The sequence below is a fragment of the Streptomyces sp. DT2A-34 genome, assembly GCF_030499515.1.
In the GTDB taxonomy this organism is placed as follows: Bacteria; Actinomycetota; Actinomycetes; order Streptomycetales; family Streptomycetaceae; genus Streptomyces.
Genome location: NZ_JASTWJ010000001.1, coordinates 1,824,580 through 2,055,265, shown reverse-complemented (window position 1 = coordinate 2,055,265; position 230,686 = coordinate 1,824,580). Strand labels below are relative to the sequence as shown.

The 230,686-nt window shown below is 71.2% G+C and carries 186 protein-coding genes and 4 pseudogenes (2 of these 190 running past the window's edge); 92 read left to right on the top strand and 98 right to left on the bottom strand.

Annotated features, from left to right (window positions below):
• Both QQM39_RS08855 and argG read right to left on the bottom strand, forming a co-directional pair.
• On the bottom strand, positions 1–119 hold the 5' portion of the coding sequence (locus QQM39_RS08855) for a hypothetical protein (RefSeq protein ID WP_301996148.1). It extends 700 nt beyond the left edge of the window; the window shows 119 of its 819 coding nt (coding positions 1–119); its start codon is at positions 117–119; its stop codon lies beyond the left edge, outside the window.
• A gap of 156 nt (positions 120–275) precedes the next feature.
• Positions 276–1,730, bottom strand: coding sequence for an argininosuccinate synthase (argG, locus tag QQM39_RS08850; protein ID WP_302003523.1), 1,455 nt, complete (start codon positions 1,728–1,730; stop codon positions 276–278).
• 426 nt (positions 1,731–2,156) lie between these two features.
• Between argG and acnA the strand changes: the two genes are divergently transcribed.
• Complete coding sequence (gene acnA / locus QQM39_RS08845) at positions 2,157–4,874, top strand: aconitate hydratase AcnA (protein WP_301996147.1); 2,718 nt, start codon at positions 2,157–2,159, stop codon at positions 4,872–4,874.
• Between the two features lie 237 nt (positions 4,875–5,111).
• On the opposite strand, the gene QQM39_RS08840 is transcribed toward acnA, so the two are convergent.
• Complete coding sequence (locus QQM39_RS08840; protein ID WP_301996146.1) at positions 5,112–6,452, bottom strand: IS630 family transposase; 1,341 nt, start codon at positions 6,450–6,452, stop codon at positions 5,112–5,114.
• 1,141 nt (positions 6,453–7,593) lie between these two features.
• On the opposite strand from QQM39_RS08840, the gene QQM39_RS08835 reads away from it, so the two are divergent.
• A complete protein-coding gene (locus QQM39_RS08835; protein WP_301996145.1) occupies positions 7,594–8,676 on the top strand; it encodes a helix-turn-helix transcriptional regulator in 1,083 nt (360 codons plus the stop codon).
• A 33-nt stretch (positions 8,677–8,709) separates the two neighbouring features.
• Positions 8,710–9,468, top strand: coding sequence for a thioesterase II family protein (locus QQM39_RS08830; RefSeq protein ID WP_301996144.1), 759 nt, complete (start codon positions 8,710–8,712; stop codon positions 9,466–9,468).
• A 7-nt stretch (positions 9,469–9,475) separates the two neighbouring features.
• Here QQM39_RS08830 and QQM39_RS08825 read toward each other — a convergent pair whose 3' ends face one another.
• From QQM39_RS08825 to QQM39_RS08805, 5 genes are all read right to left on the bottom strand, one after another.
• A complete protein-coding gene (locus QQM39_RS08825; protein WP_301996143.1) occupies positions 9,476–10,258 on the bottom strand; it encodes a phosphotransferase enzyme family protein in 783 nt (260 codons plus the stop codon).
• 70 nt (positions 10,259–10,328) lie between these two features.
• Entirely contained in the window at positions 10,329–10,637 is a 309-nt protein-coding gene (locus tag QQM39_RS08820; RefSeq protein WP_301996142.1) for an inner-membrane translocator, read from the bottom strand.
• Between the two features lie 10 nt (positions 10,638–10,647).
• The gene (locus QQM39_RS08815; protein WP_301996141.1) at positions 10,648–12,030 is read right to left on the bottom strand and encodes an MFS transporter; all 1,383 of its coding nucleotides are present in this window, start codon (positions 12,028–12,030) and stop codon (positions 10,648–10,650) included.
• Between the two features lie 75 nt (positions 12,031–12,105).
• A complete protein-coding gene (locus QQM39_RS08810; protein WP_301996140.1) occupies positions 12,106–12,519 on the bottom strand; it encodes a cytochrome P450 in 414 nt (137 codons plus the stop codon).
• Positions 12,520–12,566: 47 nt separating this feature from the next.
• On the bottom strand, positions 12,567–12,983 hold the full coding sequence (locus QQM39_RS08805; RefSeq protein WP_301996139.1) for a hypothetical protein: 417 nt from the start codon (positions 12,981–12,983) through the stop codon (positions 12,567–12,569).
• Positions 12,984–12,990: 7 nt separating this feature from the next.
• Between QQM39_RS08805 and QQM39_RS08800 the strand changes: the two genes are divergently transcribed.
• On the top strand, positions 12,991–13,275 hold the full coding sequence (locus QQM39_RS08800) for a hypothetical protein (RefSeq protein ID WP_301996138.1): 285 nt from the start codon (positions 12,991–12,993) through the stop codon (positions 13,273–13,275).
• A gap of 48 nt (positions 13,276–13,323) precedes the next feature.
• Here QQM39_RS08800 and QQM39_RS46115 read toward each other — a convergent pair whose 3' ends face one another.
• Genes QQM39_RS46115 through QQM39_RS08765 form a run of 6 tightly spaced genes read right to left on the bottom strand, consistent with a single transcriptional unit; the run spans position 13,324 to position 21,961 of the window.
• Positions 13,324–15,816 carry an aminotransferase class I/II-fold pyridoxal phosphate-dependent enzyme gene (locus QQM39_RS46115; protein WP_367668914.1) on the bottom strand — a complete coding sequence of 831 codons (2,493 nt, stop codon included), beginning with the start codon at positions 15,814–15,816 and terminating at the stop codon, positions 13,324–13,326.
• Positions 15,817–15,848: 32 nt separating this feature from the next.
• Positions 15,849–16,871: a 4-hydroxyphenylpyruvate dioxygenase gene (gene hppD / locus QQM39_RS08785; RefSeq protein ID WP_301996137.1), complete on the bottom strand. Its 1,023-nt coding sequence runs from the start codon at positions 16,869–16,871 to the stop codon at positions 15,849–15,851.
• Positions 16,872–16,920: 49 nt separating this feature from the next.
• Positions 16,921–17,151: an MbtH family protein gene (locus QQM39_RS08780; RefSeq protein WP_301996136.1), complete on the bottom strand. Its 231-nt coding sequence runs from the start codon at positions 17,149–17,151 to the stop codon at positions 16,921–16,923.
• A gap of 32 nt (positions 17,152–17,183) precedes the next feature.
• Positions 17,184–17,975 carry a CoA-transferase subunit beta gene (locus QQM39_RS08775; protein ID WP_301996135.1) on the bottom strand — a complete coding sequence of 264 codons (792 nt, stop codon included), beginning with the start codon at positions 17,973–17,975 and terminating at the stop codon, positions 17,184–17,186.
• Positions 17,972–18,796 (bottom strand): CoA transferase subunit A, encoded by an 825-nt coding sequence (locus tag QQM39_RS08770; RefSeq protein ID WP_301996134.1) that lies wholly within the window; start codon positions 18,794–18,796, stop codon positions 17,972–17,974. Before QQM39_RS08770 ends, QQM39_RS08775 begins: the two co-directional genes overlap by 4 nt.
• A 45-nt stretch (positions 18,797–18,841) precedes the next feature.
• On the bottom strand, positions 18,842–21,961 hold the full coding sequence (locus QQM39_RS08765; protein ID WP_301996133.1) for an amino acid adenylation domain-containing protein: 3,120 nt from the start codon (positions 21,959–21,961) through the stop codon (positions 18,842–18,844).
• Positions 21,962–22,160: 199 nt separating this feature from the next.
• Between QQM39_RS08765 and ccrA the strand changes: the two genes are divergently transcribed.
• The 3 genes from ccrA to QQM39_RS08750 all read left to right on the top strand — a co-directional run bounded on the left by ccrA (position 22,161) and on the right by QQM39_RS08750 (position 39,112).
• The gene (gene ccrA, locus QQM39_RS08760; protein WP_302003521.1) at positions 22,161–23,492 is read left to right on the top strand and encodes a crotonyl-CoA carboxylase/reductase; all 1,332 of its coding nucleotides are present in this window, start codon (positions 22,161–22,163) and stop codon (positions 23,490–23,492) included.
• A 104-nt stretch (positions 23,493–23,596) separates the two neighbouring features.
• Positions 23,597–31,534, top strand: a complete 7,938-nt coding sequence (locus QQM39_RS08755; protein WP_301996132.1) for a non-ribosomal peptide synthetase — start codon at positions 23,597–23,599, stop codon at positions 31,532–31,534.
• A gap of 42 nt (positions 31,535–31,576) precedes the next feature.
• Positions 31,577–39,112 (top strand): non-ribosomal peptide synthetase, encoded by a 7,536-nt coding sequence (locus QQM39_RS08750; protein WP_301996131.1) that lies wholly within the window; start codon positions 31,577–31,579, stop codon positions 39,110–39,112.
• Between the two features lie 56 nt (positions 39,113–39,168).
• Here the strand turns inward: QQM39_RS08750 and QQM39_RS08745 are convergent, their stop codons facing one another.
• Positions 39,169–39,552 carry a hypothetical protein gene (locus tag QQM39_RS08745; protein WP_301996130.1) on the bottom strand — a complete coding sequence of 128 codons (384 nt, stop codon included), beginning with the start codon at positions 39,550–39,552 and terminating at the stop codon, positions 39,169–39,171.
• Positions 39,553–39,691: 139 nt separating this feature from the next.
• Between QQM39_RS08745 and QQM39_RS08740 the strand changes: the two genes are divergently transcribed.
• The 5 genes from QQM39_RS08740 to QQM39_RS08720 all read left to right on the top strand — a co-directional run bounded on the left by QQM39_RS08740 (position 39,692) and on the right by QQM39_RS08720 (position 45,665).
• Positions 39,692–40,417, top strand: coding sequence for a response regulator transcription factor (locus QQM39_RS08740; protein WP_301996129.1), 726 nt, complete (start codon positions 39,692–39,694; stop codon positions 40,415–40,417).
• Positions 40,414–41,967: an ATP-binding protein gene (locus QQM39_RS08735; protein ID WP_301996128.1), complete on the top strand. Its 1,554-nt coding sequence runs from the start codon at positions 40,414–40,416 to the stop codon at positions 41,965–41,967. The genes QQM39_RS08740 and QQM39_RS08735 overlap by 4 nt, the downstream gene beginning before the upstream one ends.
• A 325-nt stretch (positions 41,968–42,292) precedes the next feature.
• Positions 42,293–43,387, top strand: a complete 1,095-nt coding sequence (locus QQM39_RS08730) for a lytic polysaccharide monooxygenase (protein ID WP_301996127.1) — start codon at positions 42,293–42,295, stop codon at positions 43,385–43,387.
• A 143-nt stretch (positions 43,388–43,530) separates the two neighbouring features.
• Positions 43,531–44,796, top strand: coding sequence for a glycosyltransferase family 4 protein (locus tag QQM39_RS08725; protein WP_301996126.1), 1,266 nt, complete (start codon positions 43,531–43,533; stop codon positions 44,794–44,796).
• Entirely contained in the window at positions 44,793–45,665 is an 873-nt protein-coding gene (locus tag QQM39_RS08720) for a transferase (RefSeq protein ID WP_301996125.1), read from the top strand. Before QQM39_RS08725 ends, QQM39_RS08720 begins: the two co-directional genes overlap by 4 nt.
• Before the next feature lie 122 nt (positions 45,666–45,787).
• Here the strand turns inward: QQM39_RS08720 and QQM39_RS08715 are convergent, their stop codons facing one another.
• Positions 45,788–46,792, bottom strand: a complete 1,005-nt coding sequence (locus QQM39_RS08715; RefSeq protein WP_301996124.1) for an acetylxylan esterase — start codon at positions 46,790–46,792, stop codon at positions 45,788–45,790.
• A gap of 185 nt (positions 46,793–46,977) precedes the next feature.
• On the opposite strand from QQM39_RS08715, the gene QQM39_RS08710 reads away from it, so the two are divergent.
• From QQM39_RS08710 to QQM39_RS08690, 5 genes are read left to right on the top strand one after another with little or no spacing between them, the layout of a single operon-like run.
• The gene (locus tag QQM39_RS08710; protein WP_301996123.1) at positions 46,978–47,970 is read left to right on the top strand and encodes a sugar ABC transporter permease; all 993 of its coding nucleotides are present in this window, start codon (positions 46,978–46,980) and stop codon (positions 47,968–47,970) included.
• Positions 47,964–48,836: a carbohydrate ABC transporter permease gene (locus QQM39_RS08705; protein WP_301996122.1), complete on the top strand. Its 873-nt coding sequence runs from the start codon at positions 47,964–47,966 to the stop codon at positions 48,834–48,836. The genes QQM39_RS08710 and QQM39_RS08705 overlap by 7 nt, the downstream gene beginning before the upstream one ends.
• A 22-nt stretch (positions 48,837–48,858) precedes the next feature.
• Positions 48,859–50,514, top strand: a complete 1,656-nt coding sequence (locus QQM39_RS08700; protein ID WP_301996121.1) for an extracellular solute-binding protein — start codon at positions 48,859–48,861, stop codon at positions 50,512–50,514.
• On the top strand, positions 50,511–51,197 hold the full coding sequence (locus QQM39_RS08695; protein ID WP_301996120.1) for a hypothetical protein: 687 nt from the start codon (positions 50,511–50,513) through the stop codon (positions 51,195–51,197). Before QQM39_RS08700 ends, QQM39_RS08695 begins: the two co-directional genes overlap by 4 nt.
• Positions 51,194–53,218 carry a beta-galactosidase gene (locus QQM39_RS08690; RefSeq protein ID WP_301996119.1) on the top strand — a complete coding sequence of 675 codons (2,025 nt, stop codon included), beginning with the start codon at positions 51,194–51,196 and terminating at the stop codon, positions 53,216–53,218. The genes QQM39_RS08695 and QQM39_RS08690 overlap by 4 nt, the downstream gene beginning before the upstream one ends.
• A 16-nt stretch (positions 53,219–53,234) precedes the next feature.
• Here QQM39_RS08690 and QQM39_RS08685 read toward each other — a convergent pair whose 3' ends face one another.
• From QQM39_RS08685 to QQM39_RS08665, 5 genes are all read right to left on the bottom strand, one after another.
• On the bottom strand, positions 53,235–54,314 hold the full coding sequence (locus QQM39_RS08685; protein WP_301996118.1) for a HAMP domain-containing sensor histidine kinase: 1,080 nt from the start codon (positions 54,312–54,314) through the stop codon (positions 53,235–53,237).
• Complete coding sequence (locus tag QQM39_RS08680; RefSeq protein WP_301996117.1) at positions 54,307–55,002, bottom strand: response regulator transcription factor; 696 nt, start codon at positions 55,000–55,002, stop codon at positions 54,307–54,309. Before QQM39_RS08680 ends, QQM39_RS08685 begins: the two co-directional genes overlap by 8 nt.
• A gap of 112 nt (positions 55,003–55,114) precedes the next feature.
• Positions 55,115–55,825, bottom strand: a complete 711-nt coding sequence (locus tag QQM39_RS08675) for a VanZ family protein (RefSeq protein WP_301996116.1) — start codon at positions 55,823–55,825, stop codon at positions 55,115–55,117.
• 87 nt (positions 55,826–55,912) lie between these two features.
• Positions 55,913–57,850, bottom strand: coding sequence for an alpha-glucuronidase (locus QQM39_RS08670; protein ID WP_301996115.1), 1,938 nt, complete (start codon positions 57,848–57,850; stop codon positions 55,913–55,915).
• A gap of 20 nt (positions 57,851–57,870) precedes the next feature.
• Entirely contained in the window at positions 57,871–61,674 is a 3,804-nt protein-coding gene (locus QQM39_RS08665; RefSeq protein WP_301996114.1) for a GH92 family glycosyl hydrolase, read from the bottom strand.
• 354 nt (positions 61,675–62,028) lie between these two features.
• Between QQM39_RS08665 and ngcE the strand changes: the two genes are divergently transcribed.
• From ngcE to QQM39_RS08615, 10 genes are all read left to right on the top strand, one after another.
• Positions 62,029–63,495, top strand: coding sequence for an N-acetylglucosamine/diacetylchitobiose ABC transporter substrate-binding protein (ngcE, locus tag QQM39_RS08660; RefSeq protein WP_301996113.1), 1,467 nt, complete (start codon positions 62,029–62,031; stop codon positions 63,493–63,495).
• A gap of 66 nt (positions 63,496–63,561) precedes the next feature.
• A complete protein-coding gene (locus tag QQM39_RS08655; RefSeq protein WP_301996112.1) occupies positions 63,562–64,485 on the top strand; it encodes a carbohydrate ABC transporter permease in 924 nt (307 codons plus the stop codon).
• A gap of 13 nt (positions 64,486–64,498) precedes the next feature.
• Positions 64,499–65,431, top strand: a complete 933-nt coding sequence (locus QQM39_RS08650; RefSeq protein ID WP_301996110.1) for a carbohydrate ABC transporter permease — start codon at positions 64,499–64,501, stop codon at positions 65,429–65,431.
• Between the two features lie 210 nt (positions 65,432–65,641).
• Positions 65,642–66,841 carry an ROK family transcriptional regulator gene (locus QQM39_RS08645; RefSeq protein ID WP_301996108.1) on the top strand — a complete coding sequence of 400 codons (1,200 nt, stop codon included), beginning with the start codon at positions 65,642–65,644 and terminating at the stop codon, positions 66,839–66,841.
• Positions 66,842–66,974: 133 nt separating this feature from the next.
• Positions 66,975–68,078 (top strand): sugar ABC transporter substrate-binding protein, encoded by a 1,104-nt coding sequence (locus QQM39_RS08640; RefSeq protein WP_302003520.1) that lies wholly within the window; start codon positions 66,975–66,977, stop codon positions 68,076–68,078.
• Between the two features lie 177 nt (positions 68,079–68,255).
• Positions 68,256–69,047, top strand: coding sequence for an ATP-binding cassette domain-containing protein (locus QQM39_RS08635; RefSeq protein WP_301996107.1), 792 nt, complete (start codon positions 68,256–68,258; stop codon positions 69,045–69,047).
• A complete protein-coding gene (locus tag QQM39_RS08630) occupies positions 69,044–70,336 on the top strand; it encodes a sugar ABC transporter permease (RefSeq protein WP_301996106.1) in 1,293 nt (430 codons plus the stop codon). Before QQM39_RS08635 ends, QQM39_RS08630 begins: the two co-directional genes overlap by 4 nt.
• Before the next feature lie 194 nt (positions 70,337–70,530).
• Complete coding sequence (dxs, locus tag QQM39_RS08625) at positions 70,531–72,459, top strand: 1-deoxy-D-xylulose-5-phosphate synthase (RefSeq protein ID WP_301996105.1); 1,929 nt, start codon at positions 70,531–70,533, stop codon at positions 72,457–72,459.
• Positions 72,460–72,605: 146 nt separating this feature from the next.
• Positions 72,606–74,129 carry an amino acid permease gene (locus tag QQM39_RS08620; RefSeq protein ID WP_301996103.1) on the top strand — a complete coding sequence of 508 codons (1,524 nt, stop codon included), beginning with the start codon at positions 72,606–72,608 and terminating at the stop codon, positions 74,127–74,129.
• Between the two features lie 95 nt (positions 74,130–74,224).
• A complete protein-coding gene (locus QQM39_RS08615; RefSeq protein ID WP_301996102.1) occupies positions 74,225–75,682 on the top strand; it encodes a glycosyltransferase family 39 protein in 1,458 nt (485 codons plus the stop codon).
• A gap of 41 nt (positions 75,683–75,723) precedes the next feature.
• Here QQM39_RS08615 and QQM39_RS08610 read toward each other — a convergent pair whose 3' ends face one another.
• Positions 75,724–76,095 (bottom strand): NTP pyrophosphohydrolase, encoded by a 372-nt coding sequence (locus tag QQM39_RS08610; protein ID WP_301996100.1) that lies wholly within the window; start codon positions 76,093–76,095, stop codon positions 75,724–75,726.
• Positions 76,096–76,119: 24 nt separating this feature from the next.
• A complete protein-coding gene (locus tag QQM39_RS08605; protein WP_301996099.1) occupies positions 76,120–77,016 on the bottom strand; it encodes an NAD(P)-dependent oxidoreductase in 897 nt (298 codons plus the stop codon).
• Between the two features lie 222 nt (positions 77,017–77,238).
• Here QQM39_RS08605 and QQM39_RS08600 point away from each other — a divergent pair, with 222 nt between their 5' ends.
• Entirely contained in the window at positions 77,239–78,255 is a 1,017-nt protein-coding gene (locus QQM39_RS08600) for a hypothetical protein (protein ID WP_301996098.1), read from the top strand.
• A 22-nt stretch (positions 78,256–78,277) separates the two neighbouring features.
• Here QQM39_RS08600 and QQM39_RS08595 read toward each other — a convergent pair.
• The 6 genes and pseudogenes from QQM39_RS08595 to QQM39_RS08570 all read right to left on the bottom strand — a co-directional run.
• Positions 78,278–78,447, bottom strand: a pseudogene (locus tag QQM39_RS08595) (IS5/IS1182 family transposase); the annotation flags it as partial.
• Between the two features lie 70 nt (positions 78,448–78,517).
• The gene (locus QQM39_RS08590) at positions 78,518–79,138 is read right to left on the bottom strand and encodes a hypothetical protein (RefSeq protein ID WP_301996097.1); all 621 of its coding nucleotides are present in this window, start codon (positions 79,136–79,138) and stop codon (positions 78,518–78,520) included.
• A gap of 271 nt (positions 79,139–79,409) precedes the next feature.
• Positions 79,410–81,536 carry a 3-hydroxyacyl-CoA dehydrogenase NAD-binding domain-containing protein gene (locus QQM39_RS08585; protein WP_301996096.1) on the bottom strand — a complete coding sequence of 709 codons (2,127 nt, stop codon included), beginning with the start codon at positions 81,534–81,536 and terminating at the stop codon, positions 79,410–79,412.
• Positions 81,533–82,759, bottom strand: a complete 1,227-nt coding sequence (locus QQM39_RS08580) for an acetyl-CoA C-acyltransferase (RefSeq protein ID WP_301996093.1) — start codon at positions 82,757–82,759, stop codon at positions 81,533–81,535. Before QQM39_RS08580 ends, QQM39_RS08585 begins: the two co-directional genes overlap by 4 nt.
• Positions 82,760–82,998: 239 nt before the next feature.
• The gene (locus QQM39_RS08575) at positions 82,999–84,033 is read right to left on the bottom strand and encodes a LacI family DNA-binding transcriptional regulator (protein ID WP_301996092.1); all 1,035 of its coding nucleotides are present in this window, start codon (positions 84,031–84,033) and stop codon (positions 82,999–83,001) included.
• Complete coding sequence (locus QQM39_RS08570) at positions 84,030–86,441, bottom strand: glycoside hydrolase family 2 protein (protein WP_301996091.1); 2,412 nt, start codon at positions 86,439–86,441, stop codon at positions 84,030–84,032. The genes QQM39_RS08575 and QQM39_RS08570 overlap by 4 nt, the downstream gene beginning before the upstream one ends.
• Positions 86,442–86,604: 163 nt before the next feature.
• Here QQM39_RS08570 and QQM39_RS08565 point away from each other — a divergent pair, with 163 nt between their 5' ends.
• The 3 genes from QQM39_RS08565 to QQM39_RS08555 are packed head-to-tail and all read left to right on the top strand — an operon-like array spanning position 86,605 to position 89,689.
• A complete protein-coding gene (locus QQM39_RS08565; protein ID WP_301996090.1) occupies positions 86,605–87,915 on the top strand; it encodes an ABC transporter substrate-binding protein in 1,311 nt (436 codons plus the stop codon).
• A complete protein-coding gene (locus tag QQM39_RS08560) occupies positions 87,915–88,862 on the top strand; it encodes a carbohydrate ABC transporter permease (protein ID WP_301996088.1) in 948 nt (315 codons plus the stop codon). The genes QQM39_RS08565 and QQM39_RS08560 overlap by 1 nt, the downstream gene beginning before the upstream one ends.
• Entirely contained in the window at positions 88,859–89,689 is an 831-nt protein-coding gene (locus tag QQM39_RS08555) for a carbohydrate ABC transporter permease (RefSeq protein ID WP_301996086.1), read from the top strand. Before QQM39_RS08560 ends, QQM39_RS08555 begins: the two co-directional genes overlap by 4 nt.
• Positions 89,690–89,788: 99 nt before the next feature.
• Here QQM39_RS08555 and QQM39_RS08550 read toward each other — a convergent pair whose 3' ends face one another.
• The 5 genes from QQM39_RS08550 to QQM39_RS08530 form a co-directional block, all read right to left on the bottom strand.
• Positions 89,789–91,078, bottom strand: coding sequence for a ribonuclease D (locus QQM39_RS08550; RefSeq protein ID WP_301996084.1), 1,290 nt, complete (start codon positions 91,076–91,078; stop codon positions 89,789–89,791).
• Positions 91,079–91,345: 267 nt separating this feature from the next.
• Positions 91,346–91,867, bottom strand: coding sequence for a hypothetical protein (locus QQM39_RS08545; protein WP_301996083.1), 522 nt, complete (start codon positions 91,865–91,867; stop codon positions 91,346–91,348).
• A gap of 97 nt (positions 91,868–91,964) precedes the next feature.
• Positions 91,965–93,164 carry a putative T7SS-secreted protein gene (locus QQM39_RS08540; RefSeq protein WP_301996082.1) on the bottom strand — a complete coding sequence of 400 codons (1,200 nt, stop codon included), beginning with the start codon at positions 93,162–93,164 and terminating at the stop codon, positions 91,965–91,967.
• Between the two features lie 10 nt (positions 93,165–93,174).
• Positions 93,175–93,486 carry a hypothetical protein gene (locus QQM39_RS08535; RefSeq protein WP_301996081.1) on the bottom strand — a complete coding sequence of 104 codons (312 nt, stop codon included), beginning with the start codon at positions 93,484–93,486 and terminating at the stop codon, positions 93,175–93,177.
• A 201-nt stretch (positions 93,487–93,687) separates the two neighbouring features.
• Positions 93,688–94,395, bottom strand: coding sequence for a hypothetical protein (locus QQM39_RS08530; RefSeq protein WP_301996080.1), 708 nt, complete (start codon positions 94,393–94,395; stop codon positions 93,688–93,690).
• A gap of 259 nt (positions 94,396–94,654) precedes the next feature.
• Here QQM39_RS08530 and QQM39_RS08525 point away from each other — a divergent pair, with 259 nt between their 5' ends.
• Positions 94,655–94,840, top strand: coding sequence for a hypothetical protein (locus QQM39_RS08525; RefSeq protein ID WP_301996079.1), 186 nt, complete (start codon positions 94,655–94,657; stop codon positions 94,838–94,840).
• Positions 94,841–95,263: 423 nt separating this feature from the next.
• Here QQM39_RS08525 and QQM39_RS08520 read toward each other — a convergent pair whose 3' ends face one another.
• Positions 95,264–95,926 (bottom strand): response regulator transcription factor, encoded by a 663-nt coding sequence (locus QQM39_RS08520; RefSeq protein ID WP_003997051.1) that lies wholly within the window; start codon positions 95,924–95,926, stop codon positions 95,264–95,266.
• Between the two features lie 274 nt (positions 95,927–96,200).
• A complete protein-coding gene (locus QQM39_RS08515; RefSeq protein ID WP_301996078.1) occupies positions 96,201–96,878 on the bottom strand; it encodes a DUF3000 domain-containing protein in 678 nt (225 codons plus the stop codon).
• Positions 96,879–96,982: 104 nt separating this feature from the next.
• Between QQM39_RS08515 and hemE the strand changes: the two genes are divergently transcribed.
• Positions 96,983–98,050: a uroporphyrinogen decarboxylase gene (gene hemE, locus QQM39_RS08510; RefSeq protein WP_301996077.1), complete on the top strand. Its 1,068-nt coding sequence runs from the start codon at positions 96,983–96,985 to the stop codon at positions 98,048–98,050.
• 6 nt (positions 98,051–98,056) lie between these two features.
• Here the strand turns inward: hemE and QQM39_RS08505 are convergent, their stop codons facing one another.
• Positions 98,057–98,878: a rhomboid family intramembrane serine protease gene (locus QQM39_RS08505; protein WP_301996076.1), complete on the bottom strand. Its 822-nt coding sequence runs from the start codon at positions 98,876–98,878 to the stop codon at positions 98,057–98,059.
• A 125-nt stretch (positions 98,879–99,003) separates the two neighbouring features.
• Between QQM39_RS08505 and QQM39_RS08500 the strand changes: the two genes are divergently transcribed.
• Positions 99,004–99,333 carry a hypothetical protein gene (locus QQM39_RS08500; RefSeq protein ID WP_301996075.1) on the top strand — a complete coding sequence of 110 codons (330 nt, stop codon included), beginning with the start codon at positions 99,004–99,006 and terminating at the stop codon, positions 99,331–99,333.
• Positions 99,334–99,431: 98 nt separating this feature from the next.
• Here QQM39_RS08500 and QQM39_RS08495 read toward each other — a convergent pair whose 3' ends face one another.
• Positions 99,432–100,841, bottom strand: coding sequence for an FAD-dependent oxidoreductase (locus QQM39_RS08495; RefSeq protein ID WP_301996074.1), 1,410 nt, complete (start codon positions 100,839–100,841; stop codon positions 99,432–99,434).
• A 27-nt stretch (positions 100,842–100,868) separates the two neighbouring features.
• Positions 100,869–101,888 (bottom strand): DUF4349 domain-containing protein, encoded by a 1,020-nt coding sequence (locus QQM39_RS08490; protein ID WP_301996073.1) that lies wholly within the window; start codon positions 101,886–101,888, stop codon positions 100,869–100,871.
• Positions 101,889–102,049: 161 nt separating this feature from the next.
• Between QQM39_RS08490 and hemG the strand changes: the two genes are divergently transcribed.
• A complete protein-coding gene (gene hemG, locus QQM39_RS08485) occupies positions 102,050–103,510 on the top strand; it encodes a protoporphyrinogen oxidase (protein ID WP_301996071.1) in 1,461 nt (486 codons plus the stop codon).
• A 5-nt stretch (positions 103,511–103,515) separates the two neighbouring features.
• On the top strand, positions 103,516–104,247 hold the full coding sequence (gene hemQ, locus QQM39_RS08480) for a hydrogen peroxide-dependent heme synthase (protein WP_301996070.1): 732 nt from the start codon (positions 103,516–103,518) through the stop codon (positions 104,245–104,247).
• On the opposite strand, the gene QQM39_RS08475 is transcribed toward hemQ, so the two are convergent.
• The 5 genes from QQM39_RS08475 to QQM39_RS08455 form a co-directional block, all read right to left on the bottom strand.
• Complete coding sequence (locus QQM39_RS08475) at positions 104,248–105,921, bottom strand: alpha/beta hydrolase (RefSeq protein WP_301996069.1); 1,674 nt, start codon at positions 105,919–105,921, stop codon at positions 104,248–104,250. It lies immediately after the preceding gene.
• 145 nt (positions 105,922–106,066) lie between these two features.
• Positions 106,067–106,864, bottom strand: a complete 798-nt coding sequence (locus QQM39_RS08470) for a TIGR04222 domain-containing membrane protein (protein WP_301996068.1) — start codon at positions 106,862–106,864, stop codon at positions 106,067–106,069.
• A gap of 88 nt (positions 106,865–106,952) precedes the next feature.
• Positions 106,953–107,732 (bottom strand): DUF4142 domain-containing protein, encoded by a 780-nt coding sequence (locus QQM39_RS08465; RefSeq protein WP_301996067.1) that lies wholly within the window; start codon positions 107,730–107,732, stop codon positions 106,953–106,955.
• A gap of 912 nt (positions 107,733–108,644) precedes the next feature.
• Positions 108,645–110,564 carry a DUF692 family multinuclear iron-containing protein gene (locus tag QQM39_RS08460; protein ID WP_301996066.1) on the bottom strand — a complete coding sequence of 640 codons (1,920 nt, stop codon included), beginning with the start codon at positions 110,562–110,564 and terminating at the stop codon, positions 108,645–108,647.
• Positions 110,565–110,793: 229 nt separating this feature from the next.
• Positions 110,794–111,525: an aminoacyl-tRNA hydrolase gene (locus tag QQM39_RS08455; RefSeq protein ID WP_301996065.1), complete on the bottom strand. Its 732-nt coding sequence runs from the start codon at positions 111,523–111,525 to the stop codon at positions 110,794–110,796.
• A 55-nt stretch (positions 111,526–111,580) separates the two neighbouring features.
• Here QQM39_RS08455 and QQM39_RS08450 point away from each other — a divergent pair, with 55 nt between their 5' ends.
• The gene (locus tag QQM39_RS08450) at positions 111,581–112,459 is read left to right on the top strand and encodes an ATP-binding cassette domain-containing protein (RefSeq protein WP_301996064.1); all 879 of its coding nucleotides are present in this window, start codon (positions 111,581–111,583) and stop codon (positions 112,457–112,459) included.
• 5 nt (positions 112,460–112,464) lie between these two features.
• On the top strand, positions 112,465–113,136 hold the full coding sequence (locus tag QQM39_RS08445; protein ID WP_302003519.1) for an ABC transporter: 672 nt from the start codon (positions 112,465–112,467) through the stop codon (positions 113,134–113,136).
• On the opposite strand, the gene QQM39_RS08440 is transcribed toward QQM39_RS08445, so the two are convergent.
• The 9 genes from QQM39_RS08440 to zapE form a co-directional block, all read right to left on the bottom strand.
• Positions 113,128–113,319 carry a hypothetical protein gene (locus QQM39_RS08440; RefSeq protein ID WP_301996062.1) on the bottom strand — a complete coding sequence of 64 codons (192 nt, stop codon included), beginning with the start codon at positions 113,317–113,319 and terminating at the stop codon, positions 113,128–113,130. The genes QQM39_RS08445 and QQM39_RS08440 overlap by 9 nt on opposite strands.
• An 18-nt stretch (positions 113,320–113,337) precedes the next feature.
• Positions 113,338–114,192, bottom strand: a complete 855-nt coding sequence (locus tag QQM39_RS08435) for a polysaccharide deacetylase family protein (protein WP_301996061.1) — start codon at positions 114,190–114,192, stop codon at positions 113,338–113,340.
• A gap of 88 nt (positions 114,193–114,280) precedes the next feature.
• The gene (locus QQM39_RS08430) at positions 114,281–115,786 is read right to left on the bottom strand and encodes a serine/threonine-protein kinase (protein WP_301996060.1); all 1,506 of its coding nucleotides are present in this window, start codon (positions 115,784–115,786) and stop codon (positions 114,281–114,283) included.
• A 64-nt stretch (positions 115,787–115,850) separates the two neighbouring features.
• Positions 115,851–117,239: a PhoX family protein gene (locus QQM39_RS08425; RefSeq protein ID WP_301996059.1), complete on the bottom strand. Its 1,389-nt coding sequence runs from the start codon at positions 117,237–117,239 to the stop codon at positions 115,851–115,853.
• A gap of 90 nt (positions 117,240–117,329) precedes the next feature.
• On the bottom strand, positions 117,330–118,301 hold the full coding sequence (locus QQM39_RS08420) for a slipin family protein (protein ID WP_301996058.1): 972 nt from the start codon (positions 118,299–118,301) through the stop codon (positions 117,330–117,332).
• 121 nt (positions 118,302–118,422) lie between these two features.
• Positions 118,423–119,835 (bottom strand): SulP family inorganic anion transporter, encoded by a 1,413-nt coding sequence (locus QQM39_RS08415; RefSeq protein WP_301996057.1) that lies wholly within the window; start codon positions 119,833–119,835, stop codon positions 118,423–118,425.
• Positions 119,836–119,884: 49 nt separating this feature from the next.
• Positions 119,885–120,466: a carbonic anhydrase gene (locus QQM39_RS08410; protein WP_301996055.1), complete on the bottom strand. Its 582-nt coding sequence runs from the start codon at positions 120,464–120,466 to the stop codon at positions 119,885–119,887.
• An 80-nt stretch (positions 120,467–120,546) separates the two neighbouring features.
• Positions 120,547–120,951: a hypothetical protein gene (locus QQM39_RS08405; protein ID WP_301996054.1), complete on the bottom strand. Its 405-nt coding sequence runs from the start codon at positions 120,949–120,951 to the stop codon at positions 120,547–120,549.
• A gap of 193 nt (positions 120,952–121,144) precedes the next feature.
• A complete protein-coding gene (gene zapE, locus QQM39_RS08400) occupies positions 121,145–122,254 on the bottom strand; it encodes a cell division protein ZapE (RefSeq protein ID WP_301996053.1) in 1,110 nt (369 codons plus the stop codon).
• A 274-nt stretch (positions 122,255–122,528) separates the two neighbouring features.
• Here zapE and QQM39_RS08395 point away from each other — a divergent pair, with 274 nt between their 5' ends.
• The 5 genes from QQM39_RS08395 (at position 122,529) to QQM39_RS08375 (ending at position 126,783) form a co-directional block, all read left to right on the top strand.
• A complete protein-coding gene (locus QQM39_RS08395) occupies positions 122,529–123,266 on the top strand; it encodes a pyrimidine reductase family protein (RefSeq protein ID WP_302003518.1) in 738 nt (245 codons plus the stop codon).
• Positions 123,267–123,420: 154 nt separating this feature from the next.
• Positions 123,421–123,894, top strand: a complete 474-nt coding sequence (locus tag QQM39_RS08390) for an indole-3-glycerol phosphate synthase (RefSeq protein WP_301996052.1) — start codon at positions 123,421–123,423, stop codon at positions 123,892–123,894.
• A gap of 196 nt (positions 123,895–124,090) precedes the next feature.
• A complete protein-coding gene (gene murC, locus QQM39_RS08385; RefSeq protein WP_301996051.1) occupies positions 124,091–125,482 on the top strand; it encodes a UDP-N-acetylmuramate--L-alanine ligase in 1,392 nt (463 codons plus the stop codon).
• A gap of 13 nt (positions 125,483–125,495) precedes the next feature.
• A complete protein-coding gene (gene msrB / locus QQM39_RS08380) occupies positions 125,496–125,903 on the top strand; it encodes a peptide-methionine (R)-S-oxide reductase MsrB (protein ID WP_301996050.1) in 408 nt (135 codons plus the stop codon).
• Positions 125,904–126,036: 133 nt separating this feature from the next.
• Positions 126,037–126,783 carry a PP2C family serine/threonine-protein phosphatase gene (locus QQM39_RS08375; protein ID WP_301996048.1) on the top strand — a complete coding sequence of 249 codons (747 nt, stop codon included), beginning with the start codon at positions 126,037–126,039 and terminating at the stop codon, positions 126,781–126,783.
• Between the two features lie 54 nt (positions 126,784–126,837).
• Here QQM39_RS08375 and QQM39_RS08370 read toward each other — a convergent pair whose 3' ends face one another.
• From QQM39_RS08370 to QQM39_RS08360, 3 genes are all read right to left on the bottom strand, one after another.
• A complete protein-coding gene (locus tag QQM39_RS08370; RefSeq protein WP_301996046.1) occupies positions 126,838–127,569 on the bottom strand; it encodes a siderophore-interacting protein in 732 nt (243 codons plus the stop codon).
• Between the two features lie 124 nt (positions 127,570–127,693).
• A complete protein-coding gene (locus QQM39_RS08365) occupies positions 127,694–127,846 on the bottom strand; it encodes a hypothetical protein (protein WP_301996044.1) in 153 nt (50 codons plus the stop codon).
• Positions 127,847–127,987: 141 nt separating this feature from the next.
• Positions 127,988–128,467 carry a MaoC family dehydratase gene (locus QQM39_RS08360; RefSeq protein ID WP_301996042.1) on the bottom strand — a complete coding sequence of 160 codons (480 nt, stop codon included), beginning with the start codon at positions 128,465–128,467 and terminating at the stop codon, positions 127,988–127,990.
• A gap of 60 nt (positions 128,468–128,527) precedes the next feature.
• Between QQM39_RS08360 and QQM39_RS08355 the strand changes: the two genes are divergently transcribed.
• The 4 genes from QQM39_RS08355 to QQM39_RS08340 all read left to right on the top strand — a co-directional run bounded on the left by QQM39_RS08355 (position 128,528) and on the right by QQM39_RS08340 (position 132,452).
• Positions 128,528–130,042, top strand: coding sequence for a 4-hydroxyphenylacetate 3-hydroxylase N-terminal domain-containing protein (locus QQM39_RS08355; protein ID WP_301996040.1), 1,515 nt, complete (start codon positions 128,528–128,530; stop codon positions 130,040–130,042).
• Positions 130,039–130,554: a flavin reductase family protein gene (locus tag QQM39_RS08350; protein ID WP_301996038.1), complete on the top strand. Its 516-nt coding sequence runs from the start codon at positions 130,039–130,041 to the stop codon at positions 130,552–130,554. Before QQM39_RS08355 ends, QQM39_RS08350 begins: the two co-directional genes overlap by 4 nt.
• Positions 130,555–130,589: 35 nt before the next feature.
• Positions 130,590–131,831: an FAD-dependent monooxygenase gene (locus tag QQM39_RS08345; protein WP_301996036.1), complete on the top strand. Its 1,242-nt coding sequence runs from the start codon at positions 130,590–130,592 to the stop codon at positions 131,829–131,831.
• A gap of 387 nt (positions 131,832–132,218) precedes the next feature.
• Positions 132,219–132,452 (top strand): hypothetical protein, encoded by a 234-nt coding sequence (locus tag QQM39_RS08340; protein WP_301996034.1) that lies wholly within the window; start codon positions 132,219–132,221, stop codon positions 132,450–132,452.
• Between the two features lie 92 nt (positions 132,453–132,544).
• On the opposite strand, the gene QQM39_RS08335 is transcribed toward QQM39_RS08340, so the two are convergent.
• The 4 genes and pseudogenes from QQM39_RS08335 to QQM39_RS08320 all read right to left on the bottom strand — a co-directional run.
• Positions 132,545–133,099: a TetR/AcrR family transcriptional regulator gene (locus tag QQM39_RS08335; protein ID WP_302003517.1), complete on the bottom strand. Its 555-nt coding sequence runs from the start codon at positions 133,097–133,099 to the stop codon at positions 132,545–132,547.
• Positions 133,100–133,279: 180 nt separating this feature from the next.
• Positions 133,280–134,482 carry an MFS transporter gene (locus tag QQM39_RS08330; RefSeq protein WP_301996032.1) on the bottom strand — a complete coding sequence of 401 codons (1,203 nt, stop codon included), beginning with the start codon at positions 134,480–134,482 and terminating at the stop codon, positions 133,280–133,282.
• A 149-nt stretch (positions 134,483–134,631) separates the two neighbouring features.
• Positions 134,632–135,666, bottom strand: a complete 1,035-nt coding sequence (locus QQM39_RS08325; RefSeq protein WP_301996030.1) for a lysylphosphatidylglycerol synthase transmembrane domain-containing protein — start codon at positions 135,664–135,666, stop codon at positions 134,632–134,634.
• A 187-nt stretch (positions 135,667–135,853) separates the two neighbouring features.
• A pseudogene (locus tag QQM39_RS08320) lies at positions 135,854–136,405 on the bottom strand (hypothetical protein); the annotation flags it as partial.
• 152 nt (positions 136,406–136,557) lie between these two features.
• Between QQM39_RS08320 and QQM39_RS08315 the strand changes: the two are divergent.
• The gene (locus QQM39_RS08315) at positions 136,558–138,051 is read left to right on the top strand and encodes a glycoside hydrolase family 3 N-terminal domain-containing protein (protein WP_301996029.1); all 1,494 of its coding nucleotides are present in this window, start codon (positions 136,558–136,560) and stop codon (positions 138,049–138,051) included.
• A 25-nt stretch (positions 138,052–138,076) separates the two neighbouring features.
• Here QQM39_RS08315 and QQM39_RS08310 read toward each other — a convergent pair whose 3' ends face one another.
• A complete protein-coding gene (locus tag QQM39_RS08310) occupies positions 138,077–139,384 on the bottom strand; it encodes a cellulase family glycosylhydrolase (RefSeq protein WP_301996028.1) in 1,308 nt (435 codons plus the stop codon).
• A 20-nt stretch (positions 139,385–139,404) separates the two neighbouring features.
• Here QQM39_RS08310 and QQM39_RS08305 point away from each other — a divergent pair, with 20 nt between their 5' ends.
• On the top strand, positions 139,405–140,430 hold the full coding sequence (locus tag QQM39_RS08305) for a BadF/BadG/BcrA/BcrD ATPase family protein (protein ID WP_301996027.1): 1,026 nt from the start codon (positions 139,405–139,407) through the stop codon (positions 140,428–140,430).
• Positions 140,427–142,703: a glycoside hydrolase family 3 N-terminal domain-containing protein gene (locus tag QQM39_RS08300; protein ID WP_301996026.1), complete on the top strand. Its 2,277-nt coding sequence runs from the start codon at positions 140,427–140,429 to the stop codon at positions 142,701–142,703. Before QQM39_RS08305 ends, QQM39_RS08300 begins: the two co-directional genes overlap by 4 nt.
• Here the strand turns inward: QQM39_RS08300 and QQM39_RS08295 are convergent.
• The 6 genes from QQM39_RS08295 to QQM39_RS08270 all read right to left on the bottom strand — a co-directional run bounded on the left by QQM39_RS08295 (position 142,667) and on the right by QQM39_RS08270 (position 152,053).
• Positions 142,667–143,551: a carbohydrate ABC transporter permease gene (locus QQM39_RS08295; RefSeq protein WP_301996024.1), complete on the bottom strand. Its 885-nt coding sequence runs from the start codon at positions 143,549–143,551 to the stop codon at positions 142,667–142,669. The two genes, QQM39_RS08300 and QQM39_RS08295, sit on opposite strands and share 37 nt — an antisense overlap.
• Complete coding sequence (locus QQM39_RS08290) at positions 143,548–144,588, bottom strand: carbohydrate ABC transporter permease (protein ID WP_301996023.1); 1,041 nt, start codon at positions 144,586–144,588, stop codon at positions 143,548–143,550. The genes QQM39_RS08295 and QQM39_RS08290 overlap by 4 nt, the downstream gene beginning before the upstream one ends.
• Before the next feature lie 2 nt (positions 144,589–144,590).
• On the bottom strand, positions 144,591–145,961 hold the full coding sequence (locus QQM39_RS08285; protein WP_301996022.1) for a sugar ABC transporter substrate-binding protein: 1,371 nt from the start codon (positions 145,959–145,961) through the stop codon (positions 144,591–144,593).
• A 138-nt stretch (positions 145,962–146,099) separates the two neighbouring features.
• Complete coding sequence (locus QQM39_RS08280) at positions 146,100–146,819, bottom strand: peptidyl-prolyl cis-trans isomerase (RefSeq protein ID WP_301996021.1); 720 nt, start codon at positions 146,817–146,819, stop codon at positions 146,100–146,102.
• Positions 146,816–151,057 carry an NEW3 domain-containing protein gene (locus QQM39_RS08275; protein ID WP_301996020.1) on the bottom strand — a complete coding sequence of 1,414 codons (4,242 nt, stop codon included), beginning with the start codon at positions 151,055–151,057 and terminating at the stop codon, positions 146,816–146,818. The genes QQM39_RS08280 and QQM39_RS08275 overlap by 4 nt, the downstream gene beginning before the upstream one ends.
• Before the next feature lie 111 nt (positions 151,058–151,168).
• Complete coding sequence (locus QQM39_RS08270) at positions 151,169–152,053, bottom strand: MurR/RpiR family transcriptional regulator (protein ID WP_301996019.1); 885 nt, start codon at positions 152,051–152,053, stop codon at positions 151,169–151,171.
• A 177-nt stretch (positions 152,054–152,230) separates the two neighbouring features.
• Between QQM39_RS08270 and QQM39_RS08265 the strand changes: the two genes are divergently transcribed.
• Both QQM39_RS08265 and QQM39_RS08260 read left to right on the top strand, forming a co-directional pair.
• Positions 152,231–152,995, top strand: coding sequence for an SIS domain-containing protein (locus QQM39_RS08265; RefSeq protein ID WP_301996017.1), 765 nt, complete (start codon positions 152,231–152,233; stop codon positions 152,993–152,995).
• Positions 152,996–153,125: 130 nt separating this feature from the next.
• Entirely contained in the window at positions 153,126–153,707 is a 582-nt protein-coding gene (locus QQM39_RS08260; RefSeq protein ID WP_301996015.1) for a hypothetical protein, read from the top strand.
• Between the two features lie 57 nt (positions 153,708–153,764).
• Here QQM39_RS08260 and QQM39_RS08255 read toward each other — a convergent pair whose 3' ends face one another.
• A complete protein-coding gene (locus QQM39_RS08255) occupies positions 153,765–154,514 on the bottom strand; it encodes a DUF4142 domain-containing protein (RefSeq protein WP_301996013.1) in 750 nt (249 codons plus the stop codon).
• A 324-nt stretch (positions 154,515–154,838) separates the two neighbouring features.
• Between QQM39_RS08255 and QQM39_RS08250 the strand changes: the two genes are divergently transcribed.
• Positions 154,839–157,835, top strand: a complete 2,997-nt coding sequence (locus QQM39_RS08250) for a SpoIIE family protein phosphatase (RefSeq protein WP_301996012.1) — start codon at positions 154,839–154,841, stop codon at positions 157,833–157,835.
• Here the strand turns inward: QQM39_RS08250 and QQM39_RS08245 are convergent.
• Positions 157,807–159,318 (bottom strand): alpha/beta hydrolase, encoded by a 1,512-nt coding sequence (locus QQM39_RS08245; protein WP_301996011.1) that lies wholly within the window; start codon positions 159,316–159,318, stop codon positions 157,807–157,809. The two genes, QQM39_RS08250 and QQM39_RS08245, sit on opposite strands and share 29 nt — an antisense overlap.
• A 152-nt stretch (positions 159,319–159,470) precedes the next feature.
• Here QQM39_RS08245 and QQM39_RS08240 point away from each other — a divergent pair, with 152 nt between their 5' ends.
• From QQM39_RS08240 to QQM39_RS08190, 11 genes are all read left to right on the top strand, one after another.
• Entirely contained in the window at positions 159,471–160,727 is a 1,257-nt protein-coding gene (locus tag QQM39_RS08240; RefSeq protein ID WP_301996010.1) for an ATP-grasp domain-containing protein, read from the top strand.
• On the top strand, positions 160,724–161,569 hold the full coding sequence (locus QQM39_RS08235; protein WP_301996009.1) for a DUF364 domain-containing protein: 846 nt from the start codon (positions 160,724–160,726) through the stop codon (positions 161,567–161,569). Before QQM39_RS08240 ends, QQM39_RS08235 begins: the two co-directional genes overlap by 4 nt.
• A complete protein-coding gene (locus QQM39_RS08230; RefSeq protein ID WP_301996007.1) occupies positions 161,566–162,642 on the top strand; it encodes a PLP-dependent cysteine synthase family protein in 1,077 nt (358 codons plus the stop codon). The genes QQM39_RS08235 and QQM39_RS08230 overlap by 4 nt, the downstream gene beginning before the upstream one ends.
• The gene (locus QQM39_RS08225; RefSeq protein WP_301996006.1) at positions 162,639–163,676 is read left to right on the top strand and encodes a dipeptide epimerase; all 1,038 of its coding nucleotides are present in this window, start codon (positions 162,639–162,641) and stop codon (positions 163,674–163,676) included. The genes QQM39_RS08230 and QQM39_RS08225 overlap by 4 nt, the downstream gene beginning before the upstream one ends.
• The gene (locus QQM39_RS08220) at positions 163,660–164,925 is read left to right on the top strand and encodes an MFS transporter (protein WP_301996005.1); all 1,266 of its coding nucleotides are present in this window, start codon (positions 163,660–163,662) and stop codon (positions 164,923–164,925) included. The genes QQM39_RS08225 and QQM39_RS08220 overlap by 17 nt, the downstream gene beginning before the upstream one ends.
• Positions 164,922–165,794 carry a class I SAM-dependent methyltransferase gene (locus tag QQM39_RS08215; protein ID WP_301996004.1) on the top strand — a complete coding sequence of 291 codons (873 nt, stop codon included), beginning with the start codon at positions 164,922–164,924 and terminating at the stop codon, positions 165,792–165,794. The genes QQM39_RS08220 and QQM39_RS08215 overlap by 4 nt, the downstream gene beginning before the upstream one ends.
• 24 nt (positions 165,795–165,818) lie before the next feature.
• Positions 165,819–167,381: an ABC transporter substrate-binding protein gene (locus QQM39_RS08210; protein ID WP_301996002.1), complete on the top strand. Its 1,563-nt coding sequence runs from the start codon at positions 165,819–165,821 to the stop codon at positions 167,379–167,381.
• A 2-nt stretch (positions 167,382–167,383) separates the two neighbouring features.
• Complete coding sequence (locus tag QQM39_RS08205) at positions 167,384–168,337, top strand: ABC transporter permease (RefSeq protein WP_302003516.1); 954 nt, start codon at positions 167,384–167,386, stop codon at positions 168,335–168,337.
• Entirely contained in the window at positions 168,334–169,128 is a 795-nt protein-coding gene (locus QQM39_RS08200) for an ABC transporter permease (protein ID WP_301996001.1), read from the top strand. Before QQM39_RS08205 ends, QQM39_RS08200 begins: the two co-directional genes overlap by 4 nt.
• A complete protein-coding gene (locus QQM39_RS08195) occupies positions 169,125–170,687 on the top strand; it encodes an ABC transporter ATP-binding protein (protein WP_301996000.1) in 1,563 nt (520 codons plus the stop codon). Before QQM39_RS08200 ends, QQM39_RS08195 begins: the two co-directional genes overlap by 4 nt.
• A 69-nt stretch (positions 170,688–170,756) precedes the next feature.
• On the top strand, positions 170,757–171,518 hold the full coding sequence (locus QQM39_RS08190; protein ID WP_301995999.1) for a hypothetical protein: 762 nt from the start codon (positions 170,757–170,759) through the stop codon (positions 171,516–171,518).
• A 33-nt stretch (positions 171,519–171,551) separates the two neighbouring features.
• On the opposite strand, the gene QQM39_RS08185 is transcribed toward QQM39_RS08190, so the two are convergent.
• Complete coding sequence (locus QQM39_RS08185; protein WP_301995998.1) at positions 171,552–172,868, bottom strand: hypothetical protein; 1,317 nt, start codon at positions 172,866–172,868, stop codon at positions 171,552–171,554.
• A 113-nt stretch (positions 172,869–172,981) separates the two neighbouring features.
• Here QQM39_RS08185 and QQM39_RS08180 point away from each other — a divergent pair, with 113 nt between their 5' ends.
• Positions 172,982–174,226: a molybdopterin-dependent oxidoreductase gene (locus tag QQM39_RS08180; protein ID WP_301995997.1), complete on the top strand. Its 1,245-nt coding sequence runs from the start codon at positions 172,982–172,984 to the stop codon at positions 174,224–174,226.
• A 316-nt stretch (positions 174,227–174,542) separates the two neighbouring features.
• Here QQM39_RS08180 and QQM39_RS08175 read toward each other — a convergent pair whose 3' ends face one another.
• From QQM39_RS08175 to QQM39_RS08165, 3 genes are read right to left on the bottom strand one after another with little or no spacing between them, the layout of a single operon-like run.
• On the bottom strand, positions 174,543–175,346 hold the full coding sequence (locus QQM39_RS08175; RefSeq protein ID WP_301995996.1) for a methyltransferase domain-containing protein: 804 nt from the start codon (positions 175,344–175,346) through the stop codon (positions 174,543–174,545).
• A gap of 14 nt (positions 175,347–175,360) precedes the next feature.
• Positions 175,361–175,972, bottom strand: coding sequence for a DUF2064 domain-containing protein (locus tag QQM39_RS08170; protein WP_301995995.1), 612 nt, complete (start codon positions 175,970–175,972; stop codon positions 175,361–175,363).
• Positions 175,969–176,709, bottom strand: coding sequence for a glycosyltransferase family 2 protein (locus tag QQM39_RS08165; protein WP_301995994.1), 741 nt, complete (start codon positions 176,707–176,709; stop codon positions 175,969–175,971). The genes QQM39_RS08170 and QQM39_RS08165 overlap by 4 nt, the downstream gene beginning before the upstream one ends.
• Positions 176,710–176,867: 158 nt before the next feature.
• Between QQM39_RS08165 and QQM39_RS08160 the strand changes: the two genes are divergently transcribed.
• Complete coding sequence (locus QQM39_RS08160; protein WP_301995993.1) at positions 176,868–177,623, top strand: response regulator transcription factor; 756 nt, start codon at positions 176,868–176,870, stop codon at positions 177,621–177,623.
• Positions 177,624–177,625: 2 nt separating this feature from the next.
• Positions 177,626–178,738: a sensor histidine kinase KdpD gene (locus tag QQM39_RS08155; RefSeq protein WP_302003515.1), complete on the top strand. Its 1,113-nt coding sequence runs from the start codon at positions 177,626–177,628 to the stop codon at positions 178,736–178,738.
• A 30-nt stretch (positions 178,739–178,768) separates the two neighbouring features.
• On the opposite strand, the gene QQM39_RS08150 is transcribed toward QQM39_RS08155, so the two are convergent.
• Genes QQM39_RS08150 through QQM39_RS08140 form a run of 3 tightly spaced genes read right to left on the bottom strand, consistent with a single transcriptional unit; the run spans position 178,769 to position 181,981 of the window.
• Positions 178,769–179,779, bottom strand: coding sequence for an NAD(P)-dependent oxidoreductase (locus QQM39_RS08150; RefSeq protein ID WP_301995992.1), 1,011 nt, complete (start codon positions 179,777–179,779; stop codon positions 178,769–178,771).
• A gap of 52 nt (positions 179,780–179,831) precedes the next feature.
• Complete coding sequence (locus QQM39_RS08145) at positions 179,832–181,286, bottom strand: cell wall metabolism sensor histidine kinase WalK (RefSeq protein ID WP_301995991.1); 1,455 nt, start codon at positions 181,284–181,286, stop codon at positions 179,832–179,834.
• A complete protein-coding gene (locus tag QQM39_RS08140; protein WP_301995990.1) occupies positions 181,283–181,981 on the bottom strand; it encodes a response regulator transcription factor in 699 nt (232 codons plus the stop codon). The genes QQM39_RS08145 and QQM39_RS08140 overlap by 4 nt, the downstream gene beginning before the upstream one ends.
• A 152-nt stretch (positions 181,982–182,133) precedes the next feature.
• Between QQM39_RS08140 and QQM39_RS08135 the strand changes: the two genes are divergently transcribed.
• Genes QQM39_RS08135 through QQM39_RS08125 form a run of 3 tightly spaced genes read left to right on the top strand, consistent with a single transcriptional unit; the run spans position 182,134 to position 184,940 of the window.
• Positions 182,134–183,471 (top strand): ferredoxin reductase family protein, encoded by a 1,338-nt coding sequence (locus QQM39_RS08135; RefSeq protein ID WP_301995988.1) that lies wholly within the window; start codon positions 182,134–182,136, stop codon positions 183,469–183,471.
• 18 nt (positions 183,472–183,489) lie between these two features.
• Entirely contained in the window at positions 183,490–184,197 is a 708-nt protein-coding gene (locus QQM39_RS08130; RefSeq protein WP_301995987.1) for an FMN-binding protein, read from the top strand.
• 2 nt (positions 184,198–184,199) lie between these two features.
• Positions 184,200–184,940, top strand: coding sequence for an FAD:protein FMN transferase (locus tag QQM39_RS08125; RefSeq protein ID WP_301995986.1), 741 nt, complete (start codon positions 184,200–184,202; stop codon positions 184,938–184,940).
• Positions 184,941–185,298: 358 nt separating this feature from the next.
• On the opposite strand, the pseudogene QQM39_RS08120 reads toward QQM39_RS08125, so the two are convergent.
• Together QQM39_RS08120 and QQM39_RS08115 are read right to left on the bottom strand one after the other, a co-directional pair.
• Positions 185,299–185,805 (bottom strand): annotated as a pseudogene (locus QQM39_RS08120) (ArnT family glycosyltransferase); the annotation flags it as partial.
• Positions 185,802–186,656 carry a glycosyltransferase gene (locus QQM39_RS08115; RefSeq protein WP_367668913.1) on the bottom strand — a complete coding sequence of 285 codons (855 nt, stop codon included), beginning with the start codon at positions 186,654–186,656 and terminating at the stop codon, positions 185,802–185,804. The gene QQM39_RS08115 and the pseudogene QQM39_RS08120, both read right to left, overlap by 4 nt.
• 190 nt (positions 186,657–186,846) lie before the next feature.
• Here QQM39_RS08115 and QQM39_RS08110 point away from each other — a divergent pair, with 190 nt between their 5' ends.
• The 3 genes from QQM39_RS08110 to QQM39_RS08100 are packed head-to-tail and all read left to right on the top strand — an operon-like array spanning position 186,847 to position 189,370.
• Positions 186,847–188,022 (top strand): ABC transporter ATP-binding protein, encoded by a 1,176-nt coding sequence (locus QQM39_RS08110; protein ID WP_301995984.1) that lies wholly within the window; start codon positions 186,847–186,849, stop codon positions 188,020–188,022.
• Positions 188,019–188,705, top strand: a complete 687-nt coding sequence (locus QQM39_RS08105) for an ABC transporter permease (RefSeq protein WP_301995982.1) — start codon at positions 188,019–188,021, stop codon at positions 188,703–188,705. The genes QQM39_RS08110 and QQM39_RS08105 overlap by 4 nt, the downstream gene beginning before the upstream one ends.
• The gene (locus QQM39_RS08100) at positions 188,702–189,370 is read left to right on the top strand and encodes an ABC transporter permease (protein WP_301995980.1); all 669 of its coding nucleotides are present in this window, start codon (positions 188,702–188,704) and stop codon (positions 189,368–189,370) included. The genes QQM39_RS08105 and QQM39_RS08100 overlap by 4 nt, the downstream gene beginning before the upstream one ends.
• Here the strand turns inward: QQM39_RS08100 and QQM39_RS08095 are convergent.
• From QQM39_RS08095 to QQM39_RS08075, 5 genes are read right to left on the bottom strand one after another with little or no spacing between them, the layout of a single operon-like run.
• Entirely contained in the window at positions 189,364–189,783 is a 420-nt protein-coding gene (locus QQM39_RS08095; protein WP_301995978.1) for a RidA family protein, read from the bottom strand. The genes QQM39_RS08100 and QQM39_RS08095 overlap by 7 nt on opposite strands.
• Positions 189,784–189,829: 46 nt before the next feature.
• The gene (locus tag QQM39_RS08090) at positions 189,830–190,357 is read right to left on the bottom strand and encodes an ATP/GTP-binding protein (protein WP_302003514.1); all 528 of its coding nucleotides are present in this window, start codon (positions 190,355–190,357) and stop codon (positions 189,830–189,832) included.
• A gap of 44 nt (positions 190,358–190,401) precedes the next feature.
• The gene (locus QQM39_RS08085; RefSeq protein WP_301995976.1) at positions 190,402–190,818 is read right to left on the bottom strand and encodes a DUF742 domain-containing protein; all 417 of its coding nucleotides are present in this window, start codon (positions 190,816–190,818) and stop codon (positions 190,402–190,404) included.
• Between the two features lie 14 nt (positions 190,819–190,832).
• Complete coding sequence (locus tag QQM39_RS08080) at positions 190,833–191,309, bottom strand: roadblock/LC7 domain-containing protein (RefSeq protein ID WP_301995974.1); 477 nt, start codon at positions 191,307–191,309, stop codon at positions 190,833–190,835.
• Positions 191,306–193,768 carry an ATP-binding protein gene (locus tag QQM39_RS08075; RefSeq protein ID WP_301995972.1) on the bottom strand — a complete coding sequence of 821 codons (2,463 nt, stop codon included), beginning with the start codon at positions 193,766–193,768 and terminating at the stop codon, positions 191,306–191,308. Before QQM39_RS08075 ends, QQM39_RS08080 begins: the two co-directional genes overlap by 4 nt.
• A gap of 293 nt (positions 193,769–194,061) precedes the next feature.
• On the opposite strand from QQM39_RS08075, the gene QQM39_RS08070 reads away from it, so the two are divergent.
• On the top strand, positions 194,062–195,015 hold the full coding sequence (locus QQM39_RS08070; protein WP_301995970.1) for an ABC transporter substrate-binding protein: 954 nt from the start codon (positions 194,062–194,064) through the stop codon (positions 195,013–195,015).
• A 58-nt stretch (positions 195,016–195,073) separates the two neighbouring features.
• On the opposite strand, the gene QQM39_RS08065 is transcribed toward QQM39_RS08070, so the two are convergent.
• The 9 genes from QQM39_RS08065 to QQM39_RS08025 form a co-directional block, all read right to left on the bottom strand.
• Positions 195,074–196,462, bottom strand: a complete 1,389-nt coding sequence (locus QQM39_RS08065) for a glycoside hydrolase family 43 protein (protein WP_301995968.1) — start codon at positions 196,460–196,462, stop codon at positions 195,074–195,076.
• Positions 196,463–196,606: 144 nt separating this feature from the next.
• Positions 196,607–197,191, bottom strand: a complete 585-nt coding sequence (locus QQM39_RS08060; protein WP_301995966.1) for an ATP/GTP-binding protein — start codon at positions 197,189–197,191, stop codon at positions 196,607–196,609.
• On the bottom strand, positions 197,178–197,537 hold the full coding sequence (locus tag QQM39_RS08055) for a DUF742 domain-containing protein (RefSeq protein WP_301995965.1): 360 nt from the start codon (positions 197,535–197,537) through the stop codon (positions 197,178–197,180). Before QQM39_RS08055 ends, QQM39_RS08060 begins: the two co-directional genes overlap by 14 nt.
• A gap of 1 nt (position 197,538) precedes the next feature.
• A complete protein-coding gene (locus tag QQM39_RS08050; protein ID WP_062705779.1) occupies positions 197,539–197,958 on the bottom strand; it encodes a roadblock/LC7 domain-containing protein in 420 nt (139 codons plus the stop codon).
• Between the two features lie 11 nt (positions 197,959–197,969).
• Positions 197,970–200,363, bottom strand: coding sequence for a nitrate- and nitrite sensing domain-containing protein (locus tag QQM39_RS08045; protein ID WP_301995964.1), 2,394 nt, complete (start codon positions 200,361–200,363; stop codon positions 197,970–197,972).
• A 198-nt stretch (positions 200,364–200,561) separates the two neighbouring features.
• Positions 200,562–201,557, bottom strand: a complete 996-nt coding sequence (locus QQM39_RS08040; RefSeq protein WP_301995963.1) for a substrate-binding domain-containing protein — start codon at positions 201,555–201,557, stop codon at positions 200,562–200,564.
• Between the two features lie 241 nt (positions 201,558–201,798).
• Positions 201,799–202,602, bottom strand: a complete 804-nt coding sequence (locus QQM39_RS08035; RefSeq protein WP_301995962.1) for an SAM-dependent methyltransferase — start codon at positions 202,600–202,602, stop codon at positions 201,799–201,801.
• 301 nt (positions 202,603–202,903) lie between these two features.
• Positions 202,904–203,338, bottom strand: coding sequence for a DUF6114 domain-containing protein (locus QQM39_RS08030; protein WP_301995961.1), 435 nt, complete (start codon positions 203,336–203,338; stop codon positions 202,904–202,906).
• A complete protein-coding gene (locus tag QQM39_RS08025; protein WP_301995959.1) occupies positions 203,338–204,030 on the bottom strand; it encodes a DUF6230 family protein in 693 nt (230 codons plus the stop codon). Before QQM39_RS08025 ends, QQM39_RS08030 begins: the two co-directional genes overlap by 1 nt.
• 672 nt (positions 204,031–204,702) lie before the next feature.
• Between QQM39_RS08025 and QQM39_RS08020 the strand changes: the two genes are divergently transcribed.
• Positions 204,703–205,356 (top strand): Tat pathway signal sequence domain protein, encoded by a 654-nt coding sequence (locus tag QQM39_RS08020; protein WP_301995958.1) that lies wholly within the window; start codon positions 204,703–204,705, stop codon positions 205,354–205,356.
• Between the two features lie 18 nt (positions 205,357–205,374).
• On the opposite strand, the gene QQM39_RS08015 is transcribed toward QQM39_RS08020, so the two are convergent.
• Complete coding sequence (locus QQM39_RS08015) at positions 205,375–206,334, bottom strand: lytic polysaccharide monooxygenase (RefSeq protein ID WP_302003513.1); 960 nt, start codon at positions 206,332–206,334, stop codon at positions 205,375–205,377.
• Between the two features lie 426 nt (positions 206,335–206,760).
• On the opposite strand from QQM39_RS08015, the gene QQM39_RS08010 reads away from it, so the two are divergent.
• Positions 206,761–208,554: a S8 family serine peptidase gene (locus QQM39_RS08010; RefSeq protein ID WP_301995956.1), complete on the top strand. Its 1,794-nt coding sequence runs from the start codon at positions 206,761–206,763 to the stop codon at positions 208,552–208,554.
• Positions 208,555–208,722: 168 nt separating this feature from the next.
• Here the strand turns inward: QQM39_RS08010 and QQM39_RS08005 are convergent, their stop codons facing one another.
• Positions 208,723–209,400, bottom strand: a complete 678-nt coding sequence (locus QQM39_RS08005) for a ScbR family autoregulator-binding transcription factor (RefSeq protein ID WP_301995955.1) — start codon at positions 209,398–209,400, stop codon at positions 208,723–208,725.
• Between the two features lie 180 nt (positions 209,401–209,580).
• Between QQM39_RS08005 and QQM39_RS08000 the strand changes: the two genes are divergently transcribed.
• The 3 genes from QQM39_RS08000 (at position 209,581) to QQM39_RS07990 (ending at position 212,450) form a co-directional block, all read left to right on the top strand.
• Entirely contained in the window at positions 209,581–210,522 is a 942-nt protein-coding gene (locus QQM39_RS08000) for a ScbA/BarX family gamma-butyrolactone biosynthesis protein (protein ID WP_301995953.1), read from the top strand.
• 70 nt (positions 210,523–210,592) lie between these two features.
• On the top strand, positions 210,593–211,240 hold the full coding sequence (locus tag QQM39_RS07995; protein ID WP_301995952.1) for a ScbR family autoregulator-binding transcription factor: 648 nt from the start codon (positions 210,593–210,595) through the stop codon (positions 211,238–211,240).
• A 22-nt stretch (positions 211,241–211,262) separates the two neighbouring features.
• Entirely contained in the window at positions 211,263–212,450 is a 1,188-nt protein-coding gene (locus QQM39_RS07990) for a damage-control phosphatase ARMT1 family protein (protein WP_301995951.1), read from the top strand.
• Between the two features lie 27 nt (positions 212,451–212,477).
• Here QQM39_RS07990 and QQM39_RS07985 read toward each other — a convergent pair whose 3' ends face one another.
• Complete coding sequence (locus tag QQM39_RS07985) at positions 212,478–213,299, bottom strand: alpha/beta fold hydrolase (RefSeq protein WP_301995949.1); 822 nt, start codon at positions 213,297–213,299, stop codon at positions 212,478–212,480.
• A gap of 102 nt (positions 213,300–213,401) precedes the next feature.
• Between QQM39_RS07985 and QQM39_RS07980 the strand changes: the two genes are divergently transcribed.
• The 4 genes from QQM39_RS07980 to QQM39_RS07965 all read left to right on the top strand — a co-directional run bounded on the left by QQM39_RS07980 (position 213,402) and on the right by QQM39_RS07965 (position 217,330).
• Positions 213,402–214,376 carry an ABC transporter substrate-binding protein gene (locus QQM39_RS07980; RefSeq protein WP_301995948.1) on the top strand — a complete coding sequence of 325 codons (975 nt, stop codon included), beginning with the start codon at positions 213,402–213,404 and terminating at the stop codon, positions 214,374–214,376.
• A 75-nt stretch (positions 214,377–214,451) separates the two neighbouring features.
• Positions 214,452–215,189 (top strand): ABC transporter permease, encoded by a 738-nt coding sequence (locus QQM39_RS07975; protein ID WP_301995947.1) that lies wholly within the window; start codon positions 214,452–214,454, stop codon positions 215,187–215,189.
• A 532-nt stretch (positions 215,190–215,721) separates the two neighbouring features.
• Positions 215,722–216,543, top strand: coding sequence for an ABC transporter permease (locus QQM39_RS07970; RefSeq protein WP_301995946.1), 822 nt, complete (start codon positions 215,722–215,724; stop codon positions 216,541–216,543).
• Between the two features lie 37 nt (positions 216,544–216,580).
• On the top strand, positions 216,581–217,330 hold the full coding sequence (locus QQM39_RS07965) for an ABC transporter ATP-binding protein (protein WP_301995944.1): 750 nt from the start codon (positions 216,581–216,583) through the stop codon (positions 217,328–217,330).
• A 131-nt stretch (positions 217,331–217,461) separates the two neighbouring features.
• On the opposite strand, the gene QQM39_RS07960 is transcribed toward QQM39_RS07965, so the two are convergent.
• Positions 217,462–218,703: an endonuclease/exonuclease/phosphatase family protein gene (locus QQM39_RS07960; protein WP_301995943.1), complete on the bottom strand. Its 1,242-nt coding sequence runs from the start codon at positions 218,701–218,703 to the stop codon at positions 217,462–217,464.
• 210 nt (positions 218,704–218,913) lie between these two features.
• Between QQM39_RS07960 and cyc2 the strand changes: the two genes are divergently transcribed.
• Entirely contained in the window at positions 218,914–221,073 is a 2,160-nt protein-coding gene (gene cyc2, locus QQM39_RS07955) for a germacradienol/geosmin synthase Cyc2 (RefSeq protein ID WP_301995942.1), read from the top strand.
• Positions 221,074–221,501: 428 nt separating this feature from the next.
• Positions 221,502–221,735, top strand: a pseudogene (locus tag QQM39_RS07950) (multicopper oxidase domain-containing protein); the annotation flags it as partial.
• A gap of 36 nt (positions 221,736–221,771) precedes the next feature.
• Here QQM39_RS07950 and QQM39_RS07945 read toward each other — a convergent pair.
• A complete protein-coding gene (locus tag QQM39_RS07945; protein ID WP_301995941.1) occupies positions 221,772–222,515 on the bottom strand; it encodes a hypothetical protein in 744 nt (247 codons plus the stop codon).
• Positions 222,516–222,610: 95 nt separating this feature from the next.
• Here QQM39_RS07945 and QQM39_RS07940 point away from each other — a divergent pair, with 95 nt between their 5' ends.
• From QQM39_RS07940 to QQM39_RS07920, 5 genes are all read left to right on the top strand, one after another.
• Entirely contained in the window at positions 222,611–223,477 is an 867-nt protein-coding gene (locus QQM39_RS07940; protein WP_302003512.1) for a LysR family transcriptional regulator, read from the top strand.
• Positions 223,478–223,617: 140 nt separating this feature from the next.
• On the top strand, positions 223,618–224,217 hold the full coding sequence (locus QQM39_RS07935) for a PDZ domain-containing protein (protein ID WP_301995940.1): 600 nt from the start codon (positions 223,618–223,620) through the stop codon (positions 224,215–224,217).
• Positions 224,218–224,289: 72 nt separating this feature from the next.
• Complete coding sequence (locus QQM39_RS07930) at positions 224,290–224,910, top strand: LysE family translocator (RefSeq protein WP_301995939.1); 621 nt, start codon at positions 224,290–224,292, stop codon at positions 224,908–224,910.
• Between the two features lie 108 nt (positions 224,911–225,018).
• Complete coding sequence (locus tag QQM39_RS07925) at positions 225,019–226,146, top strand: aminopeptidase P family protein (protein ID WP_301995937.1); 1,128 nt, start codon at positions 225,019–225,021, stop codon at positions 226,144–226,146.
• Between the two features lie 61 nt (positions 226,147–226,207).
• Entirely contained in the window at positions 226,208–227,161 is a 954-nt protein-coding gene (locus QQM39_RS07920) for an aminoglycoside phosphotransferase family protein (RefSeq protein WP_301995935.1), read from the top strand.
• Positions 227,162–227,246: 85 nt separating this feature from the next.
• Here QQM39_RS07920 and treZ read toward each other — a convergent pair whose 3' ends face one another.
• Complete coding sequence (gene treZ, locus QQM39_RS07915; protein ID WP_301995933.1) at positions 227,247–228,992, bottom strand: malto-oligosyltrehalose trehalohydrolase; 1,746 nt, start codon at positions 228,990–228,992, stop codon at positions 227,247–227,249.
• Between the two features lie 185 nt (positions 228,993–229,177).
• On the opposite strand from treZ, the gene QQM39_RS07910 reads away from it, so the two are divergent.
• Both QQM39_RS07910 and QQM39_RS07905 read left to right on the top strand, forming a co-directional pair.
• The gene (locus QQM39_RS07910; RefSeq protein ID WP_301995931.1) at positions 229,178–229,729 is read left to right on the top strand and encodes a DUF1707 and FHA domain-containing protein; all 552 of its coding nucleotides are present in this window, start codon (positions 229,178–229,180) and stop codon (positions 229,727–229,729) included.
• A 138-nt stretch (positions 229,730–229,867) separates the two neighbouring features.
• Positions 229,868–230,686: the 5' portion of a M14 family zinc carboxypeptidase gene (locus QQM39_RS07905; RefSeq protein WP_301995929.1), read on the top strand. 552 nt of this gene lie beyond the right edge of the window; only the first 819 of its 1,371 coding nucleotides appear in the window; it begins with the start codon at positions 229,868–229,870; its stop codon lies off the right edge, out of view.

Below are 230,686 nucleotides of genomic sequence, written 5' to 3'. Positions count from 1 at the left end.
CCCTCGGGGGCGTAGTGCACGGGGACGGGCGCACCGTCGGCGGCCCACGTGCCCGGCGGCAGCGGCACCCGCGTCGTCCACGCGAAGTCGTCCCAGAAGAATTCCGCCCGCTTGGTCACCCGGTGAGCCTAGCTCCGCGGGCTGTCGGCAGATGAGCAGGTGGAGAAAGTGGAGAAAACCGGCGAGGCCGGCTCGACGCTCGCGGCGTCGAGCCGGCCCCACCGGTCCGTGGTCCGTCCCCTCAGGGCACCGAGCCTCCGCTCGGCGTGGGCCGGTCAGTCCGTGCCCGACTCCATAGCGGCACGGTCCAGCAGGGCGTCCTGTTCGGAGACCTCGCCGCGGGAGGCGATGGCCTCGGCGCCGCCCTCGGGCATCTCCGTCATGGTGCCGATCAGCCCGGTCGCGGCCGCCTGGGAGGCGCCGACGGCGGGGCTGCCGGTGCCGATCAGGCCGAGGCCGACGTACTGCTCCAGCTTGGCGCGCGAGTCGGCGATGTCCAGGTTGCGCATGGTGAGCTGGCCGATCCGGTCCACCGGGCCGAACGCCGAGTCCTCGGTGCGCTCCATCGAGAGCTTGTCCGGGTGGTAGCTGAACGCCGGGCCCGTGGTGTCGAGGATCGAGTAGTCCTCGCCGCGCCGCAGGCGCAGGGTGACCTCGCCGGTGACGGCCGCGCCGACCCACCGCTGCAGCGACTCACGGATCATCAGCGCCTGCGGGTCCAGCCAGCGGCCCTCGTACATGAGGCGACCCAGGCGCCGGCCCTCGTTGTGGTACTGGGCGAGGGTGTCCTCGTTGTGGATCGCGTTGACCAGGCGCTCGTACGCGGCGTGCAGCAGGGCCATGCCCGGCGCCTCGTAGATACCGCGGCTCTTGGCCTCGATGATCCGGTTCTCGATCTGGTCCGACATGCCCAGGCCGTGGCGGCCGCCGATGGCGTTGGCCTCCATGACCAGGTCGACGGGGGAGGCGAACTCCTTGCCGTTGATGGTGACCGGGCGGCCCTGCTCGAAGCCGATCGTCACGTCCTCGGCGGCGATCTCGACCGAGGGGTCCCAGAACCGCACGCCCATGATCGGCTCGACGGTCTCGACGCCGGTGTCCAGGTGCTCCAGCGTCTTGGCCTCGTGGGTGGCGCCCCAGATGTTGGCGTCGGTGGAGTACGCCTTCTCCGTCGAGTCCCGGTAGGGCAGGTCGTGGGCGACCAGCCACTCCGACATCTCCTTGCGGCCGCCGAGCTCGGTCACGAAGTCCGCGTCCAGCCAGGGCTTGTAGATCCGCAGGTTCGGGTTGGCCAGCAGGCCGTAGCGGTAGAACCGCTCGATGTCGTTGCCCTTGAAGGTCGAGCCGTCGCCCCAGATCTGGACGTCGTCCTCCAGCATCGCCCGCACCAGCAGCGTGCCGGTGACGGCACGGCCGAGCGGCGTGGTGTTGAAGTACGCCCGCCCGCCCGAGCGGATGTGGAACGCCCCGCAGGTGAGCGCGGCCAGGCCCTCCTCGACCAGCGCCGCCCGGCAGTCGACCAGGCGCGCGACCTCGGCGCCGTAGGTCTTCGCGCGGCCGGGCACCGAGGCGATGTCGGGCTCGTCGTACTGGCCGATGTCAGCGGTGTAGGTGCACGGGACGGCGCCCTTGTCGCGCATCCAGGCGACCGCGACCGAGGTGTCGAGACCGCCCGAGAAGGCGATGCCGACGCGCTCGCCGGTGGGGAGGGAGGTGAGGACCTTGGACATAGGAAGAGTATGCATGATTGCGCATGATCATGCAAAGGGCTGTGTGGAAGGCCTCTCTTCGGCGGGGTTGAGGGCTCTCGCGAGGTGAGTCCGAGTCGCGCGGGGCGGGCCGGCGGGAGTCGATCTGGAGGATTCGCCCTCGCCGGGCGTACTCATCGATGCCGGCCTGGAGGGCGTGTGGCAGTCATGGAAGGCATCGCGCGGGGTCGGGCGACACGCCCCTGACGCGCGCGACAGGGAGGTCGGGCATGACCATCCCGGCCCCATGTACTAGAGTTATCTCGACATCGAGATATCTGCCCGAGGTGCACCGCAGCCGCCACCCCGGTAAGGGTTACCTAACTTAGCCTTACCTTAGCGGATCGGCCGAGACGCCGTGGCGGCAGGATCGTGGTGAGTACGCGCACATCAATGAAGGAGACTGTCGTGTCGGCGAACAGCTTCGACGCCCGCAGCACGCTGCAGGTGGGCGACGAGTCGTACGAGATCTTCCGGCTGGACAAGGTCGAGGGCGCCGCGCGCCTCCCTTACAGCCTGAAGGTGCTGCTGGAGAACCTCCTCCGCACCGAGGACGGCGCGAACATCACCGCCGACCACATCCGCGCCCTCGGCGGCTGGGACTCCCAGGCCCAGCCGTCGCAGGAGATCCAGTTCACGCCGGCCCGCGTGATCATGCAGGACTTCACGGGCGTGCCCTGTGTCGTGGACCTCGCGACCATGCGTGAGGCCGTGAAGGCCCTCGGCGGCGACCCGGCCAAGGTCAACCCGCTCTCGCCGGCCGAGATGGTCATCGACCACTCCGTCATCGCCGACAAGTTCGGCACGTCCGACGCCTTCAAGCAGAACGTCGACCTGGAGTACGGCCGCAACAAGGAGCGCTACCAGTTCCTGCGCTGGGGCCAGACCGCGTTCGACGACTTCAAGGTCGTCCCGCCCGGCACCGGCATCGTCCACCAGGTGAACATCGAGCACCTGGCCCGCACGGTGATGGTCCGAGGCGGCCAGGCCTACCCCGACACCCTCGTCGGCACCGACTCGCACACCACCATGGTCAACGGCCTCGGCGTCCTCGGCTGGGGCGTCGGCGGCATCGAGGCCGAGGCCGCGATGCTCGGCCAGCCGGTGTCGATGCTCATCCCGCGCGTCGTCGGCTTCAAGCTCACCGGCGAGCTGCCCGCCGGCACCACCGCCACCGACCTCGTGCTGACCATCACCGAGATGCTCCGCAAGCACGGTGTCGTCGGCAAGTTCGTCGAGTTCTACGGCGAGGGCGTGGCCGCCACCTCCCTCGCGAACCGCGCCACCATCGGCAACATGTCGCCGGAGTTCGGCTCGACCGCCGCGATCTTCCCGATCGACGACGAGACCATCAAGTACCTGAAGCTCACCGGCCGCTCCGAGCAGCAGCTCGCGCTCGTCGAGGCGTACGCCAAGGAGCAGGGCCTCTGGCTGGACCCGAAGGCCGAGCCGGACTTCTCCGAGAAGCTGGAGCTCGACCTGTCCACGGTCGTTCCCTCCATCGCCGGCCCGAAGCGTCCGCAGGACCGCATCGTCCTCGCCAACGCCGCCGAGCAGTTCAAGCTGGACGTCCGCAACTACGTCGACGTCGTGGACGAGGCCGGCCAGGAGTCCTTCCCGGCCTCCGACTCTCCGGCCGTCGCCCCGAACGGCGCCCCGTCCAACCCGGTCCCCGTGACCGCCCCCGACGGCTCGACGTACGAGATCGACCACGGTGCGGTGACGGTCGCGGCCATCACCTCCTGCACCAACACCTCCAACCCGTACGTCATGGTCGCCGCCGCGCTCGTCGCGAAGAAGGCCGTGGAGAAGGGTCTGACCCGCAAGCCGTGGGTCAAGACCACCCTCGCCCCGGGTTCGAAGGTCGTCACCGACTACTTCGACAAGGCGGGTCTGACGCCGTACCTGGACAAGGTCGGCTTCAACCTCGTCGGCTACGGCTGCACCACCTGCATCGGCAACTCCGGCCCGCTGCCGGAGGAGGTCTCCAAGGCCGTCAACGACCACGACCTCGCGGTCACCTCGGTCCTCTCCGGCAACCGGAACTTCGAGGGCCGCATCAACCCCGACGTCAAGATGAACTACCTGGCGTCCCCGCCGCTGGTCGTCGCGTACGCCATCGCGGGCTCCATGAAGGTGGACATCACCAAGGACGCCCTCGGCACCGACCAGGACGGCAACCCGGTCTTCCTGAAGGACATCTGGCCCTCCGAGGCCGAGGTCAACGACGTCGTCGCCAACGCCATCGGCGAGGACATGTTCTCGAAGTCGTACGAGGACGTGTTCGCCGGTGACGCCCAGTGGCAGGCGCTGTCGATCCCGACCGGCGACACCTTCGAGTGGGACGCCGAGTCGACCTACGTCCGCAAGCCCCCGTACTTCGAGGGCATGACGATGGAGACCACCCCGGTCTCCGACATCACGGGCGCGCGCGTCCTGGCCAAGCTGGGCGACTCGGTCACCACCGACCACATCTCCCCGGCCGGCGCGATCAAGGCCGACACCCCCGCCGGCAAGTACCTCACCGAGCACGGTGTGGAGCGTCGTGACTTCAACTCCTACGGCTCCCGCCGAGGCAACCACGAGGTCATGATCCGCGGTACGTTCGCCAACATCCGCCTGCGCAACCAGATCGCGCCGGGCACCGAGGGCGGCTACACCCGTGACTTCACGCAGGAGGGCGGCCCGGTCTCCTTCATCTACGACGCGTCGCAGAACTACCAGGCCGCCGGCACCCCGCTGGTCATCCTGGGCGGCAAGGAGTACGGCTCCGGCTCGTCCCGCGACTGGGCCGCGAAGGGCACCGCGCTGCTCGGCGTCAAGGCCGTCATCACCGAGTCGTACGAGCGCATCCACCGCTCGAACCTCATCGGCATGGGCGTCCTGCCGCTGCAGTTCCCGGCGGGCCAGTCGGCCGACTCGCTCGGCCTGACCGGCGAGGAGACCTTCTCCATCACGGGCGTGACCGAGCTGAACAGCGGCACCACCCCGAGCACGGTCAAGGTCACCACCGACACGGGCGTCGAGTTCGACGCGGTCGTCCGCATCGACACCCCCGGTGAGGCCGACTACTACCGCAACGGCGGCATCATGCACTACGTGCTGCGCCAACTTGCCGGTTCTTGACCTGACGTGAACGAGCGCCCTGCCCCTGCATCTCGCGCGCTGGGGCAGGGCGCTCGCGCGCGACGGGGCGGAAGACGCGCCTGCGAGCATGGTCGCAGGCGATCTGTTCCCGGAGCGGAGCTGCGCATCCTACGACGAAGAAGAACCCCGCACCTGGTAGCAGGTGCGGGGTTCTTCTGTCCTTGCGAGCTTGTGGCGAACGACCGCCGCTAGTGTGCTGCGCCAGAAATTTCGCGCTTAAGTGTCTTGCTGGTTTTCGGTGGTCGGTGGGTTGATCTTGGTGAGGTAGTCGGCCAGGGATTTGAGGATCTCGTCAGCGGTCTTTGTCCAGGTGAACGGCCGTGGGTTGTCGTTCCAGGTGTCGATCCATGCCTTGATGTCGCTCTCGAGGGCTCTCACGGAGGTGTGGACGCCTCGGCGGATGAGCTTGTCGGTCAGCAGGCCGAACCACCGCTCGACCTGGTTGATCCAGGAGGAGCCGGTCGGGGTGAAGTGGACGTGGAAGCGGGGGTGCTTGCCCAACCACGCCTTGATCTCAGGGGTGTTGTGGGTGGCGTAGTTGTCGCACACCAGGTGCACGTCGAGCTCGCGTGGCACGGCCTTGTCCATCGAGGTCAGGAACTTCTTGAACTCCACGGCCCGGTGGCGGCGGTGGAGTTCGCCGATGACGGTGCCGTCGGCGATGTTGAACGCGGCGAACAGACTCGTGATGCCGTGCCTCAGGTAGTCGTGGGTGCGCCGCTCGGGCATCCCCGGCGTCATCGGCTGGGAGCGGTCCAGTGCCTGGATCTGACTCTTTTCGTCCACGCAGAGCACCACCGCCTTCTCGGGCGGGTTGTGGTACAGCCCGACGACGTCGACGACCTTCTCCACGAACAGCGGGTCGGTGGAGAGCTTGAAAGAATCCTGCAGGTGCGGCTTGAGGTCGAACTTCTTCCAGATCCGGCCGATGGTGGACTTCGACAGCCCGGTGCGGTTGGCCATTGCCGCGCGCGACCAGTGGGTGTCCTTGCCCGGGGCGGACTCCAGGGTCGCGATGACCACGTCCTCGACCTGGTCGAGCAGGATCGAGGGCGGCCGGCCCGGCCGCGGCTCATCCTGCAGACCGTACAGACGCTTGGCGATGAACCTCGCCCGCCAGCGGTTGACCGTTCCCGGCGCGATGCCGAGTTCGGCGGCGACCTGCTTGTTCGTCCCGCCCTCGGCGCAGCGCAGCACGATCTTGGCGCGCAGCGCGAGAAACTGCGCGGTCTTCGCCCGCCTGGCCCAGCGCGTCAACTGCGCGCGCTCGGCCTCGGTCAAGACCAACTCTCCCTTGCGCCGGCCCGGCCGCGGATCGTCCGCCAGGCCCGCCAGCCGGTCAGCCGCGAACCGGGAGCGCCACTTGCGCACCGTCGCCACATTCACGCCCAAGTCAGCGGCCACCTGGCTACTTGACGCACCGTCCGCACAGGCCAGAACGATCTGCGCACGCTCGGCCAGACGGGCTCCTGTCCCGCCTGCCGCCCGGTGTGACAACTCGATGCGCTCGTCCTCGGAGAGCACGATCTCGACAGCCCGCGGACCTCGATGCGACATGGAAACAGCATACGGACTTACAGTCGAAATTTCCGGCGCATCACACTAGGCGATGTGCTGCAGCTGCGTGTCGTCGCCGTCGCTCAGCCGGAGGGTCGCGACGATGCGATCGACCTGCTCCGAAGTCAGCGGAGGAGCATCTCCCGCCGACGGCCGAACGCTGACCCTCTGACGGGGTATCAAATCTGACCTTCTTGGTGATCTTCGTCTGATCCTGACCTTGTTGATCAAGGTCAGGAGGAAGAGGTGATCCTTGTGGAGGACTGGGCAGAGATCCGCCGGTTGCACCGGGCTGACCGGCCACCGGCCGCACCACCCCGGCCGGTGCCACCGCCGCGGCCCCGGCCGCGGCGAGCTCGTCCAGGAGTTCCTCCCGCCCGATCCACGCGAACTCCCACCGCTGCCGGGCCTGAACCGCCACCGCTTCGGCCTCCCGCAGCCGTGACTCCGCCTCCTCCTACACCTCCCGGGCCCGCGCCTCCCGCTGCTCCATCAACGCGATCACCGACGCCATCGACCACCTCTGCCCGAATCCTCCGGCAATAACACCTCGATCATGAAGAAACCGCAGCTCTTCGAGCTGCGGTCCGGTTGGCCATCACGTTCTCACACCGACGCAGCCCGCAGCCCCGTACCGGAACCGAATCCACCAGCGGGTCCCCTTTGTCAGGACAACGGCTTCTTGGATGTCAAGCTAAATGCCCATATATGTGCCGTGATGCGGATCATAGGAATCTGAGAAGAGGTGTGTTAGAAACTTCAAGATCCAAGATTTGCCGACAAGGCTCCGTTATCCCCCCACCTGCACGAACGGAGACGCCGTGTCCCTGCTTGTCTCCTTTTGGAGATGCCACCCTGCTGTGCCGACCGGCAATCGACATCACGCCTTCGGTGGCCTCTGGCTGCTTCCTCCCCTCTTCAAAAGTCAGGACGAGTCGGCATGCTTTTTACTTCTTTGAGTGATCTCGCCTCGGTTCCTTTCCGATGCCTCTCTGGTGGTTCGGCCGGTAGCGGTTGTGATCTTTATCAACGCATTAAGCAAGCTACTTTCGAATGGACGGAAGGGCGACCTGGACGCGGCTTCGATATGCTGACCAACTCCCTCGGGGGAGCGTCAAGAAGCCCCGCATGCAACTGTGAAGTGAACCTCAAGATATTGCTTGCCTTTGGTTTCGCGGACATTCGGGAGTTGGACCGGGCGTGGAAAATTCTGTACGGCCAGGTTTTGCGCAGCCCGCATGACCAGGAGAGCGGCCTGGTGCAAATTATGGCAGCACGGTCCCTGCTCGCCTACGCGAGCGGGGAAACTGACGTCGCGGCCGTGCTGAGCAGAAGGATGCTGGAGCGCATCAAGCAGCCCTGCCCGTCGTCGACTTTTGCGCATTTCCTGCTCACCTTGATCAGTCTGCGCAACGGTGATCTGAAGGCCACGTCGTCGTACGTCAAGGAACTCACCGATGACGCGCTCATGGGGCGAACCTGTGGCTGGGTAGGTTATATCGCCTGGGCGACCGCGCAAGTACGGGAAGCGAAATACGGTGCCGCGGCCGCGGCGCCGCTCGTCGAGGAACTCGTCGACTTCGGTCCGGTCAGCCGAAGAGTGCTCGTCTCTCAGCCCGATGCCGCGGCATGGCTTGTGCGGTTGGCTCTGAAAACCGACCAGAAGGCGCTGGCTCGGCAGGGAGCGGAGGCGGCGCAGCGGCTGGGCAGGGACAACCCGCAGTTCCGGTCGCTGGTCGCGGCGGCCTCGCATGCGAAGGGACTGGATGCCCAGAACCCGGATTACTTGTGGCGCGCTGTCGAAACGCACAAGGACCCGTGGGCGCGGGCGTCCGCTCTGGAGGACATCGCTGTACTTCTGCACCGCCGGCGACAGGGCGTGGAGGACATCGCCCCGGTTCTGGAACGGAGCGGCGACGCCTATCTCGCGGTGGGCGCATTCCGTGACGTCCTGCGCGTCAAGAACCGCCTCTGGAATCTCGGCGTAAGGAGCCGCACTTCTCGTTGGCCGACTCTCCCCAGCAGCGAGGTCAAGAACCTGACCAGGTCCGAGACCGCGGTCGCCGAACTGGTGGCTCAGGGACTCACCAACAGCCAGGTCGCCTCACAGCTTTCCCTCTCTCGCCACACCGTGGCCTTCCACCTGCGGAAGGTCTTTCTCAAGATGAGCGTCACCTCGCGCATAGAGCTCGTCCGGGTCTGGGACGACACCGTCGCTCGCTGAGGGAAATCGTCGACGAAAAGGAGATGAGCGGGCATGTCGACTGCCAAGCCGGAGCATGATGCGTGGATACGGCGTTTCCATCCGGCGCCGGAAGCGCGTACCCGTGTGCTCTGTCTTCCCCATGCGGGCGGATCGGCCAGTTACTTTTTTCCGCTGTCTGCGGCCCTGTCTTCCTCCGTAGAGGTCTGTGCTGTGCAGTATCCAGGGCGCGGGGAACGCCTCAATGAGAGCGCAGTGAACAGTCTGGAGGCGTTGGCCGATCAAATCGTTGACGCGATTTCTTCGCTGCGGGGTCGTCGTCTGGTGTTGTTCGGGCACAGTATGGGCGCGGCGCTCGCATTCGAGATCGCCAGGCGTCTCGAAGCCCAAGGTGATGCACCATCCGCCCTCTTTGTCTCCGCGCGCCGTGCCCCTTCGCGACCGCGTGCAGAGCGGTTTCACCTCCTGAGCGACATCGATTTGCTCAAGGAGATCAGGAGATTGAACGGGACGGACTCCGAGGTTCTTGCCGACGACAGCGTACTGAGCCTTTTCCTTCCGGCCATCCGAAGCGACTTCACAGCCAGTGAGACGTATTCCTGTGCGCCTGGTTCCGCGCTCACCTGTCCCATTTTCACCTTCTTCGGTGACCAGGACACAGATTTGACACGTGATGATCTGGAGGCGTGGCGGGACCACACTGCTGGCGATTTCGAATTGAGGGGATTCCCCGGAGGTCACTTCTACATCGGTGATCAGGTATCGGCAGTCGCCGAGGCTGTCTTGGCGAGAATCCAGCCCGATGATCGCTGACGCCGCCTCAGCCGGCGAGCAGGGCGTGCGCCCACTGGTCTTCGCGTCGCTCGATGTACTCGGCGTCGCTTTGCCACGCGTCGCCGTGGCCTGAAGCCCACAGAGTCGCCCAGGGCTGGACACCCTGGGCGACCTGGTCGCGCAGGAAGTCGTGCATGGAACGTGTCCGGCGCCCCAGCAGAGGGACCAGCCGACGGCGTTCGGCTTCATCGAGGCCGTAGGCGTCGGCGAAGACCCGCAGTCGGGCTGCCGCGTCGCGGCGTTGCCAGTCAGGATGCGCGGACAACGGCACGACACCGTGCAGGGCATACGCGACGTCCCACAGGCGGGAACCGGGGCCGGCGGCGTCCCAGTCGATGAAGGCCCACGGGGACTCGTCCGCGACCACCAGGTTCCACGGGGCCAGATCGTGATGGGCGATGATGTCGCAGCCCTCGGCGGGGATCAGCACCTGCCAGTGAGCGTCGGGCGGGGCCGTGAAGCCCTGCACCGCATCGTGGAAGTCCCGGATCAGCCGTGCCACGCGGGCCAGTTGCCGAGCGGGTTCCAGCAGAGAGAACCGGTCGGGCCAGACCACATGCCCCGGCACGAAGGTCAGGGCCTCGCGGCCCTGGTCGTCGATGCCCAAAGGACGGGGTGCCGCATGGAATCCCACCTCGTGCAGGTGGGTGAGCAGGGCATGCACTGCGGGAGTCCACAGTCCGGCTGGACGGCGGACGGTGTCTTCGACTCGAACGACACCGTCGCTGACGTTGCCGCCGGACAACGGCTGTTCTTCGGCATGCTGCACCGAACCAGTGTGTCCGATCAGGCCGCCATGACCACCTTGTCGAAGAGGGGCACCAGGGAGACGCGGAAGCTCAGGGCCAGTACTCCAGTGTGTGGACCGCCAGGAAACCGCAGAGCGTCAGTTGCAGCGCCCCGATGCCGCCGTGCCCGATCCGCAGCAGCACGACGGCCGTCACGCCGAGTGCCAGGGTCAGGGCGCCGAAGCCCAGCACCGGCGTCCAGTCCGGGGACGGCGTGCCGGAGTAGGCGTTCGTCCGGCCCAGTCTCCGAGCGGCGATCACGATGGCGGCCAGCAGCGCGGCCGCGACGTCCGCCACCAGTATGAGGAACAGGAGACAACCTCCGGTGAGAGCACTGTTTCCGTCGGCACGTTCGGGCATGGCTCGACGATCACCCGGAATCCACCCTTTCGAACGGTCCGTGGCCGACCCGTGACCCAGGCGTACCCCGCTCTTCATGGGCCTCTCCGGTCCGGCGGCCTCTCACCGGGGGCGCGGTCGAGGAGGCGGCGTCCGCCAGGACCGGGAGCGCGGCGACCGTCCGGACGTGGGAGAGGAGCAGGGAGCAACTGGCCAGCATGATTCCGGCGGCGCCGAGGACGAGGACCGGCAGGGTGCCGAGCCAGTTGCCGAGTGCGCCGCCGAGGAAGGCTCCGGCGGGTGCCACGCCCATGACCACCATGCGGATCGACGCGTTCATCCGGCCCTGGAGCCGGTCGGGAGTCAGGGCGGCGCGCAGACTGCGCTGGTTGACGTTGTAGACGATCACTATCACGGAGTTGACGAAGTACACGATGACGATGATGAAGGGGGCGGACCAGGAGGGAACCAGGGCAGTGGCGGGGATCAGCAGCGCGGCCACACCTGCCGAGAGCAGCGAGCCGACGAGCGTGCGGCCCAGGCCGAGGCGGCGGCTCACCCGTCCGGCGATCAGCGCCCCGGTGAGGGCCCCGGCACCGGACGCGGAGAAGACCAGGCCGATGGAGAAGGCCGGCAGGTCCAGGGTCCGGGTGAGGAAGAGCAGCAGGACCGGCTCGATGACGAAGGTGAAGAAGTTGAAGATCATGGTGGCCAGGACGATCCTGCGGATGGTGGGGTGCCCGAAGACCGCCTGGACGCCCTCGCGTACCTCCTGGAACATGCCCGGCCGCCGGTCGTGAACCTGCCGCTCCGGCTCCCGGTGCCGGATGCGGAAGGTGAACGCGGCGGACAGCAGGTACGCCGCCGAGTTGAACATCAGCGTCAGGGGCGCTGAGACCAGTTGGAGCACCACTCCGCCCAGCGCGTTGCCGCCGATGTTGGAGGCGGAACTGCTCAGCTCCAGCTTGCTGTTGCCCTCGATCAGTTGGTCGCGGCCGACGAGCGAGGGCAGGTACGACGTACTGCCGATGTCCGAGACGACGGTGCAGCACCCGATGAGGAGCGCCACGGCGAGGAGCAGGGGGACCGACAGGACGTCGAGGAACCAGACCACCGGAACGGCCATGAGCAGACCGGCGCGGGCGATGTCACTCGCGATCAGCAGGGGCAGCTCTGACCGGCGGTCGAGCCAGACGCCGGCGGCCAGGCTGATGACCAGGTAGGGCAGGTACTCCATCGCCACGAGCGAGCCCATCTCCAGCGGTGTGGCGTGCAGCGTGCGGCTCGCGATCAGAGGCACGGCGATCGCGGTGATCTTGGCGCCGAAGAGCGACGCCGTCAGCCCGAACCAGAGGTTGCGGAAGTCCGCGTTCCGCCACAGCCCCGGCTGGGGTCCCGAGGTGCGCCGGGACATCAACTCACCTTGCCTCTGTGCGGATCACGCGTACACCGGGATCGCCGTCCTGCCCTTTCACATCCCAAGGAACGCTCACTCCAGGACACGCACCGACGCGCGCGGCTCCAACTGGACCGGCAGCGTACGGAATCCATTGACGACGATGGAGTCCAGGCGTTCGGCCTGCTCGTACTGGACGATCCGGTGCACCTGGCCGGTCAGCTCCTGGAGCACGGCCCGGATCTCCAGCTTGGCGAGCTGGACGCCGATGCAGTGATGGGGCCCGCTGCCGAGCGAGAGGTGCCGGTTCGGCGTCCTGGTCAGGTCGAACCTGTCCGCGTCGGTGAACTCGTCCGGATCCCGGTTGGCCGAGGGCAGCCACAGCACCACACGGTCACCGCGGCGGATCCGCTGCCCGCCGATCACCGTGTCCTGGCGCGCGGTCCGCACCAGGTGCGTGGCGCTGGCCGTCCACCTCAGGATCTCGTCCACGGCGGTGGGAATCACCCGGCTGAAATCGTCCCGGAGCAGGGCCCACTGGTCCGGGTGGTCGATCAGGGAGTGAATGCCGCCGGCCAGCGCGAGGCGGACGTTCTCGTGCCGCCGACCAACAGGTTGTCGCAGTTCAGCACCACCTCTTCCATCGGGAGGAGCCGTCCCTCGAACTCGATTCCGGCCAGCACACTCACCAGGTCGTCGCCCGGTTGCTCCCGGCGCTTCTTCGCGAGGGAACTGCAGTATTCGAGGATCTCCAGGTGCGCGATAGTGCGCTCGACCGCGGTCGTCGCGCAGAAGGCGTCCATCGACCAACCGGTGACCGCGGCCCGGTCGTTCGCGGGGATGTCGAAGAAGGTCCACACCACTTCCAGCGGAAGTCTCGCCGCGACCTCGGTGACGAAGTCGACACGGGAATTCGATACGGCGTCGGACACGATGCCGCGTGCGGCGGCCTCCATCGACTCCGTCAGCAACCGGAGATTGCGAGGAGCGAACCAGCCGGCGACCGCGGAACGCAGGGTGGTGTGCCGCTGCGTCGTCGGACAGCGCGAGGGTCTTGTCGCCGCCCGGATCGCCGCCTTGCGCCACCGGCCGGAGCAGGATCCCGGACGACGAGGTGAACGTGTCCGCGTCGCGGAGAACGGCCTTGATGTCGGCGAACCGCGTCAGAGACCAGATCGCGCCGAACTGTCCGGCATCGTGGTGGACGACGGGGCGTTCTCGCGCATCCACAGCCAGACCTCGAAAGGGTTGCCGGTTTTGTAGGTCGCGCCTTCTACGAGTGAACTGATGTCGTGTTCCATGCGGTTGCCCTCAGATTTCCGAAACGGCCGGAACGGCGCGGCACGACGTGATGAATCGCGCGAGACGGGCGACCCCTTCGACAATGTCCGGCGGCGAGAGGTAACTCACCGAAAGCCGCAGCGCATTCTCCCCGCCGCCGTCCGGATAGAAATAGGACATAGGCGTCCAGATGACACCGAACTTCTCCGCGGAGCGGGCCAAAGCCGCTTCGTCGGCTGCGAAGGGCACCGTCACGGTCAGGAAGAAACCGCCCGAGGGCCTGTTCCAGCTGACACCCAGCGCGGTCCGCTCCGGCAAGGGGAAGGCCGCGTCGAGCTGCTCCAGCACGGTCCGCATCGCGTCGCCGTAACGGGCCGCCGCCTCTACGCCGTGCTCCGTGGCACGGCCGCCCTCGGCGAGCAGCATGCCCGCGACGACGGCCTGCGTCACCGGTGACGTGTTCACCGTCACCATGCTCTTGAGCTTGGCGAGTTCGTCCGCCAGCAGCACGCGCGCACCCGTCGTCTCGTCCACGACGGTCTGGTCCGCGACGGCGAAGCCGACTCGGGCACCCGGAAAGAGAGTCTTGGCCAGCGAGCCCAGGTGCACGACCCGCCGGTCGCGGTCGAGGGACTTGAGAGTCGGCAGCCGCTCGCCAGGGCTCACCAGCCGGTAGGGGCTGTCCTCCAGGAGGAGGATGTCCTCTTGGGCCGCCAGGTCGAGCAGTTCCCGTCGCGTGGCGAGGGGCAGCGTCGCCCCGGACGGGTTGGCGTGGTCGGGGACCAGGTAGAAGGCGCGGGGCCGGCGTCCACGCGCCCGCTCCCGTCGGACGACCGCCCTCAGGTCGGCGCAGCGCAGTCCCTCCGGGCCCTCGGGGACCGCGGTCACCTCGGCGTCGAGCAGCCGTGCCGCGCCGGTGGCGCCGACGTAGCAGGGACTGGAGACGAGCAGGACGTCCTCGGGAGCCGAGATGAGGGCGCGGATCGCCAGGAGGATCGCCTCCTGGCAGCCGACCGTCACGACGACGGACTCCGCCGGGATGTCGATGCCCTCGTGTTCGCGCAGCCAGTCGGCGATTACCTCGCGGATCTGGCCGGCCGTGGGGCCGTACTGGAAGAGAGCGGAGCGCACCTGGCCGGGCGAGGCACCGCCGGCCTCCAGGTGGTCGAGGTAGCGGCGCAGGCTCTTGAAGACGTCCTCGGTGTCGAAGAAGCCGTCGTAGGGACGGCCCGGAGCGAACGAGACCGCCGCGGGGTAGCGGTCGGTGATCTCGTTGAGGAAGGTCATCGTGTCGAGCAGCGGGTCCCGCAGACTGCCGTGCAGATCCGCCTTCCGCAGGTCGTGAGCGGATTGCGGAGCGGGCGGGGGCGGGACGGAGTTGGCGCGCGGGCCGGGAAGCGCGGGGTCCGAGGCGGTGGAGCCGGACATATGGGGTGGCGTGGCAGGGGCACGCGGGCCGAGCAGGGCCGGAGCCACCTCGCTCTGCGGGCCGAGCAGGGCCGGAGCCACCTCGCCGGTCGAGGACGTGCCGGTGAGGATCATCGCTTCCGCCAGCTCACTCGCCAGGATGTCCAGCACATGCTGGGCGCCGACCTCGCGCGCCACGGTCAGGCCGTGCAGGACGGGCCGCCCCACCAGCACCCCGTCGGCACCGGACGCCAGAGCCGCCAGGATGTCGGACCCGCGGCGCACGCCGCTGTCCAGGAGCACCGGGCAGGCGCCCGCGACCGCCGCCGCGATCTCGGGCAGCACGTCCAGCGTGGCCGGGGCGCCGTCCAGCTGCCGTCCGCCGTGGTTGGACACCACGACGCCGGTGGCCCCCGCGGCCAGCGCCAGCCGGGCGTCGGACGCGGTGAGCACCCCCTTGACCAGCACCGGCAGCGCGCTGACGCCCCGCAGCCACTCGACGACCGACCAGTCGAGAGCGGGGGCGAACTCGGCGCGCGCGTGGTCGCCGGGCGAGGAGAACTCGCCGTCGGGAAGGTTGACGGGCCCGATGTCCTCGGGGAGCCGGAAACGGTTGCGCAGGTCCCGGTGACGGCTGCCCAGGATGGGGGCGTCGACGGTCAGGACCAGGGCTTCGAAGCCGGCGCTCTCGGCGCGTGCGACGAGGTCCCGCGTCAGGGAGCGGTCCTGGAAGCAGTACACCTGGAGCCACAGCGGGCCGCCGGCCGCCGCCTTGATGTCCTCGAAGGTGCGGCTCGCGAACGTGCTCACCACCAGGGGCACTCCGGCGGCCCCGGCGGCCTGCGCGGTCGCGACCTCGCCGGCCGGGTGGGCCAGCCGGTGGTAGGCCATGGGGGCGACGGCAAAGGGGGTCCGCCAGGTGCGGCCGAGGACCGTGGTCGCGAGGGAGGGCCGGTCCGTGCCGGACAGCGCTCGCGGGAACAGCCGTACCCGGTCGAAGGCCGCCCGGTTGGCGGCGAGCGTCCGTTCCTCGCCGGCGCCGCCCTCGATGAAGTCCCAGACACTCCCCGGCAGCATCGTGCGGGCCTGTCCGGCGTAGTCGGTCAGGGTGAACATGTTCACGGCTGTGGCGCGACCGGCAGAGGCGGTCACGAGGCGGCGAGCCGGTCGCGCTCGACGGCCTCGTACAGGGCCCGGATGTTCGCGCTGCCGAACCCTCGCGAGCCCTGACGCTGAATCAGCTCGAAGAAGAGGGTGTTGCGTTCGTACGGTGACTTGGTGAACAACTGCATCAGATGCCCCCACTCGTCGCTGTCGGCCAGCACCTGCGCGTCCTGTAGGTCCTCGATCCGGTCCGCCAGGTCGGGCAGCCGGTCGCTGAGCATGTCGTAGTAGCTGTCCGGCGTGCTCAGGAACTCCACGCCCCCGTCCTCCCGGAACCGGCGCACCGCGGAGACGATGTCGTCGACGAGGAACGCCAGATGCTGCACTCCGGGCCCCCCGTTGCGCTCCAGGAAGGCTTCGAGCTGGCCGGCCTCCTTGCCGGGGTCGGGTGCGACCAGGGTGAAGGTGACGTTCTCCGACGCGCTGCGCACCACGACGGAGTCCATGGCCTGCCCGCCGAGCGCCACGTACTCGGCCGAGTAGTGCGTGAAGGCGAAGGCGTCCCGGTAGAAGTCGGCGTACTCGCCGAGTCGGCCGCCCTCGACGCAGACCGCGATGTGGTCCAGCAGCCGGACGGTCTGCGGCGGCCGCGGGACGGAGGCCGCGACCGGCATCCAGCGGCCGGTGGGCGGAGTCCGGCCGGGGTCGCCCTCGGCCACGGGCAGCAGGGTGTGCCGTACGTCCCCGAACCCCGACACGACGGGCGCGCTGTAGGGGGAACCGAGGTCGGCCGCACCGGCCGCCACCGCGCGCCCCACGGCCGCCGAGACGTCGTCACAGGTCAGGGCTATGTCCGCGACACCGTCCCCGTGCTTGTCCAGGAAGTCCCGCACCGCCGGTCCCGACGTCACGGCGAGCCGCAGGTCGCCCTGCCGGAGCAGGGTGGAGCTGCGATCGTCGCCCTGGGACTCCGCGATCGGCGTGAAGCCCAGGCCGGCGAAGTAGTCGGTCGTGGACGCCCGGTCCTGTGTGTAGAGGTCGAGATACGCGATGCCGTGAACAGTCATGGGGTCTCCGTACGTTGTGGGGGGCTGCGTCGGCCGGGGGCCGCGACCGCTACCGGTCGCCCTCGGCGGCCGCGCTCATGGCGCGTACGAGGCTCGCGGGACGCATGTCGGTCCACTCACGCTCGATGTAGTCCAGGCACGCGGCGCGGGGAGCCGGGCCGTGCACGGTGCTCCAGCCCGCCGGGACGTCGGCGAAAAGGGGCCAGAGCGAGTGCTGGTTCTCGTCGTTGACCAGTACGAGGAACGTGCTGTCCTCGTCGTCGAAGGGGTTGTCGGCCACAGCGTTTTCCTTTCTCCGGAGGGTGAGGTCCTTCAGCGCTTCGCGGCGCCGTCCGCGTTCTTCAGGGCGCGCAGCGCGGCGAGTTCCTCGCGGGTGGGCGGTTCGGTGACGCCCAGGGGGTCGGCGACGCGGAGGTCCCAGCCCGTCGCGGCCCGTACCTGGTCGACCGTCACTCCGGGATGCACCTCGGTGAGGACGAGTTCCGCCGTGGCCGGATCCGGCCGCAGGACGCCCAGGTCGGTGATGACGGCGACCGGCCCGGCGCCGGGCAGCCCGAACCTCTTGCGGTCACCGGGTCCCGAGCCGTGGCCGAAGGTCGTCACGAAGTCCGCCTTCGCCACGAAGTTGCGGGTGGTGTGCCGCACCACGATCAGTACACCGCCGCAGTGCGCGGCGATCTCGGGCGCGCCGCCGGCGCCGGGGAGGCGTTTCTCGGGCAGCTCCGGCCCGCGGTCCACGGCGGTGCTGTTGATGTTGGCGAACCGGTCCACCTGGGCGGCGCCCAGGAAGCCGATGTCGATGCGGCCGCCCTGGATCCAGTAGTTGAACATCTCCGGCATCGGGATCACCAGGTCCGCGGTCTCCGCGAGTTCGCCGTCGGCGATGGAGAGCGGCAGCCGGCTGGGCTTGGAGCCGATGACGCCCGACTCGTAGATCACGACGAGATCCGGATGGTACGTCCGGCGGGCGAGGTTGGCCGCCGTGCTGGGGATGCCGACGCCCGCCAGACAGGTCCTGGCCCCGGCCAGCGCTCGGGCGGCGCAGACCTCCATCAGCTCGTCCCCGGTGACGTGGGTCTGCTCAGCGGTCGATGTCCCGGTCATCGAGCGGTCGCCCCCTCCGTGCGCAGGATGTTCTCCTCGACCCAGTTCCCGAAGACCGCGCGGTCTCGGGACACCTCGCTCCACGCCCGGTAGTAGTCGTTGTCGCGGCTGCTGTATCCGGCGGCGTACGACGGGTGGGCGCCGCCGGGGACGACCGCGACGGCGTCGACGACCCAGGCGGGCAGGGTGATCGCGCCCGGAACCGGAGTGAGGCGGTCGACCAGCTCCTCCACCGTGACCAGCACCCGGTCGGCCGCGAGGACCGCCTCCTTCTGCACCCCGAGCAGACCCCAGAGCTGGACGTTGCCGGCCCGGTCGGCCCGCTGGGCGTGGATGACGGTCACATCCGGGTTGAGGGCGGCGACCGCGGTCAGCTCCTCGCCGGTGAACGGACAGACGACGGGGGCGACGGACTCGGTGCGGCCGGCGATGTCGTTGCCCCGGTAACCGCGCAGGACGGCGAACGGCAGCCGTGAGGCGCCCGCGACATAGCGGTTCACCATGCCGGCGTGGCTGTGCTCGTCCAGTTCCAGCGGGCGCGGCCAGCCGTTCTCCACCGCGTCGCGGAACCGGTGCAGCGAACCCACACCGGGACTGCCGCCCCAGGAGAAGACGAGCTTTTGGGCCGCCCCCACGCCGATGAGCTGGTCGTAGAGGAGGTCCGGGGTCATGCGCACCAGCGTGAGGTCGGTCATACCCTGGCGGATGATCTCGTGCGCGGCGCGAAAGGGGATCAGGTGCGTGAAGCCCTCCAGGGCGACGGTGTCGCCGTCGTGGATCAGCTTCGCCACGGCGTCTCGCAGATCGTGGATCTCAGACATGGTCCTCGCTCGGGTGCGGTGTGGTCGAGGGAGAGGCCGCCGCGCTCACGCCGGACCGAGCCGGTCTGCGTGCACACGGGCCAGGCCGACGGGGGTGGGGGTGTGGAAGACGTCGCGGAGGGTGATGTGGGTGCCGAGCTCGGTCTGGGCGCGGGCCGCGAGCCGGACGGCGAGGAGGGAGTCCCCGCCGAGCGTGAACAGGTTGTCGTCGATCCCGACACCGGGGACACCGAGGAGGTCGGCGAACATGCTGCACAGCGCCTCCTCCTGTGGGGTGCGGGCGGGGCGAGAGGTGGTGAGGGCGGTGAAGTCGGGAGCGGGCAAGGCCCGCCGGTCGAGTTTCCCGTTCGGGGTCAGCGGGAGTGCGTCCAGGACCACACACACCGCCGGGACCATGTACTCGGGCAGCCGGCCAGCCGCGAACTCCCGCACCTCCACACCGTCCAGCGCGGCGGTGCCCTGGGCGGGGGTGAGGTAGGCGGTCAGTCGGCGGGGGCCGGTGGGTTCCTCGTGGACGGTGACGGCGGCCTGCGCGACCTCCGGATGGCGTAGCAACGTGGCTTCGATTTCGCCGGGTTCGATGCGGAACCCGCGGATCTTGACCTGGTCGTCCGCCCGCCCCAGGTAGTCCAGCAGCCCATCCCGCCGCCTGCGCACCACGTCCCCTGTGCGGTACATGCGCTCGCCCGGTGCGAAGGGACAGGCCACGAACCGCTGAGCGGTCAGTGCTGGTCGCCGGGCGTATCCGCGGGCGAGCCCCGCGCCGGCCAGGTACAGCTTGCCGGGCACACCCGGCGGGACGAGACGCAGAGCGGAGTCCAGGACGTACAGGCGGGTGTTGGCCACGGGCCCGCCGATCGGGACCGGGCCCTGAGGGGTGACGTCACGGCACACCGTCACGTCCACGGACGCCTCGGTCGGGCCGTAGAGGTTGTGGACCGGCACATCCACCATCGCGGTCAGCCGGCCCACGGTGGACGCGGACAGGGCTTCCCCGCTGCACATCACCCACCGCAGACTCGTACACCCGGCAGCCGTCGGTTCCTGGGCGAAGACCTCCAGCATCGAGGGCACGAAATGCGCCCCCGTCACCCCTTCGGCGGTGATCAGCTCGGCGATGTAGCGAGCGTCACCCTGCCCGCCGGGCCGTGCGAGTACCACCGCCGCGCCCGCAGCCAGCGGCCACAGCAACTCCCGCACGGACACGTCGAACGTGACCGGCGTCTTGTGCAGCAACCGGTCCCCGGGCCCGACGGGGAACTCGGCCTGCAACCACGACACGTAGTTCACGACCCCTCGGTGCGGAACCACCACACCCTTCGGCCGGCCTGTCGACCCCGAGGTGTAGATGACGTAGGCGGGATGCTCCGGCCGTACCGCCACCGAGACCTCCGCGGCCGGCTGTGCGGCGATCTCGGTGGCCGCGGGACCGTCCAACGCCACCGCCCGCACGGGCAGTTCGTCCGCGGCGGCGGTCGTGGTCAGGACCAGCGCGGGACGGGAGTCCTCCAACATGAACGCCGTCCGCTCCGCCGGATACGCGAGGTCCAGCGGCAGATACGACGCCCCCGCCTTCAGCACCCCCAGGATTGCCACCACCATCTCCACACTCCGCGGGACGGCGATCGCCACCACCCCCTCCGGACCCACACCCCGCCCCCGCAGCCAGTGCGCCAGCCGGCTCGCCCGCGCGTCCAATTCCGCGTAGGTCAGCGGCTCTTCGTCCTCGTCCGGACTCACCACTGCCACCGCGTCCGGCGTCGACGCGACCTGGGCCCGCCACAACTCCACCCAGCTGCCCCCCGGCACCTCGCACTCCGTGTTGTTCCACCCCTCAAGCCGCTCATGCTCACCCTCCACCAGCAGGTCCACCGACCCCACCCGCATCCCCGGATCAGCCACCACCTGCTCCAGCACCCGCAGGAACCGCTCCTGATGCCCCCTCACACCCACCCCGTCCCACAGCTCGGGATTGGCGAGGAACGACACCAGTACTCGGTCGCCGCTGACGCAGAAACCCGTCATCAGGTCGACCGGGCAGGCGAAGAAGATCTCCCGCTCCGTGCGAGGGCCGTCGAAGTCCAGGTCGCCGCCGGAGATGATGTTCACGGTGATGCCCGGCAGCTCCTGGCCCGCCGAGGTCGTGCCGATCTCGCGCACGAGGTGTTCGTTGCGGAAACGCTGGTGGCGCATCACCCGGCGTACCTCCTCTGCGGCTTGCCGGGCGAGTGCGGTGAACGGTGCCTGGCTGTCGATGCGCAGACGCAGGGGCAGGATGTTCGACAGCACGCCCGGAGTGGCCTGGGCGACGGGGCCCACGCGGGCGCTCACCGGCAGGTTCAGCACGACGTCCGCCGTGCCGTTCATCGCGCCGACGTACGCCGCCATCGTCGCGATGAGCACGGCGGAGCGCCGCACCCCGGCCGCGTCGGCCGCCCGGTTCAGCCCGGCCAGCCCGATGCTCACCTGGTCGGCGCGCACACAGCCGCGGGTCACCTCGGCCGCGTCCCAGCCGACGCCCGGCCCGCCGGTCAGCAGGGACGGGCTGAGGCCCTCCTCGGCCCGCTCCAGCCAGAACCGCCGGTCGGCGGCGTACTCGTCGGACTCCTGGTACGCCAGCTCCTCGTCGACCAGGCCGGCGAGGGAGCCGTATCCGGGGTCCGGCACCGCCTCGCCGCGCACCAGGGCGCGGTAGACCTCCGCGACCCGCCGCTCGACGAGGGAGAACGCCGAGATGTCGCCCATGATCTGGTGATACTGCTGATGCCACCGGAAGTGGTCCGGGCCGAGGACGAGCAGCGCGTAGTGGAACAGCGGCCCACGGTCGGTGGGATAGGCACGGTTCCAGTGGGTGTCGACCCAGGCGTCGGCCGCCGCGCGCGGATCGTCCGCGCCGCGCAGGTCGACGACCGTCAGATCCCATGCGAGCGACGGATCCGCCACCTGCCGCACCAGCGGGCCGTCGGAGACGAAGTACGTGTGCAAGGAGTCCGTCTCCGAGACCACCCGCCGCAGCGCGGCCTCGAACGCCCACAGCTTCAGCGGGCCGAATATCTCCCGCTCCACCGACGCGATGCGGGGATTTCCCAGGATCTGCAACGAGAGCCAGATCTCCAGTTGCGCGGCGGTCAGGGGCAAGGCGGTGTGCTTGTCCAGCTCAGGCATGGCACCTCGTCTCTTTCGCGTGCCTACCGGACCGACAGTGGCACGGGCCGCCGGCACCACACATCACCTGAGTGAGTAGTCGGCGACCACTACCAAGGCTGGTGATGCGGCGATGCACCGGCCCGACCCTAGACTGCCGAAATCCCAGCACAGCGGGCATGCCGCAGAGTCGCTCCGCAGGAGTGAGAAACGAGTGGTTGTGCAGGAAATAGTCAGTGCTGCTCTCTCCGACGACGCGTCAGGCGCCGATTTCGCCGGAATTCAAATTCCGGAGAGCTATCGGGGAGCTGTCGTCCGTAAATCCGACACCGATGCTTTCGAGGGAATGGCGACGGCCGACAAGGATCCGCGCAAAACCCTCCACGTACAGGACGTCCCGACGCCCGAACCCGGCCTCGGCGAAGTGCTGGTCGCGGTCATGGCCAGCTCGGTGAACTACAACACCGTGTGGTCCTCGATCTTCGAGCCGATGCCGACCTTCCACTTCCTGGAGCGCTACGGCAGGCTCCACGACCAGGCCCGCCGGCACGACCTGCCATACCACGTCATCGGCTCCGACCTCGCCGGTGTTGTCTTGCGCACCGGCCCGGGGGTTAGCTCCTGGGCGCCCGGCGACCGGGTGGTCGCGCACTGCCTGTCCGTCGAGCTGGAGAGCGCCGAGGGGCACGGGGACACCCTGCTCGATCCGCAGCAGCGGATCTGGGGCTTCGAGACGAACTTCGGGGGCCTGGCCGAACTGGCCTTGGTCAAGGCGAACCAGCTGATGCCGAAGGCACGCCACCTCAGCTGGGAGGAGTCCGCCTCACCCGGCCTGGTCAACTCCACTGCCTACCGGCAGCTGGTCTCACGCAACGGCGCCGGGATGAAGCAGGGCGACAACGTCCTCATCTGGGGCGCCAGCGGCGGACTCGGCTCCTTCGCGACCCAGCTCGCGCTGGCCGGCGGCGCCTTCCCGGTGTGCGTGGTCTCCTCCCCTCAGAAGGCGGAGATCTGCCGCGCGATGGGCGCAGAGGCGGTCATCGACCGCGGCGCCGAGGGCTACCGGTTCTGGAAGGACGAATACACCCAGGACCCGAAGGAGTGGCGGCGCTTCGGCACGCGCATCCGCGAACTGACGGGGGGTGAGGACATCGACATCGTCTTCGAACACCCCGGACGTGAGACGTTCGGAGCCAGCGTGTACGTCGCCCGCAAGGGCGGCACGATCGTGACCTGCGCCTCTACCTCCGGCTACACCCACGAATACGACAACCGCTACCTGTGGATGTCCCTGAAGCGGATCGTCGGCACGCACTTCGCCAACTACCGGGAGGCATGGGAGGCCAACCGCCTGGTGTGCAAGGGCAGGATCCACCCCACCCTGTCGAAGGTATTCCCGCTGCCGGACGTCGGCGAGGCCGTGCACGAGGTCCACCGCAACCTGCACCAGGGCAAGGTGGGCGTGCTGTGCCTGGCGCCGCATGAAGGGCTCGGCATCACCGACCCGGATACGCGTGACCGGCATCTGGACGCCATCAACCGCTTCCGCTGACAGAGGGCCGACTCCCCTTCCCCCTTTCTTGCCCCGCCGGGCCGCGGAGGCCGCCGCGGCCGCCCGCGAAGCGACCGGATCCTCATCGGAAGAGACGTGGTGACATGTCCGAGCACAGCCAGCGTTCCGCCCTGCCCCTGACAGCCGCACAACTGGAGATCTGGCTCTCAGCGCAGATCCGCGGAGTCGCCCCTGTGTTCTCGATGCAGCGTGAAATCTTCGGGCCGATGGATCCGCCGTTGTTCGCAAGGGCGTTGCGGCAGGTCGTCGCGGAAACGGACGCCCTGCATACACGCTTCGTGACCGAGGACGGGCAGGTGCGACAGATCCCGAATCCGTCGCTGGAGTGGGAGCCGGCCTTCGTCGACCTTTCCGACGCGGTCGACCCGCGCGCGGCGGCCGACGACTGGATCGACCGCCACTGGGAGCGCTCTTACGACATCACGCGCGGGCCGCTGTTCGCGTACGCGCTGTTCCGGCTCGGCCCGGACCGCTTCCTGTGGCATCAGCAGTACCACCATCTGATCGGCGACGCCGTCGGCGCCTCACTGGTGGAGCGGCGAGTGGAGGAGGTCTACCGGCGGCTCACACGCGGAGAGCTGGCCGGGCCCTCGTCCTACGGCTCGCTCGCGGCCCTGGCCGACGAGGAAACGGACTACCTCACCTCCGAGGAGTTCGCCCGGGACCGTGCGTACTGGCTCGACAGGGCGGCTGGCGGCCTGGTCCCGTCCGTTCTCGACCGAGAGAGTGGCACGCGGCCGGACCCCCGCGGTCCTGACGTCGTGCGCGGCAGTCTGTGGACCCGGCACACGACGATCGAGGTCGCCGGGCTGAACCGCGCGGCCGACGCGGCGGGGGTACGGCGCTCCGCAGTGATCTTCGCCGCCGTGGCCGCGTACCTCAGCGTGGTCACCGCCGAGAGCGAGGTGGTTGTCAACCTCCCTGTCGGCGCCCGCACCGGGCCCGTCGGCCGGACCACGCCCGGCGTGCTGGCGAACATCCTCCCGGTACGTGTCCGCGTCGACCGTCGGGAGTCGTTCGCCGACCTCGCCCGGCAAGTGGCGGAACTGATCAGGGAGGCCGTCGAGCACCAGCGTTTCCGGGCGGAGTTTCTGGCACGCGAGGCGGGGGCGGGGGCACCCGCACACGGTCAGGTGCGGCGGGGTGTGCTGGTCAACATTATCGCCGCAGGCGGCGACCTGGAGTTCGACGGCCACCGGACGGAGCGGGAGATCACCTTCGCCCGCCCCGAGGACCTGTCGATGAGGTTCCAGTCCGTCGATGCCGATCGCATCGCCTTCTTCCTCGGCGCTAATCCCGAGTTGTGGGATGGGGCGAGTCTGGAGGGGCATCAGGAGCGGTTTTTGCGGGTGTTGGAGCAGGTGGTTGCGGATCCGGGGATGTGTGTGGGGTCGGTGGATCTGCTGGTGGAGGGGGAGCGTGAGCGGCTGGAGGGGTGGAACGACACGGCGTGTGTCGTGCCGGGGGGTAGTTGGGTGGAGCTGTGGCGGGCGCAGGTGGCGCGGACCCCGGACGCGGTGGCGGTGGTGAGTCCGGACGAGGACGAAGGGCCGCTGTCGTATACGGAGTTGGATGCGCGGGTGAACCGGCTGGCGCACTGGCTGAGGGAGCAGGGGGCAGGCCCGGAGGGTGTGGTGGGCGTGGCGGTGCCCCGGGGTGTGGGCATGGTGGTGGCGATCCTGGGGGTGCTGAGGGCGGGGGCGGCGTATCTGCCGCTGGACCTGGAGCATCCGGCGGAGCGGATCACGTTCATGCTGGAGGAGACGCGTCCCGGCCTGGTACTGACCACGACCGCGGTGGCGGACGGGCTGCCGGTGGTGGCGGGAGTACACACGGTGGCGCTGGACGGTCCTGTCGGCGTCGAGGTGGCCGCGCGGCCGGCGGCCGACCTGATTCTGGAGGGTGTGGGGCTGCGGGCGGATCATCCGGCTTACGTCATGTATACGTCGGGGTCGACGGGCCGGCCGAAGGGTGTGGTGGTTCCGCACCGGGGTGTTGTGAACTATGTGTCCTGGTTGCAGGCGGAGTTCGGGATCGGGCCGGGGGAGAGGCTGCTGCACAAGACGCCGGTGACGTTCGATGTGTCGGTGCGTGAGCTGTTGTGGCCGTTGGCGGTGGGTGCGGCGCTGGTACTGGCCCGGCCGGACGGGCAGCGGGACGCGCGTTATATCGCCGGGCTGATCAGGGCGGAGCGGGTGACGGGGACGCATTTCGTGCCCTCGATGCTGGAGGTGTTCGCGCAGGAGCCCGCAGCCGCCGCCTGCACCGGTCTGCGGTGGGTGATGTGCAGCGGGGAGGCACTGTCCCCGTCCGCGGTGACACAGCTGGCCGCCCGCCTGGACGTTCCCATCCACAACCTCTACGGCCCCACCGAAGCATCCGTGGAGGTGACTGTCTGCCGCGATGTGACTGCGGACGGTCCGGTGCCGATCGGTCTGCCTGTAGCGAATACGCGCTTGTACGTGCTGGATTCGACGTTGCGTCTGGTGCCGCCGGGCACGGCGGGCGAGCTGTACCTGGCGGGTGAGGGGCTGGCGCGTGGGTATTCCCGGCGTGCGGGGCTGACCGCAGGGCGGTTCGTGGCCTGTCCGTTCGAGCCGGGTGAGCGGATGTACCGCACCGGTGACATTGTGCGTCGGCGACGCGACGGCCGCCTGGACTACCTCGGGCGGGCGGACGACCAGGTCAAGATCCGCGGGTTCCGCATCGAGCCCGGCGAGATCGAGGCCGTGCTCTGCCGCCACCCCGACATAGCGCAGGCCGCGGTCACCGTGCACGAGAACCCCACCGGCCCGCCCCGTCTGGCCGCCTACCTCGTCCCCGCCCACCCCGCCGCACTGGACCCGGTGTCCGTACGCGAGTTCACCGCCCGCCGGCTGCCCGAGTACATGGTCCCCGCCGCCTGCACAGTCCTGGACGAACTGCCCCTGTTGCCGAACGGGAAGCTGGACCGGCGGGCACTGCCCGCAGCCGACTTCACCACACTCGCCACCTCACGCCCGGCCCGCACCCCTCACGAGGAAGCACTGCGCGCCCTGTTCGCCGACCTCCTCGGCGTCCCCGGTATCGGCATCGACGACAACCTCTTCACGCTCGGCGGCGACTCCCTCCTCGCCATCCGCCTCGCCGCACGCGCCCAGACCCAACTCGGCACCGACATCACCATCCGCGACATCTTCCAGACCCCCACCCCCGCCGGGCTGGCCGCGCTGACCAGACGGGGCCTCCCGCAGCGCCCGGCGCTGACGGCGATGGCGCGGCCGGAGCGGATACCGCTGTCGTTCGCGCAGAACCGGCTGTGGTTCCTGGACAACCTGGACGGCTCCGGCAGCGCGTACCACATCCCGCTGGCCGTGCGGCTGAAGGGCGAGCTGAGCCCGGCGGCCCTGGAGGCCGCGCTCGCCGACGTGACGGACCGGCACGAGATCCTGCGGACGGTGTCCCCCGACGACGGCGGCAATCCCTGGCAGCGGGTCCTCCCGGCGGACCGGGCACGTCCGCGGCTGACGGTCTCGGACGTGGACGCCGATGCCGTCAGGCAGCTCCTGGCCGACGAGGTCGCGCGGCCCTTCGACCTCGCTCGGGAGATCCCCCTGCGGGCGCGCCTGCTGCGGACGGCCGCCGACGAGCACGTCCTGCTGATCCTGCTGCACCACATCGCCGCGGACGGCTGGTCCCTGGGCGTCCTGATCCGTGAGCTCAACACGGCCTACCGGGCACGCCTTGAGGGGAGCGCACCGCAGTGGCAGCCGCTGCCGGTCCAGTACGCGGACTACACCCTGTGGCAGCACGGGTTCCTCGGCTCGCAGGCTCAGGACGGCGCGCCCGTCGCCGGGCCCGGACAGGAACAGGCGGACTTCTGGCGGCGTGTGCTGGCCGGGGCCCCCGAGTGCATCGACCTGCCCTGCGACCGGCCTCGCCCCGCCACGGCCGGCCGGGACGGGGCGGTGCTGGAGCTGCGCTGGCCGCCCACGCTGCACCAGGGGATCACGGAACTCGCCCGCGAGAGCGGCGCCAGCGTCTTCATGGTGCTGCAGGCCGCGCTCGCGGCCGTCCTGACCCGGCTCGGCGCGGGAGAGGACATCGTGCTGGGCGCGCCCGTCGCCGGGCGGGGCCAGGACGCTCTCGACGGGCTCATCGGGTTCTTCGTCAACACGCTCGCCCTGCGCACCGACACCAGCGGCAACCCCGCCTTCCGCGACCTGCTGCGCCGCGTCCGCGACGCCGACCTCGACGCCTACGCCCACCAGGACCTGCCCTTCGAGCGCCTCGTCGACCTGCTCAGCCCCACCCGCAGCCTCGCCCACCACCCGGTCTTCCAGGTGATGCTGGCCGTCGACAACACCTCCCGCCCGCCGCTGTCCTTCCCCGGAGTCGAGTCCCGGTACGAGAACGTCCTTTCCACCGAGGCCAAGTTCGACCTGTCCTTCAACTTCGCCGAGACCCGTGACGGCGACGGCCGCGGTGCGCCCGCCGGGATCCGCGGAACGCTGCACTACCGCACCGACCTGTTCGAGGAGTCCACGGCGAGGGCGTTCGCCGACCGCCTGGAGCGCTTCCTGAGCCAGGTCGTGGCCGCCCCCGGCACCCGGCTCGCGGCTACCGAGCTTCTCGGCGCCGACGAACTGCGCCTCCTGGACGGCTGGAACGACTCCGCGTACCCGATACCGGACACCGACTGGACCGGGCTCTTCGAGGAACGGGCGGCCGGGACCCCGGACGCGGTGGCCCTGGTGAGCCCCGACGAAGGCGACGCCCCGGTGTCGTACGGGGCGTTGAACGAGGAGGCCAACCGGCTCGCCCACTGGCTGCTGCGCCGCGGCACGGGCCCCGAGGACGTCGTCGCCGTCGCCGTGCCGCGCGGGGTGCGCATGGTGGTCGCGATCCTCGCCGTGCTCAAGGCGGGCGCCGCCTATCTGCCGGTCGACCCCGACCATCCCGCCGAGCGCGTGGCCTACCTGCTGCGGGACGGACGTCCCGGGCTGCTGCTCGCCACCGCCGCCACCGCCGGGAGGCTCCCGGCCGTCGACGGGGTGAGCGTCGCGGCCGTCGACGCCCCGGACGTCGTGCGGGAGCTGAACGCGCTGCCGGGTAGCGATCCCACCGCCGGGGACCGGCCGCGTCCGCTGCTGCCGGCCCACCCCGCCTATGTCGTCCACACCTCGGGCTCGACCGGCCGCCCCAAGGGCGTGGTGATCCACCGCCGGGGGCTGGTCGACTTCGCGCAGTGGCTGCAGCGGGAGTACCGGCTGGCGCCCGACGACCGGATGCTGCACAAGTCGCCGGTCACCTTCGACGCGTCGGTGATCGAGCTGCTGTGGCCGCTGACGACGGGCGCGGCCGTCGTGCTGGCGCGGCCCGGCGGCCAGCAGGACCCGCGGTACATCGCGGAGGTCATCGCCGCCGAGGCCGTGTCCGCCGTGCATTTCGTGCCGTCGATGCTGGAGGTGTTCACGCAGGAGCCGGCCGCCGCCCGCTGCACGGGGCTGAAGTGGGTGATGTGCGGCGGCGAGGCACTGCCCGCGGCGACCGTCACCGCCGCGACCGAGCTGCTGGGGATCCCGGTCCACAACACCTACGGCCCCACTGAGACCACCGTCTTCGTCTCCGCCTGCCAGGCGCTGCCGGGCGAGGCGGTGACCGTCGGCCGGCCCGTGTCCAACACCCGCCTGTACGTGCTGGACCCGGCGCTGCGACCGGTACCGCCGGGGGTCGCGGGGGAGTTGTACGTCGCCGCCGAGGGGCTCGCGCGCGGCTACGCCGGCCGCGCCGCGCTGACCGCCGAACGCTTCGTGGCCTGCCCGTTCGGCTCCGGGGAGCGCATGTACCGGACCGGGGACGTGGTGCGCCGGCGCGGCGACGGACAGCTGGAGCACCTGGGACGGACGGACGAGCAGGTCAAGATCCGCGGGGTGCGCATCGAGCCCGGCGAGGTCGAGGCCGCCCTGCTGCGCCACGAGGCCGTCGGCCAGGCGGCCGTGACGGTGCACGAGGACTCCGTGGGCACCAGGCGGCTGGTCGGCTACCTCGTGCCCGCCGCCGGCCCCGGCAGGGCGTCCGACGCGCTGGACGTGGCGGAGGTCCGGCGGTTCGTCGCCGGGCTGCTGCCGGACTCCCTGGTGCCCGCCGTGTGCGTCGCCCTCCCCGGACTGCCGCTGTCGCCGAACGGGAAGCTGGACCGGCGGGCGCTGCCCGCGCCGGACTTCACCACGACGGCCGGCCGCGCACCCCGGACCCCGCGCGAGGAGGTGCTGTGCGGGCTGTTCGCCGACCTCCTCGCGCTGCCCTGCGTCGGCGTCGACGACGACTTCTTCACCGTCGGCGGGGACAGCATCCTGTCGATCCAGCTCGTCAGCAGGGCTCGGGCACAGGGCCTGGCGATCTCGGTACGGGACGTCTTCGAGCAAAAGACACCGGCCCGGCTCGCCGCCGTGGCCGCGGACGTCGCGGACGAGGAGGAGCACGCCGGGAGCGCCGACGACGGAACCGGAGCGGTCCCGCTGACCGCCGTCATGCACGAGCGCCTGCAACGCGGCGGCCCCGTCGAGGAGTTCAACCAGACCCTGCTGCTGGTGGTCCCGCCGGACGCGGACGAGGCCCGCCTCGCCGCCGCGCTGGGTCTCCTGCTCGACCACCACGACACACTGCGGCTGCGGATCACCACCGGGCCGTCGCAGCCCTGGGAACTGGACATCGCGCCGCGCGGCTCGGCCGACCCCGCGGCCTGCCTCACCCGCGTCGACGTCACCGGCCCGCACGGCGACGCCCAGGGCACTGCCTCGGGCCCCTGGAGCGAGGAGCGGCAGAGGGTCGTCCGGGCCGAGGCCGAGGCCGCGCGCGGACGTCTGGACCCGTACTCCGGCCGTGTCGTCCAGGCCGTCTGGTTCGACGCCGGTCCGCGGGAGCCGGGCCGGCTGCTGCTGGTGATCCACCACCTCGCCGTCGACGCCGTGTCCTGGGGCGTTCTCCTGCCGGACCTGGCCCGCGCCTGGGACCTGGCCGCCGACGCCGACGCCGACCGCGACGGTGTCCGGTCGCTCGACCGGGTCGCCACCTCGTTCCGCACCTGGGCCCGCGCCCTCACGGCCGAGGCCGGCCGGCCCGCTCGGGCCGCCGAACTCCCGCACTGGTCCGCCGTCCTGAGCGACGTCGAACCCCTGCCGGGCGTGAGGGAGGCGGGCACGGGCCCGGCGTCCTCCGTCACGGTGACCCTGCCGCGTGAGGAGACGCTCCCGCTGCTCACCGACATACCGGCGGCCTTCCATGCCACCGTCGAGGACGTCCTGCTCACCGCCCTGACCATGGCGTTCCAGCGCTGGCGCGGGCCGCGCGCGGGCGGGGGAGGCCCGTTGGTCGTCGGGCTGGAGAGCCACGGCCGGCAGGCCGTCGACAGCATGCCGCGCGGTATTGACCTCTCCCGCACGGTCGGCTGGTTCACCGTGTGCCGCCCGGTCCGGCTCGACCTCGGCTCGCTGGACGCCACACGGGACGTCCTCGCGGGCGCGGCGGTCGGCCAGGCCGTCAAGCACGTCAAGGAACTGGTGCGCCGGGCCCCCGACAAGGGCCTCGGCTACGGACTGCTGCGCTACCTCAATCCCGAGACCGCCCCGCGCCTCGCCGCACTGCCCCACCCGCAGATCACGTTCAACTACCTGGGCCGCGTCACCAGAGCCGCCGGGGCGACCACTCCGTGGACCCGCGCCCCGGAGGCGCACGGCCTCGCGGCCGAGTCGTCCGGGGCAACCGCGAGCGGCGGCGTCGAGATCAACGCCGTGGCCAACGAGGACGGCGGCGGACCCGTGCTCCAGGCCACCCTCTCCGCTCCCGGCGGCACGCTCGGAGCCGAGGACCTCGGCCGCCTGGCCGCCCTGTGGCGCACCGCGCTCACCACGGTCGTCACCGGCGCGAGCCGGCCCGACGCCGGCGGCCGGACCCCGTCCGACGTGCCGCTCGTCTCGCTCGACCAGCAGCAGATCGACGATCTCGAAAGCGTCTGGCGCGCGCTGAACTCCAGGAACTGACGGCGCCCGCGCACCCCCCTCTCCCACGAAAGGAACCTGGACATGGAATTCGGGATCGAGGACGTCTGGCCGCTCGCGCCGCTGCAGGAAGGGCTGTTGTTCCACGCGGAGTACGAGGCCGACGGAGGTGACGTCTACAACCGGCAGATGAGCCTCCACCTGGAAGGGGAGGTCGACCCGGCGGCCCTGCACGCGGCGGCCGTGACGCTGCTGCGGCGCCACCCCAATCTGCGGGCCGGATTCCTGACCATGGGCGCGAGCGGCCCCGTGCAGGTGGTGGCGAATGACGTCACGGTGCCGTGGCGTGAGGTCGACGTCTCGGACGAGAGCGCGGAGACGGCCGAGAAGCGGGCGCGCGCCGTGGCGCAGGAGGAGTACCGGACCAGGTTCGACATGGCCAGACCGCCTCTGGTCAGGTTCGTCCTGCTGCGGCTCGGCGAGCGCCGGTACCGCTTGGTGCTGACCAACCACCACATCCTGTGGGACGGCTGGTCGCTGCCTCTGCTGGTGCGGGAGCTGGTGGCGCTGTACGAGCGGGGCGGGGAGGACACGGGGCTGGCGCCCGCCGCCTCCTACCGTTCTTACGTGGCATGGCTGGCCGGGCAGGACCGCGACGCGGCGCTGGCGGCGTGGCGGGAGGCGATGGCGGGCCTGTCGGCGCCGTCACTGCTCGCGCCGGGGCACGAGGTCGTCCGCAGCGCGGTCCGGCGCGGTGTGGTGACCCACCGGTTCCCCGAGGCCCTGACCAGCCGGCTGGGGGACTGGGCGCGCGCGCGGGGCGTGACGGTCAACACCGTGATGCAGATGTGCTGGGCGCTGCTGCTGTCCGGCATGACGGGACGGGAGGACGTGGTTTTCGGCATCACCGTCTCGGGCCGGCCCGCCGAACTCGCCGACGTCGACTCGATGGTCGGCCTGTTCATCAACACCCTCCCCCTCAGGGTGAGGCTGCGCGCCGACGAGCCGGTCGGCGACCTCGCGGCACGGATCCAGGGCGAACAGGCGGCCCTCCTGCCCCACCAGCACCTCGGCCTCTCCCACATCCAGCGCCTCGCCGACACCGACACCGGCGGCGACCTCTTCGACACGGTGATGGTCTTCCAGAACTATCCGCACGCCGGTCAGCAGTACTCCACCCCGGCCGCGCACCTCACCGTCGCCACCACGGGAGGAGACTCCCCGCACTACTCCCTGGCCCTCATCGTCGTACCGGAGTCCGCGCTCCTGCTCCGCCTGGACCACCGCGCCGACCTGTTCGACGAGACGGCGGTGGCGGAACTCGCGGCACGGCTGGAGCGCCTCGTGGAGCAGGCCGTCGCCGACCCGCAGGCACGGGCCGGGCAACTGGACCTGCTCGGCGAGGACGAACGCCGCCTGCTGCTGACGGAGCGGACCGGCTCCGTGGACGACCTGCACGACGGCGGCTGGGTGGAACTGTTCCAGGCCCAGGTGGAACGCACCCCGGACGCGGTGGCGCTGATCAGCCCCGACGAGGACGAAGGGCCGCTGACCTACCGGGAGCTGGACGAGCGCGCGAACCGGCTCGCGCACTGGATGATCGGCCGGGCGGTGGGCCCGGAGGACATCGTCGCGATCGCCGTCCCGCGCGGCATACGGATGATGGTCGCCACGCTCGCGGTCCTGAAGGCCGGCGCGGCGTATCTGCCGGTCGACCCGGACCATCCCGCCGACCGGATCACCTCCATGCTTCAGGACGTGCGACCCCGGCTCGCGCTCGTCACCGCCGCGACCGCCGAGTCCCTGCCCGCGGTCGCCGGTGTCACGGTCACCGTCCTCGACGAACCGCCGACGACCGACGCCCTGGCCACGCTGCCGGCGACGCGCCCCACCGACGAGGACCGCACCAGCCCCCTGCGCGACACCCACCCCGCGTACATCATCTTCACCTCCGGGTCCACCGGCGGCCCCAAGGGCGTGGTCGTACCCCACCGCGGCCTGGCCAACTACGTGAGCTGGCTGCAGCGGACGTGCCGGCTGACTTTGGACGACCGGGTGCTGCTGAAGACGCCGGTGACGTTCGACGGATCGGTGATCGAGCTGTTCTGGCCGCTGACGGTGGGCGCGAGCCTGGTGCTGGCCAGGCCCGGCGGGCACCAGGACGCGCACTACCTCACCGAGGTGATCGCCGGCGAGCAGGTGACGTGCGTCCAGTTCGTCCCGTCGATGCTGGACGTGTTCGTCGACGAGCCGGACGTGGCACACTGCACGAGCCTGCGGCAGGTGCTGTGCGGCGGTGAGGCGCTGCCCCAGGACGTGATCGACCGCGTGACGCGGCTGCTGCCCGTGGAGGTCTACAACCTGTACGGCCCGACCGAGGTCACCGTGGACGCCACCGGCGGCCGGGTGTTCGCGGACACCGACGACGGCGTGCCGATCGGCCGGCCGGTGGCGAACACCCGCCTGTACGTGGTCGACACGGCACTGCGGCTGGTACCGGCGGGAGCGACGGGCGAGCTGTACGTCGCGGGCGCGGGCCTCGCGCGCGGGTACGCAGGGCGCGCGGGGCTGACCGCCGGCCGGTTCGTGGCGTGCCCGTTCGAACCCGGCGGGCAGCGGATGTACCGGACCGGGGACCTCGTGCGGCGGCGCCCGGACGGCCAGCTGGAATACCTGGGCCGGGCCGACGACCAGGTCAAGATCCGCGGCTTCCGCATCGAGCCGGGCGAGATCGAAACGGCCCTGCTGCGGCACCCGGAAGTGCGGCAGACGGCGGTCGTCGTCCGGGAGGACCGGCCCGGCTCCGGCCGGAACCTGGTCGCCTACCTCGTCCCGGCCGCGCCCGCCGGAGCCGGGGCGCACACCGCGCACCTGGACACGGCGTCCGTGCGGGACTTCGCGATGAGGGCGCTGCCCGACTACATGGTCCCGACGGCGTTCGTCGTCCTGAAGGCCCTCCCGCTGACGGCCAACGGGAAGCTGGACCGGCGTGCGCTGCCCGCGCCCGACTCGGCCCTGGTGACGCTGCGCCCGCCGCGCACACCCCAGGAAGAAGTGCTGTGCGGGGTGTTCGCCGAACTGCTCGGCCTGCCGCGCGTGGGAGTCGACGACGACTTCTTCGCGCTCGGGGGCCAGTCGCTGCTGGTCATGCGGCTCGTGGCGAGGACACGGGCACTGCTGGGCGCGGAGCTGTCCGCGCGGGACGTCTTCAAGGCGCCGACGGTCGCCGGTCTCGCCCAGCTCCTCGACCGGGACGACTCGGTGCGTCCGGTCCTGAAGGCGGTGCGGCGCCCGGAGCGGGTGCCGCTGTCGTTCGCCCAGCGCCGCCTGTGGTTCCTATACCAGCTGGAAGGCCCGAGCACCACCTACAACGTTCCGCTCACGCTGCGGCTGTCCGGCCGACTGGACCGGGCGGCTCTGGAGGCGGCCCTCGCGGATGTGGTGGGCCGGCACGAAAGCCTGCGGACGGTGTTCGCCGAGGTGGCCGGCGTGCCCTTCCAGCGCATTCTGGACGCTGGGCAGGCGCGTCCCGAGCTGAGGGTGAGCGAGACCGACGCGGCGGGGCTGGACGCGCGGCTGACCGAGGCGACGGAGTACCGCTTCGACCTGGGCGCCGAAATGCCGCTGAGGGCCGAGCTGTTCACGCTGGCCCCCGACGAACAGGTCCTCCAGGTGTTGGTGCACCACATCGCCGGCGACGGCTGGTCCATGACACCGCTCGCCCGCGACCTGGCCGCCGCGTACGCGGCACGCTGCCAGGGGTTGGAGCCGGACTGGCCGGACCTGCCCGTGCAGTACGCGGACTACACGCTGTGGCAGCGCGAGCTGCTGGGCGAGGAGTCCGACGACGGCAGCCTGTTCGCCCGGCAACTGGCCTACTGGACACGGCAGCTGGCCGGACTGCCGGAGCACCTGCGACTGCCGGCCGACCGGCCCCGGCCGCCGGTGGCCTCGCACCGCGGCGACATCGTCAGGGTCGAGCTGAGCCCGGAACTGCACGCCGGGCTGGCGGACATGTGCCGGCGCACCGGCAGCAGCATGTTCATGGTCCTGCAGGCCGCGCTCGCCGCGTTGTTCACCCGGCTCGGCGCGGGCACCGACATCTCCATCGGCAGCCCCATCGCCGGCCGCACCGACCAGGAACTCGACGAACTGGTCGGCTGCTTCGTCAACACCCTGGTACTGCGCACCGACACCTCGGGCGACCCGACGTTCAGCGAACTGCTGGGCCGCGTCCGGGAGAACGCGCTCGCGGCGTTCACCCATCAGGACATGCCGTTCGAGAGCCTCGTCGAGGTCCTCAACCCGGCGCGGACCCTGTCGTACAACCCGCTCTTCCAGACGATCCTGGCGCTGCAGAACGTGCCGCTCGGCGAGTTCGACCTGCCGGGGCTGCACGTGTCCACCCTGCCGATGCCCGTCAGGACCGCCAAGTTCGACCTCGTCTTCAACCTGCGGGAGCGGTACCGGCCCGACGGCGGCTTCGGCGGAGTGACCGGCGCCGTCGAGTACGCCACCGACCTGTTCGACCCCGCCACCGTCGAAACGCTGGTCGCCCGCTGGACGCGCCTGCTCGAAGCCGTGGTCGCGGATCCCGACACGCCGGTGGACCGCGTCGACGTGCTCTCCGGCGACGAGCGCGCGCGGCTGCTGAGCGGCGGTGCGGACGGCGTGACGGAGGGGGCCGAGGACATCGTCCCGAAGGCGTTCGAGGCGCGGGTGGCCATGGCACCGGACGCAGTCGCGGTGGCGGCCGGGGACCTGTCGCTCACCTACGCGGAACTGAATCGCCGGGCCAACCGGTTCGCGCACCTGCTGAGGGAGCGCGGCGTGGGCGCCGAGCAGATCGTCGCCCTCGTCCTGCCGCGCTCGCCCGAACTCGTCGTGGCGGTGCTGGGCGTCCTCAAGGCGGGGGCGGCCTACTTGCCGGTGGACCCGGAGTACCCGCGGTCGCGGATCGAGTTCATGCTGAGCGACGCCCGCCCCTCGCTGATCGTGGACGATCCGCGGACCGTGCGGGAGACGCAGGCGTATCCGGAGACCGACCCCGAGGTGCCGGTGGATGCCCGGCAGCCCGCGTACGTGATCTACACGTCGGGCTCGACCGGCCGGCCGAAAGGGGTGGTGGTCAGCTACGCGGGCGTCGGTGCCCTCCACGCGGCCACCGTCGAACGGCTGGCCATCGACGACGGCAGCCGCATCCTCCAGTTCGCCTCGCTGAGCTTCGACGCGTCGTTCTGGGACATCACCAACGCCCTGCTGTCCGGCGCCACCCTGGTCCTGGCCCCGGCCACCGAACCGCTGGCCGCCCTCACCGACCGGCGGCTCGCGGTGACACACGCCCTGGTGCCCCCGTCGGTCCTGGCCGCCGTGGCCGAGGACGACGTCCCGCCGTCGACGACGCTGGTGGTCGGCGGCGAGGCATGCCCGCCCGGCCTGGTGGAACGGTGGTCGGTCGGCCGCCGGCTGATCAACGCGTACGGCCCGACCGAGGCCACGGTGTGCGCCACCCTGAGCGAGCCGCTCTCAGCGCTCAGCCCGACGCCGCCGCCGATCGGCCGGCCGATCGCGAACACGCACGCCTTCGTGCTGGACGCCGGCCTGCGGCCGGTGCCGACCGGGGTGGCCGGGGAGCTGTACGTGGCCGGACCGGGGCTGGCGCGCGGGTACCTCGGCCGGCCGGGTCTGACCGCCGAGCGGTTCGTCGCAGGCCCGTACGGCCTGGCGGGGTCGCGGATGTACCGCACGGGCGACGTGGTGCGGTGGCGGCGTGACGGAGAGCTGGAGTTCCTCGGGCGCGCCGATGAGCAGGTCAAGGTACGGGGCTTCCGGATCGAGCCGGGTGAGATCGAGGCGGTCCTCGCGGCCCATCCCCGGCTTGCGCAGGCGAAGGTGATCGTCCGTCAGGACCGGCCCGACGACCAACGGCTCGTCGCCTACGTCGTGGCCGCCTCCGATTCGGGGGAAACCACCGCGGTGACCGACGACGTACGCGTTTATGTGCAGGAGCGCCTGCCGGAGTACCTGGTGCCGTCGGCGATCGTGGTGCTGGACCGGCTGCCCCTGACACCCAACGGAAAGGTGGACCGCGACGCGCTGCCGGCGCCGGAACCAGAGGCTCGGGGAAGCGCCCGGACACCGCGGGAGCAACCGCTCACCGCACGGCAGCAGACGCTGTGCGAACTCTTCGCGGAGACCCTGGGGGTGCGGGAGATCGGCCTCGACGACGGATTCTTCGCGCTCGGCGGACACTCGCTCCTCACGGTCCGCCTGGCCCGCGCGGTCAACCAGCGCTTCGGCACGGCCCTTCCCCTGAACGTGATCTTCGAGCACGAGACGCCGGCAGCGCTGGACGCCCTGCTCGGAGCGGACGGCACGGACGAGGAGACCGGGGCCGAGGGGCAGGCGCTGCCGGACCTCGCCGCCGAGGTCTCCCTCGACCCGTCGATCACCGCGCAAGGCGGCTACGACGGCCCGGACTTCGCCGCGCCAGCCGCCGTCCTGCTGACCGGGGCCACCGGGTTCGTGGGGTCGTTCATCCTCCGGGAGGTCCTGGAACGCACCTCCGCCGACGTCTACTGCCTGGTACGAGCCGGCACCCCGGCCGACGCGCTGGCGCGACTGCGGCGCAGCCAGGAACGCTACGGCCTGTGGGACGACCGGTTCGGCGCCCGGATCGTGCCCGTTCCCGGCGACCTGGCCGAGCCGCTGCTCGGACTGCCCGCCGACCGTTTCGACGACCTCGCCCGCCGGATCGACGCGGTCTACCACAACGGAGCTCGGGTCAACCACCTTGAGCCCTATGGCCAGTTGCGCGCCGCGAACGTCTCGGGCGTCCAGGAGGTGTTCCGCTTCGCGGCCCGCCACCGGATCAAGCCCGTGCACCAGATCTCGACGGTCGGCACCCTGGCCGCCGCTCCCGGCCAGGACCCCGACACGCTGCCGGAGGACTGGCTGAGCCCTCCGGACGCCATCGGGACCAACGGCTACGTGTGCACCAAGTGGGTCGGGGAAGCCATCGGCCGGCTGGCTCGCGAGCGCGGCATCCCGACCGCGACGTACCGGCTGGCCCGGATCAGCGGCCACACCGAGACCGGGGCCATGGGGCCCGACGACGCGTTCTGGCACAAGGTGCGGGCCTGCGCCGAGATCGGGGCCCGGCCCGTGCGCGACGACGGCACCGTCGAGCGGCAGAACCTGGTGCCGGTGGACTTCGCCGCGCGCGCCTTCGTCCATCTGGCCCTCACACAGCGGCCCGACGGCCGGACCTACAACATCGCCGCCCCCGCGAGCACCGCCGCGGACGCCGTGCTCGACTACGCGCAGGAGTTCGGGTACCCCATGGAACGGGTCTCCCCGTCCGTATGGCGGAAACGGGTGGAGAACGCCGCCGCCGACACCCCCGTCTCCCGGATCGGCTCCCTCCACGCCGTCGCCCTCCTCAGCAGCGGGTCTGACACCGCGCCGGGCAACCTCCCCACACGCTACGACCGACGCAACCTCCTCGCGGGGCTCGCCGACGCCGGCTGGGACTTCCCGGCCGTCGGTCCCGAGATCCTCGAACGGTGCTTCTCCTACTTCGTCACGGCCGGGTTGCTGCCGCCGCCCGACAAGTCCTAGCGTCCTGGGGCGGGTTGCCGGTCGCGGATCGGGCGGCGGTGCCCTTGCCGAATACCTCATCCACGCAGGTGGGATCGGGTTTCGGCGTTGGCCGGGGCCGATCGAGTCGCCGGTATCGCGCGGCGCCGGTTGGCGCGGCATGATGATCGATCGTGCTGCTGAGACTGGCGTACCTGGGTGTGACGAACGCGTTCGCGATGCTGCGACTGCTGCCGATGAGCGACCGGGAGAAAGATGTCGAGATCCTGGCCTTGCGCCACCAGATCGGCGTTCTGGAACGGCAGCTGAACGGGCAGCAGCTCCGGTTCCACGCGAGCGACCGGGCGTTTTCGGCGTCCCTCCTCCATGGCCTGCCATGGGAAGCGCTGCGCCGGATGCGGCTGCTGGGGCGGCCGGACACGGTACTGCGCCGGCACCGCAACGTCATCGCCCGCCGACACGCTTCCCAGTCCCGGCCGAAGCGCGGAGGCCGGCCCCGCACCGTGCACTCGATCCGGGCGCTGGTGCTGCGCCTGGGCCAGGGAAAAACCAAGTTGGGGCGGGGCCGCGCCCCCGGTGACGGGGGTGCAGGATCGGGACATGACCGCCACCACCGGGTTCCGAAACGGCCGCGTCCGTGTGCTCATCGTCGACGACGAGCCCGCGCTCACCGACGTGCTCTCCGTGGCCGTCGAGGAGGCGGGCCGACGGGCCCATCCGGCACTCGACGGACAGCGCGCGCTGGAGATCGCGTGCGGCTGCCCGCCGCACGCCGTCGTGCTGGACGGGATGCTGCCCGACCTGGACGGCCTGCAGGTGCTGCGCCGCCTCAGGTACGAGAACCCGGAGCTGCCCGTCCTCATGCTCACCGCCCGCGACGCCCTGGAGCACCGGCTCGACGGGCTCGAGGCGGGCGCCGACGACCATGTGACCAAGCCCTTCTCCCTGGAGGAGGTCGTCGTACGGCTGCGCGGACTGCTGCGCCGGGCCGGATCCGGGCAGACCCGGACCGACACCTCCGTGCGCGTCCTCGGCGACCTCGTGCTGACCGAGGAGACCCGCGAGGTGCACCGGGCGGGCGTGCCCGTCCAGCTCACCGCCAAGGAGCTCGACCTGCTCAGCCTGATGATGGGCCATCCGCGGCAGGTGCTCGGCAAGACCCAGATCCCCGACCACGTCTGGAGCAGCTCCTTCGACGGCGGCGGCAACCTGGTCGAGGTCTACATCTCCAGCCTGCGCCGCAAGATCGACAAGGGCCGGGTGCCGATGATCCATGCGGTGCGCGGGCTCGGGTACGCCATCAAGCCGGTGGAGGACGGGAGATGAGCGCGGTGACTTCCCGCAAGCCGTGGCCGAGGCCGCGCACCCGCTCGATGCGCACCCGGCTGCTCCTCTTCATCGGCGCCACCCTCGTCGCCGTGTGCGCCGCGATGGCGCTCACCACCGTGTTCGTCCAACGTGCCTATCTGCTGGGCAACCTGGACGACCGGGTCACCAACGCCGCCGAGCGCAGCCTGGGCGGGGCCCTGCTCGACCCGGAGCTCGCGAACGACCTGGGCTTCCTCAACGAGAACGGGCATCCGGCCGGCCTGCTCGCCGCCCGGTTCGACGACGACGGCGACATCCTCTCCGCCGAGGTCGTCAGCCAGGACGCGGCCCCGCGGAACCTGACCGACGCCCAGCGCGCGGCCCTCACCGGCATCGAGGCCGACGGCCGCAAGCACACCCGGACCGTGCCCGGCCTCGGCATCTACCGCATCACCGCGCTCGACAGCGACGGCGTGCGGGTGCTGACCGGGCTGCCGATGGACGATGTACAGGACATGATCAGCGGCCTGGTCGTGGTGGAGGCGGTCGTCGCGGGCGCCGGGCTCACCGTCGCGGGCTGTGTGTGCGCCGTCGTCATACGACGCCAGCTGCGCCCCCTCGGCCGGGTCGCCGCCACCGCCGCCGAGGTCTCCCGCGTGCCGCTCGACCGCGGCGAGGTCACCGGCCTCACCCGCGTCCCGGCCGGAGACACCGACCCCGCCAGCGAGGCCGGCCAGGTCGGCGCCGCGCTCAACCGCATGATCGACCACGTCGAGTCCTCCCTCACCGCCCGCCGGCGCACCGAGGAACGCATGCGCCGCTTCCTCGCCGACGCCAGCCACGAACTGCGCACCCCGCTCGCCTCGATCGCCGGTTACGCCGAACTCATGAACCGCGGCACCGACCGGATCGAGCCGGTGCTCGCCTGGCGCCGGGTCTCCGCCGAGTCGGCCCGTATGACGGGTCTGGTCGAGGACCTGCTCCTGCTGGCCCGGCTGGACGAGGGGCGCCCGCTGCAGTCCACGGAGGTGGACATGGCGGCGCTGGTCGCCGAGGCGGTGTGGGACGCGCGGGCCGCCGGGGACGGGCACGACTGGCAACTCGAACTCCGCCTGGACGCCCCGGCGCTGGTCCTCGGTGACGATGCCCGGCTCCACCAGGTGGTGGTCAACCTGCTGGCCAACGCCCGGGTCCACACCCCCGAGGGCACGACAGTGGTCGCTTCCGTCGAGGCCGCCCCCGACCGCTGCGTGATCCGGGTGAGGGACGACGGCCCCGGCATTCCGGCCGGGCTCCTCCCCCAGGTCTTCGACCGCTTCACCCGCGCCGACACCTCCCGGGCGCGCAGCGGCCCGTACGACGGCGGGTCCGGTCTCGGCCTCGCCATCGTGGCGGCGACCGTCTCCGCGCACGGCGGTCATATCGACGTGGCGAGCGAGCCGGGCCGTACGGAGTTCACCATCGAACTGCCGCCCGTGGGAGCCGAACCGCCGCTCCTCGACACGGTGTCGGGCCCGTCCGTGCCGACCCCGGTGCCGTCCAGGCCTGTGCTCGCCCGGAAACCCTGACTGGTCCCGCAAAACCTCTGACGGTCCCGCAAGACCTCTGACGGTCCCGCAAACCTCTGGCGGTCCCGCGACCCGTGACCGGCCGCGCAACCCCTGACCGCTCCCACAGGACCGCACCACCCTCGGTGCGGTCCCCGTGCGCAAGGCGTTTACATCCACGCCCCACGGCGCTACCTTCCGCAGCAGACGGGGTGGGAGCGCTCCCATGATGGTGGACCGGAACCCGCCATCCCGGACCCGCTCCCGCCCCGCGCATCCGCACGCACACCCGCACACCCCCACACACATCCGCACGGCCCGTGCCTGAAGGAACGGACTGAGTGTCATGATCCTGACAAACTCAGGGGCGACCGCGCCGCCGCCCCGCCGATTAACTCTCCCCACCCGCGCCAGAGCCCTCTTCCTCGTCCTGGTCTCCCTGCTCGCGACCATCCCGGCCGTCGCCCTCGTCATGAGTACCGGCGGCGAGGCGGAGGCCCACGGCACCCCCATGAAACCGGGCAGCCGCACCTTCCTGTGCTGGCAGGACGGCCTCACCGACACCGGTGAGATCAAGCCGGTCAACCCGGCCTGCAAGGCGGCCCAACAGATCAGCGGCACAACGCCGTTCTACAACTGGTTCTCGGTGCTCCGCTCCGACGGCGCTGGCCGCACCCGTGGCTTCGTGCCCGACGGCGAGCTGTGCAGCGGTGGCAACACCAACTTCACCGGCTTCAACGTGCCGCGCGACGACTGGCCGCTCACCCACCTCACCTCGGGGGCGACGGTCGACTTCTCCTACAACGCCTGGGCCGCGCACCCGGGTTGGTTCTACGTCTACATCACCAAGGACGGCTTCGACCCGACCCAGACCCTCACCTGGGACGACATGGAGGAGCAGCCCTTCCTCTCGGTCGACCACCCGCCGCTCAACGGCTCCCCGGGCACGGTCGAGGCCAACTACGCCTGGACAGGAAAGCTTCCTGACAACAAGTCGGGCCGCCACATCATCTACATGGTCTGGCAGCGCTCCGACAGTCAGGAAACCTTCTACTCCTGCTCCGACATCGTCTTCGACGGCGGCAACGGCGAGGTGACCGGCATCAAGGAGCCCGGCAACCCGACCGACCCGGTGCCCGGCGAGTGCTCCGCCACCCGCCGTACGACCGGCAGTTGGAACGGTGGCTACCAGTCCGAGGTGACCGTCACCAACACCGGCGACGTCCCGATGCTCGGCTGGATGGTGGACTGGACGCTCCCCGCCGGCCAGAAGGTCGACAGCCTGTGGAGCGGCAGCGCGACCTACAACGGCCAGGCGGTGATGGTCCACAACGCCGACTGGAACGGGTCGTTGAGTCCTGGTCAGAGCACGACGTTCGGGTACGTCGTCTCCGGCTCGGGCGGAGACAGTACGGCGACCCTGCCCTGCCGGGTGGGCTGAACCGCTGTTCGGGGCGGGCCCGGTGGGCGCTGAGCCGTCGTCCACCGGGCCTGTCGCCCGAGGCCTGTCAAAGGGGTGATTGACCGGAGAACAAAGCGGTAACGGCAGGCAACCCGAAGGAGGCGGGCGAGGTCTAGTCCGCCATGAAGATCTCTTTCCTGCTGCACAACGCCTACGGGATCGGAGGCACGATCACCACCACGTTCAATCTGGCCCAGGCGCTGGCCGAGCGGCACGAGGTGGAGATCGTCTCCGTGCTGCGCCACCGGGAACGCCCGAACTTCACCCTGGACCCGAGAGTGTCCTTAAGGCCCCTGGTGGATCTGCGCCACGAGAAGGAACATCCCCTGCATCTGAGACCGGCAAGAGTGTTTCCTGTCGCCGAGTACCGCTACCAGCAGTACAGCGAGCTGACCGACCAGCGGATCGGGGAGTGTCTGGCGGCGATCGACGCCGACGTCGTCATCGGCACCCGGCCGGGCCTCAATGTGCACCTCGCGCTCCAGGCCCCGGAGCGCGTCGTCCGCGTCGGGCAGGAGCACCTCACCCTCGACAACCACCCGCCCCGGCTGCGCACCACCCTGCGCCGGGCGTACCGCCGGCTCGACGTGCTCACCACGGTCACCGAGGCCGACGCCGCCGCCTACCGGCGCAAGATGCGGCTGCCCGGCGTCCGGGTGGCGGCGCTCCCGAACAGCGTCCCCGATCCGGTGCTGCCCGCGGCGGACGGCACCGCGAAGGTGGTGGTCGCGGCCGGCCGGCTGGTCCCGGTGAAACGTTACGACCTGCTCATCGAGGCCTTCGCCCTGGTCGCCGCCGAACACCCGGACTGGCGCCTGCGCATCTACGGCAAGGGAGAGGAGCACGCCCGGCTGCGGCAGCTCGTCCACGGTCTCGGCCTGAGCGAGAACGTCTTCCTGATGGGCGCCGCCGCCCCCATGGAGGCGGAGTGGGTCAAGGGCTCGATCGGCGCGGCCGCGTCCAACTTCGAGCCGTTCGGCATGACCATCGTCGAGGCGATGCGCTGCGGCCTGCCGGTGGTGAGCACCGACTGCCCGTACGGACCCGGCGAGATCATCGACGACGGCGTCGACGGCCGGCTGGTCCCGGTCGGGGACCGTGACGCGCTGGGCGCCGCGCTGCTGGACCTGGTCCGCGACGACGAGCGACGCCGGCTGATGGGGCGTACGGCGATGGAGAACGCGCGACGGTTCGCCCCGGTCCCGGTCGTGGAGCAGGCGGAGCGCCTGATCGACGAGGCGATCTCGGCCCGCGGGGCCGGGCAACCGGTCGCACCGCAAACCGGCCGAATACATCGAGCCCTGGTCAGCCAGGGTTTCGCCGCACGCGACGCCGCGTATGCGGCGGCCTCCGGCGCCCTGCGCGCGGTACGGAGGGGGCGTCGATGAACACCGAACCCGACATGACACGCGATACCACCGGGGACACCCACCTTCGGGTCCACTGCACGACCGACGCGGACGGCCGGATCACTTTCCTCCTTCAGCGACCGGCGAACACCGCCGCCCTGTCGCCCCAGTTGCTGCTGCGGCTGCGCCCCAAGAAGGGCCAACCCGAGAAGCTCCTGCAGGCGCTCGATCTGGAGCCCATGGACGACGGCCGCCTGCGCGCCGTCCTGGAGCCACAGCCCGCTCTCGCCGAGGGCCGGTGGGACGTGTACCTGCTCCCCGAACCCGGAGCGGCACGGCAGCGCATGCGCCCCGGCCTGCGTGACCAGCGTGCCCTCGTCGACGGACACACCCGTGACCGGCCGTCACCGGTGGCCGTGCGCGTGCCGTACACCACCAAGGACGGCTACCTCGCGGTGCGGGCCTGGCTGCGCACCGCCCATGCGGAGGTCGAGGGCATCGACGTCAGGGACCGGTCGATGACGGTCAGGGCCCGGCTGCACGGCGCCCCGCTCACCGAGGCAGCCGCCGTACGGCTGCGCCTGCGGGGCGGTGACGGTGTCGTACGGACGCTGGAGCCGCGGGCCGAGAGCGACGGCCGGGCGTTCTCCTTCACCGTGGACCACGAGGAGTTGGCCACCGGCCACGGCCCGGGCCCCGGCGCCGGAACCCGCGTCTGGGACCTCTCCGTCCAGCCCGGCCCCGATGCGGAAGCCCCGGTGATCCGGATCGGCCGACTGCTGGACGACGTGGCGGACCGCAAGGACATCTTCGTCTATCCGACCGCCGTGGTCGGCGATGCCACCGTGCGTCCCTACTACACGGTCGACAACGAACTCTCTGTCGAGGTGACGGCCGCGACGGCGTGAGGTCCGTTCTCGGGCGGACCCGGTGGGGCGGTGAGCCGTCGCCCACCGGGTCCGCGAGCCGGACGAGCCCGAGGGGGAAATCGCAAGCGTGAAGCTGCCGGACGACACCGCCGTCCACCTCTTCACGTTTGCTGTGCGCTGAAGCCCGACACGGCCGCCAGCCAGTCCAGTTGGCGGCGCACATGCACCGCGTCGCCGCCTTCGTGGCCGTTGAACGGATAGGCGTGGATCTCCTTGCGCGGATCGGCGCCCGACAGCTCCGCATAGCGGTTGAACGCGCCGTACGCCCCGCTCGGCGGGCACACCGTGTCGCGCAGGCCGACCCCGAAATGGGCCGGTGCGTGGGCGCGCCGGGCGAAGGCGATCCCCTCCAGGTAGGACAGCGTGTCGTACGCGGCCCGCTCGGCGCCCCGGTGCACGGAGAGGTACGCGGCGATCTCGCCGTAGGGCGAGGCGTCGGTGAGGTCGAGTGCGCGCCGGATGCCGCACAGGAACGGGGCGGTGACCAGGACCGCCGCGAGGTCGGGGACGAGTCCCGCGACGGCCAGGGCGAGCCCGCCGCCCTGGCTGTTGCCGACGGCGGCGATGCGTGCGGCGTCCACGCCCGGCAGGGCGCGCAGTGCCGCGACCGCGCGTACGGCGTCCGTGATCAGGCGGCGGTAGTGGTGGTCCCGCGGGGACAGCAGGCCGCGCACCGCCGGACCCGGGCCGCCCGGCGCCGTGGCGTGCGGGTCCGGGGTGGCCCCGCCGTTGCCGTACTGGTCGCCCTGGCCCCGGTTGTCCATCAGCAGATGCGCGTACCCGGCGTTCACCCAGGTCAGCCGCTCGTGCGGGAGGCCCCGTCCGCGGCCGTAGCCCGCGTACTCGACGACGGCGGGCAGCCGACCGCGCACCCCGGCCGGTCTGCTGAACCAGGCCCGCACCGGATCGCCGCCGAACCCTCGGAACGTCACATCCCACGTCTCGGTCAGCCGCAGGCCGGTCTCCACCGGGTGCGCCGACACCAACACCTCCGGCTGCGCGGCCTCCTTGAGGGTGTCGTGCCAGAACTCGTCGAAGTCGGCGGGCTCCTGGGGGTCCGGACGGTAGTGCTCCAGTTCCTTGAGCGGCAGATCGAACGCGGGCAACGGCGGCCTCCGATTGTTGCGCCTCTACAGCAGAATGTTTCGTAGTCCCTGGCTCGCCCTGGTAACAGCCTCCCCGACCGGCCTTCCCTGTCAGCCCCATTGACAGCCATTACACCCGCCCCTAACCTCGCCGCAAAGTTGCCGGTACGACTCCGAAACTTTCGGTGCCACCGGGAGGCCACCGCATGAGCAGCACCTCCACCACGTCGGCTCCACCGCCCGGCACAAAAGCGCCGCCGCTGACGAAGACCCCACCCCGGGGGCGGCGGGCGGCGCGTACCGGCTGGCGGCGGGCGCTGCGCCGGGACTGGCAGCTGTACTCGCTGGCCGTGCTGCCGCTGCTGTTCTTCCTGGTCTTCCGCTATCTGCCGATGATCGGAAACGTGATCGCCTTCCGGCGCTTCGAGCCGGGCGGTTCGATCTTCGGCGAGGAGTGGGTGGGGCTGCGCTATGTCCAGATGTTCCTCAACGACCCGACCTTCTGGCAGGTGTTCCGCAACACCCTGTGGCTCGGCGGACTCACGCTCGTCTTCTGCTTCCCGATCCCGATCGTGCTCGCGCTGCTGCTCAACGAGGTGCGCCGGCGTGCGCTGAAACGGTTCGTGCAGTCGGTGTCGTATCTGCCGCACTTCCTGTCGATCGTGATCGTCGCCGGCATCACCATGCAGATGCTCGCCACGGACGGGCCGGTCAACCACGTCCTGGGGTGGCTCGGGCACGACCCGATCCGGTTCATCCAGGAACCCGAGTGGTTCCGCACGGTCTACGTCGGCTCGGAGATCTGGCAGACCGCCGGCTGGGGCACGATCCTGTACCTCGCCGCGCTCACCACCATCGACGAGGACCTGTACGAGGCCGCCCGCATCGACGGCGCAAACCGCTGGCAGCAGATCTGGCACGTCACCCTGCCCGGCATCCGCCCCACCATGATCACGCTGCTGATCCTCAACATCGGCACGTTCATGGCGGTCGGCTTCGAGAAGGTCCTGCTGCTGTACAACCCGCTGACCTATCCGACCGCCGACGTGATCTCGACGTATCTGTACCGCGCGGGCGTCGAGTCCAACAGCTTCAGCTACGCCGCCGCCATCGGGCTCTTCGAGGCGATCATCGGCCTGGTGCTGATCACGTCCGCCAACCAGCTCTCACGCCGCACAGTGGGGACGAGCCTGTGGTGAAGCCGAGCCGTTCCTACCGCGTCTTCCAGGGCGTCAACGGCATCATCCTCACCCTGGTCGTGCTCGTCACCCTGTACCCGTTCGCCAACATCATCGCCCGCTCGTTCAGTTCCGAGCGGCAGATCCGGGCCGGTGAAGTGACGCTGTGGCCCGAGGGGTTCAACCTCACCACGTACAAGATCGTGTTCCAGGACTCGATGTTCTGGCGGAACTACGGCAACACCGTGCTGTACACGGTGGTCGCCACCACCGTCGCCATGATCCTGACCACCTGTTACGCCTACGTCCTGTCGAAGAAGCACCTCAAGGGACGCGGCGTACTCGTCGGCATCGCCGTGTTCACCATGTTCTTCACCGGCGGCCTGATCCCCAACTACGTCCTGGTCACCAGCCTCGGCCTGAAGAACAGCGTCTGGGCCATCGCGCTTCCCAACGCGATCAGCGTGTTCAACCTCCTGGTGATGAAGGCCTTCTTCGAGAGCCTGCCGACCGAACTGGAGGAGGCCGCGCAGATCGACGGCCTGAGTACGTACGGCATCCTGCTGCGGATCGTGCTGCCCCTGTCGAAGGCGGTCGTCGCGACGATGGTGCTGTTCTACTCGGTGTCCTTCTGGAACTCCTGGTTCAGCGCCTTCCTCTACCTGGACAAGTCCGAGCTGATGCCGGTCACCGTCTATCTGCGCAACCTCATCTCCGGCGCCACCACGGGCGGCAACGCCGGTGCCGCCGACGCACAGCTCAGCCAGGTGGGGGCGAACATCCAGGCGGTCACGATCGTGCTGACCTCGCTGCCCATCCTCTGTGTCTATCCGTTCGTCCAGCGCTACTTCGTCTCGGGCGTGATGCTCGGCGCGGTCAAGGGCTGACAAAGGAGTGCCCGTGTCATCCGTGAACAACGCAGGACAGCTGTCGCGGCGTCAGATACTCGCCGCCGCAGGTTTCATCGGCCTCGCCACCCTCACCGGCTGCGGCAGCGGCGACGACGGAGGGGACTCCAAGGACCTCTCGAAGAAGCGGAACGGCGCGATGAAGGAGTACCGCGTCGGCCAGCAGTTCAAGGCGACCAAGCCGCTGTCGTTCTCCGTCCTGCACAACAACAACCCGGTCTACCCGATGAAGGACGGCTGGCTCTTCTGGAAGGAGCTCGGCAAGCGCACCGGCGTCACCTTCGAGCCCGTCGCCGTCCCCCTGGTCGACTACGAGAAGAAGCGCAGCGTCCTCATCGGCTCGGGCGACGCCCCGTTCCTGATCCCCAAGACGTACCACCCCTCCGAGGTCGCGTTCGTGTCGTCGGGCGCGATCCTCCCCGTCAGCGACTACGTGCACCTGATGCCGAACTTCCAGGACAAGGTCAAGCGCTGGAAGCTGGAGCCGGAGATCGACTCCTACCGGCAGTCCGACGGCAAGTTGTACCTGCTGCCCGGCCTGCACGAGAAGCCCAGATCCGGCTACTCACTGGCGCTGCGCACGGACGTCCTCGACCGGCTCGGTCTGAGCCTGCCCGGCACCTGGGACGACGTGTACGAGGTCTTCAAGGCGATCAAGCAGGAGTACCCGGACCGCTACCCGTTCTCCGACCGCTGGAGCAAGAACACGCCCTACCCGGCCGCCGCCCTCTTCAGCTATCTCGGCCAGGCGTACGGTGTCCGGGCCGGCTGGACGTACGACAACATCAGCTGGGACGCCGACGCGCAGAAGTACGTCTTCACCGGAGCGACGGACGCCTTCCGGCAGATGATCGAGTACGTGCGGCAGCTGGTCGCCGAGAAGCTGGTGGACCCGGAGAGCTTCACCCAGACCGACGACGAGGCCACGCAGAAGCTGCTGGGCGAGAAGTCGTTCGCGATCAGTGCCAACCCGCAGGTGCTGGTGCAGGAATACCGGTACAACCTGCAGAAGCAGGTCAAGGGCGCGGAGATCGAGATGATTCCGGTGCCGCTCGGGCCCGCCGGCCCGGTGGTGCTGGGCGGCGTCCGCCTGGAGAACGGCGTCATGATCTCCAGCAAGGCGCTCGAGAGCGACAGCTTCGTCGCGATGATGCAGTTCGTGGACTGGCTGTGGTACTCGGACGAGGGCCAGCGGTTCGCCCGCTGGGGCGTCGAGGGCGTCACCCACACCCGCTCCGGCGGCCAGTACAAGATCAAGGACGGCATCAGCCTCATGGGCTCCGACCCGGACGCCCCGAAGGACATGCAGAAGGACTACGGCTTCTACAACGGCGTCTTCGCCTACGGCGGCAGCTGGGAGCTCGTCTCCTCCATGTTCAGTCCCGACGAGAAGAAGTTCCAGGACGCCATGTCCCAGCGCGAACAGACGCCCATCGGCCCCGCCCACCCGCTGCAGTCCTTCGAGCAGGAACAGGCCTCCCTGTGGGAGACACCCCTCAGGGACCACGTCACGCAGAACACCCTCAAGTTCGCCCTCGGCAAGCGCCCGCTGTCCGAATGGAACGCCTACGTCGCCGAGTTGAAGGCGAAGAACATGCAGCAGTTCGTCGACCTGCACAACAAGGCGTACGAGCGGTACAAGAAGGAGAACGGGTGAGCAGCGGCGTAAGCGCAGCCGACTTCGGCACCGGAGTCCTCTCCCGTGCCGCCGGCCTGATCCACACCGTCGTCACCGTGCAGGCGCTGCTGCTCTTCACCGCCGCGCCCGGACTCGCCGGACTGCTCCTCCTCGGCCCCGACCCCGGCAACCTGCCGCTGGCCGCCGTATGCCTCCTCCCGCTCGGCCCGGCCCTGTCCGCCGCGCTGTACGCCCTGCACCACCGCAGCCGCGACCTCACCGACCTGCACCCGGCCCGCACCTATGCGCGCGGCTGGCGCCTCAACGCCCTTCCGGCGCTGAAGCTCTGGGCGCCCCTGCTCGCCTGGCTGACCGTCATCGCCTTCACCCTCACCCACTTCTCCACCACCGGCCTGCCCGGCTGGTGGGCGGTGCTGCTCGGTGCGATCGGCGCCGGCTCCCTGCTGTGGGGCGCGCACGCGCTGGTCCTCACCTCACTGTTCGCCTTCCGCGGCCGTGACACCGCCCGCCTCGCCGCGTACTTCCTCTTCCGGCACGCCCGCGCCACCCTCGCCGCCGCCTCCCTGCTCGTACTGGTGGCCGCGTCGACCGCCCTGCTGACCGAGGCCCTGCCCGCCCTGGTGGCCGCCCCGCTGCTGCTCTCCCTGCTGCACAGCAGCCGCCCGGTGATCGCCGAGACCCAGGAGGACTTCACCGCATGACCGGGCCGCGCACCCCGAGGATCCCGTACGGCGGCGACTACAACCCCGAGCAGTGGCCGGAGCCGGTGTGGGACGACGACCACCGCCTGTTCACCGAGGCCCGCATCGACACCCTCACCGTCGGCGTCTTCTCCTGGTCCCTCACCCAACCGGCCCCGGACACCTACGACTTCACGGTCCTCGACCGCATCCTCGACCGCGCCGCCGCCGAGCACCGCCAGATCTGCCTGGCCACCGGCACCGCGGCCCTCCCGCCCTGGCTCGCGAAGCGGCACCCCGAGGTCAACCGCACCGACTTCGAGGGCCGCCGCCACCGCTACGGCCAGCGCCACAACTTCTGCCCCAGCTCCCCGGCGTACCGCAGCCACGCCACAGCGATGGCGGCCCGCCTCGCCGAACGCTACGCGGACCACCCGGCGCTGCTCGCGTGGCACATCAACAACGAGTACGGCGGCACCTGTTACTGCCACCTGTGCGCCGAGGCGTTCCGGGAGTGGCTGAAGGACAAGTACGGCACCCTCGACGCCCTCAACGACGCCTGGTGGACGACCTTCTGGTCCCACCGCTACACCGACTGGGCCGAGATCGAGCCCCCGAACGCCCTCACCGAGCACTGGCGCGGCCCCGACCACACCGCGTTCCAGGGCATCACCCTCGACTACTCCCGCTTCATCACCGACGCCCTCCTCGGCTGCTTCCTCGCCGAGAAGGAGGTGATCCGCGCCCACGACCCGCACACGCCCGTCACCACCAACTTCATGGGCATGTTTCGCCCCCTCGACTACCACCGCTGGGCGCCCCACCTCGACTTCGCCTCCTGGGACAGCTACCCGCCCCTCGACGCCCCGCCCACCTGGCCCGCCCTCGCCCACGACCTGATGCGAGGCCTCAAGGAGGGCGCCCCGTTCTGGCTGATGGAGCAGACCCCGTCCACGACGGCCTGCCGCGACGTCAACCCGCTGCGGCGCCCCGGCGAACTCCGCCTCGCCACCTTCCAGGCCGTCGCCCACGGCGCCGACGCCGCCCTCTACTTCCAGATGCGCGCCTCCCGCGGCGCCTGCGAGAAGTACCACGGCGCGGTCATCGGCCACGCGGGCCGTGACGACACGCGTGTGTTCCGTGAAGTGGCCGGCCTGGGGCGGGAGTTGACGGCCCTCGGCGATGTGACCCTCGGCGCCCGCACCCCGGCCCGCACCGCCCTGCTCTTCGACTGGGACAGCTGGTGGGCGCTGGAGATCTCCGACGGCCCCTCCCGGCTGGTCAAGTACCAGGAGGTGGTCCACGCCTACTACCGGGCCGCCCGCGAGGCCGGCGCGGACGTGGACGTCGTCCCGGTCACGGCCGACCTCACGGCGTACGACGTGGTCCTCGCTCCCGCCCTGCACATGGTCAAGGGCGACCTGGCCACCCGCCTGGAGGCCGTCGCCACCCGGGGCGGCACCGTCCTGACGACCTTCCTCTCGGGGCGCGTCGACGAACACGACCGGGCCTTCCTCACCGACGTACCCGGCCCGCTCGCGCCCCTCATGGGCGTCCGCGTCGACGAATGGGACGCGCGGTCTCCGGAGGTCGTCCAGCCGGTCCAGCTGGGGCAGCTGACCTGCGAAGCCCGGCTGGTCTTCGAGATCGTGCTGCCGCGCGGCGCCGAGCCGGTCGGCACCTACGGCGCCGACTTCTACGCGGGCACCCCGGCGGTGACCCGCAACCGCTTCGGCGAGAGCGGCGGCGAGGGCTGGTACGTCGCCACCGCCCTGGACCAGCCCGGCGTCGCCAAGGTCGTCCGCATGCTCCTCGCCCGCCACGACCTGCTCGGCCCGTACGCCGACCAGCCGACCGTCGAGACGGCGATCCGAGTCGCCCCCGACGGCACCCGCCTCCTCTTCCTCCTCAACCACGCCCCCGAACCGGCCCACCTGACGGCCCACACCACCGCCACCGACCTGCTGACCGGCAAGGGGGTCGAGGAGGGTGAGCTCCTGACCCTCGATCCGCTGGGCGTGGCGATCCTGAGCCTCTCGTAGCGCACGGGGACGATGCCTACGGCGTGCCGGGAAGCCGGACCGTGACGAGGAGACCGCCGGCGGGGCGGGGGACGAGGTCGAGGGTCCCGTCATGGGCGCGGACGATGCTGTGCACGATGGCCAGGCCGAGGCCGACGCCGGCGTGCTCGTCGGTGCGTACGCGTTCCGTTCCGCGCCGGAAGGGTTCGGTGAGGGTCGGCACCAGTTCGGGTGGGAGCGGATGGCCCGTGTTCTCGACCCGCAGCACGCTCGCGCAGCCCTGCGCTTCGGTGTGGACCGTCACGGTGCCGCCGGCGGGGAGGTTGTGGACGATGGCGTTCTGGACGAGGTTCGTCACCATCCGCGGCAGGAGCTCCGCGGAGCCGCTGGTCCGTGTCGCCGCGCCGGTGACGTCGAGCGTGATGCCGCGCTGTTCGGCGAGGGGGAGCAGGGTTTCGGCGGCCTCTTCGGCGACGAGGGAGAGGTCGACGCTCTCGCGGCTGAAGTTCCCGCGGTCGCTGCGGCTGAGCAGCAGGAGGGCCTCGGTGAGGTCGATCGCGCGCGTATTGACAGCCTGCAGGCGTGCGATGAGTTCCCCCGGGTCCCGCGTGGGGTCCTTGCGGGCGACGTCGAGCAGCGTCTGCGAGATGGCCAGCGGGGTGCGCAGTTCGTGGGAGGCGTTCGCGGCGAACCTCTGCTGCTCGGCGACGTGCGACTCGAGTTGTTCGAGCATGGTGTCGAACGTGTCGGCGAGTTCACGGAACTCGTCCTCGCGGGCTTCCATGCGGATCCGGTGGGACAGCGAGCCGTTCCCGGCCATCCGTGCCGCGGCCGTGATCCGTGTGAGCGGGGCGAGCATCCGGCCGGCGAGGAGCCATCCCCCGACGAGGCCGAACACGAGCAGGAAGGCCATCGCCACGGCCGCGGCGGGGAAGAAGGTGCGCCCAAGGAGGTAGCGGTTGGGCGAGATCCCGAGGAGGCCCTGGGAGTTGTCGGGTACGTAGCGCAGCAGGAACCCCCACACCACGGCCAGCAGGAGAGCGCCGGCGACGGCGAGGAACCCGGCGTAGCTGAGGGTCAGTTTCAGTCGGGCGCTGAGCCCTGGGCGTCTACGCATGTGTACTGCCGGGGCGGGTGGTGCCGGGGCCGGTGTCGATGCGGTAGCCGACACCCGGCACCGTGGCGATGATCCATGGTTCGCCGAGCCGTTTGCGCAATGCGGAGACCGTGATGCGCACGGCGTTGGTGAAGGGGTCGGCGTTCTCGTCCCAGGCCCGCTCCAGCAGCTCTTCGGTGCTGACGACCCCGCCTTCGGCGGCGACGAGGACTTCGAGCACGGCGAACTGCTTGCGGGTGAGCGCGACGTAGCGCCCGTCGCGGAAGACCTCCCGGCGGAACGGGTCGAGGCGCAGGCCCGCGATCTCGCGGACCGGGGGCCGGGCATACGCGCGCCTGCGGTCGAGCGCCCTCAGCCGCAGGACGAGCTCCCGCAGCTCGAACGGCTTGGTGAGGTAGTCGTCGGCACCGAGCTCGAACCCGGACGCCTTGTCGTCGATCCGGTCGGCGGCGGTGAGCATCAGGATCGGGATGCCGCTGCCGGAGGCGACGATGCGCCGGGCGACCTCGTCACCGGAGGGGCCCGGGATGTCGCGGTCGAGGACCGCGAGGTCGTAGGAGTTGACGCTGAGCAGTTCCAGGGCGCGGTCGCCGTCCCCGGCGATGTCGGCGGCGATCGCCTCCAGCCGCAGACCGTCACGGACGGCTTCGGCCAGGTAGGGCTCGTCCTCCACGATCAGTACGCGCATGTCGGAAGCCTAAGCAGCACCACATATCGCCGACGTATGCAGGACATGTGCCGAGAGGTGTGCGAGACATGTGCAAAGACGTGTGCAAGGACGTGCACCCCGGACACGCGACTCAGCCTGCCGATGTCGGCGCCGGCGCGGGACGAGGCTGGTCCGACGGCGCTTGCGCCTCCGTGCGCCACCAGCGGCGCGAGGCCAGCGCTGCCAGCACGGCGCCGGTGGCGTTGACCAGTACGTCGTCCACGGAGGACACCCGGTCCAGCCGCAGGACGTACTGTGCTGTTTCGACCAGGAGCGAACAGCCCGCCCCGAGCGCCAGGATCCGCGGCACGGACGCCAGCGCCGCGCACCGCATCGGGGCGAAGAACCCCAGCGCCGCGAAGACCAGCAGGTTGCCGACGATCCCGAGCGGCCCCATCGTGACCAGGTCCCGCAGCGGTACCAGGCTCACCCGGGCGGGCACGATGCCGGCCCCGGCGCCCGGCATCAGGGTCATCCACAGGAACGGCACCGTCCCGTGCGCCATGCCCACCTCGGCCAGCGACATCCGCCACGCCGACATGACGCCGGCGGCACGCCGACGCCCCGCCAGAGCCCACACCACCAGCGCGGCCAACGGCAGCGCGACCAACGTCATGAGCACCACGCCGTTGAACGTGTCGAAGCAGCCGTGCCACCGCCCGGCCATGCACCTCGGAGCGGACATCATGAGCGGCCCCCGCACGACGAACACGGCGCTCGCCACGCCGAGGATCGCCAGGCCGAGGAACACGACCCTGCGCGCGCGGCGGGGCGGTACTGACAGGGATGCGTCGTGATTCATGCCCCCCATGGGAAACGGAGGGCCGTTGCGGTGGCGTATGCGATTTTCGATACGCCCGCGATAGGGGCCGTTCAGCGGACCGGCTCTTCAGTGGATGCGCCGTCCATGTGCGTCGGGCACACCCGACTTCCGGAAGAAGTAGCTGTTGACCTGATCCCGCCACTCGCGAGCACTGCGGAGCTGTTCCTCCAGCCGCTCCGTCCCCCGCGCGTGGCGAGCCGGGTCCACGGAGCCGGCCAGCGAGGCCCACACCGCGCCGGCCGCCTCCACCTCCTCGACGCCCTCGAAGTGCGTGTCATATATGTGCTGGATCACCGTCTTGCCGCTGTGCAGTATGTGCCCGTACGACACGTGGTGGAAGAACAGCAGCAGCTCGTCCGGACAGGTCTCCGGTGACTCGTACACCTCGGCCCACGGCTTGGCGTACTGCCCCGCGTACCCCGTACCGGTGGCGCAGCTGCGGTCCACCCCCACTCCGTCCCGATCGGCGAAGTGATACGTCCCCCAAGGGCTGTACTCGTACCCGTCCACGCTCGGCCCGTAGTGGTGCCCCGGCTGCACCATGAAGCCCACCCCGAGCGGCGCGGTGTACTTCTCGTACGTCCGCCACGAACCGTCCATGATCGCGTGCAACCCCGCCGCGGGTTCCGCCCCGAAGGTGAGCCGGATCCACTCGTCGAGGATCCCGCCCGGATCCGCGTCCGGCTGCCAGGCCAGCCGCCCGAAGGCATACAGGTTCGCCTGCGCCAGCGGATGGCCCGTCCAGAACGGGTCGTCGCCGACGTTGGACACGGCGACGAGGCCGCCTCGCGCCAACTCCCCGACACAGGACACCCCGTCGACCTGGAACCGCAGCACCTCGCTCCACATCGGCCCCAGCCAGCACACATGCCGCTGCTGCCCGGTGTACTCCTGCGTGGCCTGCAACTCCACCGCCAGCCGGGTGCGCGGCATCGCGCCGATCAGCGGCGAGACCGGCTCGCGCACCTGGAAGTCCATCGGCCCGTGCTTCACCTGGAGGACGGCGTTGTCGGCGAACTCGCCGTCCAGCGGCACGAAATGGTCGTACGCGGCCCGCGCCCGGTCCGTCGTCCGGTCCCGCCAGTCCTGCCGGTGGTTGTAGACGAACGCCCGCCAGTGGACCGTACCGCCGTGCGGCGCGAGCGCGGCGGCGAGCATGTTCGCGCCGTCCGCATGACTGCGCTCGTACGCGAAGGGGCCGGGCCGGCCTTCCGAGTCCGCCTTGACCACGAACCCGCCGAAGTCGGGGATCGCCTCATACACCCGCGCGGTCGTCTCGGCCCACCACGCCCGCACCGACTCGTCGAGCGGATCGGCCGTCGGCAGCCCGCCCAGCAGGACGGGCGCGGCGAAGTTGACCGAAAGATGCGTCCGGATGCCGTACGGCCGCAACGCACCCGCGATGTCGGCCACTTCACCGAGCCGGTCGGTCAGCAGACGCGCCTCGGTCGCGTGCACGTTGACGTTGTTCACGGCCAGGGCATTGATCCCGCAGGCCGCAAGCAGCCTGCCGTACGCCCGCACCCGTTCCAACTCCCCGCGCGCCCGACCGTCATCCCAGAACAGCGACCCGCCGGCGTATCCGCGCTCCACCTGGCCCATGACCGGGTGCACGGCCACGTTGTCCCAGTGGTCGAGCATGCGCAGGGCCCACTCGGGCCGGTGCTCCTCCCGTTGTACCTCACGAACGAAGGCGGCCTCCCCGAGCCGGACGACGTGGAAGAAGCCGTACAGCAGCCCGCGCGCGCCGGACGCGGTGACGGTCGTACAGCCGTCACCGCACTCGTACGTGAACCCCTCGTAGCCGTCGTCACCGGTCAGTTCGAACACCAGGTCATACAAGCCGGGTTCACGCGAGACGCTGCCCCCGAACCGCTCGCAGGCCTGCGCCACCTCACCGTGCACCGTGTCCACCAGCGGACCCGAACCACGGATCAGCGTCCGCCGGGTGCCGATCGGCCGGAACGCCTCGTCCGGCAGCCAGGCCGGATCGACACCCTGCATGAGACCCCCAATGCACCTGCTCAGGCGAGCAGTTCGACTTCCGACACGACCGCCTCACCGTCGAACACCAGGCGGTACTTCCCGTACGTACCCGGAGACCCCACGGAGAACGCCCGTGTCTGCCGGTCCCAGGCGAAGGACTCCCCGGAGCGCTTGTCGAGGGTCCGCCACGTGGTCCCGTCGTCGGATCCCTGGAGCGTCCAGCCGGTCGGCGCCTTCGTCCGGTCCGAGGGCGATGTGAGGGTGTACTGCACCGTCCTGGCGGCCTCGGACACCGGCAGATCCACCGAAGTGACACTCGCCTGAGTCGCCGAGGTGTTGTCGAACAGGGCCCCTTCACCCTCCAGTACATCCGCCCGCGGCACCGGCACCTCGTCGTCCTTGGTGATCGACACCGGCGCCGCGTTCCCGCCGGTGCCCCACGAGGAGGGCCGCGGCCCCATGTCGAACTCCAGGACCCCGCCCTTCGCGATCAGCGAGTGGGGGAGCGAAGTCGACCTCCAGGGAACGCCGTTGACCTTCAGGCCCTGTACGTACACATTGCGCGCGCTGTTCCTCGGCGCCTTGACGACCAGCTCCCGGCCGTTCTCCAGACGGACCGTCGCCTTGGTGAACAAGGGCGACCCGATGGCGTACTCGCCACTGCCCATCACCAGCGGATAGAAGCCCAGCGCGGAGAAGAGGAACCAGGCCGACTGCTCGCCGTTGTCCTCGTCACCGTGGTAGCCCTGCCCGATCTCGCTGCCGACGTACAGCCGCGACAGCACCTCGCGGACGTTCTTCTGCGCCTTCCAGGGCTGCCCGGCCGCGTCGTACATGTAGACGGCGTGGTGGGCGACCTGGTTGGAGTGCCCGTACATGCCCATCCGCACGTCCCGCGCCTCCGTCATCTCATGGATGACGCCCCCGTAGGAGCCGACGAATTCGGGGGAGGCCGTCTCCGGGGTGGCGAAGTACTCGTCGAGCTTGTCAGCCAGGCCGCTGCGGCCGCCGTAGAGGTTGGCCAGGCCCCGGCTGTCCTGGGGCGCCGTGAAGGCGTACCCCCAGCCGTTCGTCTCCGTGTAGTCGTACCCCCACACCCGCGGGTCGTACTGGGACGACTCGACGCGCCAGTCGCCCTTCTCGTCCCGGCCCTGGAAGAAGCCGGCCTTCCCGTCGAACAGGTTCACGTAGTCCCGGGCGCGGTTGAGCAAGTACTCCGCCTCCTCCTTGTACCGCTTCTCGCCCGTCTCCCGGTGCAGCGCCTGGCCCATCCGTGCGATGCCGTAGTCGTTGAGGTAGCCCTCCAGCGCCCACGACAGGCCCTCGTGCGTCTCGGTGCTCGTGTAACCGAGGAAGGGCGAGGTCGCCATGCCCTTGCGGCCCACGCCCGACGACGGGGGCACCACCGTCGCGTTCTTCACGGCCGCGTCGTACGCCGACTTCGCGTCGAAGTCGACGCCCTTGACGTACGCGTCGGCGAAGGCGACGTCCGAGGAGGTGCCGGTCATGAGGTCGGCGTAGCCGGGGGAGGACCAGCGGGAGGTCCAGCCGCCGTCCTTGTACTGCTGCACGAACCCGTCGACCATCTCGCCCGCCTGACGGGGCGTCAGGAGCGAGTACGCGGGCCACGTCGTCCGATAGGTGTCCCAGAAGCCGTTGTTCACGTAGACCTTGCCGTCCACGATCTTCGCGCCGGTGTGCGTCGGCGTGTCGGGACCCGGCATGGGTGAGATCGGTGACGCGTACTGGTACTTCGAACCCACCTTCTCGAAGCCGGAGTTGGGATACAGGTACAGCCGGTACAGGCTGGAGTACAGCGTGGTCAGCTGGTCCTGCGTCGCGCCCTCCACCTCGACCTTGCCGAGCAGCCGGTCCCACTGGCGCTGGGCGCGCGCCTTCACCGTGTCGAAGGAGGTGCCGTCGGGGATCTCCTGGCGGAGGTTGTCCTTCGCCTGGTCGAGGCCGATGAGCGAGGTCGCGAGGCGGAGGGTGACGGTCCGGTCGGATCCGGCGTCGAAGCGGAGGTAGCCCTTCACTCCGCCGGCGGAGCCCTCGGTCACGGGCTTGTCGAACTCGCCGTACACGAACAACCGTGTCGCACCCGTCGACAGCCCGGACTTCACGTCCGAGTAGCCGGCGACGATCCCGTTCTCCTTGTCGAGCGTGAGCCCGGCCTGATCGGTCACGTTGTCGAAGAGGACGCTCGCGTCGTCGCCCGGGTAGGTGAAGCGCAGCACCGCCGCGTGATCGGTCGGCGCCATCTCCGCCTTCAGCCCGTTCTCGAACCGCACCCCGTAGTAGTACGGCCGCGCGGTCTCGTTCTCGTGCCGGAAGGCGAGCTCGCGTGCCTCACGCCCGGTGTCCGGGGTGCCGGAGGCGGCCGACGGCATCACCTGGAAGGTCTGCCGGTCACCCATCCAGGGGCTGGGCTCGTGACTGGCGCTGAACGCCTGGATCGTCGGCAGGTTGTCGGCGTTGTTCGCGCGTGCGTAGTCGTACAGCCAGCTCAGCGAGCCCGCGTTCGTCACCGGCGTCCAGAAGTTGAAGCCGTGCGGCACGGCGGTCGCCGGGAAGTTGTTGCCGCGCGAGAAGCCGCCGCTGGAGAGGGTGCCGCGGGTGGTGAGCGCGTAGTCGGAGGGGTGGGCCTTCGGCTTCTCGGGCGCCACGGCCTTCAGCGTGATGTCGTCCAGCCAGCCCCGGAACTTCGCCGGGCCCTTGGGGGAGTCGTACGCCACGAGGATCCGGTCGACGGTCTTGCCCGCCGCGACCGACCCGATCCGCGAGACCACGTTGTTCCACTGGTTGACGTACAGCACCTTCGCCGCGCCCTGCCCGCGCGGCGACAGCGGGAAGCCGTGCTGGTCGGTGGCGCCGAGGCCACTCAGAGAGGTGCCGTCGGTGAAGGCCAGGTCGACCGCGACGTTCGTGGCGTCGTAGTCGAGGTCGCCGTCCGCCATCGACGGGAAGACGCGGTACGACAGCCGGGTGTCGCGGCCGACGGCCACGTTCACGTCGTAGACCTTGTTGTACGAGTACGCCCGCCCGTCCGCCGTATGACGTCCGGCGTACCTGAGGGCCCGCTTGCCGGTGAAGCCCGCGCCCGCCTTCGCGGTCGGCGAGCCGCTCGGGCCGCGGTCGACGAGGGAGAGCATGTCCTGCGGGACGGGGCCGTCGCTGCCGCCGGTCGAGAACTGGACGTCGGCGACTTGCAGAATGTCGGGGGCGCCGTTGTTCTCGGAGACCTCCAGCCGGAGATGCCGGTACTCGGCCGGTTCCGCTATGTCGTACGCCTTTGTCTGGAACCGTTCGGCGAACGTCTCTCCGGAGCGGGTGTCGAGGGTCTTCCAGTCCTTGCCGTCCGCGGAGCCCTTCAGGGTCCAGTCCCGCGGGTCGCGCTCGGCATGGTCATTGGCCGAGGTGAGCGCGTATTCAGCGACCTTCACCGGTTTGTCCAGGTCGAACTCCACCCACCCGGTGGGTTCGAAGACCAGCCATTTGCTGCTCGGCTCCCCGTCGGCGAGGTTCTCCTTCACCTCCCCGCCGCCGGTGTTCTCGCCGCTCGCCCGTACGTCCGTGACATGGTCGGTCACATTGCCCGGAATGCCGCTGCTGTAGCCGCCGTCGACGCCCGAGGCCCGCTTGCCGCCGTCCGGCGCGGTGTCCACGGTATTGAGCCAGTCGGGTGCCGGATCGCCCGCTTCGAACGAGGACGCGAACTCCCGGTCGGCCGTCGCGGGCGCCTGAGGCAGGGCGACCGCCGCGCCCTGCGAGCCCACGGCCAAACAAAAGGCGGCCGCCGACACGACCGCCTTACCCCATCTGTGCCGAGCTCTCTGCTGCATAAGCCGGTACCCTCCCTGCGCACGGGACAACGTTGTCAACTTCGCTGCGCAAGGATCAGTTGTGGCTCAAGTGCCAAGTATTGTCAAGGGTGTTGCCTGCGGCATTCGGGGCCTATGTCGCGGATTTTTCCGGCAAGCCGCCCACAGGCCGTTCATATTTCCGCGAGGTCTCAACTCGGAAAAGACCATCGGCCAACCTTGCATTCGATCTTGCTCCGCTGACGGGAAGTGGACTATACCTGTCGACACTTCACATGATTCCGCACTTCCTGCACGACCCCAGCTTGACCCGATCGCGGTGCCGGGGAGGCTCCGGTTCACCGCCTGAGTCCTGGAGAAGGCGAGGACTTGAGCATGGGATCCACTTCCGCCGAGAACCCTGAGAAGAACGGCTCCGCAGGCGTCGGACGCCGCGATCTGATCAAGCGGTCCGCCGCGCTGGGTCTGATTGCCGTACCGACGATGAGTTTCCTGTCCGCGTGCGCCACCGGCGGTGGCGGCGGCGAGGAGAAGGAGAGCAAGGCGCCCGGCGGCGCGAAGTCCGCCACCAACCCGCTCGGCGTCGAGAAGGGCGTCGCCCTGGAGGCGTTCATCTTCAAGGGCGGCCTGGGCGACCAGTACGCCAAGGACGCGGAGGCCGACTACAAGGCCACGTACGGCGCCCCGGTCAAGCACACCGGCACCCAGCAGGTCGGGCCGAAGCTGACCCCGCGCTTCGCCGGCGGCAACCCGCCGGACGTCATCGACAACTCCGGCGCCGACCACCTGGACATGAACAAGCTGTCCACCCAGGGCCAGCTCCAGGACCTCCAGGCGCTGCTCGACGCCCCCTCGATGGACGACTCGAGCAAGAAGATCTCGGAGGTCATCCACCCGAGCACCATCGAGAAGGGCAAGCACGGCGACACCTTCGACGTGCTCTATTACGCCTTCACCATCTACGGCACCTGGTATTCGCAGAAGGCCCTCGACGACAACGGCTGGGAATACCCCAAGACCCTCGACGAGATGGTCAAGCTGTGCGGCGAGATCAAGAAGAAGGGCATCGCGCCCTGGACGTACGCCGGAAAGTATCCGTACTACGTCCACTTCAACCTGTTCGCACAGATCGCCAAGATCGGCGGCATGGACGGCTGGATCGCCATCGACAACCTGGAGCCCAACGCCTGGACCAGCAACGACGCGGTGAAGACGGTCGTCGAGCACTATGAGGAGCTGGCCGCCAAGAAGTACTTCCTGGAGGGCAGCCAGGGCCTGACGCACATTCAGTCGCAGACCGCCTGGAACAAGGGCAAAGCCATCTTCATCCCGAACGGCTCCTGGGTGGAGAACGAGGCGGCCCCGACCACGCCCAAGGACTTCCAGATGTCCGTGGGCGCCCTCTTCGACGGCGGCAGCGGCGACAAGATGCCGCACGGAACGCTCCGCGCCGAGCCCAGCGAGCCGTACATCGTGGCGAGCAAGGGCAAGAACCCGGCCGGCGGTATGGAACTGCTGCGCATCATGCTGTCCAAGAAGCACGCGCAGAATTTCGCCAAGCTGGTGAAGTCGCTGACCTGTGTCGTCGACGCCACCGAGGGCATGAGTCTCTCGCCGGGCCTCGCCTCGGCGAGCAAGGCGTTCAAGGGGGCCGGCGACAACATCATCAGCCTCCAGCTCCAGGAGTGGTACCCCTCGCTCACGGACGAGAAGATCGGCGGTCTCACCGGGCAGCTGCTCACCGGTGAGATGAAGGCGGCCGACTGGATCAAGAAGACGCAGCAATACGCCGACGCCGTGGCGAAGGACGACTCCGTGAAGAAGTTCAAGCGCGAGAAGTAGGCATCCGGTCAGGCGCAGAGTCCGGTCAGGTACAACGGCACTCAAGGGGAAGGGCCGGGAAGCACCATGCAACACGGCAAATACCGATTCATCGTGGGCTTCCTGGCCCTGCCCGTCATCGTCTACGCGGTCTTCGTGATCTCGCCGTTCGTCCAGGCGTTCCAGATCTCGCTGACCGACTGGTCGGGGCTTGTCGGCACGGCGAAGTTCGTCGGATTCGAGAACTTCGAAAAGCTGTGGGACAACGAGGACTTCTGGAACGCGCTGTGGCACAACGTCTACATGCTGATCGCGGTGCCGATCGTGACGCTGGGACTCGGCCTGTTCTTCGCCTTCATGCTCAATGTCGGCGGAAAGCGCCGTAAGAACGAAGTCATCACCGGTGTCGTCGGCTCGAAGTTCTACCGATTCGTCTTCTTCTTCCCGCAGGTCATCTCCATCACCATCATCGCCGTCATCTGGTTCAACATCTACAACCCGGACCCGCAGGACGGCATGCTCAACTCCCTGCTGGGCGCGGTCGGTCTGGACAGCTGGCAGAACGCCTGGCTGGGGGAGAAGAGCCTCGCCCTGCTGTGCATCATGGCGGTGATGATCTGGTCCCATGTGGGCTTCTACGTCGTGCTGTTCTCGGCGGCGATGGCGTCCATTCCGCGGGACATCTACGAGGCGGCGCTGCTCGACGGCGCGGGCCGCTTCCCCACCTTCTTCCGGATCACCCTGCCGCTGCTGTGGGACACCGTGCAGACCGGCTGGGTGTACATGGGCATCATCGCCCTGGACGGCTTCGCCCTGGTGCAGATCATGTCGGTCAACATGGGCGGCCCCAACGGCGCCACGGACGTCATGCCGCTGCGCCTGTACCTGACGGCCTTCCGCGACAGCCAGTTCGGCTACGCGTCCGCGATGGGCGTCGCGATGCTCATCGTCACCATGACGTTCGCAGTGCTCACCATGCGCTTCGCGCGGCGTGAGCGGATCGAGTTCTAGGGGTACGGGCGACATGACGACGGACACGAACACGGGCACGGTCACCAAGACGGACGAGGCGGACCGGCCGAGGGTCACCACGAAGCTCGGCCCGACCGACGGCCGCAGCTCCGAGGGCGGCATCCTGCACGTCTTCTCGCACGGCATGCTCGTCGTGTGGGCGCTGATGGTCGGCGTACCGCTGCTGTGGGTGCTGTGGAGCTCCTTCAAGACGAGCAACGGCATCCTCTCCGACCCGTGGGGGCTGCCGACCTCGCTGCACTTCGAGAACTGGGCCAACGCCTGGAACAAGGCGAACATGGGCCAGTACTTCCTCAACACCGCGATCGTGGTGGGCGGTTCGGTGGTCGGCACGATGGTGCTGGGCTCCATGGCCGCGTACGTGCTGGCCCGGTTCACCTTCCCGGGCAACCGGTTCATCTACTTCATGTTCGTGGCCGGCATGTCCTTCCCGGTGTTCATGCTGGTCATCCCGCTGTTCTTCGTGCTGCGGGACTTCCCCGGAAGCTCGCTGCTCGCGACGTACCAGGGACTGATCCTGGTCTACATCGCCTATTCGCTGCCGTTCACGGTCTTCTTCATGACCGCGTTCTTCCGCACGCTGCCGACGTCGGTCGCGGAGGCCGCGCTGATCGACGGCGCCTCGCACACGCGGACGTTCTTCCAGGTGATGCTGCCGATGGCCAAGCCGGGTCTGATCAGCATCGGCATCTTCAACTTCCTGGGGCAGTGGAACCAGTACCTGCTGCCGATGGTCCTCAACCAGAACGAGGACAAGTACGTCCTCACCCAGGGCCTGGCGATGATCGCCCTCCAGCAGGGCTACGAGAACGACTGGGGCGCCCTGATGGCCGGCATGATGATCGCGATGCTGCCGGTGCTGATCGTCTACTTCATCTTCCAACGGCAGGTGCAGGCGGGTCTGACGGCCGGCGCGCTGAAGTAAACGCTCTCTGTTGGCCGCACCGTAAGCGCCGAGTCACCCCACGTCACACATGAGCCGCCTCGCCCCGGGGCGGCTCACGTGTGCGCGTACACACTCCCGGATCCGGTTCAACCTCTTGACGGGAGGCAACCCGAACGGCTCAGCTTAGAGTTCACTAGTTGGACACGTAGCGGGGCCCCATCGAAGCGGTCCCGCGCGCAGGAGGTCGTCGTGGAGACTCCGGGGTCGCAGTCGTCGCTGCACCGAGCCAACCTGGAGCGGGTCGTACGGGCCGTCCGGCTGGCCGGATCCCTCACCCAGGCGGAGATCGCGAGGACGACGGGTCTGTCCGCGGCGACGGTCTCCAATATCGTCCGAGAGCTCAAGGACGGCGGAACGGTCGAGGTCACGCCCACCTCGGCGGGTGGCCGCCGGGCCCGCAGCGTTTCGCTGAGCGGGGATGCCGGGATCGTCATAGGGGTCGACTTCGGCCATACGCACTTGCGCGTCGCGGTCGGGAACCTCGCCCACCAGGTGCTGGCCGAGGAGTCCGAGCCGCTGGACGTGGACGCCTCCTCGACGCAGGGCTTCGACCGGGCCGAGGAGCTGGTCAACCGGCTGATCGCGTCGACCGGCGTCGACCGCTCCAAGATCGCCGGCGTCGGTCTCGGCGTACCCGGCCCGATCGACGTCGAGTCCGGCACCCTCGGCTCGACCGCCATCCTGCCCGGCTGGACCGGCACCAAGCCCGCCGAGGAGCTGCGCGGCCGGCTCGGCGTGCCCGTGCACGTGGACAACGACGCCAACCTGGGCGCCCTGGGTGAGCTGGTCTGGGGCAGCGGGCGGGGTGTGCGGGACCTGGCGTACATCAAGGTCGCCAGCGGTGTCGGCGCCGGTCTGGTCATCAGCGGCAAGATCTACCGGGGCCCGGGTGGCACAGCGGGGGAAATCGGGCATATTACTCTTGATGAGTCCGGGCCTGTCTGCCGCTGCGGAAACCGGGGCTGCCTGGAGACCTTCGCGGCCGCGCGCTATGTGCTCCCGCTGCTCCAGTCCAGCCATGGCACCGATCTGACCATGGAGGGTGTCGTACGGCTGGCCAGGGACGGAGACCCGGGCTGCCGTCGGGTGATCGCCGACGTCGGCCGCCACATCGGCAGCGGAGTCGCCAATCTCTGCAATCTCCTGAACCCGAGCCGCGTGGTCCTGGGCGGCGATCTCGCCGAGGCCGGTGAGCTGGTGCTCGGGCCGATCCGGGAGTCCGTCGGCCGCTATGCCATCCCCAGCGCGGCGCGCCAACTGTCCGTTCTCCCCGGGGCACTTGGCGGTCGTGCGGAGGTGCTCGGAGCGCTGGCGCTCGCGCTCAGCGAGATGGGCGATTCAACCCTTTTGGACAGCACCCTGCATGCGGCCACCCCTGCCTTCACTTAGAGAACGGATGGCACCGTTGCCAACCCGTTAAGGATTTACTTCTTGACGTCGCACGTGTGGCCGAGTTGACTTCCAGCCACCTCGGCCGCAACGTCGCGGCCTCGTCAGGGAGGTTTCTGAAGTGAACACGCGTATGCGTCGTGCCGCCGTAGCCGTTGCCCTTGGTGCGATGGCCATCTCGCTGGCTGCCTGTGGCAGCGCCGAGGAAGCCGGTGGCAACGACGAGGCCACCGCCACCGCGGCCAAGGGTGACGACATCAAGGTCGGTCTCCTGCTCCCGGAGAACCAGACCGCGCGCTACGAGAAGTTCGACCGGCCCCTGATCGAGCAGAAGATCAAGGAGCTGACGAACGGCAAGGCGACGATCGACTACAACAACGCCAAGCAGGACGCCAACCTGCAGGCGCAGCAGGTCGACACCATGATCACCAACAGGGTGGACGTCCTGATCCTGGACGCCGTCGACGCCAAGGCGATCAAGAACTCCGTGCAGAAGGCCGTGGACCAGGGCATCAAGGTCGTCGCCTACGACCGTCTGGCCGAGGGCCCGATCAGCGCCTACACCTCGTTCGACAACGTCGCGGTCGGCAAGACCCAGGGCGAGGCCCTGCTGACGGCGCTGGGTGACAAGGCCACCAAGGACTCCAAGATCGTCATGATCAACGGCTCGGTCACCGACCCGAACGCCGCGCAGTTCAAGGAAGGCGCCCACTCCGCACTCGACGGCAAGGTCACCATCGCCAAGGAGTACGACACCAAGGAGTGGAAGCCGGAAAACGCCAACTCCGAGATGGAGGCGGCGATCTCGGCGGTCGGCAAGAACAACATCGCGGGCGTCTACTCCGCCAACGACGGCATGGCCGGCGGTATCATCACCGCCCTCAAGGCCGCGGGCATCGCCGACATCCCGGTCACCGGCCAGGACGCCGAGCTCGCCGCCGTGCAGCGCATCGTCGCCGGTGAGCAGTACATGAGCGTCTACAAGCCGTACGCCCCCGAGGCCGAGGCCGCCGCCGAGATGGCCGTAGCGCTCGCCCAGGGCAAGTCGCTCGACTCCATCGCCAAGGACAAGGTCAGCAGCGACAGCGCGAAGGACGTCCCGTCCGTGCTCGTCGACGTCACGTCGCTGACGAAGGACAACATCAACGACACCGTCATCAAGGACGGCGTCTACACGGCCGACGAGATCTGCACCGGCAAGTACAAGGCCGCCTGCGAGAAGCTCAACATCGGCTGAGTCAGGTCCCTTTCCAGGTGCGGGGATTCGTCCTCGAATTCCCGCACGGGACATGACTGCTCCAGACTCCTCCGGCGCCCCGCGCATCAGACAGCCCCGCAAAGCTCGGCGCGGGGCGCCGGACGGACCCCCCCAACTTTTCTGCACTACCTTCCGCCGGGTCAGGCGGCGAAGGAGATGGTTCACGTGTCCGCTACGCCCGTGCTGGCGTTGCGCGGGGTCTCCAAGCGATTCGGTGCCGTCCAGGCGCTCACCGACGTAGAGCTTGAGGTCCACGCCGGTGAAGTGGTCGCCCTGGTGGGCGACAACGGCGCCGGAAAGTCCACGCTGGTGAAGACGATCGCCGGCGTGCACCCCATCGATGAGGGCGTCATCGAGTGGGAAGGCAAGGCCGTTTCGATCAACCGGCCGCACGACGCCCAGAGCCTGGGCATCGCGACGGTCTACCAGGATCTCGCGCTGTGCGACAACATCGACGTCGTCGGCAACCTCTACCTGGGCCGTGAGGTCCGCAAATGGGGCGTGCTCGACGAGGTCGAGATGGAGCGCCGCTCGCGCGAGCTGCTGCAGACCCTGTCGATCCGCATCCCCAGCGTGCGTATCCCGATCGCCTCGCTCTCCGGCGGTCAGCGCCAGACCGTGGCCATCGCCCGCTCCATGCTCGGCGAGCCCAAGCTGGTCATCCTCGACGAGCCCACCGCCGCCCTCGGCGTCGAGCAGACCGCCCAGGTCCTCGACCTCGTGGAGCGGCTGCGCGAGCGCGGGCACGCCGTGATCCTCATCAGCCACAACATGGCCGACGTCAAGGCCGTCGCGGACAAGGTCGCCGTGCTGCGCCTCGGCCGCAACAACGGCGTCTTCGAGGTCAGGACGACCTCGCAGGAGGAGATCATCTCCGCCATCACCGGCGCCACCGACAACGCCGTGACCCGCCGTGCGGCGCGCACGACCGGGGAGGTTTCCAAGTGAGCATCGACAAGACCTCCGCGACGGCGCAGGACCACGAGGTCGTCAACACCGAGGCCGCCGCGGCCGCGGTGACCGCGGTCGACCCGCGCCTGCTGGTGCAGGAGCAGGGCCTGGCCGGCTACCTCGGCGAGTTCAAGCGCAAGATGAAGGCCGGTGAGCTGGGCTCCCTGCCGGTCATCCTCGGCCTGGTCGCCATCTGCATCATCTTCCAGAGCCTGAACTCCGCCTTCCTGTCCGCGCAGAACATCAACGACATCACCGTCACGATGGTCGGCACGGGCATGATCTCCGTCGGCATCGTCTTCGTGCTGCTGCTCGGCGAGATCGACCTGTCCGTCGGCTCGGTCAGCGGCGCCTCCAGCGCCATCGCGGCCGTCCTCGCGGTCAACCAGGGCTGGCCCGAGTGGGCGGCCGTGCTCTTCGCCGTCGCGGCGGGTGTCGTCATCGGGGCGGCGCACGGCTTCTTCTTCGCGGTGCTGGGCGCGCCGGCGTTCGCCGTCACGCTGGCCGGTCTGCTCTTCTGGCTCGGCTTCATGCTCCAGACGCTGGGCGAGAACGGCACGATCAACCTCGACAGCGACGGTCTGATCGGCAACCTGACGACGTACTTCTTCACGGATGTCGCGGCGGCGTACGGCCTGGCGGCGTTCATGACCGCGGTGTTCTTCATCACCTCGTTCCTGAGCAACCGCCGCCGTGAGGCCGCCGGGATCCCGTCCCGTCCGCTGAGCGACACCATCCTGCGCACGGTGCTGCTGGGCGTGGTCTCCTTCGCCGCGGCGATCATGTACAACCAGTACAAGGGCCTGCCGCTGGCCACGGTGATCTTCCTGGTCTTCCTGGTCGGCACGGATTTCGTGCTGCGGCGTACCTCGTACGGGCGCAAGGTCTTCGCGCTCGGCGGCAGCGTCGAGGCGTCGCGCCGTGCCGGTATCAACGTCACCGCGGTGCGGATCTCCGTGTTCGCGATCTCGGGTGGCTTCGCCGCGATCGGTGGTCTGTTCCTGGCCTCGAAGATCGCTTCCGCCAACCAGAGCGCCGGTACGGGTGACCTGCTGATGAACGCCATCGCGGCGGCCGTCATCGGTGGTACGTCGCTGTTCGGCGGTCGCGGTCGTACGTGGAACGCGCTGCTCGGTGTGCTGGTGATCGTCTCGATCCAGTACGGGCTCCAGCTGGAGTCGATCGCCGAGCCGGTGAAGTACATGATCACCGCGGGTGTTCTGCTGACGACGGTCGTGATCGACTCGATCACCCGCAAGACGCAGAAGACCGCCGGTCGCGCGTAGCGGCACCGCGCACCGACCCTGTGCCCGGCACCCATGGCGGTGCCGGGCACAGTCATGTCGTAGGAACGCCACAACTTGGGTACAGCCGTTCGCGTGACCTATGACGCACCGCCCGGGCGTCGGCCGCGAAGGCGGAACATTAGACTTCACAAGCCCGGCAACAGCTCGAACAGCTCTACTGCAAGGAGGCACGGGTGCCGCTGCTGACCCGCATCACGGGACCGCGCGATCTGGACCGGCTCAGCCCTGAGCAGCTGGACCAGCTGGCAGAGGAGATCCGGACCTTCCTCGTCGAAGCGGTGTCCAAGACCGGCGGCCACCTCGGCCCCAACCTCGGTGTGGTGGAGCTGACCATCGCCCTGCACCGGGTCTTCGACTCGCCCAAGGACAAGGTGCTCTGGGACACCGGCCACCAGTCCTACGTCCACAAGCTGCTCACCGGCCGCCAGGACTTCAGCAAGCTGAAGATGAAGGGTGGTCTGTCCGGCTACCCCTCGCAGGCGGAGTCCGAGCACGACGTCATCGAGAACTCGCACGCCTCGACCGTCCTCGGCTGGGCCGACGGCCTCGCCAAAGCCAACCAGCTGCGCGAACGCGACGACCATGTCGTGGCCGTCATCGGTGACGGCGCGCTGACCGGCGGTATGGCCTGGGAGGCGCTGAACAACATCGCCGAGGCCAAGGACCGCCCGCTCGTCATCGTCGTCAACGACAACGAGCGGTCGTACGCGCCGACGATCGGCGGCCTCGCGAACCACCTGGCGACGCTGCGCACGACCGACGGCTACGAGCGCTTCCTCACCCGCACCAAGGAGATCCTCGACCGCACGCCGGTCGTCGGCAAGCCGCTCTACGAGACCCTGCACGGCGCCAAGAAGGGCCTCAAGGACTTCATCGCGCCGCAGGGCATGTTCGAGGACCTCGGCCTGAAGTACGTCGGGCCGATCGACGGGCACGACGTCGAGGCGCTGGAGTCGGCGCTCGCGCGGGCCAAGCGGTTCGGTGGCCCGGTCATCGTGCACTGCCTCACCGAGAAGGGCCGCGGCTACCAGCCCGCCCTCCAGGACGAGGCCGACCGCTTCCACGGCATCGGCCCCATCCACCCCGACACAGGCCTGCCGATCAAGGCGTCGGGCGCCGACTGGACCTCCGTCTTCGGCGACGAGATGGTGCGGCTCGGCAAGGAGCGCGAGGACATCGTGGCGATCACCGCGGCGATGCTGCAGCCGGTCGGCCTGAAGAAGTTCGCGGACGCCTTCCCGGACCGGATCTACGACGTCGGCATCGCGGAGCAGCACGGCGCCGTGTCGGCCGCGGGTCTGGCCCACGGCGGGCTGCACCCCGTCTTCGCCGTCTACGCCACCTTCCTCAACCGCGCCTTCGACCAGGTCCTCATGGACGTGGCGCTGCACAAGTGCGGTGTCACCTTCGTGCTCGACCGCGCCGGCGTCACCGGCACCGACGGCGCCTCCCACAACGGCATGTGGGACATGTCGATCCTCCAGGTCGTGCCCGGCCTGCGGCTGGCCGCCCCGCGCGACGCCGACCAGGTACGGGCCCAGCTGCGCGAGGCCGTCGAGGTCAAGGACGCGCCGACCGTCGTCCGCTTCTCCAAGGGCGCCGTCGGCCCCGCCGTCCCCGCCGTGGGGCGGGTGGGCGGCATGGACGTGCTGCGCGAACCCGGCACCGACACCCCGGACGTGCTGCTGGTCTCCGTGGGCGCCCTCGCCCCGATGTGCCTGGAGATCGCCGACCTGCTCGACAAGCAGGGCATCTCCACCACGGTCGTCGACCCGCGCTGGGTCAAGCCCGTCGACGAGGCCATGGCCCCGCTCGCCGAGCGGCACCGCGTGGTCGTCACCGTCGAGGACAACTCCCGCGTCGGCGGCGTCGGCTCGGCGATCGCGCAGGCCCTGCGGGACGCGGGCGTCGACGTCCCGCTGCGTGACTTCGGTATCCCGCCGCGCTTCCTCGACCACGCCTCCCGCGCCGAGGTGATGGCCGAGATCGGCCTCACCGCCCCCGACATCGCCCGCCAGGTGACCGGGCTGGTCTCCAAGCTGGACGGCCGGTTCGACCGTACGGCGGCCGAGGTCGACTCGGTGGAGCCCGCGCGCGACTGACACCTTCATGCGGCCGGACGGGCCGGTTTCACCACCCGCGACGGTGGCGAGACCGGCCCATCTGTGTGAATCCGCCCGCGCCGGGGCAGGCGTATCACGCCCCCTCTCGATCATGTCGAGGACGACAAGCGTGGGAGGTAAACCCCGTGAGCAGCAGTCTCTTCCGGACGAAGAGAGTCGAGCAGTCCATCCTCGACACCGAGGAGCCAGAGCACGCGCTCAAGAAGTCCTTGTCCGCGCTGGATCTGACCGTCTTCGGTGTCGGCGTCATCATCGGCACCGGCATCTTCGTCCTGACCGGTACGGTCGCCAAGAACAACGCCGGGCCGGCGGTGGCCCTGGCGTTCGTCGCGGCCGGCGTCGCCTGCGCGCTGGCCGCGCTCTGTTATGCCGAGTTCGCCTCCACGGTCCCGGTCGCCGGGTCCGCCTACACGTTCTCGTACGCCTCCCTCGGCGAACTGCCCGCCTGGATCATCGGCTGGGACCTGGTCCTGGAGTTCGCACTCGGGACGGCGGTGGTGGCCGTCGGCTGGTCCGGCTACATCCAGTCGCTCATGGACAACGCGGGCTGGGAGATGCCCGCCGGCCTGGGCAGCCGGGAGGGCGCCGACGCCTTCGGCTTCGACATCCTCGCCGCCGTGCTCGTCCTCGTCCTCACCGCCGTCCTCGTCGTCGGCATGAAGCTGTCCGCGCGGATCACCTCGCTCGTCGTCGCCATCAAGGTGACCGTCGTCCTCGTCGTGATCATCGCGGGCGCCTTCCTCATCGAGGGTGACAACTACGACCCGTTCATCCCGAAGCAGGTGCCCGTGGAGGCCGGGGAGAGCCTCCAGGCCCCCCTGATCCAGCTGATGTTCGGCTGGGCGCCCTCCAACTTCGGCGTGATGGGCATCTTCACCGCCGCCTCGGTCGTGTTCTTCGCCTTCATCGGCTTCGACGTGGTGGCCACCGCCGCCGAGGAGACCAAGAACCCGCAGCGCGACATGCCGCGCGGCATCCTCGGCTCCCTCCTCATCTGCACCACCCTGTACGTCGCCGTGTCGATCGTCGTCACCGGCATGCAGCACTACAGCCGGCTGTCCGTGGACGCCCCGCTCGCCGACGCCTTCAAGGCCACCGGGCATCCCTGGTACGCGGGCTTCATCAGCTTCGGCGCCGCCGTCGGCCTGACGACCGTCTGCATGATCCTGCTCCTCGGCCAGACCCGCGTCTTCTTCGCGATGAGCCGCGACGGACTGCTGCCCCGCTTCTTCTCCCACGTCCACCCGAAGTTCAAGACCCCGCACCGCCCGACCATCCTGCTCGGCGTGGTCATCGCGATCCTCGCCGGCTTCACCCCGCTGACCGAACTCGCCGCCCTGGTGAACATCGGCACCCTGTTCGCCTTCGTGGTCGTGGCCATCGGCGTGATCATCCTCCGCAGGACCCGCCCGGACCTGCACCGGTCCTTCCGCACCCCGTGGGTGCCGGTCATCCCGATCCTTTCGGTGTGCGCCTCGCTGTGGCTGATGATCAACCTGCCCGCCGAGACATGGGTGCGGTTCGCCATCTGGATGGCCGCCGGGTTCTTCGTGTACTTCCTCTACGGCCGCTCCCACAGCCGGCTCGGACGGCACGCGGAGACGACTGTCGGCGAGGTCACGAAGCCGCCGAAGGGAGACACCGCGTAGTCGAGGCCAGCGGTTGACGGACGGTCAACCCGCCGCCCTCCGGCCCCGTATGTCCTGCTTCGGCAGGGACTGCGGGGCCGGATAGCGTTCACCCCATGGTCGCCGAGCTCCTCACACCATCACGCTCCGTGTCCACCCCGCGTGCGGAACGCGGCTACTGGAGACGGCTGCTCCCCACCCTGGCCCTGCTGGCCTGCGTCACCCGCATCCCCTCCTTCACCAGGCCGCTGTGGAACCCCGACGAGGGCTATCTCGCCGTACAGGCACGGCTGCTGGCGCAGGGCGGAGAGCTGTACGCCACGGTCGTCGACCGCAAGCCGCCGCTGGTGCCGTGGCTGTACCAGGCCGCGTTCGCGGTGGCCGGGTCCGGATCGCTTACATCGGTGCGGGTCCTGGCCGTCGCGGCCCAGCTGCTGACCGCCGTGCTGCTCGCCTCGCTGGCCCGCCGCCGCTGGGGCGATACGGCGGGCGGGACGGCCGGAGTGCTGTATCTGCTGGTCTCGGTCGGGCTCAACCCGGAGGATGCCCAGGCCGCGACCTTCGAGGTGTTCATGCTGCCGTGCACGGCGGCGGCGATGTGGTGCGCGGACCGGCGCCGGTGGGGCGCGGCGGGCCTGGCGGTCGCGGCCGCCTTCCTCGCCAAACAGACCGGCGGGGCGGTGCTGGTGCCGGTGATGTGGCTGTGCGTGTCGGCGGGGGAGGTCCGGGCCGGGGGACTGGTGCGGTTGGGGGCCGGGGTGGTGGTGCCGGTGCTGGCGGTGGCCGTGGTGACCGACCCGGCGGGGTTCCTGTTCTGGACGGTCACGGGATCGGGGGCGTACGCCTCCTTCACCGGCTCCGAGATCCACGTCCTGGTACGGGGGGTGACGAACGCGGCGATCCTGGCGGTGGCATGCGCCGGACTGATCCCGCCGGTGCTACGGGTGCTGCGGCCGGCCCGCACGGGTGCCGCCGACCTCTGGCTGTGGTCGGCCGCGTCGGCCGGCGCGGTCGTGCTCGGCTTCCACTTCTTCGGCCACTACTACCTCCAACTCCTGCCGCCCCTCGCCCTGTTGGCGACGGCCGCGCTGCAGATCCTGCCGCGCGAGCGCCTGACCCAAGCGGTCCTGACCTCGGCCTGCTGCTGCGCCCTGTTCCTCACCTGGGGGCTGCTCGCGCCCCGACCCGAGCTCGACCACGCGAGGAGGCTGGCGGACGAGGTGGCGATGCGGACCGAGCCGGGGGAGCGGGTCCTCGTCTGGGGCATACACCCCGAGACGTACTGGCTGGCCGACCGCAGACCCGCGAGCCGTTATCTGACGGCGGGGCTCCTCACCAACTACAGCGGGGGACGCGACGGCCCACAGGTCGGCGAGCGATACGCGGTCGACGGGGCGTGGGCGGTCTTCCGCGAGGAGATGACCGAGCGGGCGCCGGCGCTGGTGGTGGACGACTCGCGCGGGAAGCCGTACGGATCTCAGCGGGTGCCCGGTCTGCGGCGGCTGCTCGCGGCGGGGTACGAGGAGGTGGGGGTGGTGGAGGGGGCGGTGCTGTACGTACGGAGCCGTACCTAGGTGCGCGATCCGTACGGCTCCCTGCGGATCCCCACGGGTCCCTACGGCCGTACCGTACGCGGCCCCGCCACCTCCGCCCCCAACTCCGTCACCCTCCGGCGCAGTTCCCGGTCCGCGGTCACCACCAGACAGGGCCGCCCACCCGCCCGCGCGACGAGCTCGACCATGTGATCGTCCCCGCTCCCGGGAGCGGACTCCACCCGCACGCCCGGCACGGTCTCCACTCCGCGAGCGGCCCCCTCCACCACGAGCACGATCTCGACCGGCCCCGCACGCCCCGGCACCCCGTCCGCCGCCAGCCGGTCCCGCAGCCGCTCGGCGGCCCCGCGCCGATCCCGCCACCAGCCGTCGGGCACGGATCCGACGACATTGGCGGCGTCGACGATCACGAGCAGCGGGGTGTCCTCAGTCATGGGGCAAGCGTCGCACGGCATGGCTCACTCCTCGGCCGTCCCCTTCTCGTCGAAGCTCGCGAAGTACGCCGCCGCCATGTCCTCGTTCCCGTGCCCCTGCGCAGCCGCCCGCTCGAACCGCTCCGCGCTCGCCGCCGCCACATCCAGGCGTACGCCGTACCGCTCACCCGCCTCCACGATGAGCCGCGCGTCCTTCGCCGCCGTGGACACCGCGAACTGGGCCGGGGACAGCCCGTCGTTCAGGACCAGCCCGGTCTTGGCCCGCAGATACCCCATGTCGAGCGGACCGCCGTCGATCACATCGAAGAAGCGCTGCGGATCCACGTCCAGGGCCTTGGAGAGCGCCAGCACCTCACTGGCCGCGTTGGTCACCGCGAGCACCCAGCTGTTGGCGACCAGCTTCAGCCGGGTGGCCGTGCCCGCCCCGCCGTCCGCGCCGGTCCACACCGTACGGGCGCCGACGGCGTCGAACACCGGCGCCACCGTCCCGCGCCCCTCGACCGGCCCCGCCGCCAGCACGGTGAGCTGTCCGGCCTCTGCCGGCTGGCGGGTGCCGAGCACGGGGGCGTCGTAGAAGACGAGGTCGTGCTCGCGGGCGAAGGCGGCCAGGTCGGCGATCGCCTCGATGCCGGCGGTCGTCGACTGCACCCAGGCGGCACCGGAACGCAGCGCGGGCGCCGCCTCACGCATGACGTCCAGCGCCGCGGGACCGTCGTAGAGCATGGTCAGGACGACGTCGGCGCCCTGGACCGCCTCGGCGGGCGTGCCGGCGACGAGCGCGCCGTCGGCGGCCAGGGGCTCGGCCTTGGCGCGGGTGCGGTTCCAGACGCGGACGGTGTGTCCGGCCCTGGCGAGGTTGCGGGCCATGGCGGCGCCCATGATGCCGGTGCCCAGGACGCTCACGGTGAGCTTGTCGGTCATGACGTCGACTTCCCCTTCTCCTACGGACTTTGCTGCCGACGTCCAGCCTGCCTTCTCGGCGCCGGGCGGCACGCACCTGACCGCCGAGTCATGTGCGATCGCTCCAGATTGTGATCAACAGCATCCGCGGCGCCCAGGCCTTCGACGAGCCCGGCGGGTGCCGCGCCTGACCAGGCAGGGGGCGGCACGCGAGCACCAACCCGCCCCGCATAAGGTGAAACGGTGAACGGCGACTGGCTCATCCGCGGCCGCGACGGCCGCCTCAGCGTCTATCTGCCGACCGACGACGGCGTCCTGTGCCGGGCGGAACTCGGACCCGGCGGCCCCTGGGAACCCCCGCGCCGGGTCGGAGGCGACCAGAAGCTGCGCCCCGGGCCCGCGGTCGGGCAGGGCGCCGACTCCTACGCCCATCTGGCCGCCTGGCGCCCCACCAAGGCGGGCGAGGCGGGCCTCGTCCACTCCACGCACTTCCGGCCGCGCCTGGCCGCCCTGGACTGGATGTCCATCGGCCACCCGGACAAGGCCGGCGACCGCACCGGCACGCCCGCCGTCACGGTCGACGCGCAGGGGCGGGCCCATGTCTTCGTCCCCAACACGGCGGGCGGGGTGAGCATGCGCGGCCAGAAGGAGGTGGGCGGCTGGGGACCCTGGCGCGACCTCAAGGGGCTTGACGTACAAGGCGAGTTGGCGGCCGTGACCGGCGAGTCCGGACTGGTCGAGCTGTACGCGGCCGTCCCCGGCGCCATCCTGCACTGGCGGCAGGAGAAGCCGGGCGGCGTCCCCTTCCTGGAGGAGACGATGGAGACCCCGGTCCGCGCGGGCACCCTGCACGCCCTGGCCACCTCCGCGGACCACTCCACCCTCTTCTACGCCGACGACTCCGGCGACCTGTGCGCCTGGCGCCCCGGCACCAAGCCGGTGACGTTGCTGCCGTCCGCCGGCCCCGGCGCGGTGTCCGCGATCCGCTGCGAACTCGACGGCCACGACTGCACGTTGCTGGCCCAGCGCTCGGCGAGCGGCCGCGTCGCCTTCGCCGCGTATCCGACGGAGCGGGAGTCGGCGGGGGCGTGGTGGACCGAGTCGGGGCCGCAGTTGCCGGTGGACGCGGTGGTGGGGCTGGCGGTGGACGAGGCGGAGCGGGTGGTGGCGGCTTCGGTGTCCCCGTCTACCGGGCAACTGCTGATCACCCGGCGCAAGGACGAGCCGGGGCTGGCGTTGGAGGCTTGGCGGGAGGCCTGAGAGGTCGATTTCTCCCGTTGTTTCATCCCGGGATGCGGCTTTGATCCGTTGATGTCGGGTCGCGCCAGGAGATGGTGCTCTCGCCGGTGAGGCGGCGGGCCATGAGGTCGGTCTCGGCCAGGTGGATCATGGTTTCGGAGCGGGCGGGAGAGTCTCGTAGCCGCGGGTCAGGCGGCGATGGAGCATCAGCCAGTCAGTCACAAGCGGTCGCCACCGGCGATCTCGTCGGCCGGACGGCCGAGAAGTGCTTCGAAGACGGCGTTCAGTTCTCGGGTTTGATCTTCGAGGACAGGGCGAACAGCCCTGCCGCCGCCGCGATGAGACCTCCGGCCAGTTCTTCGTAGCCCTGGAAGTAGGCGACGGGGATGGCGAGGGCGCAGGCTGTTCCGACCAGGCCGATGACGCGTCCGATGAGCCGCCGGAGTTTGCCCGGCTGCGGAGGGTAATGGGGGTTGGGCGGGTTTCCCCAGTAGGGAAAGGGCCCCGGCCTGGGTTTCCAGCCCTCGTCCAGGAGTCGCACGAACTCCGGGTGGTGGCGGGCGTAGCCCAGGCGGTGGGGGGCCAGGCGCCGCCATGGCAGCCCCCCATGCCTGATGGCGAGCCAGGTGAGTCCCGGAAGGCAAGCCACGGCCGCCCAGATCCCTGCGACCGTCCGCTCTCCGGCCGAAGCCGGCAGAATGCCGAGGAGTCGGTCCAGTTGGCCGCTGGCGGCGTAGGCGATCAGCGCGGCTATGGAGAGCACCGCCGCAGTCAGCTCGATCTGATGTCCGGTGTGGCAGCGGGCACAGCGTGGCACATGTACGACTTCCCGGCGCCACGTGGTGCGCAGGACAACGATCCACGGGGTCATGGTCGTGTCGGCGTCCCGGTGCAGCCCCAGCACACGGTCATGCCACGACGCCGGTGTGGCATTCCCGCAGAACCAGCACTCCCGCACCACGAGTTCCCTCTCCCCCTACGGCCAGCCCCGCTGGTGAGGATGGTATCGACGCCGCCCCGGGACCGGTCCCGCTCAGCACCAGCTCCGAGTGACTTCGGCACTCGTCACAGGACGTCACCCGTCTGGAGGCGGAGCCCCCAGGCACGTGCGCACAAACGCCGGTGCCCCGCACACCAAGTCGGCATGCGGGGCACCGGCGTTCACAGCGGAGCGCTTACGCGGGGACGCTCGCCACGCCCGGTGCCAGGAACTTCTTGCCGTTCACGCGCTCGGAGACACCCTCGCGGTCCAGGTACGGCGTGATGCCGCCCAGGTGGAAGGGCCAGCCGGCGCCCGTGATCAGGCAGAGGTCGATGTCCTGGGCCTCGGCGACGACGCCCTCGTCGAGCATGAGCCCGATCTCCTGCGCCACCGCGTCCAGGACGCGGTCGCGGACCTGCTCCTCGGTCAGGACGACGTCGCCCTGCTTCAGGAGCGCGGCGACCTCGGGGTCCAGCTCCGGCTTGCCGGAGTCGTAGACGTAGAAGCCGCGCTTGCCCGCCTTGACGACGGCCGCGAGGTTCGGGGAGACCTTGAAGCGGTCCGGGAACGCCTTGTTGAGCGTCTCGGAGACGTGCAGGCCGATCGCCGGGCCGACCAGCTCCAGCAGCACCAGCGGGGACATCGGCAGGCCGAGCGGCTCGACGGCCTTCTCGGCGACCTCGACCGGGGTGCCCTCGTCGATGACGTTCTGGATCTCGCCCATGAAGCGGGTGAGGATGCGGTTCACGACGAACGCCGGGGCGTCCTTGGTGAGCACCGCGGTCTTCTTCAGCTTCTTGGCGACGGCGAAGGCCGTGGCCAGCGAGGCGTCGTCCGTCTTCTCGCCGCGGACGATCTCAAGGAGCGGCAGGACCGCGACCGGGTTGAAGAAGTGGAAGCCCACGACCCGCTCGGGGTTCTTGAGCTTCGACGCCATCTCGGAGACCGACAGCGAGGAGGTGTTGGTGGCGAAGATCGCGTGCGCCGGGGCGACCGCCTCGACCTCCGCGAACACCTGCTGCTTGACGCCGATCTCCTCGAAGACGGCCTCGATGACGAAGTCCGCGTCCGCGAAGCCCTCGGCCTTGTCCAGGACACCGGTGACCAGGGCCTTCAGGCGGTTGGCCTTGTCCTGGTTGATACGGCCCTTGCCGAGCAGCTTGTCGATCTCGGCGTGGACGTAGCCCACACCCTTGTCGACGCGCTCCTGGTCGATGTCGGTCAGCACTACCGGCACTTCGAGGCGGCGCAGGAAGAGCAGCGCGAGCTGGGAGGCCATCAGACCGGCGCCGACGACACCGACCTTGGTGACCGGGCGCGCGAGCGACTTGTCCGGCGCACCCGCCGGGCGCTTGCCGCGCTTCTGCACCAGGTTGAAGGCGTAGATGCCGGACCGCAGTTCGCCACCCATGATCAGGTCGGCGAGCGCCTTGTCCTCGGCGTCGTAACCCTGCTGGAGGTCGCCGTTCTTGGCGGCGGCGATGATGTCGAGGGCGCGGTAGGCGGCCGGAGCGGCCCCGTGCACCTTCGAGTCCGCGATGAAGCGGCCCTTGGCGACCGCCTGGTCCCAGGCCTCACCGCGGTCGATCACCGGACGCTCGACCTCGACGTCGCCCTTCAGCACCTGGGCGGTCCAGATCAGCGACTGCTCCAGGAAGTCGGCGCCCTCGAAGATGGCGTCGGCGATACCGAGGTCGAAGACCTGCTGGCCCCTGAGCTGCTTGTTCTGGTTGAGGCTGTTCTCGATGATCACCGAGACGGCCTTGTCGGCACCGATCAGGTTCGGCAGGATCGTGCAGCCGCCCCAGCCGGGGACCAGGCCGAGGAAGACCTCGGGCAGCGAGAAGGCCGGGAGCGCCTTCGAGACGGTCCGGTACTTGCAGTGCAGACCGACCTCGACGCCACCGCCCATCGCGGCGCCGTTGTAGTACGCGAAGGTCGGGACCGCGAGGGCCGACAGGCGCTTGAAGACCTCGTGGCCGCCCTTGCCGATGGCGAGCGCGTCCTTGTGCTCCTTGAGGAGCTCGACGCCCTTGAGGTCGGCGCCGACGGCGAAGATGAACGGCTTGCCGGTGATGCCGACGCCGACGATGTCACCGGCGGCGGCCTCGGCCTCGACCTGGTCGATGGCGGTGTCGAGGTTCGCCAGCGACTGCGGGCCGAAGGTGGTCGGCTTGGTGTGGTCGAAGCCGTTGTCCAGCGTGATGAGCGCGAAGCGCCCGGCGCCGTACGGCAGGTCGAGGTGACGTACGTGCGCGGACGTCACGACCTCGTCGGGGAACAGCTCGGCCGCTCCCTTGAGAAGTTCAGCGGTGCTCACTTGTCGCCTCCGGCGTCCTTGTGGTGCGGGTTCTCCCAGATCACCGTGGCGCCCATGCCGAAGCCGACGCACATGGTGGTGAGGCCGTAGCGGACCTCCGGCTGCTCCTCGAACTGGCGGGCCAGCTGCGTCATCAGACGGACGCCGGAGGAGGCGAGCGGGTGGCCGTAGGCGATGGCGCCGCCGTACTGGTTGACGCGCGCGTCGTCGTCGGCGATGCCGTAGTGCTCCAGGAAGGCGAGCACCTGGACCGCGAAGGCCTCGTTGATCTCGAAGAGGTTGATGTCCTCGATCGACAGACCGGCCTTGGCGAGGGCCTTCTCGGTCGCCGGGATCGGGCCGTAGCCCATGACCTCGGGCTCGACGCCCGCGAAGGCGTACGAGACCAGGCGCATCTTCACCGGCAGGTTGTTCTCACGGGCGAAGTCCTCGCTCGCGATGATCGACGCGGTGGCGCCGTCGTTCAGACCGGCCGCGTTACCGGCGGTGACCCGGCCGTGCACACGGAACGGGGTCTTGAGACCGGCGAGGCTCTCCAGGGTGGTGCCGGGACGCATCGGCTCGTCCGCCGTGACCAGACCCCAGCCGGTCTCGCCGGCCTCGGCGTTCGTCCGGCGTACGGAGATCGGCACCAGGTCCTGCTGGATCTTGCCGTTGGCGTAAGCCTTGGCGGCCTTCTCCTGCGAACGCACCGCGTACTCGTCGGCGCGCTGCTTGGTGATGGTCGGGTAGCGGTCGTGCAGGTTCTCGGCGGTCATGCCCATGAACAGCGCCGACTCGTCGACCAGCTTCTCGCTGACGAACCGCGGGTTCGGGTCCACGCCCTCGCCCATCGGGTGGCGGCCCATGTGCTCGACACCACCGGCGATGACGGCGTCGTAGGCGCCGAAGGCGATCGACCCGGCGACGGACGTCACGGCGGTCAGGGCGCCGGCGCACATACGGTCGATGGAGTAGCCGGGCACCGACTGCGGCAGTCCCGCGAGGATGCCGGCCGTACGGCCGAGGGTCAGGCCCTGGTCACCGATCTGCGTGGTCGCGGCGATGGCGACCTCGTCGATCTGCTTGGGGTCGAGACCGGGGTTGCGGCGCAGCAGCTCCCGGATCGCCTTCACGACGAGGTCGTCGGCGCGGGTCTCGTGGTAGATGCCCTTCGGGCCCGCCTTGCCGAACGGGGTGCGGACGCCGTCGACGAAGACGACGTCCCTGACGGTACGAGGCACGATGGCTCTCCTCCAGGTGCGGGATGGCACTGCTGCGGTGCGCTGCGCTGAGCGCGCGCTCAGGACCCATGCTACTTATGAGTAACGTAGCTGCACAGTCCTGGCAGGGGGAGCGGCGAACGTCACATACAAACACCGGGGGCGGGGAGCGCCCCTTTAGGTGCGCGGGGCTGTGTCAACATGCGGCTCCGCCGCGTGGGCGCGAGCAACCAACCACGACCCGCAGCCCCGTACGAACGTCACCGAGGCGGCGCTGTGGACCCCCGAGGAGTCAGCACCGGAGTAGGCACCGGATGCGACCCCACCCCATCCCCCATGATCACCCCGAACAACGTCCGAGCCACCTCCGCCCCGAACCCATGCACGTCATGACTCATCGCGGACAACGTCGGATGCGTCAGCCGGCACAACTGCGAGTCGTCCCACGCCAGCAACGAGACATCCCCCGGCACCGACAGCCCCATCTCGGCCGCCACCGACAACCCCGCCACCGCCATGATGTCGTTGTCGTACACGATCGCCGTCGGCCGATCAGGCGGCGCAGCCGTGAGCAGCGACCGTGTCGCCCGCGCCCCCGCCTCCCCGGAGAAGTCGGTCGCCACCTGCCACGCCCCGGCCAGCCCCAGCGCCCCCGCCGCCTCGTCGAACGCGGCCGTACGGATGGACGTGTGCCCGAGCGCCGCCGCCCCGCCCACCCGGGCGATCCGCCGATGCCCCAGCGCGGCCAGATACCGCACAGCCTCCGTCACGGCGGTGGCGTCGTCGGTCCACACCGAGGTCAGCCCGCCCGTGAGCGACGGGTGCCCGACCGCGACCACCGGCATCTTCAGCCGCTGCGCCGCCGCCACTCTCGGGTCGTCCGCACGGAAGTCGACCAGGATCGACCCGCCGATCTGCCGCCCCCGCCACCACGACTCCTGGAGCCCGACCTCCTCGTCCAGATTCCGTACGAGCCTGAGCAGCAGCGAGCAGGAGTGCTCGGTCAGGACGCTCTCCACGCCGGAGACGAACTCCATGTAGAAGGGTTCGAGGCCGAGCAGCCGCGCCGGCCGGCAGATCGCGAGGCCCACCACGTCCACCCGCGACCCGGCCAGCGTCCGCGCCGTGAGGTTCGGCGCCCAGCCCAGCTCCCGCGCGGCCCGGAAGATCCGGTCCCGGGTCGCCTCCGACAGCCCCGGCTTGTGGTTGAAGGCGAGGGACACGGCGCCCTTGGAGACGCCGGCGCGCGCGGCGACGTCCTTGATGGTGACGCGGGGGGTCGGCGTGGCCGTCATCGGCTGGGCTCCATGCAGTAAAGGGCGGAGCGGGCGGCCTCCGCGTCGGGAGTCTCCCAGCCGTGCACCCCGATGGTCACCTCTTCGCCGGGCAGCAACGTGACGAGCCCCCGGTCGGCCCGAGCGCCCGGATGCAGCCGGTCGGCCTGGAGCAGCAGGTCCCGTACGAGGGTACGGGCCGTCACCACGACCCCGCCCGGCGCGAGCGTCACGTCGAACTCCGGGCGCGGATACGGGACTTCGCGATCCGGTACAGGGAAGTGCACGGTACGCAGACCGTCCGCGTCCGCCACGAGGAACTCCTTCGGCCCGACCGGCTCCAGCTCCCTGGGCACACCGACCCGGGTCACCGCCCGCCCCTCGGCGCCGAACCCCACACTCGCCTCGCCGGCCACCACCCCCTCGACGGACATCCGCCGCAGCCGCACCGCCCCCGCCCAGCCCTCGGCCGCCTGATTGACGACGGCCAACTCCAGCCCGCCGTCCCGCACTTGAAGCGTCAGCAACCGATCCGCGTACAGTCGCCGCAGCTCGTGGTACAGCGGCTTCTCCCGCCCGTCCCCGTCGATCGCCGCCCAGGACGTCACCGGCCAGCAGTCGTTGAGCTGCCATACGACCGTGCCCGCGCACACCGGCCAGTGCGACCGCCAGTGCTCGATCCCGGCCGCCACGGCCCGCGCCTGGTTGACCTGCGTGAGGTAGTGCCAGCGGTCGAAGTGCCCCTCGAAGTTCCCCTCGAAGTCCCCCTCGGGAAAGGCGAAATGCCGCTCCAGCCCGCGCCGCAGCTTTCCATTCCCGTCGTCCGCCTTTTGGTGGTGCAGCATGCCGGGGGAGTCCGGCGCGAGCTCCTCGCCCGGCAGCGCGCGCCGCAGCGTGGCGTACGCGGGTGGCGCCTGCCAGCCGAACTCGGCCACGAAACGCGGCACGCTCAGCCGGTAGTCGGCGTAGTCCTCCCGGTTCCACACCTCCCAGGAGTGGTGCGTGCCGTGCGCCGGGTCGTTCGGATGCCGGTCCCACGACCCGGACCAGGGACTGCCCGCCGTGTACGGCCGCGTCGGATCCAACTCGGCCACCACACGCGGCAGGAGACCCAGGTAGTACCCCTCGCCCCAGGAGTCCCCGGCCAGCCGCGACTCCCACTCCCAGTCCCGGAACCCCCACAGGTTCTCGTTGTTGCCGTTCCACAGCACGAGCGACGGATGCGGCATCAGCCGTACGACGTTCTCGCGGGCCTCGGCCTCCACCTCCCCGCGCAGCGGCTGCTCCTCCGGATAGGCCGCGCACGCGAACGGGAAGTCCTGCCACACCAGCAGCCCCAGCTCGTCGCAGGCGTCGTAGAAGTCCTCGCTCTCGTAGATCCCGCCGCCCCAGATCCGTACGAGGTCCACGCCCGCGTCGGCCGCCTGCCGCAGCCGCTGCCGGTACCGCTCGCGGGTCACCCGGGACGGGAACACGTCGTCCGGGATCCAGTTGACGCCCCGCGCGAACAGTCGCTCGCCGTTGACGGCCAGGGTGAAGCCGGTGCCGTGCTCATCGGGCCGCCGGTCCAGCTCGACGGTCCGGAAACCGACCCGCCGACGCCACACATCCAGCGTGTCCTCGCCCTGCAGCAGCGTCAACTCCACGTCGTACAGCGGCTGTTCACCGTATCCGCGGGGCCACCACAGCTCCGCGTCCGGCACCGTCAGCCGTACGACCCCACCCGTCCCGTCGATCTCGGCCCGCGCCCGCACCCCGCCGACCGTCGCCTCCGCGGTGAGCGGCGCCTCGACCCGGGTCCGCTCGACGTCGACCGCCAACTCGACGTGCCCGGTGCCCTGTTCGACGGTCACCAGGGGCCGTACGCGGGCGATCCGGGCCGTCGACCAGTGCTCGACGCGCACCGGCCGCCAGATCCCGGCCGTCACCAGGGTCGGCCCCCAGTCCCAGCCGAAGGAGCAGGCCATCTTGCGGAGGTACTGATACGGCTCGGCGTACGCGGCGGGCCGTTCGCCCAGCTTGCCGCGCACGGCCTCGGCCTCGGCGTACGCGGAGGCGAAACGCACCGAGAGCCGCCCGCTCAGCCCCGTCACGTCGAAGCGGTACGAGCGGTGCATGTTCCGTACACGGCCCAGGAGCCGACCGTCGAGCAGGATCTCGGCGACGGTGTCGAGCCCGTCGAAGACGAGGTCGGTCTGCTCGTGCTGTTCGTTCGCCGAGTGGGCGGACGCCGCCGTCAGGTCGGTCTCATAGGTCCAGTCCCGCCGCCCCACCCACGCCACCTCGGCCTCGTTCCGCCCGAGAAACGGGTCCGGGATCACCCCCGCCGCCAGCAGATCGGTGTGCACACAGCCGGGCACCGCGGCCGGCAGCGCCGCTCCCTCGTGCCGCAGGGTCCATCCGTCGGTGAGCGGTGTGGCCTGAAGCATGCGCGCTCTCCTAAACCGATCAAGTCCCAGTGCGGGTAAACAAATTGGCATCGTCGGTCATCGTTGGCGAGATACGGACTTTACCGGTTAAGAAAACGTTGTCAGAGTTCGGAACCAGCCAACCCGCTCGTGCTCGTCCGTCCCAAGAACGGAGCTGACGCACATGAACCGCCGTACAGTCCTCGCCATGGTCACGGGTGCCCTGCTGCTCTCGGCGTGCACCGGCACCGGAGGAAGCTCGCAGGGCGCCGAGGCCAAGGCCGCCGACGACCCGTCGAAGGTGAGCGGCACCATCACGGTTCTCACCCACCGGACCGACCTCGTACAGGACGGGACGATGAAGAGGTACGCCGCCGAGTTCAACAAGACGTATCCCAAGGTGAAGGTCGAGTTCGACGCCATCACCGACTACGAGGGCGAAGTCAAGATCCGTATGAACACGGAGAACTACGGCGACGTCCTCATGATCCCGGCCGTGATCGAGAAGAAGGACTACCCCAGGTTCTTCGCCTCGCTGGGCACCCGGGCCGAGCGGAGCGAGAAGTACCGCTTCACCGACTACACCACCGTCGACGGCAAGGTCTACGGCCAGAGTCCGCTCGGCGCCGTCCCCGGCTTCATCTACAACAAGAAGGTCTGGAGCGAGGCCGGAATCACCGACTGGCCCACCACACCGGACGAGTTCCTCGACGACCTGAAGGCGATCAAGTCGAAGACCGACGCGATCCCGTACTACACCAACTTCAAGGACATGTGGCCGCTGAGGCAGTGGACGGAGGTCAACGGCTCGGTCAGCTGCGACGCACAGGCCACCACCAAGCTCGCCGAGGGCAACCCGTGGGCCGAGGGCGCCGATCTGCGGACCGGCGACACACTGTTGTACGACATCGTGCACTCGGGCCTCATCGAGAAGGACCCGACGACCACCAACTGGGAGGCGTCCAAGCCCCGGATCGCCAAGGGTGAGATCGCCACGATGTGGCTCGGCTCCTGGGCGGTCATCCAGATGCAGGGCGCGGCGAAGCAGGCCGGCGCCGACCCGGACGACATCGGGTTCATGCCCTTCCCCGCCCAGAAGAACGGCACGTTCTGCGCGGTGACGCTGCCCGACTACAACCAGGCCGTGAACATCGACTCCGAGCACAAGGAGGCGGCCCGCGCCTGGATCGACTGGTTCACCGACAAGTCCGGCTACGCGGCGGACAACCTCGCGCTGTCCCCGCTCAAGGCCGACCCGCTGCCGGCGATCCTGAAGCCGTACGAGGAGGCGGGCGTCAAGCTCCTCGACCTCGACGACACGATGGGCGCCCAGGTGAAGTCCATCGACAACCAGTCCGAGGTCGGCATCTACAAGCCCGACTACCGCCAGGACCTCGTCGACCTCGCACGCGGCGCCACGAAGGGCAGCCTGGACGACTTCCTGAACGGCCTCGGCAAGAAGTGGACGGACACCCAGAAGTCGCTGGGGTCCTGATGACGGACACGACCGAGAAGGCGGAGGCCGAGCCCTCATCAGGGCCGACCGTCCCCGAACCGGCCCCCGCCCCGCGCACAGCCCGTCTGTGGCGCGGGGCCACCCCCTGGCTCTTCCTGCTCGCCCCGCTGGCCCTCCTGCTCACCTTCACCTACGCGCCGATCGCCAACATGGTCGCGTACAGCTTCACCGACTGGGACGGCGTCAGCCCCGAGCTGCACTACACGGGCGCGGAGAACTACGCCGAACTCTTCACACGCTCCGACCTGTTCGAGGTCTTCTGGGTCAGCGGCTACTATCTGGCCGCGTCCGTCTTCCAGATAGTCGCCGCGCTCTACTTCGCGACGATCCTGAGCTTCAACGTCCGCTTCCGGAACTTCTTCAAGGGCGTGCTGTTCTTCCCGTACCTGGTCAACGGGGTCGCGATCGGCTTCGTCTTCCTCTACTTCTTCCAGGACGGCGGCACTCTCGACTCCGTCCTCGGCCTGTTCGGCGTGGAGACGGACCGAGCCTGGCTCGGCACCCCGGAGTCGGCGAACACCTCCCTCGCCGCCGTCTCCGTCTGGCGCTACCTGGGCCTGAACTTCGTCCTCTTCCTCGGCGCGATCCAGTCGATCCCCGGGGAGCTCTACGAGGCGGCCGAACTGGACGGCGCCAGCCGCTGGCACCAGTTCCGCTACATCATCGCGCCCGGCATCAAGCCGGTCCTGTCCCTCACCGTGATCCTCTCGATCTCGGGCTCCCTGTCGGTCTTCGAGATCCCGTACATCATGACGGGCGGGGCGACCGGCACCGAGACCTTCGTGATCCAGACCGTGAAGCTGGCCTTCCAGTTCAACAAGACGGGGCTCGCCTCCGCGGCCGCGGTCGTGCTGCTGCTGATCGTCCTGGCCGTGACCTGGGTACAGCGGCGCCTCGTCCCCGACGACAAGGTGGACCTCGCATGACCCGCCGCGCGGTGGCCCGCACCCTGGTGTACCTGTCCCTGATCGCCGCGACGGTGGTGGTCCTGCTCCCGCTGGCGGCGGTGGTCCTGACGTCGCTCAAGTCCGAGCAGGAGATGGCGAACGACAGCGGAGCGCTGGCCCTCCCCGACGACCTGCTGAATTTCAGCAACTACGCGACGGCGTTCCAGGACGGCCGGATGCTCTCGGCGTTCGCCAACACGGCGATCATCCTGCTCTTCGCCATCGGCGGCACGGTCCTCATCGGCTCGATGACGGCGTACGCCATCGACCGCTTCACCTTCCGCTTCAAGAAGCTGGTCGTGGCCCTGTTCCTGGTCGCCGCCCTGGTCCCCGGCGTGACGACCCAGGTGGCGACCTTTCAGATCGTCAACAGCTTCGGCATGTTCGACAGCCTCTGGGCGCCGATCGCCCTCTACATGGGCACGGACATCGTCTCGATCTACATATTCCTGCAGTTCGTCCGCTCCATCCCGACCGCACTGGACGAGGCGGCCCGCCTGGACGGCGCCAACGCCTTCACGATCTACCGCAAGATCATCTTCCCGCTGCTGAAGCCGGCGATCGCGACGGTGGTGATCGTCAAGGGCATCACCACCTACAACGACTTCTACATCCCGTTCCTCTACATGCCTTCGGAGGACCTTGGCGTGATCTCGACGTCGTTGTTCCGCTTCAAGGGCCCCTTCGGCGCCCACTGGGAAACGATCTCGGCAGGAGCGGTGCTGGTGATCCTGCCGACCTTGATCGTCTTCCTGCTGCTGCAGAGGTTCATCTACAACGGCTTCATGCGAGGTGCGACCAGGTGAGGTGCTTTCAGGGGCGCGGGGCCGTGTTGAATTTGCGGCTACCGCCGCGTGGGCGCGACCAGCCACGACGGACCCGCGGTCGCCGTACGGGAGAACCCTCTACGGCGACTCGGCGGACAAAGCAGCAACCAACACCGGCGTAACCTGCTCGACCTGCCAGGCCCGAGCCCCATAACCAGCCAACGCCTCCGCGACCGACCCGGCGTCGACAACCTTCGGCGGCTCCCAGCAAACCCGCCGCACGGTGTCCGGAGTGATCAGGTTCTCCTGCGGCATGTTGAGCTGCTCGGCCAGCGCGGAAACCGTGGCCCGAGCCGCAGAGAGCCGAGCCGCCGCAGCGGGGTCCTTGTCGGCCCAGGCACGGGGCGGCGGAGGCCCCGTCACCGGCTGCCCAGGCGCCGGCAACTGCGCGTCGGTCAACGCCTTCGCACGATCCACCGCGGACTGCCACTGCTCCAGCTGCCGCCGCCCCATCCGATGCCCGAACCCATTGAGCGCGGCCAGGGCATGCACATTCGCCGGCAAGGAGAGCGCGGCCTCCACAATGGCCGCGTCACTCAGCACCTTGCCCGGGGACACATCCCGCTTCTGGGCGATCCGGTCCCGCGTCTGCCACAGCTCCCGCACCACGGCCAGCTGCCGACGCCGCCGCACCTTGTGCATCCCGGACGTACGCCGCCACGGATCCTTGCGCGGCTCAGCGGGCGGCGCGGCAGCGATCGCGTCGAACTCCTGCCACGCCCACTCCAGCTTGCCCTGCCGGTCCAGCTCCTTCTCCAGCGCGTCGCGCAGATCGACGAGGAGCTCGACATCGAGCGTCGCGTACCGCAGCCACGGCTCGGGCAGCGGCCGGGTCGACCAGTCGACGGCCGAGTGCCCCTTCTCCAGGACGAACCCGAGCACGCTCTCGACCATCGCGCCGAGGCCGACCCTGGGGAACCCGGCGAGCCGCCCGGCCAGCTCGGTGTCGAAGAGCCGGGTCGGCGCCATGCCTATCTCGCGCAGACAGGGCAGATCCTGGGTGGCCGCGTGCAGCACCCACTCCACGCCGGAGAGCGCCTCGCCGAATCCCGACAAATCAGGGCATGCCACGGGGTCGATCAGCGCGGACCCCGCGCCTTCGCGGCGCAACTGCACGAGATAGGCGCGCTGGCCGTAACGGTATCCGGACGCGCGTTCGGCGTCGACGGCGACGGGGCCGGAGCCCGCGGTGAAGGCGGCGATCACCTCGGCGAGCGCTGCCTCGTCGGCGATCACGGGCGGGATGCCCTCGCGGGGCTCCAGCAAAGGGATCGGCGCCTCCGTAACAGAAGATCCGCCGTCGTCCGGAGGGGCGCCTCCGGTGGTTCGCAGTGAACTGTCTGCTGCGGTCTCTTGGGCGTCGGTCACATGTCAAGGGTATCCGTAAGGATGAGCGTCTGACCTGCGGGTTCTGGACACGTTGGCGCTGACCTGCGGAAACATGTCTCGTCGTTTCCCGCGGCTCACCGGTGCTTCTCGGCCACGTGTGCCCTTGATGTGTCCCGCAGATCGCCGGAATCCTCTGAAAACAGCCCATCTCCACCGCTGCTCCGGGCACCGGTTCCCGTGACGCTGCCTCTGCGCGACGCCTCCCCGCCCGCCCTCCGGGCGGGCGACGGGATGTGTCGGACGGCCCTACCCCTCCGGGGCGGAGGTGGCCGGGCGGAGGGTGGAGAGGAAGGCCTGGAAGTCCTCGATGACGTCCTGGAGCTGGCTCGTCCTCGCCGTCAGCGCGATCTCGATCTCGGCGCGTTCACTGCGCCGCTGCGCGTTCTCCAGCACCAGGATGAACTGGCTCTGCGCGAGCTCCATCGGCTGCCCGCTGACGGTGGCCTGGATGCGCAGGTTCTGCACGATCCCCGGGGCGTCGATGAGGCCCGGCGCCGGCGAGGTGCCCACCTCGGTGCGCTTGACGATGTCGACGGCGCCGACGTTCTCGCGCAGCCGCCGCACCGACTCCTCGGCGAGGCCGTGCAGGCTCGACGGGCCCTCGAGGGTGTGGCCGGTGACCGTGATGTTCGGCATGAAGCCCTGGCCCCGGGAGGCCATGTGCAGGGCGACGAAGGCGGCGTGCGGGGCGCCGGCCTCGTCCGGGGGTGCCGACTGCCAGCCCTGCGGGAGCTCGATTTCGAGCGGGACCGGAAGTGTGCCCGGCATGGTGGACCAACTCCTTGCGGTACGGGTTCTGACGGTACGGGAGGCGATGGGGGAGAGGCGACGGCGGGGAGCCCCGGGCGGGGCTCCCCGTGGCGGGTCAGTCGAACCAGTCCCCGACCGCGTCGACCGCGTCGCCGGCCGCGTCGGTGATCTTGCCCGGGTCGATCTCGATCTGGCCGCCGAGCTTGCCGCCGACGCCGACGGCGACGCCCAGGTCGCCGCCGATGACGAACTTGCCGTCCTTCATGCCGGCGTCGAAGTGGGCCTCGGCACCGGCGCCGGCCCACGCCTCCGCCGTGCCACCGACACCGACACCGGCGACGGAGGCGTGCGCCTCACTGGCGGCCTTGGCACCGACGAAGGCCTCGCCGCCGACGTGGACGCCGTCCGTGCCGACGGAGCCCTTGACGCCGGCCTCGGCGCCCACGTACGCCTCGCCCTTGGCGGAGGCCTCGAACAGACCGGCCGAGTACTTGCCTTCGGCCGCGGCCTGGGCGAGATAGGCCTTGCCGGATGCCTGTGCGGTGGCGTTCCCGTCCACGAGTCCCACCCCGGCGGAGGCATCGACGCCGAGGAGGTTGACGCCGGCCTTGCCGGAGACCTCGCCGCCCGCGAAATCACCGCGGCCCTTGGCCTCGGCGCCCCAGACCTTGGCATCGGCCGTGACGGAAGGGCCGGCCACGGTGACGCCCGGTCCCTTGCCCTCGCGCAGCGCTTCCCGCTGCTGCTGCGTCATGTTCTTGTGGTCGCCCCAGGCCCCGATGGTCCGTGGGTCGCGTGCCCGTTCCAACTCGAAGAGCTGCTTGGACGTCGCGCCTGTGTTGTCCTGCGCCGCTTCGGAGGCCCAGAAGAGCCAGTCGGGTGCGTTGTCACCCTCGCCGCCCTGCGCCTTGAACCTGTTGGCCGCCGTGTCGCCCTCCGCCTGGACGTGGGCACGCGCTGCCTCCAGCAGTTGCTCACCGCCGTTCTCGTCGCCCCCTTCGTACAGCCGGATGGCGTCTTCCGCCTGCCCCTGGGCCCAGGTGAGGGCCCTGGCGTAGGCCCGCAGTGCCCCGGCGGCCGCGCTGAGGGAATCCGAGCCGCGGTACCACTTCTGCTTCTGGCCCGAGAAGTCCTCCCAGAAGGCGTCGCTGGCCTGTCCATGCCAGCTGGGGATACGGACGGAGCCGAGCTCGTCCCCGATGCTGTCGAGGGTCTTCGCATGGCCGTCGAGCTTGTCCGCGTCCTCTGTGAGCTTCGACGGGTTTCCCGGGATCAGATCGCGCGGGTCCTGGGTGGAGCCGAGTTGTGCCGCCATTGCTTCCCCGTCAGTAGCTCGGGCCGGCGACCGCGGGCCCGGCGAAGTGGTTCCGGGACTCCCGCTCGGAGTGCTCGTAGGACGCGGCGTTCTCGTCCAGCTTCTCCGCCGAGTTCTCCCCGTCCTCCTTCATCGGGCTCTTGACGGCCTCCATCCAGGTGGCCATCAGCGCGCCGAACTCCTTGGCCGCGTCACCGTGGCCGAAGTCGCCGCTGGAGTCCCCGAGTTCGTCGAGCTTCACCTTGTCGCTCTTGCCCGCGGAGTCCTTGATCTTCTTGGCGGCCGACCGCAGCTCGGATGGCTCGACATCGAACTGGCCCATCCGCTCCCCCGTTTACGTCCGAGAGGGTGCGAACGTACGTCCGCACCCTGATTGTTGAGAACGTCGACAGGGTCTCTCAAAGGCACGGACGCAGCGTCACCGCCCCTGGTCATCACCATGATCCCTACCGGGAAGCTTCATAGTGCGATCGAATCGTGCGCCTCGGGAGGGGAGCGGGTGTCGCACCCCGGGGCGGCTGTGCTACGGCGCCTGCGGAGGCCGGGCGGGCGACATGATTCCCAAGTGGCCGACGGCATCGACGAGATACTCAAGGGGCTCGTCGAACGTCTCACTCCTCAGGGCGGTCCCCTCGCGCCAGGTGATCAGCTGACCGTCGTGGAGGCGGAGCGGCAGCTCCAAGGCGCGAGGGTCGGACGTGAGGAACTCCGCCAGGCCGCCGAGCACAATGGGCCGGGCGCGCTCCTCGTCGCGGGAGACGATGTGGAAGTCCTCGTCGAGCTGCGGGATTCCCACCTTCATGGCCCTTCCCCGCTGGATGGTGTCGAGCCAGCCGTCGCGGTAGACGCGCAGGTCCGGAACCTCCACGCCCAGGTTCAGGGCCCAGACGGAGTGGACGACGACGTTCGTCGTGTTCGTGTCGATGTCGCTGTTGTAATAGCGGTACTCGAAGGCGCGGAAGCCGAATCCGCGGTGAGTGCCGCTGACGACGTTGTCCCCTGGGATGCCGCTGGACTTGATCGGGAGCGGCTCCGACCCCTGGTACGCGTCGACGAGGCTCGGCGCCAACTCCTCATAAGTCCACCCGCGGCCCTCGGCGAACGACTGCAGCCGCACGTACGCCTCTTGTTCCTCGCGCTTCTTGCGGGCCTTGCGCCGGTTCAGCCAGACGACGAGCGTCGTGAGGGCGCCGCACCACAGCAGGAACAGCACTGCTTCCAATCCACTCATGGTGCCAGCATCCCCCGACGCCCCTCGCCGGTCCCACCCCCCTGGTGCTCCATCACAATCCGCACCTCGTGATCACACATTTCCCACGCGCCCGCCCAGGCGGCAGCCCTCTGGCTTCCCTAGGCTGAACCGAGCCGAAGACCGAGCCGAAGACCGAGCCGAAGACCGAGCCGAAGACCGAGCCGAAGACCGAGCCGAAGTCCCCGGCCCGCAGGGGGCTGTGCGGGCGAGGGACCCATATCGCCGATGAGGGGACGTTTTGACAGAGAAGTGGACAGGCGGGCGCAGCATCGCCGAACACGGGCTGAGTGACAAGAAGTTCACGCTGGTCGTCGGTGACAAGGAGTATCCGCGGCGGGTCGCCGCGCTCGTCATGGGCGGGGTGCTGCTGGTGGTGGGCGGGTTCTTCGCCGGCGTGCTCTGGCTCGTCCACGGGGGGAAGTAGGAGCACACCCGCGGTGCGGGTGAGGAGCCGTGCCGGAGCGGGGCCCTGGCCTGGCTCAGGAGGCCTTCTCGTCGACCTTGAGACGGGGCTCCGTTCGGGGTGAGAGGACCACGAAGGTCGGAAGGCGACGCTCGTCGGTGTGACTGTCCATCAGCCCGGGCTGGCCGCCTGGTGGATCTTCACATCCTCCCGCTCCCGCCCGCGAGCGATCTTCACCGCATGGACAGCGCCCGCCGACGGAACGTTCCGTCGGCGGGCGCCTGAGGGTCGCAAACCAGTCGGTCGGCTGAAAGGTCCGGTCCACGACAGATGGGGGACGCGGGCGGGATCAGCGGCCGATCCCGTTCACGTCAGTGAATGATCAAAGGTTCAAATGGAGTGCGGCGGGGATCGGTCGGTGGCGGTGGATGTCGTGGGCGGATGTCAGTGGATGATGCCGGTGCGCAGGGCCACGGCGACCATGCCGGCGCGGTCACCGGTGCCCAGCTTGCGGGCGATCCGGGCGAGGTGGCTCTTGACGGTCAGGGCGGACAGGCCCATCGAGACGCCGATCGCCTTGTTCGACTGGCCCTCCGCCACCAGCCGCAGCACCTCGACCTCGCGACCGGACAGCTCGCGGTAGCCGCCCGGGTGGCTCGGGGCACCCGGGTGGCGACGGTGCATACGGGCGGCGGCGGCGCCGATGGGGGCGGCACCAGGCCGGGTGGGGAGCCCGACGTTGGTGCGGGTGCCGGTGACGACGTAACCCTTCACGCCGCCGGCGAGGGCGTTGCGGACGGCGCCGATGTCGTCGGCGGCGGACAGGGCGAGGCCGTTGGGCCAGCCCGCGGCACGGGTCTCCGACAGGAGGGTGAGGCCGGAGCCGTCGGGCAGATGGACGTCGGCGACACAGATGTCGCGGGGGTTGCCGATGCGGGGACGAGCCTCCGCGATGGACGAGGCCTCGATGACATCGCGCACACCGAGCGCCCAGAGATGGCGGGTGACGGTGGAGCGGACGCGTGGATCGGCCACGACCACCATGGCGGTCGGCTTGTTCGGGCGGTAGGCGACCAGGCTTGCGGGCTGCTCGAGGAGAACGGACACCAGGCCTCCTGGGTGCGGGGACGGCTTTCAAGGTCACAGTCGTCTTCGGCACCAAACCCGTGGCCCTTTAGGGAAAGATCACGATTTAGTGAGTAACAATCGGGGCAATTCAGACACATGGTCGATCGTTCGGCGATTGAATCGGTTCGATCAAGGTCGATTCCTGACCGAAAGTGGCCGTATCGACAAAGTGATGGTCAAGTGTGTGACGGCTCGGCCGCCGCACGGTCCGAGCAGGTGACGGTCGGGCAAGCGGCGATCGAGCAGGTGGCGGTCAGCGGGACTGCGGATCGCGGCGCTGCGGCAGCGTCACCACCGACGCGTCGCCCGGGCCCGCCGGGGGCAGACCCGCGACCTGGGCCAGCAGGTCGCACCAGGACGCCAGATGGGCCGCGGTGTCCGGAACCCCGCCCAGGCCCTCGCGGGGCGTCCAGGAGGCGCGGATCTCGATCTGCGAGGCCGCCGGCCGCTCGGACAGGCCACCGAAGTAGTGCGAGCTCGCGCGCGTGACGGTGCCGCTCGGTTCGCCGTACGACAGCCCGCGCGCCTGGAGCGCACCGGTCAGCCAGGACCAGCACACGTCGGGCAGCAGCGGGTCGGCGGCGATCTCCGGCTCCAGCTCCGCCCGCACCAAGGTCACCAGCCGGAAGGTGCCCCGCCAGGCGTCGTGCCCCGCCGGGTCGTGCAGCAGCACCAGGCGGCCGTCGGCCAGGTCCTGGTCATCGTCGACGACGGCGGCCTCCAGCGCGTACGCGTACGGAGCCAGCCGCTGGGGCGCCTTCGTCTGCTCGACCTCGATCTGCGGCCGCAGCCGCGCGGCCCTGAGCGCGTCGACGGCGGCCCGGAAGGGCGTCGGAGCCGTACTGCTCCCGTCCAAGTCGCCCTCCTTGGCATCCTTTGCGTCGTCCATTCCGCCAGCGCCGTCCGACAGTCGTTCCTGAGCCGCAGCCATGCCGGGAAGATTAAGGGGAACGGGGGCTTCGTGCAGGGAGAGACACCCGGACAACACGGCAACCCCGACGCCGGGCCCTGTGCGGCCGTGCGAGACTTGCCCCCGTGAGTGCCAACCAGACGCCGCCGCCCGCCACCCCCGACGCAGTCAAGGATTCAGCCTTCCTCAAGGCGTGCAGGCGCGAACCCGTGCCGCACACGCCCGTGTGGTTCATGCGGCAGGCCGGGCGCTCCCTGCCGGAGTACCGCAAGGTGCGCGAGGGCATCCCGATGCTCGAGTCGTGCATGCGTCCCGAGCTGGTCACCGAGATCACTCTGCAGCCCGTGCGCAGGCACAACGTGGACGCGGCGATCTACTTCAGCGACATCGTCGTCCCGCTCAAGGCCATCGGCATCGACCTCGACATCAAGCCCGGCGTCGGCCCGGTCGTCGAGAACCCGATCCGCACCCGCGCCGACCTCGCCCAACTGCGCGACCTCACCCCCGAGGACGTCTCGTACGTCACCGAGGCCATCGGCCTGCTGACGCGCGAGCTGGGCCCGACCCCCCTCATCGGTTTCGCGGGGGCACCTTTCACCCTTGCGAGCTACCTCGTCGAGGGCGGCCCGTCCCGCACGTACGAGAACGCCAAGGCGATGATGTACGGCGACCCCGAGCTCTGGGCCGACCTGCTCGACCGCCTCGCCGACATCACGGCCGCCTTCCTCAAGGTGCAGATCGAGGCCGGCGCCTCCGCGGTCCAGCTCTTCGACTCCTGGGTCGGCTCGCTCGCCCCCGCCGACTACCGGCGCTCGGTGATGCCCCACTCGGCCAAGGTCTTCCAGGCGGTCGCCGGGTACGGCGTCCCGCGCATCCACTTCGGCGTCGGCACCGGTGAGTTGCTGAAGCTCATGGGCGAGGCCGGCGCGGACGTCGTCGGCGTCGACTGGCGCGTCCCGCTGGACGAGGCCGCCCGCCGCGTCGGCCCCGGCAAGGCGCTCCAGGGCAACCTCGACCCGACCGTCCTGTTCACCACCCCGGAGGCGGTCGAAGCCAAGGCCCGCGAGGTGCTCGACGCGGCGTCGGGCCTGGAGGGCCACGTCTTCAACCTCGGCCACGGCGTCATGCCGTCCACCGACCCGGACGCGCTGACCCGGCTCGTCGAGTACGTGCACACGCAGACGGCCCGGTAGCAGCGCTCACCACGTGCGGGGCCGCGCCCTCCTGCCGAACAGCAGGCCGCGCGGCTCCGGTAGCGGCGGTGTCCCCGGCTTGAGCGGCCAGGCGAGCGCCATACCGGCCAGGAAGCCCACGATGTGCGCCGCGTACGCCACGGTGCCCGCGTCGGAGACGCCCTCGCCGTTCGAGTACACCGCCTGCAGCACGAACCAGAAGCCGAGCACCAGCCAGGCCGGCAGCCGCAGCGGCAGGAAGACCAGGAACGGGACGAGGACCCACACCCTGGCCTTCGGATACAGCACCAGATAGGCGCCCAGTACGCCCGCGATGGCCCCGGACGCGCCGATCAGCGGGTCGGCGGAGTCGTCGTTGAGGAGCGCGAAGCCGTACGACGCCACGTAGCCGCAGGCGACGTAGAAGAGCAGGTACCGCACATGGCCCATGCGGTCCTCGATGTTGTTGCCGAAGATCAGCAGGAAGAGCATGTTGCCCAGCAGGTGCAGCCAGCTGCCGTGCAGGAACATCGCCGTGAAGACGGACAGCACCGGGGACTTGTCGTACTCCGGCGCGCCGATCACACAGCCGGGGCCCTGCGGGCCCACGGCGACCTCGCCCGTGGGAACCACTCTCGGCAGCTGGTCGTGGATCAACTCCCTCGGCACCGCCGCGTAGTGGTCCAGGAACGCGTGCAGATGGCACAGCTGCGCCAGGCTGCTCTCACCGGCCACGGAGCCGGCTATGCCGGGCGTGGACAGGAACACGTAGACATTCGCGGCGATCAGCGCGTATGTCACCCAGGGCGTGCGGCGCACCGGGTTCACGTCATGGACGGGTATGACCACGAGGGGTTTCTGCCCGGGATACGTCCGGCGAATCGGTGAACGCCGTCGTTCGGGCGCGCGTATCTGTTCTCAACCGCCCGCGGCACGGGGAAGGCGGGTCGCGGGGACTACGTGAGGAACAGGCGATGAACGACCGAGTTACTCCTCCGATGCACGCGTTGCCCGACGGGGAGGCCGAGATCGCCGTGGTGGTGCGGCTGCCGTGGGAAGACGTGGCCCGGCTGGGTCAGGAGGCCGGGCGGCTCGCTTCGCAGATGCAGCGGCCGGTGACCCTTGACGAGGCGGTGAGTCATCGGTTGCGCTCCGCGCGGGGTGCCGCGCATGCGAAGCCGGCGGGGGAGCAGCCCGCTGCCGCGATGCCGCCGAGTGTGAGTGCGTCTGTGTCGTCGTTGCCCTCTCGGCCGCCGGCTGAGCAGGCTCGGCAGGCCATTGAGAGGATCAACGGATCCGCCTGAACGCCGTAGGGGTGCGGGTATTTCGGCGACTCCAGGCCGTCTGTGGCTGGTCGCGCAGTTCCCCGCGCCCCTGAGGGCGTTGGCCGCGCCCCTCGTCGTCATGAGTGTCCGGCATTTACCGCCTTTGTCGCCTTCCTGGCCGCCACCAGCACCGGGTCCCACACCGGCGAGAACGGGGGCGCGTATCCCAGGTCCAGGGACACCATCTGCTCCACCGTCATCCCCGCCGTCAGCGCCACCGCCGCGATGTCCACCCTCTTGCCCGCGCCCTCCCTCCCCACGATCTGTACACCCAGCAGTCGGCCCGTTCGGCGTTCGGCGAGCATCTTGACCGTCATCGCCGACGCGCTCGGGTAGTAGCCCGCGCGGCTCGTGGACTCGATCGTCGCCGTCACGAACTGCAGGCCCGCCCTGCGCGCGTCCTTCTCGCGCAGGCCCGTGCGGGCGATCTCCAGGTCGCAGACCTTGCTGACGGCCGTGCCGACCACGCCGGGGAAGGTGGCGTAGCCGCCGGCGGCGTTCGTGCCGATGACCTGGCCGTGTTTGTTGGCGTGAGTGCCCAGGGCGATGTGGCGCTCCTGGCCGGAGACCAGGTCGAGGACCTCCACGCAGTCGCCGCCCGCCCAGATGTTCTCGTGGCCGCGCACGCGCATCGCCAGGTCGGTGAGCAGCCCGCCGTGGTTGCCTAGGGGCAGGCCGGCCGCTCGCGCGAGCGTCGTCTCCGGGCGTACGCCGATGCCCAGGACGACCACGTCCGCCGGGTATTCGGCCTCCTCGGTGGCCACTGCGCGGACGCGGCCGTCCTCGCCCGTGAGGATCTTGGTGGCCTCGGCGTCGTTGACCATGGTGATGCCCAGGCCCTCCATGGCCTGGTGCACCAGGCGGCCCATGTCCGGGTCGAGCGTGGACATGGGCTCGCTGCCGCGGTTGACGACGGTCACCTCGTAGCCGCGGTTGATGAGGGCCTCGGCCATCTCGACGCCGATGTAGCCGGCGCCGACCACGACCGCGCGTCGGCCACGCGTGCGTGCCAAGGTGTCGATGAGGGCCTGGCCGTCGTCGAGGGTCTGCACGCCGTGCACGCCGGGGGCGTCGGCGCCCGGCATGTCGGGGCGGATCGGGCGGGCGCCGGTCGCGATGACGAGTTTGTCGTACGACGTCCAGGACTCGGCGCCGGAATCGACGTCACGCGCGCGTACCCGGCCGTCGGCCACGTCGATCTCCGTGACCTCCGTCCGCATGCGCAGGTCGATGTCCCGCGCGCGGTGCTCCTCGGCGGTACGGGCGATCAACCGGTCGCGGTCGGGGACGTCGCCGCCCACCCAGTACGGGATGCCGCAGGCCGAGTAGGAGGTGAAGTGGCCGCGTTCGAACGCCACGATCTCCAGCTCCTCGGCGCTCCTCAGGCGCCGCGCCTGCGACGCCGCGGACATCCCCGCGGCGTCGCCTCCGATCACGACCAGTCGCTCTCGCGTACCCCGCACACCCCTCGCAGCGCTCATGTTCATGCGAACACGCTACGAGGGCCGGGCATTTCAGTCGCCCGCGCCGCTCTGTTCGCCGCCCGCGCGCGTGGGCTGCGGTGCCGGGCGGGCGGTCGGCAGCGGGCCCAGGGCCGTCGTCACGGGCGCGGCGGCCGGCCGGCGGGGCAGCCGTGGGCGCAGGACCTTCAGCCACACCAGCACGATCAGCGCCGTCACCGCGGCGAAGGGCAGCACGGCACCGATCGCCACCGCGAGCCAGCGCAGCATCGTCACGAAGGCGTCCCAGCCGCCCGCGAGCGCGTCCAGGAAGCCGGGGTCGTCGTCCTCGACCACCTTCTTCACCGGCGTCTCCGACAGGGAGAGCGTGATCGTGGCCAGGCTCGTGCGGTCCTTCAGGGACGCCTGCTGCGCGAGCAGCGACTCCAGGTCGGCCTGGCGGGAGCTCAGCTCGCCCTCCAGCGTGACGACGTCGGCGAGCTTCGTCGCCTGGTCCATCAGCTCTCGGATCCGGGCCACGCTGGCGCGCTGCGACTTGATGCGGCTCTCCACGTCCACGACCTGGTCGGTGACATCCTGCGCCTTGGCGCTGCGCTCGACCAGCTTGCCCGTGCCCTCCAGTTCGGTGAGGACTTCGGCGTAGCGGTCGACGGGTACGCGCAGGACGACGCGGGTGTGCTCGTGGCCCTCCTCGTCCCGTGTGGTGGTCTCGTTGCCGACGTAGCCGCCCGCGTCGTCCGTGGTGGTGCGGGCCTCGTCGAGGGCCTTCGGTACGTCCTTGACCTGCACGGTCAGGGAGGCGGTGCGGATGATGTGGCTCGCGGTGACCTTGGGCGCCGCGCTCGCCTTGTCGGCGCCGGAGCCGCTGCCCGGGGCGCCCTCCTTCGCACCCGCCTGAGAGTCCGCCTGAGAGTCCGCCTGGGCGGCCTCGCCCCCGGCGGCGCTGCTGCCGGAGGCCGAGTCGTCCGCGCTGCTGCAGCCGGTGAGCGCGAGGGCCGCGGCCAGCAGGAGGCCGGCCAGGGCCTGAACCGGTCGTCGGGATCGTGTGGTTCGTGCGGAGCGTCGTGCGCGCATGTGGGAGTCCCCCCGAGGGTCGTCGTGACGACTGATGCCTCTTCGACGCCGGGGCCCGGCGGAACGTTGGCGGCAAAGGGTCCCGATGCGGTCACGGTCGGGACTCGTGAAGGACACCGGGGCGCGGACGGAATGTCAGTGGGGTCTGAGAGGCTGTGGACATGCGCGAAGTGGAGACACGTACGGGGACGGGACGGGCCGTCGTCATCGGTGGCGGGATCGCGGGGCTCGCCGCGGCCCACCGACTGCTGGACGCCGGCCGGCAGGTGACCGTCCTGGAGGCGTCGGACCGGCTAGGCGGCAAGCTGCTGCCGGGCCGGATCGCGGGCGTGCGCGTGGACCTCGGTGCCGAGTCGATGCTGGCCCGCCGCCCCGAGGCCGTCGCCCTCGCCCGCGAGGTGGGCCTCGCCGACCGCCTCCAGCCGCCCGCCACCTCAACGGCCTCGATCTGGACCCGTGGCGCCCTGCGCCCCATGCCCAAGGGACATGTGATGGGCGTCCCCGGCACCGCGTCCGCCCTCTCCGGCGTCCTGTCCGACGAGGGCCTGGCCCGCATCGAACGCGACGCCGACCTGCCCCGCACGGAGATCGGGGACGACGTGGCGGTCGGCGAGTACGTGGCGGCTCGGCTCGGCCGCGAGGTCGTCGACCGCCTGGTCGAGCCCCTGCTGGGCGGCGTCTACGCGGGCGACGCGTACCGCATCTCGATGCGCTCGGCTGTCCCGCAGCTCTACCAGGCCGCGCGGACGCACGACTCCCTGACGGAGGCGGTCCGCGAGATCCAGGCCAAAGCCGCCGCCAACCAGCAGACCGGGCCGGTGTTCATGGGCATCGAGGGCGGCGTGGGCCAACTCCCGCTCGCGGTCGCGGAGTCGGTGCGCGCGCGGGGCGGCGAGATCGTGACCGGGGCGCCGGTGACCGAGCTGCGCCGCGAGGCGGCCGCCGGGTGGCGTGTCGTCGCCGGTGACCGTGTGCTGCACGCCGACGCGGTCGTCGTCGCCGTACCCGCCCCGGCCGCCGCCACCCTCCTGCGCGCCGAGGCCCCCGAGGCCGCCGCCGAGCTGGCCGGCATCGAGTACGCCTCCATGGCCCTGGTCACCCTCGCCTACCGCCGCGCCGACACCGACCTCCCCGCCGGCAGTGGCTTCCTCGTGCCGCCGGTCGACGGGCGCACTATCAAGGCGTCGACGTTCGCCTCCCAGAAGTGGGGCTGGATCGCCGACGAGGACCCGGACGTGGTCGTCCTGCGGACCTCCGTCGGGCGGTACGGCGAGACGGAGATCCTGCAGCGGGGGGACGACCACCTCGTCGATGTCTCCCGACGTGACCTTCAGGCGGCGACCGGCCTCGACGCCGCCCCCCTGGAAACCCGCGTCATCCGCTGGACCGACGGCTTGCCCCAGTACCCGGTCGGGCACCACGCGCGCGTGGCCCGCATCCGTGAGCACGTCGCCAAGGTGCCGGGCCTCGCCGTGTGCGGCGCGCAGTACGACGGCGTCGGCATCCCGGCGTGCATCGCGAGCGCGTACGCGGCCGTGGACCAGTTGGACGGCGATCTTGGCGGTGTGGAGGAGCTCACCGCCAACCCGGTGCAGAGTCTGCACGGCGGAGCGGGAGAATAAGGGACATGAGTGACGACGCCCCCACCACCGAGTCCGGCAGGATCCCGAACAAGGGCAAGCTGGCCAAGGACCTCAACGAGGTCATCCGCTACACCCTCTGGTCCGTCTTCAAGCTGAAGGACGTGCTCCCCGAGGACCGCGCGGGCTACGCCGACGAGGTCCAGGAGCTGTTCGACCAGCTCGCCGCCAAGGACGTGACGATCCGCGGCACCTACGACGTGTCCGGTCTGCGCGCCGACGCCGACCTGATGATCTGGTGGCACGCCGAGACCAGCGACCAGCTGCAGGAGGCGTACAACCTCTTCCGCCGCACCAAGCTGGGCCGCGCCCTGGAGCCGGTCTGGTCGAACATGGCGCTGCACCGTCCCGCCGAGTTCAACCGCTCGCACATCCCGGCGTTCCTCGCCGACGAGACGCCGCGCGACTACGTCAGCGTGTACCCCTTCGTGCGCTCCTACGACTGGTACCTGCTGCCCGACGAGGACCGCCGCCGCATGCTCGCCGACCACGGCAAGATGGCCCGCGGCTACCCGGACGTGCGCGCCAACACGGTCGCCTCGTTCTCGCTGGGCGACTACGAGTGGCTCCTGGCCTTCGAGGCCGACGAGCTCTACCGCATCGTCGACCTCATGCGCCACCTGCGGGCTTCCGAGGCCCGGATGCACGTCCGCGAAGAGGTGCCGTTCTTCACCGGGCGCCGGAAGTCGGTGGCGGAGCTGGTGGCCGGGCTCGCCTGATCAGTGCGGTAGCCGGGCGGCCGCGACATCCTGGGGCCGGCCGCCCGGGTTCGTCTCCGACTGCTGGCGCAGCTTCTTCGCCTCACGGTCGCCCGGGCGCTCCGGCTTCGGCTCGGGGTGCCCCTCGCACGCCGCCCGTCGAGCCGGGAGGCGGCCCTCCAGCAGGTAGGCGTCGAGGTGCCCGTTGACGCAGGCGTTCGGGCCGTACGCGATGCCGTGCGTGCCGGCGTCCCGTTCGGTCACCAGGACCGAGCCCGCCAGGCGCCGGTGCATCTCCAGCGCCCCCTCGTACGGCGTGGCCGCGTCCCGCTCGGCGGCCAGGATCAGGATCGGCGGCACCTCACCCGGCCCGGTCCGCACGTCGAGGGGCTCCTGCCGGGGCGCCTGCCAGTAGGCGCACGGCAGGTTCATCCACACGTTGTCCCAGGTCTCGAACGGCGCCACCCGCGCGAGCCGCGTGTTGTCCCGGTCCCAGACCGCCCAGTCCGTCGGCCAGGGCGCGTCGTTGCACTCCACGGCCGTGTACACCGCGCTCGAGTTCTCGTCCTCGGCCGCCGCCTCCGTCACCGGTGCGGCCAGCTCGACCAGCGGCTTCGGGTCGCCCTTCAGATACGCCGACAGCGCCTTCGCCCGCGCGGGCCAGTAGTCGTCGTAGTACCCGGCCCGCAGGAACGCCTCCTGCAACTGCCCGGTCCCGATCTTCCCGCCCGCCGGCTTCACGGCCAGCCGCGCCCGCACCTTGTCGTAATTGCGCATCACCTCCTCCGAGGTGTCACCGAGCCCGTAGACGTCGTGGTGCTTGGCGACCCACTCCCGGAAGTCCTCCCAGCGCCCCTCGAACGCGGCCGACTGGGCGAGGTTGTTGCGGTACCAGACCTGCGCGGGGTCGGGGTTCACCGCCGAGTCGAACACCATCCGCCGTACGTGCGACGGGAACAGGGTCGCGTACACCGCGCCGAAGTAGGTGCCGTACGACGCGCCCATGAACGTCAGCTTCTCCTGGCCCAGCGCGGCGCGCAGGACGTCCAGGTCACGGGCGTTGTTGAGGGAGTTGTAGTGCCTGAGCGCGCTGCCCGTGCGCTGGGCGCAGCCGCGGGCGTAGGCCTTCGCGCGGGCGATGCGCTCCTTCTTGTACGCCTCCGAGGGGTACGTCGGCGCCTGCGTGGGCCCCTTGATGGAGTGCTTGGGGTCCTGGCAGGACAGCGGCGCGGAAGGTCCCACTCCGCGCGGGGCGTAGCCGACGAGGTCGTACGCGCCCGCCAGTCGCTTCCACGCGGGCAGGACACCGATCAGCGGGAAGTGCAGGCTGGAGGCGCCCGGGCCGCCCGGGTTGTAGACCAGGGCACCCTGGCTCGGCACGCGGCGCTTGCTGTTGTGCGGGTCCTTGTGGGTGGCCCGCACCCGGCTGACGGTGAGCTTGATCTGCTTGCCGTCGGGATGCGCGTAGTCGAGCGGGACGGACACCGTGCCGCACTTCACGTGGTCCGGCAGCTCGCGCTCCTTCGGGCAGCTTCCGAAGGTGAGGCCTGCCGCCTTGGCACGCGCCACGGCCACGGCCGTGCCGTGCCGCTCGTCCGCGCCCGGGACGGCGGCCCCGGTGCTGCCGGCCGGGGCGGCGGAGAGGGTCGTCAGGAGCATGGCCCCGGCGGCCGAGTAGAGGGCGGCAGCTCTCATCGCGTTTCCCTTCGCAGCACGGCAGCAACAAAAGGGATATTTCGTTTGTCTGTTGGTGAAGGCAAGCACCACCCTGCCGGTGTCGGCGTCAATGCCCCCTATGCGTCACCGAGCCCCGGAATTGCGTCGCCGAGCCCCGGAACTGTCAGTCGCTCCGGCGCGATACCTCATGCTGCGGCTCGCGGTGCGCGAAGGCCGCGCGCAGGTCCGGCTCGCCGATCGCACGCACGCCCCGTACGGCGACGGAGGTGAGGAACGTACGGTCGCCCCCGCCCCGGGAGCGCCGGATCAGGCCGCTCAGCAGGCGCTGCCCCGCCGGGGAGGCCCATTGCGCGTAGGGGTGGATCTCGATCCGGGCGATGGCGAGACAGCTCAGGGTGAGCGCGAAGGGGAGCGCGAACCAGAGGGCGACCAGATGCGCCGGCATGTCCGACTGGGCCGGCGCCAGCAGGGCGACCGCCCCCAGCGCCGGCACGACCACCGCGGCGAGCTGCACCTGCCGGATCGCGGCCGCGATCCCGCTGCGCGTCCCGTCCGGCACGGCGAGGCCCGCGCTGACCAGCCGGTCGGCGAGGCTGCCGACCGCGTCGGCGGCGGCCGCGGCGTCCCGCACCGGCTCGATCCGGGACTGGCCCTGAGGCCCGATGGCCCCTATCACCGAGCGTTCCATCTCGTCCCGGCCCCGCGGATCGACGACCGTCGCCCAGCCGGTGCGCGCGAGCAGCAGCCGCCGCTGCCGCGCCATGGAGACGAGGGTCAGATCGGCGACCCGTCGGGGGCCGCCGGACAGGAACGCGGCCTCGTACAGCGTCAGATCATGTCCCTGGCCTGCGGTCGCCTCTTTCGTTTCCGCGGCCGCGGCGTGTACGGCGGCCAGGCACAGCCGCGTGCACGCCGTGCCGGCGACGGCCCAGGCCAGCAGCAGGAGAAGGACCCAGAACATGCCGCGTTTCTATGCCAAAGGCTCTGTGAAACGCCATGCCTTGTTCAGAATGCGGACGGAGAGTTGCCGGGATGTGACGTTCCGGATTTCAGGAGCCGGGCGCTCGTGGGCTGGTGGCGGCCGGCGGCAGGGCGTAGGTCGGCGACGGGGGCGGGGTCATCGGGACGGCCGGAGCGGGGTCGGTGGTGGGGCCGGGCGGGCCGGGGGAGGGGGGCAGGGGAGGTGTGCTGTCGGCGACCATGTCCCGGGCCAGGGCGTCGAAGTCGACGTAACCGGTGGCCTCCAGGACCGTGATGTGGTCCAGCACCGTGGAGTTGGCGTCGTCGGCGAGTTCGCGGACGAGGGAGTTGCGTGTACCGGCCCGCACCTGGGCGACGACGGAGAACACCTTGCCGTGCGCCAGCCGCAGGATGTTGGCGAACTGCCGGTCGTACTCGACGCCTTGGGCCGAGTCCAGGGTGGCCAGCCACTCCTGCTGCTGCTCGGTGGGCTCGTTGGGCAGCTGCAGGCTGAGCTTGGCGGCGACGTCGCGCACCCGCTCGTCCAGGAACGCGTGCCCCTCGATCAGGTGCTGCCCCGCGGTCCGTACGGCCGGTGTGGTGCCCTTCTGCTGGGCCTGCCGGCCGGCCGGCAGCTCCCACAGCCCGGCCAGCCGGACCTTCGTGATGAAGTCGCGGTCGAGGGCGGACAGCGGGCCGTAACCGGTCGAGACGGTCTCGGCGTTGAGCACGTCCAGACCGGTCCCGGACCGGTCGGTGTACGACCAGATCGGGAAGATCATCGCCAGCAGCGTCGCCGTCAGGCCCGTGATGATGAGCCCGGTTCCGCTGAAGATGCCTCGGCCGTTGATGGGCGGTCGCGGTCGCATGGTGCCTCCTGTTGCGGCACCGCACGTTAGTGCGCTTCGGGGGTGGGGTTGGCATATTACTTCGGGGTACGTCGGGGTCTACGCCAACTGCCGTACCGGAGCGAATAGTTGCAACGGGGGTGGTTACGGGCGAATGGGGGAGGAGAGGAGGGTGGCGTACGGTGCCAAAGGCGGATGAAACGGGTGCGCCGGCCGTATCGCGGGCTGGGGTGTTAACCCCGGCACACTCGGAGGGGCCGGGGTGTCCAGTGGGGGAGCGGGAGTTGGCGTAGGCGGGGTCCGCCAGGCTGTGGGTGCGGGGTGGATGGCGTGTGGGCCGGTCAGCGACGGGATCCGCCTGCGCTGCGCATGCCTCACGGGCCGCTCCGGGCGCCGACTGCGTGCCGCTCCGTGCCCGGAGTGCGCCGTTCCGGCGCCCACTGTGTGCCGTTCCGGGCACCTACCGCGTGCCGCTCCGGGCACCTACTGGGTGCTGTTCCGGTGCCCACTGCGCGCTGCTACGGCGATACCGCCGCGCCGCGGGTCGCCCGGCTGTCTCAATTTCCCGGCTCCGTCGTCTCCCAGTCGCGTCGGGCTCCCGAGTCGGGGAGCCCCCGACTCGGGGCGTCCCCCAGCCCCGTTTGCCGGACGCCTCAATTTCCGGGCCGCCTCAAGCTCCTGGCTTCGTCGGTCGCTCGGCCGCCTCAGTTCCCCGGCCGCCTCAGTTCCCCGGCCGCCTCAGGCCCCCGGCTGCCTCAGGCCCCCGGTCCCGTCGGGCGCCCGGCCCGGGGGATCCCCGGCGCCGGGCTCCCGCTCGGTGAGTCCCCCGGCTTGGTGAGTCCCCCGGCTTGGTGAGTCCCCGGCAGCTCCGTGAATCCCCTGGCCCCGGGGCCGCCCCCGGGGCACGTCCATCGCGCGCCCGCCATAGCCCGCTCACCGCCGCAGCAGCACTCGCCGCGTGGCCCGGGCCAGCCGCACCCCCGGCCGCCGTGACCGCGGCTTCGGTCCCGACCGCTCCAGCCACCACTCCCGCACCTCCGCCCGTACCCGCGGGTCCTCGAGCCGGCCCTCGGCCAGCAGATACCCGGCGAAGTCCAGCGCGTCGCGCCGATAGCCGTCGGTCATGGGGTGCCCATGGCTGTACGCGAGGAACGCCCGTCGATACCCGTCCCCGAGGATCACCGGCAACTCCGGCGCGACCTTCGCCACGACGTCCGCCCGCTTCCCGGCGAGCGCCCGTGCCTGCACGCCGAGCCGCACCCGGTCGAACCCCTCCGGCACGGGCGTACCGGCGACGAGCGCGGACAGCAGCGCGGCCTGCGCGAGGGCGAGGCGCTGCCGGGCGGGGTCGGCGAGTGCCCCGGCCGCGGCTCCCTCCGGCTCGCGCACGGCCTCCGCCTGGCGTGCCGGCTCCTGCTCGCGCGCCACGTCCGCTGGGGCCCCCTCCGCGGGCGCCGATCCTTCGGCCGTCTCCGTCTCCGTCTCCGTCTCCGTCGCCGTCGCCCCGCCCGCGACTGCCCGCTTTCTGGGCGCTTCTTCCGAGTGAGCTGTCTCCTGCTGCCCCGCCGCCTCGCGCGGGGCTCCCTCCACGGGCGCCGAGCCTTCGGCTGTCTCCGTCGCCGACGCCCCGCCCATGAGCGCCCTCTTCTTGGACACCGCTTCCGAGCGAGCCGTCTCCTGCTGCCGGGCGGCCTCCTGTGAGGCTCCCGCCACAGGTGCCGACCCCCTAAAGGCCTCCGTCGACGACCCCCCGACCGCGAACGCCCCCTCCCCGGAAGCCTCTCCCGAGTGAACCACCTCCGCGGCTGACCTCCCCTCGGACGCCCCACCCGCAGTTGGCCCACCCGCAGTCGCCCCACCCCCAGTCGCCCACTCCGCAGATGCCCCGCTCTCGGCACCCCCTCCCGCAGATGCCCCGCTCTCGACGCCCACCCCCGCAGACGGTCCCTTCTCAGCGCCCACCCCCGCAGACGCCCCCTTCTCAGCGCCCACCCCCGCAGACACCCCCCTCCCAGCTCCCCCCTTCTCCAAAGCCCCCCGAATCGCCCCCAACTCCCGCTCCAGCTCGGCCGGTTCGGGGAAGTTCTCGTCCCGTTCCAGCAGGACTCCCGGTGGGGACACGCGGGAGGCGAGGTCGGTCAGGATGTCGAGGACCGGCTGGGGGATCGGGTGGGCGTGGCTGTCGTGCCAGACGCCGTCGCGTTCGAAGCCGCCCGCGACATGGACGTACGCGATGGCTTCCAGCGGCAACTCGGCGAGCGCCCTGGCCGGGTCCTCGCCCCGGTTGACGTGGTTGGTGTGCAGGTTGGCCACGTCGATGAGGAGTCGTACCCCGGTGCGGTCGGCGAGGTCGTACAGGAACTGCCCCTCGGTCATCTCCTCGCCCGGCCACGAGATCAGCGCGGCGATGTTCTCCACGGCGAGCGGCACGGGCAGGGCGTCCTGTGCGATACGGACGTTCTCGCACAGCACGTCGAGGGCGTCCCGGGTGCGGGGGACGGGCAGGAGGTGCCCCGCCTCCAGGCGCGGGGACGCCGTCAGCGGACCGCCCGCCCGTACGAACGCGATGTGCTCGGTGACCAGCGGCGACCCCAGCGCCTCCACCCGTTCGGCGAGCGCGGCGAGCCGCTCGGCGTCGGGCCGGTCCGCGCCGCCGAGGCCCAGTGAGACGCCGTGCGGGATCACGGTCACCCCGCGCTGCCGCAGCCGTACCAGAGACTCGGGAAGATGCCCGGGGCAGACGTTCTCGGCGACCGCCTCGACCCAGTCGATGCCCGGCATGCGCTCCACGGCGTCCGCGATCTCCGGACGCCATCCGATTCCCGTGCCCAGCCGCTTGCCCAGTCGCTCCATCGTCCCCTCCTCGGCCGCTTCCGTACCCCGCTGTCCTGTCCCTTCGGACGTGCCGGACGTGCCGGGGGTATGGCCCCGCAGGTCTCGCCCGAACCCCGCGGGCGGCAGCTTCAGAGCAACATTTGAGGTTGGGGCCCACGCACCCCCAGACCCCACAACCCGCGCCCCGCGAACAGCCGCTACCGCGAACGGCCACCGCAAGGTCGTACGCGCGAGCCGCCAGGGTTGTTCAAACGCCCGGCGTCCGCCGCAGCGCCGGGTGGTCGGCGACGACCGTGCACGACCCGGGCGCGATCTCCGTGAACCCCGCGTCACGCACCAACGGCAGCCCACTGGTCGTCAGCTCGGCCCAGCGCCCCGCCCGCGCGGTCCGCACGGCGAGCGGGAACCCCGCGTCGCGCCAGGCGTCCCGCTCCTCGTCCGACAGCTCCCACCAGGCGAGCTGCGCCGCGTGCCCGGCCTGCGCCATCGCCTTGCCGGCCGACATGTCGAGGCCGGGGTTCAGCCAGAGCACGGGCGCCGAGGGGTCGGCGTCCACGGGTGGCTCCGGATCGTCGAGGTCGGTCCCGGACACCTGGAGCTTGGCCAGCTCCTTGGGCCACCCGTCCAACGGCACGGGCGGGAACACCCGCACCTCGGCCGACTTGCCGGTGACCGTGATGCCCGGCAGCCCTTCCACCCGCCGCCATTCGGCTCCGCGAGCCCGCCGCACCACCTTGCGGATACGGGCGTCCTGCCAGTCCCGCACGGCCTCGGCCCACTCGCCTTCGCCGAGGGACCGCTGGTCGCTCAGCATGACCAGCACCGCGCGGGCGGCGGTCTCCAGGGCGTCCGTACGCGGCGGGGGAGCGGCACGCTCGATACGGACGACGAGGGGCAGGACGAACTGGGGTGCCTCGTCGCGCGTCGAAGGCTCGGCGCGAAAGGGGCTGGCGCCGGGAACGGACTGGTCGCTGGTCACGTCCTCCAGTCTGCCAGGCGGAAGATCCGTTCTTCGGCGCGAGAGGATGGGCCCCATGCAACGCGATCTTCGTCTGGACAACGTGGGCCGCCGCTACGGCATACGCGGCCCATGGGTCTTACGCGGCGTCCACCTCACGGTGCCCCCGGGCACGCTCATCCGCATCGACGGCCCGAACGGCACCGGCAAGTCCACCCTCCTGCGCCTCCTGGCCCGTATGGACGCCCCTTCCGAAGGCCGCGTCACCGGACGCCCTCGCACCGCCTACGTCCCCGAACGCTTCCCCACAGCCCTCCCCTTCACCGCCCTCGGCTACCTGACCCACCTCGGCACGGTCCACGGCCTGTCCCGGCCGGCGGCCACCCGTGCCGCCCTGGAGTGGCTCGACCGTTTCGGCGCCGCCGCGTACGCCCGTACGCCGATGGCCCAGCTGTCGAAGGGCAGCAGCCAGAAGGTCGCCGTCGTACAGGCCCTCCTCGCCGAACCGGAACTGCTCGTCCTGGACGAGGCGTGGACCGGCCTCGACGCCGACGCCCGCGCGGAGCTGGAGCGCGCCGTCGCCGAACGTACGGCGGGCGGCACCGCCGTGGTCTTCGTGGACCACGACCCGCGCCGCCTGGCGGGGGCGCCCGACGCGACGTACACCGTGCGGGACGCGGGCCTGGAGCGCCGTACGGAACAGGTGCCGTCGGAGGCAACCGGCCCGCACGTGATCGTCGTCGTCCAGGGCCCGCGCGGCGGACAACTCCCCACCGACGTGCCCCGCGTCGTCACATCGGTCGAGGAACCCACGCCCGGCACCCACCGCCTCACCGTGCCCGCGTCCCACTCGGACGTCCTCCTGCGCACCCTGCTGACCGCCCGCCCGCCATGGCACGTGGTGAGCGTGAGCCAGGAGAGACCTGCCGAGCCCGAAACCGAGAGCCGCCGATGACGCAGATGAACGCCCTCCTCCGCTACCAGGCCGCCCTGCTGGCCCGCTCGCAGCGCTGGCTGCCGCCGTTCATCCTGTACGCCGTCTTCCTCGGCGTCGGCGTGCAGAGCGGGCAGCCCGTGCTCGACTCGCTCGGCTACGCGGCCGCGGCCCTGCTGCCCGTCGCCGCCTGGCTGGTGCGGATCTGCGTCACCAACGAGCCGCCCGCCGCCCGCAGTTGTGTCTCCGCGGCCGTCGGCCCGGGGCGGGCGCACCTGGCCGCGCTGCTGGTGGCACTGGCCGCGGCGGCGGCCCTCGGCACGGTGGCGACCGTCGTCGTCACCCTGATCAGCAACCCGGTCAGCGCCGACCTCCAGACCCGTGTGCCACGGCTGCCCGCCGGCGCCGCCGGGCTGCTCGCCGTGCTGGCCTGCGCCCTGCTCGGCACCGCCGTCGGCGCCCTCACCACCTGGCCGGTGCTGCGCTCGACCGGCCGCGCGGTCCCCACGATGCTGCTCGCGGCCCTGCTGTCGGTGGTGGTGACCGGCTCCCCGGCCCAGGCGGCGGTCAGCGGCCTGGTCACCGGCTCCCGCTCGGGCACGGTCCCCCTGCCCCTGCTGCCGTTGGCCGCGGCGGCCCTGCTCACGGCGGCGGCGATCGCCGTGGCCTGCGCGCTCACCTCCCGCAGATCACCCTGAACAGGCCGTGCGCTGCGCCTCCTGCCACTCGCACACCGGGCAGAGCGTGATCCCCTTGTACGACTCCGGGTACTCCGTCGGCTCCCGGCACAGCACGCACTCCGCGTAGGGCGGCCCGTCCGCCTTGGGGGGCCTGGTCGCGTCGATCAGGCAGTAGTCGGTCGTGGGCTGGTCCTTGCTCATACGTCCAGCGTACGAGCATCAGCCCCGTCCGCCGGCAGCCCCGATCAGCTCGGACACCTTCACGAACCGGAACCCCTTCCCGCGCAGCTCGGGCACGACGCTCCGGACCACCCGCTCGGTCGTCGGAGCGGCACTGAGCGTGCAGTGCAGGACGACCACGGAGCCGGGCCGCACCCCGTCCAGCACCTCCTGGGCGACCGCGCGGGCGTCCGTCGCGAACGCGTCCCCGCTCACCACGTCCCACTGCACGGCGGTGACACCGACCGGGGTCAGTGCCTTCAGAGCACGCCGGTCGTAACAGCCGCCGGGAAACCGGAAGTACGGCATCGCATCCCGCACCCCGACCTTCCGGAACGCGGCGTACGCCCGCTCCACATCCGCCCGCATCCGCTCCTCGTCGACGGTCGGCAGCCCGTAGCAGTCGTCGGTGAAGGCGTGGTGGCTGTACGAGTGGTTGGCGACCTCGAAGAGCGGGTCGCGCCCGATGGCCCGGGCCTGCCGCGGATACTCCTCGGCCCACCGCCCCGTCATGAACACGGTCGCCGGCACCTTCAGCTCCCGCAGGGCCGCGACGAGCCCCGGGTTGTCGAACCGCTCCCCGCTCGCCGCCCGCGGCCCCTGATCGGAGGTCATGTCCGCATCGAAGGTGAGCGCGACGGTCTTGTCCCGGGTGCGGGGGCCGTGCTCGAAGACGGGCGTCAGGCCGGCGGGTCCCGGCGCGAGGGTCGGAGGCTTGGCGGCGGGGGAGGAGGCGGCGGTGGCGCTGGGTGCGGGGAGGGGCGCGCGGGTCGCCTCGGGGGCACAGGCGGCGAGCGCGCTGAGCGCCGCGCTCAGGACGCAGGCGGCGGTGACGCGTCGTACAGGAGTGATCACCGCATGACGATATGAGGATCAACTGGTCATATCGCTATGCCGACAGGTGTGCCGGGTCGGTGTCACCCGCCCGGCGGGGCCGGTCGTCTCAGTCGGGGCGGGTGCAGGAGCCCGTCGGTGCGGTGGCCGGAGGGCGGCACTGGAGGGTGAGGTCGGTCGCGTCCGTGCTCAGGTAGCGGCCGACGCAGCTGTTCGCCGTGGTTCGGCCGTGCTCGGCGCAGAAGGCCAGGGCGGCGCGGCCGTCGGTGAAGGGGCCGGGGGCGTGGATCACCCAGTAGCCGGGGCGGAGGGAGGCGTAGTCGTCGCTGCGCAGGACGGTCGCCTCCGGCACGGATCGGCGGACGGCGGCGAGTCGCCGGTCGCGGGCGGCGGTGCCCGAGGCGATGGGTTCGGAGTGGAGTTGGGCGATCCAGCGGCCTTCCGACGCCCCGATGGGTGTGCCGGTGGGTGTGGGGGTGGGGGTCGTCGGGCTGGGCGTCGGTGAGGGGGACTGCTGCTCGGGTGCCGGGCCGGCGGTGGATCTCGTGACCGCCGGGGTCGTGGCGCCACCGGCCTTGTCGTCGGCCTTGGCGCCGCCGTCGGGGCGCAGCGCGAAGACCAGAGCCGTCGCCGCGGCGATCACCAGCGCCGCGCTCGCCGCCACCACGAGCGGGGTACGGCGCCGAGGGCCCCGCGACTGCTGCGGTGCCGTCGGGCGTGGGGTGTCCAGCTGGGTGGGGATCGGTGGCGGGGCCGGCGTCGGGTGGTGCGGTGCGCCGGCGGTCAGGGTCGGCCGAGCCCACTGCGGTGTCGCCCCCGCCTCCACCTGCGCCAGCATCGCGTCCAGCCGGGCGGCGTCCGGGCGGGCGGCCGGGTCGCGCACCAGCAGGGCGTCGAGCACCGGCGTCAGCGGGCCCGAGCGGGTCGGTGCCGGGAGCGGGGCGTCGAGTACGGCGGCCAGGGTGGCGAGGGTGGTGGGGCGGCGCAGGGGGCTGACGCCCTCCACGCACACGTACAGGACCACGCCCAGTGACCAGAGGTCGGCGGCCGGTTCGTCGTCGTGGCCCCGGATCCGCTCCGGCGCCATGTACTCGGGCGAACCGACGAGCTCGCCGGTGGCCGTGAGGGCTGTCGTGCCCTGCAGGGCGGCGATGCCGAAGTCGGTCAGGACGGCGTCCCCGTCGGGACGCAGGAGGATGTTGGCGGGCTTGACGTCCCGGTGCTGGATGCCCGCCGCGTGCGCGGCCCGCAGCGCGGCGAGCACCTGACGGCCGAGGCGGGCCGCCTCCAGCGGGGTCAACGGGCCGTCGTCCAGCCGCCGTTGGAGCGAGACGCCCGGCACGAGTTCCATCACGATCCACGGATGCGGGTCGGCGTCGATGATCTGATGGACCGTCACCACATGGGGATGGCTGAGCCGGGCCAGCGCCCGCGCCTCCCGCAGCACCCGCTCGCGCACCAAGCCGACCGTGTCCGGATCGGACCGGACCGCCTTGAGCGCGACCTCGCGGTGCAGCACCGTGTCACGAGCTCGCCACACGGTGCCCATGCCCCCGCTGCCGAGCCGCTCCACCAGCTCGAACCGGCCGTCGACGACATCCCCCGGAGCATTCATGCCGCACAGGTTAGAGGACGCGCCGGAGCGCCGACCTCCGCTGGGGGGCCCGTGCCAGGAGCCGTCACCTGCGCCAGGGGCCCGTCACCGCGAACGTCGTACCCGGCGTGTAGCAGTTGACGTACATCGTCTCGCCGTCGGGCGAGAAGGTCACGCCGGCGAACTCGCCCCACTCCGGCTCTTCGGGGGTCCCAATGTTCTGCGCGTTGCGCGCCATCGCGTACACCTCCCCGCGTCGTGTCACGCCGTAGACGTGCTGGGCGCCGTTGCCGTCCTCGCACACCATGAGGCCGCCGCTGGGGGCGAGGCAGATGTTGTCCGGGGACTCGCCGGGGAGCTGCAGGTCGGTGTCGGGGCCGAAGACGATCACGAGGGTCAGGCGGCGGGCGGAGGGATCGTAGCGCCAGATCTGGCCGTAGTGGTCGGCCGCCGAGCCCTCCGATCTGCGGGCGAAGGAGGAGACGAAGTACACGCTGCCGCCGCCCCAGTAGCAGCCCTCCAGCTTCTGCGCGTGCGTGATGCCCTTCGGGCCGAAGTCCTGGAAGCGGATGGGGGTTTGGGTGGCGAGGGGGTCCGGTACGTCGACCCACTCGATGTTCTCGAAGGTCGCGCCGGTCTCCTGGATCGAGGAGAGGTCGGGTACGCCCGGCACGCGCATCGCCTGGAGGCGGCCGCCCGCGCGCAGGGTGCCCAGGCTGCCGTGCGGCTGGTGGGGGAGGAAGCGGTAGAAGAGGCCGAAGGGCTTCTCGAAGGCGTCCTCGGTCTCGTAGACGATGCCGCGCCGTGGGTCCACCGCGATCGCCTCGTGCTGGAAGCGGCCCATCGCGGTCAGCGGGACCGCGCCGGAGCGGTACGGGTTGGCCGGGTCGACCTCGAAGATGAAGCCGTGGTCCTTGGTGTAGCCGTTGGTGCCCGCCCTGTCCTCGGTCTCCTCGCAGGTCAGCCAGGTCCCCCAAGGTGTGGGCCCGCCCGCGCAGTTGACTGCCGTACCGGCGATGGCGACACGCTCGGACAGCACCCGGTTGCGGGAGTCCAGCGTCACTGCCGTACAGCCGCCCTTGCCGGCGGGGTCGTAGGTGAGGCCCTCGACCGTCGGGACGGGAACCCTGCCGTCGGCGCGGTTCTCGTGGTTGCGCACCAGGTGGACGCGGCCGTGCCTGCCGGGCAGGGCCGTCATGCCGTCGTGGTTGGAGGGGACCAGGCCCTCCCCGGAGCGGAGCTTGTCGCCCTCGCGGGAGAGGACGCGATAGGAGAAACCTTCCGGCAGATCGAGCAGGCGCTTGGGGTCGGGGACCAGCGGACCGTATCCGGTGTGGCCGAGGGCCTGCGCGGCGGCGGTGCCCGCGAAGAGTTCGGAGAGGTTTCCGGCGAAGGTGATCGAGACGCCCAACGCACCGGTACGGGCGAGGAGTTGACGACGCGACGTACCGTCGGCGGTCGTGTGCTCGGACATGGGGCAACCTTCCTGCTGGCGGACAGGAACTGTGACCCCGCCGTGTCTATCACCTGGTGCGAGTCGCGGGAACCACGCGCGTAGCGTGTGTCACTTCTGGAGGGGCTGTCCGGGCGTGTCCGGCGTGGATTCCTGGACGGGCTCCGGGGCGGAGCCTTGGACGGACCCCGGGATGGACTCCTGGGCGGACTCCGGGATGGACTCCGGGATGGACTCCGGGGCGGATCCCGGGACGGCTTCCTCGACGGACTTCTCCACGGCGGCGTGCCTGGAGACGGGCGCGCCCTCGTGGTCCGGCGGCGGTTGCGCCCCCCTCTCCAGGAACCGCAGCAACTCCACCGGGATCGGCAGCACCAGCGTGGAGTTCTTCTCCGCCGCCACCGCCATCACCGTCTGCAGCAACCGCAGTTGGAGGGCGGAGGGCGCGTCGGCCATCTGGTGCGCGGCCTCGGCCAGCTTCTTGGAGGCCTGGAGTTCGGCGTCGGCGTTGATGACCCGGGCCCGCCGCTCACGGTCGGCCTCGGCCTGCCGGGCCATGGAGCGCTTCATCGACTCCGGCAGGGACACGTCCTTGATCTCGACACGGTCGATCTGCACGCCCCAGCCGATCGCCGGGCTGTCGATCATCAGCTCCAGGCCCTGGTTGAGCTTCTCGCGGTTGGACAGCAGATCGTCCAGATCGCTCTTGCCGATGATCGAGCGCAGCGACGTCTGGGCCATCTGGGAGACGGCGAAGCGGTAGTCCTCGACGTTGATGATCGCGGCGGACGCGTCCACGACCTTGAAGTACACGACCGCGTCGACCCGCACCGTCACGTTGTCACGGGTGATGCCCTCCTGGGCGGGCACGGGCATCGTCACGATCTGCATGTTGACCTTGTGGAGCCGGTCCACGGCGGGGACGATCAGCGTGAATCCCGGCTGTCGTACGGTGCCTCGCAGGCGTCCGAGCCGCAGGATCACCCCGCGTTCGTACTGCTTGACGACCCGCGCGGCTGCCGCGAGATACGCGAGTCCCGCCACGCCGACGCCCACAGCCGCGCCCAGCAGCTCCTCGACCATGACGACCTCCTCACCGAGAGGTCTGTTCCGTATGCTCCTGTAACGATATGCCCGGTGTCTGGTCCGGGGCCATGGACGGCCCCGGACCAGGGGTCATATCGCGCCAGGGGTCATACGCCGGTCAGGGCGCGGTGACCCGCACCGGTTCCGTTCCTGCCGAGCTGTGCCGCTCGGCCCAGGACTCCAGGGCCGTACGGCAGGCGTGGTCCAGGTGGTGCAGTCCGGACAGGTCCAGCTCCACCGGGCGGTCCTGCGGCAGGGCCTCCAGGCTGTCGAGGATCTTCGGCAGCCTGAGGAAGGTCGCGTTGCCCGACAGGTACGCCTGGATCGGTCCGGCGCCCTTGTCGATGACCTCCAGCTTGACGTGCGAGGCCTCCCAGGCGGTCTTGGCGACCGACAGGGCCAGACCGATCAGCACGCCCTCGAACATGTTCACCGCGACGATGGAGACGGCGGTGACGACGAGGATCAGCGCCTCGCCCCGGTGGCCCCGCCACAGGGAGACGATCCCGCGGAAGGGGATCAGCTTGAAGCCCGCGTGGACCAGGATGCCCGCCAGCGCGGGGATCGGGATCAGCGCCAGGGTGGCGGGCAGCAGCGCCGCGAACAGCAGCAGCCACACGCCGTGCATGACACGGGACGCCTTGGTCTTCGCGCCCGCCTGGACGTTGGCGGAGCTGCGCACGATGACCGCGGTCATCGGCAGCGCGCCGAGGGCACCGCAGACGGTGTTGCCCGCGCCCTGCGCCATCAGTTCCTTGTCGTACTCGGTGCGCGGCCCGTCGTGCAGCCGGTCCACGGCCGCGGCGCTGAACAGCGACTCGGCCGACGCGATGAGCGTGAAGGCGACGATCGTGGCGAGCACGCCGACGTTCGCGAGCTCACCGAAGGCGCTCAGGGACGGCGGCTGGATGGAGCCCAGCAGGCCCTTGACCTCGACGGTGGCGACCGGCAGGGAGAACACGGCGGCCACCGCTGTCGCCAGACCGACCGCGGCGAGCGGACCGGGAATCGTGCGCACCTTGCTCGGCATCCGCTTCCACAGCAGCAGGACGGCGATGGTGCCGGCACCCAGTCCGATCGAGGCCAGCGCCCCGGTGTTTCCGACGGCGTCGGCGAGGGCGCCGGGCAGACCGGCTATTTTCTCCAGGCCGGAGGCGGGCGCCTTGGTGTCCGCGACCGCGTAGAGCTGTCCGGCGATGAGCACAAGGCCGATACCGGCCAGCATGCCCTCGACGACGGAGATCGAGATGGCCCGGAACCAGCGTCCCAGCTTCAGGGCGCCCATGAGGAGCTGAAGCAGGCCGGTGGCGAGCACGAGCACACCGAGGACCGGCAGCCCGAACTCCTGGACGGCCTCGAAGACCAGCACGGTCAGACCGGCGGCGGGCCCCGAGACCTGGAGGCTGCTGCCGCGCATCATGCCGGTGACGATGCCGCCGACGATGCCGGTGACGAGTCCGAGCTCGGCCGGGACTCCGGAGGCGACGGCCACGCCGACGCACAGCGGCAGCGCGACGAGGAAGACAACCAACGAGGCGGCGAAGTCCTGCCGCAGGTGGGGAACTTGGTCATCATGGCGATCACAGCGCCTCGAACGCGTCGGTCTCGGCGTTGTGGGCGCGCACGGCGCCCTTGTGCACCTCGTAGTACCAGCCATGCAGGGTCAGTTGACGCTCCTTCAGCTTCTTCGCGATGAACGGGTACGAGCGCAGTCGCAGCAACTGCGTCAGCACATGGGACTGGACGCCCTCGGCGACCTCCGGGTCCTCGACGGCACCGGACGGGCGCGGGGTGGCGTGTGAGAGCCAGTCGCGCACGGCCGGTACGGCGTCCAGGTCGTCGCCGCGCACCAGCGCGCCGACGGCACCGCAGTGGGAGTGGCCGCAGACCACGATGTCGCTGACGCCGAGGACCTCCACGGCGTACTCGATGGTGGCCGCCTCGCTGGTGGGGTGGTACTCGGAGACGTACGGCGGGACGATGTTGCCCGCCGTGCGCAGCTCGAAGAGCTCGCCGGGGCGGGCGCCCGTGATCAGGGCGGGTACGACACGGGAGTCGGAGCAGGTGATGAAGAGGACCTGCGGGGACTGCCCTTCGGCCAGCTTGGCGAACTCCTCAGGGCGCTGTCCGAACGTACGGGCGTTGTCGATGAGGGGCTGCATATGTGGTGACTCCTCCTGGCGCGCTGCACTGGCGCGTCGGTGTGGTTTACATGACAGAAGTGGGGGGACTGCTCTGCTTCTCAGCAGCGGAAGACCTGAAGTCCCGCCGGAGTGTGGGACGTCGAGGATCTCGACGTGCGCTGGTGCGCGGTGCCGGCTCTGGCCGACTGGTGCGCGGCCGCGGGGTCCCGGGTGAGCAACGGCCGGTCGGGCGCCTGGGGCCCGGAGTCGGCGAAGCGGAGATGGTCGCGGGTGCGCAGCGGACCGGTCGGGTCCCCATCACCCGACGGCAAGCAGTGGCGGGACGTGACTGTTTCGTCCCGCAGCGCCTTCCCGGAGAGCTTGATTCCGGGCTGGGCCTTGGTCTTTGCCTGACTGACTGTGTGCGCGTGTGCGAAGGACGCGGTGGGTGCGAAGAACGGGAGGGCGAGCAGGACGGCGGCGAGGATCGAAACCACGGTCCGTGCCGTCGTACCTCGAAACATGCGCCCCCCTCCAGTCAGTCCACACCTCTTGAACGCGCCAACACTTAGTCAACCGTTGATCAAGAAACACATTAGCCCGGCAAAGTTGTTTGCAGGGTTAACTTAACGTTTCCAGCTGAAGAGAGCCTGAAATACGAGGGTGGCATGGCTGAAACTCCCCCTTGACGTGGGGGAGTTGGCCGGTTAGGGGGCGTCAGGCGGTGACGAGGCCCTGCGCGTCGCGCGCCAGGGCGGTGAGGCGCGAGATGGCGCGGAAGTACTTCTTGCGGTAGCCGCCCTTGAGCATGTCCTCGCTGAACAGCTGGTCGAACGGCAGCCCGGAGGCCAGGACCGGGACCTCGCGGTCGTAGAGCCGGTCCGCGAGCACGACGAGCCGCAGCGCGGTGGACTGGTCCGGGATCGGCTGGACGTCGGTGAGACACACCGCCTTCAGGCCATCGGTCAACGCGCCGTAACGGCTGGGGTGGACGCGGGCGAGATGCTCCAGCAGATGCGGGAAGTCGTCGAGCGAGGCGCCCTCGGTGGCGTACGCCGCCTTCGTCACCTGCTCTTCGGAGTACGGCGCCGGCGCCTCGGGCAGGCCGCGGTGGCGGTAGTCCTCGCCGTCGATGCGCAGCGCGCGGAAGTGGGCCGACAGGCCCTGGATCTCCCGCAGGAAGTCGGCCGCCGCGAAGCGGCCCTCGCCGAGCTTGCCGGGGAGGGTGTTGGAGGTGGCGGCGAGGGCGACGCCCGCGTCGACGAGCTTGCCGAGCAGGGTCGAGACGAGGACGGTGTCGCCGGGGTCGTCGAGCTCGAACTCGTCGATGCACAGCAGGCGGTGGCCGGAGAGGGTCTGGACCGTCTGCTGGAAGCCGAGGGCGCCGACGAGGTTCGTCAGCTCCACGAAGGTGCCGAAGGCCTTGAGGGACGCCTCGGCCGGGGTGGCGTGCCAGAGGGAGGCGAGCAGGTGGGTCTTGCCGACGCCGTAGCCGCCGTCGAGGTAGACGCCGCGGGGCCCCGCGGGAACCTTGGGGGCCTTGGGCCTGCCGAAGCCGAGGAAGCCGCGCCTGGCCTTGCCGGCGCCGCTGGCGTGCGCCCCGCCGAGCCCGGCGGCGAAGTTCTCCAGGATGCCGACCGCCTCGGTCTGGCTGGGCTGGTTCGGGTCCGGTATGTACGTGCTGAACCGGACCGAGTCGAAGCGCGGCGGCGGCACCATCTCGGCGACCAGCCGGTCCGCGGGGACGTGCGGCTCACGGGCGCACAGGGACAGCGGGCTCGCTTCGGCTATCGGGCGCGGACCGGAGGCGGCGGAGGAGGACGACACGGTTCACCATGCTAATCGCCGTGCCACACTCCTTGACATGCGACGCCTGTTCCCTGTGACCGATGAGACAGCAGCGAGGGCCTCCGGCGGTTCGGCCGGGGAGGAGGGGGTGGGAGCTGTCGATGCGGGGAGTGTGGCCCAGGGGCCCGGTGAGTCTGGTGGGCCTGGTGGGCCTGGTGGGCCTTCAGGGGTCGGTGCGGTGCGGGCCGAGGCCTCCGGTGAAGGCCGTGCGGGAGACGGGGGCGGTCCTGGGGGTGGCTTTCCCGGTGGCGACCTGATCGAGCGCGAGTGGAGTCTCGCCGAGATCGCCGCCGCCTATGCCTATCCCGAGCCGGGGCCAGGCGCGGCGCAGCCCTGGCTGCGGGCCAACATGGTGTCCACGTTGGACGGGGCCGCCCAGCACGACGGGCGCTCGCAGCCCATCTCCACCGCGACCGACATGCGGATCTTCGGCACGCTGCGGGCGCTGGCGGACGTCGTGATCGTCGGTGCCGAAACGGTACGTCTGGAGGGGTACCGTCCGGCACGCGCGCGTGCGGAGTTCGCGGCGATGCGCGAGGCGGCCGGGCAGGGGCCCGCGCCGGCCATCGCGGTGGTGAGCGCGAGCCTGGACCTCGACTATGACCTTCCGCTCTTCACCTCGCCCCTGGTGCCGACCCTCGTCCTCACGGGTGCCGCCGCGGCCCCGGACCGGATCGCGGCCGCGGAGAAGGCCGGCGCCCAGGTGGTGATCGCCGGTGACGGCGTCGGCGTTGACCCCGTACGTGCCGTCCAGGCCCTCGCCGAGCTCGGCCACACCCGGCTGCTGACCGAGGGCGGCCCACGACTGCTCGGGCAGCTGGTGGCCGCCGGAGTGCTCGACGAACTCTGCCTGACGATCTCCCCGATGCTCACCGCCGGTGACGCGCAGCGCATCGCCGGAGGGCCCTCGGTGGCTGTTCCGAAGCGGTTCGAGCTGGTGTCGCTGCTGGAGGAGGAGGGTTTCCTGTTCGGCCGGTACCGGCGGACGTGAGGATGGTTTGGGTGGTTCGGAAAAGGGTTCTATCGGTGTCGTGGTCCTGAAAACGGCGGAATCTGCCGTTCCGTTTAGCTTCCGCCGGGCACACTAAAAGTCGCAGTCCCCGTGCGAGCGCGGGGCAGGATGGTTTCCGCAGAAGGGGCGCCCGGTGTTCACAAGCGTTTTGATGATCGAGAAGGCCCTGACGTCCGCCGACGTGGAGTTCGTCACGACCTTGCACGGGGACGAGCAGGTCGCCTTCCATGTCTTGCTCCAGCCGCGCGGTGAGCAGGCCGACAGGTTGTTGCGTGCCATCGACGACATCGCGCTCGGCGAGCTCGACGAGGCGGTCCGGGAGGGGAAGACCCCGGAGGGCGAGGAGGCGCTGAGCACGGGGGAGCGGGCGCTGGAGGTGTCGCTCACGGCGCTGCGCGGGACCGGGGCGGAGGCCGAGGGGCGGCTTTTGGAGGACCATCCGCTGGACGCGCTCAAGGCGGTGGTGGACGAGGTCGGGGCGGACGAGGTGATCGTGTTGACCGATCCCCACTACGTGGAGGAGTTCTTCCATCGGGACTGGGCTTCTCGGGCTCGGCACAAGGTGGGGGTGCCGGTGCTGAAGCTTTTCTCGCACAGCAAGGCGTAGCGCTGCCGCTGGGCTGGGGCCGTGGGCGCCGTAGGGGCCCGGGCGGGTTCGTCGGGTGCGGCTTTATGGGGGCTGGTCGCGCAGTTCCCCGCGCCCCTGAGTTGGCACAGTGCCCGGCGCCCCGTTGCTCAACGCCCATGGGAGGACCCAATAGGCTGGGGCCTCACCGTCGTACCGCAATCTTGGGAGAACACGCATGGCACCCGGCCTTCCCACCGCCATGGACCGACCGCACTTCATCGGTATCGGTGGGGCCGGAATGTCGGGGATCGCGAAGATTCTCGCGCAGCGTGGGGCCAAGGTGGCGGGCAGTGATGCCAAGGAGTCCGGGACCGCCGAGGCGCTGCGGGCCCTCGGGGTGACCGTGCACATCGGGCATGCGGCGGAGCATCTCGCCGACGATGCCAGCTGTGTCGTCGTGTCGTCGGCGATCCGGCAGGACAACCCCGAGCTGGCCCGCGCCGCCGAGCTGGGTATTCCGGTGGTGCACCGCTCCGACGCGCTCGCGTCGCTGATGGACGGGCTGCGTCCGATCGCCGTCGCCGGTACGCACGGCAAGACGACCACGACGTCGATGCTGGCGGTCTCGCTGAGCGAGCTGGGCCTGAAGCCGTCGTACGCCATCGGCGGCGACCTGGACGCCCCCGGCTCGAACGCCCTGCACGGCGACGGCGACATCTTCGTCGCAGAGGCGGATGAATCGGACCGCAGCTTCCACAAGTACGCGCCCGACGTCGCGATCGTCCTGAACGTCGAGCTCGACCACCACGCCAACTACGCGTCGATGGACGAGATCTACGAGTCCTTCGAGACGTTCGCGGACCGCATCACCGACGGCGGCACGCTGGTGATCTCGGCGGACCAGGACGGGGCGCGGGAGCTGACCCGGCGGGTCACGGCGCGCGACGTGCGGGTGGTGACGTACGGCGAGGCCGAGGACGCCGACGTACGGGTCCTGTCCGTGCTGGCGCAGGGGCTGAAGAGCCAGGTCACCGTCCTCCTCGACGGCCAGGAGCTCACCTTCACGGTCTCGGTCCCCGGCCGCCACTACGCGCTCAACGCCGTGGCCGCGCTGGCGGCGGGCGCGGCGCTCGGTGTCCCGGCCGCCGAGCTGGCCCCCGCCCTGGCGGCCTACACGGGCGTCAAGCGGCGGCTCCAGTTGAAGGGCGAGGCCGCCGGCGTCCAGGTCATCGACTCCTACGCCCACCACCCGACCGAGATGACGGCCGACCTGGAGGCCATGCGCTCGGCCGCCGGGGACGCCCGCATCCTGGTCGTCTACCAGCCCCACCTCTTCTCCCGCACGCAGGAGCTCGGCAAGGAGATGGGCGACGCCCTCGCCCTCGCCGACTCCTCGCTGGTCCTGGACATCTATCCGGCCCGCGAGGACCCCATCCCCGGCGTCACCAGCGACCTGATCATCGAGGCGGCCCGGGCGGCGGGCGCCGACGTGACGGCGGTCCAGGACAAGGGCGAGGTGCCCGCGCTGGTCGCGGGAATGGCGAAGCCCGGCGATCTCGTTCTCACCATGGGCGCGGGCGATGTCACCGACCTCGGCCCGCTCATCCTGGACCGCCTGTCGAAGTGAGGGGCACGGACTCATGTCGTACGACGTCGAAAAGCCGGACGAGCAGTGGCGCGCGGAGCTGACGCCGGCCGAGTACGCCGTCCTCCGCCAGGCCGGCACGGAGCCCGCCTTCACCGGTGAGTACACCAACACCAAGACGACGGGCGTCTACTCCTGCCGCGCCTGCGGCGCCGAACTGTTCACCTCCACCACGAAGTTCGAGTCGCACTGCGGCTGGCCGTCCTTCTACGACCCGAAGGACACCGACGCGGTGGAGCTCATCGAGGACCGTTCGCACGGGATGGTGCGGACCGAGGTGCGGTGCGCCCGGTGCGGGTCGCATCTCGGGCATGTCTTCGAGGGGGAGGGGTATCCGACCCCGACCGACCAGCGGTACTGCATCAACAGCATCTCGCTGCGGCTGACGCCGGACGAGGGCTGATGCGGGAGCCGATGCGGGAGGGGTGCCGCTTCCGGCTGCGCTGGCACGCCGGAAGCCGGTGTTCCTAGACTCGTAAGGGACGTCGACGTCCGGCCCCGGTGATCAGTCCGGTGCGGGAAGGCGGTGGCGCTGCATGCCGTACGTCGCTGTGAGTGCGATCAGCCACCCCGGACGGCTGCGCGAGCGGAACGAGGACAGCCTCGTCGTGGGGCCGTGGACGTTGTGCGCGACGGTGACCGAGAATCCGCAGACCCTGGTCTTCCCGCTCGGGACGCCCCTGGTCGTGGCCGTCGCCGACGGGCTCGGCGGGCATCCCGGCGGCGATGTGGCCAGCGCCCTGGTCGTCCGCCGGATCGCCTCGCTCGGTCCCGCCCTGAGCAGCGAGGTCGCCGTCCGCGACGCCCTGAACGCCTGCAACCGCGCCGTGTACCAGGCGGCCGGGGGCGACGAGGGAGGCAAGCTGTCCGCCATGGGGACGACGGTCGCCGGAGTCGTCGTACAGCCCGGCTCGCTGCTGGCGTTCAACGTGGGCGACAGCCGGGTCTTCGCGGTCTCCCGTGACGGGCTGCGCCAGGTGAGCGTCGACGACAGCCCACCGCACCCGGCCGGGAGCACCACCTTCCTCGTCACCCAGTGCCTGGGCGGCTCGCCGACCTACCGTGCCGTCCAGCCCCATGTCATGGCCGAGCCCCTCCAGCCCGGCGTTCGCTACCTCGTCTGCTCGGACGGGCTGACGGACCCGGTGAAGGAGGACGTACTGGACGAGGTCCTGCGGGAACACGACGACGGCCGGGCGGCCTTCGAGCTGTGGAAGGCCGCGATCGAGGCGGGCGGGCCCGACAACATCACGGTGGCGGTGGTGCGGGTCGGGGAGGAGTAGCGCGCGGTCACCGGGGACCGGTCAGCGGTCCGGACGGGGTCATCACCGGTGATGTCAGTCCGAGGCCAGGGGGTCGCGGTGGTCCGCCTCGTCCAGCTTCCAGTAGCCCTTCGCGTAGGCGTGCTGACGGTCCAGGCCGAGGCCCTCCGTGAGGTGGCGGCGGATGTCCCTGACGGCACCGGACTCGCCGGCCGCCCACGCGGCGACGCCCTGCCGCGGCACGGCGGCCTTGAGTACGGCGTCCCGCAGGGCCTCGCCCTTGGACCGGCCGGCCTCCCGGTGGACCCATACGACGTCCAGGTCGGCCCGCCGGGGCACCGGGACTTGGGCCTCGGGGCCGGCCACCTCCAGGTAGATGGCGGCGCCTGTTCCGGGCGGCAGGTTCTCGGCGATGGTGAGGACCGCGGGCTGGGCGCTCTCGTCGCCCGCCAGGAGGTAGAAGTCGGCGTCGGGGAGGGGACGGAAGGATCCCTTGGGGCCACCGAAGGAGACCTCCTGGCCCGGGCGCGCGGACTCGGCCCAGCGTGCGGCGGGGCCCTTTCCGTGCAGGACGACGTCGATGTCGATGCGGGGCTCGGACGGGGACTGGCGGCGCACGGTGTAGGCGCGGCCGACCGTCCGGCCGTCGAGCGGGTCGGTCACGAACAGCTTCACCCACTGCGTGGGTTCGTCGCACCGGAAGGCCGACATCCCGGGCCCTCCCAGGGTGATGCGCGCCATCCGCGGGGCGATCGGGGAGACCGCCTCCACCGTGGCGGTGTAACGGGTTCGGCGTGCGCGGAACATGGGGGAACAGCCTTTCAGGGGGTGGGGTCGGCGGTCGGTGCCCGGTCGGGCGGGGTGCTCTGCCGGCAGGTCAGGACGCTGGAAGCCAGGCGCCCGGCGAACCGCGGGTCCGTCGGCCGTCCCGTCATGAAGGCCCGTCGAAGACGGGGCCGGCCAGCAGGTCGTCGGCGGCTCGCAGAGCGGCGGTGCGGGCGGTCTCGCTGCGCCTCGGTCCGTTTCCGATGCGTCGCCCTTGTGTCGCGCCGGCCGGCTGCGGGGCGTCGTGCGGTGCGTCCATGGCGGCCCTCCTCGATCGTCGATCGATGCGAGCTAGACTAGACGCAACGGTGCGTATAGTCAAAGGGGTGACGGGGAACCCGTTCCTCCTCGGGCAGGGGGCGGCCGGAGGAGGAACGGGAGTCTGCCGACGGGCCGGGCCTCAGCGCCGTACGGCCGCGGCCTCGTGACCGGTGCCGGCCGGCTGCGCGCAGGCGAACAGCAGCCGGGTGCGCATCCGGTACACCGTCGTGCCCTCCTGGTTGACCGCCTCGACGGCGAAGCGGACCGTGCCCGTACCCGGCCGCCGGGGATGCGGCGAGGCCTCCTCCACGGTGGCTCGGCCGCGCAGTTCGTCGCCGGGGCGCACCGGACCGAGGAACCGGACCTCGTCCATGCCGTAGGAGCCCTGGCAGGCGGAGTCCGCGAGCAGGGTGCGCACGAACTGCCCCATGACCACGGCACCGGTGTGCCAGCCGCTGGCCACCAGACCCCCGAAAGGAGAACGGCGGGCCGCCTCGGGGTCCAGGTGGAAGGGCATGGGGTCCCAGGCGCGCGCGTAGCCGATGATGTCCTCGCTGGTCAGCCGCGTGGCCCCCAGCTCGTAGGTGCTGCCGGCGGGGAAGTGCTCGAAGTGCCGCACAGTGACTGTCCTCCGTGGTCGCGGGTCCGGCGCTCAGCCGAGGGATGCCGCGTAGTCGGCGTGCAGGGACATGCCCGCGACGGCCGCGAGGTGCGGATCTACGGCGAGCGGGTGGAGGACGTCACCAGCCACCCGGCCTTCCGCAACAACTCCCGGATGGTGGCCCGGCTGTACGACGCGCTGCACGATCCCGAGCGCAACAGCAAACTGGTCGTCCCCACCGACACCGGCAACGGCGGTTTCACCCACCCCTACTTCAAGGCCCCGTACACCACCGGCGATCTGCGCACATCGGCGCAGGCCATGGCGGAGTGGGCCCGCATGACGTACGGCTGGCTGGGCCGCACCCCGGACTTCAAGGCCGCCTTCCTGTCCACCCTGGGGTCGAACCGGGAGCACTACGCGCCGTTCGAGGACAACGCCGCCACCTGGTACCGCACGGCGCAGGAGAACGTGCTGTTCATCGGCCACGGCATCGTCAACCCGCCGATCGACCGCAATCGGGGACTCACCGAGCTCAGGGACGTGATGCTGACGGTCGAGCGGGAGACCGACGCCGGCCTCGTCGTGTCCGGGGCCAAGGTCGTCGGCACCGGCGCGGCGCTCACCCAGCACATCTTCATCGGCAGCTACGGGGTCATACCGAACGGCGCGAAGGAATTCTCCGCGTACTTCATCGTGCCGACGAACAGCCCCGGACTGAAGGTCATCTCGCGGCCGTCGTACGAATTCGCGGCGGCCACCGTCAGCAGCCCCTTCGACCAGCCGCTGAGCAGCCGCCTGGACGAGAACGACGGAATCCTCGTCTTCGATCAAGTACTGATTCCCTGGGAGAACGTCTTCTGCTACGACGTCGACAAGGCGAACAATTTCTTCTACGGCTCCGGGTTCTTCTACCGGGCCATGTTCCACGCCTGCGTCCGTTTCGCCGTGAAGATGGACTTCCTGACCGGACTGCTCGCCAAGTGCCTGGAGACGACGGGAACTTCCGAGTTCCGCGGCGTGCAGAGCCGGCTCGGTGAGGTGCTCGCCTACCGCAACATGTTCTGGGCCCTGGTGGATTCCATGGCCGAGAACCCGACCAAGTGGCCCGACGGCACGGTCACCCCCAACGGCAAGACGGCCCTGGCGTTCCGCGTCCTGTCCTCCTCCGTCTTCCCCAAGGTGCGCGAGATCTTCCTGCGCGACCTCGGCAGCTCCCTGATCTACAACAACTCCCACGCGCTCGACTGGTCCAACCCCGAGGTCCGGCCCTACCTCGACAAGTACGTCCGCGGCCTCGGTGTGGAGGCGGTCGACCGCGTCAAGCTGATGAAGCTGGCCTGGGACGCGGTCGGCACCGAGTTCGGTGCCCGCTGGGAGCTGTACGAGATGAACTACGCCGGCAACCACGAACAGATCCGCTTCGAGGCGCTGCACGCCCAGCAGGCGTCGGGGAAGTTCGAGGACTACAAGCAACTCGTCGACCGGTGCCTGTCGGAGTACGACGAGCACGGCTGGACGGTTCCCGACCTGATCAATCCCAAGGACACGACCGTCATCGGCGGTGGGACCCCTACCCGGGCCGCGCGGTGAACAGCCGCACCCTGCCGGACGAGGACCGACTCCGGCACGTCCTCGGACAGTTCGTGACCGGTGTGTGCGCGGTGTCGACCCGGTTCGACACCCCGTCCGGAGTCCGGCACGACGCCATCGCGGTGAACTCGTTCACCTCGGTCTCCCTCGACCCGCCGCTGGTGTCCATGTACCTGCGCGGCGACTCCACCTTCCTTCAGCGCGTGCGCACGTCCGGCCAGTGGGCCGTGTCGTTCCTGGGCAACCGGGCGCGATCGCTGGTCGGAGTCCTCACCACGCCCGCGGCGCGGCGCCCCGCCGTGGAGGACGCCGCGGACTGGACCGTCGGACCGCACACCGGCTGCCTGCTCCTGCCGGACGGGCCCGGAACGCTCGAATGCGCCCTGCACCTCACCCAGCCCCTCGGCGACCACGTGCTCGTCGTCGGGCGGGTGCTCGGCGCCGTCGGCCGCGACCACGAACCCCTGGTCTTCCACCGGGGCACCTTCACGGGGATCTCGCCGGCGCAGTGACCGTGCGGCCCGCACACAGAACAGGAGGAGACGCCATGGCGCCCAAACGCCCGTACGTGGCCGTCGTCGGCGGTGGCATCGGCGGACTGGCCGTCGCCATCGGACTACGGCGGCAGGGCATCGAGGTCGTCGTCCACGAACAGGCCCGCGAACTGGCCCACCAGGGCGCCGGCATCGCCATCGGCGCCAACGGCCACCGCGCCCTGCGCGACCTCGGCGTCGCGGGCCGCCTGACCGGGGCGGCCGTCGAGCCCGTGCGCGCCGACTTCCGGCACTGGCGCACCGGCCGCGCCATGGTGACGCACACCCTGACCGGGACGTACGAGGAGAGGTTCAAGGCGCCCTTCTGGACCGTGGAGCGGGCGGCCGTGCAGCAGGCCCTGCTCGCCGAGCTGGGGACAAGCCGGGTCCGGCTCGGCGCGCGCTGCACCGAGGTGGAGCAGACCGGCGCCGGCGCCGTGCTCCGCTTCGCCGACGGCACCGAGACCGAGGCCGACGCGGTCATCGGGGCCGACGGCATCCATTCCGCCGTACGGCACAGCGTCTTCGGGCCGGACGAGGCCGTGTTCTCCGGCACCAGCGGCTACCGCGCCCTGGTCCCCATGGACCGGCTCGGGCACGTCCCCGAACTCGCCGAACGGGTGCTGTGGCTGTGGCTCGGCCCGGGTCGGCACTTCATCGCCTACCCGGTGGCCGGCGGAGCCGCGCTGAACTTCCTCGCCGTCGTCCCCGATGCCGAGTGGACGATCGAGTCCTGGTCCACCGAGGGCGACGGCGCGGAACTGCTCGCCGCCTTCGACGGCTGGCACCCGTTCGTCACCGAGATCCTCGCCGCGTGCGAACGGCCCGGCCGGTGGGCGCTGTACGACCGCGAACCGCAGCGTGTCTGGAGCGCGGGCCGGGTCACCCTGCTCGGCGACGCGGCCCACGCGATGCTGCCGCACCACGGGCAGGGCGCGAACCAGTCGCTGGAGGACGCGGTGGTGCTGGCGCACCTCCTCGGCCGCGCCGGCGCCGACGAGGCCGCGGTGGCCCTGCGGTCCTACGAGCAGCTGCGCCGACCGCGCACCCGTCTGCTCCAGGCGGGCTCCCGCAAGAACGCCACCTGCTTCCAACTGCCGGACGGCGCCGAGGCGGAGGCCCGCAACGCCCGGCTGACCGGGCTGCCCGACGACCTCGCCTGGATCCACGGACACGACGCGCTGGGCGAGCTGCGCGCGTCCACGACAACGGCCGTCCAACCAGCCGGCTCCCTCTCCACCTCGAACGAACGGTGAGAAAGACCATGGCAAGGATCTATTCCTTCGAAGGACACGTCCCCGTCGTGCACCCCACGGCGTTCGTCCACCCCGAAGCGGTGCTCATCGGTTCGGTCGACATCGGACCGGGCTGCTTCGTCGGTCCCCTCGCCGGCCTGCGCGGCGACTTCGGGCACATCGAACTCCGCGCGGGCTCCAATGTGCAGGACGGCTGTGTCCTGCACTGCTTCCCCGGAGCCGACACGGTCGTCGAGGAGGACGGCCACGTCGGTCACGGCAGTGTGCTGCACGGTTGCCGGGTGGGGCGGGACAGCCTCATCGGCATGAAGTCGGTCCTGATGGACGGCGTGGTCGTGGGGCGGCAGGCGTTCGTCGGCGCGGGCAGCTTCGTCAAGTCCCGCTTCCATGTGCCCGAACGGCACCTTGTGGCAGGCAGCCCCGGCGAAGGTGCTGCGCGAGCTCACGGCCGACGAGATCGCCTGGAAGGGCAACGGGACCCTCCAGTACCAGAAGCTGGCCCAGCGCTGCCTCACCGCTCTGCACCCGGCCGAACCCGCCACCGAGCGGGCCTCCGACGCGGCGCCCGCGCACTCCGGCGAACCCGAGCACATCACCCTGCACGAATACCGCACCCGCTGAGACCCTTCCCCCACCAGGAGGCATCGCACTGACCGTTGTATGTGAGTGGCCCCCGGCGCTCTTGCCGGGGGCCACTCACATACAACGGTCCGTCAGGAGAACTTGGGCGACGACTCGCGGGCGAGGGCCAGTACGAGCCGGGTCGTGGACTCCACGAGTTCCTTGTCGATGGGCGCACCGAACACGAGCACCCGGTAGTACAGCGGGCCGAGCAGCAGATCCACGAGGTGGTCGAGGGTCCGGTCGTCGACGGTGATCTCGTGATCGCGGGCGAGGAGCTCGCGCAGGCCGGCCACGTCGCGCTCACGTTGCTCGTTCAGGAACCCTTCCCGCAGTGCCGCGGCCGTGTCGCTTTCCAGCTGGGCCTGGCCGAGCAGGGCCTGAAGCACCTGGCCGGCCGGCTCCTCGAAGAAGTCGGCCACACGCCGCAGATGGGACGCGAGGTTCTCCTCGACGCCCGCGGCCTCGTCCGTCCGCCACTGAAGGGCCTCGCGGGCGTCGTCGACGAGGGTGTCCAGGAGGATGTCGACCTTCGACTTCCACCAGCGGTAGATCGTCTGCTTGGCCACACCCGCGCGCTGGGCGATGCCCTCGATGGTCAGACCGGTGAACCCCCGCTCGACGAGGAGATCGTCCGCGGCGTGCAGTACCGCGAGCCGGACGCTCTCGCTGCGGCGTGGGCCGGTTCGGCTGATGACCGTGGTCTGCTCGCAGGCCGGTCGTGGCTTCCGCGTGGCGCTGATGATCCCGTCAACCTTTCGAGTCGTGCGTGTGCTGAGATTCTGGCACAGGGGGTCCGCCGCGAACCGGTGGGCGGCGGACCGGAATCAGGCGGCCTTCCGGCCGGTGCGCACCAGGCTGAGCAGTACGCCGAGAGAGAGCGCGGCGACCACCGCGCTGAACGTCTCGCCCGCCGGGCGCAGGCTGGTCTCGCGGATCAGGACGCCCACGCCGATCGCGGGCACCGCGAGCATCGAGTACAGGATGGCGAAGAAGGTGGACACCGACGCGCCGCGGTGCTGGGGAGCGCTGCGCGTGGTGATGCTGCCGATGCCGTGCCCCACGGCGATGCCCGTCGCCAGGCCGTTGACGGCGGCGCCGACGAGCAGGGGTGTCAGGGTGTCGGTGGCCATCGACGTGGCGATCAGGCCGGCGGCCACGATCAGCCCCACGCAGGACACGGGCAGGGCGGTAGCCGGCTTGAGGGTGCGGACCAGGAGCTGGCCGAAGGCGGTGCAGGCGAAGGCGGTGAAGACGACGAGGCCGGTCAGCGTATGGCTGGTCTCGTTCAGCACTGTGCCCAGGAACAGGCCGGTCACGGCGGTCAGCACGCCCAACACCGCGAAGCCCGAACCGGCCGCCATGGCGGAGCGCAGGAAGTCCGACCGGATCTCGGCCGGTACGTGCAGCGGATGGAACTGGAGCGAGAAGCCGGACCGGTGCGTGGAGCTCTCCCCGTTCACCATGACGCCGAGCATGCCGACGGCGGCCAGGGCGAGCATGACGACCCACGGTGTGCGCAGCGGGGACGGGGCGACATCGGCCAGGATGCCGGCCAGCAGGGTGCCGCAGGCCAGGCCGCCCATGTTCGCGAACAGGGCGACGGTCGCGGGCTTCACGCGGGCGTGCTGCCCGAGTCGTTCGGCGAGGGAGGCGGTGGCGGCGCCGGTCACCAGAGCCGCCGAGAAGCCGGAGATGACCCGGGCGGCGAGGATGGCCCCGAGGTTCTGGGCGAACAGGAAGACGATCGCGGCGCACACCGACAGCAGCGTGGCCGCGATGAGTACAGGGCGGCGTCCCACCTGGTCGGACAGCCGCCCGAAGACCAGCAGCCCGAGGACGACGCCGAGCGCGTAGACGGCGAAGACCACGGTCACGGTGAAGGGCGTGAAGCCGAACTCCTCGCCGTAGAGCGGGTAGAGGGGGGTGGGCGCCGTGGTGCCCGCCATGGTGATCCATAAGGCGAAGGCCACGCTGAACACAGCGAGCCCGCCGCCCTTCACCCTCTCTGGTGCGCTGGTCCGGTCCATGGCGCGGACGGTCGGGTTCCCCACGGCTGTGGCCTCTCATGAGCGGTCGTGAACGGGACGCACGATCAAGACAAGACTTACCGTTGCGTCTACTCAAGACACTAGACTAGTCGTCTCGTCTATTCAATGAGAACGGAAAGACCGCCGACTCAGAGGATCTTGCGCTGGACCAGGATCGAGAGCACCAGTGCGCCCGGCAGCAGGGGGACCCAGACCGTCAGGACGCGGTAGCCGATGACCGTGGCCGCGGCGAGGCTCGTCGGTGCGCCGAAGGCGGCCATCGTGAACACCAGCGCCGCGTCCACGGGGCCGATGCCGCCCGGTGCGGGTACGGCGCCCACCGCGGTGCCGGCGAGCAGGAGGGCGAGGGTCACCTGCGTCCAGGACAGCGGCAGGCCGAGCGCGAAGCCGACCGAGGCGATCACGCTCGCCTGCAGCAGCGGGGTGGCGGCGGCCCCGCCCCACAGGGCCAGGACGCGGCTGGGCCGGGTGTGCAGGATCCGCGCGTCGGTCAGGGCGGTCCGGACGCAGCGCACGAGGGGGCGGCGCAGCGGCCGTACGGCTGCCGCGAGGACGGCCGCGGTGGCGAGGGCGACCGTCACGCCCGCGGTCACCAGGAGCAACGTCCGCTCGTCCGGGACGAGTTCGCGCAGGTGCAGCAGTTCGGGGAAGGCCACGAGGAAGCCGAGCAGCACCGCCGTCTTCGCGATCGGCTTGACCAGTGAGTACAGGGCGAGTGAGGCGGTGGCCCGGGGCAGCGGTATGCCGCGGTTCTGCAGGAAGCGCAGGGTGACGGCGTGGGCGCCGATACTCGCCGGCAGCACCTGGTTCGCGGCGCCGGCAGCGAACTGCGAGGCGAGCAGCAGGCCCGGCGGGAGCCGTTCCGGCAGGGCCCCTTGGCGGACGCACGCGGCGGCCACCCAGCCCATGCAGGTGAAGAAGAGACCGGCGAGCAGCCACCAGGGGTCGGCGGAGGCGAGCCGGGTGGCGCCGTCGGCGAAGGTGCGCCAGTCGGCCGCCGCCCACGCCCCGATCAGCAGGAGCGGCAGCAGGGTGATGGCGTGGCGGGTGAGGCTTGCGGGAGAGAAGGGGGTGAAGGGGGAGCGGACCGGGGCGGGGGCGGCGTGGGCGGCGGGGGCGGTGGGGAGCGGGCCGGCGGCACCGCCGAGCGGCAGCAGGGACACGGCGCAGGTCGTCCTTTCACGTCACGCCGCGCGGGGACGGGGCGGACGGACGCAGGGCGAAGCAGGAGGGGACGCCGAAAACGTGCCCGCCCGGTGTGACGCCGTGGTGTCCGCAAGCCGAAGCGGCGTCGGCGGGCGAGCGACGCGAGCGCGCGCCGGCCGCATCCGCTCGCCCGCTCCCCCGCACTCACCGCATCCAGTGCCCCCCGGTCCTCCACCCCAGGAAGCGGCGGGCGCGACCGCCGTCCGTCGTGCCGTCGGTGTCGAAGGTGCCGCCCTCGGCGACCAGGAGCAGGCCCGCCAGGGCGGGGGCCGGCCGGGTCGTGACGTGGGCGGGCTGGCGGGCCGTCTCCTCGTCCGGGCCGGCGAGGAACCGCCGCTGTTCGTCGGGCGGGCACAGGGGCAGGTGGAACAGCATCTGACGCCAGGCGTACGCCGCGTCCTCGATGGCCGGCAGCGGACGCCGGTTGCCGTGCACGCGGGCGGCCGGCCGGCACACGGTGACGAAGCCGCGGTGCGCCAGGTCGGACCAGCAGGGCCGCGGGGCGATGTCCACCCGGTGGACCAGCGTGGCCAGGTTGTGCGTGGTGAGGATCTGCGCCTGCTCGATCACCGTGCCGTTCGCCGCCGCCGACCAGGACCCGGGGCCGGATCCGTACCAGGACCCGGATCCGGCCCCGGACGCGGTCACGGCCCGCTCGGCGCACAGTCGCGCGAAACCGGGAGACGTACGGGCGCCGTACACGCCGATGGAGGCCGACGTCAGACGCCGGGATGATCGCCGTACAACCGCGTTTTCCGTAGGTGCCCGGCGCCTGCCCTGTCACACCATTGAATCAGCCATCCATCAGCAGGTTGACTTTCGGCTGATCGAGCCAGAGCATTGCCGGGGTGAGCCACTTCGAGCACATATCGTCCAGGTCGAGCGCGCTCCCCGCCGATCTGGACGAAGCCGCCCACCGCTGCCTCGTCGCCGGGTTCGACGGGGCCATGAGCGTGCCGGACACGCTCAAGGAGCTCATCGACCGCGGCCTCGGCGGGGTCATCCTCTTCACCCGCAACATCCGCGACGCGCAGCAGGTGCGCCGCCTCACGGACGAGCTGCGGGCCATCCGCCCCGACCTCCTCGTCGCCATCGACAACGAGGGCGGCGGCATCGGCCACCTGGTGAGCGCCGGCGCCCCCGACGTCCCCGGCTCCTACGCCCTCGGCGTCGCCGACGACCCGAACCTCACCGCCCGCTGCGCCGACGCGCTGGCCGGGCACCTGGCCACCCTCGGCATCACCGCCTCCTACGCCCCCGTCGCCGACCTCCAGCACCGGCCGGACAACCCGATCGTGCGCACCCGCTCCTTCGGCGCCGACCCCGGACTCGCCGCCCGCCATCTGCACGCCTGGATCACCGCCACCGAGGCCCGCGGCATAGCTTCCTGCGCCAAGCACTTCCCCGGCCACGGCGGCACCGTCACCGACAGCCACCACGGCATGGCGGTCGACCCGAGGCCGTACGACGAACTCAGCACCGACCTCGAACCGTTCCGCGCGGCCGTCGCCGCGGGCGTGCCGATGCTGATGAGCGCCCATGTCGTCTTCCCGGCGCTGGACCCCAACCGCCCCGCCACGCTCAGCCGCCGCATCCTGGGCGACCTGCTCCGCCACGACCTCGGCTTCGACGGCGTTCTCGTCAGCGACGCCCTGGAGATGAAGGCGATCGCCGACGCGTACGGCGAGGCGGCCGGCGCGCGCATCGCGCTCGCGGCGGGCGCGGACCAGGTCATCGTCGCCGTGGGGGACCTGGGTGTCACCTTGGCCTGCCGGGACGCCGTGCTCGACGCGCTGCGCACCGGCCTGCTGGCCCAGGAACGCGTCGAGGAGGCCGCGGGGCGGGTGCGGCGGCTCGCCGCGCGCTATGCGACGCCGCCCCTCGACGTCGCCGGCTGGGACGCGGAGGCCGGTCTCGTGGCCGCGCGTCGGGCGGTACGAGGCCGGGGCGTACCGCCCGCCGTGCGCGGGGCCCACGTCGTCGACCTCTTCCCGCCGCCGCACCCCGCGCTCAACTGGGGCGGCGAGGACCTGCTGACCGAGGTGCGCGCCCTCGACCCCACGGCGACGGGCACCTCCGTCACCGGCGAACCGGCGGATCCTGCCGAGCTCGTCGACGGGATGCTGCGCTCCTGCGGGGGCGCGCCCCTCGTCGTCGCCACGTGCGACGCCGGGCTGCATCCCTGGCAACTGCGGTTGCGGGACGCCCTGTTGGCCCGGCGGCCGGACGCGGTACGGGTGGACACGGGGCTGCCGGAGGGCGGCGCGCTGTACTCGTACGGGCGGGGGCGGGCGAACCTGCGGGCCGTCGCCGAGGTGCTGGCGGGCGTCACCGACGACTGAGGCACGCCCGCCGGTCAGCGGCGGCTCAGGACGGCCGTACGACCTCCTTGATCCCCCGCGCCGCCAGGTACTCCGCGTCCCGCGCCCGCGCGGCCAGGACCACCGCCGGGCGGACGCCTTCCGTCCGCATCCGCATCCACGCCTCGAAGTACGCGCCGCCCGGCCCGGACACCGACCGCGTGCCCGGCGCGCAGTCCAGGACCAGGGCGGTCTTGCGCGGCGGTGCGGGGCGGGGGTGGCGGCGCAGTTCGGCGACGGTCTCGGAGAGTGCCTCGGCGATCGGCTTGGGGCGGCCGGAGGAGTCGAACAGGCCCAGGGTGTACTCCAGTTCCGGGAAGTCGGCCAGTGAGCGGTCGACGTCGTGGGAGCACCACCAGGTCACCCCCCACAGCCCCGCGCACTCGGCCGCGTTCCGTACGGTCGCCCGCGCGAACTCGGGGGCGTCGGCGGCCGGGACGTGCGGCTCGGGGGCGCCCGTCTCCTGGACCCAGACGGGGCGCGCGGGGTCGATGGCGTACGCCTTGGCCAGTTCGGTGCCGTACTCGGCGAGGTGCCGGACCTGTGGGGAGCGGGGGCCGTAGCGGCGGGCGCAGTCGCCGGAGAACACCCAGGGGTGGACGGTGGTCAGGTCGCCCTTGCGGGCGGAGGCCTCGGGGGTGAAGGGATGGTCGTCGCCGTACCAGGCGGCGTCGTACGCGGAGTGCGTGACCAGGCCGGCGCTCGCGCCGAGCCCGTCCCGGGCGGCGGCCAGCAGGGTGTCGAGGTAGTGGTCGACCTCGTCCGCCGTCACCGGGTTGTGCTCGACCAGGTTGTTGAGCTCGTTGCCGAGCTGGAGGCCGATGAGGTGCGGGCGGCCGGCGAGCGCGCGGCCGAGGGTGCGCAGGAGGGTGGCCTGGGCCTCGATGGCCTCCGGGTCCGTGAACACATTGCGGTGGTGCCAGCTGCGGGTCCACTCCGGGTAGAAGTCGAAGCTCGACAGATGGCCCTGGACGCCGTCCACCATGACGTCCAGACCGGCTTCGCCGGCCAGGTCGACGAGGTGCGCCAGCTGGTCCACGGCGGCGGTGCGCACGAGGGTGCGGTTGGGCTGGAGCAGCGGCCAGAGGTGGAAGACGCGGACGTGGTCGAGGCCGAGACCGGCGATCCGGTCCAGGTCCTCACGCGCGCGTGCCGGGTCGAAGTCGTGCCAGGAGTGGAACCAGCCGTGGCGGGGCGTGTAGTTGACGCCGAAGCGGAGCGTGTGGATGGGATCCTCCTCGGGTCCGGTCCCGGTCTGAGCCTGCCTCTTGCCCGGGGCTCGGCTCTTGCTCGTGGCGAATGTATCAACCACCATGGTCGGCAATGAATAGTGATTTGAACCAAACCTCGGCCGCTTCGGCACCTACGGCATACGTCGTCGGCCTGGACGCCGGAGGCACCCGCACCCGCGCCGTCCTGGCACCCCTGCGCGCCGGCGCCCCCGAGGGCGAGGGCGTCGGCGGGCCGGGCAACGCCCTGACCGTCCCCGGTGCGCAGCTCACCGAGCATCTCGCCGAGGCCCTCGCGCACGCCGTGCCGGAGGGGCTGCGCGGCCGTGTCGTGGCCGTGGCGGCCGGGTTCGCGGGCGCCTCGCGCACCGCCCCGGACGAGCCGGGCCGGGTCAAGGCGCACGCCGCTCTCACCGTCGCGCTGAGCCGGCTGGGCATCGGCGCCGCCTCGGTCGAGGTCCACAGCGACATCGAGGCCGCGTTCGCCTCCGCGCCCGGCAACCCCGCCGACGGCCTCGCCCTGGTGGCCGGCACCGGCGCGGTCGCGGCGCGCATCACCTCACGCGCGTGCACGACGACCGCCGGGGGCGACGGCTGGCTGCTCGGGGACGACGGCGGCGGCTTCTGGATCGGACGCGAGGCGGTACGGGTGGCGCTGCGCATGGCGGACGGGAGGGGCGGGCCGACGGCGCTGGCCGCGTCGGTCGGGCGGACACTGGGGGTGCCGGAGGACGTGCTGCCGGGCCAGGCTGCGGGTCCGTGCGACGCCGGAGCCTGGAGTCTGGCCCGGCGCGAGGCGTACCGCATGCACCTGCTGCCCGCCGTGATGGACCGGCCGCCGGTCCGGCTGGCCCGGCTCGCCCCGCTCGTCACCGAGGCCGCCGTCCGGCACAAGGACGTCGTTGCCACCGGAATCCTCGAAACGGCCGCCGAGCACCTCACCGGCACCGTCCGCGCCCTCGAACCCCGGCCGGGCGAGCGGATCGTCGCGACCGGCGGTCTGCTCGGTCCGGACGGACCGCTGACCGCGCCCCTCACCGCACGGCTGCACCCCCTCGGCCTCACCCTCGACTGGGTGGCCGACGGCTCCCAGGGCGCCGTCGCCCTCGCCCGACTGGGGTACGCCGGATGAGCGGCCTCGCCGCGCGGCGCCACCCCGCCGGCCTCCCGCCCACTCCGCTCTACCGCGACCCCACCGCCCCCGTTCACGCCCGCGTCGGCGACCTGCTCTCCCGTATGACCCTGCGCGAGAAGGTGGGCCAGCTCAACCAGCGGATGTACGGCTGGAACGCCTACCGCCGCGCCCCCGACGGCGGCTTCGAACTCACCGAGGCCCTGTACGCCGAGACCGACCGCTTCGAGGGACTCGGCGCCCTGTACGGGCTCCAGCGGGCCGACGCCTGGTCCGGCGTCGACCACACCGACGGGCCCGGCGCCGAGGACGGCGCGGCTCTCGCGGAGCTGGTGCAGCGGCATGTCGTCGAGCGCAGCCGGCTCGGCATACCGGCGCTGTTCGTCGAGGAGGTGCCGCACGGCCACATGGCGCTGGACGGCACGGTCCTGCCGGTCAATCTGGCGGTCGGTGCCACCTGGGACCCCGAGCTGTACGAACGCGCCGCCGCCCACGCCGCCGCCGAACTGCGGGCCCGCGGCGGACATGTCGCCCTCGTCTCCGCCCTCGACATCGCCCGCGACCCACGCTGGGGCCGCACCGAGGAGTGCTTCGGAGAGGACCCGTACCTCGCCGCCCGCTTCACGGAGGCCGTCGTACGCGGCATGCAGGGCGAGCCCGCCGAGTACTTCGCCGCCGACAAGGCCCCCGTCGTCCTCAAGCACTTCGCCGGACAGGGCGCCACCGTCGGCGGGCGCAACTCCGCCGAGTCCGAGCTCGGGCTCCGCGAACTGCACGAGATCCATCTGCCCGCCGCCCGGGCCGGCGTCCGGGCCGGCGCCGCCGCTGTCATGGCCGCCTACAACGAGGTCGACGGGACGCCCTGCTCCGGCAACAGGGCCCTGCTCACCGAGCTGCTCAGGGACCGCTGGGGCTTCGAGGGCCTCGTCATGGCCGACGGCCTCGCCGTGGACCGGCTGGCCCGTATCACCGGCGACAAGGTGACCGCGGGCGCTCTCGCGCTCGACGCCGGTGTCGATCTGAGCCTGTGGGACGAGGGCTTCACCCACCTGGAGGAGGCGGTCGAGCGGGGGCTGGTGGCCGAGGAGGCTCTCGACAGCGCCGTGGCCCGGGTCCTGCGGCTGAAGTTCCGGCTGGGGCTGTTCGACCGGCCGGGCGCGACGCCGCCGCCCTTCCCGGCCCGGGGCAGGGAGGTGAGCACCCGCGTGGCCCGGGGGGCGGTCACCCTCCTCCACAACGACGGCGGGGTCCTGCCCATAGCGGCGGCCGTCTCCCGTATCGCCGTCCTCGGACCCCAGGCCGCCACCGTCGCCCACCAGTCGGGCGACTACACGGCCCCGCAGCGCCCCGGCACGGGGACGAGTGTGCTCGACGGACTACGGCGCCTCGCCCCGCCCGGGGTCGGCATCCGGCACGCCCGGGGCTGCGCGCTCACGGGTGACGACCTGACCGGCGTCCCCGAGGCGGTCGCCGCGGCCGCCGCCTCCGACCTGGCGGTGCTCGTGCTGGGCGGATCCAGCGCCCGTACGCCCGACACGGAGTTCGACGCCAACGGGGCCGCGCGGACCGCCGTTTCGCACATGACCTGCGGCGAGGGCGCCGATCTGGCCGGACTGCGGCTCGGCCGGGCCCAGTACGCCCTGCTGGACGCGGTCACCGCGACCGGCACGCCCACGGCGGTCGTCCTGGTCCAGGGCCGCCCGCACGCCGTCCCCGAGGCCGCGGACCGCGCGGACGCGCTGCTCACCGCCTGGTACCCGGGTCCCTGGGGCGGCGAGGCGATCGCCGAGGTCCTCCTCGGGCACACCGAGCCGACCGGCCGCCTCCCCGTCTCCGTCCCCCGCTCGGCGGACCGACTCCCGGTGTACTACAACCACAAGGAGACCGAGTACGGCGGCTATGTCGACGGCAGCGCCGAGCCGCTGTACGCATTCGGGCACGGGCTGTCGTACACGAGCTTCACGTACGGCCCGCCGCGGCTGGACGGGGACACCGTCCGCGTCGACGTCACCAACACCGGGCAGCGGTACGGCCGTACCGTCGCGCAGCTGTACGTCCGGCGGCTGCGGACCCCCGTCTGGCCCCGCGCCCTCGAACTGCGGGGGTTCCGGGCTGTCGAGCTCGCGCCGGGCGAGACCCGCACGGTCGTCTTCCCCCGGCCCGCCACCGACGCCGGGACCACGGTGGAGGCCCGCGTCGCGGAGTCGGCGCGGGCCGCACTGACCGCCGTACCGACTCAGAGCTTCACGGCACCGGACGAGACGCCCTTGTAGAACCACCGCTGCGTGATCACGAACAGCACCAGAACCGGAATCACCGAGATCACCGACCCCGCCATCACCAGCCGCTGGTCGTACCCGAACGACGACGTCTGCAGCCGGGCCAGACCCAGCGTCAGCGTGAAGTGCTCCTCGGAGCGCAGCACGATCAACGGCCACAGGAAGTCGTCCCAGGCGCTGATGAAGGTGTTGATGGTGACGACCAGGATCGCGCCGTAGGCGGAGGGCAGATACAGGTAGCGGAACCGCTTCCACTCGCCCGCCCCGTCCAGCATCGCCGCGTCCTCGATCTCGCGCGGGACGGCGAGGAACGCGGCCCGCATGATGAGGACGTTGATCGCGGCGACGAAGCCGGGCAGCCAGACGCCGACGAGGTGGTCGACCAGGCCCATGTCCCGGATGCTCAGGAACAGCGACACCATGATCGACTCGAAGGGGAACATCATGGACGCCATCAGCAGCACCCAGACCAGCCCCCGGCCCTTCCAGCCGGGCTTGGAGAGCATGTAGCCGGCCATGGTGGAGAAGACGAGCTGGCTGGCGATCGAGATGACCGCGACGAACAGGCTGTTCCTGATGTACGTCCACACCGGGACCTGGTCGAAGACCTGCTCGTAGGCGCGCAGCGTCGGGTGGTGCGGGATCAGGGAGGCGCCCGCGCCGAAGACGTCCTCGCCCGCGCCCTTGAGTGACGACAGCACCTGCCAGACCAGGGGGCCGACGGTGATGAACAGGACGAAGACCAACAGCAGGTAGCGCAGGGCGAGTTCGCGGGGGCGGCCGTAGTCGCGCCAGCGGGGCATCAGGCGTCGGCGCTTGGCGTCGAGCGGCGCGGTTGTCATGCCTCGTCCTCCTTCGTCAGGCGCTGGGCGAGCAGCGTGAGGCCCAGGGTGAGTGCGAACAGGGCCACGCTGACCGCCGCGCCGTAACCGGCGTTGCCGGTGAGCGGGTCGAGTCCGACGTCCCGGATGTAGAAGGGGAGCGTGCGGTCGGCGCCGCCGGGGCCGCCGGTGGAGCCGCCCAGCATGTAGATCTCGGTGAAGACGCGGAGCGAGCCGATGCCCGTCAGGGTGCCGACCAGCATCATCGACGTGCGGACGCCGGGCACGGTGACGTGCCAGAATCGGCGGACCGCACCGGCGCCGTCCACGGCTGCCGCCTCGTGCAGTTCCCTGGGCACGTTCCCGAGCGCGGCCAGGTAGAAGATCATGTACCAGCCGAGGCCCTTCCACAGCGTCAGGCCCATCGCCGACAGCAGGATCAGCCAGGAGTCGGACAGGAACGGGATGGCCTCGCGGATGAGATGCGCCTTCTGCAGCCAGGTGTTGACCAGGCCCTGGTCGCTCAGCAGCCACTGCCAGCTCAGGCCCACGACCACGCTGGAGGCGAGGACGGGGGTGTAGAAGGCGGAGCGGAAGAAGCCGATGCCGGGGAGGTTCTTCTCCACCAGGATGGCGAGCAGCAGGGGCAGCAGCACCATCAGCGGGACCACGATCAGCGCGTACAGCAGGCTGTTGCGGGTGGCCAGCCAGAAGTCGGAGTCGGACAGCATCCGCCGGTAGTTGTCCAGGCCGACCAGGTTGTACGCGCCGCCCAGCGGCTTGGCGTCGGTGAAGGACACCAGGATCGTGTTGAGGAAGGGGAACACCCCGAACACGGTCGTGCCGACGATCGCCGGGAGCATCCACAGCCACGGCAGCCACCAGCGGCGGTAGAGCGCCGCGCCCCCGGCGTCCGCCGTCGGGCCGGGCCTGACGGAACGCAGGAGGCGGCGCGGCAGCCCCGGCGCAGCGGGCGCGGGGGAGGCGCCGGGGCCCGGGGCGCCCGCCCCCGGGGGAGCGGGGACGGGCACCTTGTCCAGTGCGGTGCGCCGAGTCATCGTCACCCGGCCTGCTCGATCAGCGCGTTGGCCTTGGACTGGGCCTCGTCGAGGGCGTCCTGCGCGCTCTTCTTGCCCTGCATGGCCAGCTGGATCTGGGCCGAGACGGCGTTCAGCTCGCCCGGCGTGAGGGCGATCTCGTCGGCGGTGGCGGTCTGCCGGTCACTCGCGACGATCTTGCGGGCCTCGGCGAACGGGTCGGTGCCCTCGACCTTCTGGAAGAACGGGTCCTTCAGCGACTCGGTCGTGGAGGGGAAGATGACGACGTTCGGGTCCTTCGCCCACTGGAGCTGGTTCTTCGCGTTGGTCAGGAACCGCGCGAAGGCCAGCGCGGTCACCGCGTTCTTGCTGGTGGACGCGACACCGATGTACTGCGGGGCGCCGACGGTGTGGCCGAGGTCGTCCAGCGGGTAGCGGGCGACGCCGGTCTTCTTGTAGACGCTCGGGTTGTTCTGCTGGATGAAGCGCAGGAAGTTGGGGTTGGTCGGGCCGTAGGCCAGTTTGCCCTGGCCGTAGACGTTGGACGGGTCCTGGGTGGAGGAGAGGGAGTCCTTCGGCATCGCCCCCGCCTTGTAGAGCTTGGTCATGCCCTCGACCCACTGCACGGTCTTCGGGTCGTCGGCGAAGGTGAACTTCTTGCCGTCCGCCGAGAGCACCTCGATGCCCATCTGCTGCCAGTCGGCGGGGATGCGCAGCTGCGGGTTGGCGAGGAAGGCGAAGTACTTGCCGTCGGAGGCCTTGGCCATCTTCTCGGCGTCGGCGAACAGGCCGAGGATGGACGTCGGAGGTTTGGCCGGGTCCAGGCCCGCCTTCTTCAGCAGGTCGTTGTTGAACGTCTGTACGATGCCGCCGGAGTACCAGGGCAGCACGCTGTGCACCTCGGTGCCGTCGGCCGCGGCGTAGGTGCTCGACTTCCACATCGACTCGGTGAACGGCTTGCCGGCGTCCGGCGCCTTCTTGTCGAGGTTGAGCAGGTAGCCGTTCTTGGTCAGCGCCACCGCCGTGTTGACGTTGATGTTCACCACGTCCGGCAGGGTGCAGCCCTGTGCGTCGGCGACCAGGCGCTGGGTGAAGGTGGCGTCGCCGGGGTCGTCGATCCACTTGACCTTCGTGCCCGGGTGCTCCTTCTCGAAGGCGTCGATGACGCCGTTGAAGTAGTCGCCGAAGTCCTTCTTCAGGTTGGTCGTCTGGAAGGTGATGTCACCCTTGACGTCCCCGGTGAGCGCACCGGACCCGACGTTCGCCTTGTCGACCTTGCAGCCGCCGGCCGTGGCCTCGCCGTCGTCGGAGCCGCCGGAGAGACCGCAGCCGGCGGCCGCGAGTGCCAGGGCGAGGAAACATGCCAGGGATCCGGGAAGTCTGCTTGCGCGCATGGGTGCCCTCCTGCGGCCGAACTGGGCGGCTGGGTTTCGCTGGTTCAAATCACCAACTTGGACGCTGATTGATGAAAAGGTGGACCAGAATTCATCGGAGGTCAATGGGTTGCCGGGTTGCTTTTATGTTCCGGTCGGTCAGTGGCGGTGCTCGTGGTCCGGGTGGGAGGGGTCGCCCGGGTGCTCGTGGCCCGGGGCGTACTCCACGCCGGTGCGCGCCTGGTCCAGCCAGTCGAAGAAGGCCCGCAGTCCGGCTGTCCGCCGCAGTTCGTGTGCGATGCCCTCGCGGGCGTGCTCGTACGGCAGGAAGTCCGCGGGGGTGGTGGTGGCGCCGAAGGGGTCCACACCGCGTCTGAGCGCGGCCGGGGTGAGGAAGCGGTCGGGGTTGCGGTCGTAGTAGTCGCGTACGGCTGTCTCGGGGACGTGTTGCTCGCTCTCCAGCTCGGCGAGCAGCAGGCGTGCGGCCGGGGAGTGGGCCAGCGCTGCGGCGACGATGCTGCCGAGGTCGGCGACGTCGCGCTCCGCGGGGAGTGCCGCGATAGGCCGTCTCTTGTCTGCGGCGCCGTCGTGGCTGGTCGCGCCCACGCGGCGGAGCCGCATATCGACACCGCCCGCGCTCCTTGACGGCGCTGCCGAACCGTCCTCTGGTGGCTCCAGCCCGCGTTTCGCGCAGGCCCGTCGGGCCAGTTCGTCGGTCACCACCACCTGCGTCGCCCACCGCCGCCGCTGCCGCTCCGCCCGAGCGAGGGCCTCGGGACGGGTCTCACGATTACGGGGAGGGACCACCTCCAAGAAGGCGTCCACGCGTTCCTTGCGGACCGCTTCACCGTGCACGCGAGCCGCGTATTCCCCCGTCATGGCGTCACCTCCAGCTCCACGGCCGCCGTATACGCCACACAGCCATGCCAGCCCACCTTCGCCATCAGCCAGTACGACCCCGGCGGCATCGCCCCGCCGTCCACCTCGATCGCGCACTCCAGGCGCTCCCCGCCCGGCACGGTGAAGCCCTGGCAGCCGGGCGTCACGCCCGCCCAGGTTCCCCACGAGGACACGGCCCACAGCGTGCCGCTGACCGGCCCCCGGGTCGGGTTGCGCAGGGTCACCGGGACCTGGACCCGGTCACCCCGGCGTACGCTCACCCGCTCAACTCCCAGCGCCGTCACCAGCGTGGGACCCGTGTGCCCGTCCGGCACATCCAGTGCCACGACGTCCTCGTACGTCTGCCCGCCGTACGACAGCCGGGCGGCGAGCCAGTGCCGCCCCGGCTCCGCGTCGGGCGGTGGTGTCACCGTGACCTCGGCGATCGTGAACCCGCCGGGGCCCAGGGCGTACGGCAGCTCGGTCGGCTCGACGGACCAGCCGGGCGGGGCGTCCAGGCTCGCCGTGCCCGACACCGGCGCGTCGGTCAGCTCCGAGCTGACCCGGACCGTCGCCGTGACCGGACCGTCGGCGACGGTGAGGGTGGTCGGGGAGACGTACACCGCGACCGGCATGTTGCCGCGCGGGGCGGGGCCGGAGTTGTGCAGCCAGTACCGGGTGGGGATGGGCTGGGCCGGTTCGTGGGCGGCGATGCCGGGACCGGAGGAGCTCTCCGCGTCGGCGGTGGCGAGAACCGTGGCCACCTCGAAGCCGGTCAGGCCGACCGCGAGGGCCCCCTGATCGTCGGGCGTCAGCGGCTCCCCACGCCTCTCCAGCACGTCCGCCCGCGCACCGTCCGTCCACTCCCGCGGCCCGCGCACCCGCGCCCGCACCGGCCGCCCGTTCACCTCGTGCACCCGTACGACGACCCCGCGCCCCGGATCGGCCGCCGCCGCGCTGCCCCGCGCGAGCGGCGACCCGGCCGCCTTGAACGCGTCGAGCAGTACCTCCCCGGCCGGTTCGAGCCCCAGCAGCACGGCTTTCCTGGGGAGTGCCGCATCCTCGGCGGACGTCCGCCGTACCCGTCCCGTCAGCGGATGGTTGAACGCATGCCCGGCCTGCGGCAGCCGCAGCTCCCGCCAGTCGCCCGCGCCGGCGACCACGGCGTACTCGAACGTGTGGGACCAGCGCTGGAGTTGGAAGGCCGAGCCGTCGGGCGCCGTACGCCGGGGCGGGTCCACCCAGATGCCGGAGGGCCAGCCCGTGCAGGAGCGCATCAGGGACATGTAGAGGTCGCCCGACGAGGTCACCACACAGCCCGGCGTTCCCCGGTTCAGGACCGCGAAGCTGCGCCCGTCCCACGCGTCCCCCGGCGGCAGTGCTTCCCCGCCGCCCGCCGCCGTGGCCCCCAGGACCGCGTCCTCCAGGTCGGCGATCAGCGCGTCCACGGCCTTGGCGTCGTCCTCGGGGCGGGCGCCCGCCACCACGAGCAGCGGCAGCCGCTCCAGGTCGCGCAGGTCGGCGCCGGGCACCCACTCCTCCCGCAGCGAGGCGCGCGGCGCGACCCAGACGGCGGCCACCCCTCGTTCGGCGAGCTGTCGGCGCAGTTCGCGCCCGGCCGCCGGGTCCCAGCCGAGGGCCTCGGCGACCACGGAGTTGCGCTCGGGCGCGCCGACCGCGATCCGGATGTCGGGCAGGTTGGAGTCGACCTCCAGGTCGCCGTAGCGCGGGCCCCCGGCGATCGTCGAGGTCGCCGTCACGCCCACGCGCACCAGGGCCGCCGCGAGCGCGGTGCCCAGTTCACCGGCGTCGTCCCAGGAGGAGTACACCAACTCGGCGACTCCGATGGACCGTTCGCCGAGGGGGCGTCCGGAGCCGTCGGCCACCGCGACCCGCGCGGTGGACCCCAGCCCGAACCACGTGTTGGCCGGATTGTCCAGCGTCCACGGGAACCGCTCGCTGTCCACCTCCACGAACCCGAACCCGCGCCCGATCACCGCGTCGGCCACCTCGTGCACCGGCAGCCCGCCCCGGACGTCGGACGGCCAGCGGACCCGGATGAGGCGGTCGGCACCGTCGTAGCCGTCGAGGGTGGTCGTGAGGTCGAGGCGGTCGACGCCCTTCCAGAGGGTGAGGCGCTGGGTGTAGCGGAAGAGGCCGAGGTCGGCGCGGACGGTGATGCGTGATCCGGCGGGGGAGTGCTCGACATCGATGTCCGCCGTGACGTCCCGGCTGCGGGCGGCCGTGGTGCCGGTCGGTGTGAGGTGCCAGGGGCCCTCGCCGAAGCGCGGGTGCCTGGCGTACTCCTCCTGTACGACCAGCTCGTTGCCGATGTCGCCGGGGCGCAGCAGTTCCCGGCCGGCCTCCGCCGGCGCCCGCAGGCTGCTGACGGCGCCGCCGCGCGCGGGATCGACCGTCACCTCGTAGAACTCGTTGCGGATGGTGGTGCCCTCGCCGGGCGTCCACTCGGGGACGGTCCCCTCGGCGAGCGGGAGCGCCTTGAGGCCCATGCCCGGCACCTCCGGTACGACGACGCGGAGGGCGCCGTCCTCCCGTACGGCGGGCAGGGGCAGGCCGGTGTCGTCCAGCGGGACGAGTCCCGGGTCCTCGACCGCCAGTACGTCCCGGCGCTCCCAGGTCGCCGCGTTGAAGACCACCAAGTCCGGTGTGCCGCCCGGTAGTTGGGCGACCCTGCTCGCCAGGGCGTCGGTCGCGTCGGCGTGCACGGTCTCGGCGAGGTCGTACAGCTCCCGCCAGCCGGTGAGCAGGTCGATGTAGACCTGGTCGGACTCCGAGCCGGTGATGGCGTCGTGATGGGCGCCGTAGATCAGCTGCCGCCACGCCTTGTCGAGCGCCGCGTCCGGATAGGGGTGCCCGGTCACCAGCGAGGCGAGCGTCGCCCAGGCCTCCGCGTCGGCGAGCAGCGTCTCGCCGTACCGCTGGGCCTGCTTGGTGTCGATGTAGGAGACGTCCTTGCCGGTGTAGATCGGGTTCATGTCCCGTGTCTGCGGCGACGCCTTGCGGCCCTGCGACTCCAGCTCCGCGCGTACGGCGGCGAAGAAGTCCCGCGGGATGCCGCTGATGAAGCGCGGCCAGACGTACCGGGCGTTCCAGTCCCGGTGGATGTCCATCACCCAGCGGCACGGCGGCGCGTAGTCACCGCCGACCGGGAGCAGCACATTGCGGGTGAGCGCGACCTTCTTCAGTCCCTTGAACAGCTTGAGCGCGGCCGCCTCCGCCTCCGGCAGGGTCGGCGCGTTGTCGATCGCCCAGCCGGCGCCGTAGTGGTTGACCATGTACGCGGTGAGGATGCCGCGCCCCGAGGGGGCGATCCAGTCGAACTCCGCCGGGAACTGCATACGCTGAGGATCCCGCGGCTCCTCGCCGAAGACGGAGAGGGTGGGGCCCCACTGGTGGAAGGGTCCGCGTGCCCACGAACTCGACGTGACGCCCGCGTCCGCCATCAGCCCGGGAAACTGCGGGTCGTGCCCGAACGCGTCCAGCTGCCAGGCCGTCTGAGGGGACGCCCCGATGATCCCGCGCTGGAAGCCGTCGCCGTACAGGGCGTTGCGTACGGTCGCCTCGGCGCCGGTGAGGTTGGTGTTCGGCTCGTTGTAGGTGCCGCCCATGATCTCGACGCGGCCGGTGCGGATCAGCTGGCGCAGGAAGGCGCGCTCCTCCGGGAAGGCGTCCCAGTAGGGCTTGAGGTAGTCGACCTCGGCGAGCACGAAGGTGTACGCCGGGTCGCGGCGCGCCAGATCGCAGTGGGCGCGGACGAGGCTCATGCCGGACTGGCCGCGCGAGTCGAAGGTGCGGGCGGGCAGGCCGGTGGTGGCGGGGTCGTCGGCGACGTCCCAGGTCTCGGTGTAGGCGCCCTGGGTGTTCCACCAGACGGGGTCGTAGTGGAAGTGGCTGACCATGAACATGGTCCAGCCGGGCTCGGTGGCCGTGAACGCTGCGGAGTGCTCCGCGCTGCGGGCCGGGTCGTCGGCGTCCTCCGCCGTGATCCTGATGTGCGTACGGTCGCCGGGGGCCAGGTCGGTCGTCACCGGTATCTCGGCGCGTACGGTGCCGTCGTCCCCGGCGGTCGCCTCGGCGGTGCCGTGGACGCCCGGCCCCTCTGCGGTGAGGCGGATCCTCTGGCCGGGGATGTGCCCGATCTCGACGGCCAGTACCTGCTGCGGGTGGTCCTCGGTGCCGACGAAGAGCTCGGTCGACTCGACAGAGATGACGCGCATGGGGCTCCTACGAGTGCTCTGGGGAGCCCCATCCTGGCACCGAGGGGTTGGTTCAAACAACCATGTGGATGTCTCTTCGGTGGTTCATCCATGCAGTCCTGGACAGGAGGGTCAGCGCGCCCGGCGCGATTTCACCGCGTGCCGCGGGGTGATGTGGTCGGTCAGCGCCAGTGAGGCGCTCGCGCGCTGGTAGGTGAGCTGGGCGACCCGGACGTACAGGCAGTCGACGAGCATCAGGACGGAGTGGCGGCTGCTGATGCTCTCGGCGCGGAAGCTGGTCTCCGAGGACGACGAGATGAGCCGGATGTCGGCCGCCCGGGACAGCGGCGAGCGCGGGTCGGTGGTGAGGGCGACGGTGGTGGCGCCGCGCTCCTTGGCCATCTCGAACGGTTCGAGGGTCTCGCGGGTCGCCCCGGAGTGGGAGATGCCGATGGCCACGTCGGCCGGGGTGAGCAGGGCCGCGGAGGTCGCCGCCGCGTGCACCTCGGTCCAGCCGCGGACCGAGCAGCCGATGCGGAACAGACGTGTCTCGGTCTCCTGCGTCACGGCGCCGCTGCCGCCGACGCCGTAGACGTCGATGCGGCGGGCGCGGGCCAGGGCCTGGGCCGCGCGCTCGATCGCGTCGAGGTCGATCCGGTCGATGGTCTGCTGGATGGCCCGCAGGTCCGCGCTGCCGACGACCTGCACGACCCGTTCGAGGCTGTCGTCGGGGGAGATGTCGGGCCCGATCTCGGCGGTGCCCCAGTCGGAGACCTCGCCGCGGCCGCGCTCCTGGGCCAGTTCGATCAGCAGATGCTGGTAGGAGTCGAGGCCGATGGCCCGGCAGAAGCGGGTCACCGTCGCCTGGGAGGTGCCGGTGCGGCGGCCCAGCTCGGCGGCCGAGCAGTGGGTGACGGCGGCCGGATCCTCCAGGATCAGCTCGCCGACCTTCCGCAGGGAACCGGCCAGCCGGGGCAGCTCGGTGCGGATCAGTGTGGTGACGTCCGTCGGGGGCATGGGGAGAAGGTACCAGCCACCGTTTGCTCCGCAGGTTGAATACCAGGACCGGGGTGGAGGGTGCGACTCCCCGGCTCCTTGCCCCTGCGCTCATTGCTCCCGCCATCCGGTGTGTGATTTATTGATTCACTGATGGAGTCGTATGGGGTGGTTCAATCCACCGGTGGGGAGTGACGCGTGTCCGACGAGTCCCTGAGCGCCCGGCGCTTCGCACGCGAGAGCATGGCCGTCCTCGACCGCATCGCCGATTCCGCCCGCGACGACGTGGTGCGCGCCGCCGAGCTGATCGCCGACTGCGTGCGCGCGGACGGCGTGATCCAGGCCTTCGGCACCGGCCACTCCCAGGCCGTCGTCCTCGAACTCGCCGGACGCGCGGGCGGGTTGGTGCCGACGAACCGGCTGAGCATCGCCGACCTCGTCCTGTACGGCGGCGACTCGCCGAGCGTCCTGGACGACCCGCTCCTGGAGCGTCAGGCCGGGGTGGCGGGCCGGATCTACGACCTCGCCGCACCGCACCCCCAGGACCTCTTCGTCGTGATCTCCAACTCCGGCGTCAACAACGTCATCGTGGAGATGGCCCTGCGGGCCAAGGAGCGCGGCCACCGCGTCCTCGCCCTCACCTCCCTCACCCACACCCGCGCCGTCCCCGCCGGCCACCCGAGCGGCAAGAAGCTCGCCGACCTCGCCGACGTCGTCCTCGACAACGCGGCCCCGCGCGGCGACGCGCTGCTGGAGCTCCCGGGCGGCGGCGCGGTGTGCGCCCTGTCCACGCTGACCGGCGTGATGCTCGTCCAGATGGCCGTGGCCGAGGCCTCCGCCCAGCTCCTGGCCGCCGGGGAACGCCCGCCGGTGTACGTCTCGGCCAATGTGCCGGGCGGCTTCGAGGGCAACCTGGAGCTGGAGAGGCGGTACGCCGGACGGATCCGGCGCACCGCGAGCTGAGCCGCCGGGCACTGGTACGGGCGTGGCCCGAGCCCGGGACATCGACCAGCGACATTGACACGAAACGTACGCGGCCGCCGGGATGGGCGCACACTGGAAGAGTGCTGTCGGTGCTCAAGGGGGTGTCGGCATGGCTGCGTCGGAGTGCACAAGGGTGCGGCTGTGGCGGTGGCGGCGCAGTCCGCTGCGGCGGCGCAGTGACGTCATCGAGGCGTGGGTCGTGCTGTGCGGATGGCTGCTCGCGCTGGTCGGCGCCCTGTTCGTGGGCCTGGCGGCGGCGGACGCGGTCGTGCAGTCGGCGCAGGCGCAACGGGCCGAGAGCCGCAAGGTGACGGCCGTACTCGTGAAGGACGCCGAGGATCCCGGTCCCTCGCGGGTCACCACCGACCATCTGGTGTGGGCCACCGTCCGCTGGACCCAACCGGACGGCTCGACCCGCACGGACGAGGCGCGGGTGCCGCCGAAGGCGCAGGCGGGCAGCAAGGTCGAGGTGTGGACCGACCGCAACGGCGCCATCGCCAGCGAACCGCTGTCCGAGAGCGAGCTGCTCCTGCACTCGATCGCCGGAGGCGTCCTGGCCGGAGCGGGCACCGCCGGCATCGTGCTGGGGTCCACCTGGGTGGTGCGGCTGGTGCTGGAGCGGCGGCGGCTGGAGGAGTGGGCCGCGGAGTGGGAGCGGATGGACACGCCGTGGGGGTGGAAGACGGGCTGACACGGCGTGGCACGACGGGTCACAGCGCCCCGGAGGGCCTCCGGGGCGCTGCCGCTGTCACTTGACGTCCGCGCTCGGCAGCGCCGACGGCGAGGCGGTGTTCAGGTCCTCGAGCCCCTTGGGGATGGCGAGCGTGAGGACCGGGGCGCCCGGCTGGGGCGCGGGCGGGGTGAGCTGGTCCTTGGGGAGCTTCGGCGGGGTGGTCTGCTGGAAGTTGTTCGCGTCGAAGTTCACCATGCCGGTCTTCTCCAGGACCGTCATGTGGTCGAGCACGGTGTCGTTGGCCAGGTCGGCCAGCTGACGGACCATGCTGTTCTGCGTGGTGCCCCGGATCTTCGCGATGACCGGGAAGATCTGCCCGTGTGTCACCCGCATGATGGCGACACCGGTGGCGTCGAACTCCCTGCCCGTCTTGGAGTCCACGGTCGCCACGAACTGCTGCTGCTGTGGACTGGCCTGGTTGGGCAGCGTGATGTTCAGTTCGGACGCGATCTTGCGACAGGCGAGGTCGAGCCGGGCGTGTCCGACGACCAGGTGCTCGCCGGCCTCCTTCATCTCCGGGGTCGTGCCCCGCTCCATCGCCATCAGGCCCAGCGGGTGCTCCCACAGGCCGGCCGCGCGGACCTTGACCACGAAATCGCGGTCCGCCTCGGTCAGCGGCCCGTACTGCGTGTTGGCGATGATCCGGTCCTGCGAGGCGGAGGTGGTCTCCACGCCCAGCATGGCGGGGTACGCGAGGGCGGAGAGGGTCAGAACGAGGGCGCCTCCCACGAAGACGGTCCCTACCATGCGGCGTGAGATGGGCATCGTGCCTAGCCTCCTGAGGTGAGCTGCTCGGTCCCCAGGAAGTACGTAGGGCAACCGGGAAACAATCACCGCCGCAGGCAAAAAAAATTGGGGCCCGCTGTGCGTCGTACGTCACATCGAGGTCTCGGCGCAGGTGGCGCCGCGTGCTCGCCGGTGTCGTCGCGCACTGTCGTGGTCGGCGGCCGCGCTGCGGTACGCCCCACCGCCCAAGGCGTCCGTTGTGATGCACGTCACAAAAGGGCTAGGGTGATTATCGCCTGGAGAAGCCGACTGGACCGCGGGTCGAGCGGCGGCGCGTGACCGGGCCGGCTTCAGGTGAGGGGAGTGATCCCTTTGTCCGTCGCCTGGGACGACATCGGCGGACTCGTCGATGCCCACGAACGTTTCCTCGCCGGCTCACTGGTCGAGTCGGACGTCCGGGGCTCGGTGCTCGATTCGTGGAAGCGATGCCGCTCCGTCGGGCTCGAGCCGCACCGGCTGCTGGTCCGCTACACCGCGGACGTGGCGCTGGACGACCGGTTGCTGCGCGCTGCCGACCCGGTCCTGAAGGGCCTGGCCGCCTCGCTCGCCGACGCGGGGATGACCATCGCCGTGTGTGACGGGCAGGGCCGCATGGTCCAGCGGCTCGGCGGTGGCCGGCAGCTGTGCGAGCGCCTCGACGAGGTGCGGTTCGCGCCCGGGTTCGACGCCTCGGAGGCGGCCGTGGGCACCAACGGCGTCGGCACCGCCCTCGCCGAGCGCGGCCCCGTCTATGTCGCCGGCCGGGAGCACTTCGCCGACTGCCTGCAGCCCTTCGCCTGCGCGGGCGCGCCCGTCCGGGACCCGCTCAGCGGGCGCATCGAGGCCGTCCTCGACCTCACCTGCCTGCGCGACCAGGGCGACCCGGCCATGGTGCGTCTGGTCCGCGGCGCCGCCCGGGACATCGAGGGCCGGCTGCTGGAACAGGCCTCCCAGCGCGAACGCGCCCTCCTCGCCGCGTACCGGCGCGCCGACGGCCACGCGCGGGACTGGCCGAGGCAGCCCGAGGAGCTGCGGTACGGCCACGCCGCCGATGCTCTCGGCCGGATCGACCTGGCGATGCTGCGCGAGAGGGCCGAGGAAATCATCGCCTCACCGCACTGCACCTTCGCCGAGATCACCCTGCCCAGCGGCCGGACCGCCACCCTGTTGCGCCGGCAGGTCGAGGGAGGGGCGGGGGAGACCGGCGTCGCCGTCGAGGCCCGCGTCCTCGGCGGCCCGCGGCTGCGTCACGTCCGCCCGGTACCGTCGGCTGCGCAGGCTCTCGCCGCCTCGGCCGTGCAGACCACGCTCGGACCGGCCGTCCAGGCCGTCCAGGCGTTCCAGGCAGTGCCGGTCGCGCCGGTCGCACCCCCCACGCCCGACGGGCACGCCCCGTCCGCCCCGCCCCGGCCCCAGCACGGGCCGGAGTCCACCAAGGCACCGACCGTGCCGGAGCCGGCCTCCGCACCGCCGGCCACGACGCGCACCGTTCTCCCCGCCCCCGCCGGACAGCCTCCGCGCGCCCCCACCGTCGTACCCCCGCCGCAGCCGTCCACCCGGCCCGCGCCGGACGGCGAGAGTGACGGCGGCGGTGCCGAAGGGTGGCTGCTGCTCGTCGGGGAGCCCGGGGTCGGCCGGCTGGCCGTGCTGGCGCGGCGGCGGCTGGAGCTGCTGCACGACGCGAGCGTCCGGATCGGCACCACCCTGGATGTCACCCGCACCGCGGAGGAACTCGCCGAGGTGACCGTCCCCCGGTTCGCCGACTTCGTCGCCGTGGACCTTCCCGACTCCGTGCTGCGCGGCGAGGAACCGGAAGCCCTCGGCGGTGCCACCGCGCTGCGCCGGGTGGCCATCCGCGCCGTACGCAAGGAGCCCCACAACCTGTACGACGTCGGTGATCTGGTCGAGTACGTCCCGTCCACGCCGCAGGCCCGCTCGCTGGAGACCCGGCAGTCCGTGCTCGAACCCGTCCTGGCCGACGCGGGCGGCTGGATCGCGCAGGACCCGGCACGGCTGGCACGGGTGCTGGCGGCGGGCATCCACTCGCTGATCACCGTGCCGTTGCGGGCGCGGGGCACGACCCTCGGCGTGGTCAGCTTCTACCGCTCCGTGCAGCCCGCCCCCTTCGAGGACGATGACCTGTCCCTGGCCCAGGAGCTCTCCGGGCGCGCGGCGATCTGCATCGACAACGCCCGCCGCTACACCCGCGAGCACAACACCGCCCTCACCCTGCAGCGCAGCCTGCTGCCCCGGGGGCGTTCCGAGCAGAGCGCCGTCGAGGTGGCCTACCGCTACCTGCCCGCGCAGGCCGGCGTGGGCGGCGACTGGTTCGACGTCATCCCGCTGTCCGGCGCCCGCGTCGCCCTGGTCGTCGGCGACGTCGTCGGCCACGGTCTGCACGCCGCCGCCACGATGGGCCGCCTGCGCACGGCGGTGCACAACTTCTGCGCCCTCGACATGCCGCCCGACGACCTCCTCACCCACCTCGACGACCTGGTCGGCCGGCTCGACCGCGGCGAGGGCTGGGCGGCGGAGAACACGCCCGACTCCGGCATCGTCGGCGCCACCTGCCTGTACGCCGTCTACGACCCGGTGTCCCGGCGCTGCACCCTCACCCGCGCCGGGCACCCCCTGCCCGCGGTCGTCGCCCCCGACGGCACGGTCGAGTTCGTCGACCTCCCCTCCTGCCCTCCGCTGGGCCTCGGCGGCATGCCCTTCGAGACGGTCGAACTGGAGCTGGCCGAGGGCAGCCAACTCGTGCTCTACACCGACGGTCTGGTCGAGGACCGGCATCGCGACATCGACGCCGGCCTGGCCAAGCTGCGTACCGTCCTGGCCGACGTCGGCCGCCCGCCGGAGGAGACCTGCGAGGCCGTTCTCGACGCCCTGCTCCCGGCCCGCCCCGGCGACGACGTCGCCCTGCTCATCGCCCGCACCCACACGCTGGGCGCCGACCGGGTGGCCCAGTGGGAGCTGCCCAGCGACCCGGCGGTCGTCTCCCGCGCACGTGTCGCGGTCACCGACCGGCTCGCCGCCTGGGGCCTGGACGACCTGGCCTTCACCACCGAACTGATCGCCAGCGAACTGGTCACCAACGCCATCCGCCACGCCCACGGCTCCGTCCAGCTCCGTCTGCTCCGCGACCGCGCCCTGATCTGCGAGGTCTCCGACGGCAGCAGCACCTCGCCGCGGCTGCGCCGGGCCCGCAGCACGGACGAGGGTGGGCGCGGTCTGTTCCTCGTCGCCCAGCTCACCGAGCGCTGGGGGACGCGGTACACGCCCAACGGCAAGATCATTTGGACGGAGCAGCCGTTGCCGTGACCGGTAGTCCCGGCCCTGAGCAGCGCACATCGGCCGCGGGTACCGTCCCGTCGACGAGATAGGCGGCGACCGTCCCGTCCACGCACGCGTTGCCCCGGCTGGCGAACACGCCGTGCGAGTAGTCGTCGTCGAGGGTGACCAGGCGGGAGCCGGGCAGCACCTCCCGCAGCCTGCGGGCGCCTTCGATCGGGGTCACCGGGTCGTGCGCGGACGCGACCAGCAGCACGGGCGGAGCGGCCGGGCTGCCCAGGGGGGTGCGGTGGTCCGGGCGGTGGTGCCAGTACGCGCAGGCCGACGCCTCCAGTCCGGTCAGGACCGGCTGCGGGTCGAGCCGGCGTATGCGCCGTATGTCCGCCACGACCTCGCGGGGCGTCGGTCCCGGGCCGTCCGCGCACTTCACGATCCGGTTGGCCGCCTCGTAGTTGCGCGATTCCGGGCCGTCGAAGGCGGACGCGGGGCGCAGGCCGTCCGGGCTGCCGTCGGTCAGATAGCCGCGCAGCCCGTCGGCCAGGCCCGCCCAGCGCTCGGTGCGGCCGAGGGCGCGGTAGACGGCGCGGTCGAACTCCGCCGGGCCGAAGCCGTTCACCGGGTGGGCGGCGAGTCCGCCGCGTGCGCGCAGATACGACCGCCGTACGGCATCCGCGCCGGCGCCCAGCCCGAAGCGCTCCGGGTGCTCGGCGGTCCAGGCGAAGAAGGTGTCACGGGCGCGCAGCATCGCCCGGCTCTGGATCACGTCGAAGTCGTGCCAGTCCCACGGGCCGACCACGCTGTCCAGGACCATGCGGCCGACCCGGTACGGAAAGCGCGCGGCGTAGGCGGCGCCCAGGTAACTGCCGTACGAGACACCGAGGAAGCTGGTCCGTGGCTCGCCCAGCGCGGCGCGGATCGCGTCCATGTCGTACGCCGTCTGCTCGGTGGACAGATACGGCAGCACCTCCTTGCCCGCGCCCGCCGCGCAGTCGTCGGCCAGGTGCCGTTGTGACGCGAGGTACGTCCGCTCGGCGCGCGGGGTCGTCGGCACCGGGTCCGCTCCCGGAGCGGCGAACAGGCCGCCCATCGCACCGCAGTCCACCGGCGCGCTGCGGCCGACGCCGCGCGGGTCGAAGCCGATGACGTCGTACGAACGCCGCACGCCCGCGGGGAGTTTGGCGCGCTTGGTGACCGCGTAGGGGAGCCCGGAGCCGCCCGGCCCGCCCGGGTTCACCAGCAGGATGCCGCGCCGCTCGGCCGGGGTGCCGGAGGCGGGGACGCGGGAGACGGCGATCTCGATGCGCGGTCCGGAGGACGGGTGCTGCCAGTCGAGCGGGACGGTCAGGCGCCCGCATTCCACGCGGTCCGGTGCGGGCGGCCGCGGTACGGAGTCCGGGCAGGCGCCGAAGGGGAGAGAGGCCGACGCCCGGGCGGGCGTGGCGGCCGTGGGGAGCAGGGTGGCCGCGGCCACGAGGGCGCACAGCAGGGCGGTGGGGCGGGGCAGGACGGACAAGGTCTCTCCGACTCTCCGAGGGGTGGGTAAGAACGGGGTGGTAATTGAAAATGATTATCGCTAACGTGTCTGCGTCAAGTCCGGCACCCCTCCGACCGAGGGGCGGCCCGGGCTGCCTTGGCGTCTGAACTCACGGCACGAAAAGGGGAGTTGTGGCTCATCTGCTGGTGGTAGAGAGCTGGGTCGGGTCGATGAGCAGGCTGCTGCCACGGGCGATCCGGGAGGGCGGACACGAGTTCACCTTCCTCACCCGGGACCTGCATCACTACCTGCGCTCGGCGCCCGAGGGGACGGCGCACCCGCTGCTCGGGGCCCGCAATGTGATCACGACCGACACCAACGACATCGACGCCCTGCTGCCCGAGGTGGAGCGGCTGCACTCGGTGCTGGGCTTCGACGGGGTGGTCACCTCCTGCGACTACTACCTGCCGACGGTGGCCCGGATCGCCGGGCACCTCGGTCTGCCCGGCCCCGGCCCCGAGGCGGTGGAGAACGCCTGCCGCAAGGACGCCACCCGCCGCGTCCTCGCCGAAGCGGGCCTGCCCGGACCGCGCTTCGCCGTCCACGAGGAGTGGGCCGACCTCGCGCGGGCCGCGAAGGAGATCGGCTACCCGCTGGTCGTCAAGCCGGTCGACCTGTGCGCGGGCATGTATGTGCGGCGCGTCGACGACGAGGCCCAACTCGCCGATGCCTTCAGGGCCTTGGCCGACTTCCCGGTCAACGCCCGTGGGCAGCGGCGCACCTTGGCCGTGCTCCTGGAGGAGCTTCTCGACGGCCCTGAAGTGAGCGTCGAGACCGTGTCGTACGGCGGCGCCGTGCACCTGATCGGCGTCACCGACAAGAGCATCGGCGGAGCGCCCGCCTTCATCGAGACCGGCCACATGTTCCCCGCCGCCCTGCCGCTCGCCGACATCGACGCCGCCGAGCAGACCACGCTCGGCGCGCTCAAGGCGCTCGGGCTGACGGACGGCGTCGTGGCGCACACCGAGATCAAACTGACCTCCGCCGGGCCGCGCGTCGTCGAGGTCAACCCCCGGCCCGCCGGCAACCGCATCACCGAGCTCGTCCGCCATGTCACCGGCATCGACCTCGCCGCCGCCTTCGTGGACGTCGCCCTCGGCCGCGAGCCCGACCTCCGGCGCACGGACACAGGGCTGCGCAGCGCCGCCATCGGCTTCCTCGTCCCGGACCGCGCCGGCACGCTCGAAGCGCTCGACGGCCGCCAACTGGCCGACCGGCCCGATGTGTTGGAGGTGCAGCTCGCCGAGCCCGGCAAGGCCGTGAAGGCGGCGGGCAGCAACAACGAGTACCTGGGCCACGTCATGGCGGGCGACGCGGAGGGCCTCGGCGCCCGTGACCGCGTCGAGGACCTGCTGACCGGGCTGCGTGCGGGGCTGGTGATCCGGTGACCGCCGCGAGCGCCTCGCCGACGGCGCCCTGTCGGACGTACGACGACCTGGTCGCCCGCGTCCGCGCCGGCGCCCTCGGCCCCGACCCGCGCACGCAGCGGATCGCCGTCGCCTTCACCACCCGGCAGGCCGTACGGCACGACGGACGCGGCACCGGCTACCGCAACGAGGTCCTCAGCCTGCGCCTCGCCGAGGCCGTCGGCTCCTGCGCGGTCGAACCCGGGGAACTGCCCGACAGCGCGCTCGACGACTGTGTCGGCGCCGACGTGGCACAGCTGCTGGAGCATCCGCTGGCGGCGGTGCGGGTGGCCGCCCTCGACGCCTACCTGATGCACGTCACCCCGCACACCCCGGACCACGGGGCACTGCCGGTCGACCTGCCCGCCGGGTCCTCCCTGGAGAAGTCCAAGGCCAGGGCGAGGGCGGTCGTCGAGCTGCTGGACCTTCCGGCCGGGGGCACGGTGCTGGTCGTCGGTGTCGTCAACTCCCTGCTGGAAGCGCTGCGTTCGCGCGGGATCGGCTATGTGCCGTGCGACCTCAAGGGTGGCGTGACGGAGTGGGGCGAGCCGGTCGCCGCCGACGCGCTCGCCGCGGCCGGTGGCTGTGACGCGCTGCTGGTGTCCGGGATGACCCTGGGCAACGGCACCTTCGAACCACTGCGGGAGCACGCGCTGCGGCACGGCAAGCAGCTGGTGATGTTCGCCCAGACGGGAAGTGCCGTTCTGCCCCGGTTCCTCGGGCACGGAGTGAGCGCGGTGTGCGCGGAGCCGTACCCCTTCTTCTGGCTCGACGGCGGGCCCGGCGTCGTTCACCGGTACCGCTGTCCCGGGGGTGCGCGATGACCACGACCGCTGTACTCCCCACCGCGCGGCCGGAGTTGCTCGCCCTGCTCGGCCGCACCCCCGTCGTCCGTGTCACCGCCGACCTGCCCCACGCCCACCCCGGTTTCTGGGCCAAGCTCGAAGGCCTCGCGGCGGGCGGCATGAAGGCGCGGGCCGCCGTGTCGATGCTGCTCGGCGCGCGCGAGCGCGGTGAACTGCGTCCCGGCGCCCCGGTGGTGGAGTCCACCTCCGGCACGCTCGGCATCGGGCTCGCCTTCGCGGGGCAGGCGCTCGGCCACCCCGTCGTGCTCGTCGGCGACAGTGAACTGGAGCCGTCCATGCGGCAGTTGCTGCGCGCGCACGGTGTACGGCTGGAGCTCGTCGACCGCCCGGCGCCCCAGGGCGGCTGGCAGGCGGCCCGCCTCGGCCGGCTGCGTGAGCTGCTCGCCGAACTGCCCGGCGCCTACTGGCCCGACCAGTACAACAACCCCGACAACACGGCCGGCTACGCCTCCCTCGCCGCCGAACTCGGCTCCCAGCTCGACCACTTGGACATCCTGGTGTGCAGCGTCGGCACCGGCGGCCACAGCGCCGGCGTCATCGCCCCGCTGCGCCGGCACTGGCCCGCGCTCCGGCTCATCGGCGTCGACGCCACCGGCTCCACCATCTTCGGCCAGCCCGCCCGCCCCCGCCTGATGCGCGGCCTCGGCAGCAGCATCCACCCGCGCAACGTCGCCTACGACGCCTTCGACGAGGTCCACTGGATCGGCCCCGCCGAGGCCGTGGACAGCTGCCGACGGCTCGCCCGGGGCAGCTTCGTCAGCGGCGGCTGGAGCACCGGAGCCGTCGCGCGGGTCGCCGCCTGGGCTGCCTGCGTGCACCCGGGGGCGGTCGTCGCCACCGTGTTCCCCGACGGGCCGCACCGCTACCTCGGCACCGTCTACGACGACGACTTCCTCGCCGCCCACGGCCTCGACCCGGCCGGCGCCGCCACCCGGCCCGTGGAGATACCGCATCCGTATGCCGCCGAGGCGAGCGGGTGGGCGCGGTGTGCGCGGGTCGCCGATCCGCTCTCTTCCGGAAGGACACGATGAAGGCCCGCCTGCGCACCGTACGTCTCGAACTCGCCGAGCCGTTGCGCATCTCCCGCTCCACCATGACCGCCCGCGACGCCGTGTGGCTGGGCGTCGAGCACGACGGAGTGACCGGATACGGCGAGGCCGTCAGCAGCGTGTACTACGGGCTGGACGCCGACACGCTCGTACGGCTGATCTCGGCGGTCGCTCTGGAGCGGTTCGCCGATCCCGAGAGCGCCCTGGAGGCCCTGCCTTCGGCCGCCGTTCCGCCCGCCGTCATCGCCGCCGTCGAGTCCGCGCTGCTGGACCTCGTCGGCAAGCGGGACGGTGTGCCCGTCCACCGTCTGCTGGGGACCGAGACGCCGTTCGGTGTCGCCACCGCACGCACCATCGGCATCACCTCGCTCGCGCACGCGGCCGCCGAGGCCCGGCGCCTGGCCGCGAGCGGATTCGAGGTCGTCAAGGTGAAGGCGGGCTCGCCCGATGCCGAGGACGACGTGGAGCGCGTGCGGGTCATCCGGGACGCGGCCCCTGGCGTGCGGTTGCTGCTGGACCCGAACGGCGCCTGGAGCGTGGCGGAGGCCGAGCGGCTGCTGCCCCGGTTCGCCGCGCTCGGGGTCGAGGCCGTCGAACAGCCGCTGCCGCCCGGCGATCCGGATGCGCTGGCCGCCCTCGCCGAGAAGTCGCCGCTGCCCGTCATCGCCGACGAGGACGCGGTGAGCGTGGCGGACGTACGGCGGCTGGCCGGGCGCGTCCACGGCGTCAACGTCAAGCTCGCCAAGTGCGGGGGAGTCCGAGCGGCCCTGCGGATCGCGGAGTTGATCGAGGGCAGCGGGACGGAGCTGATGCTCGGCTGTCTGACCGCCAGCACTCTCGGCCTGGCACCCGCCGTCCACCTGGCCGACCGTGCCCGCTGGGCCGACCTGGACGGGCATCTGCTGCTCGCGCACGACCCGTGGACGGGGATCGGCGGCGCGGACGGCACCGTACGCCCAAGTGGCCTGCCGGGACTGGGAGTCGAGGAGGTGACGGCGCATGAAGACGTGGCGTGAGATGCGCGGATTCCCGCTCGCCGTCCAACTGCTCCTCGTCAACCAGCTCGGCGTCAACACCGGCTTCTACCTCCTCATCCCGTACCTCGCCACCCACCTCGGCGAGAACCTGGGCATGTCGGCGGCGGTCGTCGGGATCGTCCTCGGCGTGCGGAATCTGAGCCAGCAGGGCCTGTTCATCATCGGCGGCTCGGCATCGGACCGACTCGGGGCGCGCGGCGTCATCATCGCCGGGTGCGCGCTGCGGACCGTCGGCTTCGGGTTGTTCGCACTCGGCGACGGGCTGCCGGTGCTGCTCGCCGCGTCCGTGCTCAGCGGACTCGCCGGGGCGTTGTTCAACCCGGCCGTACGGGCGTACCTCGCGCAGGAGTCGGGGGAGCGCAAGGCGGAGGCGTTCGCGCTGTTCAACGTGTTCGCGACGACCGGCGCGCTGATCGGGCCGCTGCTGGGCAGCGCCCTGCTCCTCGTCGACTTCCGTACCTCCGCGCTGACCGCCGCCGGGATCTTCGCGGTGCTCACCGTGGCGCAGGCCCTCGTCCTGCCCGCGCGGAAGGTCGAGCCCAGCGGCAACAGCGGTGTCCTCGGGGACTGGCGCGAGGTGCTCGGCAACCGGGCCTTCCTGGCCTTCGCGCTCGCCATGGTCGGCATGTTCACCCTGGAGAACCAGCTGTACCTGCTGCTGCCCGACGGGGCCCGCGAGGCCACCGGCTGGGACGGGGCGGCGGGGATCGTCTTCCTCGTCGGTACGGTGGCCAACCTGGCGCTTCAGCTGAGAATCACGAGGAGTCTCAAGTCCCGTGGTGACAGGGCGCGGTGGATCGCCGTCGGCCTGGCGGTGATGGGGCTGGCCTTCCTGCCGCCGGCCCTGGTGGCGGGGGCGGGGTCTCCCGGGTGGCTCGACGCCGGGCCCGTGCTGCTCGGCGCGCTGCTGCTCTACCTCGGCGTCATGGCCGCCTCGCCGTTCGTGATGGAGCTGATCCCGCGCTTCGGGCGACCCGAGCTGACCGGCACCTACTTCGGGATCTTCTACGTCGTCTCCGGAGTCGCCGCGGCCGTGGGCAACACCGTCGTCGGGTGGGCCATGGACGCGGGCGAGAGCGGAGGCCATGCGTGGCTGCCGTGGGTGTGCTGCGCCGTGTTCGGGCTGGCGTCGGCGGGCGGAGTGGCCTGGCTGCACCGGCAGGGGGCGCTGCCCGCGGATCCGGTCCCGGCAGCGGCACAGGCTTCTCAGGAGAGGAGCAACGCATGACCGGCACCCGGGTGGATGCGAGCCCTGACACCGATCAGCACCGCAAAGCCGATGAGCAGCGCAAAGCCGATGAACAGCGCAATCTCCTCACCGACAACCCCGCCCTCTACGAGGCCCGCTTCCCCGACCCCGAGCGGCTCGCCGGACGCTGGGCCGAAGACTGCCTGCGCCGCCACGGCGCCGGTCCGCGGGTCCTTGACATGGGCTGCGGCACCGGCCGCGACGCCGCCCACCTGCACTCCGTCGGCCGTACGGTGACCGGCGCCGACCTCTCCGAGGCGATGCTGGCACACGCCCGCGTCCACCACCCCGGACCGGCGTACGTCCGGGCCGACCTGCACGGCTTCGACCTGCGAGACCCGGACGGGGCCGCCTTCGACGCCGTCGTCTGCCTGGACAGCTCCCTGCTGTACTGCCACACCAACGACCAGCTCGACGGCTTCCTCGCCTCCTGCCGCCACGCCCTCACGCCGGGCGGCCTGCTGGTCGCGGAGATGCGCAACGGGGCGTACTTCCTGGGCCGGACGGACCTCCTCGACACACCGTCCGTCAACGCCTTCACCTGGCAGGGCGCCGCCTACCGCTCCACCACCACACTGACCGTCGACCGCACCGCCCAGCTGCTGCGCCGTACCCGCGTATGGACGTCCGACGACGGCTCGCCGCCCGTCCAGCAGCGCTCGGCCTGGCGGCTGTTGCTGCCGCAGGAGCTACGGCACTTCCTCGCCGCCCACGGCTTCGAGGTGCTCGAACTGCACGACGGCCCCGGCCCGCGCACCGAGCCCGTCTGGTGCGAGGCCGACCTGCCCGGCCACACGACCGACGCGGACCGGCTGCACGTCGTCGCGCGCCGCATCTCTTCCCACTGACACATCACGATCTCGAGGGACACCATGAACGAACGCTTCCCCGGCCTGCGCCGCCGCGGCTTCCTCGCCGCCACCTCGGGCGCCGCCGCCCTCGCCCTCGTCGGCTGCGGCGGCGGCACGGACGACAAGGCGGACAGCGCGTCCGGCACCCCCAAGCGCGGCGGCCGTCTGCGCGCCGCGTTCGCCGGGGGCGGCGCGAGCGAGACCCTCGACCCGCACCTGGCGAACCTCTTCGCCGACGTCGCCCGCGCCAAGGCGCTCTTCGACAAGCTCGCCGACTACGGGGCCGACCTCTCCGCACAGCCCCGCCTCGCCGAGAAGTGGGAGTCCAACAAGACCTTGGACCGCTGGCAGGTGACGCTGCGTCAGGCCACCTTCCACGACGGGAAGCCCGTCACCGCCAAGGACGTCCTCTACAGCTACCGCCGTATCGCCGACCCCAAGCAGGCGTTCCGCGCCAAGGCGTCCCTGGAGCCGCTCGACCTCGACGCCAGCCGCGCCACCGGTGAGCGGAGCATCGAGTTCGTGCTGAAGCGGCCCACCGCCGAATTCCCCAACATCCTGGCCGCGTTCGGCGCGTACATCGTCCCCGAGAACGCCACGGAGTTCGACAAGAAGCCGGTCGGCTCCGGCCCCTTCCGCTTCGTGTCGTTCGCCCCCGGCCGCTCCGCCGTCTTCCGCCGCTACGACGACCACTGGGACGGCGCCCCGCTCCTCGACGAGATCGAGTTCGTCGTCGCCAACGAGGAGTCCGCCCGCGTCAACGCCCTCCTCGGCGGCCAGGTCGAGTACGCGCACGAGCTCAACCCCACCACCGCCCGCGCCCACGAAGGCCAGGGCCAGATCGAGATCGTGCGGCTGCGCAACAGCGCCATGCAGGCGTTCTGCATGAAGACCGACCGGGCCCCCTTCGACGACAAGCGGGTCCGCGAGGCCTTCTTCCTCATCGCCGACCGGCAGGAACTCGTCGACGGCGCGCTGTCCGGCGCGGGCGAGGTCGGCAACGACCTGTTCGGCAAGGGCTACGAGTACTACGCCGCCGACCTGCCCCAGCGCGCGCAGGACCTCGACAAGGCCCGCGCCCTGCTCAAGCAGGCCGGCGCCGAGAAGCTGAAGGTCACCCTGGACACCTCGGCCGTCGCCGCCGGGTTCACCGAGGCCGCCGGCATCTTCCGCGACCAGGCCGCCAAGGCGGGCGTCACCATCGACGTGAAGATGGGCAGCAAGGACTCCTACTGGAGCGACATCCTCGACGGCGGCACCCTGTGCTGCTACCGCTCCGGCGCCATGCCCATCGAGGCCCACATCTCGCAGCGGCTGCTCACCGACTCCACCACCAACGCCACCAAGTGGCAGCACAAGGACTTCGACGCCCTCTACCAGCAGGCCCAGTCCACCCGCGACAAGACCGAACGGGCCGCCGTCTACGAGCGCATGCAGCGCCGTCTGTACGCCGAGGGCGGCTTCCTCATCTGGGGCTTCGCGGACTGGATCATCGGAACGGCCCGCACGGTGAAGGGGGTTGAGACCAAGGCACCCGCCAACACCCTCGACTGGGCCCGCTTCGACAAGGTGTGGCTCGCGTGAGAGTGAGCCCCCTGCGCTCGTTCGTGGCCCGGCGGCTGTTCCTCGGTGTCGCGCAGACCATGGCCGTCGTGCTGCTGGTCTTCGCGCTCACCGAGGCGCTGCCGGGCGACGCGGCCGTGGCCCTCGCGGGCGACCAGCCGGACCCCGCGCGCATCGCCGCGATCCGCGAGGCGATGGACCTGGACCGGCCGGCGTACGAGCGGCTGACCGACTGGGCGACGGGCCTGCTGCACGGCGACTTCGGCACCTCCCTGGCTTCCGGCCGCCCCGTCACCCAGTACATCGCCGACGGCTTCGGCCCCACCCTGCTGCTGGCCACGCTCACGCTGGCGCTCCTCGTCCCCCTCGGCTTCGGCCTCGGCGTGCTCGCCGCCCGCCACGAGGGACGGCTCATCGACCGGCTGGTCAGCTCGGTGACGCTGGCCGTGTACGCCGTCCCCGAGTTCGCCCTCGGGGTGCTGCTGGTGACGGTCCTCGCCCTGAAGCTGGCCTGGCTGCCGCCGACGGCCGTCGGCTACGGCACCGACCTGCTCTCCCATCCGGCGGCGCTGGTCCTGCCGGTGCTGGTCCTGCTGTCCCGCCCGGTCTGTTCCCTGTCCCGCCTGGTGCGAGCCGGCATGGTCGACGCCCTCGCCTCCCCCTACGCGGCCCACGCCCGCCGCTACGGCGTCCCCGGCGCCCGGGTCCGCTACACCCACGCCCTGCCGAACGCCCTCGCCCCGGCCGCGCAGCAACTCGCCCGTACCGTCGACTGGTTGCTGTGCGGGGTCATCGTGGTCGAGGCCCTCTTCGTGATCCCGGGCCTGGGCACGGTCCTCCTCAACGCCGTGGCCGAACGTGACGTACCGGTGGTGCAGGGGCTGGCCGTGGTGTTCGGCGTGCTGACGGTCGTACTGAACCTCGGGGCCGACCTGGTGGCCCACCGGCTCACCCCCCGCGCGGGGGTGGCCGCATGACAGCGCATCGCCGTTTCGCGCTCGGCCTCGCGGTCGTCGCCGTCCCCCTCGTACTCGCCCTCCTCGGACCGCTGTTCACCGGTGACCCCGGCCCCCGGGCCACCTCCTTCACCCTCGGTGACGGCCACTGGCTGGGCACCGACTTCGTGGGCCGCGACGTCTGGCAGCAAGTCCTGCTGGGCGGCCGTACGGTCGTCCTCACCGCCCTGGCCGCGACCACGCTCGCGTACCTCGTCGCCGTCCCGGTCGCGCTCATCAGCGCGCTCACCCGTCTGCGGTGGCTGGAGGAGCTGCTGATGCGGCCGCTGGACGTGCTGCTCGCCGTACCGTCGCTGCTGCTGATCCTGCTCGTGGCCTCCGTGCTGTCGCCGGGTGCCGCCGGGCTCGCGCTGCTGGTGGCGCTGGTGAACGTGCCCGACGCGGCCCGGATCGTGCGGGCGGCGGCAGCGGAGGCCGCCGCCCGCCCCGCCGTCGAGGCGCTGCGCATGCAGGGCGAGAGCTGGTGGCGGATCGCCGTCGGCTACGTCGGCCGGTCGGCGCTGCGCACCCTCGCCGCCGACGCCGGTATCCGGCTGACGGGCGTGCTGTACCTGGTGTCGACGGCCGCGTTCCTCGGTGTGGGCGTCGCGCCGGACGCCGCCGACTGGGCGGTCATGGTCGACCGCAACCGCACCGGCCTGCTCGTGCAGCCCTGGGCCGTGGTGGTGCCCGCGCTGCTGATCGTGGCGCTGACGATGGGCACCAACCTGCTCTTCGACGCCGCACTGGAGAAGAAGGGACGACGTTCGTGAGCGGGGCAACGGATGAGGCCGTCGCCGAGATCCGCGGCCTGCGCGTGGAGATCGACGGTCGTGCGATCGTGGACGGAGTGGACCTGCGGGTGCTGCCGGGCAAGGTGACCGCACTGGTGGGTGCCTCCGGCAGCGGCAAGACCACCACCGGCCTGGCGCTGCTGGGGGAGTACCCGCCGGGCTCCCGGGTCACGGGCGAGGTGAGCCCGCCCGCCGACCGTCTGGTGGGCTACGTGCCCCAGCACCCGGCGGCCGTCCTCAACCCGGCCCGCCGCGTCAGCGCCCTCCTCGACGACATCGCCCGCCCCCAGGTCCGCCACCTGCCCCGCGCCGAACGCCGTACGGCGGCCCGCGAACTGGTCCTGCGCGCCCTGTCCGACGCCCAACTCCCGGACGGCGAAGCCCTGTTGCGGCGCCACCCCCACCAGCTCTCCGGCGGCCAGCAGCAACGCGTCGTCCTCGCCCAGGCCCTGCTGCTCGGCGCCCGCGTCATCGTCGCCGACGAACCCACCACCGGCCAGGACGCGTTGACCAAGAGCCGTATCGTCGAGCAGCTGGCGGCCGTGGCGGCCCGCGGCATCGCGGTCGTCCTGCTCAGCCACGACCTGGACGTGGTCCGCGCCCTGGCCGACGAGGTCCTCGTCATGCGCGCGGGCCGGGTCGTCGAGTCGGGCCCGGTGGAGCGGCTGTGGGCGGCGCCCCGGCACGAGTGGACGCGCCGACTGCTCGACGAACAGCGCGCGGTACCGCAGGGCGCGGAGAGTGCGAGCTCGGGCCAACCGATCCTCGAAGTACGGGACTTGACCGCCGTACACGAACGCAGGACCACCGTCCTGCGCGCCCCGCGCCTCGCTCTGAGCCCCGGCGAGTGCCTGGCCGTGGTCGGCCGCTCCGGCAGTGGCAAGACCACGCTCGCCCGCTGCCTCGCGGGCCTGCACCGTGACCACGACGGCGAGATCCTGCTCGACGGCACACCGCTCCCGCGCAGCCTGCGTCACCGCGACCGCGCCCAACTCGCCGCCGTGCAGTACGTCTTCCAGGACGCCCGCGCCGCCTTCGACGAGCACCGACCGGTGCTGCAACAGGTGGCCCGTACGGCGGTACGCCTGCGCGGCACCGGTGAACGGGCGGCCATGGACGAGGCGTCGGCCACCCTCGATCGCCTCGGCCTGGCAGCGGACCTGACCCACCGCCGCCCCGGCGAACTCTCCGGCGGCGAACTCCAGCGCGCCGCCCTCGCCCGGGCCCTGCTCGCCCGCCCCCGGGTGCTGATCTGCGACGAGGTCACCTCCGGGCTGGACACGGTCACCCGGCGCGGCATCCTCGACGTCCTCGCGGGCCTGGTGGGCGAGGGCGACGACCTGTCCCTCGTGCTCATCACCCACGACCTGGACACGGCACGCCTGGCCCACCGCATCGCCGTACTGGACGCGGGCGAACTGGTCGAACAGGGGGCGACGCAGCGGATCCTGACACAGCCCCGGCATCCGTTCACGATCTCGCTCATGGAGACGACGCAACGCCTGGAGACGGGGACCGGCGCGGGGATCCGCGGATGAGCCGGCCTCCGGGCGCCTTCGCGGAGGAGACGGGAAGGCCTCTGCGAGTGGCCCGGAGGCCGGCGGCTCGTGGTCGTGCGCCTCGCCTACGACGTGGTCGGCAGGCGGCGGCGCGGACGGGCGGTGGCCTCGGCGAGCAGGGCGTGGATCTTGCGCACCGCGTCTCCCGGGTGGGTGGCCGGGGCGGCGAAGGGCAGGCGGGCGTCGTGGTGGGACTCCGCTGTCTGTCTCCACGCGCAGCACCAGGCCGTGCCGGTCGAGCCGCAGCGGCCGTACGCCGGTCGCGCCGAGTTGCTCCCGGGCCGGCAGCAGGCGGGCGAGCGGGGCCACGGTGTCGGCGTGGGCCGCGTCCAGCCGGGCCAGCATCTCCGCCTCGTGGGTGGCCAGCGGGTCGGGGGAGGCGAGGCTCAGCTCGTCGAGGCCGACGACGGTCGTCCCGTCGCCCTCGGTGAGCACCGCCCGGGCCGGGTGGAACACCAGGGTCTTCGGACCGAGGGCGCTGAGCCGGCCGCCCAGCGTCAGCCGGGCGCGCACCCGCTCGCGTACGGCGACGGGGGCGATGTCGGTGAACTCCAGGAGGGCGGTCAGCTCGCCGTGCGGTGCCACGGTCAGCTCGGCGGCCAGGTGGCCGTCCGGCGGGTTGTGCAGGAGCAGCCGCGCGGCGGCGTCGACGGTGTGCAGGCCGATCAGCTCGATGCGATGGCCGTGCGTGGTGACGGTCAGCGAGCCGGCCGCCGCCAGCACCGAGCGGGCACGCTCGGCGGGCGTCGGCTCGGCGCGGGTGGCAGCAGACATGGGAACCCTTCGATCCGGCGAGGTCGACTTAGGTAAGCCTAACCTACCCTCGGATGTTCTGTGGTCACGTCACCAACCCGTCAACAGCAGGTGATTGACGAGCAGCGCGAGCACCGCCTGCGCCGCCAGCCAGCCCCGCGCCCCCGTCAGGAACGCGCACGCGGGCAGCAGCCACAGCGCGAACGGCAGCCAGATCCGCTCCGTCTCCGCCTTGCTCATCCCGGACAGGTCGGCGACCAGCACCGCGACCAGCGCGCCGAACACGAGGAGTGCCGACCGGACCTGGGTTCTTTCCGTACGCCGGATCAGCGCCGCACCTGCCCGCCGCAGCCCCGCCGCCGTCGCCAGGCCCACGACGGCGACCGTGCACGCCAAGTTGGCCCACACCCAGTAGCCGTAGGGCCGCACACCACCGACGCCCTGGTAGTAGCGGGTGACCAGCAGGCGGTACGCCTCCCACCAGTCGAAGCCCACGACGGTGAAGGCGACGGGGGCGACCAGGAATCCGGCCAGCAGGAAGGGAAGCGGGCGGACGCGGCGTGAGCCCAGCAGCAGGACGACGGCCGCGATCACGGCCAAGAGGGTCAGGCCGTAGGAGAGGTAGGCCGCCCAGCCGAAGAGGAGGCCCGAGGCCAGTCCCGTCCACCCCGGCCGGTGACCCGTCACCGCCAATGCCAGGAACGCGACCGCCCACGCGGCGACCGCCGCGAAGTACCCGTCGGCCGAGGTGCCCACCCACACCGCGGCCGGGGCGAGGACGAGAAAGGGCGCGGCGCGGCGGGCGAGTCGCTCCTCGGTCAGGGCGCGTACGGCGACGAGGACCGCGACCGCCGCCGTCGTCCCCACGGTGATGCACCAGGCTCCCGCCCAGCCGCCACCGCCCAGGCCGATCCGGTCGAGGAGGACGAAGGTGAGGGTGGCGCCCGGGGGGTGCCCGGCGACATGGGCGGGCCAGTTGTCCGGCGACTGGAGCAGGATGTGGTCGGAGAAGCCCCGCAGGGTGGCGGGGATGTCCTGGAAGCGGTCGACGACCCGGAGGTACTCGTGCGCGGTCGTCAGCTGCTCCGCGACGCCCCGGTGCCAGCCGTCGACCAGGGCGAGGGACCAGGTCCAGGCCATGCCGGTGACCCAGGTGGCAAGGAGCAGGACCTGCCAGCGCAGCCGGGCCGCCACCGAGGGGCCGTACGCCACGACCGCCGCCGCGACGGCGAGCGCGGCCGGGGTGCCGGGACCGGCATGGGGGCTCCAATCGGCCAACAACGGCGGCCAGTTGACCCGGAGTGTGCCGTCCCGGTGCTGGATCACGGTGCCGACGACGGCGGCGGTCACGACGAGGAGCACGGCGGCCGCTGCGGCGGACAGGTCATGGCGGAGGTCGCGGTTCACGCCAGAACGCTAGGACGGGCACCTTCCTCCGGACGGCTGACAGGCGCGGACGTCAGAGATTCGTCATGGTTCGCGCACCCTTTCCCGGGGTGGACCGGACCTACCGTCGGGGCATGGCACGGACTCCCTCCTCCCCTCTCTCTCCTTTCTCTCCCGTCTTCTGGCGCAGTCCGCTGCGCGGCCCCTGGCTGACCTCGGTGCTCGGCGTCGTACTGCTCGGCGGCATCACGGTGCTGTTCGTGACGGGACTGGTGTCCTACGCCGCCTACAACCCGAACCTGGCACCGGTGAACGACAAGACCCCGGACAAGGGGATCCTGGGCTTCTACCTCTTCTCCTGGCCGACCGACCCGCACTGGCTGTACCGGCTCAACCAGGGCGTCCACGTCACGCTCGGCATCACGCTGATCCCCGTGCTCCTGGCCAAGCTGTGGTCGGTCGTACCGAAGCTCTTCACGCTGCCGCCGGCGCGGTCGCTCGCGCACGCCCTGGAGCGGATCTCGCTGCTGCTCCTGGTCGGGGGCGCCCTGTTCGAGTTCGTGACGGGAGTGCTCAACGTCCAGCTGGACTACGTCTTCCCCGGCTCCTTCTACACCCTGCACTTCTACGGGGCATGGGTGTTCTTCGCCGCGTTCGTCGTGCACACGGTGCTGAAGACACCCATGGCGCTGCGGAACCTGCGTGAACTGCGCGAGGAGAAAAGCGAGTTGACCTCTCCGGCTCCCACCGATCCGACCGTCTCCCGGCGCGGTGCGCTGTGGTTCGTCGGTGGCGGCTCGCTGCTGCTCTTCGGCACGACCGTCGGGCAGAACTTCGACGGGGCCCTGCGCCGGACCGCCCTCCTCGCCCCGCACGGCGGCGCCGAACCGGGCAGGGGGCCGGGCGCCTTCCAGATCAACAAGACGGCCGCGTACGCGGGGATCCGCGCCGCCGACACGGACGAGGAGGCCTGGCGGCTCGTCGTCGAGGGCCGGAACGGGCGGACCGTCCGCCTCAGCCGGGCCGACCTGCTCGACCTCCCGCTGCACAGCGCGGCGTTGCCCATCGCCTGCGTGGAGGGCTGGTCGACGTCCGACCAGTGGTGGCGCGGGGTGCGGCTGCGCGACCTCGCGGCGCTCGTCGGCCACGACGGCGACCCACCCGACGTCCTCGTGGAGTCGCTCCAGCGGCGCGGCGCCTTCCGGCGGGCCGCCCTGCGCGCCAACCAGGTCGCCGACCCCCGCTCCCTGCTCGCCCTGTTCGTCAACGGCGAGGACCTGACCCCCGACCACGGCTACCCGGCGCGGATCATCGTGCCCGCCGCGCCCGGTGTGCTGAACACCAAGTGGGTGGCGCGGATGACGTTCGGAGACCTGTGATGCGACGACTGCGGCCCGCTCTGGGCAGCCCTCTCCAACTCCTCCTGCTCGTCTGCTCGTTCGCGCTCGCCGGATATGCGGGGGTGCGGCTGCTGGAGAGGGACTGGTTCGAGGTCGCGCTGTGGTTCGTGGCGGCGGCGATCCTCCACGACCTCGTGTTGCTGCCGCTGTACGGGGCGGCGGACCAGGCGCTGCTGCGAGGGTTCGCGGCGGCCGGACACCGACGGTGGGCGGCGTACGTCCGCGTCCCCGCCGCGCTGTCCCTGCTGCTCCTGCTGGTCTGGTTCCCGCTGATCAGCGGCCGGGTCGCGGACCGCTACACCTCCGGCACCGGCCTGTCCGCGGACGGCTTCCCGGCCCGCTGGCTGCTGATCACCGCCGTGCTCTTCGGCGGCTCGGCGGTGCTGCTCGTGCTGCGGTGGCGACGGCTGCGCAGGGCGGCGAAGGAACGCCCGCCGGCCGTCCACTGATCGACGGCACGCCAGCCGGCGCGCTCCGCGTGCCGCAGCAGTGCGGGCGTGCCGAGCCGGGCCCACGGGAAGGCGGTGCCGGTGGCGCCCCGGGCGTCGGTGACGTGGACCCGGACCCGTTCGTCGAGGTCCATCTCCGGCACGGTCTCGGCGACCAACAGGCCGCCCGGGGCGAGGAGCTGTGCCATCCGGTCGAGCAGGGCGGCCGGGTCTCCGCCGATGCCGACGTTGCCGTCGACGAGGAGGGCGGTGCCCCAGCGGCCCTCTCCGGGGAGCGGGTCGAAGACGGAGCGGCGCAACGCCGGGCCCCCGAGCCGTACGGTGCGGGAGACGGCGGCCTCGCTGACGTCGATGCCGAGCACGCGGCGCCCCTGCCGGGCCAACGCCGCCACCAGCCTCCCCGGCCCGCACCCCACGTCCAGCACCGCCCCCTCACAGCGCCGCAGCACCTCCAGATCCGCCGCGTCGGCGTCCGCGCACCACCGCTCCACTTCGAGCGGCAACAGCCAGCCGTCGGTGCGGCGCAGGAAGAGGGGGCCCCGGCCGGTGCGGAGGGCGTGCGAGTACGGGTCGGCGGACCAGGGAGCGTTGTCCACCGGACTGCCGAGCGCGCCGGGGCTCGCCTGCCGTGCGATGCGCCCCGCGGTCATGTCCCGCGCGCCGCTCATCGGTCCGCCGCCGGGGCGAGGCGCGCCAACGTCGTCGCGAACCGGCTGCCCGGCGCCGCCTCGGCGACCAGATCGGCGTCGTACGCCGTGTCGACGTCCCGTATGCACGGCAGCTCGCGCACCCGCAGATCCGCGAGGCGGGCGCGCTGTACGGCGCCGGTCCGCGGCGTCGACATCGGTACGCCCCGCAGCCGTGCCGGGTCCGGCGCGGCCAGGCCCAGCGCCCAGAAGCCGCCGTCCTCGGCGGGGCCGAAGTACGCCTCGCAGTCGGCCCAGTCCACCGTCAGCAGCTCCGGCGTCACCTGCGGGGTGTCCATGCCGATGAGCAGCGTCGGGCCGTCGCAGCCCGCGAAGGCGGCGGCCAGCCGTTCGTCGAGACCGCCCGCGCACTGCCGTACGACCTCGAAGCCGGGCGGCAGCCAGGGGCCCGGCGCCCCGTCCAGGACCAGGACCCGGCGCCGGGCGGGCGTGCGCGCCACGGCGTCCAGCGTGTCCGCGAGGGCCGCCTCGGCGAGCGCGGCCGCCTCCTCGGGGGTGAAGGGCGGCGTCAGCCTGGTCTTCACCCGGCCCGGCCGGGGCTCCTTGGCGATGACGAGGAGTGTGGTCACGGGCGGGTTCCCTTCCGTACGGGGGTGTCCGGCCGGGCGTCGGGGCGACCGGCGGGTTCGGGCTCGGCGCCGGCGCCGGTACGCCCTGCGTCGTCCTCCGCCAGCACCCGGCTCATGTCCCGCACCGCCTGCCACGTCCCCCGCCAGGTCCCCGTCACCTTCGACGCACCCGTACGCGGCAGGTACGGCACGTCGTACTCGGCGATCCGCCAGCCCGCGTCGGCGGCGCGGACGACCATCTGGAGCGGGTAGCCGCTGCGCCGGTCCGTCAGGCCGAGGGTGAGCAACCGCTCGCGGCGGGCGGCGCGCAGGGGTCCCAGGTCGTGCAGGCGCAGGCCGGTGCGGCGGCGGAGCAGGCGGGTGAGGGCGAGGTTGCCGACGCGGGCGTGCGGCGGCCAGGCTCCGCGGGTCCTGGGGCGGCGGCGCCCCAGGACGAGGTCGGCCTCGCCCGCCGCGATCCGGCGTACGAAGGGCACCAGGTCGCCCGGGTCGAGCGAGGCGTCGCAGTCGCAGAAGCAGACGATGTCGGCCGTGGCGGCGGTCAGCCCCGCGTGGCAGGCGGCGCCGAAGCCGCGGCGCTCCTCGTGCACGACGGTCGCGCCGAGTTCGCGGGCGACGCGGGCCGAGCCGTCCGTGGAGCCGTTGTCCACGACCAGGGCCCGCCAGCCGGGCGGGATGCGCTCCAGGACCCAGGGCAACGCCTCGGCCTCGTCGAGACAGGGGAGCACGACGTCCACGGACGCCGGAGGAGGGGCACTCGCTCGTGGTGATGAAGTCGTCACGGCTTTCACCCTACGAGCGCAAAAGGTGCATATCGGACTGTGGCTCCTTACGAAACAGGGACGTCGGAGCCGGCACGGCTCCGCACGCGCGCATCGGGTGCGACGCTGGCGGCATGGAGCAGCAACAGCCGAACGCGCAGGCCGGGGTCAGGGTTCTCGTGGTCGACGACGACCCCACCGTCGCCGAGATCGTCTCCGGGTACCTCGACCGCGCCGGATACGTCGTGGACCGCGCCGGGGACGGCCCCGACGCCCTCGCCCTGGCCGCCGCGCACTGGCCCGACCTCGTCGTCCTCGACCTGATGCTGCCCGGCATGGACGGCCTGGAGGTGTGCCGCCGGATGCGCGGCCACGGGCCCGTGCCGGTCATCATGCTCACCGCGCGCGGCGACGAGGACGACCGCATCCTCGGCCTGGAGGTCGGCGCCGACGACTACGTCACCAAGCCCTTCAGCCCCCGCGAACTCGTCCTGCGCGTCGAGTCCGTGCTCCGCCGCACCAGGCCCGCCGAGCCGTCCAAGACCCTGCGCGCCGCGGGCCTCTCGGTCGACCCGGCGGCCCGCCGCGCCGTCAAGGACGGCGGCGAACTCGCCCTCACCATCCGGGAGTTCGACCTCCTCGCCTTCTTCCTGCGCCACCCCGGCCGGGTCTACAGCCGTGAGGACCTGATGCGCGAGGTGTGGGGCTGGGACTTCGGCGACCTGTCGACCGTCACCGTCCACGTCCGCCGCCTGCGCGGCAAGGTGGAGGACGACCCGGCCAGGCCCCGGCTCATCCAGACCGTGTGGGGCGTCGGCTACCGCTTCGACGCGACCGGCACCACCGGCACCACCGGCACCACCGACTCCCGTCCCGACGGGGAGGCGTGACCGTGCGCGACACCCTGCTCATCGCCCTCTTCGCCTTCCTCGGCGCCGCCGCGGCCGGCCTGCTCGGCGCCTGCGTGCTCCTGCTGATCCGGCGCCGCTCGCTCATCGCCCACCTCGCCGTGGTCGCCGGCGTCGGCATCACCGCCATGCTCGCCGGCACGCTCGCCGTCGCGCAGGCGATGTTCCTGTCCGGGCACGACCTGAGCGTCGTCACGACCGTCGTCGCCATGGCCGCCGTGGTCTCCCTGGCCACCGCCCTGCTGCTCGGCCGCTGGGTCGCCGACCGCAGCCACGCCCTCGCGCTCGCCGCCCGCTCCTTCGGCGACGGCGGCGCCTTCACCTCGCCCGACGGCCCCGCCACCGCCGAACTCGCCGCACTGAGCCGCGAGTTGGAGGCGACCAGCACGAAACTCGCCGAGTCCCGCGAGCGCGAGCGGGCCCTGGAGTCCTCCCGGCGTGAACTCGTCGCCTGGATCTCCCACGACCTGCGCACCCCGCTGGCCGGCCTGCGCGCCATGGCGGAGGCCCTGGAGGACGGGGTCGCCGCCGACCCCGACCGCTACCTCAAGCAGATCCGCATGGAGGTCGAGCGCCTCAACGGCATGGTGGGCGACCTCTTCGAGCTGTCCCGTATCCACGCCGGCACCCTGACGCTCTCGCTCGCCCGGATGTCCCTGTACGACCTCGTCGGCGACGCCCTCTCGGGCGCGGACGCGCTGGCCCGCGAACACGGGGTCCGGCTCGTCGGTGCCCGGGTCGAACCGGTGCCGGTGCGGGTGGACGGCAAGGAGATGAGCCGGGTGCTGGGCAACCTGCTGGTCAACGCCATCCGCCGCACCCCGGCCGACGGCACGGTCGCCGTCGCCGCCGAACGCGTCCCCGACGGTGTGGTGCTGTCCGTCACGGACAGCTGCGGCGGCATCCCCGAGGAGGACCTGCCCCGCGTCTTCGACACCGGCTGGCGCGGCACCCACGCCCGCACACCCCCCGCCGGCGCGGGGCTCGGCCTCGCCATCGTGCGGGGCATCGTCGAGGCACACGACGGTCGGGCCACGGTACGCAACGTCCCCGGCGGCTGCCGTTTCGAGGTGGTGCTGCCCGCTGCCGCTTCCTGAAGGCGGGCAGCACCACCGGTCCGAGTGAGACTACGCCCCCCGCAGTCCGGCTTCCGCGAACTCCCGCATCCCCTCCGCGAACCCCACCCCGGGCTTCCAGCCCAACTCCGCCCGCAGCCGCGAGGAGTCCGCCGTGATGTGCCGTACGTCGCCCAGCCGGTACTCCCCGGTCACCACCGGTTCGGGCCCGCCGTACGCCGCCGCGAGCGCGCGGGCCATCTCGCCGACGGTGTGCGGGTCGCCGCTGCCGGTGTTGTACGCCGTGAGCGCGCCCTCCGGCAGCGCGGCCGAACTCGCCTCCAGCGCGGCCACGTCGGCGGCGGCCACGTCCCGTACATGGACGAAGTCCCGGCGCTGGCGCCCGTCCTCGAAGACCCGCGGGGCCTCACCGCGGGCGAGTGCCGAGCGGAAGAAGGAGGCGACCCCGGCGTAGGGGGTGTCGCGGGGCATGCCCGGGCCGTAGACGTTGTGGTAGCGCAGCGACACCGCCGTGCCGCCCGTCGCGCGCGCCCACGCCGCCGCCAGATGCTCCTGGGCGAGCTTGGTCGTCGCGTACACGTTGCGCGGATCGACCGGGGCGTCCTCCGCGACCAGGCCGGGCGCGAGGTCGGCGCCGCACACCGGGCAGGGCGGCTCGAAGCGCCCCGCGTCCAGGTCGGCGACGGCACGCGGGCCCGGCCGCACGACGCCGTGGCGTGCGCACGCGTACCGCCCCTCCCCGTACACCACCATCGACCCGGCCAGCACCAGCCGCCGTACGCCCGCGTCGGCCATGGCGGTGAGCAGGACGGCCGTGCCGAGGTCGTTGCGGGAGACGTACTCCGCGGCGTCGCAGAAGCCGGCGCCGAGGCCGACCATCGCGGCCTGGTGGCACACCGCGTCGACGCCGGTCAGGGCGGCGCGGACGGTGTACGGGTTGCGTACGTCCGCTTCGGGGTCGGCGCGGACGTCGTACACCACGGGCTCGTGCCCGTGCGCCGCGAGCGCCTCGACGACATGGGACCCGATGAACCCGGCACCGCCGGTGACCAGTACACGCATGCGCTCACGCTAGGGGCGCGACGGGCGTTTCGGCCGTTCGGCGCCGGTCATGTCACGGGTCCGTAAGACGTCCGAGCGTGAGCGGGATCGTCACCGTGAACACCGTCGCCCCCGGCTCGCTGGTCAGGTCGATCCGGCCGCCGTGCGCGTGCACCAGTGACTGGGCGACCGCCAGACCCAGGCCGCTGCCTCCCCGGTCGCGGCTGCGGGCCTTGTCGACGCGGTAGAAGCGGTCGAAGACGCGCTCCCGGTCGGCGGGCGGGATGCCGGGGCCGGCGTCGGCGACCCGGACCTGGGCCGAGCCGTTCGCCATCGACACCGCCACGGAGACCTGCGTGCCGGGCGGGGTGTGCATCGCCGCGTTGGTGAGCAGGTTGTCCAGGACCTGGCGGACGCGCTGAGGGTCCAGGCGGAGCTTCAGGGAACCGGGGCCGGGCGCCACCGCCAGCGGGTGGTCGGCGTGGGTGACCCGGAACGCGTCCGCCGCCTGCTCGACCAGCTCCACCAGGTCCGCCTCCTGCGGGCGCAGCGGCGTCTCGACCTCCGCGGCGTCCAGGCGGGCGAGCAGCAGCAGGTCGTCGAGGAGGAAACCCATACGGGCGGCCTCGGCGCGCAGGCGGGCCAGGTGCCTGTCCCGTTCCTCGGGGGCGTTGGCGGCCGCGTACTGGAAGAGGTCGGCATAGCCCCGCACCGACATCAGCGGCGTGCGCAGCTCGTGCGAGGCGTCCGCCACGAAGCGCCGCAGACGCTGCTCCGCCTCCGCCCGCACCGCGAGGGAGTCGTCGATGTGCTCCAGCATCGTGTTGAACGCGGTGCGCAGCTCCTCGACCTCGGGCCCGCCACTGCGCCCGTCGTGCCGCACCGGCAGCCGTGCCGAGTCCGTCAGGTCGTGCGAGGTGATGCCGCGGGCGGTGTGCGCCATGTCGCTCAGCGGCTTCAGGCCCCGCCGCAGCATCCCCCGCCCCAGGACGACCAGGGCCAGCAGCGCCAGCCCGAAGGTGACCACCTGGATGGTGATCAGCTGGCCCACGGTGTCCTCGATGTCCTCCATGGGCGCGGCGCTGACCAGCACCACACCGGGCTCGACCTCGCAGGCGCGCAGCCGGTACTCGCCCTTGCCCCGCAGGTGCTCGGTGCGCAGCAGCTCCGTGTGCGCGGCGGTCTGCGCCTGGGCGAGGGAGGTGAAGTCGTCGACGTCCTTCGGCAGGTCGGCGGGGTCCTCGGGCCTGCGCAGCTCCGGGGTGCCGTCCGCCACGTCGTACACGGCGTAGAACCAGCTGTAGTACTTCTTGCCCGACAGCGTGCCGTAGTCCGCGATGCTCTTGGACTGGGCGATCTGGCCCTGCGCGAGCTGCGTGTCCAGCTGGGCCGACAGGTAGTCCCGCATGTACGTCGTCAGGGCGGTGCCGACGACGCCGAACACGACCAGGGACAGCACGCCGAGACCCAGCGCCAGCCGGGTCCCGAGCCGCATCCCGCGGTACGCCCGCCGCAGCCGCCCGATCACTCGGACGCCTGCCGGATGACGTACCCGAAGCCCCGCACCGTGTGGATCAGCGGCGCCCTGCCGTCGTCGGACTCGTCGAGCTTGCGGCGCAGCCGGCTGACGACCAGCTCGACGACGTTCGAGCGGCCCCCGAAGCCGTACTCCCACACATGGTCGAGGATCTGCGCCTTGGTCAGCACGGTCGGTGACTTGCGCATCAGATAGCGCAGCACCTCGTACTCGGTCGGCGTGAGCGTGAGCAGCCTGTCGCCGCGGCGCACCTCGCGGGTGTCCTCGTCCATCATCAGGTCCGCCACCCGAAGGACGGAACGCTGGAACCCGGGCCCGGCGCTGCGCCGCAGCACGGTCCGCAGCCGGGCCATCAGCTCCTCCACCGCGAACGGTTTGACCAGGTAGTCGTCGCCGCCCCGGGTCAGCCCGGCCACCCGGTCGGCGACCCCGTCGCGGGCGGTCAGGAACACCACGGGCACCATCGTCCCGGCGCCGCGCAGCCGGTCCAGGACGCCGAAGCCGTCCAAGTCGGGCAGCATCAGGTCCAGCACCACGATGTCCGGCCGGAACTCGGCGGCCAGCCGCAGGGCCTCCTGACCGGAGTTCGCGGTGACCGCCTGCCAGCCCTCGTAGCGGGCGACCGTCGCGACGAGGTCGGCGATGGGCGGGTCATCGTCCACGACCAGAAGGCGTACTTTCTCCACCCGTTCATAGTGCGGCACCCGGCGACCATTCCCGGGGGCGGGGCGGGTACCGCGACCACATCGATAACCAGTTGAAAGAAGTACGACAGCTTTTCGACAGCAGCGGCCGGACAAGCTCGATATCCACAGACGAGATCAAGGAGCTGTCGCCCGTGACGACCGTCAAATCGCCCCCTGCGCCCCCCACGGCGATACGCCCCAGGGTGGTCGCCCGCACGGGCCTGTACACCCTGCTGGCCGCGAACGTGGCCGTGGTGCTCTACTTCTTCTTCGCCGCAGGGTTCGCCTCGAACACGCTCATCGTGCTCGGCCGGCTGACCGGCCTGTTCGGCGCCCTGCTCATGGCGTTCCAGCTGCTGCTGGTGGCCCGGCTGCCCTGGTTCGACCGCCGGATCGGCATGGACCGGCTGACCTCCTGGCACCGCTGGACCGGCTTCAGCGTCCTGTGGGCCCTCCTCGCGCACGTCGTGTTCATCACCTTCGGCTACGCCGAGTTTTCCTCCCTCGACCCGGTGAACCAGCTGATCGACCTCGCCGAGACGGTCGAGGGCGTGCTGCGCGCCGTCGTCGCGCTGGGGATCATCATCGTGATCGGCGTGGTGTCGGCCCGGTTCGCGCGCCGCAAGCTGGCGTACGAGACGTGGCACTTCATCCACCTGTACACCTACGTCGCCGTCGTCCTGGCGTTCACGCACCAGGTCGCGGTCGGTACGTCCTTCACCTCGTCCTCCGCCGCCACGGCGTACTGGTACGCGGTGTGGGGCGTCGCCCTCGCCTCGGTGTTCGTCGGCCGGCTGGTCCTGCCGCTGTGGCGGAACTGGCGCCACCAGCTGCGCGTCTCCGCGGTCGTCGCCGAGTCCGACAACGTGGTCTCCGTCTACATCACCGGCCGCGACCTGGACAAGCTGCCCGCGCGGGCCGGCCAGTTCTTCCTGTGGCGGTTCCTGACGAAGGACCGCTGGTGGCAGGCCAACCCGTTCTCCCTGTCCGCCGCCCCCGACGGCCGTACGCTGCGCCTGACCGCCAAGGCGGCCGGCGCCGGCTCGGCGGGCCTGAGGCACATCAAGGTCGGCACGCGCGTCTTCGCCGAGGGCCCCTACGGCGCCTTCACCACGATGCACCGCACCCGGCCGGAGGCCGTCCTCATCGCGGGCGGCGTCGGCGTCACCCCCATCCGGGCGCTGCTGGAGGAGCTGCACGGCCACGCGGTCGTCATCTACCGGGTCGCCACGGACCGGGACGCGGTCCTGTACGGCGAGCTGGTCGAGCTCGCCCACGCCAAGGGCGCCGAGCTGCACTTGGTGACCGGCCCGCCCGTCCCCGACAAGCTGGCCCCCGCCGAGCTGACGCGACTGGTCCCGGACATCACCGACCGGGACGTCTTCCTGTGCGGCCCGCCGCCCATGATGAACGCGGTGATCGGCAGCCTGCGCGAGCTGGGCGTGCCCAAGCAGCAAGTCCACTTCGAGCGTTTCAGCCTGGCCGGCTGAGAAGGACGGGAAAGACACGTGAAGCGAGCAATACCTGTCCTGGTCCTGAGCGTCGCGGGCCTGGTCCCGGTCTGGCTCTACGAGCCGTCCCTCGGTACCGCCTCCACGGAAGCCTCGACGCCCTCGGTGTCGTCCTCCGCCGCGTCGGGTTCGGGCTCCGGCGGCACGGTCGTCAAGGGCTCGACCCTGCAGACCGAAAAGGGCCCCGTGCAGGTCCAGGTGACCTTCCAGGGCACCAGGATCACGGCCGTGAGGATGCTCCAGCAGCCGAACCATCCGCAGACGACGGCGGCGGTGCCGAAGCTGATCGCGGAGACGTTGGAGGCGCAGAGCGCGGACATCGACACGGTGTCCGGCGCCACGATCACCAGCGGCGGCTACAAGGAGTCGTTGCAGGCCGCCATCGACGCGAACGCGAACGCGGAGTCGGCGTCCTCGTCCTCCGCCTCGCCCTCGGCGGCCGCCGCCGCGCAGACGGTCGACGGCCCGACCCTGCAGACCGTCAAGGGCCCCGTGCAGGTCCAGGCGACCTTCGAGGGCGAGAAGATCACGGCTGTGAAGATGCTCCAGCAGCCGAACCATCCGCAGACGACGGCGGCGGTGCCGAAGCTGATCGCGGAGACGTTGGAGGCGCAGAGCGCGGACATCGACACGGTGTCCGGCGCCACGATCACCAGCGGCGGCTACAAGGAGTCCCTCCAGGCCGCGATCGACGCGAAGGGCTGATCATGCACCGAGTCGAACACGTCATGGGGTTCCCGGTCTCGCTGCGGGTCGACGACGAGCACGTCGGCGAGGAGGTGGCCGACGCCGTGTTCGCCTGGCTGCGCGAGGTCGACGCCCGGTTCAGCCCGTTCAAGACCGACAGTGAGGTGTGCCGCCTGGATCGGGACGAGATCGCGCGGAGTGACGTCAGCGCGGACCTCGACGAGGTGCTGGAACTGTGCGAGGAGTACCGGCTCGCCACCGGCGGCGCCTTCGACGTACGGCTGCCGGGGCGCGGTCTCGACCCGTGCGCGGTGGTGAAGGGCTGGTCCGTGCAGCGGGCCGCCGAGCTGCTGAAGGCGGCGGGAGCGCGGCGCTTCGTCCTCAACGCCGGTGGTGACGTGGTCGCCTCCGGCGGGCCCTGGCGGGTGGGGGTACGCCACCCCGAGCAGGCCGACAAGGTGTGCACGGTGGCCGAGCTCACCGACGGGGCGATCGCGACGTCCGCCCGCTACGAGCGCGGCGACCACATCATCGACGGCCGCACCGGACGTCCGGCGACGGGACTGCTCACCCTCTCCGTCGCGGCGTCCTCCCTGACCGTGGCGGACACGGTGGCCACCGCGGCCTTCGCCATGGGCGCGGACGGCGTCGAGTGGGCCGCCTCGCGGGAGGGCTGCGAGGTGTTCGCGGTGGACGCCGAGCGGCGGGTCTTACGTACCGAGGGCTTTCCGGTGGCTCGGGCGGAGGCACGGGCGGCGTAAAACGGCATAAAAGGGGCCGGTTCACCGGCTGACGCGACCCGAGCGGCGGCGGCATCATGTCCAAGGGACATGCGAGTGCCGTCGCCGGCCTCATGTGGGGCCGCGCAGCCGGGGGAGCGGTACATGAGGTGGTTCGGGCGGGGGCGGCGTGTACCCGAGTGGTACGCGGAGTTGGGCAGTATGACCAGCGAGGAGTTCCAGCTCGGCGTCCGCTGTCTGGAACGGGTGCTGTGGGAGTGCGGCCCTGGCGAGTACGCCCTCTGGCACCGCAGCGGCCGCATCCCGGTGACCGGGACCTTCACCCGACCTCGGATCGACATCCACATCGGCCCTCTGCTGCGTGACACCTGCACCTGGGAACGGCCACGGTGATCGGGGTGAGGGTGAGGGCCGGCGCGGCGATCGTCGCCGCGATCACCCCGAAGTCCCGCTTGACCATCCGGTACAGCAGCGCCACCGAGCCGACGCCCACCGCGACCATCGGCAGCATCAACTGCCAGGTGCCGTAGCCGAAGACGCGGGCCGACAGGCCCATCACCCACAGCGCGAACGGCGGTTTGTCGACGGTGATGAAGCTGCCGGCGTCCAGCGCGCCGAAGAAGAACGCCTTCCAGCTCTTGGTGCCGCTGTAGACGGCCGCGTTGTAGAAGGTGTTGCCGGTGACGGAGGAGAGGTTCCAGGCGTACAGGGCCGTGGCCAGCACCAGGATCGCCCACAGGGCGGGGCGGGCCCAGCGCGGGTCCTCGGGGGCACCGGTCAGCAGCCTGCGCGCACGGGTGGCGAGACCGCCGCCGGCCGGCGGTTCGGCGCGGTGCCGGGGCCCGCCGTCCTGGACGGGCACGGGGGGTGGGGCGAGAGTCGTCATGACGCGTACTCCAGGTGGGTGTTCGCCCCGACGGGCAGGACAGCGGCGGTGGTTCGGGCGGCCGGCGCCTGTGAGGCGCGGGTCCGGCGGGGTACGGCGGGGACGCGGGCGCGGCCGGTGACGGTGGAGCGCAGCATCCGGCCCATGCCCTTGAGGTCGTCGACGGCGGTGCGGACGATGTCGACCCGGCTGTCTGGGTCGTCCACCCAGTCGACCGGCACCTCGTGGATGCGGAGCTTGTTGCGCTGGGCCAGGACCAGCAGTTCGGTGTCGAAGAACCAGGCGGTGTCCTCGATGTGCGGGGCGAGCGCCCGGAAGACGTCCGTGCGCACCGCCTTGAACCCGCACTGCGCGTCGGAGAAGCGGGCCGCGAGCCCGAGCCTGAGCAGCAGGTTGTAGGACCGGGAGATGAACTCCCGCTTGGGGCCGCGCTCGACGTCCGCCTGCCGGTGCAGCCGGCTGCCGATGGCGAGGTCGCTGTGGCCCGACAGGAGCGGCGCGACCAGGGGCAGGAAGCCCTCCAGACCCGTGGACAGGTCCACGTCCATGTAGGCGACGACGTCCGCGGCGGAGCGGCTCCACACGTGCTGCAGCGCCCGCCCGCGCCCCTTGGCCTCCAGATGGACGGCGTGCACGTGCGGCAGCCGCTCGGTGAGTTCGGCGGCGGCCTGCCAAGTGCCCTCCGTGCTCGCGTTGTCCGCGATCGTGATCCGGAACGGGAACGGGAAGGACGTTTCGAGGTATGTGTGGAGACGGCCGATGCTGTCGGCGAGGACGTGCGCCTCGTTGTGGACCGGCACCACGATCTCGACCGACCGCCGCCGGACGCCTCCCGCGTTCGTTTCGTTCATGTCAGTGACCATCAGGGTCGCTTCTGGGGGATCCCTGAGGCCGCTCTGAGGGAAGGGTGAGAATCAGCGGACTCACAGGGTGCGCACAGAACAGTGCTGACCGGCACCGAGGAACCGGCCCGCGAAGACCCGAAACACAAGAGGTCTAGACTCTGCCGGACGGTTCCAGACCCGAAGGGTGTTCGGCGTTTTGATACGGATGGATTCAGTCACCAAGCGATACCCGGACGGCACGGTGGCGGTCGACCGGCTCTCTCTGGAGATACCCGACCGCTCGATCACCGTCCTCGTCGGACCCTCCGGGTGCGGCAAGACCACCACCCTGCGCATGATCAACCGGATGGTCGAGCCCAGTGAGGGCACCATCCTCCTCGACGGCAAGGACATCCAGCAGCAGCCGGTCAACACGCTGCGCCGGTCCATGGGTTACGTCATCCAGAACGCCGGTCTCTTCCAGCACCGCACGATCCTCGACAACATCGCCACCGTGCCCCGCATGCTCGGCTGGGGCAAGGAGAAGTCCCGGGCGCGGGCGCGGGAGTTGATGGAGCGGGTGGGGCTCCACGGGGCGCTCGCCAAGCGGTACCCGTACCAGCTCTCCGGGGGCCAGCAGCAGCGCGTCGGCGTGGCGCGGGCGCTCGCCGCGGATCCGCCGGTGCTGTTGATGGACGAGCCGTTCTCGGCCGTCGACCCCGTGGTGCGCAAGGGCCTGCAGGACGAACTCCTCCGCATTCAGGACGAGTTGGGCAAGACCATCGTCTTCGTCACCCATGACATCGACGAGGCCGTCAAGCTCGGCACGATGGTCGCCGTGATGCGCACCGGCGGCCATCTCGCCCAGTTCGCCCCGCCCGCCGAGCTGCTGTCCCACCCCGCCGACGCGTTCGTGGAGGACTTCCTCGGCGCCGACCGCGGCATCCGGCGGCTGTCCTTCTTCCCCTCGGCGGGCCTGGAGTTGCTGACCGAACCCATCGTCGCCGTCGACGCCACCGCCGAGCAGATCGCCGCCGCCTCCTCGGCCGAAACCCCCTATCTCCTCGTCACCGACCCGGACGGCAAACCCCTTGGCTGGAGCGAGCCGCAGGAGCTCACCGCCGGGGAGATCGAGGCCGGGCAACTGCTGTCGCATGGCCGCCCGTTCGTGGCCGGCACCGACTCGTTGCGGGCCGCCCTCGACTGTGCGGTGCTCTCGCCGACCGGCTGGGCCGTCGCCGTGGACGCCGAGGGCCGGGCCGCCGGGGTCGTCTCGCAGCAGAGCATCGGCGAGGCCATCCGGGGGGCGCACGCGGAGCGCGGCACGCACGCGGAGAGCGGTGCGGACGCGGAGCCCGGTGCCGACGGCAAGGTCCAGAAGGTCGCGCCATGAGCGAACTGTTCGACCTGCCCAGCGACCTCCAGAACAGCTATTTCGGACTGGTCGCCCTGCACCTGCGCGAGGCGCTGATCCCGGTGCTGGCCGGGCTGCTCGTGGCTCTGCCCGTCGCCCAGTTGTGTGTGCGGGTGCGCTGGCTGTACGCGCCCGTGCTGTGGGTGACGACCGTGCTGTACGCGATCCCCTCGCTCGCCTTCTTCGTCATCCTCATCAACTACACCGGCCTGAGCGAGTTCACGGTGATGATCCCGTTGGCCGTCTACAGCCTGGTGGTGCTGGTACCGGCGATCGTGGACGGGGTGCGGTCGGTGCCGCAGGAGACGCTGGCCGCCGCCACCGCCATGGGCTTCGGGCCCGTACGACGCTATCTCCAGGTGCAGTTGCCCATCGCCGCGCCGGCGATCCTCGCCGGACTGCGGGTGGCGTCGGTGTCGAGCATCTCCCTCGTCAGCGTCGGCATGCTGATCGGCAACGAGGGCGCCCTCGGCAACCTGCTCAACAGCGGCCTGATCTACAACCAGCCCCGCCTGATCTGGCTCTCCGTCGTGGGCACGGCCGTCCTCGCCCTGCTCGTCGACGCCGCCCTGATCGGTCTCCGCGTGCTGCTGACGCCCTGGATGCCGCGCGCCACCCGCAAGAACCCGCGCCCGCTCGCCGTGAAGGAGGCCGTCCGGTGAACGTACTGAACTTCATCAACTCCTTCTTCAGCGACAGCGCCCACTGGCAGGGTTACGACGGCATCCCGGCGCGGCTCGCCGAGCACGTCGAGTACACGCTGATGGCGCTCGGCATCGCCGCCGCGGTCGGCCTGCCGGTCGGCCTGCTCACGGGCCACACCGGGCGCGGCGGCAACGCGCTCGCCCTCATCGCCACCTCGGCCCGTGCGCTGCCCAGCTTCGGCCTGATGGTGCTGATGTTCATCCTGCTGGGCCTGGGCATGGCCCCCGTCATGATCCCGCTGGTCGTGCTCGCCATCCCGCCCATCCTCGTCACCACCTACGAGGCGATGCGCTCCGTCGACCCCGCCCCGGTCGACGCCGCTCGCGGCATGGGCATGGCCGAGACCGCGGTCCTGTTCCGGGTCGAACTGCCCGTCGCCCTCCCGTTGATCCTCAGCGGCCTGCGCTCGGCGGCCATCCAGATCGTCTCGACGGCCACCATCGCCGCGTACGTCAGCTTCGGCGGCCTCGGCCGCTACATCATCGACGGCCTCTACCAGCGGAACTACGAGAAGGTGGTGGGCGGCGCCACGCTGGTCGCCGCCATGGCGCTGACGACGCTCGCGGTGTTCTGGGCACTGGGCCGGCTCGCGGTGTCGCCGGGGGTGCGCAGGCGTCACTGACGCGTCGGAGCCGGCCGTACGGCGACCGCGTCGACCTCGAAGAGCATGCCCGGCAGTGCGAGCGAGGCGACCCCGCTCAGGGTCTGGGCGGGGAGCCGGTCGCCGAAGCGGGCGTGCAGCGCCTTGCCGAGGGTCTCCAGCTTGCCGGGGTCGTGGTCGACGATGAACGTGCCGAGGCGGACCACGTGTTCATAGCCGAGGCCGACGCCCTCAAGGGCCGAGCGCAGCCGGTCGAAGGCCAGGTCCACCTGGGCCGCGAAGTCACCGGGTACGGGCGCGCCGGAGGCGTCGGAGGCGTACTGGCCGCCGATGAAGACGGGTTCGCCGGGCGCCGAGACTGCGTGGCTGTAGCCGAACGGGGTCGGGTCGTGCAGGGCGGGCGGGTTGGTGATCGTGCGCTCGTCGAGGCTCATGGCTGATGCCAACGCCCGTGCGCCCGCGGGCATTCCGCGTCCGCCGTCACCCCTGCGTGCGCGCCAGCGCCAGTTCCAGTACGACCAGCAGGGCGTCCCGTACCGAGCCGCGCTCGCGGGCGTCGAAGACGACCAGCGGGACGCCGTCGGTGACGTCGAGCGCCCAGCGGACCTCGTCCAGGGTGTGCTCGACCTTGCCGTCGAAGGCGTTGACGGCGACCGCGAAGGGGATGGCTTTGTGCTCGAAGTAGTCGACGGCGGCGTAGCAGTCGTCGAGGCGGCGGGTGTCGACGATGACCAGCCCGCCGACCGCGCCCTCGACGATGTCGTCCCACATGAAGCCGAACCGCTCCTGGCCCGGCGTGCCGAACAGGTACAGCTTCAGGGTGGGGTCGATGGTGATGCAGCCGAAGTCCATGGCCACGGTGGTCGTGGTCTTGCCCGGGGTGTGGCTGAGGTCGTCCACGCCCGCCGCGACCTCCGTGATGGCGGCCTCGGTGGTTAGCGGCTCGATCTCGGATATCGAGCCCACGGTCGTCGTCTTGCCCACGCCGAAGCCGCCCGCGATCACCATCTTGACCGGCAGCGGCGGTCGCACGGCGGCCTGTTCAGTCGTCGTCACGGAGTGACCCCTCGTGAGTCGGGGATGGCGCGCAGGCCGTCGATGACCCTGCGCAGGACGGATGCGTCATGGACGACGCCCAGGTCGGGCACGTGCACCGTCAACTGCCCCGCGGCGCGCAGGTCCTCGGCGAGGACACGCACCACGTTGAGGTGCAGCCGCAGCCGGGCCGCGATCTCCGCGATGGACTGCGGCAGCCGGCACACGGCGACGATGTCGTGCCGCTCGAAGGCGAGCCGGTCGAGCGCGTCGAGCCCCTCGGTGGTGGCGACCACCTGGGTCTCGACGGGCATCGACCGGCCGTCGGCGTCGGCCGCCACCCGGCCGGCGGTGACCAGGAACGGCCGTACGGCGGGGGCGGGGCCGACCGGGGCCGGGCCGTCGGGGTCCGGCGGTGGGGTGCCGTCCGCCATGGGCTTGTCCGTCCTCAGCGGGCCGACGCGGCGCCGACGCTGTTCTTCAGCTCCAGCACGAGCTGCGGGCTGAGGGCGGACCCGGCGCGGTTGGCGAACACGGTCATCTCGTAGGCGATGTTGCCCAGCTTGGCCTCCTTGTCGGTGACCACGCCGAGCACGGCGCCGCTGCCGATCACGGAGACCAGGACGTGGCCGCCCTCCAGGTCGATGATGACCTTGTTGAGCCCGCCGAGGCCGTAGTTGCCGGAGGCGCCGGTCGCCAGGCTGGTGATGCCGGAGACGATCGCGGCGAGCCGCTCGGAGTCGGCGTGCTCACGCAGTTCGGAGACGGCGATGAGCAGTCCGTCGGACGAGACGGCGATGGCGTCCACGACGCCGGCCGTCTCCTTCGCGAAGCGATTCAGCAGCCAGGTGAAGTCGGCTGCGGCGGCCTGCAGTTCGGCCGGTGTGGTGCCTCCCGCCGGGGTGCCACCTGTCGACGTGCTCACTGCTCCGCTCCTTCCGGGGGGTCGTTCTGGTCTTGCGTACGGGGGGTCGGGTGGGTGGCCGGGGCGGAGTGTTCTCCGCTGCCGGCGCGTCGGCTCTCGCGGTGCGCGCGTTCCACGGCGGCCTCGAACTCGTCGAGCGCGGCCCGCACGGCCTCGGGGTCCACGGTACGCACGGTCTGCCGCAGCGCCGCCTGCGGGGCGGAGGCGGCCGTCGTCGGCAGCGTCGCGCCGCGGACGCGGCGACGCAGGGGGCGGGTGGCCGGTTCCTCGGCGCGGGCCTCGGGGGCGGACGGTGTCTCGTCCGGTCGCAGGGCGGCGCCCCGCTGGGAGACCCGGCGGGGAAGAGGACGCGGCCCGTCGCCGTCCGCGCCGTCGTCCGGCCGTACGGCATCCCCCCGCACGGCGGCCGAGGGCCGCGGCCCGGAGGGGGCCGAGGGCGTCGCGGGGCCGGATGCCGGGGCGCCGACCGCACCGGCGGGGTCGGCGTCGTCCGCCTTCGTACCGCCCGGAACCGCGGCCAGGGCCGCCATGGCCGTCGTCCCCGTCGTGCTCCCGGTCACCAGCAGCGACGACGGCACCGTCACCTCGGCCGTGACGCCGCCACCCGGTGTACGCGACAGGACGACCGAGATCTCCCAGCGGCGGGCCAGCGTGCCGACCACGAACAGGCCCAGGACCTTGGTCGGTACCAGGTCCAGTCGCTCGCGGCGGATGAGGCGGGCGTTCTCCTCGTCGAGGCGCTCGGGGCTCATGCCCAGGCCGTGGTCGGCGACGACGATCACCGCGCTGCCGTGCTCGCCGTCCGCCACGGTCACCTCGACCGGGCGGCCCTCGGGCGAGAACGACACCGCGTTCTCCAGGAGTTCGGCCACCATCAGCGTCAGGTCGCCGATGACCTCCGGCTCCACCACGACCTCGGTCCGCGCGCGCAGTTCCACCCGCTGGTAGCCCTCGATCTGGCCGAGGGAGGCGCGTACGACGTTGGTGAGCGCGAGGGGCCCGGTGTCGAGGACCGCCTCGCGGATGCCGGCCAGCAGCATCAGACTGTCGGCGTTGCGGCGCAGCCGGACCGCGATGTGGTCGATGGAGTAGAGGCGCTCCAGGAGCGAGGGGTCCGTCTCGCCCCGCTCCACCACGTCGATCAGCGACAGCTGACGTGACGTCAGGTTGCTGACTCTGCGGCCCACGTTGCCGAACATCTCCGCCGTGTTGCGCCGGCTGAGCACCTGCCGCTCCAGCAGCGCGACCGCCGTGGTCTGCACCTGGTTGAACGCCTCGGCGAGTTCGCCGATCTCGTCGCGCGCCATGACCGGCATCTCGCCCAGCCGCGGTGGACCGTCGTCCTCGGCGTCGTCGTCGGCCACCCGGGCCAGCTCGCGCTCGGCGACCTCGGCGACCTGCCGCGCCGCACCCGTGAGGGCCTGCACCGGGCGGACCACCGAGCGGCGCACCAGCATCGTGAGGACCAGCCAGACGGCGAAGCCGAACAGGGCGAGCCCCAGCAGCGACAGCGCGCGCCAGGCCGCCGTCTCGGAGGCGCTGTCCGCCTGGTCGGCGATCTGGTCGATGAGCGAGGTGGTGATCGCCAGCCGGGTCCTGGCCTGGTCGCGGTAGGCGTCGTAGGAGTCGAGCGCCTGAGCGAGCGACTCGCGGACCTCGGCGGGCGACTCGGCCTGCACCGCGCCCGGGTCGATCTGCAGCTCGGCGTACTGCCGGCTGATGGTGGTCTGCGCCTGGGTGTACTTGATCCCGTCGAGCGTGCGGGCCTGTTCCTCGGTGGCGAACCGGGCGAAGCGCTCGGCCTGGTGGGTGTACTCGTCGTAGGCGCCGATCGCACCGATGAACTCGATGAGCGCGTTGGAGTCACCGGTCGACGCGGAGAAGACGCCGGTCTCGAAGGCGCTGTGCGCGGCGCCCGCGCGCAGCAGCGAGTCGAGCAGGTTGCCGGTGAAGGTCGTCGCGAGATCGGGGTTGCGGTCCAGCCCCAGGCCGTCGATCAGGCCCTGTGAGGCATGGGTGTACGCGGGGTCGATGTTGTCGGCGGCCAGATACCCCTGCTCGACGGTGTCACGCAGGCTGCTCAGGCCCTCGACCGTCTTCAGGGCCTGCGCCTCGGTCTCGGGCAACTGGTCCCCGAAAGCGTCGCGCACCCGCTGCACCTGGGCGTTCACCAGGGACTGTGTCGTGCGGTAGGCCGCGGGGGAGGGCGCGCTGCCCTCGGCGGCCTCGTGCCGTACGGAGAGCAGCACGGCCTGCTGGTGCTCGGCGGCCAGCCGGTCGACGAGCCTCGCGACCTCGACGCTCTCCCGGACCAGCCGGGCGGCGTCCGCGGTGTTGCGCGACTGCGCGGTCTGGTCGGCGATGAGGTAGGCGAGGAGAGCCGCGACCACGGTCAGCGGTACGCCCACGAGAAGGTTGAGTTTGCGCCGGAACGGCCAGCGGGCGGCGAACCCGCGCATACGTGCCTCCTTCGTGGCGTCACACGGCGCGCGAAGGCTTCACGTGACCGGTGTTGAGCAGGTCAATTTCGGGGAGACTACAGTCTCTTGCTGGTCATGACCGAAACTGGACATCAATAATCCGTTACAACACCCCGTGCCTCAACCGCCCCGCCCTCGCATCGGCCCACAACTACCCGTTTTCCGGGGCCAATCGTGACCGGGCTGCTCTTGACTGACCAAGATGCGGCTGGATTGGATCAGTGGAGAGCGTTCTTTGCGCACCACAATCCCCTGAATCCGGAACGGGAATCGTGACTCTCACCGCCCCACGCAGCAGGTCCCTCAGGAACCATCCCGGCGCGGCCGCCGTCGCGCTCGCCGCCACGGCGGCGCTGCTGGCGGGATGTTCCTCCTCCGACAAGTCCGACCCGCTCGCCGAGGACGGAGCCGGCGGCGACACCGTGGTCGTCGGCTCGAACAACTTCGCCGAGAGCATCCTGCTCGCCGACATCTACGGCGAGGCCCTGAAGGCCAAGGGCATCAAGGTCACCTACAAGCCCAACATCGGCAGCCGCGAGACGACCTACGGCCTGCTGAAGAACGGCTCCGTCACGGTCCTGCCCGAGTACAACGGCTCGCTGCTCGCCTACCTCGACCCGAAGGCGGAGCAGAAGTCGGCCGACGCCGTGAACGCCGCGGTGAAGGCCAAGCTGGACGCGAAGCTGACGCTGCTGGAGTCCTCGCCGGCCGAGGACAAGGACTCCGTCAGCATCAACGCCGAGACGGCGAAGAAGTACAAGCTGACCGCCGAGTCCAGCCTGGAGGACCTCAAGGACATCGCCCCGGAGCTGGTGATCGGCGGTTCGCCCGAGTTCCAGACCCGGCAGCAGGGCCTGAAGGGCCTGGAGTCCGAGTACGGCCTGAAGTTCAAGTCCTTCAAGGCGCTGGACGCGGGCGGCCCGCTGACCCAGGCGGCGCTGACGAAGAACACCGTGCAGGCCGCGGACATCTTCACCACGGACCCGACGATCACCAAGGAGGGCTTCGTCGTCCTCAAGGATCCGAAGAACCTCTTCGGCTTCGCCAACGTGACCCCGCTCGTCTACAAGAGCGGCGTCTCCCAGGAGGGCGTCGAGGCGCTCAACGCCGTCTCGGCCAAGCTGGACACCAAGACGCTCCTGGACCTGGACTCCCAGGTCCAGCTGGAGAACAAGGACCCGCTGGACGTGGCCAAGGCCTGGCTGAAGTCGGCCGGTCTCGACTGACCTCCGGCAGGCTCACGCGGGGTTGTGACGAGCTCTCGTCACAACCCCGCTGTGATGCTCAGTAGCCGACCTGGAAGGTGGCGTCCTGGCGCTCGGTGGCCGTGGAGATCGGGTCGATGCGCAGGGCGAAGTCGGCGTGCCTGATGTAGCGCGTCGGGTTGTTGTACGAGCGGAACGACGCCCACGAGGAGTCGGCGAGCCCGGCTGTCCGGTAGAACGTCGCGTCCGCGGCGAACGTCGACGTGCCGTCGTTCGCGTCGAGGCGCAGGGCGTAGCTGTAGTGCCGCAGATAGCGGGTCGGGTAGTTGACCGACTGGAAGGACACGCCCGAGGAGTCGGCGAGGCCCGGGACCAGCTTCCACAGCGAGTCCTTGTAGGGCTCGATGGGGTACTCGTCGATACGGCCGGCGTAGCCGGAGTGGCGGACGTAACGGGCCGGGTAGTTGTACGACTTCAGCCGGTTCCAACTGGGGGCGCCCCACTTGGCGACGAGGTTGTTGTACTGGGTCGTCGTGATCGTCGTGATGCCGCAGTGCTTGGAGTTGACCGGCTGGGTGTACGTCCGCTGGTCGAGCGCGGTCCAGGTGCCCCCCGACAGATCGGTGGACTGCCAGGCGTAGAAGACGCCGTTGGGCGTGTACGTGTCTCCCCACAGCCAGTAGGTGCTGGACGTCAGGGACTTGACGACGGTCGGGGCCTCGGTGCCGCCGTGCGCCACGCCCGAGGTGAAGGGCGTGAAGCTGCCCGGGTTCAGGGAGGTGGACCGCGCGCCCACCAGCGTCCCGTTCCTCTTGAAGTAGAGGTAGTTGACGCCGTTCGCGCCCACCGTCATGTCGCCGTCGATGACGTCGTACCCGGGGTCGAAGAAGACCTGGGGCGCCGAGACCGTGACGAAGTCGGTCGTGTAGTTGACCATGATCACGTTGTGGCCGCTGGAGTTCACCGACGAGTAGATGATCGCGTACTGGCCGCGGCCCGCGTCCCAGAAGGCCTCCGGCGCCCAGCTGTGGGTGACCATGTCGTGCAGCTTCAGCCGGTGGTAGCCGGTGAAGGTGCGCAGGTCGGTCGAGTTCCAGACGTGGATGTACTGGCTGTTGTAGGTCCAGTCGGTGCCCTTGAGGTCGGTGGCCAGCACCACGAACGTGCCGTCCTGCTTGCGCAGTATGAACGGGTCGCGCAGCCCGCCGGCCCCCTCGGTGGGCGTGACCACCGGGTTGTTCTGGTTCAGCGGCATCCAGCGCAGGCCGTCCGTGCTGACGGCGAGGTGGAGGCCGTAGTCGGTGCCGTCCCCGAGGTTGGTCGACTCGGTGAAGTAGCACATGACGTACGCCGAGTCGGCGGCGTGGGCGGTCCCGGAGCCGAGGGCCAGCGCGCCGGTGGCGGCGACGGGAAGGGTCGCGGCCATGCCGAGGAGGCGGCGGCGGGAGAGGTGGGCGGCATCAGTCATGTGCGCTCCATGGAGGTATGTTGTCGAAATATCGAACAAAGTTCGGCTAATCGATCAGAAGGTAGGGAGGTGGTGCCGACGGGTCAATCGTCCTGTCACGCTTGGCGGATTCCCGCCATCCGCCTGTGAGCTCGATGTGAACGGCTACGCCGTCTTCGCCGCCGCTATCAACTGGTCGATCAGGGCGATCAGTACGTCCCGGCACGACTCGCGCTCCCGCGCGTCGCACAGCAGCACCGGCACATGCTCGGGGAGGGCGAGGGCGTCCCGGATGTCCTCGGCGGGATAGGGATGTTCGCCGTGGAAGCCGTTGACGCCGACGACGAAGGGGATGCCCCGGCGCTCGAAGAAGTCGAGTGCCGCGAAGCTGGAGTCCGGCCGGCGGACGTCGACCAGGACGACGGCCCCGAGCGCGCCGATCGCCAGGTCGTTCCACATGAACCAGAACCGCTGCTGCCCGGGCGTACCGAACAGATACAGCACCAGCTCCCGGCTGATGGTGATCCGGCCGAAGTCCAGGGCCACGGTGGTGGCCCGCTTCTCCTCGATGCCGTTGAGGTCGTCGATGCCCAGACCGGCCGTGGTCAGGGGCTCCTCGGTACGCAGCGGGGCGATCTCGCTGACCGACCCGACCATGGTGGTCTTGCCGACGCCGAAACCGCCGGCGATGAGGATCTTGACCGTGTCGGGCGGCGCGACCGCCTCCGCGGTGGTGTCAGAGCCGGCCAAGGCCGTCCCTCACTTTCTGCAGCAGGTCCAGGTCCGGGGTGCGAGGAGTGACGGGGTGCGGCGGGTGCACGGTGATCAGGCCCGCCTCCAGCAGATCGCAGAGCATGATGGCGACCACGCTCACCGGCAGGTCGAGATGGGCCGCGAGCTCCGCGACGGCGATCGGCCGGGCGCAGCGCCGCAGGATCCGTGCCTGGTCGGGCTGCGGCCGCGGCGCCCGCTCCGGCGGCGGATCCACCGCCGTCACCGTCGTGATCAGCGTGAAGTCGGTGCGGCTCGGCCGCGTCCGGCCGCCGGTGAGGGTGAAGGGACGTACCAGCCGGGCCGCCGAATCGTCTCCGCTCACCTCACGCGCCAGGACCGACATGGGCCCGCGGTGCCGCCGACAGATGCTCGCCGATCTTCTTCACCAGCATGTTCATCTGGTACGCCACCACGCCGACGTCCGCGCCCTGGTTGGTGAGGACGACGAGATGGGCGCCCGGGCCCGCGGAGGTCAGGATCAGATAGCTGTGGGCCATCTCGATCAGCGCCTGGCGCACCGGTCCGCCTCTGAAGTCCATGCTGACGCCCTTGCTGAGGCTCATCAGGCCGGACGCGGTCGCCGCCAGTCGCTCGGCGTCGTCGCGCAGGAAGCCGGTGGACTTGCTGACCACCAGGCCGTCCTCCGAGAGCACGACGGCGTGGTTGACGTCGGCGACCCGCTCCACGAGTCCGGTGAGCAACTGGTCGAGCTGGGTGTCCGTGGCGGGGGTGGGGCGTGTCATGGCGATGTCCTTCATGAGCGGTCGGCGGACGGGGTGGAGGACGTGGGGGAGGAGGCGGAGCGGGCCGAGCCGGCTGTGGGCGGCTCCTCGTGGCGGCCGTCGTCACACGCCCCCCGAGCGGCCGGGGCCCGCTGGTCCTCGGCCTCGGGCGCGTCCGGTGCCTCGTGGTCGCTTTCGTCGCGGGCCTGGAACGTCCCCCGCTGGAAGCAGGCGAGCGAGGAGGCGGCTCGTTCCGCGGTGAAGTCGTCGGCGTACCCGTCCTCTTCGGCGACCGAAGCCTCCTCGCGCAGCTCGGCGGCCAGGCTGGTCTGCGGCACGCGCCGGGGGAGCGGGGAGAGGCGGTCACGGCCGGCGGCGGGCGCGGCGGTCCGCTCGGGCGCGGTGCGGGCCGGGATGACCGGGCGGGACTCCCGTACGGGCTCCTCCGGTTCGGCGGCCCCGGCGTGCTCCACCTCGTCCCGGTCCGGCGCGGGCACATCCCGCACCACGATGTCGTGCGGGATCAGCACGATCGCCGTCGTGCCGCCGTACGGCGAGGAGCGCAGGGTGACGGCGATGCCGTGCCGGCGGGCGAGCTGGGCGATCACGAACATGCCGAGCCGCAGGTCGTCGGCGAGCGCCACCACGTCGAACTGCGGGGGGTCGGCCAACTGGGCGTTGAAGGAGTCGTAGTCCTCCTCGGACATGCCGAGCCCGCGGTCCTCGACCTCCACGGCCAGGCCCTTGGCCACCATCGCGGCCCGCACCCCGACCGGGGCCGGCGCGGGGGAGTACAGGGTGGCGTTCTCGATCAGCTCGGCCAGCAGATGGATCACGTCCGCCACCGCGGGCGGCGCGACGTGCACCTCCTCCTCGGTGTACACCTCCACCCGCTGGTACTCGGCGACCTCGCCGACGGCACTGCGCAGGATGTCGATCAGCGCGACCGGCTCGCTCCAGCTGCGGCCGGGCCGCTCGCCGCTGATGATGACGAGGTTCTCCTCGTAGCGGCGCAACTGGCTGGCGGTGGAGTCCAGTTCGTACAGGCCCTTGAGGATCTCCGGGTCCTGGTGCGCGCGCTCCAGCGCGTCGAGTTTGGTGAGCTGGAGGTTGACCAGGTTCTGGCTCTGCCGGGCGATGCCGAGGATGACCTTCTGGAAGCCGCGCCGGGTGTCGGCGAGTTCGACGGCGGTGTGCACGGCGGTGCGCTGCGCGGTGTTGAACGCCTTGGCCACCTGGCCGAGTTCGTCGTGGCCGTAGTCCAGCGGCGGGGTCGCCAGCTCCACGTCGACCTTCTCACCGCGGTCGAGTCGGGCGACCACGTCCGGCAGCCGCTCCTCCGCCAGACTGAGGGTGGCCACGCGCAGACCGCGCAGGCGCCGGGACAGGGAGCGCGTGATGCGCCAGGACATCACGGCGCACACGAGTACGGCGACGAGGCCGCCCACGCTCAGGGAGCCGGCCTTGATGAGCAGCGAGCGCGCTTGGTCGTCGGTGCGGTCGAGCAGGGCCCGGGTCTGCTGCTGGATCAGGGCGGTGTACTGGTCGGAGAGAGTGTCGATCGCTGCGGCCCACTGCTTCTGGGCGTCGGGCAGGACCGTGCGGACGGCCTCGCCGCTGCCCGATGCGCGCGCCGCCAGCACCTGGTTCTCGATGACCTCCAGGTTCTGCCACGCCGACCCTTGGAGGATCCGCTCCGTCTGGGTCTTCACATCGCCGCGCAGGGCGGGGACGATCTGGTCCTTGAGCAGCCACCGGCGTGCGTTGACCAGTTCCGTGAACCGGGCCCGTACCTCCGCGTCGAGCTCCCCGGACGGCCAGGCGAGGGTGAGCAGCGCGTCCTCCTGGGAGACCAGCTCCGCCGCCTGTTCCAGCATGACGAGCGGGCCGGCCTGCGAGGTGAGGTTTCCGTCGTCGACCTGGGAGAGCTCCCGGAAGGCGTTGATCTGGTCGTCGATGATCGAGGTGTACTGGCCGAGTGCCTGCTGCGGGGAGATGTCGGTGAGGTCGTCGACCTGGTCCCGGTAGTACTCGAGGCTTCCGACTCCCGCGATGACGGAGTACATCCGGTCGCCGATGCGGTACGGGGCGTCCTCGATCGCCTCCGACCGGCCGACCAGCTTCGCGATCGCCGCGTCCGTCTGCCGCCGCTGCTGGTCGAGGGCGGTCCGGGCACCGCGCTGACCGGCCAGGAACGCGGCCGACAGACCGCGCTCCCGCTGCAGGGCGAGGGTCGCGTCGGTGCCCATGGCGCCGCTCGACCTGCTCAGCTCGGTCTGCTCCCGCAGCCGCAGCCCCTCCGAGAACATCTGCGTCGTCGTCACCCCCCACATGGCGGCGAGGGTGATGCTGGGGATCAGTGCCAGGAGGATCAGGGAGAGACGTATGGAGCCGAGGCGGCGCCGGGCACGTGTCTGCGGAGACATCGTCGTCCTAGGGCGATCAGTGGGGGGAGTGGGCGGCGGAGACGGAACGGCGGGGGGTGGGGAGGCGGGGGACGAGCGTGAGGGGTGACGACGCGTCCGGTACGGCACAAGGGATGCGCAGGATGTTATCCGCACAAGTGACCGTACAGCCCGTGAGTGACCGAATCTTTGGCGACACCGTTGTACAAACGGTTCCGCTCAGCGCGTCCCGTTGGCCGCGAACCTCGTCACCGATGACACATTGGCCTTCGAGACGATCGCGGGACCGGTGAGCACAGGCGCCTCGCCGCCGCCGAGGGTGTTGCCGTTGGTCTTGTAGAGCCAGAGCGAGTCCACGGCCAGATAGCCCTGGAGATACGGCTGCTGGTCCACCGCGAACTGAACATCGCCGTCCTTGACGGCCTTGACCAGGTCGCTGTTGAGGTCGAAGGTCGCGACCCGGGCGTCGCTGCCCGCCTTCTTGGCCGCGTCGACCGCCGCGAGCGCGAACTGGGCGCCCAACGTGACCACTTCGTCGATGCTGGAGTCCTGCCGCAGCCGGTCCGTGATGGCGGCGGTCGCCGCGTCCATGTCGGTGCCCTCCACATAGAGCATCTCGGTCTCGCCGCCGAACCCCTTCTTCACCCCGGCGCAGCGCGCCTCCAGGGCGACGTTGCCGCGCTCGTGGATGACACAGAGGGCGTGCTTGGCCTTGAGGCCGTCGAGCCTGTTGCCGACGACCGTGCCCGCGACGCTCTCGTTCTGGCCGAAGTACCCCAGCAGCCCCGCGGACCGCCACTGGTCCATACCGGAGTTGAGGCCGACCACGGGTATGCCGGCGGCCCGCGCCTCGGCGACCGGACCCGCCATCGCCGACGGCTTGGCCAGGGTCACCGCGATGCCGTCGGCCTTCTCACGGATCGCGTCCCGCATCAGCTCGGCCTGGCCCGCCGGGTCGTCGTCGTGCGCGTAGGTCAGGTCGACGCCGTCCTTGGCGGCCGCCACCTCGGCACCCTTCCGCACGAGTTCCCAGAAGGCGTCACCGTCACCGCCGTGGGTGATGAGGGTGATCTTCATCCCCGAGGTGCCCGCCGCCTCCGCCCCCGACGCGTCGTCGGACCCGCCGACGGCGGAGCAACCGGCCAGCAGCAGACAGGCGGCGGCCGTCAGGGCCGCGATGCGAGCGAAAGCGGAGGAGGGGGGTGGAGTCTTCATGAGGGTGCGGCACCTCGCTGTGCGGCCGAGCCGGAGGAACGAACGAGAGTACGGCCCGCGCCGCACGGGAGTGCGCCGACCTGGTGAACTCTCGCTGTGCCGGAGCCAATCGCGTGTGACCACTGATCGTCAAGTGTGCAACCACTCGGCGTGAGTCGTTGCTGCCACATCGTGATGAACCGCTGGCGGGAGGGCGGGCCGAGGACCGGCCCACCCCCGCTGCTCCCGCTCGTGAACCGGGTCAACTCGGCTTGCGCGCCACCGCCCCGTACATCGCGATGTCCTCGTCCCGGATCACCTCGGTGCCCGTTCCGTCCGGTCGCCACTTGTGCACCTGCACGATGCCGGGCTCGACAAGGTCCAGACCGGTGAAGAATTCCTCGGCCTCGGCACGGCTGCGCAACCGCATCGGCATGCCCCTGGCCGCGTACTCCCGGGCGACCCGACCCACCTCCTCCGGCGCGAACTCGGCGGTGCCGATGGACATCGCGAGGTAACTGCCCGCGGGCAGGGGCTCGATCAGCCGCCGCACGATCCCCACCGCGTCGTGCTCGTCCAGCAGGAAGTGCACGATCGCGATGACGGTGAGCGCGACCGGCTCCCCGAGATCGAGGGTCGCGCGGAACGCCGGGGCGTCGAGCACGGCCGCCGGATCGAGCATGTCGGCCTCGATGTACGCCGTCCTCCCCTCGGGTGTGCTCGACAACGCCCCCTGGGACAGCGCGATGACGAGCGGATCGTTGTCGACGTACACGACCCGCGACTCCGGGGCGACCGACTGGGCGATCTCATGAATGTTGGGCGACGTCGGAATCCCGGACCCGATGTCGAGAAACTGCCGTATCCCCACCTCCTCGACGAGATACCGCACGGCCCGGTTCATGAAATCCCGGTTGGCCCGCATGTGCACGGGCAACGCGGGCCACTCACGCGCCATGGCATCACCCGCTTCCCGGTCGGCCGGGTAGTGGTCCTTGCCGCCGAGGATGTAGTCGTAGATACGGGCGGAGTGGGCGATCTCGGTGTCAATACGTTCGGCGCGCATGAGGCCTTCGGGACACGGACGTCGGGCCGACTCAGTCTGTCAACGCCCCGGTGGGGGAGGGAAGTTGGGCGGGGGCATGTATCGCTGGGGGAGGGCTGGGAAGCTGATGGTTTGGCATGCCAACCCCGGGGAGTGCTGGGAGGTTGGTGGTTCGGCACGCCAACCCCCGGGTGCGAAGTCGGCGGTTCGGCACGTCAACCCCGCAGGCGCCGGGAACCCGGTGGTTCGGCACGCCAACCCCGGGCATTGGGCGGCCGACGGTCGGCATGCCGCCCCCCGCCGGCCGACCGAGAAGCCCGGTTCAGGCGGGCTCCCCAGCCTGCTGAGCGCCCGTCACCGCAACGCCCTTCCGCCCCCGCCGCCGACGCCCCCGCGGCTCCTGATCCGGCAGCCACCCAAAGGCAAGGGAACTTCCGACGACCCCCAGCAGGAGGCCCGCGAAAAACCCGCCCAGATTCGACGTGGGCCAGGTCCCCAGGGCGACCAGAACCCCAGTGATCGAGTAGAAGAGCCGCTGCGCCGGATTGAACAAAATCAACAGCCCGAGCAGCACCATCAGGGCAGGCAGCAGATACCCCGCCAGCCCCTGCATCCCGACATGAAGAACGACCTTCATCGACGCCTTCATGGTCAGCAGAATCTCCGCCCCGCCCAGCGCGAGCAACAGCCCGCCCCAGAACGGCCGGTCGGCCCGCCAACGACGGAAGGCCGACCGGAAACCCGCACGCTCACTCATCAGCAACCCGTGCTGCTGAATCGGAGCTTCAGGCCAGGAAGCTTGAAGACCGCCGCAGTGGTCGCATAGTTGGTCTGCCGCAGATTGGCGATGCGCACGGTGTCCGCCTGCTGGCTGAAGACCCCGATCGGCCCCTTCACCCCGGCCTTGGTCAACGTACTCGCGTCGTTGCCGATCTCGATGTTGGTGAACGCCGCGTCACCCGACAGCTCGGTCGAGTCGGTGGTCAGATCGCTCGCGGTCACCTTCTCGGCACCACTACCCGCGGTGATCAACAGGTTCGTACCGCCGAGGTCGACACTCTGGCACAGCTTCGTGAGCGTCGCGTTCTTGATCGCGGACGTGACCACCAGCACCTGCCCGCCGGTGTCCCCCGCGTTGGGGCTGCCCGGCGCCATGTTGTCGAGGCCGCCGAACTGCTCGAACCCGGTGCCGTTGAGCTCGGTCGCGGTGACCGTGAAGGGCATGCCGGAGATGGCGAACTGCACGCCCAGCGCGCCTTCGGCGGTGAGGACCGCGAGGGCGCCGGCGACGAGGGTGGCCGGCACCGCCATCACGGCGGCCCGGCGCGCCCGGACCCGCCCGCGTCTGGCGGGGCCGTCGGTGGTGTCGGACGCTTCGGACCCGGAACCGCTTTCCGGGTTCTCGGGGAAGTTCTCGGCGGACGAGGTGACGTCCGAGGACGAGGCCATAACTGCTCCCAGGTGCATGAAAGTGCGGGTAGGGCATCAGCGGCACGTTGTCCTGGCGCGGACAGCGCCCACGGCGCACGCCCCTCGCAACTCCCGGCGGGTGCAAGGGCTTTCTCGTACTCCGCAGTAGCCAGCCGGGAAGTTACCGGTGGTTACAGGCGAGGGTCAAGGCAGTTATGGAAAAACGGTGTTGATTGTGTGTCACCTGTGGGTCAAGGAGGCGTCGAGGGCTCCGCAGAACCCCTCCGTCGACATCAACTCCCTTGCGACTCCTTGACGTTGACTGACACTCAGGTCTACAACTTGCCCTGGCTCCCCCCTGGATCCGTGGCGCCGGATCCGCCGCCGCGTGGCCTTGGCCCGCGTTCCCGGACTTGATGTCCTTCACATTTTCTCGAGATCACTCCATGGCGCCGTCACGGTCGCTTCCCCCCTCGGCCCGTGCCGGACGCCCCCGCCCGGTCCGGCCAGGAGCCCTCCCCAGGGACTCAGGCCGGTCACCGGTCGGGCTGCCGTTGCCGGTCCGTGATGTACGGAGAAGGCGTCACGGACCGGCAACGGCGCACATCTCCTCAAGCGCCCCCCACCACCCCCCACCCCCTCACCCCCCGAACCCTGAGCCGCTCAGCTGCCCTCAGGGCACACCCCCAACGAAAGCCGAGGTACACCCCCATGCGCACCCGCACCCTCCTCACCCTCGCCGGCACCGTCGCCGCCCTCACCCTCCCCATGGCCGCCCCCGCGTCCGCGGCCGACGGCACCGTTCTCACCACCGGCTCCGTCGGTGGTACGGCCGTCGCGGTCGGCGAGGTCCTCACCGCGCCGCTGGCGAGCGGCACCGCCGCCACGTTCTACTCCAGCGCGACCGGTACGAGCGGCATCTCCTGCACGTCGTCGCAGTTCACGGCCACTGTGGCGGACAACCCCAGCGCGCCCGGGACCGCGACGGAGTCGGTCTCGGCGCACACCTTCGACGCCGCGAGCTGCACCACCAACGTGGTCGGCGTCCTCGGCGTCACCAGCATCACGGTCGACAATCTGCCCTACAGCGCCGCCGTGACCTCCGACGGCACCGTCACCGTCACCCCGGCCGAGGGGTCCACCATCCAGACGACGGTCGTCCTGCGGACCCTGCTGGGCAGCATCAACTGCGTCTACCAGGCCCCCAGCCTGTCCGGTACGGCGAGCAACGACGACAACACGATCAACTTCGCCGGCGCGCCGTTCGCCAAGGTCTCCGGCTCGTCCCTCTGCTTCGCCAACGGCTACTTCACCGCCAAGTACGCCCCGGTGACCGGCAGCGGCGAGGCGGTGTACGTCAACTGACGTCAACCGTGCGGGAGTTCACCTCCTGCGCAACCGCAGCGCAAGGGCGGCGCCCCCGGTGAGCACCAGCACCGCGGCGGCGCCGCCCGCGAGCAGCGGCGTCGAGGGCCCCGAACCCGGGCTGCCGGTGGAGGCCACCGGCGTGCTGTCGGGCGCGGCGGCGTTCTGCGTGCGTCGGCTCTCGCCGTCGGCTGGGGCGGAAGGCGTCGGTGAGACGGTCTTGCGCGGCTCGGTCGCCGGCGAGGAACTGGCGGTCGCACGACCGTTGTCGCGGTCCGCGTTCGCGGCGGCGGAAGCCGTGCTCTCGCCGCCGCTCTCCTCGGCGCCTCTGTCCCGCTCGGCCGGGAACACCACGTCCGAGCACGAGTAGTACGTGTCCGGCGTACTGCTGTTCTGCCAGATCGTGTACAGCACATGGCGCCCGGCCCGATCGGACGGCAGCGTCGCTCTGATCCCGTACGCCCCGTCCGTCAACGCGGGATCCTTCACCTCCGCGAACGGCTTCTCCGGGAGGTCGGACCAGGTCAGCGGCTTCGTCGGGTCGTAGCCGGGCTTGGTGAGGTAGAGCTTGAAGGTGCCGGTGTGCGGGATCGTCGAGACGTACCGCATCGTCAGGGCGGAGCCGGGTGTCAGCCGGGTCGACGGCCAGTCGGCGCGGGCGAGGTCGAGGCCCCGGTAGGCCGGCAGTCCGCCGCTGCACAGCTGTCCGTCGGGGACGACCTGCCGGTCCCGTCCGTTCACATGCGCGATCCGAAGGTTGTCCCAGGCCGTGAAGGGTCGGCCGTTCGAGGCGACCGCCGCCCGGCAGGCCGCCGACCGCGACGTGCTGCCGCCGTCGGGGGAGCAGCCGTACACCCGGCTGACCGGATCGGTCGGCGCACCGTGGCCATGGGCCGGGCCCGCCGCCCACAGCGTGAGCAGCAAAGGTGTGACGGCGGTGGCCGCCAGGGCGGTGCGGTGCGATCTCATCCAGGGCATCCGGGACATCCGGAACGTCTCCTCGGCCGGCGCGGAAAGGGTTCTCGTGCAGTACGGGAAACCGGCGCGGCGCGTTCACTGCGCGACGAGGGGGGCGAAGTCCGTCATTACCGGTCAACCGTCCGACGTAGAGGGTGGGTTTCCGGCCGGATCGAGGGTTTCCCCTGTATCCCGATGACCTTTCCTTTGCCTATTGTTCGACCACAGCTGACCCACAGGTAACCCCGAACGGGTCGTAGCTCGCGCCAGGCCGGCCGCCGCGCCCCCGCACTTCGCACCACCCCCGCCTGCACTTCGCACCACCCCACCCGCCTTCCGGCGTACCCCCCCCGCCGCTTCGAGGACGAAGCGAAATCGACCGCCGCTCCGCGCTGCCCGGAGTACGGCCGGCCACGAAAGGCAAGCCCCTTGCGTACCTCTGCATCCATGAGACGGAAGCTGATATCCGTCGCCGCCGTCTCCGCCGCGCTGTTCACGGCCGCCACCACCGTCGCCGTGGCCCAGGACACCGCCGCCCCGCAGGCCACCGCCCCCGTCCCGGCGGCCCAGACCGAGGCCGCCCCCGGCACCCCGGCCGAGCGCCTCATCGTCGGCTACAAGTCCGGTGCCAACGAGGCCAAGTCGAACAAGGCCGCCGAGGCCGACGCCGCCGCCAAGGGCAAGGAGGCCGGCGAGGACCTCGACTTCCAGCGCCGCCTCGGCTCCGGCGCGGCCCTCGTCGACCTGGGCGAGAACCTCACCAAGGCCGATGTCGCCGACGTCGTCGCCGAGTACCGGGCCGACCCGCAGGTCGCCTACGTCGTACCGGACCGGCTGAACAAGCCGACGGCCACCCCCAACGACACCGAGTACAGCAAGCAGTGGGACCTGTTCGAGACCACCGCGGGCATGAACGTGCCGGGCGCCTGGGACGTCACGACCGGCAGCGGGGTGACCGTCGCCGTCATCGACACCGGCTACGTCACCCACTCCGACCTCGCTGCCAACGTCGTCGCCGGCTACGACTTCATCTCCGACACCGCGGTCTCCAACGACGGCAACGGCCGCGACAGCAACCCGGCCGACCCGGGCGACTGGACCAACGACGGCCAGTGCGCCAGTGACTGGACGGCCACCACCTCCTCCTGGCACGGCACCCACGTCGCGGGCACCATCGCCGCGGTCGCCAACAACAGCAAGGGCGTCGCGGGCATCGCGTACGGCGCGAAGATCTCCCCCCTCCGTGCCCTCGGCCAGTGCGGCGGCTACGACTCCGACATCATCGACGCCATCACCTGGGCGTCCGGCGGTACGGTCTCCGGCGTCCCCGCGAACACCAACGTCGCCAAGGTCATCAACATGAGCCTCGGCGGTGGCGGCGCCTGCTCCTCCGCGACCCAGAGCGCCATCAACGCGGCCGTGAACCGCGGCACCACGGTGGTCGTCGCGGCGGGCAACGAGAACGACAACGCGGCCAACTACTCGCCGGCCAGCTGCAACAACGTCGTCTCGGTGGCCGCGCTGGGCCGCTCCGGCGCCAAGGCCTACTACTCCAACTTCGGCTCGACCGTGGACATCGCGGCCCCCGGCGGCGAGACCCGTACGACCACGGCCAACGGCATTCTGTCCACGCTGAACACCGGCACGCAGGGCCCGTCGAGCGAGACGTACAAGTACTACCAGGGCACCAGCATGGCCGCCCCGCACATCGCGGGCCTGGCCGCGCTGATGAAGTCGGCCAACGCCTCGCTGACCCCGGCGCAGATCGAGTCCGCGATCAAGACCAACTCGCGTGCTCTGCCGGGTACCTGCTCGGGCGGCTGCGGCGCGGGCCTGGCGGACGCGGCCAAGACGGTGCAGGCGGTGAGCGGCAGCTCCGGCGGCTCCACGGGGGGCACCACCTTCACCAGCACCTCCGCCGTCTCCGTCCCGGACAACGGCTCCGCGATCGAGTCCTCCATCGCCGTCAGCGGCCGCAGCGGCAACGCCCCGTCGGCCCTCCAGGTCGGCGTGGACATCACCCACACCTACCGCGGTGACCTGGTCATCGACCTGGTGGCGCCGGATGGTACGACCTACCGCCTGAAGTCCGCCAGCTCCTCGGACTCCGCGGACAACGTCAAGACCACCTACACGGTCAACGCCTCCAGCGAGACCGCCAACGGCACCTGGAAGCTGCGCGTCCAGGACACGGCGGCCCAGGACACGGGCACGCTCAACAGCTGGAAGCTGACCTTCTGACAACAGTCACGACGACCGACAACTGAACGCGTGCCCTGAGCGGGCGCGTACCACAAGCGGGCGGGCCGGCCGGTGCGGATGGGGCATCGGCCGGCCCGTCGTACGTCGAGAGCGTTTCGACCACCGACCGGCCCGGCGAAAACCGTCGGTCCGGTCGGTGTCGTGTACTCAGTGTGCGGACAGGTCCATGGCGACCGGTTCGACGTCCGCGGCGTCGAGGGCGGCCAGCACGCGCAGCCCGCGATCGGGCTCCCGGTCGATGCCGGTCAGCAGGCCCGGTAGCGCGATGCTCGGCAGGAGGTGTCCCCACAGGACCGATATCCGTTCGGCCAGATCGTCGCGGTCGTTCAGGGCCCGGGACATCAGCTGGATGCCCGCGAACGCGCCGACCACCAGCTCCACCGTCTGCCTGGGCTGCACCGTGGGCAGCAACTCGCCCTGGGCACGGGCCCGTTCGAGTATCCCGAGCAGATGGTCCGCCCACTGCCGGAACGGCCCGGAGTGATCGACACCGGGCGGCGCGCACTGGTCCACCGCCAGCCGCACACTGCCCTTGAGCAGCGAGTTGCTGAGCAGCCGCTGCCCGAACACGAAGGTGATGTCGACGAGTTCCTGCAGCTTGCACGGCTGTGGCGGCACCGCGCCGAGCGAGAGCTGCTCGTCCAGCACGGCCTGGGCGAGGGATTCCTTCGAGGGGAAGTGGAAATACAGGGCGCCCTTGGTCACCTCGGCCCGCTCCAGGACCATCGCGATGGTCGTCGCGGTGTACCCGTGCTCGTCGAAGACCGCGCCCGCGGCCTCCAGGATGACCTTCCGCGTTCTGATGGCGCGCTCCTGCCTCGCCATAAAGCCCCTCCGCTGCGCCGAGTTGACCTCTGCGTCCGGCGTGCGCCGGAGCGGGTTCGGGCACGGTCGGGCGACCCGAGGCCGCATTGAAAACAAACCGGTCGCCTCGTACTCTAACGCTCGCGGCACGGGCACCTCGCCGTCTGTCCACGCACTTACGGGGGGACCCAAGGAGGGGACATGCCTCATCCGCGGCAATTCGCCACGATCCCGCTCGCCGAGACCCCGAGGGTGACGGACGGCCTGACCGCCACCGTACCCCGTCAGCTGGTCCATCGCGCCTCCGTCGCTGAAACGTTTCTCACCGGGGCGACCAGCACCGGCACCGACCGGTTCACCGTCTTCGCCCAGTGGCCGCGCGCACACCAGTTACACGTGTCGCCGGACCGCTCGGCGTACGAACCGCTCCTGGTCGCCGAGACCGTCCGCCAGGTCGGCGCACTCCTCGCGCACACCGCCTACGACGTGCCGCTGGGCCACCAGTTCGTGCTCAGGGAGCTGCGGATCACCACCCGGCCCGAGCGGTTGGCCGTCGGCGCCGCGCCCGCCGAACCCGTCCTCCACATCACGGTCTCCGACGTCGACCACCGCGGCGGCCGCCCGGCCGGATTCCGCTACGACGCGGACATACGGCTCGGTGGCGAACGCGTCGCGACCGGGCACATAGCCGTCACCTGGACGAGCGAGGCGGTCTACCGCCGGCTGCGCGGCGGCCGCACCGCGACCACCGTGTCCGCGCCGCCCGTCCCACCCGGTCTGCCGCCCGCCGAGGTGGACCGCGCCCTGCCCGCGGACGTCGTCCTCGCCCCGACCGGCCAGCCCGGCCGCTGGCAGCTGCGAGTTGATACCGCACATGCTGTTTTCTTCGACCATCCGCTCGATCATGTGCCCGGAATGCTGCTGCTGGAGGCTGCCCGCCAGGCCGCACGGGCCCGCCGGCGCGGCAGCCGACGGCGGCCCGTCTCGTTCCGTGCCGTCTTCCATCAGTACGCCGAACTCGACCAGCTCACCTGGATAGAGGCGGTCGACGGGGAGAGCGCGAACGGCGACGCCGTCCAAGTCCTGGGACGGCAGGGAGAGTCGACGGTTTTCGAGTGCGAGGTGGGAACCGAGGGGCGGTGAGATATCGTGTGCGGAGAGTTAGAAACAAACGGCATGACCCGTTCTTTTCCCTCCCAGGAGAGTCCAGCCGATGGTGAGGCAGTTACGCGCCGAACAGACCCGCACCACGATCCTCACAGCCGCCGCCGAACTGTTCGACCGTCACGGCTATGAATCGACCAGCCTCAGCGACATCGTCGAACACGCCCAAGTCACCAAGGGCGCCCTGTACTTCCACTTCGCGGCGAAGGAGGATCTCGCCCAGGCCATCCTGGAACTCCAGTCCAGAGCCTCCCGCCAGATGGCGACCGAGATGGACGGCAGGGGCTACTCCTCGCTGGAGGCCCTGATACGCACGACGTTCGGCATCACGCGTCTGTCCGTCGAAGGGCCGATACCCCGGGCCGGCCTGCGCCTGGCCACGGGGGGAGTGGTGATACGGCCGCCCCTGCGGCACCCCTACACCGAGCTGCTGGACATCACCACCCGCAAACTCCTCGGCGCCGCCAAGGAGTCCGACATCCATCCGGACGTCGACGCCGAGGCCGCGGCGCACTCCCTCGTCTGCTTCTTCGTCGGTACCCGCGTCGTCGGCCGCTCCCTCGAACCCGTGGCACGCCAGCCCCGCAGGGTGGCCGAGATGTGGCACTTCATGATCCGCGGCCTGGTCCCGGTACCCCGCCGGGCCCGCTATCTCGCGCTCGCGACACAGCTGGAGCGGGAGACCAGAGCCGTATGACAGGCGCGATACGGTGAGCCGCATGCCCGACAGGTCCGACACCCCGCTCGCACCCGTACTCCTCGGCAACGAACCCGGCTCGTTCCCGCACAGCGTGCTCGCCGAGCGGCATCCCGCGATCATCCGGCAGGTACGGGAGTCCCTCCCGTACGACCCCGAGCAGCAGCGTGCGCTGGACGCGCTCCTCGCGAACTGCACCAAGGGCGTGATCGAACCGCTCCCCGCCGACGCGCACGACGGGGGCCGCTGGGCGTCGTGGGGCGCCGACACCTGCACCGGCCGGTCCTGGTTCGACGTACCGTGGCTGTGGTCGGAGAGCTACTTCTACCGCCAACTCCTCGAAGCCGTCGGCTACTTCACTCCGGGCCCCTGGCAGGGCATCGACCCCTTCCGCCCCTCCAAGCTGGCCGAACTCGACGCCCCCGAGACGGACGAGGAACTCGCCGCCCTGGACGCCCTCGCGGACCGGCCCGCCGACGAGCAGGACCGGGCGCTGCTGCACGGGTCGCTGTGGGGCAACCGCGTGGACCTCGGATTCCGTATGTCGGCCGCGCAGCACCAGGCGTCCTCGGACACCCCGCCCCTGGTGGCCGACGACAGCGAGACCCTGTGGTCCCTGCTCCCGCCCTCGGGCGCCGCCACGCTGTGCCTGATCGCCGACAACGCGGGCCGCGAACTCGTCCCCGACCTGCTCCTCATCGCCCACCTCCTCACCCAGGGGCGCGTCGGACGGGCCGTCCTCCACGTCAAGCCGTACCCCTACTACGTCTCCGACGCCACGCACGCCGACGTGCTCGACGCCCTGCGCCGACTGACGCAGGCACCGGGCGCGGCCGCGACGTACGGCCGGGTGCTCTGGACGGCGATGACGGACGGCCGCCTCGCCGTCCGCGCCCACCCCTTCGCCGCCGCCCCGCTGCCGTTCGCGGCGATGCCCGGTGACCTCCGCGAGGAGCTCGCCGCGGCCACCGTCACCATCGTCAAGGGCGACCTCAACTACCGCCGCCTCGTCGGCGACCGACTGTGGCCGCCGACGACGCCGTTCACCGAGGTGACCGCCCACTTCCCTGGCCGGGTCGCCGCCCTGCGCACCCTGAAGTCCGACGTGATCACCGGCCTGGACGCCCGCACGGAGGCGGCGCTGGTGGCGGCGGAGGGGCAGAGGTGGCGGACCGGCGGGACACATGCGCTGATCCAGGTACGGACGTGACGACCGCACTGGCTCACCGGGCGGCTCTCAAGTGATCCGCACGGGCAGCGACTTGAGACCGCGGTCCGAGCCGTCCGCGCCGTCGTCCGCGCGCAGGAAGTCCTCGACCACCCGGATCAGCTCCAGCGGGGTCTCGTCCATCGGGTAGTGGCCCGCGGCGGGGAGTTCACGCAGCTCGGCGCGGGGATACCAGGTCATCCACGTCCGGCGGAGGAGGTCGGCGGACAGGGCCGGGTCGAGGGTGCCGGCCACGGCGAGCGCGGGTACCGGGGAGCCCTCGACCTGGGTGTGGAAGTCCTCCCCGGCCCAGGAGTCCAGCCAGGCACGGAACGCCTTCTGGTCGCTGACCGCGAGCGAACGGGCGACCATACGGTCGAGCCAGGCGGCCGGTCGGTGACCACCGGTGGTGAGGTCGATGATGACGCGCCGGTTCTCCGGCTTGTGCGCCGCGTCCGCGAACAGCTCCCACTGCTCCGGCGGCAGCGCCAAACCCGAGGCCGGCACCGGCGAGACCCCGACCAGCCTGCGCAGCCGGTGCGGGGCGACGGTGAGGAGACGCTGTCCGACCGCTCCGCCCATCGAGTGCCCGACCACCGAGAACCGCTCCCAGCCGAGCCGGTCCGCGAGTTCCACCAGGTCGAGGGCGGCCTCCGCGGTCGTACACGAACCGACGGCGTCCTTGGCGCCGCCGTAGCCGCGCAGATCGACGAGGGCGTAGGTGAAGGCCGTCCGGTCGAGGTCCGGCAGGACGGGTGTGTAGGCGGACCGGTCGGCGAACCAGCCGTGCACGGCGAACACCTTGTGGGCGCCGTCGCCGTGCAGCTCGTGCGGGAGTGTGAAGGAGGTCATGGGACCAAGGTGGCGCATATCGGCGGAGACCGGCAGATTGACGGGACGTCATTCACGTGCTGTATGTGGTGATCATGACAAAAGCTTGGTAGTCATGTCGACATGCCGTTACGCCAATTGCGCTCGGGAACGAGGACAGCGGCCGCCGCCGCGGCCACCCTCATGCTGGTGGCCCTCACGGCCTGTGGCGACGACGGGGACTCCTCGTCCGGGGCCGATGGGCGGAAGACCGTCACGGTGGCCGCCCTGCCACTGATCGACTGCGTCGCCCTCTACATCGCGCGCGATCGCGGGCTGTTCGAGAAGGAGGGCCTCGACGTCCGCGTCCAGCAGGTCCAGCAGAGCCTCCAGGCGCTGCCGGCCCTGGCCAAGGGGCAGATCGACATGGTCGCGAGCGCGAACTACGTCACCTATCTGCAGGCTCATGAGCAGGGCACCCTCGATGCCCGCATCGTCGCGGAGGCGATCAGGGCGGCCCCGCGCATGATGGAGGTCCTGGTGCCCGAGGACTCGGACATCAAGACCGTCGCCGACCTCGAGGGCAAGAAGCTCGCGGTCAACACCCTGAACAACGTCCAGTCGCTCACCTTCAACGAGATCCTGGACAAACAGGGCATCGGGCACCCGGTCTACCGGGCGATTCCCTTCCCGCAGATGGGTGCCGCCCTGGACAAGGGGCAGGTTGACGCCGTGCACGTGGTGGAGCCCTACGACAGCTCCATCCAGGACGAGTTGAAGGCCAGGGTCCTCGTCGACGGCTCGTCCGCGCCTGTGGAGGCCCTTCCCCTCAGTGGGTACATCAGCACGAGCAAGTACGCCGAGGGGAACGGTAAGACGCTGGCCGCGTTCCAGCGGGCCATCAAGGCGGCCGTGCGGATCGCCGCCGAGGACCCGTCCGTCGTACGCGACACCTTGCCGACGTACACCAAGGTGACCGAGCAGCAGGCCGAGTCGATCGACCTGCCCGTCTTTCCGCCCACCATGGACGCCACGCAGCTCACCCGGCTCACCGACCTCATGGAAAAGCAGGGGATGCTGAAGAAGCCGATCGATCCGGCGACGCTGATGGTCAAGTGACGTGGTGACGTGAAGGGCAGCGGTCCTCGGCGCGATGCAAGCCGTCAGGAGCAGCTTCTGCTGGGCGCTTCGGGTGTGCTGCTTGCCTTCGGCGTCTGCGAGGCCGTCTCCCGCGCCGGTCTCGTACGGCGCAGTTATCTCCCGCCCGCCTCCGAAGTCGTCGCCCGCGCCGTGGAGTTGGCGGGCGACGCGGTCTTCCTGGACGGCATCGCCGCCACACTGCGTGCCTGGGCGCTCGGACTCGCTCTGGCCTGTGCCATCGCCGTTCCGGTCGGCCTGGTCCTCGGCAGTGTGCCGGTCGTCGACGCCGCCGTACGCGCGATCGTCGAGTTCCTGCGACCGCTGCCGTCCGTCGCCCTGATCCCCCTGGTCTCCCTCCTCCTCGGCTCGGGCACCGAGACCAAGGTCGCGCTGGTGACGTACGCGTCGGTCTGGCCGATCCTCTTCAACACCGTCTACGGCCTCGGCGAGACCGACCCCCTGGCCAAGGACACCCTCCGCGCCTTCGGCTTCGGCCGCCTCGCCGTCCTCCTGCGCGTCGAACTGCCGGGCACGGCACCCTTCATCGCGACCGGCATCCGCATCTCGGCGGCGGTCGCCCTCATCCTGGCCGTGGCCACGGAGATCCTCTCCGGCTTCGGAGAGGGCCTCGGCATCTTCATCGCCCAGGCGGGCCTGGCCACGGACGGGACGCGGGATGTGCTGGCGGGGGTGGTGTGGGCGGGGGTGCTGGGGCTGGTCATCAACGGGGTGCTGGTGTGGGGGGAGCGGAGGTTGTTTCCGTGGACGCCGGGGCGGCGGGGTGTCGGGTAGGCGAGGGGTGCGGTGCGAGGCGGTGGGTGATCCGGGGGCCTGTGCGCGTGGGGTGCCGGCGCTGTGGGGCCATGGGCGGGCCCTGGGTGGGTGGGTCGTGGCCGGGTGGTGCGGGGAGGGGCGGGTGCGGTGGAGGGCGGGGGCGCGGCAGGAGGAGCGGTGCCGGAGGGGGCGTGGCAGGAGAAGCGGTGCCGGAGGGGGCGTGGGGTGACGTGAGTGAGGGTGGTGGGGCGGGTGGCCGGGGCGCGGCGGGCGTTGTCCGGGGAGGATTGCTTGGCGTGGGCGCTTGGCCCTCGCTGCCGGGCGCGGGGCCTGAGCCGTCCCCGGCGGGCGCGATGCCCGTCAGCTGTCCCGGGGCCGCGCCCGTGACCCGCCCGCCGACTCCCGGGCCGAGGCGCACCGAGCACCCCCGGCACTTCCCGCCTCGCGCTGCGCGGAGCCCCGAGTGAACCGGCCTCGCACCACCGCATCCGAATCCGCCGCGTCACCCGACCGACGGCCGGCCGCCGCACGCCATTCCTCACGCCATTCCTTGCTCCCGCCCGTCATCCGCCGCACCCTGGCCCCCGCCCCCGTACGCCACGCCCTGCTCCGCTGGCTCGTCCTCGCCCTGGCCGTGGCCGTCTGGCAGCTGGTCGCCCGGGCCCACGGCAGTGTCTACTTCCCGCCGCCCGCCGAGATCGCCCGGCACGCGCGCGACCTCTGGTTCTCCGGCCCCGTACGGCACTTCTTCCTCACTGAGGACGCCGTGGCCGACATCCTGCCCAGCCTCGGCCGGATGGCCGCCGGGTTCGGGATCGCGGCCGTCGCCGGGATCGCACTCGGCATCGCGGTCGGCCGCTCGCGGCGCGTGTACGCCCTGTGCAACCCCGTCCTGCAGTTCGCGCGCGCCGTCCCGCCGCCCGCCCTGGTCCCCGTCTTCGTCCTGCTCCTCGACTTCGGTACGCCGATGCAGATCGCGTCGATCGTCTTCAGTGCCGTCTGGCCGGTGCTGATCAACACGGCCGAAGGGGCCCGCGACACCGACCCGCTGCGCATCGAGGTCGCCGCCGTACTGCGCCTCACCCCGACCGAACGACTCCGCTTCCTGATCCTGCCCTCCGCGCTGCCCCGCATCTTCGCCGGCCTGCGCCTGAGCCTCTCCCTCTCCCTCATCCTCATGGTGTTCTCGGAACTGCTGCCGGGCACCGCCAACGGCATCGGCTTCACGCTCACCGACGCCCAGTCCCGTTCCGACCTGCTCACCGTCTGGGCGGCGCTGGCCCTGCTCGGCGCCCTCGGCCACCTGCTCAACACCGGTCTGCTGGCGGTCGAGAAGCGGCTCGTCGGCAGGGGGAGGACAACGACCGTATGACCCGTACGCCCGCCACCACCTCCGCCCAGGGACAGCCATGCTCCGCCTAGACGCGGTCGGCCAGCACTACGGCGACCACCAGATCCTGCACGACATCACCCTCACCGTGCCGGACGGCCAACTCCTGTGCGTCGTGGGCCCGTCCGGCTGCGGCAAGTCCACGCTCCTGCGCACCATCGCGGGCCTGCTGCCGGCGTACGACGGCACGATCGAGCTGGACGGCACACCCGTGCGCGGCGTCCCGGACAACCTGGCCGTCGTCTTCCAGGACTACGCCCGCTCCCTCTACCCCTGGCTCACCGTCCGCGAGAACGTGGCGCTCCCGCTGCGCCGCCGGGGCCTGCCGAGAACGGAACGCCGGGCCGAGGCCGACCGCATCCTGGCCCGGGTCGGCCTCACCGACGCGGCCCGCCGCCACCCCTGGCAGCTCTCGGGCGGAATGCAGCAACGCGTGGCGATCGCCCGCGCCCTGGTCTGCCGCCCCTCCCTCCTCCTCATGGACGAACCCTTCGGCTCCCTGGACGCCCAGACCCGCGAGGACCTGGAGGACCTCCTCCTGGAGGTCCACCGCACGGACGGCGCGACGATCGTCTTCGTCACCCACGACATCGACGAGAGCGTGTACCTCGGCGACCGAGTCGTCGTCCTCTCCCCGGGGCCCGGCGCCAAGGTCGTCCTGGACCTGCCGGTCGAACTCCCCGGCACCCGGGACCAGATCACGAGCCGGGGCCTGGCGGAGTTTGTCGCCCTGAGGTCGGAGGTGGGGCGGGCGGTGCGCAACAGATAGCACGAGTCACTTCTCGCGCCGGTCCGCATCTCTTGGCCCGTCCGGCGTTTGAGGACGAAGCCCGTTCAGGATGGACGGGTAGGGGCGGCGGGGGCGGGAAACCGCCTCGCCCGTCGCCGTCGCCCCGCCGTTCAGCCCAGGCGCACGTCCTGCCACACCAGCCGGTGATCGGAGGTCGGCACCGTCGTCCCGTTCCCCACCAGCCGGTACAGCGGGTCGTCGGACGTCGGCCAGAACACGCCGTTCGCGCCCGGTATCAGGCCCCGGGACGGCAGGACGTAGTCGACGCGCAGGTTCCCGGGAGCGGTGTCGCCGAAGTCGGCGGTGTCGTATGCCGGGTTGCCGGTGTGCGAGGCGTTGGCGCCGCCCTGGAGCTTCGCGGCCTCCACAGCGCCCGCGCTGGCTGGGGGAGTGGCCGGGAGGTTCACCGCCGAGTGGTCGAGCAGCTGCCGTATGGCGTGGTCGTAGCTGTCGCCGTCGTACGGATCGGCGTTGTTGTCGCCCGCGATCACGAACCGTGCCCCGGGTCGCAGCCCGCCGCGTACGCCCTTGTCGTCATAGAGGTACGCGCTGCGCCCGCGCCCGCCGATGTAGTCGGCCCACAGCCGGATCTCGTCGTGGTTGCGGCGGCCGTTGCGGTCCTCGGTGCCGTCGAAGGTGGGCGGGGTCGGGTGCGAGACCAGGAAGTGCACGGTGGAGTGGCCGATGCGCACCGGCACGTCCCAGTGGCTCTTCGACGACAGCCGCAGGATCGCGCGGGCCTCGTCGCTGTAGTAGCCCGGAGGCATGCGGTGGCCCGGCATGTCCTTCCACAGGAAGCGCTGGAAGGTCCGCACCGCGCGCGTGTCGATCGGGTACTTCGACAGGGCGACCATGCCGTACTGCCCCGGGAACCAGCCGTAGCCGTACGCGTCCTGCCCGTACGCGTCCGAACCGGGCGTCGTGACCGCGCCGTTCTTGCCGTCGAGGTCCACACCCGTGGCGACGCCCGTGTTCACCGGGCCGGTGAAGTGGTACGGGAAGCGGACCGGCTTGGCTCCGTTCTGGCCGACGGACAGGTAGTTGCGCAGGAACAGGCGGACCGCCCGGCCCTGGTCGTCGTAGTCGAACTCGTTGATCAGCAGGATGTCCGGGTCGACTCGCTGGATGGTCTCGGCGGCGTTGCGCGCCTGGGTGTTGTCCGGCGTGGACAGGTCGGTGATCAGGGCGCCCTGGGCGGAGCGGTTCAAGGAGGCGTTGAAGGTGGCGAACCGTACGGACCGGCGGCCGTGCCGCTCGGCCGCCGAGGCCGGGAACGCCGCGGTCGTGGCCAGTGCCGCCCCGGCGAGGGAGGCGAGCGCCGTGCGGCGGGAGAGAGATCCGGTGTTGTTCATCGAGGCTCCGGAGAGGGAGAGGGAGAGGGAGAGGGAGGGGGAGGGGCGAGGGGACACAGGGGGACACATGAGGCTCGAAAATTCTGCGCGCGTAGAGGTGAACGCCACAAGGCCCGGCGAGAGCTCCCGGATTCACCCGTGATTCACGCGATGGTGTGATCATGTCCCCCGCGATGGATGCCTGTTGGGGCCCGGGGGTAGGGCCCGGCCATGACGCAGCAGCCCTTCGAACTCCCGCACTTCTACATGCCGTATCCCGCGCGGCTGAACCCGCACCTCGACGAGGCCCGCGCTCATTCGACCGCGTGGGCACGCGAGATGGGCATGCTGGAGGGATCCGGGGTCTGGGAGCAGGCCGACCTGGAGGCGCACGACTACGGCCTGCTCTGCGCCTACACCCACCCCGAGTGCGACGGCCCCGCCCTCTCCCTCATCACCGACTGGTACGTGTGGGTCTTCTTCTTCGACGACCACTTCCTGGAGATCTTCAAGCGCACCCAGGACCGCGCCGGGGGAAAGGCCTACCTGGACCGGCTGCCCCTGTTCATGCCGATGGACCTGTCGACCCCGATGCCCGAGCCGCAGAACCCGGTCGAGGCGGGCCTCGCCGACCTGTGGACGCGCACGGTGCCCTCGATGTCGGCCGACTGGCGCCGCCGTTTCGCCGTCGCGACCGAGCACCTTCTCAACGAGTCCCTGTGGGAGCTGTCCAACATCAACGAGGGGCGCGTCGCCAACCCCGTCGAGTACATCGAGATGCGCCGCAAGGTGGGCGGCGCCCCCTGGTCCTCGGGCCTCGTGGAGTACGCGACGGCCGAAGTTCCCGCGTCCGTCGCCGAGTCGAGGCCGCTGAGGGTCCTGATGGAGACCTTCTCGGACGCCGTGCACCTGCGCAACGACCTGTTCTCCTACCAGCGCGAGGTCGAGGACGAGGGCGAACTCAGCAACGGCGTCCTGGTGCTGGAGACCTTCTTCGGCTGCACCACCCAGGAGGCCGCCGACACCGTCAACGACGTCCTCACCTCCCGGCTCCACCAGTTCGAGCACACCGCCCTCACCGAAGTCCCCGCCCTGGCACTGGAGAAGGGCCTCACTCCGCAGGAGGTCGCCGCCGTCGCGGCGTACACCCAGGGGCTTCAGGACTGGCAGTCCGGCGGCCACGAATGGCACATGCGCTCCAGCCGGTACATGAACGAGCGCGCCGAATCCACCGCACCCTGGAAGGCCCTGAGCGGCCCCGGCACCTCCGCCGCCGACGTGGGCGCCCTGCTCGCGGCGGCCGGCGCCGAACGCCTGCGTGCCTACACGCACGTGCCGTACCAGAAGGTCGGCCCCTCCCGACTGCCCGACTTCTACATGCCCTTCCAGGTGGAGCTCAGCCCGCATCTGAACGCCACCCGCACCCGCCTCACCGAGTGGATGCACCGCATGGGCATGCTCCAGGAGGGTGTCTGGGACGAGGACAAGCTCGCCGCCTACGACCTCCCGCTGTGCTCGGCGGGCCTCGACCCGGACGCCACCCCCGAGGCCCTGGACCTCAGCGCCCGGTGGCTCGCCTGGGGCACCTACGGCGACGACTACTACCCCCTCGTCTTCGGCCACCGCCGTGACCTGGCCGCCGCCCGGCTGACCACCCAACGCCTGGCGGCCTGCATGCCCCTCGACGGCGAGGAGGCCACCGTCCCGCTCAACGGCATGGAGCGCGGACTGATCGACCTGTGGGCGCGTACCACGGCGGACATGACCCCCGAGGCACGGCGCGTTCTGAAGGACTCGGTGAACGTCATGACCGAGAGCTGGGTGTGGGAGTTGTCCAACCAGCTCCAGAACCGCATCCCCGACCCGGTCGACTACCTGGAGATGCGCCGCGCCACCTTCGGCTCCGACCTCACCCTCAGCCTCTGCCGGATGGGCAACGGCCCCGCCGTCCCGCCGGAGGTGTACCGCAGCGGACCCGTCCGCGCACTGGAGAACGCCGCCGTCGACTACGCCTGCCTCCTCAACGACGTCTTCTCCTACCAGAAGGAGATCGAGTACGAGGGCGAGATCCACAACGCGATCCTCGTCGTCCAGAACTTCTTCGGCATCGACTACCCGACCGCGCTCTCCGTCGTCCACGACCTGATGACCCAGCGCATGCAGCAGTTCGAGCATGTGGCCGCGCACGAACTGCCCATCGTGTACGAGGACTTCGGGCTCTCGGACGAGGCGCGCGAGGCCATGGGGAACTATGTGGTCGACCTCCAGAACTGGCTGGCGGGCATCCTGAACTGGCATCGCGAGGTCGACCGCTACAAGGCCGAGTACCTGGCCCGCCGCGCGCACGGCTTCCTGCCGGACCGCGCCCCGGCCGTACCCGTCCTCAGCTGACCTCCCGACCCGCGCGGTGGTCTCCTCGGCGAGCTCTCGTACGCCGTTCACGGCGTTCCCCGAGAGCTCGCCGGCTATCGCGTCGGCGGCCGCGAGAAGCGCACGGACCTCTTCCGGGAGGTCCGCGCCGGCCAGGGCCCGGGTGAGCCGGTAGTGCTCCTCGGCGATGAAGCGGCCGAAGCTCACCCGCTGCCAGTCACGCAGGGAGTCGTCGCCGGGGCCTGCCAGAGTGTCGCGCAGCGCCGCCAAGGTCCGGGCGGCCTGCGGCAGTTGACCGTCCGCACGCTCCAGGCGGGCCTGGTCGAGGCGGGCCGCGACCCGGTCCCACGCGCTCTCCTGCAGTGCCGCGTACAGGCGCTGGGCGCGCAGTGGGGCCGTGGCCGGCGCCCGCGGTGCGTCGGGCCGGCGGAGTCTGCTCTGGTCCATGCGACCTCTCGGGCTTCGACCCGGCGGTGGCCGGAACCCGCAGCCCGATCCGGTACGACGCCGGGACGCCGATCCCGCCGGCGCCCAACGAACTCGGCCACAAGGACGTGTTTCGGGTGCCCGGGAACCAAGGGCTGCGCGTCATCGGCAGGTTCGACGGGGCGTACGGCCGGTTCATGTACCACTGCCACCTCCTCGGCGCGCACGGAGGCCACGGCGAGGGGCACACCGGCTGACGTACGCGCGCGTGGCGTGTCACGGACGCGTGGGCGTCACGCGCGCGTGGGCACCTTCCGGGCCGCGTGCTCGACCGCGGCTCGCGCCAGCGCCCGGACGATCGGATGCGGGTGCGAGCCGTCGCCGGACAGCTCCGGCTGGAAGAGCGTGGCCAGGAAGAAGGGGTGGCCGGGCAGTTCCGCGATCCGGAGGTGGCCGTCCTCGTCATGTCCGGAGAAGCGCAGTCCGTGCGCGCTCAGGGTGTCGAGGTGGCGGGAGGGGCCGTACGCACAGAAGTACCGTTCGACGGTCCGCTCCGAACCGATCACCGACTGGGCGAGCGAGCCGGGCTCGATCCGGACCACCGCCTCGTGGCCGACCAGCGAGCAGGCCAGGGGTTCGATGAGGAAGTCGTCGGCGTCCGGGTCGTTCTCGGCGTGCGCGACCCGGGTGAGTCCGCACACGTCACGGGCGTACTCCAGGAGCGCGTGCTGGAAACCGCCGCACGTGCCGAGAAACGGGATGCCCTCCTCGCGCGCGGCGCGGATCACGGACAGCACACCCGCCTCACTGCGGTACGGGCTGCCCGGCAGCACCCACACGGCGTCGAAGCCGCGCACCGCGTCGTCGGCCGCCGCGTCCTGCGACGGGATCCAGTAGGCGTCGAGGACGAGCCGGTCGCGTTCGGCGAGGGCGTCCAGCAGGAGCGGCACGCGCGTGTGCGAGGCGACGTTGGGGGAGCGATCCCCGACCAGGGCGAGTTTTGCCGTCTTTGCCGTCCGGGCAGCGGTGTTCGTCATGGCCCTCATCCTGGGCGCGGCCCCGAGTTCACGTCCAACGATGATTTCTGCACCCTCGATAAGCGGAACTGATGCGATCCGGGATCCTGTCGGACATGGACCCGCACCTGCTGCGCACATACGTCACCGTCGCCCGCCTCGCCTCGTTCTCCGAGGCCGCGCGCGAACTGGGCTACACCCAGTCGGCGGTGTCCCAGCACATCGCCGCGCTCGAACAGGACCTCGGCGCACCCCTGCTCACCCGCCGCCCCGTGGCGCCCACGGCGGCCGGTGAGCGGTTGCTCGAACACGCGGGCCCGCTGCTGCTGCGCCTGGACGCGGCCCGCGCGGACGTCGTACGGATGGCGGCCGCGCCCGACCACGGACTGACGCTCGCGACCGCGGCGACCGCGCTCGGCCCCCGGGCCCTCGCCGTGCTCCCGGCCTCCGGCGTGACCCTGCGGGTGCTGCCCCGCGACGAGGTCCCCGCGGCCGTCGCCACCGGCACGGCGGACCTCGGCCTCGTCGACGGCCTCGCCGCCCCCAGCGACCCGCTGCGACTGCCCGACGTGGCACCGCTGACCACGTACGGCGTGGGGGAGGAGCCGGTCTGCGTCCTCCTGCCCGATTCCCACCCGCTCGCCCGGCGCACGGCTCTGCGCCTCGGCGACCTGGCCGACGCCCGATGGCTGGACGCCCCCGACGCGGCCCTGCCGCTCGCCCATCTCCGCGCCGCGAACGGCGGACACGGCTTCCGCTCCGCCCTGCGATACGAGGGCACCGACGTCCGCGCCCTCACGGCCCTGGCCGCCGCGGGCCACGGCCTGACCCTGCTGCCACGCCCGGTGGCCACCGGGGTGCCCGGCACGATCGCCGTACCGGTCACGGAACCGCGTGTCGTGCACCGGACGGAACTGGTGTACGCGGGGGCGCTCGGGGGAGCTGCGTCGGCAGTCGCGAAGGCGTTGGCCCCACGGGCGTGAGACGGGCCGTCGATCTTCCCTGACGCCGTCTTCTCACCGTGACGCCTAGGGCTTCCCGTTCTTGACCACACGTCAGTCTCACTCGATCGTGTCTCGTTGTGTGCCGGTGCGCAGGGTAGTCACCAGCCGGAGGCGATCCGATGGAACAGACTGCGTTGCGACCCAAGCCCATGCCAGGTCAGGGGCCCGGCGACGGAGCCAAGTCCGGCCCCGGCGCACGGCGCCCGCACGCCGGGCCCGGCCGATGCGGCCGACGGCTCACTCCCCTCCTGCTCGCCCTGCTCGTCGGGATGGGCCTGGTCCTGTCCGGGGTCGGACTCGGCACGGTGGGGGCCACGGTGATCGGCATGAGCAAGCTCGCCGAGCTGCAGCGGCAGACAGGACAGGGCACCCCGGGAGCCCCGGCCCCCTCGGCAGACCCGGGGGCCTCGGCCCCCTCCTCGCCGACGCCGACCCCGCCGCAGGCCCCCGCCGCCGTCGCGACCCTCGGCGTGGCGGCGGTGGACGCCCGGAAGGTGGGCGCCCTGGTCGTCGGCGTCCACGTGCCCGGCCCGGGATACGCGGCCGGCCTGATCCGGGGCGACGTGATCCTCGCGTTCGACGAGACCCGCGTCGACTCGGCCGCCGACCTCGCGCGAGCCGTCGCCCAAGCCCGTCCGGGCAACGAGGTCACCCTGACGGTGCGCCACCGCAGCGGCGGCTTCCAGCAGCTGACGGCGGTCCCGGGCGTCGTGACCTGACCACCTCGCATCCCTTGGGGGAGTACGCGAAAACCACTGGTCACCTTCCGCCGACAGGGCCACGATGACCCCATGCCGACCACCCTCATCGCCTTCCTGGGGGCGTGCACCCTCGTCGCCGCCTCACCAGGCCCCAGCACCGTGCTGATCATCAAGCAGTCGCTGCACAGCAGACGCTCCGGATTCCTCACCGTGCTCGGCAACGAGACCGGCGTCTTCATCTGGGGTGTGGTCGCCGCGTTCGGCCTGACCGCGCTGCTGACGGCCTCCGAGACGGCCTACGACGTGATGCGGATCGTCGGCGCGGTCGTGCTCGTCGGCTTCGGCGTCCAGGCGCTGCGGCAGGCGCACCGCGCCAAGGGGGCTGACGAGGCCGCCTGGGAGGGCACACCGAAGAGCGGCTGGGCCTCCTACCGCGGCGGACTGCTGCTCAACCTCGCCAACCCCAAGGCGGCCGTCTTCGCGATGTCCTTCCTCCCGCAGTTCGTGCCGGAGGGTGCCCCGCACCTGCCGGCCATGGTGGGCCTCGCCGCGCTCTGGGCGGTCTACGAAGTCGGCTACTACGGCCTGTACGTGTGGTTCGTCGGCCGGATGAAGGCGGTGCTGTCCCGCGCGGGTGTGCGCCGGCGCCTGGAGCAGGTCTCCGGAGGCGTGCTGCTGCTCCTGGGTGTCCGCATGGCACTGGACGGCTGACGCCATGCCCGACCAGCCGCGGGAAACCCCCGCCGACCGGCTCGCGCCGCCCCCTGCGTCCGGGCAGGATGCTGACCGTAGTCCTTTCACGCGCCCAGGGAGGCCCGGATGACCGGCACCGCACCCGCGCCCTTCACCGCCGACGACTACCGGGCCCGTAGGGAACGGGCCGTGCGGGCGGCCGCGGACGCCGGTCTGGCCGGCCTCCTGGTGGCACCCGGCCCGGACCTGGTGTGGCTCACCGGCTACGCGCCCACCGCGGAGACCGAGCGGCTCACCCTGCTGGTCCTCGTCCCCGGCCAGGACCCCGTCCTCGTCGTCCCCGCCCTGGAGGCCCCGGACGCCGCGAAGGCCGCCGGCGTGCCCGGTCTGGCCCTGCGCGACTGGACCGACGGCAAGGACCCTTACGCCGCCACCGCCGCCCTCCTCGACGCGAGCGGCCGGTTCGGCATCAGCGACAACGCCTGGGCGCTGCACCTGCTGGCCCTGCAGAAGGCGCTGCCCGGCACCTCCTACGCCTCCCTCACCGACGTCCTGCCGATGCTGCGGGCCGTCAAGGACACCGCCGAGCTGGAGCTGTTGGCGGCCGCGGGTGCGGCCGCTGACGCAACGTTCGAGGAGATCCGGAAGGTTCCCTTCGGCGGGCGCCGCGAGTCCGAGGTCGCCGCCGACCTCGCCCACCTGCTGCGCCGCTTCGGACACTCACAGGTCGACTTCACCATCGTCGCCTCCGGCCCGAACGGCGCCAACCCGCACCACGAGGTGGGCGACCGCGTGATCGAACGCGGCGACATGGTCGTCCTCGACTTCGGCGGCCTGAAGGACGGCTACGGCTCCGACACCTCCCGCACGGTCCACGTCGGCGAACCCACCGACGAGGAGCGCCGGGTGCACGACCTGGTGCGCGAGGCCCAGGAGGCGGGCTACCAGGCCGTACGGCCCGGTGTCGCCTGCCAGGAGGTCGACCGGGCCGCCCGCGCGGTCATCGCGGACGCCGGGTACGGCGAGTACTTCATCCACCGCACCGGGCACGGCATCGGCGTCACCACGCACGAGCCGCCGTACATGATCGAGGGCGAGGAGCAGCCCCTGGTGCCCGGCATGTGCTTCTCCGTGGAGCCCGGCGTCTATCTGCCCGGCCGCTTCGGGGTGCGCATCGAGGACATCGTGACGGTCACCGAGGACGGCGGCCGGCGCCTCAACGACACGACCCGCGAGATGGTCATAGTGGACTGACCCGGTGACCGATCCCGGCGCAAGGAGCCCCCGTAGACCCCCGAGCGACAACGGCGCGACCATGACCCAGGCACCGACACCCACCGCGGACACCGTCCGCCGACTGGTCCGTTCCCTGCTCAAGGACGGCGTGGACGACTCGGCCGGCCCCGAGGTCCGGCCCGCCGCCGCGGGCGCCGAGCCCGCCACCTGGTGGGTCGGCACCCGCCATGTGCTGCGCCTCGCCCCCGACCGGGCGGCCGCCGCCCGCCAGCGCCGTGAACTGCGCCTGCGTGACCTCGTCCGCCCGCACGTCCCGGTCGCGGTGCCGACGAGCGTCGCGTACGGGGAGTGGGCGCCCGGGCTCACCTACACCCTGGACACCAAGGTGCCCGGCGGGGCGGGCGGGGAGCACGATGTCTCCGCCCTCGGGGAGGCCGACCTGGCCGGGCTGCTCACGGGGCTGCGGGAGGTCCCGGCACGGCAGGCGGAGACGCTCGGTGTGCCGCGCGCCGCGCCGCGCTCCCTGGAGGCCCTGCGCCGCGCCGCCGAGCGTGCCACCGCGCGCCTCGCCGACGCGGACGAGTTCGACGCCGCCCGCCTGCGCCAGCTCACCCCGCCGGCCGCCGTCCAGCTCGCGGCCCAGTCCGGCACCGCGGTCCTCGTCCACCACGCCCTCACCGGCGACCACCTCGTCGTCAGCGCCGACGGCCGGGTGCGCGGCGTCCTCGGCTGGGCCGACACCGTCCTCGGCGACCCCGCGGAGGACATCGCCGGCCTCGCCCTCGCCGTCGGCTCCCCGGCCGCCGTCCGCGCCGCCACCCTCGCCGGCTACGGCGCCCGCCCGTGCCTGCGCGGCCTCTGGCTCGCCCGCTGTGACGCGCTCGTCCGCCTCGCGGACCGCCTCGACGGCAAGGGTGAGACGCCCCTCCCGCTGCTGAGGGCGCAGCTGCGGCAGGCGTGGGAGGCGATCCTGCTGGAGCGCGTGACGGAGTTCAGGGAGGACGAGGGGGACGAGGGAGACGAGGAGTTGTAGGGGCGGACGCACAGGTGCACGCGCGGACGCTCACGCCCCTGGGCCCTCGGGCCCCCGGACGCTCACGCCCCCGCGCCCCGCTCGCTCACCCCTGCAACAGCACCACGCCCGACTCCCCGGGCACCTGCAGCACCCCGTCCGCGCCCGGCGCCTGCACGGGCTCCCACGCGGCCAGTACGGTCGCCTCGCGGGGCCCCAGGGGGATCGCCGCCGGTTCCTTGGCGAGGTTGACGGCCACGCGTACGTCGCCGCGCCGGAAGGCGAGCCAGCGCTCCCGCTCGTCGTAGGCCACCTTGGTGTCGGCGAGGTCGGGATCCGTGAGGTCGGGCTGCTCGTGGCGCAGGGCGATGAGACGCCGGTACCAGGCCAGCACGCGCGCGTGGTGCTCGCCGTCGAGCTCGGACCAGTCGAGGCAGGAGCGGCCCCGGGTCGCCGGGTCCTGCGGGTCGGGCACGTCCTCCTCGGCCCAGCCGTGCGCCGCGAACTCCCGCCGCCGACCGCTCCGTACCGCTTCGGCGAGCTCCGGATCGGTGTGGTCGGTGAAGAACTGCCAGGGCGTGCCCGCGGCCCACTCCTCGCCCATGAACAGCATCGGTGTGAACGGCGCGGTCAGCGTCAGCGTGGCGGCGCAGGCCAGCAGGCCGGGGGAGAGGGAGGCCGCGAGCCGGTCGCCCTGGGCGCGGTTGCCGACCTGGTCGTGGGTCTGGCTGTAGCCGAGGAGTCGGTGCGCGGCCACGCGCGTGCGGTCCAGGGGGCGCCCGTGCCTGCGGCCCCGGAAGCTCGAGTACGTCCCGTCGTGGAAGTAGCCGCCGGTGAGGGTCTTGGCCAGGGCCGCCATGGGGGCGCGGGCGAAGTCGGCGTAGTAGCCCTGGGACTCGCCGGTCAGCGCGGCGTGCAGGGTGTGGTGGAAGTCGTCGTTCCACTGGGCGTGCAGACCGAGACCGCCCTCCTCGCGCGCGGTGATGAGCCGCGGATCGTTGAGGTCGGACTCGGCGATCAGGCACAGCGGCCGGCCGAGGTCGGCGGAGAGGGCGTCGACGGCCGTCGACAGCTCCTCCAGGAAGTGGCACGCGCGCGTGTCCACCAGCGCGTGCACCGCGTCCAGGCGCAGCCCGTCGATCCGGTAGTCCCGCAGCCAGGCCAGCGAGCTCTGCACGAGATACGCGCGCACCTCGTCCGAGCCGGGCGCGTCCAGGTTGACGGCGGAACCCCAGGGCGTGTGATGCGTGTCCGTGAGGTAGGGCCCGAAGGCGGGCAGGTAGTTGCCGGACGGGCCGAAGTGGTTGTGCACGACGTCGAGGACGACGCCCAGGCCCAGCTCGTGCGCCCGGTCGACGAAGCGTTTCAGCGCCTCGGGTCCGCCGTACGGCTCGTGCACGGCCCACAACGAGACCCCCTCGTATCCCCAGCCGTGCCGCCCGGGGAAGGGGCACAGGGGCATCAACTCGACGTGCGTGACGCCCAGTTCCGCGAGATGTCCGAGCCGCTCGGCGGCCGCGTCCAGCGTGCCCTCGCGCGTGTACGTGCCCACATGCAGCTCGTACAGGACCGCACCGGGCAGGGGCCGCCCCGCCCACTCGGTACGCCACTCGTACCGCCCGTGGTCGACGACCGCGCTCAGCCCGTCCGGGCCGTCCGGCTGCCGGCGCGAGCGCGGATCGGGCAGCACGGGGCCGTCGTCGAGCGCGAAGCCGTACCGCGTGCCGTCCCGCGCCTCAGCCTCCCCCCACCACCATCCCGCGCGGTCGGGATCGCGCTCCAACGCGCGCGTGGCGCCTTCGCACTGGAGCGTCACACGGTCGGCCTGCGGTGCCCACACCTCGAACTGCACGGACGGTTCCCCTTCGTCTGCTCACCGTGATGTAGCCCGTCCATGGTGCTTCAAACGAGATCAATCCGCTTTTGAATCTTCCCTTTTGCGGCAGGTGTCGTGCCCGGTCTCGCCGATCACGCGCGCGTGGCGGCCGTTTCCCCGTTTTCTGGACACCCGGGGTTCACTGACCGACAATCAGCACCGTGACGTCGTCCTTCGAGTTCAATACCTACCCCGCGCGGCTCTCCGACGCGGAGCGCGACAAGGCGCTGAAGGTGCTGCGTGACGGCGTCGCCATGGGCCGGCTGTCGCACGACACGTTCGTGCGGCGCATGGAGCTCGCCCTCGCCGCCCGCCGCGCGGACGAGCTCGCCGTGCTCACCGCCGACCTGCCCGTCGAGAGTCGCATGTCGCGCCTGGTGTTCGGCTCGGTCGAGGCGATCTCCGGCTTCACCGTACGGCTGCGCCGGGCCTGGCAGGCCGAGCGGCTGCCCAAGCTGCTGCTGCCCCACCCCGCGGCCGGCCATCCGCTGCGCATCGGCCGCGACCCCGCCAACGGGCTGCGGCTGACCCACGAGACGGTGTCCCGGGTACACGCCGAACTGAGCCACCAAGCCGGCATGTGGGTGCTGCGCGACCTCGGCTCCACCAACGGCACCACGGTGAACGGCCGACGGGTCATCGGGGCCGTCGTGGTCCGCGAGGGCGACCAGCTCGGCTTCGGCCGGATGTCGTTCCGGCTCGCCGCGACGTGAGCCGAACCTTACCTCTGGCCTTGGCCTTACTTGATGCGTTGACTCAAGTCCCTTTGCCCCCTGTGGTGTTGAAGTGGTCGTCAACTCGTGACTGACTGTGCGTACACCGTGCACACCAGGTGAATCGACGGCACCGCATTGTGGAGGTGTGCCCTGCCGCCACTCCTCCGCTACCCGACCGTCGACGAGCTGGGCGCACGGGCGGCCGCGCTCGTCGCCCGCCGCCCCCGTGACGCGCGGCTGCGCCGCGTGGGGACGTCCCGCGCGGGCACGCCCCTGTGGCTGCTGTCCGTCGGCCACGGCAGCCGCCAGGCCCTCGTCGTGGCCGGCCCGCACGCCAACGAACCCGTGGGCGGCGCCACCGTGCTGCGCCTGGCCGAACGGGTGCTGGCCGACCCCCGCCTGCACGAGGGCGCCGACGCCACCTGGAACCTGCTGCTGTGCCTGGACCCCGACGGCCTGCGCCGCAACGAGGGCTGGCTGCACGGCCCGTACGCCCTCGGCGGCTACTTCCGGCACTTCTTCCGGCCGGGCTTCCTGGAGCAGCCCGAGTGGCTGCCCGACGGCGCGGACGCCGCCACACTGCCCGAGACCCGTGCCCTGCTCGACCTCCAGGACGAACTGCGGCCCTTCCTCCAGTGCTCCCTGCACGACGTCGACGTCGGCGGCGGCTTCGTCGAGCTGACCCACGACCTGCCCGGCCTCGCCCAGCGCGTCGCGCACACCGCCGCCCGCCTCGGCATCCCGCGCGAGCTCGGCCCCTACGACACCCTGTACTGGCCGGCACTGGGACCCGCCGTCTACCGGATCCCCAGGCCCCGCCGGGGCGGTCTGGCCGCCGCCATCACCGAGGCGGCCGTCGAGTCGACCTGGTTCCATCCGCACCGGCACGGCACCGTCACGGCGGTCGTCGAGGCCCCCATGTGGGGTGTCGCCGCGGTGGAGGACGGTACTCCG

What these genes read in the sequence shown, in the direction of transcription:
- argG (WP_302003523.1), bottom strand. Translation starts at nt 1,730, where the DNA reads ATGTCCAAGGTCCTCACCTCCCTCCCCACCGGCGAGCGCGTCGGCATC.
- QQM39_RS08840 (WP_301996146.1), bottom strand. Translation starts at nt 6,452, where the DNA reads ATGTCGCATCGAGGTCCGCGGGCTGTCGAGATCGTGCTCTCCGAGGAC.
- QQM39_RS08830 (WP_301996144.1), top strand. Translation starts at nt 8,710, where the DNA reads ATGTCGACTGCCAAGCCGGAGCATGATGCGTGGATACGGCGTTTCCAT.
- QQM39_RS08820 (WP_301996142.1), bottom strand. Translation starts at nt 10,637, where the DNA reads ATGCCCGAACGTGCCGACGGAAACAGTGCTCTCACCGGAGGTTGTCTC.
- QQM39_RS08815 (WP_301996141.1), bottom strand. Translation starts at nt 12,030, where the DNA reads ATGTCCCGGCGCACCTCGGGACCCCAGCCGGGGCTGTGGCGGAACGCG.
- QQM39_RS46115 (WP_367668914.1), bottom strand. Translation starts at nt 15,816, where the DNA reads ATGTTCACCCTGACCGACTACGCCGGACAGGCCCGCACGATGCTGCCG.
- hppD (WP_301996137.1), bottom strand. Translation starts at nt 16,871, where the DNA reads ATGACTGTTCACGGCATCGCGTATCTCGACCTCTACACACAGGACCGG.
- QQM39_RS08775 (WP_301996135.1), bottom strand. Translation starts at nt 17,975, where the DNA reads ATGACCGGGACATCGACCGCTGAGCAGACCCACGTCACCGGGGACGAG.
- QQM39_RS08770 (WP_301996134.1), bottom strand. Translation starts at nt 18,796, where the DNA reads ATGTCTGAGATCCACGATCTGCGAGACGCCGTGGCGAAGCTGATCCAC.
- QQM39_RS08765 (WP_301996133.1), bottom strand. Translation starts at nt 21,961, where the DNA reads ATGCCTGAGCTGGACAAGCACACCGCCTTGCCCCTGACCGCCGCGCAA.
- QQM39_RS08755 (WP_301996132.1), top strand. Translation starts at nt 23,597, where the DNA reads ATGTCCGAGCACAGCCAGCGTTCCGCCCTGCCCCTGACAGCCGCACAA.
- QQM39_RS08750 (WP_301996131.1), top strand. Translation starts at nt 31,577, where the DNA reads ATGGAATTCGGGATCGAGGACGTCTGGCCGCTCGCGCCGCTGCAGGAA.
- QQM39_RS08740 (WP_301996129.1), top strand. Translation starts at nt 39,692, where the DNA reads ATGACCGCCACCACCGGGTTCCGAAACGGCCGCGTCCGTGTGCTCATC.
- QQM39_RS08735 (WP_301996128.1), top strand. Translation starts at nt 40,414, where the DNA reads ATGAGCGCGGTGACTTCCCGCAAGCCGTGGCCGAGGCCGCGCACCCGC.
- QQM39_RS08730 (WP_301996127.1), top strand. Translation starts at nt 42,293, where the DNA reads ATGATCCTGACAAACTCAGGGGCGACCGCGCCGCCGCCCCGCCGATTA.
- QQM39_RS08725 (WP_301996126.1), top strand. Translation starts at nt 43,531, where the DNA reads ATGAAGATCTCTTTCCTGCTGCACAACGCCTACGGGATCGGAGGCACG.
- QQM39_RS08720 (WP_301996125.1), top strand. Translation starts at nt 44,793, where the DNA reads ATGAACACCGAACCCGACATGACACGCGATACCACCGGGGACACCCAC.
- QQM39_RS08710 (WP_301996123.1), top strand. Translation starts at nt 46,978, where the DNA reads ATGAGCAGCACCTCCACCACGTCGGCTCCACCGCCCGGCACAAAAGCG.
- QQM39_RS08690 (WP_301996119.1), top strand. Translation starts at nt 51,194, where the DNA reads ATGACCGGGCCGCGCACCCCGAGGATCCCGTACGGCGGCGACTACAAC.
- QQM39_RS08685 (WP_301996118.1), bottom strand. Translation starts at nt 54,314, where the DNA reads ATGCGTAGACGCCCAGGGCTCAGCGCCCGACTGAAACTGACCCTCAGC.
- QQM39_RS08680 (WP_301996117.1), bottom strand. Translation starts at nt 55,002, where the DNA reads ATGCGCGTACTGATCGTGGAGGACGAGCCCTACCTGGCCGAAGCCGTC.
- QQM39_RS08675 (WP_301996116.1), bottom strand. Translation starts at nt 55,825, where the DNA reads ATGAATCACGACGCATCCCTGTCAGTACCGCCCCGCCGCGCGCGCAGG.
- QQM39_RS08670 (WP_301996115.1), bottom strand. Translation starts at nt 57,850, where the DNA reads ATGCAGGGTGTCGATCCGGCCTGGCTGCCGGACGAGGCGTTCCGGCCG.
- QQM39_RS08665 (WP_301996114.1), bottom strand. Translation starts at nt 61,674, where the DNA reads ATGCAGCAGAGAGCTCGGCACAGATGGGGTAAGGCGGTCGTGTCGGCG.
- ngcE (WP_301996113.1), top strand. Translation starts at nt 62,029, where the DNA reads ATGGGATCCACTTCCGCCGAGAACCCTGAGAAGAACGGCTCCGCAGGC.
- QQM39_RS08655 (WP_301996112.1), top strand. Translation starts at nt 63,562, where the DNA reads ATGCAACACGGCAAATACCGATTCATCGTGGGCTTCCTGGCCCTGCCC.
- QQM39_RS08650 (WP_301996110.1), top strand. Translation starts at nt 64,499, where the DNA reads ATGACGACGGACACGAACACGGGCACGGTCACCAAGACGGACGAGGCG.
- QQM39_RS08640 (WP_302003520.1), top strand. Translation starts at nt 66,975, where the DNA reads ATGCGTCGTGCCGCCGTAGCCGTTGCCCTTGGTGCGATGGCCATCTCG.
- QQM39_RS08635 (WP_301996107.1), top strand. Translation starts at nt 68,256, where the DNA reads ATGGTTCACGTGTCCGCTACGCCCGTGCTGGCGTTGCGCGGGGTCTCC.
- QQM39_RS08615 (WP_301996102.1), top strand. Translation starts at nt 74,225, where the DNA reads ATGGTCGCCGAGCTCCTCACACCATCACGCTCCGTGTCCACCCCGCGT.
- QQM39_RS08610 (WP_301996100.1), bottom strand. Translation starts at nt 76,095, where the DNA reads ATGACTGAGGACACCCCGCTGCTCGTGATCGTCGACGCCGCCAATGTC.
- QQM39_RS08605 (WP_301996099.1), bottom strand. Translation starts at nt 77,016, where the DNA reads ATGACCGACAAGCTCACCGTGAGCGTCCTGGGCACCGGCATCATGGGC.
- QQM39_RS08575 (WP_301996092.1), bottom strand. Translation starts at nt 84,033, where the DNA reads ATGACGGCCACGCCGACCCCCCGCGTCACCATCAAGGACGTCGCCGCG.
- QQM39_RS08570 (WP_301996091.1), bottom strand. Translation starts at nt 86,441, where the DNA reads ATGCTTCAGGCCACACCGCTCACCGACGGATGGACCCTGCGGCACGAG.
- QQM39_RS08565 (WP_301996090.1), top strand. Translation starts at nt 86,605, where the DNA reads ATGAACCGCCGTACAGTCCTCGCCATGGTCACGGGTGCCCTGCTGCTC.
- QQM39_RS08560 (WP_301996088.1), top strand. Translation starts at nt 87,915, where the DNA reads ATGACGGACACGACCGAGAAGGCGGAGGCCGAGCCCTCATCAGGGCCG.
- QQM39_RS08555 (WP_301996086.1), top strand. Translation starts at nt 88,859, where the DNA reads ATGACCCGCCGCGCGGTGGCCCGCACCCTGGTGTACCTGTCCCTGATC.
- QQM39_RS08545 (WP_301996083.1), bottom strand. Translation starts at nt 91,867, where the DNA reads ATGCCGGGCACACTTCCGGTCCCGCTCGAAATCGAGCTCCCGCAGGGC.
- QQM39_RS08540 (WP_301996082.1), bottom strand. Translation starts at nt 93,164, where the DNA reads ATGGCGGCACAACTCGGCTCCACCCAGGACCCGCGCGATCTGATCCCG.
- QQM39_RS08535 (WP_301996081.1), bottom strand. Translation starts at nt 93,486, where the DNA reads ATGGGCCAGTTCGATGTCGAGCCATCCGAGCTGCGGTCGGCCGCCAAG.
- QQM39_RS08530 (WP_301996080.1), bottom strand. Translation starts at nt 94,395, where the DNA reads ATGAGTGGATTGGAAGCAGTGCTGTTCCTGCTGTGGTGCGGCGCCCTC.
- QQM39_RS08515 (WP_301996078.1), bottom strand. Translation starts at nt 96,878, where the DNA reads ATGGCTGCGGCTCAGGAACGACTGTCGGACGGCGCTGGCGGAATGGAC.
- QQM39_RS08500 (WP_301996075.1), top strand. Translation starts at nt 99,004, where the DNA reads ATGAACGACCGAGTTACTCCTCCGATGCACGCGTTGCCCGACGGGGAG.
- QQM39_RS08495 (WP_301996074.1), bottom strand. Translation starts at nt 100,841, where the DNA reads ATGAACATGAGCGCTGCGAGGGGTGTGCGGGGTACGCGAGAGCGACTG.
- QQM39_RS08490 (WP_301996073.1), bottom strand. Translation starts at nt 101,888, where the DNA reads ATGCGCGCACGACGCTCCGCACGAACCACACGATCCCGACGACCGGTT.
- hemG (WP_301996071.1), top strand. Translation starts at nt 102,050, where the DNA reads ATGCGCGAAGTGGAGACACGTACGGGGACGGGACGGGCCGTCGTCATC.
- hemQ (WP_301996070.1), top strand. Translation starts at nt 103,516, where the DNA reads ATGAGTGACGACGCCCCCACCACCGAGTCCGGCAGGATCCCGAACAAG.
- QQM39_RS08475 (WP_301996069.1), bottom strand. Translation starts at nt 105,921, where the DNA reads ATGAGAGCTGCCGCCCTCTACTCGGCCGCCGGGGCCATGCTCCTGACG.
- QQM39_RS08470 (WP_301996068.1), bottom strand. Translation starts at nt 106,864, where the DNA reads ATGTTCTGGGTCCTTCTCCTGCTGCTGGCCTGGGCCGTCGCCGGCACG.
- QQM39_RS08465 (WP_301996067.1), bottom strand. Translation starts at nt 107,732, where the DNA reads ATGCGACCGCGACCGCCCATCAACGGCCGAGGCATCTTCAGCGGAACC.
- QQM39_RS08460 (WP_301996066.1), bottom strand. Translation starts at nt 110,564, where the DNA reads ATGGAGCGACTGGGCAAGCGGCTGGGCACGGGAATCGGATGGCGTCCG.
- QQM39_RS08450 (WP_301996064.1), top strand. Translation starts at nt 111,581, where the DNA reads ATGCAACGCGATCTTCGTCTGGACAACGTGGGCCGCCGCTACGGCATA.
- QQM39_RS08445 (WP_302003519.1), top strand. Translation starts at nt 112,465, where the DNA reads ATGAACGCCCTCCTCCGCTACCAGGCCGCCCTGCTGGCCCGCTCGCAG.
- QQM39_RS08440 (WP_301996062.1), bottom strand. Translation starts at nt 113,319, where the DNA reads ATGAGCAAGGACCAGCCCACGACCGACTACTGCCTGATCGACGCGACC.
- QQM39_RS08430 (WP_301996060.1), bottom strand. Translation starts at nt 115,786, where the DNA reads ATGAATGCTCCGGGGGATGTCGTCGACGGCCGGTTCGAGCTGGTGGAG.
- QQM39_RS08425 (WP_301996059.1), bottom strand. Translation starts at nt 117,239, where the DNA reads ATGTCCGAGCACACGACCGCCGACGGTACGTCGCGTCGTCAACTCCTC.
- QQM39_RS08420 (WP_301996058.1), bottom strand. Translation starts at nt 118,301, where the DNA reads ATGGTCGAGGAGCTGCTGGGCGCGGCTGTGGGCGTCGGCGTGGCGGGA.
- QQM39_RS08410 (WP_301996055.1), bottom strand. Translation starts at nt 120,466, where the DNA reads ATGCAGCCCCTCATCGACAACGCCCGTACGTTCGGACAGCGCCCTGAG.
- QQM39_RS08405 (WP_301996054.1), bottom strand. Translation starts at nt 120,951, where the DNA reads ATGTTTCGAGGTACGACGGCACGGACCGTGGTTTCGATCCTCGCCGCC.
- murC (WP_301996051.1), top strand. Translation starts at nt 124,091, where the DNA reads ATGGCACCCGGCCTTCCCACCGCCATGGACCGACCGCACTTCATCGGT.
- msrB (WP_301996050.1), top strand. Translation starts at nt 125,496, where the DNA reads ATGTCGTACGACGTCGAAAAGCCGGACGAGCAGTGGCGCGCGGAGCTG.
- QQM39_RS08375 (WP_301996048.1), top strand. Translation starts at nt 126,037, where the DNA reads ATGCCGTACGTCGCTGTGAGTGCGATCAGCCACCCCGGACGGCTGCGC.
- QQM39_RS08370 (WP_301996046.1), bottom strand. Translation starts at nt 127,569, where the DNA reads ATGTTCCGCGCACGCCGAACCCGTTACACCGCCACGGTGGAGGCGGTC.
- QQM39_RS08365 (WP_301996044.1), bottom strand. Translation starts at nt 127,846, where the DNA reads ATGGACGCACCGCACGACGCCCCGCAGCCGGCCGGCGCGACACAAGGG.
- QQM39_RS08345 (WP_301996036.1), top strand. Translation starts at nt 130,590, where the DNA reads ATGGCGCCCAAACGCCCGTACGTGGCCGTCGTCGGCGGTGGCATCGGC.
- QQM39_RS08340 (WP_301996034.1), top strand. Translation starts at nt 132,219, where the DNA reads ATGTGCCCGAACGGCACCTTGTGGCAGGCAGCCCCGGCGAAGGTGCTG.
- QQM39_RS08330 (WP_301996032.1), bottom strand. Translation starts at nt 134,482, where the DNA reads ATGGACCGGACCAGCGCACCAGAGAGGGTGAAGGGCGGCGGGCTCGCT.
- QQM39_RS08310 (WP_301996028.1), bottom strand. Translation starts at nt 139,384, where the DNA reads ATGGTGGTTGATACATTCGCCACGAGCAAGAGCCGAGCCCCGGGCAAG.
- QQM39_RS08300 (WP_301996026.1), top strand. Translation starts at nt 140,427, where the DNA reads ATGAGCGGCCTCGCCGCGCGGCGCCACCCCGCCGGCCTCCCGCCCACT.
- QQM39_RS08295 (WP_301996024.1), bottom strand. Translation starts at nt 143,551, where the DNA reads ATGACAACCGCGCCGCTCGACGCCAAGCGCCGACGCCTGATGCCCCGC.
- QQM39_RS08290 (WP_301996023.1), bottom strand. Translation starts at nt 144,588, where the DNA reads ATGACTCGGCGCACCGCACTGGACAAGGTGCCCGTCCCCGCTCCCCCG.
- QQM39_RS08285 (WP_301996022.1), bottom strand. Translation starts at nt 145,961, where the DNA reads ATGCGCGCAAGCAGACTTCCCGGATCCCTGGCATGTTTCCTCGCCCTG.
- QQM39_RS08280 (WP_301996021.1), bottom strand. Translation starts at nt 146,819, where the DNA reads ATGACGGGGGAATACGCGGCTCGCGTGCACGGTGAAGCGGTCCGCAAG.
- QQM39_RS08275 (WP_301996020.1), bottom strand. Translation starts at nt 151,057, where the DNA reads ATGCGCGTCATCTCTGTCGAGTCGACCGAGCTCTTCGTCGGCACCGAG.
- QQM39_RS08270 (WP_301996019.1), bottom strand. Translation starts at nt 152,053, where the DNA reads ATGCCCCCGACGGACGTCACCACACTGATCCGCACCGAGCTGCCCCGG.
- QQM39_RS08260 (WP_301996015.1), top strand. Translation starts at nt 153,126, where the DNA reads ATGGCTGCGTCGGAGTGCACAAGGGTGCGGCTGTGGCGGTGGCGGCGC.
- QQM39_RS08255 (WP_301996013.1), bottom strand. Translation starts at nt 154,514, where the DNA reads ATGCCCATCTCACGCCGCATGGTAGGGACCGTCTTCGTGGGAGGCGCC.
- QQM39_RS08230 (WP_301996007.1), top strand. Translation starts at nt 161,566, where the DNA reads ATGACCACGACCGCTGTACTCCCCACCGCGCGGCCGGAGTTGCTCGCC.
- QQM39_RS08225 (WP_301996006.1), top strand. Translation starts at nt 162,639, where the DNA reads ATGAAGGCCCGCCTGCGCACCGTACGTCTCGAACTCGCCGAGCCGTTG.
- QQM39_RS08220 (WP_301996005.1), top strand. Translation starts at nt 163,660, where the DNA reads ATGAAGACGTGGCGTGAGATGCGCGGATTCCCGCTCGCCGTCCAACTG.
- QQM39_RS08215 (WP_301996004.1), top strand. Translation starts at nt 164,922, where the DNA reads ATGACCGGCACCCGGGTGGATGCGAGCCCTGACACCGATCAGCACCGC.
- QQM39_RS08210 (WP_301996002.1), top strand. Translation starts at nt 165,819, where the DNA reads ATGAACGAACGCTTCCCCGGCCTGCGCCGCCGCGGCTTCCTCGCCGCC.
- QQM39_RS08200 (WP_301996001.1), top strand. Translation starts at nt 168,334, where the DNA reads ATGACAGCGCATCGCCGTTTCGCGCTCGGCCTCGCGGTCGTCGCCGTC.
- QQM39_RS08180 (WP_301995997.1), top strand. Translation starts at nt 172,982, where the DNA reads ATGGCACGGACTCCCTCCTCCCCTCTCTCTCCTTTCTCTCCCGTCTTC.
- QQM39_RS08175 (WP_301995996.1), bottom strand. Translation starts at nt 175,346, where the DNA reads ATGACCGCGGGGCGCATCGCACGGCAGGCGAGCCCCGGCGCGCTCGGC.
- QQM39_RS08160 (WP_301995993.1), top strand. Translation starts at nt 176,868, where the DNA reads ATGGAGCAGCAACAGCCGAACGCGCAGGCCGGGGTCAGGGTTCTCGTG.
- QQM39_RS08150 (WP_301995992.1), bottom strand. Translation starts at nt 179,779, where the DNA reads ATGCGTGTACTGGTCACCGGCGGTGCCGGGTTCATCGGGTCCCATGTC.
- QQM39_RS08125 (WP_301995986.1), top strand. Translation starts at nt 184,200, where the DNA reads ATGCACCGAGTCGAACACGTCATGGGGTTCCCGGTCTCGCTGCGGGTC.
- QQM39_RS08115 (WP_367668913.1), bottom strand. Translation starts at nt 186,656, where the DNA reads ATGAACGAAACGAACGCGGGAGGCGTCCGGCGGCGGTCGGTCGAGATC.
- QQM39_RS08105 (WP_301995982.1), top strand. Translation starts at nt 188,019, where the DNA reads ATGAGCGAACTGTTCGACCTGCCCAGCGACCTCCAGAACAGCTATTTC.
- QQM39_RS08095 (WP_301995978.1), bottom strand. Translation starts at nt 189,783, where the DNA reads ATGAGCCTCGACGAGCGCACGATCACCAACCCGCCCGCCCTGCACGAC.
- QQM39_RS08090 (WP_302003514.1), bottom strand. Translation starts at nt 190,357, where the DNA reads ATGGTGATCGCGGGCGGCTTCGGCGTGGGCAAGACGACGACCGTGGGC.
- QQM39_RS08085 (WP_301995976.1), bottom strand. Translation starts at nt 190,818, where the DNA reads ATGGCGGACGGCACCCCACCGCCGGACCCCGACGGCCCGGCCCCGGTC.
- QQM39_RS08075 (WP_301995972.1), bottom strand. Translation starts at nt 193,768, where the DNA reads ATGCGCGGGTTCGCCGCCCGCTGGCCGTTCCGGCGCAAACTCAACCTT.
- QQM39_RS08065 (WP_301995968.1), bottom strand. Translation starts at nt 196,462, where the DNA reads ATGACTGATGCCGCCCACCTCTCCCGCCGCCGCCTCCTCGGCATGGCC.
- QQM39_RS08050 (WP_062705779.1), bottom strand. Translation starts at nt 197,958, where the DNA reads ATGACACGCCCCACCCCCGCCACGGACACCCAGCTCGACCAGTTGCTC.
- QQM39_RS08045 (WP_301995964.1), bottom strand. Translation starts at nt 200,363, where the DNA reads ATGTCTCCGCAGACACGTGCCCGGCGCCGCCTCGGCTCCATACGTCTC.
- QQM39_RS08040 (WP_301995963.1), bottom strand. Translation starts at nt 201,557, where the DNA reads ATGAAGACTCCACCCCCCTCCTCCGCTTTCGCTCGCATCGCGGCCCTG.
- QQM39_RS08035 (WP_301995962.1), bottom strand. Translation starts at nt 202,602, where the DNA reads ATGCGCGCCGAACGTATTGACACCGAGATCGCCCACTCCGCCCGTATC.
- QQM39_RS08030 (WP_301995961.1), bottom strand. Translation starts at nt 203,338, where the DNA reads ATGAGTGAGCGTGCGGGTTTCCGGTCGGCCTTCCGTCGTTGGCGGGCC.
- QQM39_RS08025 (WP_301995959.1), bottom strand. Translation starts at nt 204,030, where the DNA reads ATGGCCTCGTCCTCGGACGTCACCTCGTCCGCCGAGAACTTCCCCGAG.
- QQM39_RS08020 (WP_301995958.1), top strand. Translation starts at nt 204,703, where the DNA reads ATGCGCACCCGCACCCTCCTCACCCTCGCCGGCACCGTCGCCGCCCTC.
- QQM39_RS08015 (WP_302003513.1), bottom strand. Translation starts at nt 206,334, where the DNA reads ATGCCCTGGATGAGATCGCACCGCACCGCCCTGGCGGCCACCGCCGTC.
- QQM39_RS08010 (WP_301995956.1), top strand. Translation starts at nt 206,761, where the DNA reads ATGAGACGGAAGCTGATATCCGTCGCCGCCGTCTCCGCCGCGCTGTTC.
- QQM39_RS08005 (WP_301995955.1), bottom strand. Translation starts at nt 209,400, where the DNA reads ATGGCGAGGCAGGAGCGCGCCATCAGAACGCGGAAGGTCATCCTGGAG.
- QQM39_RS08000 (WP_301995953.1), top strand. Translation starts at nt 209,581, where the DNA reads ATGCCTCATCCGCGGCAATTCGCCACGATCCCGCTCGCCGAGACCCCG.
- QQM39_RS07995 (WP_301995952.1), top strand. Translation starts at nt 210,593, where the DNA reads ATGGTGAGGCAGTTACGCGCCGAACAGACCCGCACCACGATCCTCACA.
- QQM39_RS07990 (WP_301995951.1), top strand. Translation starts at nt 211,263, where the DNA reads ATGCCCGACAGGTCCGACACCCCGCTCGCACCCGTACTCCTCGGCAAC.
- QQM39_RS07985 (WP_301995949.1), bottom strand. Translation starts at nt 213,299, where the DNA reads ATGACCTCCTTCACACTCCCGCACGAGCTGCACGGCGACGGCGCCCAC.
- QQM39_RS07980 (WP_301995948.1), top strand. Translation starts at nt 213,402, where the DNA reads ATGCCGTTACGCCAATTGCGCTCGGGAACGAGGACAGCGGCCGCCGCC.
- QQM39_RS07965 (WP_301995944.1), top strand. Translation starts at nt 216,581, where the DNA reads ATGCTCCGCCTAGACGCGGTCGGCCAGCACTACGGCGACCACCAGATC.
- QQM39_RS07960 (WP_301995943.1), bottom strand. Translation starts at nt 218,703, where the DNA reads ATGAACAACACCGGATCTCTCTCCCGCCGCACGGCGCTCGCCTCCCTC.
- cyc2 (WP_301995942.1), top strand. Translation starts at nt 218,914, where the DNA reads ATGACGCAGCAGCCCTTCGAACTCCCGCACTTCTACATGCCGTATCCC.
- QQM39_RS07945 (WP_301995941.1), bottom strand. Translation starts at nt 222,515, where the DNA reads ATGACGAACACCGCTGCCCGGACGGCAAAGACGGCAAAACTCGCCCTG.
- QQM39_RS07940 (WP_302003512.1), top strand. Translation starts at nt 222,611, where the DNA reads ATGGACCCGCACCTGCTGCGCACATACGTCACCGTCGCCCGCCTCGCC.
- QQM39_RS07935 (WP_301995940.1), top strand. Translation starts at nt 223,618, where the DNA reads ATGGAACAGACTGCGTTGCGACCCAAGCCCATGCCAGGTCAGGGGCCC.
- QQM39_RS07930 (WP_301995939.1), top strand. Translation starts at nt 224,290, where the DNA reads ATGCCGACCACCCTCATCGCCTTCCTGGGGGCGTGCACCCTCGTCGCC.
- QQM39_RS07925 (WP_301995937.1), top strand. Translation starts at nt 225,019, where the DNA reads ATGACCGGCACCGCACCCGCGCCCTTCACCGCCGACGACTACCGGGCC.
- QQM39_RS07920 (WP_301995935.1), top strand. Translation starts at nt 226,208, where the DNA reads ATGACCCAGGCACCGACACCCACCGCGGACACCGTCCGCCGACTGGTC.